This is a genomic window from Pseudomonas sp. RC2C2, assembly GCF_018390435.1.
In the GTDB taxonomy this organism is placed as follows: domain Bacteria; phylum Pseudomonadota; class Gammaproteobacteria; order Pseudomonadales; family Pseudomonadaceae; genus Aquipseudomonas; species Aquipseudomonas donghuensis.
The window spans coordinates 1,750,496-1,979,855 of the sequence record NZ_JAHBAX010000001.1 but is presented as its reverse complement, the minus strand read 5'-3'; the positions used below and the strand labels follow the sequence as shown (position 1 = coordinate 1,979,855).

Annotated in this window: 202 protein-coding genes, 3 tRNA genes and 2 pseudogenes (2 of these 207 cut by a window edge); 96 read left to right on the top strand and 111 right to left on the bottom strand. The window is 61.8% G+C overall.

Annotated elements, in window-relative coordinates; all coding sequences use genetic code 11:
- Both KHO53_RS09165 and KHO53_RS09160 read left to right on the top strand, forming a co-directional pair.
- Positions 1-944 carry the 3' portion of a phosphoenolpyruvate carboxykinase gene (locus KHO53_RS09165; protein ID WP_010221239.1) on the top strand. 598 nt of this gene lie to the left of the window's left edge, so 944 of the gene's 1,542 nt are visible here — the last part of the coding sequence; the start codon falls outside the window, past its left edge; it ends in the stop codon at positions 942-944.
- Between the two features lie 191 nt (positions 945-1,135).
- Entirely contained in the window at positions 1,136-1,564 is a 429-nt protein-coding gene (locus tag KHO53_RS09160) for an acyl-CoA thioesterase (protein ID WP_010221240.1), read from the top strand.
- Positions 1,565-1,570: 6 nt separating this feature from the next.
- Here the strand turns inward: KHO53_RS09160 and KHO53_RS09155 are convergent, their stop codons facing one another.
- From KHO53_RS09155 to KHO53_RS09130, 6 genes are all read right to left on the bottom strand, one after another.
- Positions 1,571-2,227 (bottom strand): response regulator, encoded by a 657-nt coding sequence (locus KHO53_RS09155; protein WP_026001197.1) that lies wholly within the window; start codon positions 2,225-2,227, stop codon positions 1,571-1,573.
- Positions 2,228-2,348: 121 nt separating this feature from the next.
- A complete protein-coding gene (locus KHO53_RS09150) occupies positions 2,349-3,161 on the bottom strand; it encodes a CheR family methyltransferase (protein ID WP_010221242.1) in 813 nt (270 codons plus the stop codon).
- A 287-nt stretch (positions 3,162-3,448) separates the two neighbouring features.
- Positions 3,449-3,928, bottom strand: coding sequence for a glycine zipper domain-containing protein (locus tag KHO53_RS09145; protein WP_026001198.1), 480 nt, complete (start codon positions 3,926-3,928; stop codon positions 3,449-3,451).
- A 210-nt stretch (positions 3,929-4,138) separates the two neighbouring features.
- Positions 4,139-6,475, bottom strand: a complete 2,337-nt coding sequence (locus KHO53_RS09140; protein ID WP_010221244.1) for an FdhF/YdeP family oxidoreductase — start codon at positions 6,473-6,475, stop codon at positions 4,139-4,141.
- Complete coding sequence (gene fdhD, locus KHO53_RS09135) at positions 6,472-7,311, bottom strand: formate dehydrogenase accessory sulfurtransferase FdhD (protein WP_010221245.1); 840 nt, start codon at positions 7,309-7,311, stop codon at positions 6,472-6,474. Before fdhD ends, KHO53_RS09140 begins: the two co-directional genes overlap by 4 nt.
- Before the next feature lie 95 nt (positions 7,312-7,406).
- Positions 7,407-8,294 (bottom strand): LysR family transcriptional regulator, encoded by an 888-nt coding sequence (locus KHO53_RS09130; RefSeq protein ID WP_010221246.1) that lies wholly within the window; start codon positions 8,292-8,294, stop codon positions 7,407-7,409.
- Between the two features lie 84 nt (positions 8,295-8,378).
- Here KHO53_RS09130 and lysM point away from each other — a divergent pair, with 84 nt between their 5' ends.
- Positions 8,379-8,819, top strand: a complete 441-nt coding sequence (gene lysM / locus KHO53_RS09125; RefSeq protein ID WP_036994937.1) for a peptidoglycan-binding protein LysM — start codon at positions 8,379-8,381, stop codon at positions 8,817-8,819.
- Here the strand turns inward: lysM and yrfG are convergent, their stop codons facing one another.
- Complete coding sequence (yrfG, locus tag KHO53_RS09120) at positions 8,820-9,482, bottom strand: GMP/IMP nucleotidase (RefSeq protein ID WP_010221248.1); 663 nt, start codon at positions 9,480-9,482, stop codon at positions 8,820-8,822. It lies immediately after the preceding gene.
- Positions 9,483-9,561: 79 nt separating this feature from the next.
- On the opposite strand from yrfG, the gene nudE reads away from it, so the two are divergent.
- Positions 9,562-10,128, top strand: a complete 567-nt coding sequence (gene nudE, locus KHO53_RS09115; protein ID WP_010221249.1) for an ADP compounds hydrolase NudE — start codon at positions 9,562-9,564, stop codon at positions 10,126-10,128.
- A complete protein-coding gene (cysQ, locus tag KHO53_RS09110) occupies positions 10,125-10,952 on the top strand; it encodes a 3'(2'),5'-bisphosphate nucleotidase CysQ (protein ID WP_010221250.1) in 828 nt (275 codons plus the stop codon). The genes nudE and cysQ overlap by 4 nt, the downstream gene beginning before the upstream one ends.
- Here cysQ and KHO53_RS09105 read toward each other — a convergent pair.
- From KHO53_RS09105 to rfbB, 7 genes are read right to left on the bottom strand one after another with little or no spacing between them, the layout of a single operon-like run.
- Positions 10,941-11,396, bottom strand: a complete 456-nt coding sequence (locus KHO53_RS09105) for a YiiD C-terminal domain-containing protein (protein WP_010221251.1) — start codon at positions 11,394-11,396, stop codon at positions 10,941-10,943. The genes cysQ and KHO53_RS09105 overlap by 12 nt on opposite strands.
- Positions 11,393-12,805: a sigma-54-dependent transcriptional regulator gene (locus KHO53_RS09100; protein ID WP_213570230.1), complete on the bottom strand. Its 1,413-nt coding sequence runs from the start codon at positions 12,803-12,805 to the stop codon at positions 11,393-11,395. The genes KHO53_RS09105 and KHO53_RS09100 overlap by 4 nt, the downstream gene beginning before the upstream one ends.
- Positions 12,802-14,616: a sensor histidine kinase gene (locus KHO53_RS09095; protein WP_010221253.1), complete on the bottom strand. Its 1,815-nt coding sequence runs from the start codon at positions 14,614-14,616 to the stop codon at positions 12,802-12,804. Before KHO53_RS09095 ends, KHO53_RS09100 begins: the two co-directional genes overlap by 4 nt.
- A gap of 35 nt (positions 14,617-14,651) precedes the next feature.
- Positions 14,652-15,524, bottom strand: a complete 873-nt coding sequence (gene rfbD / locus KHO53_RS09090) for a dTDP-4-dehydrorhamnose reductase (protein ID WP_213570229.1) — start codon at positions 15,522-15,524, stop codon at positions 14,652-14,654.
- Positions 15,524-16,069, bottom strand: coding sequence for a dTDP-4-dehydrorhamnose 3,5-epimerase (rfbC, locus tag KHO53_RS09085; protein WP_213570228.1), 546 nt, complete (start codon positions 16,067-16,069; stop codon positions 15,524-15,526). Before rfbC ends, rfbD begins: the two co-directional genes overlap by 1 nt.
- Positions 16,069-16,941: a glucose-1-phosphate thymidylyltransferase RfbA gene (gene rfbA, locus KHO53_RS09080; protein WP_213570227.1), complete on the bottom strand. Its 873-nt coding sequence runs from the start codon at positions 16,939-16,941 to the stop codon at positions 16,069-16,071. Before rfbA ends, rfbC begins: the two co-directional genes overlap by 1 nt.
- Positions 16,938-18,020 carry a dTDP-glucose 4,6-dehydratase gene (gene rfbB / locus KHO53_RS09075; protein WP_036994946.1) on the bottom strand — a complete coding sequence of 361 codons (1,083 nt, stop codon included), beginning with the start codon at positions 18,018-18,020 and terminating at the stop codon, positions 16,938-16,940. Before rfbB ends, rfbA begins: the two co-directional genes overlap by 4 nt.
- Positions 18,021-18,234: 214 nt before the next feature.
- Here rfbB and KHO53_RS09070 point away from each other — a divergent pair, with 214 nt between their 5' ends.
- The 4 genes from KHO53_RS09070 (at position 18,235) to KHO53_RS25595 (ending at position 23,707) form a co-directional block, all read left to right on the top strand.
- Positions 18,235-21,144, top strand: coding sequence for an aminotransferase (locus tag KHO53_RS09070; protein ID WP_213570226.1), 2,910 nt, complete (start codon positions 18,235-18,237; stop codon positions 21,142-21,144).
- Between the two features lie 170 nt (positions 21,145-21,314).
- The gene (aguB, locus tag KHO53_RS09065; protein WP_213570225.1) at positions 21,315-22,193 is read left to right on the top strand and encodes an N-carbamoylputrescine amidase; all 879 of its coding nucleotides are present in this window, start codon (positions 21,315-21,317) and stop codon (positions 22,191-22,193) included.
- 20 nt (positions 22,194-22,213) lie between these two features.
- Entirely contained in the window at positions 22,214-23,320 is a 1,107-nt protein-coding gene (gene aguA, locus KHO53_RS09060) for an agmatine deiminase (protein WP_010221259.1), read from the top strand.
- A 186-nt stretch (positions 23,321-23,506) separates the two neighbouring features.
- Positions 23,507-23,707 (top strand): hypothetical protein, encoded by a 201-nt coding sequence (locus KHO53_RS25595; RefSeq protein ID WP_036995321.1) that lies wholly within the window; start codon positions 23,507-23,509, stop codon positions 23,705-23,707.
- A 70-nt stretch (positions 23,708-23,777) separates the two neighbouring features.
- Here the strand turns inward: KHO53_RS25595 and KHO53_RS09055 are convergent, their stop codons facing one another.
- The gene (locus tag KHO53_RS09055; RefSeq protein WP_213570224.1) at positions 23,778-25,880 is read right to left on the bottom strand and encodes a TonB-dependent receptor; all 2,103 of its coding nucleotides are present in this window, start codon (positions 25,878-25,880) and stop codon (positions 23,778-23,780) included.
- Between the two features lie 244 nt (positions 25,881-26,124).
- Here KHO53_RS09055 and KHO53_RS09050 point away from each other — a divergent pair, with 244 nt between their 5' ends.
- A complete protein-coding gene (locus tag KHO53_RS09050; protein WP_213570223.1) occupies positions 26,125-26,814 on the top strand; it encodes a DsbA family protein in 690 nt (229 codons plus the stop codon).
- Between the two features lie 228 nt (positions 26,815-27,042).
- Positions 27,043-28,344, top strand: coding sequence for an OprD family porin (locus tag KHO53_RS09045; RefSeq protein ID WP_010221262.1), 1,302 nt, complete (start codon positions 27,043-27,045; stop codon positions 28,342-28,344).
- A 30-nt stretch (positions 28,345-28,374) separates the two neighbouring features.
- Here KHO53_RS09045 and KHO53_RS09040 read toward each other — a convergent pair whose 3' ends face one another.
- Both KHO53_RS09040 and KHO53_RS09035 read right to left on the bottom strand, forming a co-directional pair.
- On the bottom strand, positions 28,375-30,039 hold the full coding sequence (locus tag KHO53_RS09040) for an FMN-binding glutamate synthase family protein (RefSeq protein WP_213570222.1): 1,665 nt from the start codon (positions 30,037-30,039) through the stop codon (positions 28,375-28,377).
- Between the two features lie 114 nt (positions 30,040-30,153).
- Entirely contained in the window at positions 30,154-31,056 is a 903-nt protein-coding gene (locus KHO53_RS09035) for a LysR family transcriptional regulator (RefSeq protein ID WP_213570221.1), read from the bottom strand.
- Positions 31,057-31,153: 97 nt separating this feature from the next.
- On the opposite strand from KHO53_RS09035, the gene KHO53_RS09030 reads away from it, so the two are divergent.
- Complete coding sequence (locus tag KHO53_RS09030; protein WP_213570220.1) at positions 31,154-32,335, top strand: MFS transporter; 1,182 nt, start codon at positions 31,154-31,156, stop codon at positions 32,333-32,335.
- 5 nt (positions 32,336-32,340) lie between these two features.
- Here the strand turns inward: KHO53_RS09030 and KHO53_RS09025 are convergent, their stop codons facing one another.
- The 13 genes from KHO53_RS09025 to tssA form a co-directional block, all read right to left on the bottom strand.
- Entirely contained in the window at positions 32,341-33,495 is a 1,155-nt protein-coding gene (locus KHO53_RS09025; protein WP_213570219.1) for a lysozyme inhibitor LprI family protein, read from the bottom strand.
- Between the two features lie 81 nt (positions 33,496-33,576).
- The gene (locus tag KHO53_RS09020) at positions 33,577-34,008 is read right to left on the bottom strand and encodes an Imm30 family immunity protein (RefSeq protein WP_010221267.1); all 432 of its coding nucleotides are present in this window, start codon (positions 34,006-34,008) and stop codon (positions 33,577-33,579) included.
- Between the two features lies 1 nt (position 34,009).
- Positions 34,010-38,434, bottom strand: coding sequence for an RHS repeat-associated core domain-containing protein (locus KHO53_RS09015; protein WP_213570218.1), 4,425 nt, complete (start codon positions 38,432-38,434; stop codon positions 34,010-34,012).
- A gap of 12 nt (positions 38,435-38,446) precedes the next feature.
- The gene (locus tag KHO53_RS09010) at positions 38,447-38,881 is read right to left on the bottom strand and encodes a DcrB-related protein (RefSeq protein ID WP_010221269.1); all 435 of its coding nucleotides are present in this window, start codon (positions 38,879-38,881) and stop codon (positions 38,447-38,449) included.
- Positions 38,882-38,896: 15 nt separating this feature from the next.
- Positions 38,897-40,840, bottom strand: a complete 1,944-nt coding sequence (locus KHO53_RS09005) for a type VI secretion system Vgr family protein (protein ID WP_010221270.1) — start codon at positions 40,838-40,840, stop codon at positions 38,897-38,899.
- A 23-nt stretch (positions 40,841-40,863) separates the two neighbouring features.
- The gene (gene tssH / locus KHO53_RS09000) at positions 40,864-43,542 is read right to left on the bottom strand and encodes a type VI secretion system ATPase TssH (RefSeq protein WP_036994978.1); all 2,679 of its coding nucleotides are present in this window, start codon (positions 43,540-43,542) and stop codon (positions 40,864-40,866) included.
- A complete protein-coding gene (gene tssG / locus KHO53_RS08995; protein ID WP_213570217.1) occupies positions 43,535-44,587 on the bottom strand; it encodes a type VI secretion system baseplate subunit TssG in 1,053 nt (350 codons plus the stop codon). The genes tssH and tssG overlap by 8 nt, the downstream gene beginning before the upstream one ends.
- Positions 44,551-46,410, bottom strand: coding sequence for a type VI secretion system baseplate subunit TssF (tssF, locus tag KHO53_RS08990; protein WP_213570216.1), 1,860 nt, complete (start codon positions 46,408-46,410; stop codon positions 44,551-44,553). Before tssF ends, tssG begins: the two co-directional genes overlap by 37 nt.
- Positions 46,407-46,922, bottom strand: coding sequence for a type VI secretion system baseplate subunit TssE (gene tssE, locus KHO53_RS08985; protein WP_010221274.1), 516 nt, complete (start codon positions 46,920-46,922; stop codon positions 46,407-46,409). Before tssE ends, tssF begins: the two co-directional genes overlap by 4 nt.
- A 102-nt stretch (positions 46,923-47,024) precedes the next feature.
- Positions 47,025-47,513 carry an Hcp family type VI secretion system effector gene (locus tag KHO53_RS08980; RefSeq protein WP_010221275.1) on the bottom strand — a complete coding sequence of 163 codons (489 nt, stop codon included), beginning with the start codon at positions 47,511-47,513 and terminating at the stop codon, positions 47,025-47,027.
- Positions 47,514-47,593: 80 nt separating this feature from the next.
- Complete coding sequence (gene tssC, locus KHO53_RS08975) at positions 47,594-49,087, bottom strand: type VI secretion system contractile sheath large subunit (RefSeq protein ID WP_010221276.1); 1,494 nt, start codon at positions 49,085-49,087, stop codon at positions 47,594-47,596.
- Between the two features lie 15 nt (positions 49,088-49,102).
- Positions 49,103-49,618 carry a type VI secretion system contractile sheath small subunit gene (gene tssB / locus KHO53_RS08970; RefSeq protein ID WP_010221277.1) on the bottom strand — a complete coding sequence of 172 codons (516 nt, stop codon included), beginning with the start codon at positions 49,616-49,618 and terminating at the stop codon, positions 49,103-49,105.
- Positions 49,619-49,713: 95 nt separating this feature from the next.
- Positions 49,714-50,751 (bottom strand): type VI secretion system protein TssA, encoded by a 1,038-nt coding sequence (gene tssA / locus KHO53_RS08965; RefSeq protein ID WP_249684503.1) that lies wholly within the window; start codon positions 50,749-50,751, stop codon positions 49,714-49,716.
- Between the two features lie 389 nt (positions 50,752-51,140).
- On the opposite strand from tssA, the gene tagH reads away from it, so the two are divergent.
- The 15 genes from tagH to rfaD all read left to right on the top strand — a co-directional run bounded on the left by tagH (position 51,141) and on the right by rfaD (position 70,798).
- Positions 51,141-52,493, top strand: a complete 1,353-nt coding sequence (gene tagH / locus KHO53_RS08960) for a type VI secretion system-associated FHA domain protein TagH (RefSeq protein WP_213570214.1) — start codon at positions 51,141-51,143, stop codon at positions 52,491-52,493.
- A gap of 36 nt (positions 52,494-52,529) precedes the next feature.
- Positions 52,530-53,027: a type VI secretion system lipoprotein TssJ gene (tssJ, locus tag KHO53_RS08955; RefSeq protein WP_026001200.1), complete on the top strand. Its 498-nt coding sequence runs from the start codon at positions 52,530-52,532 to the stop codon at positions 53,025-53,027.
- 15 nt (positions 53,028-53,042) lie between these two features.
- Positions 53,043-54,377, top strand: coding sequence for a type VI secretion system baseplate subunit TssK (gene tssK, locus KHO53_RS08950; protein ID WP_213570213.1), 1,335 nt, complete (start codon positions 53,043-53,045; stop codon positions 54,375-54,377).
- A 6-nt stretch (positions 54,378-54,383) separates the two neighbouring features.
- A complete protein-coding gene (locus KHO53_RS08945) occupies positions 54,384-55,694 on the top strand; it encodes a DotU family type VI secretion system protein (protein WP_213570212.1) in 1,311 nt (436 codons plus the stop codon).
- Positions 55,691-59,194 carry a type VI secretion system membrane subunit TssM gene (tssM, locus tag KHO53_RS08940; protein WP_213570211.1) on the top strand — a complete coding sequence of 1,168 codons (3,504 nt, stop codon included), beginning with the start codon at positions 55,691-55,693 and terminating at the stop codon, positions 59,192-59,194. The genes KHO53_RS08945 and tssM overlap by 4 nt, the downstream gene beginning before the upstream one ends.
- Positions 59,194-59,844, top strand: a complete 651-nt coding sequence (gene tagF / locus KHO53_RS08935; protein ID WP_010221284.1) for a type VI secretion system-associated protein TagF — start codon at positions 59,194-59,196, stop codon at positions 59,842-59,844. The genes tssM and tagF overlap by 1 nt, the downstream gene beginning before the upstream one ends.
- Positions 59,845-60,564 (top strand): PP2C family protein-serine/threonine phosphatase, encoded by a 720-nt coding sequence (locus tag KHO53_RS08930; protein WP_010221285.1) that lies wholly within the window; start codon positions 59,845-59,847, stop codon positions 60,562-60,564.
- Between the two features lie 11 nt (positions 60,565-60,575).
- Positions 60,576-63,524, top strand: a complete 2,949-nt coding sequence (locus KHO53_RS08925) for a serine/threonine-protein kinase (RefSeq protein WP_010221286.1) — start codon at positions 60,576-60,578, stop codon at positions 63,522-63,524.
- Positions 63,524-64,240, top strand: a complete 717-nt coding sequence (locus KHO53_RS08920; protein ID WP_010221287.1) for an ABC transporter ATP-binding protein — start codon at positions 63,524-63,526, stop codon at positions 64,238-64,240. Before KHO53_RS08925 ends, KHO53_RS08920 begins: the two co-directional genes overlap by 1 nt.
- Positions 64,240-65,442 carry an FtsX-like permease family protein gene (locus KHO53_RS08915; RefSeq protein ID WP_010221288.1) on the top strand — a complete coding sequence of 401 codons (1,203 nt, stop codon included), beginning with the start codon at positions 64,240-64,242 and terminating at the stop codon, positions 65,440-65,442. The genes KHO53_RS08920 and KHO53_RS08915 overlap by 1 nt, the downstream gene beginning before the upstream one ends.
- Positions 65,435-67,180, top strand: a complete 1,746-nt coding sequence (locus tag KHO53_RS08910) for a formylglycine-generating enzyme family protein (RefSeq protein WP_213570210.1) — start codon at positions 65,435-65,437, stop codon at positions 67,178-67,180. The genes KHO53_RS08915 and KHO53_RS08910 overlap by 8 nt, the downstream gene beginning before the upstream one ends.
- Before the next feature lie 81 nt (positions 67,181-67,261).
- Complete coding sequence (gene tagQ, locus KHO53_RS08905; RefSeq protein ID WP_036994988.1) at positions 67,262-68,221, top strand: type VI secretion system-associated lipoprotein TagQ; 960 nt, start codon at positions 67,262-67,264, stop codon at positions 68,219-68,221.
- Positions 68,222-68,298: 77 nt separating this feature from the next.
- Entirely contained in the window at positions 68,299-69,204 is a 906-nt protein-coding gene (gene ssp4, locus KHO53_RS08900; protein WP_010221291.1) for an Ssp4 family T6SS effector, read from the top strand.
- Positions 69,201-69,647: a hypothetical protein gene (locus KHO53_RS08895; RefSeq protein ID WP_036994989.1), complete on the top strand. Its 447-nt coding sequence runs from the start codon at positions 69,201-69,203 to the stop codon at positions 69,645-69,647. Before ssp4 ends, KHO53_RS08895 begins: the two co-directional genes overlap by 4 nt.
- A 134-nt stretch (positions 69,648-69,781) precedes the next feature.
- Positions 69,782-70,798, top strand: a complete 1,017-nt coding sequence (gene rfaD / locus KHO53_RS08890; protein WP_213570209.1) for an ADP-glyceromanno-heptose 6-epimerase — start codon at positions 69,782-69,784, stop codon at positions 70,796-70,798.
- 77 nt (positions 70,799-70,875) lie between these two features.
- Here rfaD and KHO53_RS08885 read toward each other — a convergent pair whose 3' ends face one another.
- The 3 genes from KHO53_RS08885 to KHO53_RS08875 all read right to left on the bottom strand — a co-directional run bounded on the left by KHO53_RS08885 (position 70,876) and on the right by KHO53_RS08875 (position 73,910).
- Positions 70,876-71,238: a hypothetical protein gene (locus KHO53_RS08885; protein ID WP_249684285.1), complete on the bottom strand. Its 363-nt coding sequence runs from the start codon at positions 71,236-71,238 to the stop codon at positions 70,876-70,878.
- Between the two features lie 41 nt (positions 71,239-71,279).
- On the bottom strand, positions 71,280-72,530 hold the full coding sequence (locus KHO53_RS08880; protein WP_213570208.1) for a trans-sulfuration enzyme family protein: 1,251 nt from the start codon (positions 72,528-72,530) through the stop codon (positions 71,280-71,282).
- Between the two features lie 162 nt (positions 72,531-72,692).
- On the bottom strand, positions 72,693-73,910 hold the full coding sequence (locus KHO53_RS08875; protein WP_213570207.1) for a YcaO-like family protein: 1,218 nt from the start codon (positions 73,908-73,910) through the stop codon (positions 72,693-72,695).
- A gap of 931 nt (positions 73,911-74,841) precedes the next feature.
- Between KHO53_RS08875 and KHO53_RS08870 the strand changes: the two genes are divergently transcribed.
- Together KHO53_RS08870 and KHO53_RS08865 are read left to right on the top strand one after the other, a co-directional pair.
- Entirely contained in the window at positions 74,842-76,104 is a 1,263-nt protein-coding gene (locus tag KHO53_RS08870; protein ID WP_213570206.1) for an HAD hydrolase-like protein, read from the top strand.
- A gap of 5 nt (positions 76,105-76,109) precedes the next feature.
- The gene (locus KHO53_RS08865; RefSeq protein ID WP_213570205.1) at positions 76,110-77,060 is read left to right on the top strand and encodes a DNA-processing protein DprA; all 951 of its coding nucleotides are present in this window, start codon (positions 76,110-76,112) and stop codon (positions 77,058-77,060) included.
- A gap of 138 nt (positions 77,061-77,198) precedes the next feature.
- On the opposite strand, the gene KHO53_RS08860 is transcribed toward KHO53_RS08865, so the two are convergent.
- The 12 genes from KHO53_RS08860 to KHO53_RS08805 all read right to left on the bottom strand — a co-directional run bounded on the left by KHO53_RS08860 (position 77,199) and on the right by KHO53_RS08805 (position 86,506).
- Positions 77,199-79,253 carry a hypothetical protein gene (locus KHO53_RS08860; RefSeq protein WP_213570204.1) on the bottom strand — a complete coding sequence of 685 codons (2,055 nt, stop codon included), beginning with the start codon at positions 79,251-79,253 and terminating at the stop codon, positions 77,199-77,201.
- Positions 79,250-79,720, bottom strand: coding sequence for a hypothetical protein (locus tag KHO53_RS08855; protein ID WP_213570203.1), 471 nt, complete (start codon positions 79,718-79,720; stop codon positions 79,250-79,252). Before KHO53_RS08855 ends, KHO53_RS08860 begins: the two co-directional genes overlap by 4 nt.
- Positions 79,717-80,628 carry a hypothetical protein gene (locus tag KHO53_RS08850; protein WP_213570202.1) on the bottom strand — a complete coding sequence of 304 codons (912 nt, stop codon included), beginning with the start codon at positions 80,626-80,628 and terminating at the stop codon, positions 79,717-79,719. The genes KHO53_RS08855 and KHO53_RS08850 overlap by 4 nt, the downstream gene beginning before the upstream one ends.
- 341 nt (positions 80,629-80,969) lie before the next feature.
- Positions 80,970-81,245 carry a hypothetical protein gene (locus KHO53_RS08845; RefSeq protein ID WP_213570201.1) on the bottom strand — a complete coding sequence of 92 codons (276 nt, stop codon included), beginning with the start codon at positions 81,243-81,245 and terminating at the stop codon, positions 80,970-80,972.
- Positions 81,242-82,222, bottom strand: a complete 981-nt coding sequence (locus tag KHO53_RS08840; RefSeq protein WP_213570619.1) for an integrase domain-containing protein — start codon at positions 82,220-82,222, stop codon at positions 81,242-81,244. Before KHO53_RS08840 ends, KHO53_RS08845 begins: the two co-directional genes overlap by 4 nt.
- 902 nt (positions 82,223-83,124) lie before the next feature.
- Positions 83,125-84,453, bottom strand: a complete 1,329-nt coding sequence (locus KHO53_RS08835; protein ID WP_213570200.1) for a tyrosine-type recombinase/integrase — start codon at positions 84,451-84,453, stop codon at positions 83,125-83,127.
- 164 nt (positions 84,454-84,617) lie between these two features.
- A tRNA-Thr gene (locus tag KHO53_RS08830) sits at positions 84,618-84,693 on the bottom strand.
- A gap of 97 nt (positions 84,694-84,790) precedes the next feature.
- The gene (locus KHO53_RS08825; RefSeq protein WP_010221296.1) at positions 84,791-85,057 is read right to left on the bottom strand and encodes a hypothetical protein; all 267 of its coding nucleotides are present in this window, start codon (positions 85,055-85,057) and stop codon (positions 84,791-84,793) included.
- A gap of 24 nt (positions 85,058-85,081) precedes the next feature.
- Positions 85,082-85,288 (bottom strand): hypothetical protein, encoded by a 207-nt coding sequence (locus tag KHO53_RS08820; RefSeq protein ID WP_010221297.1) that lies wholly within the window; start codon positions 85,286-85,288, stop codon positions 85,082-85,084.
- Positions 85,289-85,312: 24 nt separating this feature from the next.
- Positions 85,313-85,693 (bottom strand): Aq_678 family protein, encoded by a 381-nt coding sequence (locus KHO53_RS08815; protein ID WP_010221298.1) that lies wholly within the window; start codon positions 85,691-85,693, stop codon positions 85,313-85,315.
- A gap of 18 nt (positions 85,694-85,711) precedes the next feature.
- Positions 85,712-85,918, bottom strand: a complete 207-nt coding sequence (locus KHO53_RS08810; protein WP_010221299.1) for a helix-turn-helix domain-containing protein — start codon at positions 85,916-85,918, stop codon at positions 85,712-85,714.
- Between the two features lie 9 nt (positions 85,919-85,927).
- The gene (locus tag KHO53_RS08805; protein ID WP_213570199.1) at positions 85,928-86,506 is read right to left on the bottom strand and encodes a hypothetical protein; all 579 of its coding nucleotides are present in this window, start codon (positions 86,504-86,506) and stop codon (positions 85,928-85,930) included.
- 541 nt (positions 86,507-87,047) lie between these two features.
- Here KHO53_RS08805 and KHO53_RS08800 point away from each other — a divergent pair.
- Together KHO53_RS08800 and mdtI are read left to right on the top strand one after the other, a co-directional pair.
- Positions 87,048-87,407: a multidrug/spermidine efflux SMR transporter subunit MdtJ gene (locus KHO53_RS08800; RefSeq protein WP_010221301.1), complete on the top strand. Its 360-nt coding sequence runs from the start codon at positions 87,048-87,050 to the stop codon at positions 87,405-87,407.
- On the top strand, positions 87,401-87,730 hold the full coding sequence (gene mdtI / locus KHO53_RS08795; protein WP_010221302.1) for a multidrug/spermidine efflux SMR transporter subunit MdtI: 330 nt from the start codon (positions 87,401-87,403) through the stop codon (positions 87,728-87,730). Before KHO53_RS08800 ends, mdtI begins: the two co-directional genes overlap by 7 nt.
- Positions 87,731-87,960: 230 nt before the next feature.
- Here mdtI and KHO53_RS08790 read toward each other — a convergent pair whose 3' ends face one another.
- From KHO53_RS08790 to KHO53_RS08770, 5 genes are read right to left on the bottom strand one after another with little or no spacing between them, the layout of a single operon-like run.
- The gene (locus KHO53_RS08790; protein ID WP_010221303.1) at positions 87,961-89,181 is read right to left on the bottom strand and encodes a methyltransferase; all 1,221 of its coding nucleotides are present in this window, start codon (positions 89,179-89,181) and stop codon (positions 87,961-87,963) included.
- Between the two features lie 45 nt (positions 89,182-89,226).
- Complete coding sequence (locus tag KHO53_RS08785) at positions 89,227-89,916, bottom strand: ABC transporter permease (RefSeq protein WP_010221304.1); 690 nt, start codon at positions 89,914-89,916, stop codon at positions 89,227-89,229.
- Positions 89,913-90,608 carry an ABC transporter permease gene (locus KHO53_RS08780; RefSeq protein WP_010221305.1) on the bottom strand — a complete coding sequence of 232 codons (696 nt, stop codon included), beginning with the start codon at positions 90,606-90,608 and terminating at the stop codon, positions 89,913-89,915. Before KHO53_RS08780 ends, KHO53_RS08785 begins: the two co-directional genes overlap by 4 nt.
- Positions 90,609-90,665: 57 nt before the next feature.
- Complete coding sequence (locus KHO53_RS08775) at positions 90,666-91,427, bottom strand: ABC transporter substrate-binding protein (RefSeq protein ID WP_010221306.1); 762 nt, start codon at positions 91,425-91,427, stop codon at positions 90,666-90,668.
- 13 nt (positions 91,428-91,440) lie between these two features.
- The gene (locus tag KHO53_RS08770; RefSeq protein WP_213570198.1) at positions 91,441-92,214 is read right to left on the bottom strand and encodes an ABC transporter ATP-binding protein; all 774 of its coding nucleotides are present in this window, start codon (positions 92,212-92,214) and stop codon (positions 91,441-91,443) included.
- A 608-nt stretch (positions 92,215-92,822) separates the two neighbouring features.
- Here KHO53_RS08770 and gabP point away from each other — a divergent pair.
- Positions 92,823-94,217: a GABA permease gene (gene gabP, locus KHO53_RS08765; protein ID WP_010221308.1), complete on the top strand. Its 1,395-nt coding sequence runs from the start codon at positions 92,823-92,825 to the stop codon at positions 94,215-94,217.
- A 176-nt stretch (positions 94,218-94,393) separates the two neighbouring features.
- Here the strand turns inward: gabP and KHO53_RS08760 are convergent, their stop codons facing one another.
- The 5 genes from KHO53_RS08760 to KHO53_RS08740 all read right to left on the bottom strand — a co-directional run bounded on the left by KHO53_RS08760 (position 94,394) and on the right by KHO53_RS08740 (position 97,222).
- On the bottom strand, positions 94,394-94,678 hold the full coding sequence (locus KHO53_RS08760) for a type II toxin-antitoxin system RelE/ParE family toxin (RefSeq protein WP_010221309.1): 285 nt from the start codon (positions 94,676-94,678) through the stop codon (positions 94,394-94,396).
- Positions 94,653-94,910 carry a CopG family ribbon-helix-helix protein gene (locus KHO53_RS08755; RefSeq protein WP_213570197.1) on the bottom strand — a complete coding sequence of 86 codons (258 nt, stop codon included), beginning with the start codon at positions 94,908-94,910 and terminating at the stop codon, positions 94,653-94,655. Before KHO53_RS08755 ends, KHO53_RS08760 begins: the two co-directional genes overlap by 26 nt.
- A 152-nt stretch (positions 94,911-95,062) precedes the next feature.
- On the bottom strand, positions 95,063-95,500 hold the full coding sequence (locus KHO53_RS08750) for a hypothetical protein (protein WP_010221311.1): 438 nt from the start codon (positions 95,498-95,500) through the stop codon (positions 95,063-95,065).
- 91 nt (positions 95,501-95,591) lie between these two features.
- Entirely contained in the window at positions 95,592-96,635 is a 1,044-nt protein-coding gene (gene ppk2, locus KHO53_RS08745) for a polyphosphate kinase 2 (protein ID WP_010221312.1), read from the bottom strand.
- Between the two features lie 98 nt (positions 96,636-96,733).
- Positions 96,734-97,222, bottom strand: coding sequence for an HPP family protein (locus tag KHO53_RS08740; RefSeq protein WP_249684283.1), 489 nt, complete (start codon positions 97,220-97,222; stop codon positions 96,734-96,736).
- A 108-nt stretch (positions 97,223-97,330) separates the two neighbouring features.
- On the opposite strand from KHO53_RS08740, the gene KHO53_RS08735 reads away from it, so the two are divergent.
- Positions 97,331-97,864, top strand: coding sequence for a TetR/AcrR family transcriptional regulator (locus KHO53_RS08735; RefSeq protein WP_213570195.1), 534 nt, complete (start codon positions 97,331-97,333; stop codon positions 97,862-97,864).
- On the opposite strand, the gene KHO53_RS08730 is transcribed toward KHO53_RS08735, so the two are convergent.
- From KHO53_RS08730 to KHO53_RS08710, 5 genes are all read right to left on the bottom strand, one after another.
- The gene (locus tag KHO53_RS08730) at positions 97,861-98,265 is read right to left on the bottom strand and encodes a hypothetical protein (RefSeq protein WP_213570194.1); all 405 of its coding nucleotides are present in this window, start codon (positions 98,263-98,265) and stop codon (positions 97,861-97,863) included. The two genes, KHO53_RS08735 and KHO53_RS08730, sit on opposite strands and share 4 nt — an antisense overlap.
- A 118-nt stretch (positions 98,266-98,383) precedes the next feature.
- A tRNA-Phe gene (locus KHO53_RS08725) sits at positions 98,384-98,459 on the bottom strand.
- A 91-nt stretch (positions 98,460-98,550) separates the two neighbouring features.
- Positions 98,551-98,823, bottom strand: coding sequence for an oxidative damage protection protein (locus tag KHO53_RS08720; protein ID WP_010221316.1), 273 nt, complete (start codon positions 98,821-98,823; stop codon positions 98,551-98,553).
- Positions 98,820-99,887, bottom strand: a complete 1,068-nt coding sequence (gene mutY / locus KHO53_RS08715; protein WP_010221317.1) for an A/G-specific adenine glycosylase — start codon at positions 99,885-99,887, stop codon at positions 98,820-98,822. Before mutY ends, KHO53_RS08720 begins: the two co-directional genes overlap by 4 nt.
- Positions 99,884-102,127, bottom strand: coding sequence for an AsmA family protein (locus KHO53_RS08710; protein ID WP_159389270.1), 2,244 nt, complete (start codon positions 102,125-102,127; stop codon positions 99,884-99,886). The genes mutY and KHO53_RS08710 overlap by 4 nt, the downstream gene beginning before the upstream one ends.
- Positions 102,128-102,466: 339 nt before the next feature.
- Between KHO53_RS08710 and KHO53_RS08705 the strand changes: the two genes are divergently transcribed.
- The 6 genes from KHO53_RS08705 to hisF all read left to right on the top strand — a co-directional run bounded on the left by KHO53_RS08705 (position 102,467) and on the right by hisF (position 107,508).
- On the top strand, positions 102,467-104,128 hold the full coding sequence (locus KHO53_RS08705) for an OFA family MFS transporter (RefSeq protein ID WP_100781796.1): 1,662 nt from the start codon (positions 102,467-102,469) through the stop codon (positions 104,126-104,128).
- Between the two features lie 196 nt (positions 104,129-104,324).
- Positions 104,325-104,918 carry an imidazoleglycerol-phosphate dehydratase HisB gene (gene hisB, locus KHO53_RS08700; protein ID WP_010221320.1) on the top strand — a complete coding sequence of 198 codons (594 nt, stop codon included), beginning with the start codon at positions 104,325-104,327 and terminating at the stop codon, positions 104,916-104,918.
- Positions 104,918-105,556 (top strand): imidazole glycerol phosphate synthase subunit HisH, encoded by a 639-nt coding sequence (hisH, locus tag KHO53_RS08695; RefSeq protein ID WP_010221321.1) that lies wholly within the window; start codon positions 104,918-104,920, stop codon positions 105,554-105,556. The genes hisB and hisH overlap by 1 nt, the downstream gene beginning before the upstream one ends.
- Entirely contained in the window at positions 105,556-105,819 is a 264-nt protein-coding gene (locus tag KHO53_RS08690) for a DUF2164 domain-containing protein (protein WP_036995008.1), read from the top strand. Before hisH ends, KHO53_RS08690 begins: the two co-directional genes overlap by 1 nt.
- 85 nt (positions 105,820-105,904) lie before the next feature.
- Positions 105,905-106,654 (top strand): 1-(5-phosphoribosyl)-5-[(5-phosphoribosylamino)methylideneamino]imidazole-4-carboxamide isomerase, encoded by a 750-nt coding sequence (hisA, locus tag KHO53_RS08685; protein ID WP_010221323.1) that lies wholly within the window; start codon positions 105,905-105,907, stop codon positions 106,652-106,654.
- Positions 106,655-106,737: 83 nt separating this feature from the next.
- Complete coding sequence (gene hisF / locus KHO53_RS08680) at positions 106,738-107,508, top strand: imidazole glycerol phosphate synthase subunit HisF (RefSeq protein ID WP_010221324.1); 771 nt, start codon at positions 106,738-106,740, stop codon at positions 107,506-107,508.
- 110 nt (positions 107,509-107,618) lie between these two features.
- On the opposite strand, the gene choV is transcribed toward hisF, so the two are convergent.
- The 3 genes from choV to KHO53_RS08665 all read right to left on the bottom strand — a co-directional run bounded on the left by choV (position 107,619) and on the right by KHO53_RS08665 (position 110,656).
- Positions 107,619-108,797 carry a choline ABC transporter ATP-binding protein gene (choV, locus tag KHO53_RS08675; RefSeq protein WP_213570193.1) on the bottom strand — a complete coding sequence of 393 codons (1,179 nt, stop codon included), beginning with the start codon at positions 108,795-108,797 and terminating at the stop codon, positions 107,619-107,621.
- The gene (gene choW / locus KHO53_RS08670; RefSeq protein WP_174242343.1) at positions 108,794-109,642 is read right to left on the bottom strand and encodes a choline ABC transporter permease subunit; all 849 of its coding nucleotides are present in this window, start codon (positions 109,640-109,642) and stop codon (positions 108,794-108,796) included. Before choW ends, choV begins: the two co-directional genes overlap by 4 nt.
- Positions 109,643-109,708: 66 nt before the next feature.
- Positions 109,709-110,656, bottom strand: coding sequence for a choline ABC transporter substrate-binding protein (locus KHO53_RS08665; RefSeq protein ID WP_010221327.1), 948 nt, complete (start codon positions 110,654-110,656; stop codon positions 109,709-109,711).
- Between the two features lie 448 nt (positions 110,657-111,104).
- On the opposite strand from KHO53_RS08665, the gene KHO53_RS08660 reads away from it, so the two are divergent.
- Both KHO53_RS08660 and gbdR read left to right on the top strand, forming a co-directional pair.
- Complete coding sequence (locus KHO53_RS08660) at positions 111,105-112,481, top strand: L-serine ammonia-lyase (protein ID WP_010221328.1); 1,377 nt, start codon at positions 111,105-111,107, stop codon at positions 112,479-112,481.
- Positions 112,482-112,889: 408 nt separating this feature from the next.
- Positions 112,890-113,993, top strand: a complete 1,104-nt coding sequence (gene gbdR, locus KHO53_RS08655; RefSeq protein WP_010221329.1) for a choline metabolism transcriptional regulator GbdR — start codon at positions 112,890-112,892, stop codon at positions 113,991-113,993.
- Between the two features lie 85 nt (positions 113,994-114,078).
- On the opposite strand, the gene KHO53_RS08650 is transcribed toward gbdR, so the two are convergent.
- From KHO53_RS08650 to choX, 5 genes are all read right to left on the bottom strand, one after another.
- The gene (locus KHO53_RS08650) at positions 114,079-114,333 is read right to left on the bottom strand and encodes a hypothetical protein (protein WP_026001204.1); all 255 of its coding nucleotides are present in this window, start codon (positions 114,331-114,333) and stop codon (positions 114,079-114,081) included.
- A 344-nt stretch (positions 114,334-114,677) separates the two neighbouring features.
- Entirely contained in the window at positions 114,678-115,148 is a 471-nt protein-coding gene (locus KHO53_RS08645; RefSeq protein WP_213570192.1) for a thioesterase family protein, read from the bottom strand.
- A 13-nt stretch (positions 115,149-115,161) separates the two neighbouring features.
- On the bottom strand, positions 115,162-116,127 hold the full coding sequence (locus KHO53_RS08640; protein WP_036995010.1) for an L-carnitine dehydrogenase: 966 nt from the start codon (positions 116,125-116,127) through the stop codon (positions 115,162-115,164).
- 15 nt (positions 116,128-116,142) lie between these two features.
- Entirely contained in the window at positions 116,143-117,027 is an 885-nt protein-coding gene (gene cdhC, locus KHO53_RS08635) for a 3-dehydrocarnitine:acetyl-CoA trimethylamine transferase CdhC (protein WP_010221332.1), read from the bottom strand.
- Between the two features lie 102 nt (positions 117,028-117,129).
- Positions 117,130-118,074: a choline ABC transporter substrate-binding protein gene (choX, locus tag KHO53_RS08630; RefSeq protein WP_213570191.1), complete on the bottom strand. Its 945-nt coding sequence runs from the start codon at positions 118,072-118,074 to the stop codon at positions 117,130-117,132.
- 169 nt (positions 118,075-118,243) lie between these two features.
- Here choX and KHO53_RS08625 point away from each other — a divergent pair, with 169 nt between their 5' ends.
- Positions 118,244-119,203, top strand: coding sequence for a GlxA family transcriptional regulator (locus tag KHO53_RS08625; RefSeq protein WP_010221334.1), 960 nt, complete (start codon positions 118,244-118,246; stop codon positions 119,201-119,203).
- Here the strand turns inward: KHO53_RS08625 and KHO53_RS08620 are convergent.
- Both KHO53_RS08620 and KHO53_RS08615 read right to left on the bottom strand, forming a co-directional pair.
- Positions 119,190-119,609, bottom strand: a complete 420-nt coding sequence (locus tag KHO53_RS08620; RefSeq protein WP_010221335.1) for a DUF3010 family protein — start codon at positions 119,607-119,609, stop codon at positions 119,190-119,192. The two genes, KHO53_RS08625 and KHO53_RS08620, sit on opposite strands and share 14 nt — an antisense overlap.
- 7 nt (positions 119,610-119,616) lie before the next feature.
- Positions 119,617-120,024 (bottom strand): lysozyme inhibitor LprI family protein, encoded by a 408-nt coding sequence (locus KHO53_RS08615; RefSeq protein WP_036995012.1) that lies wholly within the window; start codon positions 120,022-120,024, stop codon positions 119,617-119,619.
- 194 nt (positions 120,025-120,218) lie between these two features.
- Between KHO53_RS08615 and KHO53_RS08610 the strand changes: the two genes are divergently transcribed.
- Both KHO53_RS08610 and KHO53_RS08605 read left to right on the top strand, forming a co-directional pair.
- Positions 120,219-120,926, top strand: coding sequence for a winged helix-turn-helix domain-containing protein (locus tag KHO53_RS08610; protein ID WP_010221337.1), 708 nt, complete (start codon positions 120,219-120,221; stop codon positions 120,924-120,926).
- The gene (locus tag KHO53_RS08605) at positions 120,927-122,216 is read left to right on the top strand and encodes an ATP-binding protein (RefSeq protein ID WP_036995013.1); all 1,290 of its coding nucleotides are present in this window, start codon (positions 120,927-120,929) and stop codon (positions 122,214-122,216) included. It begins immediately after the preceding gene.
- Positions 122,217-122,219: 3 nt separating this feature from the next.
- On the opposite strand, the gene KHO53_RS08600 is transcribed toward KHO53_RS08605, so the two are convergent.
- Entirely contained in the window at positions 122,220-124,046 is a 1,827-nt protein-coding gene (locus tag KHO53_RS08600; protein WP_213570190.1) for a serine hydrolase domain-containing protein, read from the bottom strand.
- A gap of 250 nt (positions 124,047-124,296) precedes the next feature.
- Here KHO53_RS08600 and KHO53_RS08595 point away from each other — a divergent pair, with 250 nt between their 5' ends.
- The 6 genes from KHO53_RS08595 to etfB all read left to right on the top strand — a co-directional run bounded on the left by KHO53_RS08595 (position 124,297) and on the right by etfB (position 132,017).
- Entirely contained in the window at positions 124,297-125,274 is a 978-nt protein-coding gene (locus KHO53_RS08595; RefSeq protein WP_010221340.1) for a dipeptidase, read from the top strand.
- 75 nt (positions 125,275-125,349) lie between these two features.
- Positions 125,350-125,880: a 4-vinyl reductase gene (locus KHO53_RS08590; protein ID WP_010221341.1), complete on the top strand. Its 531-nt coding sequence runs from the start codon at positions 125,350-125,352 to the stop codon at positions 125,878-125,880.
- A gap of 15 nt (positions 125,881-125,895) precedes the next feature.
- Entirely contained in the window at positions 125,896-127,956 is a 2,061-nt protein-coding gene (dgcA, locus tag KHO53_RS08585) for a dimethylglycine demethylation protein DgcA (protein WP_010221342.1), read from the top strand.
- 102 nt (positions 127,957-128,058) lie between these two features.
- Positions 128,059-130,008: a dimethylglycine demethylation protein DgcB gene (dgcB, locus tag KHO53_RS08580; protein ID WP_100781787.1), complete on the top strand. Its 1,950-nt coding sequence runs from the start codon at positions 128,059-128,061 to the stop codon at positions 130,006-130,008.
- Positions 130,008-131,231, top strand: a complete 1,224-nt coding sequence (gene etfA / locus KHO53_RS08575) for an electron transfer flavoprotein subunit alpha (protein WP_036995016.1) — start codon at positions 130,008-130,010, stop codon at positions 131,229-131,231. The genes dgcB and etfA overlap by 1 nt, the downstream gene beginning before the upstream one ends.
- Before the next feature lie 15 nt (positions 131,232-131,246).
- Entirely contained in the window at positions 131,247-132,017 is a 771-nt protein-coding gene (gene etfB / locus KHO53_RS08570) for an electron transfer flavoprotein subunit beta (protein ID WP_010221345.1), read from the top strand.
- A 649-nt stretch (positions 132,018-132,666) separates the two neighbouring features.
- Here etfB and KHO53_RS08565 read toward each other — a convergent pair.
- Both KHO53_RS08565 and gbca read right to left on the bottom strand, forming a co-directional pair.
- Positions 132,667-133,595, bottom strand: a pseudogene (locus KHO53_RS08565) (IS110 family transposase).
- A 246-nt stretch (positions 133,596-133,841) separates the two neighbouring features.
- On the bottom strand, positions 133,842-135,134 hold the full coding sequence (gbca, locus tag KHO53_RS08560; protein ID WP_213570189.1) for a glycine betaine monooxygenase oxygenase subunit: 1,293 nt from the start codon (positions 135,132-135,134) through the stop codon (positions 133,842-133,844).
- A 286-nt stretch (positions 135,135-135,420) separates the two neighbouring features.
- Here gbca and gbcB point away from each other — a divergent pair, with 286 nt between their 5' ends.
- Positions 135,421-136,521, top strand: coding sequence for a glycine betaine monooxygenase reductase subunit (gbcB, locus tag KHO53_RS08555; protein ID WP_010221348.1), 1,101 nt, complete (start codon positions 135,421-135,423; stop codon positions 136,519-136,521).
- A gap of 29 nt (positions 136,522-136,550) precedes the next feature.
- Here gbcB and KHO53_RS08550 read toward each other — a convergent pair whose 3' ends face one another.
- The gene (locus KHO53_RS08550) at positions 136,551-138,176 is read right to left on the bottom strand and encodes a methyl-accepting chemotaxis protein (protein WP_010221349.1); all 1,626 of its coding nucleotides are present in this window, start codon (positions 138,174-138,176) and stop codon (positions 136,551-136,553) included.
- 275 nt (positions 138,177-138,451) lie between these two features.
- Between KHO53_RS08550 and KHO53_RS08545 the strand changes: the two genes are divergently transcribed.
- The 4 genes and pseudogenes from KHO53_RS08545 to KHO53_RS25940 all read left to right on the top strand — a co-directional run bounded on the left by KHO53_RS08545 (position 138,452) and on the right by KHO53_RS25940 (position 141,066).
- Positions 138,452-138,682 (top strand): hypothetical protein, encoded by a 231-nt coding sequence (locus KHO53_RS08545; RefSeq protein ID WP_010221350.1) that lies wholly within the window; start codon positions 138,452-138,454, stop codon positions 138,680-138,682.
- Entirely contained in the window at positions 138,679-138,981 is a 303-nt protein-coding gene (locus KHO53_RS08540) for a cell division protein ZapA (RefSeq protein ID WP_010221351.1), read from the top strand. Before KHO53_RS08545 ends, KHO53_RS08540 begins: the two co-directional genes overlap by 4 nt.
- 147 nt (positions 138,982-139,128) lie before the next feature.
- Positions 139,129-140,205 (top strand): annotated as a pseudogene (locus KHO53_RS25945) (cache domain-containing protein); the annotation flags it as partial.
- 123 nt (positions 140,206-140,328) lie between these two features.
- Positions 140,329-141,066, top strand: a complete 738-nt coding sequence (locus KHO53_RS25940; protein ID WP_374045288.1) for a methyl-accepting chemotaxis protein — start codon at positions 140,329-140,331, stop codon at positions 141,064-141,066.
- A 94-nt stretch (positions 141,067-141,160) separates the two neighbouring features.
- Here KHO53_RS25940 and KHO53_RS08530 read toward each other — a convergent pair whose 3' ends face one another.
- Together KHO53_RS08530 and KHO53_RS08525 are read right to left on the bottom strand one after the other, a co-directional pair.
- Positions 141,161-141,430, bottom strand: coding sequence for a hypothetical protein (locus KHO53_RS08530; protein ID WP_100781784.1), 270 nt, complete (start codon positions 141,428-141,430; stop codon positions 141,161-141,163).
- A gap of 148 nt (positions 141,431-141,578) precedes the next feature.
- The gene (locus KHO53_RS08525; RefSeq protein ID WP_100781783.1) at positions 141,579-142,619 is read right to left on the bottom strand and encodes a threonine aldolase family protein; all 1,041 of its coding nucleotides are present in this window, start codon (positions 142,617-142,619) and stop codon (positions 141,579-141,581) included.
- A gap of 254 nt (positions 142,620-142,873) precedes the next feature.
- Between KHO53_RS08525 and glyA the strand changes: the two genes are divergently transcribed.
- The 7 genes from glyA (at position 142,874) to fdhA (ending at position 151,772) form a co-directional block, all read left to right on the top strand.
- Entirely contained in the window at positions 142,874-144,127 is a 1,254-nt protein-coding gene (glyA, locus tag KHO53_RS08520; RefSeq protein ID WP_010221354.1) for a serine hydroxymethyltransferase, read from the top strand.
- A gap of 20 nt (positions 144,128-144,147) precedes the next feature.
- Complete coding sequence (locus tag KHO53_RS08515) at positions 144,148-145,398, top strand: sarcosine oxidase subunit beta family protein (RefSeq protein ID WP_010221355.1); 1,251 nt, start codon at positions 144,148-144,150, stop codon at positions 145,396-145,398.
- Positions 145,399-145,412: 14 nt separating this feature from the next.
- Entirely contained in the window at positions 145,413-145,742 is a 330-nt protein-coding gene (locus KHO53_RS08510; protein ID WP_010221356.1) for a sarcosine oxidase subunit delta, read from the top strand.
- Entirely contained in the window at positions 145,739-148,756 is a 3,018-nt protein-coding gene (locus KHO53_RS08505) for a sarcosine oxidase subunit alpha (RefSeq protein WP_159389261.1), read from the top strand. The genes KHO53_RS08510 and KHO53_RS08505 overlap by 4 nt, the downstream gene beginning before the upstream one ends.
- Positions 148,757-148,893: 137 nt before the next feature.
- Positions 148,894-149,526, top strand: coding sequence for a sarcosine oxidase subunit gamma (locus KHO53_RS08500; RefSeq protein WP_036995019.1), 633 nt, complete (start codon positions 148,894-148,896; stop codon positions 149,524-149,526).
- 11 nt (positions 149,527-149,537) lie between these two features.
- On the top strand, positions 149,538-150,395 hold the full coding sequence (purU, locus tag KHO53_RS08495; protein WP_010221360.1) for a formyltetrahydrofolate deformylase: 858 nt from the start codon (positions 149,538-149,540) through the stop codon (positions 150,393-150,395).
- A gap of 177 nt (positions 150,396-150,572) precedes the next feature.
- Positions 150,573-151,772, top strand: coding sequence for a formaldehyde dehydrogenase, glutathione-independent (fdhA, locus tag KHO53_RS08490; protein ID WP_010221361.1), 1,200 nt, complete (start codon positions 150,573-150,575; stop codon positions 151,770-151,772).
- A gap of 65 nt (positions 151,773-151,837) precedes the next feature.
- On the opposite strand, the gene KHO53_RS08485 is transcribed toward fdhA, so the two are convergent.
- On the bottom strand, positions 151,838-152,293 hold the full coding sequence (locus tag KHO53_RS08485) for an REP-associated tyrosine transposase (RefSeq protein ID WP_010221362.1): 456 nt from the start codon (positions 152,291-152,293) through the stop codon (positions 151,838-151,840).
- Between the two features lie 478 nt (positions 152,294-152,771).
- Here KHO53_RS08485 and KHO53_RS08480 point away from each other — a divergent pair, with 478 nt between their 5' ends.
- From KHO53_RS08480 to KHO53_RS08460, 5 genes are all read left to right on the top strand, one after another.
- The gene (locus KHO53_RS08480; RefSeq protein ID WP_010221363.1) at positions 152,772-153,077 is read left to right on the top strand and encodes a DUF3077 domain-containing protein; all 306 of its coding nucleotides are present in this window, start codon (positions 152,772-152,774) and stop codon (positions 153,075-153,077) included.
- A 173-nt stretch (positions 153,078-153,250) separates the two neighbouring features.
- The gene (locus KHO53_RS08475; protein WP_010221364.1) at positions 153,251-153,817 is read left to right on the top strand and encodes a DUF2780 domain-containing protein; all 567 of its coding nucleotides are present in this window, start codon (positions 153,251-153,253) and stop codon (positions 153,815-153,817) included.
- Positions 153,818-153,888: 71 nt separating this feature from the next.
- Positions 153,889-154,317, top strand: a complete 429-nt coding sequence (locus KHO53_RS08470; RefSeq protein WP_010221365.1) for a DUF350 domain-containing protein — start codon at positions 153,889-153,891, stop codon at positions 154,315-154,317.
- A gap of 16 nt (positions 154,318-154,333) precedes the next feature.
- Complete coding sequence (locus tag KHO53_RS08465; protein ID WP_159389259.1) at positions 154,334-155,104, top strand: DUF1190 domain-containing protein; 771 nt, start codon at positions 154,334-154,336, stop codon at positions 155,102-155,104.
- Positions 155,105-155,113: 9 nt separating this feature from the next.
- A complete protein-coding gene (locus KHO53_RS08460) occupies positions 155,114-156,271 on the top strand; it encodes a glutathionylspermidine synthase family protein (protein WP_100783481.1) in 1,158 nt (385 codons plus the stop codon).
- Here the strand turns inward: KHO53_RS08460 and yihG are convergent, their stop codons facing one another.
- Positions 156,272-157,159, bottom strand: coding sequence for a 1-acylglycerol-3-phosphate O-acyltransferase, YihG family (gene yihG / locus KHO53_RS08455; protein WP_010221368.1), 888 nt, complete (start codon positions 157,157-157,159; stop codon positions 156,272-156,274). It lies immediately after the preceding gene.
- A gap of 180 nt (positions 157,160-157,339) precedes the next feature.
- Here yihG and rloA2 point away from each other — a divergent pair, with 180 nt between their 5' ends.
- The 5 genes from rloA2 to KHO53_RS08430 all read left to right on the top strand — a co-directional run bounded on the left by rloA2 (position 157,340) and on the right by KHO53_RS08430 (position 161,734).
- On the top strand, positions 157,340-157,843 hold the full coding sequence (rloA2, locus tag KHO53_RS08450; protein WP_010221369.1) for a retropepsin-like aspartic peptidase RloA2: 504 nt from the start codon (positions 157,340-157,342) through the stop codon (positions 157,841-157,843).
- A 111-nt stretch (positions 157,844-157,954) separates the two neighbouring features.
- Positions 157,955-158,638, top strand: a complete 684-nt coding sequence (gene creB, locus KHO53_RS08445; protein WP_010221370.1) for a two-component system response regulator CreB — start codon at positions 157,955-157,957, stop codon at positions 158,636-158,638.
- The gene (gene creC, locus KHO53_RS08440) at positions 158,638-160,071 is read left to right on the top strand and encodes a two-component system sensor histidine kinase CreC (protein WP_036995024.1); all 1,434 of its coding nucleotides are present in this window, start codon (positions 158,638-158,640) and stop codon (positions 160,069-160,071) included. Before creB ends, creC begins: the two co-directional genes overlap by 1 nt.
- A 95-nt stretch (positions 160,072-160,166) precedes the next feature.
- On the top strand, positions 160,167-161,501 hold the full coding sequence (creD, locus tag KHO53_RS08435) for a cell envelope integrity protein CreD (RefSeq protein WP_010221372.1): 1,335 nt from the start codon (positions 160,167-160,169) through the stop codon (positions 161,499-161,501).
- Positions 161,498-161,734, top strand: coding sequence for a hypothetical protein (locus tag KHO53_RS08430; protein ID WP_148276784.1), 237 nt, complete (start codon positions 161,498-161,500; stop codon positions 161,732-161,734). The genes creD and KHO53_RS08430 overlap by 4 nt, the downstream gene beginning before the upstream one ends.
- On the opposite strand, the gene KHO53_RS08425 is transcribed toward KHO53_RS08430, so the two are convergent.
- The 5 genes from KHO53_RS08425 to aceE form a co-directional block, all read right to left on the bottom strand.
- Positions 161,727-162,359 (bottom strand): glutathione S-transferase, encoded by a 633-nt coding sequence (locus KHO53_RS08425; protein WP_159389257.1) that lies wholly within the window; start codon positions 162,357-162,359, stop codon positions 161,727-161,729. The two genes, KHO53_RS08430 and KHO53_RS08425, sit on opposite strands and share 8 nt — an antisense overlap.
- Positions 162,360-162,368: 9 nt before the next feature.
- Positions 162,369-163,034, bottom strand: a complete 666-nt coding sequence (gene msrA, locus KHO53_RS08420) for a peptide-methionine (S)-S-oxide reductase MsrA (RefSeq protein WP_010221375.1) — start codon at positions 163,032-163,034, stop codon at positions 162,369-162,371.
- A 140-nt stretch (positions 163,035-163,174) separates the two neighbouring features.
- Positions 163,175-165,868, bottom strand: coding sequence for a putative bifunctional diguanylate cyclase/phosphodiesterase (locus KHO53_RS08415; RefSeq protein ID WP_010221376.1), 2,694 nt, complete (start codon positions 165,866-165,868; stop codon positions 163,175-163,177).
- Between the two features lie 303 nt (positions 165,869-166,171).
- Positions 166,172-167,803 (bottom strand): dihydrolipoyllysine-residue acetyltransferase, encoded by a 1,632-nt coding sequence (gene aceF / locus KHO53_RS08410; RefSeq protein ID WP_010221377.1) that lies wholly within the window; start codon positions 167,801-167,803, stop codon positions 166,172-166,174.
- Positions 167,804-167,816: 13 nt separating this feature from the next.
- The gene (aceE, locus tag KHO53_RS08405; RefSeq protein ID WP_010221378.1) at positions 167,817-170,462 is read right to left on the bottom strand and encodes a pyruvate dehydrogenase (acetyl-transferring), homodimeric type; all 2,646 of its coding nucleotides are present in this window, start codon (positions 170,460-170,462) and stop codon (positions 167,817-167,819) included.
- A gap of 383 nt (positions 170,463-170,845) precedes the next feature.
- Between aceE and glnE the strand changes: the two genes are divergently transcribed.
- The 8 genes from glnE to KHO53_RS08365 all read left to right on the top strand — a co-directional run bounded on the left by glnE (position 170,846) and on the right by KHO53_RS08365 (position 180,899).
- Complete coding sequence (glnE, locus tag KHO53_RS08400; protein WP_010221379.1) at positions 170,846-173,782, top strand: bifunctional [glutamate--ammonia ligase]-adenylyl-L-tyrosine phosphorylase/[glutamate--ammonia-ligase] adenylyltransferase; 2,937 nt, start codon at positions 170,846-170,848, stop codon at positions 173,780-173,782.
- Positions 173,783-173,938: 156 nt separating this feature from the next.
- Entirely contained in the window at positions 173,939-174,988 is a 1,050-nt protein-coding gene (waaF, locus tag KHO53_RS08395) for a lipopolysaccharide heptosyltransferase II (RefSeq protein WP_036995029.1), read from the top strand.
- Positions 174,989-176,047 carry a lipopolysaccharide heptosyltransferase I gene (waaC, locus tag KHO53_RS08390; RefSeq protein ID WP_010221382.1) on the top strand — a complete coding sequence of 353 codons (1,059 nt, stop codon included), beginning with the start codon at positions 174,989-174,991 and terminating at the stop codon, positions 176,045-176,047. It begins immediately after the preceding gene.
- On the top strand, positions 176,047-177,171 hold the full coding sequence (locus KHO53_RS08385; RefSeq protein ID WP_010221383.1) for a glycosyltransferase family 4 protein: 1,125 nt from the start codon (positions 176,047-176,049) through the stop codon (positions 177,169-177,171). The genes waaC and KHO53_RS08385 overlap by 1 nt, the downstream gene beginning before the upstream one ends.
- Positions 177,168-177,974 (top strand): lipopolysaccharide core heptose(I) kinase RfaP, encoded by an 807-nt coding sequence (rfaP, locus tag KHO53_RS08380; RefSeq protein WP_036995030.1) that lies wholly within the window; start codon positions 177,168-177,170, stop codon positions 177,972-177,974. The genes KHO53_RS08385 and rfaP overlap by 4 nt, the downstream gene beginning before the upstream one ends.
- Complete coding sequence (locus KHO53_RS08375) at positions 177,974-178,708, top strand: lipopolysaccharide kinase InaA family protein (RefSeq protein WP_159389254.1); 735 nt, start codon at positions 177,974-177,976, stop codon at positions 178,706-178,708. The genes rfaP and KHO53_RS08375 overlap by 1 nt, the downstream gene beginning before the upstream one ends.
- Positions 178,705-179,457 carry a lipopolysaccharide kinase InaA family protein gene (locus KHO53_RS08370; RefSeq protein WP_010221387.1) on the top strand — a complete coding sequence of 251 codons (753 nt, stop codon included), beginning with the start codon at positions 178,705-178,707 and terminating at the stop codon, positions 179,455-179,457. The genes KHO53_RS08375 and KHO53_RS08370 overlap by 4 nt, the downstream gene beginning before the upstream one ends.
- The gene (locus KHO53_RS08365; protein ID WP_010221388.1) at positions 179,457-180,899 is read left to right on the top strand and encodes a lipopolysaccharide kinase InaA family protein; all 1,443 of its coding nucleotides are present in this window, start codon (positions 179,457-179,459) and stop codon (positions 180,897-180,899) included. The genes KHO53_RS08370 and KHO53_RS08365 overlap by 1 nt, the downstream gene beginning before the upstream one ends.
- A gap of 33 nt (positions 180,900-180,932) precedes the next feature.
- Here KHO53_RS08365 and KHO53_RS08360 read toward each other — a convergent pair whose 3' ends face one another.
- From KHO53_RS08360 to KHO53_RS08330, 7 genes are all read right to left on the bottom strand, one after another.
- On the bottom strand, positions 180,933-181,106 hold the full coding sequence (locus KHO53_RS08360) for a hypothetical protein (protein ID WP_010221389.1): 174 nt from the start codon (positions 181,104-181,106) through the stop codon (positions 180,933-180,935).
- A complete protein-coding gene (locus KHO53_RS08355) occupies positions 181,103-182,236 on the bottom strand; it encodes a PepSY-associated TM helix domain-containing protein (RefSeq protein WP_010221390.1) in 1,134 nt (377 codons plus the stop codon). Before KHO53_RS08355 ends, KHO53_RS08360 begins: the two co-directional genes overlap by 4 nt.
- Positions 182,237-182,244: 8 nt before the next feature.
- Complete coding sequence (locus tag KHO53_RS08350) at positions 182,245-184,671, bottom strand: TonB-dependent siderophore receptor (protein ID WP_213570187.1); 2,427 nt, start codon at positions 184,669-184,671, stop codon at positions 182,245-182,247.
- 157 nt (positions 184,672-184,828) lie between these two features.
- The gene (locus tag KHO53_RS08345) at positions 184,829-185,794 is read right to left on the bottom strand and encodes a FecR domain-containing protein (RefSeq protein WP_213570186.1); all 966 of its coding nucleotides are present in this window, start codon (positions 185,792-185,794) and stop codon (positions 184,829-184,831) included.
- The gene (locus KHO53_RS08340; protein ID WP_010221393.1) at positions 185,791-186,309 is read right to left on the bottom strand and encodes an RNA polymerase sigma factor; all 519 of its coding nucleotides are present in this window, start codon (positions 186,307-186,309) and stop codon (positions 185,791-185,793) included. The genes KHO53_RS08345 and KHO53_RS08340 overlap by 4 nt, the downstream gene beginning before the upstream one ends.
- Positions 186,310-186,404: 95 nt before the next feature.
- Positions 186,405-187,115, bottom strand: coding sequence for a 3'-5' exonuclease (locus tag KHO53_RS08335; RefSeq protein ID WP_213570185.1), 711 nt, complete (start codon positions 187,113-187,115; stop codon positions 186,405-186,407).
- A complete protein-coding gene (locus tag KHO53_RS08330; RefSeq protein WP_213570618.1) occupies positions 187,112-189,049 on the bottom strand; it encodes a DUF294 nucleotidyltransferase-like domain-containing protein in 1,938 nt (645 codons plus the stop codon). The genes KHO53_RS08335 and KHO53_RS08330 overlap by 4 nt, the downstream gene beginning before the upstream one ends.
- A gap of 235 nt (positions 189,050-189,284) precedes the next feature.
- Here KHO53_RS08330 and KHO53_RS08325 point away from each other — a divergent pair, with 235 nt between their 5' ends.
- Positions 189,285-189,725: a response regulator gene (locus KHO53_RS08325; protein ID WP_010221396.1), complete on the top strand. Its 441-nt coding sequence runs from the start codon at positions 189,285-189,287 to the stop codon at positions 189,723-189,725.
- A gap of 108 nt (positions 189,726-189,833) precedes the next feature.
- Here the strand turns inward: KHO53_RS08325 and KHO53_RS08320 are convergent, their stop codons facing one another.
- Positions 189,834-192,011 carry a malate synthase G gene (locus tag KHO53_RS08320; RefSeq protein ID WP_036995036.1) on the bottom strand — a complete coding sequence of 726 codons (2,178 nt, stop codon included), beginning with the start codon at positions 192,009-192,011 and terminating at the stop codon, positions 189,834-189,836.
- A gap of 435 nt (positions 192,012-192,446) precedes the next feature.
- Here KHO53_RS08320 and KHO53_RS08315 point away from each other — a divergent pair, with 435 nt between their 5' ends.
- On the top strand, positions 192,447-192,965 hold the full coding sequence (locus KHO53_RS08315; protein WP_010221398.1) for a glycine cleavage system transcriptional repressor: 519 nt from the start codon (positions 192,447-192,449) through the stop codon (positions 192,963-192,965).
- A gap of 98 nt (positions 192,966-193,063) precedes the next feature.
- Here the strand turns inward: KHO53_RS08315 and rarD are convergent, their stop codons facing one another.
- From rarD to KHO53_RS08290, 5 genes are all read right to left on the bottom strand, one after another.
- Positions 193,064-193,951, bottom strand: a complete 888-nt coding sequence (gene rarD / locus KHO53_RS08310; protein WP_010221399.1) for an EamA family transporter RarD — start codon at positions 193,949-193,951, stop codon at positions 193,064-193,066.
- 65 nt (positions 193,952-194,016) lie between these two features.
- Positions 194,017-194,991: a serine/threonine protein kinase gene (locus KHO53_RS08305; protein WP_010221400.1), complete on the bottom strand. Its 975-nt coding sequence runs from the start codon at positions 194,989-194,991 to the stop codon at positions 194,017-194,019.
- A gap of 130 nt (positions 194,992-195,121) precedes the next feature.
- A complete protein-coding gene (locus KHO53_RS08300; protein WP_213570184.1) occupies positions 195,122-197,023 on the bottom strand; it encodes a PhoX family protein in 1,902 nt (633 codons plus the stop codon).
- Between the two features lie 63 nt (positions 197,024-197,086).
- On the bottom strand, positions 197,087-197,851 hold the full coding sequence (locus KHO53_RS08295) for a TOBE domain-containing protein (protein ID WP_010221402.1): 765 nt from the start codon (positions 197,849-197,851) through the stop codon (positions 197,087-197,089).
- Positions 197,852-197,910: 59 nt separating this feature from the next.
- A complete protein-coding gene (locus tag KHO53_RS08290) occupies positions 197,911-198,621 on the bottom strand; it encodes a ComFC family protein (RefSeq protein ID WP_249684494.1) in 711 nt (236 codons plus the stop codon).
- Between the two features lie 117 nt (positions 198,622-198,738).
- Here KHO53_RS08290 and bioB point away from each other — a divergent pair, with 117 nt between their 5' ends.
- The 9 genes from bioB (at position 198,739) to KHO53_RS08245 (ending at position 209,027) form a co-directional block, all read left to right on the top strand.
- Positions 198,739-199,797: a biotin synthase BioB gene (gene bioB, locus KHO53_RS08285; protein WP_010221404.1), complete on the top strand. Its 1,059-nt coding sequence runs from the start codon at positions 198,739-198,741 to the stop codon at positions 199,795-199,797.
- A 7-nt stretch (positions 199,798-199,804) separates the two neighbouring features.
- Positions 199,805-200,977, top strand: a complete 1,173-nt coding sequence (bioF, locus tag KHO53_RS08280; protein ID WP_010221405.1) for an 8-amino-7-oxononanoate synthase — start codon at positions 199,805-199,807, stop codon at positions 200,975-200,977.
- Positions 200,970-201,701: an alpha/beta fold hydrolase gene (locus KHO53_RS08275; RefSeq protein WP_036995039.1), complete on the top strand. Its 732-nt coding sequence runs from the start codon at positions 200,970-200,972 to the stop codon at positions 201,699-201,701. Before bioF ends, KHO53_RS08275 begins: the two co-directional genes overlap by 8 nt.
- Positions 201,694-202,518, top strand: a complete 825-nt coding sequence (gene bioC / locus KHO53_RS08270) for a malonyl-ACP O-methyltransferase BioC (RefSeq protein WP_213570183.1) — start codon at positions 201,694-201,696, stop codon at positions 202,516-202,518. The genes KHO53_RS08275 and bioC overlap by 8 nt, the downstream gene beginning before the upstream one ends.
- 1 nt (position 202,519) lies before the next feature.
- Positions 202,520-203,200, top strand: coding sequence for a dethiobiotin synthase (gene bioD / locus KHO53_RS08265; RefSeq protein ID WP_010221409.1), 681 nt, complete (start codon positions 202,520-202,522; stop codon positions 203,198-203,200).
- Between the two features lie 107 nt (positions 203,201-203,307).
- The gene (locus tag KHO53_RS08260; protein WP_010221410.1) at positions 203,308-203,604 is read left to right on the top strand and encodes a hypothetical protein; all 297 of its coding nucleotides are present in this window, start codon (positions 203,308-203,310) and stop codon (positions 203,602-203,604) included.
- Between the two features lie 269 nt (positions 203,605-203,873).
- A complete protein-coding gene (locus KHO53_RS08255; RefSeq protein WP_010221411.1) occupies positions 203,874-205,679 on the top strand; it encodes a phenylacyl-CoA dehydrogenase in 1,806 nt (601 codons plus the stop codon).
- A gap of 163 nt (positions 205,680-205,842) precedes the next feature.
- A complete protein-coding gene (locus KHO53_RS08250) occupies positions 205,843-207,126 on the top strand; it encodes a GGDEF domain-containing protein (RefSeq protein WP_026001207.1) in 1,284 nt (427 codons plus the stop codon).
- Positions 207,127-207,248: 122 nt separating this feature from the next.
- On the top strand, positions 207,249-209,027 hold the full coding sequence (locus tag KHO53_RS08245; protein ID WP_213570182.1) for an acyl-CoA dehydrogenase C-terminal domain-containing protein: 1,779 nt from the start codon (positions 207,249-207,251) through the stop codon (positions 209,025-209,027).
- A gap of 229 nt (positions 209,028-209,256) precedes the next feature.
- Here the strand turns inward: KHO53_RS08245 and KHO53_RS08240 are convergent, their stop codons facing one another.
- Positions 209,257-210,180: a LysR family transcriptional regulator gene (locus KHO53_RS08240; RefSeq protein WP_010221414.1), complete on the bottom strand. Its 924-nt coding sequence runs from the start codon at positions 210,178-210,180 to the stop codon at positions 209,257-209,259.
- A gap of 102 nt (positions 210,181-210,282) precedes the next feature.
- Between KHO53_RS08240 and KHO53_RS08235 the strand changes: the two genes are divergently transcribed.
- A complete protein-coding gene (locus KHO53_RS08235) occupies positions 210,283-210,981 on the top strand; it encodes an MOSC domain-containing protein (RefSeq protein ID WP_026001208.1) in 699 nt (232 codons plus the stop codon).
- Complete coding sequence (locus KHO53_RS08230) at positions 210,978-212,258, top strand: aspartate aminotransferase family protein (protein ID WP_010221416.1); 1,281 nt, start codon at positions 210,978-210,980, stop codon at positions 212,256-212,258. The genes KHO53_RS08235 and KHO53_RS08230 overlap by 4 nt, the downstream gene beginning before the upstream one ends.
- Before the next feature lie 140 nt (positions 212,259-212,398).
- Here KHO53_RS08230 and KHO53_RS08225 read toward each other — a convergent pair whose 3' ends face one another.
- The 12 genes from KHO53_RS08225 to panB all read right to left on the bottom strand — a co-directional run bounded on the left by KHO53_RS08225 (position 212,399) and on the right by panB (position 224,624).
- Positions 212,399-214,237: a S9 family peptidase gene (locus tag KHO53_RS08225; protein WP_213570181.1), complete on the bottom strand. Its 1,839-nt coding sequence runs from the start codon at positions 214,235-214,237 to the stop codon at positions 212,399-212,401.
- Positions 214,203-215,363 (bottom strand): pyrroloquinoline quinone biosynthesis protein PqqE, encoded by a 1,161-nt coding sequence (gene pqqE / locus KHO53_RS08220; protein WP_213570180.1) that lies wholly within the window; start codon positions 215,361-215,363, stop codon positions 214,203-214,205. The genes KHO53_RS08225 and pqqE overlap by 35 nt, the downstream gene beginning before the upstream one ends.
- The gene (gene pqqD / locus KHO53_RS08215) at positions 215,335-215,610 is read right to left on the bottom strand and encodes a pyrroloquinoline quinone biosynthesis peptide chaperone PqqD (RefSeq protein ID WP_036995043.1); all 276 of its coding nucleotides are present in this window, start codon (positions 215,608-215,610) and stop codon (positions 215,335-215,337) included. Before pqqD ends, pqqE begins: the two co-directional genes overlap by 29 nt.
- Positions 215,607-216,362, bottom strand: a complete 756-nt coding sequence (pqqC, locus tag KHO53_RS08210; RefSeq protein WP_010221421.1) for a pyrroloquinoline-quinone synthase PqqC — start codon at positions 216,360-216,362, stop codon at positions 215,607-215,609. The genes pqqD and pqqC overlap by 4 nt, the downstream gene beginning before the upstream one ends.
- Positions 216,363-216,370: 8 nt before the next feature.
- Entirely contained in the window at positions 216,371-217,282 is a 912-nt protein-coding gene (gene pqqB / locus KHO53_RS08205) for a pyrroloquinoline quinone biosynthesis protein PqqB (protein ID WP_036995044.1), read from the bottom strand.
- A gap of 67 nt (positions 217,283-217,349) precedes the next feature.
- A complete protein-coding gene (gene pqqA / locus KHO53_RS08200; RefSeq protein WP_008365141.1) occupies positions 217,350-217,421 on the bottom strand; it encodes a pyrroloquinoline quinone precursor peptide PqqA in 72 nt (23 codons plus the stop codon).
- A gap of 168 nt (positions 217,422-217,589) precedes the next feature.
- A complete protein-coding gene (gene pqqF / locus KHO53_RS08195) occupies positions 217,590-219,929 on the bottom strand; it encodes a pyrroloquinoline quinone biosynthesis protein PqqF (RefSeq protein ID WP_213570179.1) in 2,340 nt (779 codons plus the stop codon).
- A 38-nt stretch (positions 219,930-219,967) separates the two neighbouring features.
- The gene (locus tag KHO53_RS08190) at positions 219,968-220,765 is read right to left on the bottom strand and encodes a carbon-nitrogen hydrolase family protein (RefSeq protein WP_213570178.1); all 798 of its coding nucleotides are present in this window, start codon (positions 220,763-220,765) and stop codon (positions 219,968-219,970) included.
- A gap of 13 nt (positions 220,766-220,778) precedes the next feature.
- Positions 220,779-222,461 (bottom strand): flavin monoamine oxidase family protein, encoded by a 1,683-nt coding sequence (locus KHO53_RS08185; protein ID WP_213570177.1) that lies wholly within the window; start codon positions 222,459-222,461, stop codon positions 220,779-220,781.
- Between the two features lie 159 nt (positions 222,462-222,620).
- Complete coding sequence (locus KHO53_RS08180) at positions 222,621-222,935, bottom strand: helix-turn-helix domain-containing protein (protein WP_010221427.1); 315 nt, start codon at positions 222,933-222,935, stop codon at positions 222,621-222,623.
- A 316-nt stretch (positions 222,936-223,251) separates the two neighbouring features.
- Complete coding sequence (locus KHO53_RS08170) at positions 223,252-223,713, bottom strand: Lrp/AsnC family transcriptional regulator (protein WP_213570176.1); 462 nt, start codon at positions 223,711-223,713, stop codon at positions 223,252-223,254.
- A gap of 92 nt (positions 223,714-223,805) precedes the next feature.
- Positions 223,806-224,624, bottom strand: coding sequence for a 3-methyl-2-oxobutanoate hydroxymethyltransferase (gene panB / locus KHO53_RS08165; RefSeq protein ID WP_010221429.1), 819 nt, complete (start codon positions 224,622-224,624; stop codon positions 223,806-223,808).
- 93 nt (positions 224,625-224,717) lie between these two features.
- Here panB and KHO53_RS08160 point away from each other — a divergent pair, with 93 nt between their 5' ends.
- The 3 genes from KHO53_RS08160 (at position 224,718) to KHO53_RS08150 (ending at position 226,471) form a co-directional block, all read left to right on the top strand.
- Positions 224,718-225,500 (top strand): AraC family transcriptional regulator, encoded by a 783-nt coding sequence (locus KHO53_RS08160; RefSeq protein WP_502937691.1) that lies wholly within the window; start codon positions 224,718-224,720, stop codon positions 225,498-225,500.
- 93 nt (positions 225,501-225,593) lie between these two features.
- The gene (locus tag KHO53_RS08155; RefSeq protein ID WP_036995047.1) at positions 225,594-226,247 is read left to right on the top strand and encodes a glycosyltransferase family protein; all 654 of its coding nucleotides are present in this window, start codon (positions 225,594-225,596) and stop codon (positions 226,245-226,247) included.
- Between the two features lie 71 nt (positions 226,248-226,318).
- A complete protein-coding gene (locus KHO53_RS08150; protein WP_158491188.1) occupies positions 226,319-226,471 on the top strand; it encodes a hypothetical protein in 153 nt (50 codons plus the stop codon).
- A gap of 53 nt (positions 226,472-226,524) precedes the next feature.
- Here KHO53_RS08150 and KHO53_RS08145 read toward each other — a convergent pair.
- Both KHO53_RS08145 and KHO53_RS08140 read right to left on the bottom strand, forming a co-directional pair.
- Positions 226,525-226,601, bottom strand: a tRNA-Ile gene (locus KHO53_RS08145).
- Positions 226,602-226,614: 13 nt separating this feature from the next.
- A protein-coding gene (locus tag KHO53_RS08140; RefSeq protein WP_213570174.1) for an EAL domain-containing protein crosses the window boundary here: on the bottom strand, positions 226,615-229,360 show its 3' portion. The gene runs 998 nt beyond the window's last position; 2,746 of the gene's 3,744 nt are visible here — the last part of the coding sequence; its start codon lies beyond the right edge, outside the window — the gene reads right to left on this strand; its stop codon occupies positions 226,615-226,617.

Genomic DNA, 229,360 nt, shown 5'->3' with positions numbered 1-229,360 from the left:
TGCTGCCAATGCACTGCGCCGCCAACATCGGCGAAGCAGGCGACGTGACCCTGTTCTTCGGCCTGTCGGGCACCGGCAAGACCACCCTGTCGGCTGACGAAAGCCGCTACCTGATCGGCGACGACGAGCACGGTTGGGGCGAAGGCGTGGTCTTCAACATCGAAGGCGGCTGCTACGCCAAGTGCATCGACTTGTCCGAGAAGAACGAGCCGGTCATCTGGAAAGCCATCAAGCACGGCGCAGTACTGGAAAACGTCGTCATCGACGATGCCAAGCACGCCGACTACACCGATGTCAGCCTGACCCAGAACAGCCGCGCCGCCTACCCGCTGGAGCACGTTGCCAAGCGTTCGGAAAAGAACCTCGGCGGCGAGCCTAATGCGGTCATCTTCCTGACCTGCGACCTGACCGGCGTGCTGCCGCCAGTGTCGATCCTCAACGAAGAACAAGCGGCCTACCACTTCCTGTCCGGCTACACCGCACTGGTGGGTTCGACCGAAATGGGTTCGGGCAGCGGCATCAAGTCGACCTTCTCCACCTGCTTCGGCGCGCCGTTCTTCCCGCGTCCGGCTGGCGAGTACGCAGAACTGCTGATCAAGCGCATCCGCGGCTTCGGCTCCAAGGTCTACCTGGTCAACACCGGCTGGACCGGCGGTGGCTACGGCGTTGGCAAGCGCTTCAACATTCCGACCACCCGCGCGGTGATCGCAGCGATCCAGAGCGGCGCCCTGGTCGGCACCGCAACCGAACACCTGGACATCATCAACCTCGACGTGCCACTGGCCGTACCGGGCGTTGAAACCAACCTGCTCAACCCACGCAACACCTGGGCTGACAAGGCTGCTTACGATGAAGCTGCAAAAGCGTTGGCTGGCCTGTTCATCGAAAACTTCAAGAAGTTCGAAGTTTCCGACGCCATCAAGGCCGCTGGCCCACAGCTGTAAGCTGAAGCCTGCGTAAACAAAAAGCCGCCCTCAGGGGCGGTTTTTTGTTTTCCGGCCTAACGAAACCCTTGTGGGAGCGGGCTTGCCCTGCGATAGGCCGCGTTGTCTTACCCGAACGACGATCAATTGGTGCTTGATCGCGGGGCAAGCCCGCTCCTACAGTTACGGGCCATCCAATACTCAGGTCCACCATGTCCGAGCTCCCTCAACGCCACGCCTACCCCCACCTGCACCCGATCCTCAGCCGCTGGCAAGACAGCGACCTTAACGGCCATATAGCCGGTGCCACGGTTTACGCCTACTTCGACACAGCGATCCAGGCGTACCTGCTGCAACAGGCCGGGCTGGACCTGCAGGACGGCGAGGTCGCCGGTTTCGTGGTCAGTTCGGCGGCGGACTTCTTTGCCTTGCCGGCCTTTCCCGACACCCTTGAGGTCGGCTTGCGTGTGGCGCGTCTGGCGGGCAGTTCAGTGGAGTATCAGTTGGCACTGTTTCGGGTCGAGGACGGGCAGCCCTGCGCGGTCGGCAAGGTGGTGCAGGTGTTCGTCGAGCGCAGCTCGGGCCGGCCGGCACAGTTGCCGGCCACGCTGCAGGCCGCGCTGGAGCGTTTGCAAGGCTGAGGCCGCTCAGTCATTGAGGCGGATAATTCCTTCGCGCACGGCGAACAGCACCAGACCCGGCACGTCGTGAATCTGCAGGCGGTGCATGATCTGCGAGCGATGCGCCTCGATGGTCTTCACGCTCAGGCCCAGGCCGTCGGCGATCGAGCGGGTCGATTCACCGCGGGCAATCAGCCGCAGGATCTCCAGCTGGCGTGCGGTGAGCTGCATCGTGGTGCTGCCGCTGGGGCGCTTGCGGCTGTGTTTCACCGCCTGGCCAATGACCATCGGCAACACTGCTGATGACAGGTACTGGCCACCATTTTTCAGCGCCTGCAGGGCCTGCTCCAGCTCCAGCACCGTGGCGCTCTTGAGCAGAAAGCCATGGGCACCCAATTGCAGGCAACGCATGACGAAGTCCAGCTCCGAGCGCGACGAGAGCATCAACACATGGCTGGAGGGCACGCGCAGGAACAGCTCGCGCAGAATCTGTTCGCTGTCCAGGGTATCGGCGGTCATGTCCAGCAGGATGATGTCGGGCTTGAGTTTCTCGGCCAGTGCGACAGCAGTCATGCCATCGCCTGCATCACCGACTACGGCGTATTGTTTTTTTTGTTCGAGCAGCGCTCGCAGGCCCGCTCGAAAGAGCGGCGAGTCATCGGCAAGTAGTATTCGGCAAAGCATGGGTTCGAGCCTGTTTCGCAAAAGAAGAGGGGCGGCAGGTTTGCTCGGTCCGGATGAGCGCTGCCGCGCTGTGGCGCGATCAGTGTCGGGGGCCTGCCGCAGGTCCCGGCAGCGCAGGCCATCATAGGCGTTCGAACACCGATGGCAGGATCGGCCGCAGTGGCAGGTCGAGGCCATGGATGTTCTCGCTATGTCCGATCAGCAGCAGGCCGCCCGGGCGCAGGCAAGCCAGCAAACGTTGAACCACGCGCTGTTTCTCATCCTGACTGAAATAGGTCAGCAGATTGCGCAGAAAAATCCCGTCGAACAGGCCCAGGTCAGCGGGCAGTGGCTGGATCAGGTTGATCTGGCGAAACGTCAACCGCTCCTGCAAGGTGGCCGCCATGCGCATGCGCCCGGCCATCTCGCCGACGCCACACAGGCAGTAACGTTGCAACCAGCCTTCAGGGAAGTAACGGGCCTGGGAGACGTCGTAGATGCCTTCGGCTGCCTGCTGTAGCAGATGGGGGCTGATGTCGCTGGCCAGTACGCTCCAGTCGTCGTTGACGGCGTGTTCGCTGGCAACCATGGCCAGGCTGTAGGCTTCTTCGCCCGAGGCGCAGGCAGCGCTCCAGAGCCTCAGCGGCCGTGGCATGTCGCGCAGCCATTGGGCAAGGCATTCGAAATGGCGGTGTTCGCGAAAGAAGTAGGTGTCCCGGGCAATCAGCAAGTCGAGTACCTGCTGCTGTTCCTGATGTTGATCGGGCTGCTCGATCAGTTGCAGATACTGTTCGAAGGAGGTCAGTTGCAAATGCCGCAGGCGCTTTCCCAGGCGGGCAGCCACAGCCGCACGGCGGTCGGCGGCGAGGAACACGCCAGAGCGCTGGCTGACCAGGGTGCGAAAGCGCAGGAACTGGGCTTCACTCAGCATCGGAGGGCGGCTGTCGGCTGGCATCTCACACCCCTCGTGCACTGGGCAATCGGGCCGTCTTTGCGTGATAGATGCGCATTCCCTGCGTCCATTGGCTGATTGGGAACGGCCGATGATAGCTACTGGCTATATCCGCCTGAATCGGGGTTGCCCCTAGGTCGCGGGAAGCTGACAAGGAGAAGGGGAAGCAGGGCCTGCCTGGACTGGCCGCAGGATCGGCCTGCAAGGCTTGATCGGTAACGTGCGGGGTGTTGCAGCGATCCCTGCCCGTGAGGGCAGGGACTAGGAGTTTGGCTTAAGCCCGAAATGGCTTAGTCGTGACGCCAGTGCCTTTTGTGCTTGCGGTGCCCGTAGTGATGGCCACGGTCGTAGTAACGACGGTCGTCGTAGCCGCGACGGTAGCGACGGTCATCGCGGTCGTCTTCATCGGCTCTGTTGCCCATGTAGTTACCCAGCGCGCCACCGGCACCACCGCCTGCGGCTGCGCCAATGTAGCTGCCCGTGGTGCCGCCCATGCTGCGGCCTACAACGTTACCGCCGGCTGCGCCCAGGGCACCGCCGATTGCGGCTTCACCACGCTGGCGCTTGTCGGCACCCACGGCACTGCCGGCTGCGCCGCCCAGGCCCGCGCCGATCGCCGAGCCGGTACTGCCGCCGATCGACTGACCGACCACCGAGCCCAGTACCCCACCCAATGCGCCGCCAATACCGGCTTCGGTGGTGCCACCTGCCGAGGCAACGCCGCTGAGCAGGCCAAGAGACAACAACAGAATCGAGGAGTACTTCATCAAGAGAGCCTCATAGGGATGACGCCGCGATCCTGAGGCCGCAGAGGGGGGCTGGCAAACGAAATCCGACGAGTAACACGAGTTGTACACAATTTTCTAAGTTACTGTTTTAACTGTGAAACTTTATTGATTTTCGCTTGTCTGAGCTTACTTGGAACGAGGCCCCGACAGTGATGTCAGGGCCTTTTTTGTGCCTGTTTGCCGCCGATTCTGTCAGAGGATCCGGGCGTTGTCGCTGGCAGGTTGCAGCTTTATCGCAACGAACTTCGAGGTCGGCGTATGGCTGCCATCGCCAACGCTTTCCAGCGGCACCAGCGGGTTCACTTCCGGATAGTAGGCCGCCGCCTGACCGGCCGGGATATCAAAGGCCAGCAACGTGAAGCCCTTGACCCGACGCTCGCGGCCATCACTCCACAGCGAGACGATATCGGCCTTGTCGCCGGGGTGGAAGCCCAGGCGGATGATGTCGGCTTCGTTGACGAACAGTACGTTGCGTTGGCCCTTCACTCCACGGTAACGGTCATCCAGGCCATAGATAGTGGTGTTGTACTGATCGTGGGAACGCATCGACTGCATGATCAGGTCCGGTACCTGGCCGCTGGCGCGCACGCGCTCGTGCAGCAGGTCAGCGGGCAGGGCATTGGCCTTGAAGTTGGCCCGACCGCTGCTGGTCTTCCATTGCCGTTGGCCGGCGCTGTTGCCCAGGTAGAAACCGCCCGGATGCTCCAGGCGCTGGTTGAAGCTCTCAAAGCCTGGGATGGTCTGGTCGATCAGGTCGCGGATCCGTGCGTAATCGGCGATCAGCCAGTTCCAGTCCACCGGTCTGGCGCCGAGGGTGGCATTGGCAATCCCGGCAATCACTGCGGGCTCCGAGCGCATCTGCCGCGACAGCGGCTGCAACTGGCCGTTGGAGGCGTGGACCATGCTGAACGAGTCTTCCACGGTCACAGCCTGCGGGCCTTCGCCCTGCAGGTCGATATCGGTGCGCCCCAGGCACGGCAGAATCAGCGCCTGCTTGCCATGCAGCAGATGGCTACGGTTGAGCTTGGTGCTGATCTGCACGGTCAGCTCGCAGTTGCGCAGGGCCTGGGCGGTACGCTCGGTGTCCGGGGTGGCCTGGGCAAAGTTGCCGCCCAGAGCGATGAACACCTTGGCCTGGCCGTCGGCCATGGCGCGGATCGCTTCGACCGTGTTGTGGCCATTATGGCGCGGCACCTTGAAGCCGAAGCGGCGTTCCAGGGCATCGAGCAGGGCCACTGGTGGCCGCTCGTTGATGCCCATGGTGCGGTCGCCCTGCACGTTGCTATGGCCACGCACCGGGCACAGGCCGGCGCCGGGTACGCCGAGGTTGCCGCGCAGCAGCATGAGGTTGGCGATTTCCTGGATGGTCGCCACCGAATGGCGATGCTGGGTGATGCCCATGGCCCAGCACATGATGACTTTTTTGGCCTTGCAGTACATGCGCGCGGCGTACTCGATCTCGGCCAGGGTCAGGCCTGATTGTGCGCTGATCTGCTCCCAGGAGGTGGCGTCGACCGCTGCCAGGTAAGCCAGGACGTCCTGGGTGTGCTGGTTGAGAAAATCGTGGTCGAAAATCGCCGGGGCATTGCTGGCCTGGGCTTCGCGCTCCCACTGCAAGAGGAACTTGGCCATGCCGCGCAGTACCGCCATGTCGCCGCCCAGGGCCGGGCGCAAGTAGGCAGTGTTGGTCGGGCGGTCGCCGTTGGTGAGCATCTCCAGCGGGTGCTGCGGGTGCTGGAAGCGCTCCAGGCCGCGTTCCTTGAGCGGGTTGATGCACACCACCTGGGCACCGCGCTTGACCGCTTCACGCAGCGGTTCGAGCATGCGCGGGTGGTTGGTGCCGGGGTTCTGGCCCCAGACGAAGATCGCATCGGCATGCTCGAAATCGTCGAACGTCACCGTGCCCTTGCCAACCCCGACACTCTGCCCCAGGGCCACGCCACTGGCTTCGTGGCACATGTTCGAGCAGTCCGGGAAGTTGTTGGTGCCATAGGCACGGACGAACAGCTGATACAGGTAGGCCGCTTCGTTGCTGGCCCGGCCAGAGGTATAGAACTCAGCCTGGTCGGGGCTTTCAAGCTGTTGCAGGTGCTTGGCGATCAGGGCAAAGGCACTGTCCCAGTCGATGGGTGTGTAGCGGTCGGTACTGGCGTCGTAGACCATCGGTTCGGTCAGCCGGCCCTGGTATTCGAGCCAGTAGTCGCTCTGGGCCAGTAACGAGGTGACGCTGTGGCGGGCGAAGAATGGCGCATCGACCCGGCGTTTGGTCGCTTCCCAGTTCACTGCTTTGGCGCCGTTCTCGCAGAACTTGACCATGCCGCTTTCCGGCGAGTCGCCCCAGGCGCAGCCGGGACAGTCGAAACCGCCGTTCTGGTTGGTCTTGAGCAGCGCGCGAATGTTCTTCAGGGCGTTGTCGCTGCCGATCCAGGCCTGGGCCACGCTGCGCAGTGCGCCCCAGCCGCCAGCAGCACCGTTGTAGGGTTTATAGCGAGGGACAGGCTTCTGATCGGCTTGGTGATGCAGGCTCACGTTCTGTTCTCCCGCACGGGGCTGAACACCCGTGGCGCGCTGTGTTTGGGCAGGTGAATAAGGTTGAGGTTGTGCCGCCGCGCCCACTGCAGGGCGAGGCCGGTGGGCGAGGACAGGCTGACCAGGGTCTGGATGCCGGCGCGCAGTACTTTCTGGATCAGCTCCAGGCTGCAGCGGCTGGTAACGATTGCCAGGCCGCCGTCGAGGCTCAGGTGCTGGCGGACCAAGGCGCCGATCAGCTTGTCGAGGGCGTTGTGCCGGCCGATGTCTTCGCGACCCAGGAGGATTTCCCCCTGATTGTTCATGAACAATGCCGCATGTACCGCACCGCAGTGCTGGCCCAGGGGCTGGAAGGCATCCATGCGCTGGCGCAGGCCCGCGAGCCATTGCGCAGGTGGCAGCGGCGCGCCCGGCAACACGGCAAGGTCGGGCAGGGCCTGCTCCACCGCTTCCACGCCGCACAGGCCGCAGCCGCTGGTGCCGGCCAGTTGCCGGCGCTGGGTCTTGAGGTTCCAGAAGGCGCGGTTGGCGATCTCGACGTCGGCGTGTATGGCCGAACCAGTGCTGGTGAACTTGACGTCGTAGATCTCATTGGCCGAAGCAATGATGCCGCTGCCGATGCTGAAACCGACGATAAAGTCTTCGAGGTCGGTGGGGCTGACCAGCATCACTGCCTGGCTGATACCGTTGTAGGCAATCGCCAGGGCGACTTCTTCGGCCAGTGCAGTGTGCGCCTGGCTGTCGTCGGTAAGGTGGCAGTAGTCGTAGGTATTGCTGGCCGCGGGCGCAGTCACAAGCGGGGTGGACGCCGCACAGGCCGGGGGTTTTGTGCTCATCAGCAGAGGTACCGGCGGCTGTTCAGCTTTAAGCCTAGGCTTGCGCTCGGGTATCGTCTAATCGCTAATGCTGATGCCTTGATAGACGGCGTCGATCAACCCTCGCCTTGCAGCGCTTGATATTGTGCCAGGCACACCTCGGCCAGGGCCGAGCGTGGCGCCGTGCGGCGCATGATCAGGCCCAGTGGCGCCAGGGTGCAGGCCTGTTCGATCGGTTGCAGGCGCAGCCGTTCGGTGAGCACTTCCAGGCCGGCCGCCAACGGCATGATGGCACAACACAGGCCTCCGCTGACGGCCTGGGCCAACTGATGGACGGCATCGGTCTGCAGCAACAGCTGCGGTGTCAGGCCACGGCTGTGGAAGTTGTGGTCGATCGACTGGCGAAAATGCATGCCGGCGGTAAGCAACCCCAGCGGCAGTTCGGTCAGCTGTTGCCAGCTTAGGGGGTGGTCGTCGAAGCAGAAATGATCTGGATCATATAAAAGCCCCATGCGCGTCTCGCCCAGCGGCAGCGACTGGAAGCGTTCATGATCGAGGCGATCCAGGTACGACACGCCCAGGTCCAGCTGGTTGCTGGTCAGCTGTTCGAGGATCTGCTCGGAGCTCAGGGCGCTGAGTTCAAAGCGCAGTTCCGGATGCTGCTGGTGCATGCGCCGCAGCAGCGGCAGGGGATCGAAGCTCGACAGCGGTACCACGCCCAGGCGCAAGGTGCCGACCAAGTGGCCGCGACAAGCGGCAGCTTCGGCATTCAGGCCGTCGTAGGCGGCGATTACCGAGCGGGCCCAGGCCAGTACCCGTTCGCCCTGGGCGGTAAAGCCCTCGAAGCGCTGGCCGCGATTGACCAGGGCGAGGTCCAGTTCCTGTTCGAGATTGCGCAGGCGCATCGACAGGGTTGGCTGGGTCACGTGGCAGCGCGCGGCGGCTTGGCCGAAGTGGCGGGTTTCATCCAGGGCGATGAGGAATTTGAGTTGTTTGATGTCCATCGTCGCTCCACGGCGCAAAGCAGGCGAAGCATTCTAACCTGTCCTAGACTCCAGGCTCCGAGATTCATCACCAAGGAGAGCGGCATGAGCATTTTCAGTTTCGTCAAAGAAGCAGGCGAGAAACTCATCGACCTGTTGACCCCGGGTAATGCCAATGCCAGCGAGCAGTTGAAGGCGCATGTGGCGAAGGTCGGGCTGGGTAACCCGAACGTTCAGGCCACCGTCGACGGTGACAAGGTTACCCTGACTGGCGAAGTCAGCAGCCAGGAAGAGAAAGAGAAGATCCTGCTGGCGGTGGGCAACATTGCCGGTGTGGCTTCGGTGGATGATCAGATCACCGTCACCGGCCCGGTTGTGGCTGCAGCCCGTTTTGTCGTGGTGAAGAAAGGCGACACCCTCAGTGCCATCTCGTTGGCGGTGTACGGCAATGCCAACCTGTACAACAAGATTTTCGAAGCCAACAAGCCGCTGCTCAGTCACCCGGACAAAATCTACCCGGGCCAGACCCTGCGCATTCCCGAGTAATCACAACCCTTCGAGCAACGCCCGGTAGTCTTCCACCGCAGCGAACTCTTCGGTATCCCGAGGCCCTTTGCGGCTGTCCGGCTGGCGCACCGCAAGCAGGTGCGCCACGCCGAAGTCGCGGGCACTGCGCAGGATCGACAAGGTGTCGTCGATAAACAGGCTGCGTTGCGGGCTGAAGCCGATATCGGCCTCAAGGGCGCTCCAGAACTGTGGGTTCTCCTTGGGGTAGCCGTAGTCATGGGAGCTGATCAGGCGCTCGAAGTAGGGTGCCAGCTCCACCCGTTCCAGTTTCAACGACAGCGAGTCGCGATGGGCGTTGGTGATCAGGATTACCCGCTTGCCGGCCTGCTTGATCGCCTGCAGGAACGTATCGGCATCTGGACGCAAGGCGATCAGGTGGGCGGTCTCAAGCTTGAGCTCGCGCACCGAGAAGTTCAGCTCGCGGCTCCAGAAGTCCAGGCAGTACCAGTTCAGCGAGCCGGCGTGTTGCTCGAACAATGGCTGCAATTCAAGCTCGGCCATGGCCCGGCTGATGCCGTGCAGCTCGGCGTAGCGCTGCGGCAGTTGCTCGAGCCAGAAGTGGTTGTCGAAGTGCAGGTCGAGCAGGGTGCCGTCCATGTCCAGCAGGACGGTATCGATGGTGGACCAGGCTAAAACGGGCATATGAAATTCTCGAACAGTCAGGAGGCAGCGGCCGGGCAAGCCACGGTATAGTAACCCGTTCACGCCAAGGAGCCGCCCCATGCGCCAGAAACCCACCGTCCTCTCTCGCGAGATCGTCGCCAGCAGCCGCCTGTTCCGCGTCGAAGCCGTGCAGCTGCGCTTCGCCAACGGTGCTGAGCGCACTTACGAACGCCTGGTCGGGCGCGGTAACGGTTATGGCGCGGTGATGGTCGTGGCGATGCTCGATGCCGAGCATGCGCTGCTGGTGGAAGAGTACTGCGGCGGTACTGACGAGTATGAACTGTCATTGCCCAAGGGCTTGATCGAGCCGGGTGAAGACGTGCTGGCGGCGGCTGACCGGGAGCTCAAGGAAGAAGCCGGGTATGGCGCCCGTCAGCTTGAGCACCTGACCGAGCTGTCGCTTTCGCCTGGCTACATGAGCCAGAAGATTCAGGTAGTGCTGGCCACCGACCTCTACGAGGAGCGCCTGGAAGGCGACGAGCCGGAGCCGATGCGCGTCGACAAGATCAACCTGCGCGAGCTGTCGGCCCTGGCCCAGCATCCGCAGTTTTCCGAAGGCCGGGCCTTGGCGGCGCTGTACCTGGTGCGTGATTTGCTGAGCCAGCGTGGGGTATTCCCGGTATGAGCGACATTGCCCTGATGCAGCAGGTGGTGGAACTGGCCCGCCAGGCGGGCAAGGCGATCCTGCCGTACTGGCGCGCCGACGTGGCGGTGACGGCCAAGGCCGATGAGTCGCCGGTCACTGCAGCCGACCTGGCGGCCCATGAGGTCATTGCCCAAGGCCTGCGCGTGCTGGCCCCGGAAATCCCGGTGCTGTCTGAAGAAGACTGCAACATCCCCCTGAGTGAACGGCAAGGCTGGCAGCGCTGGTGGCTGGTCGATCCGCTGGATGGCACCAAGGAATTCATCGCCGGCACTGAAGAGTTCACTGTCAACATCGCCCTGATCGAGCAGGGGCGGGTGGTGTTTGGCGTAGTGGCAATTCCCACCAATGGCCGCTGTTATTACGGTGGCAAAGGCCTTGGCGCCTGGCTCGAAGCAGCCGCCGGTGTACCTGAAGTCATCAACGTGCGCACGGCACCGCCTGCGGGTGAGCGCTTTACCGTGGTCGCCAGCCGGCGTCATTCGAGCCCGCAACAGGAAGCCTTGCTGGCGGGCTTGAGTCTGGCCGTGGGGGAGCTGGAGCTGGCCAATATCGGCAGCTCGCTGAAATTCTGCCTGTTGGCCGAAGGTGCGGCCGATTGCTACCCACGTCTGGCCCCCACTTCGCAGTGGGATACCGCTGCGGCGCAAGGGGTGTTGGAAGGCGCCGGCGGTGAAGTGCTCGGCCTCGATGGCCAGGCCTTCGTCTACCCGCCGCGCGATTCCTTGCTTAACCCGTTCTTCCTGGCCTTGCCAGCTGCCGCGCCGTGGCGCGACAAGCTGTTGCAGCAAGCCCTAGCGGTGTAGCACGTACTGACCGCTGAACTGCACGGCAGCCTCGCTGCTGCCGGCATTGCTGACCTGGGTGTGCAGGTTCAGGCGCGCCCGGCCACGGCGCTGATAGGTGGCGATGAAGCGCGCCCAGACTTTCTCGTCCGGCGCTGCGCAGGTGGCGATGGCCGCGCCAGTGACCGGCAGCGGATAGCTGATCTGGCCTTCGTGGATGACGATATGGCCGTCATCGATCCCCGCTTCACGCAACCTCAGGTGCAACCAGCCCCAGCCGACCAGCACCGCGGCGCAGTACAGGCTGCCGCCGAACATGGTGCTCTTGTGATTGACGTTGGCCTCCAGCGGCAGCTGCAGGCGCAGGCAATGCTGCTGCCAGTCGAGGACCTGCAGGCCCATCTGGCGGGTCAGCGGGATGTCACTGTGCAGCACTGATTCAAGGTAATGGCTGTCCGCGCTCATGAACGGTTGTCCTCCAGGTCATCGCTGTTTTGGTGACTGTCGGCGAAGCTCAGGCCGTGTTTGCGCAGCTTGTCGTGCAGCGTCTTGCGCGGGATACCGAGGGCTTCGGCCAGGCTGCGCAGGGAGCTGTGCGAGCGTGCCAGTTCGGCGGCGATCAGCGAGCGTTCGAACTGCTCGACTTGTTCGCTGAGGTTAGCGCTGCCAGTGCTTGGCGCGGGATCGTCGGCGGCTGGCGGCACGTCACCGTCCAGCGCCAGTTCAAGGCCCAGGGCGAAGCGCTCGGCGGCGTTTTGCAGCTCGCGCACGTTACCCGGCCATTCATGGCGCAGCAGCAGCGCCCGGTGCGTCGGTTGCAGCGGGGGCACCGGCAGGCCATGGCGCTCGCCGGCGGCTTCGGCAAAGTGCTGGAACAGCACCAGAATGTCTTCGCCACGCTCGCGCAGTGGCGGAATGCGCAGCGGTGCAACGTTCAGGCGGTAGTACAGGTCGGCACGAAAGCGCCCCTGGTCGGCGGCCTGGCGCAGGTCTTCCTTGGTCGCAGCGATGATGCGGATATCCAGCGGGATCAGCTGGTTGCCGCCCAGGCGTTCGACGACCCGCTCCTGCAACAGGCGCAGCAGTTTGACCTGTACATCCAGGCTCATGCTTTCGATTTCATCGAGGAACAGCGTACCGCCATTGGCGAATTCGAACTTGCCGATACGGCGCTTCTGCGCTCCGGTGAACGCCCCCGGCTCGTGGCCGAACAGCTCGCTTTCGACTACCGATTCGGCCAGGGCGCCGGCATTGATTGCCACGAACGGGCCATCACGTCGGCTCGACAAATCGTGCAGGGCGCGAGCGACAACTTCTTTGCCGGCGCCCGTCTCGCCAAGGATCAGTACGTCGGCGCGGGTGCCGGCCAAGGCACCGATCTGCTCGCGCAGGCGCAGCATCGGTGCCGAGTGGCCGACCAGGCGCGTGCTCAGCTCCTGGCGATCGCTCAGGGCCAGGCGCAGGCTGCGGTTGTCCAACACCAGGCGGCGCAGGGCCAGGGCACGACGCACACTGTCGAGCAGCGCATCGCTGGCGAAGGGCTTTTCCAGAAAATCATAGGCCCCGGCGCGCATGGCCTGCACGGCCAGCGGCACGTCGCCATGGCCGGTGATCAGCAGCACCGGCAGTTCCGGGTCCTGGGTGTGAAGCTGCTGCAGCAGCTCCAGGCCGTCGATACCGGGCATGCGGATATCGCTGACCACCACGCCCGGCCAGTCGCGCTCGATTCGCCCGGCCAGGCCCTGGGCGTCGGTCAGCGGCAGGATCTTCAGCCCGGCAAGGTCGAGGGTCTGGCTCAGGGCCTGGCGCAGGTGCGGGTCGTCGTCGACCAGAATCACCTGCGTGCGGCTGTCGATGAGCGGCTCGGTCGTCATGCCGATGGGTCCTCCGAAGTGGGTAGTGTAGCGCCGGGCTTGGCGATGCGTAGCTGCAGGGTGAGCAGGGCACCGCCTTCAGGGTGGTTGCCCAGCAGCAGCTCGCCGCCCAGTGCACGCATCAAGGTATCGCAGATCGCCAGGCCAAGGCCAAGGCCCTGGGTGCGCGTCTTGGTGGTGAAAAACGGCTCGCGGGCGCGGGCCAGGGCCTGGCTGGTAAAGCCCGGCCCATTGTCGCGAATGTACAGGTAGACGTTGCCATCGCGCTGTTCGGCACTGAGCCACAGCTTGCGCGGGTTGGCCTTTTCGGTCAGGGCGTCGAGGGCATTGGCCAGCAGGTTGCCGAGCACCTGGCGCAGGCGGGTTTCGCCGGCCTGCACCCACAGGGTGGCCTCGGGCAGGTCGCGCACCAGCTCCACGGCCATGGCTCGGCGGCGCTTGGCCAGCAGCGCCAGGGCATCGTCCAAGGCAGGCTGCAGGGCTACGCTCTCTGGGGCATGGCGGTCGCGGCGGGCGAAGGCGCGCAGGTGGGCGATGATCGAGGCCATACGCCCGGTCAGCTCGCTGATTAGCTTGAGGTTGCTGCGGGCATCGTCGGTGCGCTGGTGGTCGAGCAGGATCTCGGCGTTTTCGGCATAGCTGCGGATCGCCGCCAGCGGCTGGTTGAGTTCGTGGCTGATGCTCGCCGACATGGTGCCCAGCACCGATAGCTTGCCGGCCTGCACCAGTTCGTCCTGAGCGCGTACCAGCTCCTGCTGGGCCTGTTCGCGTTCCAGTACTTCCTCCTTCAGGCGGCTGTTGAGGCCTTCGAGGTCGGCGGTACGTTCGATCACCCGTTTTTCCAGTTCCTGACGGCCATGGGCCTCGAAGTCGATGCGGTCCATGTAATGCCGGCGGCGCTGCATGATCAGCCCTAGCAGCAGCATCAGCACCAGCAAGGTGGCACCACCAATGGCAACCACGGTGCGTACCGAGCGGTCGATCAGGGTGCGCGGAGCGAGGATGCTGACCTGCCAGCCGGTTTCCTCGATGGCCTGGGTCTGGGTCAGCCAGGCCTTGGGGTCGAGGGTCAGCGGCTTGGGCGACTGGGTCGGGTAGGGCTGGATGGCGACAATGGCTGCGCGTTCGGCATCGGTCAGGGGCCGGGTGGCGCGGAAACGCCAGTCGGGACGCGACGTGAGGATCACCACGCCGTTGTGGTCGGTCAGCAGCAGCTGTTCCGGGGTCTTGCCCCAGAGGGTTTCGGTATGGTCAAGGTCAACCTTGACCACCAGTGCGCCGATCACCCGGTCGCGGTCGCGCACGGCGGCGGCGAAAAAGTAGCCGCGCTTGGCCGAGGTGGTGCCCTGGCCGAAGAAGCGTCCCAGACGCCCGGCGATGGCTTCACTGAAATATGGGCGAAAGGCGAAATTGCGACCGACGAAACTGTCGTGTTTGTCCCAGTTGGAGGCGGCCAGGGTATTGCCGTTGGCGTCCATCAGGTACATGACTTCGGCGCCGGTCTGGGTGGCGATGTCCTTGAGCAGACGGTTGGCGTTGGTCAGGGTTTCCAGGCGCAGCGGGTCGGCCAGCACTGCGCGCAATGCCGGCAGGTCACCGAGGATCTGCGGCAGGGTCTCGTAGCGGTGCAGGGTACCGAGCAGGTTGGCCACGTAGAGATCGAGGGTCTGGCGGTTCTGCCCGGCCAGTTCGTCTTGGTAATAGCGCTCGGCAAGATGCTGCAACGGCCATAGCAATGGGGCCAGGCACACTGCGAGTATGGCCAGGCTGCGCCAGCGAGGGCGGCGGGGAACGGGTGGGGTCATGGTCATCGCAACTGCGCCAGAATGATCTGGCGCATTATGCGCTACTTCAGGCAGTCGATCAGTGCCTGCTGCCAGTGCGGTTGGCTGACCTGCCACTCGCGTTGCAGGCGACTGCAATCGAGGCGCGAGTTCAGCGGGCGGCGAGCCGGGGTCGGGTAATCGCTGGAAGGAATCGGTAGCAGCGCGGCACAAGGCAGGCCCTGGGCCTTGAGTTGCTCGCCGATGGCCTGGGCGAAACCGAACCAGGATGTCTCGCCTTGGGCGGTCAGGTGATAGGTGCCCCAGGCACCGGCCTGGCCAGCCTGCCAGCGCTCGATCAGGGCACGGGTGCTGATGGCGATGGTGCCGGCCCAGGTCGGCGCGCCGATCTGGTCGGCGACGATGCGCAACTCTGGCTTTTCCTGCAGCAGGCGCTGCATGGTCAGCAGAAAGTTGCTCCCGTGCCGTGAATACACCCAGCTGGTGCGCAGGATCAGGTGCTGGCCGCCGACTGCGGCAATCGCCTGCTCGCCGGCGAGTTTGCTGCGCCCGTAGACGCCGAGCGGGTTGGGCTCGTCATCTTCGGTGTAGGGGCTGTCCTTGCTACCATCGAACACATAGTCGGTGGAGTAGTGGATCAGCGGGATACCGAGCTTCGCGGCTTCTTCGGCAAAGATACCCGGTGCCCGGGCATTGATTGCGAAGGCCAGTTCCGGTTCGCTCTCGGCCTTGTCGACTGCGGTATGGGCCGCGGCGTTGATGATCAGGTCGGGTTTGAGCGTCTGTACGCGTTCACGAATGCCTTCGGGGTTGGCCAGGTCGAGCTGGTCACGACCCAGCACATGCAACTGCGCCAGGTCGCCCAGGCGCTGTTGCAGTTCCCGGGATACCTGGCCGTGTTGGCCGCTGATGAGGATGCGGGGGCAGCTCTGCATCACGGGAACAGGTCTGCCTCACGCAGGAACTTGCCAATCTGGTCCTTGGCAGAAAGCATGGGGGCGCTTTCGAGCTGCCAGTCGATCGCCAGGTCCGGGTCGTTCCAGCGGATGCAGCGCTCGGCAGACGGCACGTAGTAATCGGTGGTCTTATAGAGAAACTCGGCAAAGTCGCTCAATACCACAAACCCATGGGCAAAGCCCTTGGGGATCCACAGTTGGCGATTGTTCTGAGCCGAAAGCCTGATACTGACCCAACGACCGAAAGTCGGTGAGTGGCGGCGGATGTCGACCACAACATCCAGCACTTCGCCGGCGGTTACCCGCACAAGCTTGTCTTGGGTGTGTTCAATCTGGTAATGCAAACCGCGCAGTACACCTTTCTGCGAGCCGGAATGATTGTCCTGAACGAAATGGGCATCGATGCCCGTTGCTTCCTGGAACGAACGCTCGTTGAAACTCTCGAAGAAAAAACCTCGTTCGTCACCGAACACTTTCGGTTCGATAACAAGAACATCAGGCAGTGCGCTGGCGGTTACTTTCATTAACGTTTTCCCACAAGACCAAACAGGTACTGACCGTAACCTGTCTTGCCGAACATCTCCCCTCGCTTAAGCAGGTGTGCTTGATCAATCCAGCCCTGCTGGTACGCGATCTCTTCAAGGCAAGCGACTTTCAGGCCCTGACGGTGCTCGATGGTCTGCACGTACTGAGATGCCTCCAGGAGGCTGTCGTGGGTGCCGGTGTCGAGCCAGGCGAAACCACGTCCGAGCAGTTGAACATTGAGACTGCCGCGGTTGAGGTAGGCGTTGTTGATATCGGTGATTTCCAGCTCACCGCGTGGCGACGGCTTGACTGCCTTGGCGATCTTGATCACATCATTATCGTAGAAATACAGGCCTGTCACGGCGTAACTGGATTTGGGTTGCGTCGGCTTTTCCTCGATGGATAGGGCGTGGCCCTTGTCGTCGAATTCGACGACGCCGAAGCGCTCGGGATCCTTGACCCAGTAACCGAAGACAGTTGCACCCTTACCCTGCTGCGCGGCCTTACGCAACTGGGGAGTGAAACCCTGGCCATGGAAAATATTGTCGCCAAGGATCAGGCAGACCGAATCGTCGCCGATGAACTCTTCGCCAATCAGGAACGCCTGGGCCAGGCCGTCCGGAGAAGGCTGCTCGGCATAGCTGAGCTCGATACCGAACTGGCTGCCGTCACCCAGCAGCTGCTTGTACTGCGGCAGGTCCTGCGGGGTGGAGATCAGCAGGATTTCGCGTATACCGGCAAGCATCAATACCGAGATCGGGTAATAGATCATCGGTTTGTCGTAGATCGGCAATAGCTGTTTGGAAACACCCAGGGTAATAGGATGCAGACGGGTGCCGGAGCCGCCCGCCAGGACAATACCTTTGGTCATGCAATCAGATCCTTGAATTCGCTGGCGCCCAGGCGCTGGCCTTGATAACTGCCGTCCTGGACCCGCTGGCACCACTCCAGGTTGTCCAGGTACCACTGTACGGTCTTGCGCAGGCCGGTCTCGAAGGTCTCTTCAGGGACCCAGCCCAGTTCACGTTCGATTTTGCTGGCGTCGATTGCATAACGCTGATCATGGCCAGGGCGATCCTGAACGTAGGTGATCAGGTCGGCATAGTTGGCAATGCCCGCCGGACGTTGCGGTGCCAGCTCTTCGAGCAGTGCGCAAATGCCGCGGACCACGTCGATGTTCTTCTGTTCGTTATGCCCGCCAATGTTGTAGGTCTCGCCCACCTTGCCTTCGGTCACTACCTTGAGCAGGGCGCGGGCGTGGTCCTCGACGAACAGCCAGTCACGCACCTGCAGACCGTTGCCATACACAGGCAGCGGTTTGCCAGCCAGAGCATTGAGAATCACCAGCGGAATGAGTTTTTCCGGGAAGTGGAACGGCCCGTAGTTGTTCGAGCAGTTGGTCACCAGTACCGGCAGACCGTAGGTGCGTTGCCAGGCCCGGACCAGATGATCGGACGCGGCCTTGCTTGCCGAGTACGGCGAACTTGGCGCGTAAGGCGTGGTTTCGGTGAACAGGTCATCGACGCCATGCAGGTCGCCATACACTTCGTCGGTGGAAATGTGATGGAAGCGGAATGCCGCGCGCTCATCGCTCGGCAGGGTCAGCCAGTAGGCGCGGGTGGCCTCCAGCAGGCTGTAGGTGCCGACGATATTGGTGTGGATAAAGTCCGAAGGACCGTCGATCGAACGATCTACATGCGACTCTGCGGCCAGGTGCATGATCGCGTGGGGTTTGAAGCGTTCAAGCACGCCACTGACGGTTGCCTGATCTGCAATATCGGCCTGGACGAATTCGTAGCGGGTATCGGTCGCGATGCTGGTCAGCGATTCCAGGTTACCGGCATAGGTCAGCTTGTCCAGGTTGAGTACTTCGTGCTCGGTATTGTTGATCAGGTGACGCACCAGCGCCGAACCGATGAAGCCGGCCCCGCCGGTGATGAGAATTCGCATGTCGGACTGCCTTTCTTCCGTAACTGACATTGAAAATTAAAGGACATAGCTTGTGGCCAGGGGGAGACAGGCGCAAGCAAAAAGCGCCGAGCTGTGCCTTTCCCTTGAGATGCTCGAGGCAGCAGAGCAATTCTGCTGCGATTTTAGCCGTTATTCTTGCCAACTGGCACAAGCAGTGGCGATATAGGCAACAAAAAAATGAGGTCCCCAGCCCATGTCGCTCAGTACCCTGATCCATCGCTCCAGTCAGCCATGCCCTGAAGTCAGTGAACAGCAGGCCGCTTGCCTGTTGCAGGAGCATTTCGGCCTCAGCGGCGCATTACAAGCGCTGGGCAGTCAGCAGGACCTGAATTTTCGCCTGGACGCCCCCCAGGGGCGCTATGTGCTGAAAATCTGCCATGGTGATTACGCCATGGCCGAACTGCAGGCCCAGCACAGCGCCCTGGGTTACCTGCGCGATCAAGGGCTACCGGTGCCCGCCGTGCTGGCATCGCGAACGGGCGAGCAACTGCTGGCAGTAGAGGTGGGTGGTCAAGCTTTGCGCGTGCGCGTGCTCGACTATATAGACGGTAATTCGCTGACCCGAATCAAGCACATGGAGCCACGCCTGGTGGCGGAGCTTGGCCGTCTTTGCGCGCGAGTCGACCGAGCCCTGGCCGATTTCACCCACCCAGGGCTCGAACGTACCCTGCAATGGGACCCACGCCACGCCCAGGCATTGATCGAGCATCTGTTGCCGGTGCTGGCTGAAAGCCCGTATCAAGCGCGGATAAGCGCTGCCGCACAGCAGGCCAGGGTGCGTCTGCAACCGTTGGTCGACCAATTGCCGCTGCAGGCGGTGCACCTGGACATTACCGATGACAACGCCGTCTGGGCGCGGGATGAGCAGCGGCAGTGGCAGCTGCAAGGGGTGATTGATTTTGGCGACCTGATGCACACCTGGCGCATCGCTGATCTCTCGGTGACTTGCGCGGCATTGCTGCACCATGCCGAGGGTGACCCCTTGCGGATACTGCCGGCGATCGAGGCCTACCATGCGCTCAACCCGCTGACCACAGCCGAACTCCAGGCCTTGTGGCCGCTAGTGGTAGCCCGGGCCGCGGTGTTGGTGCTGAGCGGTGAACAACAGCTGAGTGTCGACCCTGGTAACAGTTACAGCCGCGACAACCTGGCCCATGAGTGGGAAATCTTCGATGTCGCCACCAGCGTGCCCTTCGAGCTGATGGAGGCGGCGATCCTGCAAGTGACCGGGCATGAATTGCCCGCGCGGGTGCTGGAAGATTTCACGCCGCTGTTGCCACCCTCGGTCGCAGCACAGGTGGTAGGGGTGGATCTTGGCGTGCTCAGCGAGCATTACCAGGCAGGGAACTGGGAGCAGCCGGGCATCGATCAGCGCTTGTTGGCCCAGCAGGCTGGCGATTCAGGCGCGGCCTGCACCTTGTACGGGCAGTACCGGTTGTCGCAGACCCACATCGATAACCCCGCGGAGCCGGCAACCTTCGCCCTGAATGTCGAGGTGCACCTGCCTGTAGCCACGGCGCTCAAGGCGCCCTGGGCCGGTACCTGGCACCAGTACGGCGAAGACAGCGGTTGCCTTGCGGGCAATGAATGCAACTTGTGGCTGCATGGGCTGAGCCAGGCGCCAGCCGCGGGGCAGGTGATAGCCCAGGGGCAGTCACTGGGCGCCAGTGCCGCACTGTTGAAGGTTCAGCTGTGCCGGGTTGCCGGGCTGTACCCGCCGGCCTTTGTCGTGCCTTCGCGGGCTCGGGCCTGGCAAGCAGTGTGCCCCTCGCCACAGGCCATCCTCGGTGTTGCCTGCAACGCCGAACCGCTGGTCGATGCCCAGGCTTTGCTGGCCCGGCGCGATGCCAGTTTCGCCCGCTCGCAGAAGCACTACTACCAGCAGCCGCCGCATATCGAGCGCGGCTGGCGCAACTACCTGTTCGACATGCAGGGGCGGGCTTACCTGGACATGCTCAACAACGTTGCAGTTCTTGGTCACGGGCATCCGGGCATGGTTGCCGAGTCGGCGCGGCAATGGTCGCTGCTCAATACCAACTCGCGCTTTCACTATGCGGCCATCGCCGAATTTTCCGAACGCTTGCTGGCCCTGGCGCCGAGCGGCATGGACCGGGTGTTTCTGGTCAACAGCGGTACCGAGGCCAACGACCTGGCGATTCGCCTGGCCTGGGCCTACAGCGGTGGGCGCGACTTGTTGAGTGTGCTTGAGGCCTATCACGGCTGGTCGGTGGCTACCGATGCGATTTCCACTTCCATCGCTGACAATCCCCAGGCCTTGAGCACCCGGCCGGAATGGGTTCATCCGGTGATTGCCCCCAACACCTATCGCGGTGCCTTCCGTGGCGCCGCAAGCACCGCCGATTATTTGCATGATGTCGATGCCAAGCTCGACGCACTGGCTGCCGAGCAACGGCAGCTGGCCGGCTTCATCTGTGAGCCGGTGTACGGCAATGCCGGCGGCATCTCGCTGCCGCCGGGTTACCTGCAACAAGTCTATGCCAAGGTACGGGCAGCGGGCGGCGTGTGCATTGCCGATGAAGTGCAGGTCGGCTATGGCCGGCTGGGTACCTGGTTCTGGGGTTTCGAAGAACAGGGGGTTGTGCCGGACATCATCACCATGGCCAAGGGCATGGGTAACGGTCAGCCATTGGGTGCGGTGATCACCCGCCGGGAGATTGCCGAAGCGCTGGAGGCCGAAGGCTATTTCTTCTCCTCCGCCGGTGGCAGCCCGGTCAGTTGCCGCATTGGCATGGCCGTGCTCGATGTCATGGAAGAAGAGGGGTTGTGGGACAACGCCCGGGAAGTCGGCGGCTACTTCAAGTCACGGCTGCAGCAGTTAGTCGATAAACATCCGCTGGCGGGTGCCGTGCACGGTTCCGGCTTTTACCTGGGGCTGGAGCTGGTGCGTGATCGCCAGACCCTGGAGCCTGCCAGTGCCGAGACCACCCTCCTGTGCAACCGCCTGCGCGACCTGGGCATCTTCATGCAGCCCACAGGCGATTACCTGAACATCCTCAAGATCAAGCCGCCGATGTGCACCACCCGGGCAAGCGTGGACTACTTCGTCGACAGCATCGACCGGGTGTTGTCAGAAGACCTGTAACGCCTAAGCTAAAGCCGGTTAGTTCGATTGTTATCGGATTAACCGGCTTTTTATTGGCTTCGTTTTTTAAGATGTCTCTTTTAAAGTCGATATTTATCGGATATAAAAGCCTCCATCATCACCGTGATGGCCTGGCCTAGTCGGTCCAGCCACCTGTCGAGGAGGAGTAAATGAGCCGCACCGTCACTGTTGCCGCCACCCAGATGGCCTGCTCCTGGGACCGCCAGGGCAACCTGGAAAGCGCCGAGCGGCTGGTCCGTGAAGCGGCCGCCAAGGGCGCGCAGATCATCCTGATCCAGGAGCTGTTCGAAACCCCGTACTTTTGCCAGAAGCCCAACCCGGACTATCTGCAGTTGGCCACGCCGGTTGAGGCCAATGCCGCCATCGGCCATTTCCAGAAGCTCGCCAAAGAGCTGCAGGTGGTGCTGCCGATCAGCTTCTACGAGCTGGCCGGGCGTGCGCGATTCAACAGCATCGCGATCATCGATGCCGATGGCAGCAACCTGGGCGTGTACCGTAAAGCCCACATCCCGGACGGCCCCGGCTACCACGAAAAGTACTACTTCAACCCGGGCGACACCGGCTTCAAGGTCTGGCAGACCCGTTACGCGAAAATCGGCGTAGGCATCTGCTGGGACCAGTGGTTCCCCGAGTGCGCACGCAGCATGGCCCTGCTCGGTGCCGAGCTGCTGTTCTACCCGACGGCTATCGGTAGCGAACCGCACGACAACACCATCTCCTCGCGCGACCACTGGCAGCGTGTACAGCAAGGTCATGCCGGCGCCAACCTGATGCCGCTGATCGCCAGCAACCGCATCGGCCGCGAAGAGCAGGACGGCTACGACATCACCTTCTACGGCTCCTCTTTCATTGCCGACCAGTTCGGCGAGAAGGTCCAGGCGCTGAACGAGACCGAGGAGGGTGTGCTGGTGCATACTTTCGACCTCGACAAACTTGAGCACACCCGCAGTGCCTGGGGCACTTTCCGAGACCGTCGTCCGACGCTGTACGGCCCGGTGAAGACCCTCGACGGCGCGCTGCAATCCTGATAGTTCAGCAAGGATCATCTATGAAAACTCTCACCAGTACCCCGCGCGCCGACGGCTTCCACATGCCCGCCGAGTGGGCGCCACAAACCCAGGTCTGGATGGTCTGGCCCGAGCGCCCGGACAACTGGCGCCTGGGCGGCAAGCCGGTGCAGGCTGCCCATGTGACGCTGGCCAAGGCCATCGCCCGTTTCGAGCCGGTGACCGTCGCCGTCTCCGCCGCCCAGTACGACAACGCTCGCGCCCGGCTCGACCTGCCGAACATCCGCGTGGTGGAAATCAGCAACGACGATGCCTGGGTGCGTGATACCGGGCCGACTTTCGTCATCAATGACAGCGGCGAAGTGCGTGGCGTCGACTGGGGCTTCAATGCCTGGGGCGGCTTCGAGGGCGGCCTGTACTCGCCATGGAATCGTGACGAGCAACTGGCCAGCAAGGTGCTGGAGATGGAGCGCTGCCAGCGCTACCACACCGAAGGTTTCGTACTCGAAGGTGGCTCGATTCACGTTGACGGTGAAGGCACGCTGATCACCACCGAGGAATGCCTGCTCAACCACAACCGTAACCCGCACCTGAACCGCGAGCAGATCGAAGCGATCCTGCGTGATCACCTGGCAGTGGACACCATCATCTGGCTGCCCGATGGCTTGTACAACGACGAGACCGACGGCCACGTCGACAACTTCTGTTGTTACGTTCGCCCAGGTGAAGTGTTACTGGCCTGGACCGATGATCCGCAAGACCCCAACTACGCACGCTGCCATGGTGCACTCGAGGTGTTGGAGAACAGCCGTGACGCCAAAGGTCGCGCCTTTACCGTGCACAAGATGCCGATTCCGGGGCCGCTGTTCGCCAGCGAAGAAGAGTGCGCCGGGGTCGATCCGGTGGCCGGCAGCCAGGAGCGCAACCCGTCGGTACGCCTGGCCGGCTCGTACGTCAACTTCCTGATCGTCAACGGTGGCATCATCGCCCCAAGCTTCGACGACCCGGCAGATGCTGAGGCTAGAGCGATTCTGGCGCGGGTGTTCCCCGATCACGAAGTGGTCATGATCCCTGGACGCGAGATGCTTCTGGGGGGCGGCAACATTCATTGCCTGACCCAGCAGCAACCGGCTCCCGCCAAAGGCTGAAGTGCAGCAAGCAAAGAGCCCGTCGATTGACGGGCTTTTTTTTATCCGCGGACGACGATCGGCATAGCTTTTTGGCACACCTCTTGTATTTGTTTTGCATTGTATTTCAAACAGATAGGGCTCCTCAGTTCTGTCACAAAGTTTGAGTAGGTTAGCCGCTCACGGCCCCAGGGAGTACGTGTCGAAATGAATGCAGCAAGTGAGCCGGCTTCGCCCCCATCAGCGGTGAATCACGAGTCCCTCCAGCGCGTGGCGCAGTGGTTGAAACACAATGGAGCAAACCGGGTCAGGAAGGCCGATCAGCGTCGCTCGTTGCTGGCGCGTTATCCGGCAGGCCTGCTTACTGAAGCAGAGCTGGAAGCGCTGCTGGGTGATGGCAGCCGCTAGGTGGTTCGGCAGCAGCAATGAAAAGGGCGGCATTGTCTGAACAATGCCGCCCTTTTTTGTTGCTGTGCTGTTAGAAACTATAGGTACCGGTAACGATCAGGCTGCGCGGGTCACCAAACTGGATCTGCGCGGCGCTGGTGGCCGAGCTGTAATAGGTCTTGTCGGTAATGTTGTTGAGCGCCGCACGCAGGTCCCAGTCCTTGGTACGCACACCCACCAGGGCATCCCAGCGGCCATAGCCCGGTAGCACGGCGGTGTTCTGGTTGTCGGCATAACGCTCGCCGACCAGGGTCAGGCCGGTCTCGCCGTACCAGCCCATCTCCGGCTTCCAGGTCACGAACAGGCTGCCATTGCGCCTGGCGACGTTGCTCACGCGGTTGCCTTCCTGGCCGTTGTTGTCCTTGACGATGGTTGCATCCTGAATACCGATACCGCCGCGCACGTACCAGTTGCCAACGATGTTACCGGTGGCGGTCAGCTCGACGCCGCGGGAACGCTGCAGGCCCGAGAGCAGGGTGATGCCAGGGTTGTTCGGGTCGCTGGTACGGCGGTTGTAGAGTTCAAGCTCATAGACCGCCAGGGTGGTGCTCAGGCGCTCGTCGAGCCAGTCGCTCTTGACCCCGATTTCCTTCTGCCGGGTTTGTTCCGGGCTGGTTTCGTTGGTGTTGCCGGCCGCGCCCGGGGTGATCCCGATCAGGCCTCCACCCACTGGCGAGAAGGTCTTGCTCCAGGAGGCATAGAAGGAATGTTCCTGCCATGGCGAATAGACCACGCCCAGGCGCGGGCTGGTGCTGTTGCTGTCCTGCTTCTCGGAGATGCCGCGGACCTTGTTGGTGGTTTCCACCTCGAACTGGTCGAAACGTACCCCCGCCAGCACTTGCCATTGATCGTTCAGGCGCAGTTGGTCCTGGAGGTACAAACCGCGGCTGTCGACTACGGTGTGGTTGTTGCTGGAGACCACCATGCGACCGTTGTGTTGCAGGTCACGGTTGGGGTTGTTCAGGTCCAGGCCCGGAACCGGGCGAAAGCCCGCGCCCGAGGTCGCTGCGGTGTAGAGGATCGGGTCGCGACGCTGGTTACCGAACTCAAGGCCGGTGAGCAGGGTGTGCTGCAGGCCGAAGGTGTCGAAGTTGCCTTCAAGTTCAAGGTTGTTGAACAGGTTGCGGGTGTTCAGGTCCTGCTGCCAGCGCTGGCGGGTGACCTGGTTGGTGGCGGCGTTGTAGCCGGTCAGGTAGGTGTTGTCGAAATCGCTGTTGAGCTTGAACAGGCCCAGGGTGTGGCGCACCTGCCAGTTGTCGCTGAGCTGGTAGTTCAGGCGCGAGCGCAGGGACTGGGCCTTGTCGTCGATGAAGTCACGCTGGGTATCGCCGTAGGTGGTGTCGCGGCCGACGTCGGCCGGGCGGCCGTTGACGCTGGGGATGCCGCGATCCGGGGTGCGGTTGTAGCGGCTGTACTCATATTGCACCAGCCAGTTCAGCTCCGGGGTCAGCTGCCAGCTCATCGATGGCGCGAACAGCTGACGGCTGCCATCGATGCCGTCGCGGAAACTGTTGTTGTCCTGGTTGCCCATGTTCAGGCGCAGGCTGATGTTATCGGTCGGATCGGCGCTGAGGTCGGCATACAGGCTGCGCAGGTCTTCGCTACCGCCCTGGGCCTCGATGCTGGAACGCCGTCCGGCTTCCGGCATCTTGCTCACGCGATTGACGATCCCGCCCTGGCTGCCGCGGCCATAGAGTACGGCGGCCGGGCCCTTGAGCACTTCAATCCGCTCGATGTTGTGCAGGTCGCGCACGTACTGGCTGTCGTCGCGGATCCCGTCGAGGTAAAAGTCGTTGCTGGCGTCGAAGCCGCGGATGCGCACGCTGTCAAAGCGGGTATCGGCGCCGCTGCTGACGTTGGGGATGCCACTGAGTGCCTTGCCCAGGTCATTGTTGCCGTAGTCCAGCACGTTGCTGGTCTTCACCGCGTCGATGGCCTGAGGCACATAGCGGGCAGGCGTCGAGGTTCGGGTGGCAGTGCTGACTTCGCGTACCCGCGGGTCATCGCGCTCGCGGTCGGACTCGGCGGTGACCGAGACCTCGGGCAGCGTGGTGGTGGCAGCGGCGACCAGGCCTGAGCTGAAAAACAGCGATAGGCCCAGGGTCAGGGGAGAAAGACGGCAGGGGGCAAACATGGCGGACATCCGGGCATTTACGAGAAATGAAAAATCGCACGAATGATAATGCTTGCCATTTACTAACGTTAACTGTTTCTAAACATGCTGGCGAGGTGTTTGTTTCAAAATGTTTCTATTGATTGGCCTTGGGTCTGGCCAGCTATTTGTGCTGTTTCTCGCAACAAATCTGTAACCAGTGCAGCGTTTTTCGCAACCTCCATCCGGCCTAACCTGACGGCATCACTTTTTCTCGGAGGCGCTCATGCCCGTGCAAACCACCCTTCACTATGTTTTCGATCCGTTGTGTGGCTGGTGCTATGGTGCCGAACCGCTGATCAATGCTGCCAGTGGCCTGATGCCGGTCGTGCTGCATGGCGGCGGGATGATGGCCGGTGCCAATCGGCAAAAGGTTTCGGCGCAGTTGCGCGCCTTCGTCATGCCCCATGACCGGCGCATCGCCGAGTACACCGGGCAGCCTTTTGGCCGGGATTACTTCGAAGGACTGCTGCGCGACAACGACGCCGTATTCGATTCGCAGCCGCCAATTGCCGCCATCCTTGCCGCGGAGCAATTGGCGGGCCGTGGCCTTGAACTGCTGGCGCGGTTGCAGCGTGCGCACTACATAGAAGGCCGACGGATTGCCGATGATGCGGTGCTCAAGGCCATCGCCGCCGAGATGGGGCTGCCTGCACACGCCTTTGCCAGCGCTTTGCTGGAAGTGGATTCAGAAAGCCACATGGGTACCAGCTGCGCGTTCATGGCCAGCGTCGGCGGGCAGGGTTTTCCAACCCTGGTGCTGGAACGGGAAGGGCGGCTGCAGGTGATCGATATCGGTCCCTTCCTCGGCAAGCCCGATGCCTTCGTGCAATGGCTGGACCGGGAGTTCTACCTGAGCGCGGACGCAAATGCCTCTAACCCAGCGTTTTGCGCTCCGAATGGCTGCGACTTGTAAGCAGAAACACTTACTTTTCACGAAATTTTGACACGCCGATCCGCACACGGATAGGATTCGGTCAACGCCTGTAGGCCCATCGGCCAAGAGTCCAGAATAAAAGGCCCGCTGCGATCACTCGCAGGCGGGCTTTTCATTTTTAGACCCGTGAGCGTCAACCCACGCAGGGGGCGTGGTTTTTGGCGTTTGGTCGCAGAGCGTCTTTGACTAAGTAATAAGGAAAATAAAATGTTGAAAACCAGGATCAGTCTGATCGCGCTGGGGCTTATGGCAGCGACTCAGGCTATGGCCAATGACCAGGCCGAAGCCAAGGGCTTCGTAGAAGACAGCAAAGCCAGCGTTCTGCTGCGCAACGCCTTCATCAACCGTGACAAGAAGCACCATACCAAAGACCAAAGCGAGTGGGGCCAGGCCTTCATCGGCAAGTTCTCCTCCGGCTACACCCAGGGCACCGTTGGTGTCGGTGTCGACGCTTTCGGTCTGTACGCTGTGCGTCTGGACGGTGGTAAAGGCCGCAACGGCGGTGGCGGTATCGACTTCTTCAAGCCGGCGGACGGCGACTCGCCAACCAACCAGCAGAACTCCCCGCACAATCTGGCCCGTGGTGGCGCAGCAGTTAAATTCCGCATCTCCAACACTGTACTGAAGTACGGTGACCAGATGCCGGAACTGCCAGTGCTGCAGTACGACGACGGTCGCCTGCTGCCAGAAAGCTACACCGGTACCCTGATCACCTCCAAGGAGATCAAGGGCCTGGAACTGAACGCCGGTCGTTTCACCCAGGAAGCTCGCAAGAGTGCTGAAGGCCGTGACAGCGGTGGCCTGAAGTCGATCAACGTATTCGGCGGCAGCTACAAGTTCACCGAAAACCTGTCGGCTTCCCTGTACACCTCCGATGTTGAAGATGTACTGAAGAAGCACTACCTGGGCGTGAACTACGTTCACCCTATCGCCGACGACCAGTCGCTGACCCTGGACTTCAACGGCTACAAGTCGGACATCGACAAGAAGTACGTCGCTGCCGCCGACCTGACCGGTGACTCCAACACCATCTGGAGCCTGGCGGCCACCTACGCCTTCGGCCCGCACTCGATCACCATTGCGCACCAGCGCAGCACTGGCGACACCGGTTATCAGTACGGCTTCTACCAGAACGCCGGTGGCGTGGGTGACGGTGGTTCGACCATCTACCTGGCCAACTCCTACTGGTCCGACTTCAACGCTGAAGACGAGCGTTCCTGGCAGCTGGGCTACGGCCTGGACTTCGGCGCCTTCGGCGTACCGGGCCTGACCTACAAAGTGGCCTACGTGCGTGGTGACAACATCAACACCCACGGCTTCGGCGAAGGTAAAGAGCGCGAAATCTTCAACCAGTTCAAGTACGTGGTTCAGGAAGGCCCTGCCAAGGACCTGTCCGTCAAACTGCGTAGCTCGTTCCTGCGTACTTCTGACAGCGTTCGTCAGAACGGCTACAACGACGACGGTAACGAAGTCCGCGTATTCGTCGAGTACCCGATCAGCATTCTCTGATTGCTGTCTGGTGTCTCCAGCAACCCCGGCCTAGGCCGGGGTTGTTTGTTTTCGGCGCGGGGTGGGCTTGATCGTCACTGGCTCGCCGCTCTCTGGCTCGAAGCTGTCGCTGCGGGCCATCCGCCACATCCGTGCATAGAACTCGCTGTCGATCGCGCCGCTGAGCAATTCGCCAGGCTTGAGGAACACGTGCAACTGGGAAAACAGACGGATCTCGCTGGCGCTGATGCGCCGCACCAGGTGCTTGGGCTTGAGTTCGGCCGGGTGCTCCAGGCCCGCAGCGGCGAGCATTTCGCCCAGGGCATGCAGGGTGTTGCGGTGAAAGCTGTAAACCCTGTCGGCTTTTTCCGGTACTACCAGAGCACGCTGGCGTAACGGATCCTGGGTGGCCACGCCGGTCGGGCATTTGTTGGTGTGGCAGCTTTGCGACTGGATGCAGCCGATGGCGAACATGAAGCCACGGGCCGAGTTGACCCAGTCGGCACCAATGGCCAGCACGCTGGCAATGTCGAAAGCGCTGATAATCTTGCCGCCAGCGCCGATGCGAATCTTGTCGCGCAGGTTCAGGCCCACCAGGGTGTTGTGCACGAACATCAGGCCTTCGCGCATCGGCACACCGATGTTGTCGCTGAACTCCCGCGGCGCGGCGCCGGTACCGCCTTCCTTGCCATCGACGACGATGAAATCCGGAACGATGCCGGTGACCAGCATGGCCTTGGCGATGCCCATGAACTCCCATGGGTGGCCCAGGCAGAACTTGAAACCCACCGGCTTGCCGCCGGACAGTTGGCGCAGTTGCGCCATGAACTCCAGCAACTGTACCGGGCTGCGAAAGGCGCTGTGCGCCGCAGGCGAAATACAGTCTTCCCCCATCAGTACGCCACGGGTGGCGGCGATTTCGGCACTGACCTTGTGCCCGGGCAGTATCCCGCCGTGCCCGGGCTTGGCGCCCTGGCTGAGCTTGACCTCGATCATCTTCACCTGCGGGTCGCGGGCCTGTTCGGCGAAGCGCTGAGGATCAAAACGACCTTCTGCTGTGCGGCAGCCAAAATAACCGCTGCCGATTTCCCAGATCAGGTCGCCACCATGCTCGCGATGGTAGGGGCTGATGCTGCCCTCACCGGTGTCATGGGCAAAGCGGCCGAGCTTGGCCCCCTTGTTCAGAGCGCCAATAGCGTTGGCGCTGAGTGCCCCGAAGCTCATCGCCGAGATGTTGAAGATCGACGCCGAGTAGGGCTGGCGGCACTGCGGGCCGCCGATGCTGATGCGAAACGAGGCGGGGTCGGGCGTTTCGACCGGCAACATGGAATGGCTGATGAACTCGAAGCCCGGCCGGTAGACATCGTTGAGGGTACCGAAGGCTTTCTCAGCGCTTTCGTTCTTGGCCCGCGCGTACACCAGCGAGCGCTGGGCCCGGGAGAACGGCAGCTTGTCATCGTCGCCTTCGAGCAGGTACTGGCGAATCTCCGGGCGGATGGTTTCGATCAGGTAGCGGATGTTACCCAGGATCGGATAGTTGCGTCGCACGGCGTGCTGGCTCTGGCGCAGGTCATTGAGACCGACCAGGCTGAGCAGTGCGCTGATCAGGGTGAACGGCCAGAGCCAGGAATGGGCAGCGAGAAAGGGCAGGCTGGCAAAGGTAAAAACCAGGCAGCCGATCAGGCAGGCGTAGCGGCTGGGAAGCGAAGCTTTCATGGATCTTCCGCTGATATGAGAAATCCTTCCTAGGATAGGCAAAGCATTGGCTTAGAAAACCAGTGGTTTCGGTAAAACACTTTTATCCCCGCCGTGCTTGTCAGGCGGCCGCGCTCATGCGCCGGGTTCAGGTGCCCGGGCAAGTATTTGCAGAAAAGCGTCGGCGGCCCGTGAGCGTCGATGGCGATGGCTGACGGCGAGTAAACCGATGGTGGCCGCAGCTTCCTTCAGGGGCCGGTAGCACACGCCGCGCTGGTTCAAGGCGCGGGCGCAGGCGGGAACCAACGCAATGCCTTGGCCGGCGGCCACCAAGGCAATGATCGACGTGATCTGGCGTCCCCTCGGCCCGCGCAGCAAGGGCAGCTCGCAATGCTGGAACAAGCGCTCGATGGCATCGTTGAGGCCGGTGCCCTGTTCGTCGCTGTACAGCACCACAGGATGGGCTTGCAGCTCAACGAGGCTGATGGTTTCCAGGGCTGCCAGCGGATCGTCCTCAGCCAGCGCCACCAGCAGTGGCTCCTGATCCAGCGGCTGGACCTGCAGTTCGTTGAGCTGCGGCGGTGGTAACAGACGGCTCAGACCAATCTCCAGGGAGCCTTCGACGATGTGTTGCCATTGCGCCGTAGAGGCTTCCTCGACAAGCGTCAGGCGGACTTCGGGGTAAGCGCGGGAAAACTGCTGAATGGCCTGGGTGAAACGATCGCTCAAGGCCACCGAACTGGCGTAGCCCAGGCTCAGTTGCCCGGCAGTGCCGGCGGCCAGCTTGGCGGCAAAACGCTCGCTGCGTGTCAGTTGCTCCAGTACGCCGCGGGCATAAGGTACGAATTGCTGACCCTCGACGGTCAAACTGACGGCGCGGCTGCTGCGTTCGAACAAGCGAAACCCCAGCTGGCTTTCCAGCGCCGAGATCTGTCGGGTCAGTGCTGGCTGGGCCAGGTGCAGGCGCTGCGCGGCGCGGCCGAAATGCAGGTCGTCGGCGACGGCAATGAAATAGCGCAGTTTTCGCACATCGAGCATGTTGCACCTTGAGGTATCAATCGGTCCGAATTCGGTATTGGTCACGGCCAATGACCGCACCTTATAAACATTGCTCGTCACTGTAACGAGTTTTCCCATGCCATCGCGCCTGTCCGCCACCCGCTTCGCCATGTTCCTCTGCGGATGCGCCGCGTTTCTGCCGCTCTACGCCACCCAGGGCATTCTCGCCGAACTGGCGCAGAGCTTCGCCGTGGATGCCCGGCACGTCAGCTGGAGCATCACCGCCACCACCCTGGCCGTGGCCTTGGTCGCGCCCTTTGTCGGCGTGCTGACCCGGCGCTGGCGTCAGAAGACGGTACTGGTTGTGGCGGCGCTGCTGCTCAGCCTGCCGGGTGTCATGCTGGCTTGCGCCAACGACCTCGAGAGCCTGCTGCTCTGGCGTTTCGTTCAAGGCATGCTGATCCCGGTGATCTTCGCCACCAGCGTGGCCTACATCGGCGAGCGCTGGCAGGGCGCGATGGTTACTGAAGTCACCAGCCTGTATGTCGCCGGGACCATCCTTGGCGGTTTTGCCGGGCGCTTCCTCACGGGGCTGGTGACCGAATACCTGGGTTGGCGCGAAGCCTTCGTGTTACTGGCAATGCTGACCTTGCTGATTGGCTTGAGTATCCACTGGCTGCTGCCCGGTGGCGGGCGCCTGATCGAAAGCAACCTCACCCACAACCGTATCAGCATGCTGCGCAACAGGCCGTTGCTGGCGGCCTACCTGGTTGGCTTTTGCGTGCTGTTTTCGCAGATCGCCACCTTCACCTATGTCGGCCTCCATCTGCTGGCCGCGCCCTTCAATCTCGGCGTCGCGGCGCTAGGTTCGGTCTATGCGGTATTTCTTCTGGCCCTGGTGGTCACGCCGATTGCCGGCAAGCTGGCCGGTGCCAGGCCGCCTGCGCATCTGGTGCTGGCAGCCGGCATGCTGGGCCTGCTTGGGTCGCTGCTGACACTGCTCGGCAGCCTGTGGTGGATCGTGTTGGGCCTGGCGTTGAGTTCCACCGGGGTGTTCCTGGCCCAGGCGGCTGCCAATGTCTTTGTCACCAGCACCGCCAAGCACAACAAGGCCGGCGCCGTGGGTTGCTACCTGACCTTCTACTACCTGGGCGGCAGCGCCGGCGCGCTGTTGCCGGCGCTGTTCTGGGAACGCTGGGGCTGGCCAGGCTGTGTGCCGCTGATCATGAGCGCGCAACTGCTGGTGATGCTGATTGCCTGGTTCGGCTGGCAGCGCAGCGATGCCGATCATCGTGCACACCGCTGGTGCCGAGAGTAGAACCTTTACTGATCCGGGGCGATGGCAAACATCAGCTGGTCGGCTTCCAGGTAGACGATCGCCTCGCGGCCAATGACGTCCACCGGGCGGGCAGCAACCGCTTCATGCTCGGGGACGATCTTCTCCAGGCGCTTGGTTACCAGGTCGACCCGCCAGATACAGGCGAACCCACCGTTGTTGTCGAAGTACAGCACTGGCCGGGTCGGGCTCCAGGTCGGGTTGACCAGGCTCCAGCCGCCGGCATCCTTGTCCATCACCCGGTCGTAGGGGTTGTCATTGCCGTTAAGGTGCGGGTAATAGAGCAGCAGGCCAGAGTTGTCCTGGTTCAGGTCGCCGCTGATCTGCGCCTTGGCGAAACGCTTGCTGTTGGACTCGGCCGCGTACAGTTGCGTCGAGGGTTGCGGCGCGGCCTGGGAGCCCAGTTTGTAGGCCATGCTCTGCTGGGCTTCGCCCGTCATCTTCTGCCGGTAATAGAACACCCCGTCGATGATCCCGGCATAGCGCTGGCCCTGGTCGTTGGAGGTGATTCTGCTCCAGCCGTCAAAGCGTACATTGCGCGCGAACGGGTGCAGCCCAGGGCGAGCATCGGAGTATTCGTAGAGCGTACCGATCGGGCGGCTGTCATAAATGTTGCCAGGGTTGCTGCCTTGCTCATCCTGCTTTTCGGCGACAAACAACACCACGTTCAGCACGCCATCCAGGGTGGCGACGTCGACCAGGTAGACAAAACTGTCTTCGCTCATGTCGGCGACGGTGGCCAGGGGAAAGCGCTGCCACGGCTCATCCTCGACCTGGGTGTAACGCTGATCTCGGGGCAGGGGCTGCAGGCTCTTGGGATCAACCTGGGAAAGTGCCGGCACCGGGGTCAGCAGCTTGATCTGCTGGTCGTAGGCGACTTCCAGACAGGCGGCGGTCTCGCAGCGATTGCGCACTTCGCGCAGCCAGAAGTTCTCCAGCTCACGGAAGATCTTGCGGTCCTTGAGCGGTTTGTAGCGCTCGTTGAGCTGGTCGTCCTTGGCCGACAGCGACGGCGTGGTGCAGATGGCGGTTTCCAGCAGGGTACTGGCCTTGCTGCAGTCAAAGCCCGCGGCAACGGTTGCAGGGCTGTGCAGGCAGGCAGCGAAAAGGGCAGCAAGGAGCAGGCGCGCGGGGGCTTTCATCGGACGTCCATGTGAATACAAGCGGGGCGCGGATGATACGTCAGCGGCGGCCATAGCGGAATTGGCCGCCGCAGCTTTCATTCATCCTGCCAGAACCGAATCCACCTCGGACTGCTTCTCCGGGTTGTTGGCCAGAAAGTCCTGGAGGTAGCTTTTGATCGCTGCCTTGTTGGCACTTTGCGCCAGGGCGGCGCGGTAGAGTTTGGTGTATTCGGGGGAATTGAAAATCCGATAGTGGATGCTTTCCAGCCAGTCACTGGCCTTTTCTTTAAGGGAGTCGGTGACTTCAATCACTGCTTCGACATAGTTGGCGGGGTCGAAGGATTCAGCCATACCGATTATTTCCTTCATGACGTCGCCATATTCGCAGTCATCGTCCAGGTGCGACAGCATGACCGGAAGGTATTGCGTGTCGCGGGTCTGCGCCATGTCGCGCAGTATTTTGGAAAAACGCGCCACCTCAGCGTCGCTGTTGAAGGTTGCACAGTCGTTGAGGGCTTCTGTCAGGCTCATCCTATTTTCCTCCGCATTTCGATGGTTTCTTGAATATATTCGGAAAGGTACTTTTGTTCTGCCGTATCGTTTCCCGTAGACCCGCCTGGATTTCCTTGGTGTAAAGCCCCTGCTGCTTGTAGATCTTGCGGGCGTCCCAGATATCTCGAGCGAGCGCATCCCTGGGTTTCTCATTGAGGAAAGGTCGCCTTGAATAGGAGCGGGTCATCGGGTGACGGCCTTTGTTCTCAGGATAAATATGCTCCATCTGCATGGCGATGGATTTGTTGCGGCTGATACCGAATTTTTGCTTCATGTATTCGGCTGACGGCATGTGGTGACCGGTCAGGTTATCCCCTGGCGTGCCGGGCAGCTTGCCATAGGCGCCGACACCGCCCTCACCGGGCAGCAATGCGTTGAGCCCGAGCGGGTCGATCCAGCCCACAGGGTTAGCGGCATATTGGTACAGGTTCAAGCCGCCGGCCAGGCCGATCGGATCCGGCTGGGTAAAGCGTCCGACATCCGGGTCATAGAAGCGGAACAGGTTGTAGTGCAACCCGGTCTCGCGATCCAGGTACTGACCCTGGAACCTGAGGTTCTGCTCCTCGATGAAATGCGCCTCGCGCACTTCCTGCAGGGTATTGCCCCAGACCTGATACCGCGCCTGCCACAAGGCTTCGCCAGTGTCTTCGGTCAGTTGCTCGGGTAGGCCATTGAGGTCGTTGTGGTAATAGCGTACCTGTTGCTGCGGGCCAGTGCCGTCGACCCTGGCCAGCGGTTCATAGCTGTTCTGCACGTACAGATAGAGGCTGGTCTGGCTGTGCCGGTGTTCCTGCAGCAGGCGCAGGCCGTCCCAGGTAAACCTGGTCTGATCAAGCAAGTTGCCGTGCTCGTCATACTCGCTTTTTTCAGTGCGCCGACCCAACGGGTCGTAGCGCATGTTCAGCACCCGCTCGCGACCGCCGTGCTGACTGCGCACCTGCACCAGGCGGTGCTCGGCGTCATAGCTGAAGTGCTGGATGCCGCGCCGGCTGCTGCGTTTTTCAATCAGGCGGCCGAAGGCATCGTAGCGGTAACGTTTGTCCTGATAGGTCAGCAGCCGGTTGTGGCGTACCAGCCCCACGCCGGCCTGTGGCCCATCGAGCAGGTTGGCGGCGGCGTCGTAGGTAAAGGCTTCGCTCTGGCCCTGGCCGGCGTCCTGGCTGGCCATGATCCGCCCGCTGGCGTCGTAGTGCAGCAGTTGCTGGTGCTGGCTGCCGGGTTGCTGGTTGAAGCGGCTGGTCAGGTTGTCTGCCGGGTCGAAATCGAAGCGTTGCTGCACCGCAGCCGGCAGTTGCGGCGGCTGATGGCTGGGGCGGCGCAGGCGCGAGCGCAAGCGACCACTGCGGTCGTACTCGCTGCGGGTACTGACACGGCCCTGGGTGCGCAGCACTTCACGGTGCAAACGGTCGCGCTCGAAGTCGCTGATTACCTTGCCATCGAGGTTGAGCTGATGCAGGTGACCGCTGCCGTAGTACAGGCGGTTGAGCCAGCGGCCATCGGGCAGTTGGCTCTGGACCAGGTTGCCGAGCTCATCATAGTGATGCTGCAGCGCACCATTGGCACTGTGTTCTTGTACGAGCTGGCCGGCAGCATCGTAAGCAAAGGCTAGCTGCTCGGTGTTGCCGTCATTGTCGGTGAAGCAGACCGTGGTCAGTTGGTCCAGCGGGTCATAGCTGAAGTCGGTGCGGCCATCGTCGGTCTGTTTGGCAAGCAACCGGCCGGCAGCATCGCGGGTGTATTGGTGAACGATCGACTTCGGCGTTGTGTCCGGCACCAGGGCCAGACCGCTGCCGTATGGCGCAGGGACAAACTCCAGGCGGCTGACATTATCCAGCGGTCCATACTCATAGCGTCTGGCGCTGCCGTCGAGGTCTTGTTGCCGGGTCAGGCGGTCTACCAGGTCCCAGCTAAAGCGATAGCTCTCACCGTTCTCGTTGGTCAGGGCCAGCAGACGGCCGTAGTTGTCGTAGCTGTACTGCACCTGACGTCCGTGCGGGTCTATGCGTTGCAGGAGCTGGCCACGGCGGTTGTAGCGAAACTGCAGGACATGCCCGGCCGGATCGATGTAGCGGCTGAGCTGGCCGCTGCTGTTCAGTTCATAACGCTCGCTACGGCCATCCGGCAACTGCGTGGCAACGACTCGCCCCTGGGCGTCATTCTGGTATTCGGTGCGCTCGCCGAGGGCATCGATGACTGCTTGCAAATAGCCGCGCCGGTCATAGCTGAAGCGGGTCGGATACCCTGAACAATCGACCTGCTCAATCAGCAGGCCCAGATCGTTCCAGTGCAACTGCTTGTGCTTGCCCGCCGCATCGATGATCTCCACCACCTGGCCACGATCGTCGTAGCGGTAGCGGGTGGTGCGGCCCAGTGGATCGGTTTCGCTGCTGCAGTTGCCGCGTTGATCGTAACGGTAGCTCCAGCGCTTGCCGGCCTTGTCGGTCTGTACCCGGGGCAGCGACCAGTGTTCCAGCCACAGGGTCGACTCGCTGCGGCCCAGTGGGTCGATGCTTTCGCAGAGGTTGCCGGACTCGTCGTACAGATACTGCCATTGTCCGCCTTGCGGGTCGGTGGCGCCCAGCAGCTGGCGCTCGTCGTTCCACTCGAAGCGCCAGGTCAGACCCACGGCGTCGGTGTATTCGGTGATCTGGTACTGCGGGTTCCAATAGCGTGTGCTGACCCGCTGCAAACCATCGGTGATGCGGGTGATGCCCGCCTCGATGTCGTAGTCGAAACGGTACTCGTCGCCGTCGTCGGTCCAGTGTCGGGCCACGCGCCAGTCGTCTGCAGCACGAGTCCATTCGTAGAAGCAGCGCAGGCCGCTGGGCAACTGGTGCTCGACCATGCGCCGGCCCTGGTCGTAGGCGAAGCGTCGTTGCAACTGGCCAGCGGCATCGCGGACTTCGGCCAGGTCGCCGTTGCTGTCGTAGGCATAGCTGACCAGCAGCTCGCTTGAATCATCGCTGTACAGGCGCTCGATATGGCTGACCCGTGCCGGCCATTGCGCGCTGTAAACCAACTGCACCTGAACCACGTCGAAAGTGTCGCGCAGCCTGAGCAAGCGGCCACTGGCGTCATAGTCGAGGTAAAGGCGGTTGTCGTTGCGGTCGCCCAGTTGCGCCAGGCGCAGGTGCTGCGGGTTGCCCGGGGTCGGCTGAAACAAACGATAGAGTCCGCTGCTGCTTTCAATCAGCAACTCGTCGTCAAGCGCGCGACGCACGCTCAGGCCTTCGCCAGCGCTGAACACCGCATCACCCCGGGGAATGTTGCCCATGTCGACGACCCGCGCCTGCTCGTCGGTGAACAGCAGGCGCTCGCTGCCTTCAGGATGCGTTTCAATGGCGACGAAGACTTCGTAATCGACGCTCCAGCCAGCACCGAACAGGCCGTCGCGGCGTTCATCCCGGCTGTTGTAATAGCGCTGCCAGTCCAGTGGGATCAGCGCCGGCAGGCTGAAGTCAAGCTCCTCTTCGCCACTGAGGATTTTTGCGCCGGTCGGTGCATGTACCGGATTGAGCGAGCCGGCAATAGCATTGGTGATCGCCCCGCTCACCTGGCTGGTGACCGCGCTGGCAATGCCACCGATCACCATGCAGCCGAACTTGCTGTAGAACTTGCCGCCGCGCCCGCGCAGCAGCATCAACGCGGTAATCGCCAGGCCGATGCCCGGGGTCTTGCCGCTGCGAATCTCGCGGACCACGATCGAGCCGCCGCCGATGCGCACGTTGTCGGAGATCAGACCGGCGTCGACGATCACCGCCTCGCAGGTGCTGCGATCGCCGCTGCGGCAGGCCGGATGGCCGTTGATGGTGACCTTGCTCGAACCTTCGGCCAGGTACTGCGGCGGCATCGGCGGGTGCTTGCTGCAGAGGATCTTGTCGTCGTCGGCAGGCTCGGTGTTCGGCGCCGGGCTGGCGACGGTGGGCCGCCACATCTGCGAGAAAAAGCCCTTGGCCATGTCGAGGAAGCTTTCTTCCTCCTCCTCGGCCGGCGGCTGAGCGGCATCACTGCCGGCGGGCGCCGCGGCGGCAACGATGACACCGGCGGCGCGGGCGGCCGGCTTGCCATTGGTGTGGGTGTTCTTCGAGCCGGTGAGGATGTTGGCCTGCACCGAGGGCGGGAACAAAAAGTTGCCGATGCCCTCGCATAAACTGCTCAAGCCTTTGTCGGCGCCGGTCTTGCTCATGGCCACGCCGACCACGATGCCCACCACCGCGCCGAGCACGAAGCAACCCAAGCCACCGGTGGCCACGGTCAGGCCCAGTGCCGCGGTCACCGCTGCGGTGGCCAGGACGCCGATGGCGACGTTGGCGGCCATCTCCAGCACGCCGCTGACGATGTCGGCCATCATCGAGGTGTGCATCAGGGCGTCGCCCTGGCGGGCGGCCCACAAGGCGTCAGACATGCGGGGTGCTCATCAGCTCAGGGCGTCGAAGTTCAGTGATTGCTTGATCGCCGTCCAGTGCGATGCCTCGGCATCACCCAGCGGCTGGGCCTTGACGTAGCTCAGGGCGAACATCTTGCGGGTGCCCGGCAACACCAGGGCCAGTTGGTACTGGAACACCTTCTCGCTGCCCTTGCTGAACTGGCTGCGCAGTTCGATGCCGTCCACCGATTGGTCGGCGCCCAGGCGTACAGCCTGGCCCGGTTGGAAACGTAGATCCTTGACCTGCTGCTGCAGGCGTTCGAGCTGGCCGTCGAAGTTGCTTTGCAGGGTTTCACCGTCGGCCAACAGGCTGCGGCTGACAATCAGCGAGGTCCCCAGGTTGGCAAAGCGCAGGATGTTGATGCTGGTGTCCTGCACCTCTTCATCGGGCAGGGCGAACTGGAATTCATTCAGGCGATAGGTCATGACGCGCAAATCTCGTTATTGGCTGGCTTTGGGCTTGGGGAAGATCGCTTCCACGGCGCCATCGATGGTGCCTTTTACACCTTGCCCATCCGGGGTGGCGCCGGGGCCGCCGCCGATGTTCAGGTCCAGGGTGCCGCCAGTGTTGAACTGGGCATTACCTTCGGCATTGAAGTTGAACTGCACGCCGGTGAGGTTGATCTGGCCGCTGGCATTGAGCTCGAGGATGCTCTTGCCGCACACCAGGCGCAGGTTCTCGCCGACCTCGATCAGGTAGCTGCGGCTGATGCTGTCGGTCTTGGTCGAGCCCACCAGCAGGATGTCGTCGCGCTTGACCGCGCGAATTCGGTCTTCGCCGATGGTCGCCACTTCACTGAAGTCCACTACCTTGTTGCGGTTGTGGCCCACCCAGTGGCTCTCATCGTTCTCGACTTCGATGTCCTGGTTGCGCTCGGCATGGATGTACAGCTGCTCGGCGCCCTTCTTGTCCTCCATGCGGATTTCGTTGAAGTTGGCTGGCGTGCCGCCTTTGCTCGAACGGCTTTTCATCCCGCTCTGGGTAGCGTTGGCCGGCAGGTCGTAGGGCACGGTCTGCTCGGCGTTGTACACCCGGCCGGTGATGATCGGCCGGTCCGGATCACCTTCAAGAAAGCTGACGATCACTTCCTGGCCGATCCGCGGGATCTGCATCGAGCCCCAGTTCTTGCCGGCCCAGGCCTGGGATACGCGGATCCAGCACGAACTGTTTTCGTTGGACTGGTCATGGCGATCCCAGTAGAAATGCACCTTGACCCGGCCATACTGGTCGGTCCAGATCTCTTCACCGGCCGGGCCGACCACGATGGCGGTCTGCGGGCCCCTGACCTGCGGGCGCAGGGTGCTGGCCAGGGGGCGGAAGCTCTGCTGCGCATCAATGCAACTGAGGTTGCTTTCGAACTGCGCGTTGCCACCACCGCCACCGGTTTCCAGGCGTTCCTGGACGACGTAGTAGCGGGCACCGACGATCAGGTACTCGCGGTTCTGGTCCTGACGGCTGAAGCCGCTCATGCTGAACAGGTTGCCCGCTGCCAGGCCCCGGGCGTTGCCACGCAGCTCGATGCGTTCATGCAGGCTTTGCAGCGCCTCGATACGGGTGCGGGCGTAATGCTCGCCGTCTTCGCTCTGTACATAGGTGCCGGGGTAGTCGTATAGCGGGTAATCGCCAGCGGTGTGCGGGCGCGGCATCTCCGAGCGCACGTCGATGCGCGCACTGGGGCGCTGGAAGTCGTAGTCGTTGAGCTCCAGCGAGCCAGACTGCACCTCCTGGGCCAGGTGCCAGTCATTGAGGTGGTCGCGCTCGCGATGCTGGCCATCGGGCGGAAAATACGGCACCGACTCGTAGCCCGGTACCACCTGATGGGCGCCATAGGCATCGGCCAGGACCAGCACGTGACGGTCTTTCTCGTGGCGGAAGTAGTAGTAGATGCCTTCCTGCTCCATCAGGCGGCTGACGAAGTCGAAGCTGGTCTCGCGGTACTGCACGCAGTATTCCCACTCGCGATAGGGCCGGCTGAGGCTGTCTTCGAAATCGGAAAAACCCAGGTCGCGAAACACCTGCTTGATAATCTGCGGGATGCTCTGGTTCTGGAAGATGCGGCAATCGGAGGTCTTGCTCAACAACCACAGCCACGGCCGCAGGGTCACCCGGTAACTGGCGAATTGGCCGCGGTCGATGCTCTGGCTGCAGCGCGCGACGATGCCGTGAAAATACCGCGAGCGGCCCAGCTCCAGCTGCAGGCTCAAGCTCATCGGCTTGCCCAGCAGTTGGTTGAGGTCGATGGCCGAATTGTCCGAGGTCAGCTGCAACTCGTAGTCGAACAGCCGCCCCAGCTCTTCGCCGCCGCCCATTTCCGCCAGGATCAGCGCATCAGGGCCCAGGGGGCTGTTGATTTGCGCCAGTCGGGTGAATTGCTTGAATAGCATCGTTTATCTCGTGAAACGCGCCATCACGGCGCGTCGCTGAAGTGGTAGTGCAGGTCGTTGTCGCGGCGGCTGATGCTCACCCCGGCCAGGGCCTTGCCTTCGAGCATGCGGGTGAGGAACTCGCGGCTCATGTCCGGCAACAGGCTGTTGGTCAGGATCGCGTCGATCATCCGTCCGCCGCTTTCGGTCTCGCTGCAGCGCGAGACGATCAGCTCGACCACCTCGTCGTCGTAGTCGAAGGCGACCTTGTGGGTGCCTTGCACACGCTTGCGGATGCGTTCGAGCTGCAGGCGGGTGATGGCCTTGAGCATCTCGTCGCTGAGCGGGTAGTAGGGGATGGTCACCAGGCGTCCGAGCAACGCTGGCGGGAAGATCTCCAGCAGCGGTTGGCGCAGGGCAGTCGCGATGGCGTCGGGTTCCGGGATGTTTTGCGGGTCCTTGCACACCTGGGAAATCAGCTCGGTCCCGGCGTTGGTGGTGAGCAGGATCAGGGTGTTCTTGAAGTCGATCAGCCGGCCTTCGCCATCCTCCATCACGCCCTTGTCGAAGACCTGGAAGAAGATCTCGTGCACATCCGGGTGGGCTTTTTCCACCTCGTCCAGCAGCACCACGCTGTAGGGCTTGCGCCGGACCGCCTCGGTCAGCACGCCGCCTTCGCCATAGCCGACATAGCCAGGCGGGGCGCCCTTGAGGGTCGAGACGGTATGGGCTTCCTGGAACTCGCTCATGTTGATGGTGATGACGTTCTGCTCGCCGCCGTACATGGCTTCGGCCAGGGCCAGGGCGGTTTCGGTCTTGCCCACCCCGGAAGTGCCGGCGAGCATGAACACGCCGATCGGCTTGTTGGGGTTGTCGAGGCCGGCGCGCGAGGTCTGGATGCGTTTGGCGATCATCTGCAGGGCATGGTCCTGGCCGATGATGCGCTTGGCCAGGTGCTGGTCGAGCTTGAGCACGGTTTCCAGCTCGTTGCGTGCCATGCGCCCGACCGGGATGCCGGTCCAGTCGGCAACCACCGAGGCCACCGCCTGGTAGTCGACGGTCGGCAGGATCAGCGGGGTTTCACCTTGCAGGTCGCTCAGGCGCTGTTGCAGGTCGATGAGCTTCTCGCGCAGCTCATGGCTCTGTTCGCTGCCCGTGTCGCGGTCGACCACGCCGACGTTTTCGCGCAGTTGCGCACGGGTGGCCAGCAGTTCGTCGACCAGGGCTTTTTCTTCGGCCCAGCGGCTTTCCAGCTCGGCCAGGCGCTCGCGCTCGGCCGCCAGCAAGGTTTCAGACTGTTGCTGGCGGTTGCCGATGGCGATACCGATGGCCAGTTCGCGGGCGATGATCTGCAGCTCGGTTTCCAGCGCTTCGATGCGTCGGCGGCTGTCATCCACTTCGGCCGGCACAGCGTGCAGGCTGATGGCGACGCGGGCGCAGGCGGTGTCGAGCAGGCTGACGGATTTGTCCGGCAGCTGGCGCGCCGGGATGTAGCGGTGGGAGAGTTTGACCGAGGCTTCCAGGGCTTCATCGAGGATCTGCACCTGGTGGTGCTGCTCCATGGTTGAGGCCACGCCGCGCATCATCAGCAGCGCCTTGTCTTCGCTCGGCTCGGCGACCTGCACCACCTGGAATCGGCGGGTCAGGGCCGGGTCTTTCTCGATGTGCTTCTTGTATTCGGCCCAGGTGGTGGCGGCCACGGTACGCAGGCTGCCGCGGGCCAGGGCTGGCTTGAGCAGGTTGGCGGCATCGCCGGTGCCGGCAGCGCCACCGGCACCGACCAGGGTGTGGGCTTCGTCAATGAACAGAATGATCGGTTTCGGCGAGGCCTGAACGTCCTCGATGACCTGGCGCAGGCGCTGCTCGAACTCGCCTTTCATGCTCGCCCCGGCTTGCAACAGGCCGACATCCAGGCTGCGCAGTTCGACGTCCTTGAGCGATGGCGGGACATCGCCGGCGACGATACGCAGGGCAAAACCCTCGACCACTGCGGTTTTGCCCACACCGGCTTCACCGGTGAGGATCGGGTTGTTTTGCCGGCGACGCATGAGAATATCCACCAACTGGCGGATCTCTTCATCACGGCCGACGATCGGGTCGAGCTTGCCGCTGCGTGCCTGCTCGGTGAGGTCGACGGTAAAGCGCTTGAGCGCTTCCTGTTTGCCCAGGGCGCTGGGCGCCATGGCACCGCTGGCTTCGCCCGGCACGGCGCCGGCATTGAAACCGTCGCTGGCGCTCAGGGCGTTTTCCGGCGAATCGCCGACATACTCATCAAAGCGCTCGCTGAGGGCTTCGACCTTGATCTTGGCAAACTCCGACGACAGGCCGAGCAAGGCATTGCGCAGGCTCGGCGTCTTGAGGATGCCGAGCACCAGGTAGCCGGTGCGCACCTGGCTTTCGCCGAACATCAGGCTGCCATACACCCAGCCACGCTCGACGGCTTCTTCGACGTGGGACGACAGATCGGTGATCGAAGTCGAGCCGCGGGGCAGGCGGTCCAGGGCATCGGTCAGCTCGCGGGCCAGGCGCGCAGGCTCAAGGTTGAACTGGCGGATGATGCGGTGCAGGTCCGAGTCCTGCAGTTGCAGCAGTTGGTGAAACCAGTGGGCCAGTTCCACATAGGGATTGCCCCGCAACTTGCAGAACACCGTGGCGGCCTCGATGGCCTTGTAAGCGACGCTGTTGAGTTTGCCGAACAGCGCGGCGCGGCTGATTTCACCCATGTTCCGGACTCCTTGTGGATTGCGATGCGGTCGCCTGCTCGGCGTAGTACCGAGCCAGTGTCAGGTCGCTGGCATCGTGTTGCGGGCAGCCGAGCCAGGTATCGAAACCCAGGCGTCGGCCGGTGTTGAGTTGCAGGGCGGGTATCTCGTCCTGCTGCAGGATCAGCTTCAGGTCCCAGTCAAGCTCGTGTCCCTGGTGCTCGGCGACCCAGGCCACCAGTTCAGCAAAGGCACTGCCGTCGGGCAGCAGCGCCAGGTAGTGCTCGAGGCTCAGCGGCCCCAGGCAGATGCGAAATTTATGCTGGCGATCCCAGACATGACTGCCCAGGCATACATCCATGCCCAACTGGTTGGCGCTTGCGCCCAGGCGGCTACGCTCGGGCAGTTGCAGCCATTGGCCGACATACTCCTCGATGCTCACCGGCACGCCGAAATACGCCCCGAGAATGCCGCGCAAACCATCCGGATAGCGGGTCTGGGCGGCGAGGTGTCCGCTGTAATGCAGCTTGGCGGTGTCCGGCAACGGGCCCTGGTCGCGCAGTGCCGGGGTGCCGCGGCCGCTGAGGGCGGCCAGGCGCGCGGCCCAGTAGTCGTCAGCGGGGCGGTCATGGCTGACGGTTGGCCGTGCTTCGGCCCAGGCCCGGTAGAACAGGCTCAGCAGGCGGTGATGGAACACGTCGAGAAAACGCTTGCTGGTGCTGTCGGCGTTGTTGCGCTGACGTTCGCGCATGTATTCGGTCAGGTGCAGCGGCAGCGGTCCGTTAGGGCCGCCCAGACCAAAGAAGAACTGCTCCAGGCGCGCCGGGCCCTGTTCTGTGGCAGGGGTCAGCGATGCCAGGGTTGCCGGTGCGAAAGCGCAGTCGAGCTGTTGGCCGAGGCGAATCGGCTCATCGGCCAGACGCAGGGAATGGCCGAAGCGCGGCAATTGCGGCGACTCGCACTCCAGTCGGCGCAGGGCCTGGAAGAAATCGTAGTTCCAGGGTTCGGCCTGCATCTCGCTGAGGATGTTCACAGGGTCGGACGGCGTCCGGGCTTGGCTTTCCATCGCATGATCTCGCCGCGTTCGGTGGTACGAAGCACCGTCTCGGTAAAGCTGTTGATCGACACGTAACGTGCCAGGAAGCGCTCGAACACTGCACCGAGAAGGAACACTCCAGTGCCGCGGAAAGCGTTTTCATCGAATTCCAGGGTGATCTCCAGGCCACGGCCAAACACGATCGGCCCGGGCATCGGCAGCCGCCGCGTGCAGGCTTTGCTGCTGACTTCGCGCAGGCCGTCGATCTGCAATTGCAGGGCGGCGTCATGGCTGTCGCCGTAGAGGCGCAGCAGCTCGCGCAGGGCGGCGGCGCCCTGGCCCTGTTCGGTCAGCGACAGGTAGTTCAGCGACAGCTGGCTGATCAATCGCCAGGCCTTGTTGTCATGGGCGTGGCTGGCGCGTGGTCGGCTTGGCCCGGCCAGGCAGCGAATGGCGGCTACCGGGGCGCTGTCGGCCAGGGTGAAATCACTGCGGCCATCACCGACATTCATGAACAGCGGCAGATCGCGGTTGGTGCACAGGGCGCTGACGCCCAGTTGGCGCAGGTCGTCGCGGTAAGGCGCCTGCTGGCCATCGACCAGGCTGATGAAGGTTTCGCTGCCCATATAGGTCGAACGGGTGCCGTTGCGGCGCTGCTCGCTGGAGAGCATGCGCGGCTCGCGGCGCACGATGTAATACGCCTGGTCACGGCCATAGCGGGACGGGTCGCGCACGGCATAGAAGGGCAGGAAACCCTGGTCAGGGCCGGTGCCATGACCGGTCACGCTGCTCAGCGAATGGATCTCGAAATCCGTCGGCCGGGTGCGGTCGGCGATGACATGGTGTTCGTTGACCCGGTTGCTCAGGTGGATGCGGTCGACCCGGCGCGGGAACAGGTTGATCGCCGGGGTGCAGAAGGGCACGAACTGCTCGACGCCGACGCTGCCTTCCAGGGTCTGGTCGAAGCGCTCGAACAGCACGATCAGCTCCAGCTCCTGACCGTCGCAACGTTTGACAGCGCGCTCCAGTTCGGCGAATTCGACGAACAGGAAACGCTGCGGCAGGGCGAAGTATTCCTGTAGCAGGCGGTAACCCTGGAATGCCTGCGGGACCACGGGCAGGGCTGCTTCGCGGTCATCGAAGCCGCAAGGGCGCAGGGCCGAGGGCGCAATGCGCTCGACCCAGTCGCTGCCAGGCTGGCGCGCAAACACGGCACAGGCGTTGCCTAGCAGTTGCTCGTACAGGCGAAACGGCAGTTCATCGGCTCCGTTCAAGTACAGCGGCAGGCTGCTGAGATCGAGCGCGTTGAACGGCAGCTCGGCGCCGGTACGCAAGGTAATGCGCAACCCGGCGCGGGCTTTCGGTTCACTGGCGGCAAGGCGCCCGAGGCTGGCCGCCGGATTGCCGAAGTATTCGGCCTGGGCTACCTGCAGTGGCCACAGGGTGACCGGGTGGGCACTGCGAAATTCACACGGTGTCTGCGAATCGCGGCCAAGGGTGGCACGCAACACACTGCCACGGGGCAGGGTGAAGCCAGCACTGAGCGAGCCTTCGTCGGGATCGGCCTGCATCTGCACCACGGTCATCGACGGTGTCGGTGCCAGGTAGTGCGGGTAGGCAATCTCCAGCAGGTTGTGGGTGAAGGTCGGGTACTCGGCGTCGAGCTTGAGTTGCACCCGTGCGGTCAGGTAGGCAAAGCCTTCGAGCAGGCGTTCGACATAGGGGTCGGCGCAGTCGATACCGGACAGGGTCAGGCGCCCGGCGATTTTCGGGTATTCCCTGGCGAACTCGGCGGCGCTTTCGCGGATGTGTTGCAGCTCCTGGTTGTACAGCTCGAGCAGGCGCGGGTTCATGGACGTCTCCGGCGCTCGGCAGGGGCGACCCGGACATGCCCGGACTCCAGGTCCAGATCGGTGCGCAGCAGTAACGGCAGTGCCGCTGGCTGGGCCCACAGATCGCCTTCAATCTCGAAACTCAGGGCGTTGTGGTTCATTTCCCCTGGTGCGACCTGGGCGCGAACCCGCAGGCTGCTGCGCAGGATGCGCGGTTCGAAAGTGGCAATGGCCTGGTAAATGATACTCTCCAGTGCACTGATATCAATGTTCGAGGCGCTGTTACCGGCCAGTGCCGGCAGGCCATAGTTGACTACCGAGTTGCCGGCCTGGGTGTTGAGCGTGGCGGCAGCATCGAGCAGTGAGGTGGTATTGAGCAGCCAGGTGAGATCGCGCAGAACCGAGGCCTTGAGCTGGTTCAGCGACAGCACGCGTTTGTCGTTGGCTTCTTGCAGGTTGCCGGGCTCGTCGTCGGTCAGACGATCGAGCAGCGAAGGCTGCAGGCGGTCACGTGCAGCGATTTCGGCTACCAAGGGGCGGCTCCGGTGGTGGGATTCAAGATTGCGTTGGCCTTATCGCGGGGCAAGCCCGCCCCTACACGGTGGGTTTGTCCAGCGATAAGGGCGACGCGCATGTCAGATCTTGACGTTCTGGCGCACGTTCCAGCCGTACTTGACCGGGCCGCCGTCTTTGGTGCCGTCAGCTTTCTGCGGCTGGTAATCGACCGTGACCTTGGCGAAGTTCAGGGTGACGTTTTCGGTCAGGCGATCATCGCTGCCCGAACCACCGGTGCTCAGCGAGCTGATCAGCACCTCTTCGAGGTTGATGACCAGGTACTCGACCTGGCTTTCGCCACCGGCCTTGCGCACGGTCAGCTTGACCTTGTCGATGTGCTTGCCGCTGGAGCAATGCATCATCAGGTTGGGGCTGGATTTGTCGACGTACTTGGTCAGCGACAGGTCCTGGATGTTGACCTTGCCGGCGCCACCGCCACCGCCCATGTGCATGTTGCCGGACTGGGACATGCCCCAGTTCCAGTTCAGCACATCGATCTCGTCCTTGTGGGCCTTGTCCATGGACTCGCCCTTGATGTCGCCGATCTTGATGAAAATATCAACTGCCATGTTGTCTCCAGAGTGTGGCATCTACCACATTGTTTTTCAGTGCACGCCCCGCATTGCGGGGCGCTTCAGCGAGCCAGGGCTCAGGCGCCCTTGGCCGATGGCAACTTCGATACCAGGCGCAGCGACACGGTCAGCCCTTCAAGCTGGTAGTGCGGACGCAGGTAGAAACGCGAGTTGTAGTAGCCCGGGTTGCCTTCGACTTCTTCGACCACCACTTCAGCCGCTGCCAGCGGGTGCTGGGCCTTGGTGGTCTCGGTGGAGTGGGCCGGATCGCCATCGACGTAGTTGAGGATCCAGTCCTGCAACCAGCGCTGCATCTCGTCCTTCTCTTTGAACGAGCCGATCTTGTCGCGCACGATGCACTTCAGGTAATGGGCGAAGCGGCAGGTGGCGAACAGGTACGGCAGGCGCGCCGCCAGGTTGGCGTTGGCGGTGGCGTCCGGGTCGTCGTATTCGGCAGGCTTTTGCAGCGACTGGGCGCCAATGAACGCGGCGAAGTCGGTGTTCTTCTTGTGCAGCAGGGGCATGAAGCCGTTCTTCGCCAGTTCCGCTTCACGGCGATCGGAGATGGCGATTTCGGTCGGGCACTTCATGTCCACGCCACCGTCATCGGTGGGGAAGGTGTGCGCCGGCAGGTTCTGCACTTCGCCACCGGACTCGACGCCGCGAATCCGCGAGCACCAGCCGTAGTACTTGAACGAACGGTTGATGTTCACCGCCATGGCGTAGGCGGCGTTGGCCCAGGTGTACTTGGCGCTGTCGGCGCCGTCGGTGTCTTCTTCGAAGGCGAAGGCTTCCACCGGGTCGGTCTTGGCGCCATACGGCAGGCGGGCGAGGAAGCGCGGCATGGTCAGGCCGATGTAGCGTGAGTCTTCCGATTCACGCAGCGAGCGCCAGCCGGCGTACTCGGGGGTGGTGAAGATCTTGGTCAGGTCGCGCGGGTTCGACAGTTCCTGCCACGAGCCCATGCCCATCACGGTCGGCGAGGCCGCAGCGATGAATGGCGAGTGCATGGCGGCACACACTTTGGACAGCTCGCCGAGCAGCTCGACGTCCGGTGGCGACTGGTCGAAGTAGTAATCGCCGACCAGGCAGCCGTAAGGTTCGCCGCCGAACTGGCCGTATTCCTCTTCGTACATCTTCTTGAACAGCGGGCTCTGGTCCCAGGCCGTGCCCTTGAATTTCTTCAGGGTCTTGTGCAGATCGGGCTTGGAGATGTTGAGCACGCGGATTTTCAGCTGCTCGTCGCTCTCGGTGTTGTTGACCAGGTAGTGCAGGCCACGCCAGGCGCTTTCCAGCTTCTGGAACTCGGGGTGGTGGATGACCTGGTTGACCTGGGCGGTGAGCTTGGCGTCGATGGCGGCAATGATCGATTCGATCGACTTGATCGCATCATTGGACACCAGGTCGGTTTGCGCCAGGGCCTGTTCGGCCAGGGTGCGCACCGCAGTTTCGACCGCTTCGCGGGCGCGCTCGGTCTTGGGTTTGAATTCTTGCAGCAACAGCGAGGCGAACTCGCTGGCTTGCTCGGTGGCCGCTGGCTGGGCCTGGGTATCACGCATCGGATCGGTCATGAGGCTTTGTCCTGATTAAGCGTTCGGCTCGGCATCCTGGGGCTTTGGCGCACTGGCCAAGGCCTGGAGCAGGGCCGGATCCTTGATGGCTTTCATGATGATTTCTTCGGCGCCGGTCTTGCCGTCCATGTAGGTCAGCAGGTTGGCCAGTTGGGTCCGCGCTTCGAGCAACTGGTTCAGCGAGTCGACCTTGCGCGCTACGGCGGCAGGGCTGAAGTCGTCCATGCTCTCGAAGGTGATGTCCAGGCTCAGGTTGCCTTCCCCGGTGAGTTCGTTGGGGACGTGGAAGGCTACCCGTGGCTGCATGGCCTTGAGGCGCGAGTCGAAGTTGTCGACGTCGATTTCCAGGAACTTGCGTTCGGCCACCGGCGCCAGCGGCTCGGCGGGCTTACCTGCGAGGTCAGCCATGACGCCCATGACGAAAGGCAGCTGGACCTTCTTTTCGGCGCCGTAGAGCTCGACGTCATACTCGATCTGCACCCGCGGCGCGCGATTGCGCGCAATGAATTTCTGAGAACTGGGGTTCGCCACGTTGTTCCTCCTGGTCGCAGGTGCGACGGTATTGGCGTCATCGATCGTTGCCGGTAACGGTGTTGCGTAATTGCGTTGGGCCTGGCCCGCAGGCCTCAGTCGGTCTCCGGCCCGCGCAGGGTTTCGAACTGCGACAGGCCATCGGGGATCAGGTCGCGGACGATCGCGGCGAAATCGGCATTCACCAGATTTTTCGCGCGATTCAACAGCACCGGCAACGGGCTCGAGGGCTCGTGACGGGCGTAATACTTGAGAATTCGGTCAAGGCTGCGCAGCACCTCGTCGCGGCTGGCGATATCCGCTGAGGCACGGGCAACCGGGGCTGCGGGAGCGGCGCTGTCGAGAGGCGGCGGATTGTCGGCAACCGTGCTGATTTCGGCTGCGGTGTCGTTGGCGGCTTGCTCGCCTGCCGGCGCCTGTTCGGCGAGGATCTGTGCAGCCTGGCGCAACGGTTGCTTGAGGGCGCCGAGATCAATACCGCTGGCCGAGCCGACCTGCTCGTTGACGTACTGCTCGATTGCCTCGGCGGCTTCGCGGGCTTGCTGCAGGGCCTCGCGGGTGACCTGCAGTTGGTCGGCATCGCTGTCGCGCAGGGCGCCGCCGAGCTCGTCGGCGTTGAGCGTCTCGCTGGCAAAGTGCTGCAGGCCACTGGCGTGCAGGGCCGCGCGCAGGCTGACCGGGCCGAATGCACGGGAGCGGGTCAGCAGGCTTTCACGCAGCAGGGCGATGTTGGTCTCGCAGACCAGACCTGCGAGGGCGTTGATGCGTACCGTCGGGTCGTTGTCGTCATCGGCGTCGAGTTGCGGGTGCACCTGTGGCCAGTACTGGCGCAGCAGCGCGTTGATCAGTTGCAGGGTGCTGGCCAGGCCGGCAATACCGTGCAGGGCCAGGGCACTCTGCAAGAGGAAATGCGTGACCCGAAGGTCCTTGCTGCGTTGCAGCAGGGCCGTGCAGGACTGTTCGATCTGCCGCCACTGGGGAGGCTCGGCAGGCTGGATGGCATCACCCATGACACGCTCGGGCTTGCCTTGGGCATCACGCTCCAATTGCAGGAAGTCCGGGTCGTATTCAAGGTCGTCGCCGCAGGGGAAGTTCTCCGAAACGGCAGCGAGCAAATGCGCTGAGTTCACCAGATATCGATCTCCGTATCGTCCCGTGGTGGGGGTAGCTAATGTGCGCAAGTTAATTTTGTGACAGAGCGCACATATTTTGCTGAGTTATCCTTAGTTGATATCAAAGTGATATCACACTCGTTCAGCAAGTTGCGCATTTTTGGTTTATTTCCAATTGGCTGTCAAGGTAAGCTATCGGCCCACCGTGACCTGAGTGCTGGGCCAAACAGGGTTTTTGACTTGTTGGTCAGGGCGGCGGTGGATGGCATTTGAAACTGACATGGTTCGGCTAGAAACTGCCGAAAATCGGATATTCAGTAGAGTTTTTCAGGGATTGGAAGCGAATCGCTTTTCTGTGTCAGGCCTGCAGCGGGCCAGCAGACGGTTCGGGATGTGGCTAAGGAGGCGTGATGTCGCTGAGTCTGACTATTACCAGTTATCACAAGATTACCCCTGGCCAATGTCCTGAAAAGTTCATCGAATCAGGCGCCATCAGCATCGGACGTGGCTCTGATAATGATTGGGTATTGCCCGATCCGGAGCGTCTGGTCTCTTCGCAACATTGTGTCATTCAATATAAAGATGGCCGCTACTACCTGACTGATAACAGCACAAATGGTGTCGAGTTAATTCACGCCGGTATTCGCTTGCGCCGCGGTAATAGCGAGCCCTTGATGGATGGCGAAATCATCCGTATTGGCGAGTACGAGATCCAGGCGCGGATTGATTCGAGCTTCAAGGTAGGGGATGGCAATCCGATCGGCGGCGATGCCAGCAATAGTTTCGAAGCGTTGATGGCTAACCAGGCCAGCCCTGCGCCTGTCCTTTCTCACGCAGGCACACCGGCGCTCGTGCACGGTGCGTCAAGCAGCGACACCCTGCCGGACCTGTTTGATTTTCTCGCGCCGGCAAGCATTGCGCCGGTAACCCAGCCTGACCATGTACCTGCCCAGCAGCATGACTTTCGTCCGCCCGCGCCGATCGTCCCTGTGGCGGTGCCGGCCCCGGCGAGCCCTGGGGTGATTCCCGCAGATTGGGACCTGTTTGCCGAGCCTTCAGCACCTGCACCTGCTCCCGCTCCCGCTCCCGCTCCCGCTCCCGCACCGACGCCTGTCGCGACCGCAGCGCCTGCGCCGGTGGCCGACGTCGAGGCCCCGGCCCAGCCTGCCGAATCAGCAGCGCTGGTCCAGGCTTTCCTGCGCGGGGCAGGCCTTGAGCAACTGCGTATCGACAGCGCGCAGGTCGAGGCGCAGATGGAGGCCCTTGGCCGCAGTTACCGCTTGATGGTCGAGGGCTTGATCGACGTATTGCGTGCGCGCAGCAGCCTCAAGGGCGAATTCCGCATGCAGCAGACCATGATCCGCCCGGCGGAGAACAACCCGCTCAAGTTTGCTCCGAATGCCGATGAAGCGTTGCTGTTACTGCTGCGTCACGGCAATCACGCCTTCATGGCGCCGGACCAGGCAGTACGTGACAGCTTCGATGACCTGCGTGCTCACCAGTTGGCAGTGATGGCGGGTGTCGAGGCCGCCATCAAGCACCTGCTCGCGCGTTTCGAACCGGCCCAGCTGGAGTCGCGGTTAGGTGAGCCAGCCGGCTTGTCGAAGCTGTTCGCAGGCTCCCGCCAGGCCCAGTACTGGCAGCAGTTCACCGAGCTGTACAGCAAGATTTCCCGGGAAGCCGAAGACGACTTCCAGGACCTGTTCGGGCGCGAATTCAGCCGCGCCTATGAGGAGCACAGCGCGCGTCTGCAGCGCTCCTGAAACAAACGGAAAGTGCCACGTCATTGAGGACGCAGGATGATTCGAACAATGCTGATGGCAGCGGTAACCGCACTGCTGCTCAGTGGTTGTAGCAAGGATGAAGTTGCAGTACCGGCCCAGCCCGAGGTGGCAGGACCGACCAGCGTCACCTTGTACTTCAGTGCCGCCGCCGGGCTCAACCCGGGCGCCAACGGCCAGGCCGCGCCCGTGCGCGTGCGTATCTACGAGCTGAAGAACAGCGCCAACTTCAATCGCGCCGATTACTTCGCGCTGGCCGATCGGGCACCCGCGACCCTGGGCGCCGACCTGGTCGATCAGGATGAAGTACTGGTGCAGCCCGGTGAGCAGTTGCGCATCGAGCGTCCACTGAGCCCGACGACCCGCCAGATTGGCCTGGTGGTCGGCTACCGCGAAGTTGACCAGGCGCAGTGGCGCAGCCTGCTACCGGTGCCGCCGCTGGATTACCAGGTCAGCCTCGATGTTCGTGCTGTACGCAGCGCTGCTCACTCCTCCCCAACCAGTACCGCCCAATAGGCGATCGGAGAAGCCATGTCCTGGAACAATCGTGTGGTCTGGTCGGAAGGCATGTTCCTCGGAACCCAGCATTTTCAACAGCATGACCGCTATCTCGAAAACCTGATCGATGCCCGCAGCCGGCCGCTGTCGGCAGGCGCCTGGGGCTTCTCCGAGCTGCTGATCGACCAGGGCCTGCTGGCTCAGGGCAAGCTGGCCATCATCTCGGCCCGCGGCCTGCTCCCGGACGGTACGCCGTTCAATATCCCCCAGGACGACCTGGCGCCAAGCCCGCTGAACATCGACGACAACCTGCGCGATGGCCTGGTGTACCTGGCATTGCCGCTCAAGCGCGCTGGCGCCCGCGACACGGTCGACGAAGGTGAGGCCCCGGGCGGTGCGCGTTATGTCAGCCGGGTGGCGGAGGTGCGCGATGACAACGCACCGTTCGAGAACCGCGCGCCGGTGGCCCTCGGTTCCCGGGCCTTGCGCCTGATCACCGCCGAAGAAGGCCTGAGCGACTATGCCGCGCTGGGCCTGGTGCGCATCAAGGAAAAACGCGCCGACCGTGCTTTGGTCCTGGATGACAGCTACATCGCGCCGGTGCTGGATGTGTCGGCGAGCAAGAGCCTGTCGGCGTTTCGCAGCGAACTGCTGGGCCTGCTGCACCAACGTGGCGAGGCCCTGGCCGGGCGGGTGGTGGCCTCGGGCGCGGGTGGTGCTTCGGAGATCGCGGATTTCTTGCTTCTGCAACTGGTCAACCGCGCCCAACCGCTGGTTGAGCACCTCAGCCAGTTGAGCCCGCTGCACCCGGAGCGCCTGTACAGTGAGCTGGTCAGCCTGGCCGGTGAGTTCGCCACGTTTTGTGCAAGCAACCGCCGCCCGGGTGAGTTCCCGGTGTATCAGCATGATGACCTGGCAGCGAGTTTCGCCCCGGTCATGCAGGCGCTGCGCGAAGCCCTGTCGATGCTGATCGACAGCAAGGCCACGCCAATCCCGATCGTCGAGAAGGCCTACGGTATCCACGTGGCCATGCTTGCCGACCGCAGCCTGCTCGACAACGCCAGCTTCATCCTCGTGGTGCGTGCCGATGTGCCGAGCGAAACCCTGCGCGGGCGTTTCGCCCAGCAGAGCAAGATCGGTGCGGTCGAACATATCCGCGACCTGGTCAACCTGCAGCTCCCGGGCATCGGCCTGCTGCCGTTGCCGGTGGCGCCACGACAGATCCCGTTCCATGCCGGTTCCACCTACTACGAACTCGATCGCGGTAGCGAGCATTGGCAGCAACTGCAGAACGCCGGCGGCTTTGCCTTCTATGTTGCTGGCGAGTTCCCGGGCTTGAACCTGGCTTTCTGGGCCATCCGAGGATAAGCCGCGATGCAGCCTAAAGACCCATCGGCACCACCGGCCAACGACCGCACCCAGTTCATGCCGCGCCCCGGTGGCCGTGGCCCGCAAGCCGGTACGCCGGAGCCGGCCGTGCCGCCGTCGATGCCGGCGCAGCCGTTGCCCGGTGGCCAGGCGCTTGGCCTGAACCCGCTGGAAAGCGCCGCCGGGCCATTGCTGGCGTTGCTGACCCGCTTGCGCAGCACCATTGCCCATCCGGCCCCGGCCAGCCTGCGTGCGCAGTTGCTGGCCTACCTGCGCCAGTTCGAAGAGCGCGCCGAAGCCGCCGGTGTGGCGCGTAACGAAGTGCTGCTGGCCCGTTACGCCCTGTGTACCGCCCTCGATGAAGCCGTACTGAGCACGCCCTGGGGCAGTGGCAGTGACTGGGGCAAGCAGAGTTTGCTGATCACTGTGCACAACGAAGCCTGGGGCGGCGAGAAGGTTTTCCAGTTGCTTGAGCACTGCCTGCAGAGCCCGCGCGAACGCCTGTATCTGCTGGAGTTGCTGTACCTGTGCATGTGCCTGGGCTTCGAAGGCCGCTATCGGGTCATGAACGGCGGTCGTGCCCAGCTTGACGCCTTGCGTGAGCGTACTGCGGCCGCCATTCGCAGCGCCCGTGGCGAGTTCGAGCGCGAGCTGTCGCCGCACTGGCGCGGGGTCAGCGTCACGCGTGATCGACTGTCGCAGTTCATGCCGCCCTGGGTTGGCCTGGCCATTGCCCTGGCGTTGTTGCTGGCGCTGCTGTTCGCCCTGCGCTTCATGCTCGCGGCCGACGCCGAACCGGTGTTCAAGAACATTCATGCCCTGGGCGAGATCCCGGTGCAGGCCATCGACCGCCCGGTGACCCAGCCCAAGCCAGTGGAACGCCCGCGCCTGGCGGGTTTCCTGGCCAGCGATATCAAGGCCGGGCGGGTCAGTGTCGAAGACGCCGTCGACCGCTCGGTGGTGACCATCCGCGGCGACGAGTTGTTCGCTTCGGCCAGTACCAGTATCAACGACAGCTTGCAGCCACTGATGCTGCGCATCGCCGACGCCATTGGCCAGGTCAAGGGCCAGGTGCGGATCACCGGCCACAGTGACAACCGGCCAATTGCAACCTTGCGCTTCCCGTCCAACTGGGCGCTGTCCCAGGCCCGTGCCGAGCAGGTTCAGCAGATTCTGGCAGCCAAGACCGGCCAGCCCGCACGCTTTAGCGCGCAGGGCCTGAGCGACACTGAACCACTAGCACCGAACAGCACGGCCGAAGGCCGGGCAAAGAACCGCCGGGTTGAAATCACTGTATTGGCGGAGGGGGTCGAGTGAAGGCGTTTTTCGGTTTTGTCGTTCGCTGGGTGATCCCGCTGCTGGGCTTGATCGCCCTGAGCCTGATCATCTGGTTCATCGGCCCGCTGTGGGACGTGCTGGTCCCGGCGGGGCGCCGCTGGGCCCTGATCGCGCTGCTGTTTGCGGCGTGGATCGGTTATCGCCTGTGGCGCTTCATCCAGGCCCGCCGCCAGGCGGCAGAAGTCATGCGCAGCCTGGCCGCAGAAACCGCCCCGGACCCTGCCAGCGTTGCCACCGCTGAAGAACTGGCCACCCTGCGCCAGCGCATGGACGAGGCCCTGGCACTGCTGAAAAAGGCCCGTCTTGGCGGTGATGAGCGGCGCAATCTGTATGAGCTGCCGTGGTACGTGATCATCGGCCCGCCGGGCTCGGGCAAGACCACCGCACTGGTCAACTCCGGCCTGCATTTTCCGCTCGCGGCGCAGCTTGGCGCCGGGGCGATTCGCGGCGTTGGCGGCACCCGCAACTGCGATTGGTGGTTTACCGACCAGGCTGTGCTGCTGGATACCGCTGGGCGCTACACCACCCAGGACAGTCATGCCCAGGTCGACAAGGCGGCCTGGCTGGGTTTCCTTGACCTGCTGAAGAAGCAGCGCGCGCGCCGGCCGATCGACGGCGCCTTCATCGCCATCAGTCTGTCCGACCTGCTGCTGGGCAGCGACGCGGAACGTGCCGCCCATGCGGCGGCCATTCGCTCGCGTATCCAGGAGCTGTACAGCCAGCTGGGCGTGCGCTTTCCGATCTACCTGATGCTGACCAAGCTCGACCTGGTGCCGGGCTTCATGGAGTTCTTCGACACGCTGAGCAAGGAAGAGCGCGCCCAAGTGTGGGGCATGACCTTTGCCCTGGACGACGACCAGTCGGCCGAAGGGCCGCTGGCGCAGTTCCAGAGCGAGTTTGCCGGCCTTGAGCAGCGCCTCAACGCACGCTTGGTCGAACGCCTGCAGCAGGAGCGGGATCCGGCGCGGCGCGATCTGGTCTACGGCTTTGTCCAGCAGTTCGCCGCCTTGCGTTCGAATCTGCAGAGCTTCCTCGACGGCGTGTTCAAGCCCAATGCCTATGAAGAGCGCGCACTGTTGCGTGGCGTGTACTTCACCAGCGGCACCCAGGAAGGCAGCCCGATCGACCGCCTGATCGGCGCCATGGCCCAAAGCATGGGCCTGGACCGTCAGCACCTGGCGCGCCAGAGCGGCAGCGGGCGCAGCTATTTCATCGAAAAACTGTTCAACGCCGTGGCCTTTGCCGAGCGCGGGCTGGTCGGGGTCAACCCGAAGGTCGAGCGCCGGCGCAAATGGCTGGCCCGTGCTGCACTCGCGGCCAGCGTTGCCCTGGTAGTGCTGGTCGGCAGCGTGTGGGCGCTGAGCTATCGCGCCAACCAGGCTTACATCGCCCAGGTCGAACACAAGCTCGCGCCCCTGGGGCAAACCTTGCAAACCCTGAGCCCGGCCCAGCGTGATGTGTTGGCAGTGCTGCCGCTGCTCAATGCCGTGCGCCACCTGGCCGAAGATCCGCCCAGCTGGGCCGAGGGCCTGGGGCTGTACCAGGGCGACATGCTTGAGGCCGAATCGGCCAGCGTCTACCGCAAGTTGCTGATTGCCGTGTTCGCCCCGCGCCTGGTCACCCGCATCGAAGAGCAACTGCACAGTGGCGGCGGTTCGGACTTCCTCTACGAAGGCCTCAAGGCTTACCTGATGCTGGCCGATGGCGAGCATTACGACCCGGACTTCATCAAGGCCTGGGTCACCCTCGACTGGGAGCAAAGCCTGCCCCGTGACTTGGCCCCAGAGCAGCGTGCTGCGCTGGGTGAGCACCTGCAGGCGCTGTTTGCAAAACGGCCGCCGAATGCACGCCTGGATGCCAACCTGATCGAAGACTTGCGTCGCCAACTGCAGCAACTGCCGGTGGCCCAGCGCGTCTATGACCGGGTCAAGCGCCAGAAGCTGCCAGACGGCGTCAGCGATTTTCGCCTGAGCGAAGCCGCTGGCCGCGATGCTGCGCTGGTGTTCAGCCGCAAGAGCGGCAAGCCGTTGGGCGAGCCATTGAGCGGGCTGTTCACCGTCGAGGGGTATCGCAAGGCGTTCCTCGCTACCAGTCTGCAGCACAGCAACACCCTGGCCGAAGAGCGCTGGGTGCTGGGCCGCGAACAAGCCGATGAAGGCGATGTCAGCAGCCTGGCCGCCGACGTGCGCCGCCTGTACTTCGCCGACTACATCCGCCACTGGGACGCGCTGCTGGCCGATATCGACTTCGTGCCGATCACCAGCGTGGCCCAGGCTGCCGATGTATTGCGGGTGATTTCCGGGCCGACTTCGCCGCTGAAAAAACTGCTTGGCGCAGTCGCCAAGGAAACCAACCTGCAACAGCAGGACCCGCTTGCCGCCGCCCAGGCCAAGGCTGGCGAAGCCGGTGTCGATCAGCTCAAGCAACGCCTGGGCAACCTGCTGGGCCAGGATGCACCGGCAGATAGCCGCCAGGCGCAGCAAACTGAAGACCCGGTCACCGCGCACTTTGCCGAACTGGCCAGCCTGGTCAGCAAGGGCGAGGGCGAGCCGGCAGCCATCGACGGCCTGCTCACCGACATGAACGCCTTGTACGTGCAGGTCAGCGCCATGGTCGGTGCCAGCGGCGATGCCTTGCTCGGCGAAGCCAAGAACCAGGCCACTGCCGCCGCCAACCGCGTCAGCCTCACCGCCCAACGCCAGCCGCCGATGGTTCAGGGCCTGGTCAAATCGGTGGTGACTTCGACCACCAACACCATGATGGGCGGCGTGCGCAACCAACTCAACGCCGCTTGGGTCAGCGAGGTGGTCAACGTTTACCGCCAGTCCCTGAGCGGTCGTTACCCGTTGGCGCCGGGCAGCTCGAGGGACGCCACCCTGGATGACTTCGGCCAGTTTTTCGGCGTCGGCGGGGTGATGGACAGCTATTTCCGCAAATACCTGCAGCCGTACGTCGATACCTCGACCAACCCCTGGCGCTGGCAGCCGGGCGCGGCGCAGAAGCTTGGCATCGGCCCTGGCGTGCTGCACACCTTCCAGCGCTCGGCCGCGATTCGGGATGCGTTCTTCCGCTCTGGCGGCCTGCAGCCGACCGTGCGCTTCGAGCTCAAGCCGGTGGCCATGGACGCCTCGATCACCCAGTTCCTGCTTGATCTCGACGGCCAGCAGATCAGCTACGACCATGGCCCAAGCCGCCCGGTAGCGATGCAGTGGCCGAACCCCAACAGCATCGGCGTGGTGCGCCTGTCGATCATGCCGCCGTCTGCTACGGGCCGTTCAGGGTTGACCCTGGAAGGGCCGTGGGCCTGGTTCCGCCTGCTCGACCAGTCGGACCTGGTGGCTGGCAACGGCCCGGATCGTTTCAGCCTGCGCCTGCGCGTCGATGGTGCCAGCGTGTCTTACGAGTTGCGTGCCAATAGCGCCTTCAACCCGTTCAAGAGCCGCGTGCTCAGCGGCTTCAGCCTGCCGGAGCGGCTGTGATGGATGGCGTTGGTTTCTACGGCAAGCTGGCCAGCCGCGGCGACTTTGTCAGCCGTGGCTTGCCGCACAGCTTTATCCAGCCCTGGGACCAGTGGCTGGCGGCGGGGCTGATGGCCAGCCAGCAGCAATTGGCCGAGCACTGGTTGCCGGCCTACCTGGTCAGCCCGCTGTGGCGCTTTGCCCTGGCGCCGGGGGTGTGCGGGCCGCAGGCTGTAGTGGGCGTGCTGATGCCCAGCATCGACCGGGTAGGGCGCTATTTCCCGCTTACCCTGGCCCAGGTTCTGCTGTCGGATGAGTCGCTGGCGGCCGTGGTCAGTGGCCCGGATGACTGGTTCGAGCGTTGCGAGGCGCAGCTGTTGGCAACCCTGGAGCCGCAAGCCACTTTCGAGGCGTTCGATGCGGCGGTGCAGGGCTGTGCCGTACCTCGCCTCAGTGTGGTTTCGAGCCCTGCGGTTGCTGGTTTACAGCGCTTTGGCGCAGTGACCCCCGAGGCCCGCCAGGCAGCGTTGGCCGAAAGTGCCTGTGCCGGCATGAGCCTGTGGTGGGGGCGGGGATCGGAGCGTATCGAGGCGGGATTGTTACGCTGTGCCGGCTTGCCGCGCAGCGAGGATTTCGCCAGTTTTCTTTTGGGCAATGAGGCGGCGCGCTAGATGACGGCATTGCATTACACCGCAGCCAGCTACAGCCATGTCGGCATGGTGCGCAGCATCAACGAAGACGCCTGCCTGGACCTTGGCAGTGAAGGCCTGTGGGCGGTTGCCGATGGCATGGGCGGGCATGCAGCGGGCGATTACGTCAGTTGCCTGATCGTCGATACCTTGCGCCGGTTACCGTCCACGCCGTCCCTGGACGATTACGCGCAGGTGCTGCGCGGGAGGCTGTCGGCGGTCAATGCGGCGGTGCGCGAAGAAAGTGTCCGGCGTGGTGTGGCGATGATGGGCAGCACCCTGGTATTGCTGGCGGTGCGTGGTGATCAGGGCGTCTGCCTGTGGGCCGGCGACAGCCGCCTGTACCGCCTGCGCGATGGGCGCCTGGAAGGTATCTCCCGCGACCACAGTTATGTACAGGAACTGCAGGACAGCGGCCTGCTCAGCGAGGCTGAAGCACGGGTGCATCCGCGGGCCAATATCGTGACCCGGGCAATCGGCGTCGAGCCTGAGCTGGAGCTCGAAAGCGTGCCCCTGCACATCCTCCCCGGCGATACCTACCTGCTGTGCAGCGACGGCGTCAACAAGACCGTCGAAGACCATGAAATTCGCGAAGTGCTGGGCCACAGCGACCCCTATCAGGTGGTGCGCAGCCTGGTGCACCTGGGCCTGACCCGGGGCGCCCCCGACAACATTACCGCCGTCGTCATCAAGGCCGGTTGAAGACCAAGCACATGGACAAAGTGATCCCCGGATACGACATCGACGGCGAGATTGGCGAAGGCGCCATGGCCACCGTCTACCTGGCCACCCAGCGCTCGCTGGAGCGCAAGGTGGCATTGAAGGTCATGGCCGCGGCACTGGCCGCCGACCCGACCTTCTGCGAGCGCTTCCTGCGTGAAGGCCGAACCCTGGCGCGGTTGTCGCACCCGCACACGGTGACCATCCACGACATCGGCAATGTCGGCGAGCTGTACTACATGGCCATGGAGTACCTGCCCAACGGAACCCTCAAGGAACGCATTGCCGCCGGGGTAACGCCGGAGCAGGGCCTGTCGTACATCCGCCAGATCGCCTCGGCACTGGGTTACGCCCACGCCCAGGGCCTGGTGCACCGTGACGTCAAACCGGCCAACATTCTGTTTCGCGCCGATGGCACCGCAGTGCTGTCGGACTTCGGCATCGCCAAGTCGCTGGATGACCGGACCCAGTTCACCCAGGCCGGTTTTGCCGTCGGCACCCCGAGCTACATGAGCCCGGAGCAGGCGCGCGGCCAGGAAATCGACGGCCGTGCCGACCTCTACGCCCTGGGCGTGGTGTTCTACGAGATGCTGGTTGGCAAGCTGCCGTACAGCGGCAACGATGCGCTGTCGACGGCGCTGGCGCATTTGACCGAACCGTTGCCGGAGCTGCCGATCGAGCACGGCCGGTATCAGGAGATCCTCCGTGGCTTGCTGGCCAAGGACCCGGCCGAGCGCTACGCCGATGCCGAGACGCTGCTGGCGGCGCTCGATCGCCTGCCAGCGCAAGAAGCTGACAGCACCTTGATCCAGCCGCTGCCAATTACCAGCCCGGTGACGCCTGTAGCGGTGCAGACTCCACAGCTGCCTCCCGCGCCAACACCGGAACCGATCGCCAAGGCATCGCCACCGCCGGCACCGCGCAAGCGTCCGGCGTTGGCCCTGCTCGCCATAGCCGTCGCGGCCGCCCTGGGCCTGGGCGGGGTGGGCTATTGGAGCATGAGTGGCGATGAACAGGTCGTTGAGGCGCCGTCGGTGCAACCCCCCGCGCCGGCGCCGCAGACGCCCGTAGCCGCTAGCAACGACGGTGATCGGCCGCTGCTGATGGCCGGCAAGAAAACCCTGTTCCAGCGTGTGCTGAGCAAGCCTGGCGCCCAGGTCGTCAGCCAGCCGGGCGCCACGCCCAGCGATACCCTGCCGGCCTTTACCGTGCTCTATGTCTACCAGCGCCAGGACGTCAACGGCAGCCCCTGGCTGCAGGTCGGCACCGCCAGTGATGGCCGCCGCGACGGCTGGTTGCCAGCCTCCCAGGTCAGCGACTGGAAGCAGAGCCTGGTACTCAAGTTCACTGAACGCTCGGGGCGCGCGCCAGTGATGTTCCTGCGCCAGGCCGAGGAGCTTGAGCGCTTGCTCGGCGATACCTCGGCCGCTCGCAGCGAGCTGCTCAAGGCGCAGAACAACCCGGACGAAGTACCGCAGGTGATGGCCCTGGAACCCAGCGCCAGCGCCGTGCCTCAAGACCAGTTCTACCTGATGCCGATCTTCGAGGCGCGTGAGAGCTTTGACGAAAACGGCCAGCCGCTGCAACTGCTCAATGTCGCCTCCATCGACCCAGGCAGCAGCGCGCGCAGCAGTGAACCCAAGGCCGCCGGCATGGCCACCTCCAGCGATGCCTTCCGTACCGCCGTGGTGCTGGTGGTGGATACGTCGGTGTCGATGCAGCCCTATATCGATCAGGTGCGCCAGGTGGTGCACGAGCTGCATGGACAGATCTCGCGCCGTGGCGAGCTGGATAACGTCAGCTTCGGCCTGGTCGGCTTTCGCAACAGCACCACGCGCACACCGGCCCTGGAATATCTGACCAAGACCCTGGTGACCCTGGACCAGGGCCGCGACCCCGAGCGTTTTCTGAAGCTGGCCGAACAGGTCAAGGCCACCAACGTCTCCAGCCACTCGTTCAACGAAGACGCCTTTGCCGGGATCATGCAGGCGGTCGACGGCATGGACTGGTCCGGCTATGGCGGTCGCCTGATCCTGCTGGTCAGCGATGCCGGCTCCTTGCGCAAGAACGACCGCTACAGCAGCACCCAGATGAACGAAGCGGAAGTGCGCCAGGCGGCCCTGAGCAAGCAGATCAAAATCTACGCCTTGCACCTGCGCACCGACGCCGGCAAGAAGAACCACGCCTACGCCGAGCAGCAGTACCGGGTGTTGACTGCCGATGCCAACCCGCAGATCGGCGATCTGTATGTGTCGGTGCCCGGTGGTGATGTGAACAAGTTCGGCGAGCGGGTGCGCGAGATCGGCTCGAGCTTCGCCGACCTGGTTCATCAGGTGCGCAGCAACCAGGCGCAGCCGGTGCCGCTGTTGGCCGCCTCGCCGAGCGTTGCAGATAAATCAGCCGCCATCGGCTATGCCATGCATATGGATTTTCTCGGCCGCAAGAGCGCCAGCCAGGCCCCGCAACTGGTCAGCGCCTGGACCTCGGACCGCGACCTGACCAACCCGGCGCTGCCAACCCTGCAGGTTTGCGTGATGCTTACCAAGCTGCAACTCAACGACCTGCAACAGTCGCTGAAACTGATCGTTGATGCCGCGCGCAAGACCCGCACTTCGCCCAAGGATTTCTTCCAGGAAATCGCCAGCGCCAGTGCTTACATGAGTCGCGACCCGGCCGCCCTGCGCAAGGGCGCCAACCTTGCCGAAGGCGGGGTGCTGGGCGAATACCTGGAGGGCCTGCCATACCGCAGCAAATCCCTGAGCATGACCCAGGACCTGTGGTTGTCGCTCAGCGTTGCCGAACAGGAGGATTTCATCGACGAGCTGGATTCGAAGATCCGCCTGTACGAAACCTTCCACAACGACATGGCCAACTGGGTGCGCTTCGGCAATGCCGAGCCCGGTGATGCCTTGTACCGTGTTCCGTTGTCGACGCTGCCGTGATGATCAAGCTGCACGCGCTGCGCAAAACCCGCGGCCTCGGCAGCCAGCGCTACAGCCTGGAGATCGAGCGTCTGGAGCTGCGTGCCGGTCAGCAGCTGGCGCTGGTCGGCCCCAGCGGTTGCGGCAAGAGCACCTTGCTCGACCTGCTGGCGTTGGTGCTGCAGCCGGATCAGGCCGAGCGCTTCGTGTTCAGCACCGACTCGCACACCTACGATGTCCAGCAGCTGTGGCGTGAACAGCGTCAGGACCGGCTGGCGCACCTGCGCCGCCGGCACCTGGGTTATGTGTTGCAAGCGGGCGGCCTGCTGGGCTTTCTCGACGTGCGCAGCAACATCGCTCTGCCTCGTCAGGTACTTGGCCTGGGCGATGACGGCAGCGTGCAGCGCCTGGCCGAGCAACTGGAGATTGACGACCAGCTCGACAAGAAGCCGACAGCCTTATCGGTCGGCCAACGCCAGCGGGTCAGCTGCGCCCGTGCCTTGGCGCACAACCCCGACCTGCTGCTGGCCGATGAGCCGACGGCGGCCCTTGATCCAATCAATGCCGAACGGGTGATGCAGCTGTTGCTGCGTCAGGCGCAAGCGCGGCAGGTGGCCTGCCTGATCGCCACCCATGATGAGGCGCTGGCCCGCGATGCCGGCTTGCAGGTGTTGCGCATGAGCTGCCGCCGCGATGCCGACGGTGGTGTGACCGCCACGCTGGAGGGCCAGTCGTAATGCGCCCGATGCTGATCGCCGCCCTGGCTTGGCGGGACTACCGCAACGACGCGCGGCTGTCTGCCTGTAGCGTGTTGGCGCTGGTGGCGGTGATTGCGCCGTTGCTGGTGCTGTTCGGCCTGAAGTTCGGCCTGGTCAGCAGCCTGACCGAGCGTCTGCAGCGCGACCCGGCGGTGCGGGAAATCATCCCGTTGGGCGGTGGCCGTTTCAGCGCGGGTTTCGTTGCCGAGTTGGCCGAGCGTCCGGATGTGGCCTTTGCCTTGCCGCGTACCCGGCAAATTGCCGCGACTGCTGATCTGGTGCTGTCTGCCCGCAAGGTGGTGGTGAACGTCGAGATGATCCCGACGGCGCTCCGCGACCCGCTTCTGCAGGGGCTGCAAATCCCCCACGGCATCGACCAGATCGTCCTCAGCCGCACGGCGGCGGAGAAGCTTGGCGCTCAGGCAGGCGACTCGCTTGAGGCGTCGTTCAGCCGCCAGCTGGCCGGGCAGATTCAGGCTCAACGCACTACCTTGAAGGTCTTGGCCGTATTGCCGGTGGAAGCCTTCGAGCGTGACGCCTTGTTCGCCCCGCTGGCGCTGCTGGAAGCTGCCGAAGACTACCGCGATGGCCGTGCCGTACCCGCCTTTGCCTGGGAAGGGGAGACCAAGGCCGGCGAGGCGCAACGGGTCTACCCGGCCTTTCGCCTGTATGCGCGCAACCTCACCGATGTCGAGCCGTTGCGCCGCTTCTTTGCCGACCGACAATTGCTGGTTTCAACCCAGGCCCCGGCCATTGCCCAGGTGCAGTCGTTGAGCCGCAACCTGACCCTGGTGTTCTGGATCATTGCCGCGCTGGCAGTGGCTGGCGCGTTCGCGGCTATCTGCGCCGGCGCCCTGGCGGCGGTCGAGCGCAAGCGCCGCGAGCTGTCGGTGTTGCGCCTGCTCGGTTTCAGTACTTGCGCCTTGCTGGCCTTCGTCGTGCTGCAGGCGCTGTACAGCGGTGTGCTTGCCGCCGTCATTGGCGCTGCGCTGTACGCCTTGGCCGAGAGCGGCCTCAACCAGTTGTTCATGCAGATGCCCGGTGAGTACGCCAGCCATCTGCTCCCGTCGCATTACCTCGTTGCCTTGCTCGCTGTGCTGTTAGCCAGTGCGGCCGCTGCCGCCCTGGGGGGCTGGCGCGTGGCACGAATAGACGCTTGTGAAGGAATTCGAGATGTTTGACCGCCGCTTACCCGCCCTGGCGCTGATCGTCGCCGCCCTGAGCCTGGTGTCCTGTGCCCAGGCCGAGGACGAGCCCAAGCCCAAGCCTGCCAGCAACAAGCTGGACAACCCCAAGCCGCTGGCTGACGACATCAGCCTGCCGTTGCCGTGCGACGGCGAGATGGTCTTCCGTCATGTCTATGTGCTGGCCCAGGGCAGCCTCGATGACCGGGAAGTGAACCTCGGCTACCCCTTCAGCGAAGGCGAGGCGGGCTACAAACAGTCGTTCATTTCCGGTTATCGCCGCGACTTCATCAACGGTCAGTTCAGCCTGCAGGACCTCTCCGCCGACTGGAAAAAACGCATCGGCCCGAGCTTGCCGAAAACCGACGCCGGCAGCCCGCTGAAACCGATGATGTACTTCATCGGCAAGTACGAAGTCACCGCCCGCCAGTACGCGCAGGTGATGGCCCAGGCCCAGTCGCTGGCCAGCGGCGAGCCGGCGCCGGCCTGTGAGGCGCCGACCGGCATGGCTGCGCGGTTGCCCAAGGTCAAGCTGTCGCGTTTTGAAGCCGAGCGTTTTGCCGCGGTCTACAGCGCCTGGTTGATGAAAAACCACCGCGACCTGCTGCCGGTCAGCGGCCGTGGCAAGAAGGCTGAAGATGGCGGTATCGGCTTTGTGCGCCTGCCGACCGAAGTGGAATGGGAGTTCGCTGCCCGTGGTGGCTCTGCCGTCAGTCGCCAGGAGCTGGAAGGCCGGCTGTTCCCGCGACGCCTTGAAGGCAGCGAAAGCGATGGCCCATTGGCCGACTGGGCGGTGTTCAACCAGGTGGCTGGCGGCACCGGCCAGGCTGCGCGCCTGACCCCGATCGGCACCAAGTTGCCCAACCCGTTGGGGCTGTTCGACGTTGTCGGCAACGCCGCGGAAATGGTCCAGGAGTCGTTCCAGCTGGTGCATGCCGGGCGCCGCCAGGGTGCTTATGGCGGCTTCGTGGTCAAGGGCGGCAACTACTTGGAAGGCGAGGGCACGCTGTTCACCGGCATGCGCCGCGAGTACCCGCTGTTCGGCGCCGATGGCACTGAGCAAAGCAATGAAACTACAGGTTTCCGTGTCGCCATCGGCGCCCTGTCGGCCCCGCGTTCGCGTTATGAGGAACTGTTCGAACAGTGGCAGAAAGAGGGCCGCCTGGCCTCGCTGACCGATGCCATCGACGACGCCCAGGACCCGACCAAGCGTCTGGACAGCATCATCGCCGCCAGCGCCGACCCGCGCCTGCAAGCGGAGCTTGGCCTGGTCAACGAAGAGCTCAAGCGCAACGTCTCGCTGATCGCCCAGCAGCGCGAAGAAGCCGCCGGCAACCTGATCCAGTCGGCGGCCCTGGTGGCCGAAACCATCAACAACTACAACATCCGCCTGACCAACCTGCAAAAGACCCAGCAGCAGGCCAAGGCTTCCGGTGACGACACCAGCGCCAAGCTGTTCGCCGCCGCGATCAACAACGGCCGCAGCGCCCTCGACGGCGCCGTGGCGATCTACATCGACAACCTTGCCACTGGCACGCGCTACACCGATGCGGTGATTCAGGCGCAGTTCCAGCGGGTCAAGGAAGAGCTCAATCGCAAGCCGGTACTGGGCAAGAGCCTGCTCAGCCGCGCGACCCTGTTCGTCCGCCATGTCGGCGACTACCGCCAGCAACGGCGTGCTGACCCGGCGACGATTTTGAAAGAACTGCTCGCATCAGCCGCTCCGCAACCTTGAGCGGCTGTCGGGCGAGCATCGTAGTGACCGGGGCGACATGAGGTTGTTCCGGGCGTGTCTAAACAGAGAGAGAACCTGACCATGCTTTCAACTCGCAAGCCCTTCTTCACTGCTTCCAACGGCCGGGCCGCGCTGCTGCTGGCGGCCGGTTTCAGCACCGTCCTGCTGACTGGCTGCGCCAGCTCGCCGGCGTCCAAGGTCGGTGCGACGACCAAGGTCGAGTACTACCCGAGCTGCTACGAGCCGGTCCAGCACCTGCGCGCCACCGATTCGGACATGACCAAGTCGGTCGCCACCGGTGCCCTGATCGGTGCCGTCGGCGGCGCCCTGACCGGCGCCCTGACCGGCAACTCCGACACCCGTGGCCGTAATGCCGCCATCGGTGCTGCCGGTGGTGCCCTGGTCGGCGGCGCCGCCGGTTACTACACCGAGCGCCAGAAGCAGATCAGCGATGACAACCAGCGCATCGGCTCCTACGCCACCGACATCAACAAGAGCGCGGCCGACATGGACCGCAGCACCGCTTACGCCAAAGCCTCCCAGGCTTGCTACCAGCGTGAGTTCAGCAACCTGATGGACGGCCGCAAAGCCAACAAGATCAGCGACAGCGAAGGCCGCAAGCGCCTGGCGGAAATCATCGCCGGCCTGCAGGAGTCGAACAACCTGATCACCGCGGTCAACGGCCGTCTGGGTGAGAACCTCAACAACTACACCCAGGCCTACGAGCAAGACCTCAAGCAGGTCGGCGTACAGCGTAACGACGTCGTGGTGGTTGCCGAAGCCGAAGCGCCAGTGCTGGCCACCGGCAACGCCAAGAAAACCACCACCGCCAAAACCAAGACCAAAGCCCCGGCCCAGGCGAAGAAAAAGCTGCCAGAGGTGCCGAAGGAAGCCGTTGCCACCGAAAAGACCCTGCAGGACGCCAACGCCAAGAAGGCTGAAAGCCAGAAGGTTGCCAGCGCCGGCCAGAGCCAGGTCAACAGCATGTGCAAAAACCCTGACATGGGTGACTGGGCGCCAGTGCCTTGCCCTAACGTGTAAGGCCTGAGCAGCAGCGTCGCCCGGCCCGGCAGTAACAGGCCGGGCGGCCTGCTGTGCCGTTTCAAGGAAGACCGTAGATGAGTGAGTTGCTCAGCCGACTGGATAGCAATCCGTCGCAGTTTTTCGCCAGGCAGCGCATCGAAAGCCGCATCAACCTGCCGAAACTCTTCGCTGCCATTGATGCCGACCCGGGCATCGTCGGTGCGGGGGTGGTGTATATCGATGCGGATTACAACGTGGTTACCCTGCGTGAGTTTCAGCCGATTTGCAGTGTGTTGCCCAAGCGGGTGATTTTGCGTGAGGCCCCGAAGTACCAGGCTCCTGCGCAATTCATGCACCAGTTGCAGAACAATCCACGTGAGTCACGGGTGGTCAAGGAGGCGGTCAACACCACCTTGTCTTGTACCGGAGCGGTTCTTGGCTGGATTGTTTTGTTCAGTGGTTCGATAGCCGTGCCGTTTACCGGCGGCACGAGTCTGGCATTGAGTTACGTGGGCGGTGCGGCGGCACTCGCCAGCTCCGGTCAATGCATTGTTGGGATCGCCAGAACCTATAACGAGATCAACAACCCATCCGACAACGACGAAATGGACCAGAACGTCTGGTTTCAAGCAGTCATGCCGGTTCTGGATGCTGTCTCATTGCTTGGCGTAGGTGCTTCCGGTCTGAACACGGTGAAGTACCTGCAAGTGCGCAAGGCCGCCACTGGCAGCAGTTGGTATGAGCTGACCAAGACCTTGAGTCGGCAACAACGCAAGTCACTGACCAAAGAATTGTTGTTGATCAAACACCCGTCACTCACGGCCAAACAGTTGAAACTCAAACAAAGCGCGGGCGAGCTGGTCAAGCGCTACACCCCTACCGAGTTCAAGCACGCGACACAGACCCTGATCAAGGATTCGCTCGGTGCCGCCACGGGCCTTGCGGGTAGCAATACCGTGCAGACAATCGCGGTGGGCTTGTATGAGGAGCTGGCGGAATGAATCAAAATTCCAAACTGAAAGATTTTCTAGCCCGCTTTTTCCCGACGTTCCTTTGCACTTACTTCCTCTCCTGTCTTGCCGTAGGGTGCACGCTTTCGCTGGTCTGGAGCACTTATCTGCTTAGCGCTGATATTCGCTCATTTCTGATTACTACAGCGATTGTCACTGTCATCGTTACTGGCGGGCACATCGCCGTTGTCAGAGGGCGTCCCTGGGGTTTGTGGGTGGTGGTTGGCGTATTTCTGGCTTGCCTGTTCATCGTCTTGCCCACGTATGGCTACCGGCCTCATCCGTTCTCCTACACGACGGGTATTTTGTTCCCGCTGCTTGGACTCCTTGTTCTCAATAGCAAGCGCTACCGCGAAATGCGTATCTGCCTGTTCGAGATCCGCGAAGAGCGCACCCGGGATCGTAAAGCACGTGCGGCCAAAGCCCGCCGTTGAGCGCGCGGCCAAACAACGTCAACGAGCAAAGGCTTGAGCCTCCCGCAACCGACAAAACCATTGACCCTGGTTAATATTTGCTCAATTGCCACCCCCTAGACTGAGGCCTCTGTGCCCTCAAAGGGGGAAATCGCATGACCATTATCGTCACCGGCGCCGCCGGTTTTATCGGTAGCAACCTGGTCCAGGCCCTCAATCAGCGCGGCGAAACCGACATCATCGCGGTCGATGACTTGAGCGATGGCGACAAGTTTCGCAACCTGGCTGACTGCGAAATCGCCGACTACCTGGACAAGGACGATTTTCTTCAGCGTTTCGGTCGTGGCCAGTTCGGCAAGGTACGCGCCGTGCTGCACCAGGGTGCTTGCTCCAGCACCGTCGAAGGCGACGGGCGCTTCATGATGGACAACAACTACCGCTACAGCCGCGACCTGCTCGACGCCGCCCAGGCCCTGCAGGTGCCGTTGCTGTATGCCTCGTCGGCAGCGGTGTATGGCGCCGGGCGCGACTTTCGCGAGCAGCGTGAATGCGAACGGCCCTTGAACGTTTACGGCTACTCGAAGTTCCTCTTCGACCAGCGCGTGCGTCGGCAACTGGCCCAAGCACGCAGCCAGATCGTCGGCCTGCGTTACTTCAACGTCTACGGCCCCCACGAACAGCACAAAGGCGCCATGGTCTCGGTAGCCTTGCACTGTTTCAACCAGTATCAGGCCGATGGCAAGGTCAGCCTGTTCGGCAGCTATGGCAACTACCCTAGCGGCGCCCACCTGCGCGATTTCGTGGCGGTCGAGGATGTGGTCCGGGTCAATCTGTTCTTCCTCGACCGGCCGCAGTTGAGTGGCCTGTTCAACGTCGGCAGCGGCCGCGCCCAGCCTTTCAACGATGTGGCACTGGCAGTGATCAACCACCTGCGCGAGCAGCAGGACCAGCCGCCGCTGTCGCTGGAGATGGCCCTGCTGGAAGGCATTCTTGAATACAGCGAATTCCCCGAGCATCTGCGCGGCAAATACCAGTGCTACACCTGCGCCGACCTTGAGCGCTTGCGCAGCGTTGGCTATCAGCAGCCGACGCTGACGGTGGCGCAGGGGGTGGCGGGTTATTGCGAGTGGTTGCAGCGCCCGGGTTTGGGCGCCCAACCTGCACTCGGCTGAAATGGCCAAGGGGTTGGCATAGTCGACGATACGGAGGGGCGCTTATGGGCTGCGCTGCCGTTCTTGTCGGTCGTTGATCATTCCTCTGGAAGATCCGGACCATGCTTGGCGCGAGATCTCAGATACCAAAGCAACGTCAGCACGCTCGGCCAGAACAAGGTGTTCAGCACATCGTGCAGGCTCGCCTGCCAGCGCCAGTAGCCAAGGCTCTGCACGTCATTCCGCCAGTCGACAATCTCGCCCAGGCAGGCCAGGGCCAGCACGCATGACCAGGCCAGATAGGGCCTTAGCTGCTTGCTGATAGCTGCAAGGACGACGAACACCGCCATGCCGAAGTAGATATGCAGCGCGTCCTTCGAAAGCCCGGTGGCGGAGACGACAGCCAGCTTGATGGCTTGAGCGGTGGAGGTTTCCATGCCGGTGATCGCTCTGTCGGTCATTGCCGACTGCTGGGCAACGTGTTCGGAGCTTCCCTAGGGGATCACTTCATCTGTTGCAGAGGTTTGATGAGTAGTGCAAGGCGCAGTGCACGTCTGATGTCTGCATTAATATCGTCAATATCTTCCAGGCCAACAGAGATTCGAACCAAGCCGTACGGTACCCCTATTTTTTCCAGATCGGTACTGCCTTCTCTGGTAAAACTGCCGTAGTGATAGCATAAGGACTCAATATTGCCAAAGGTTGTACCTGTTCGTATCAGTTGCAGATGACGAACAAAGGTTGTACCCGCTTCTCGCGAAGGAAAAACAATGGCGATAAGACCTGTATGCAATGACGAAAATATACCGTTGGCCTGCGCACTTTTAGTCGACCATGCTGAGCGCCATTCTAATTGTGGGAACTCTTCGCGTATCATTGCAATGACAGCATGTGCATTATCGGTATGTTTTTTTAATCTCAGTGGGAGCGTTCTCAGCCCACGTATAGTGAGCCATGCCGAAAACGGATCTAATATGGTGCCTGTGCTTTCTCTATGGTATTTCAATACCTTGAATAGGTCCGGGGCATTGGTGCTGATCATTCCGCCCATCACATCGCCGTGACCATTGATGTGCTTGGTGATGGAATATAAAGTGATTGCAGCCCCCAGGGACAGCGGTTTTTGGCAGGCAGGCGTAAGAAAAGTATTGTCGACAACAAGAAGGATATTATTTTTTACGCAAAGCTGTACCAGGTCAGGAATATTGATGTCTAAAAAGGCCGGATTGGTGGGTGCTTCGATAAAGATCATTTTCGTGTTTGGCTGGATGGCCGCCTCAAATGCCACTGCTCCGTATTCGTCGATAACCGACATTTCTATACCACGATTGTTCGCCTCGTAATCAAGCTGCTCAATGACCTCATAAAATATACTGTGGGGTACGATGATATGATCGCCTGCGTTCAGTAGCGCCCGAAAGACAAGCAGGCAGGCTGTCATTCCGCTATTGACCGCCAAACTGTATGTGCAGTGTTCAATGGCACGAAATTTCGCTTCTAGTATTGAAACGGTAGGGTTTGCATAGCGTTGGTATGCAAAGTTTTCCATCTCTGCATTGCCTAGCATTTCTCTACCTTCTTCAATTGAATTCAGTAGTGTTGCAGAGTTGCAAACGAGTGCTGGAACTGGAAACTGATCCAGCCCAGTCTCATGTTGCCCTAAATGAATGGCCTTGGTGGCGGCGCCTAAAGGAGAGGAAAGAAGATAATCGCGGCATTGTAATTCACGTCGGCTTTTTTTTGTTGGACTCATGAAAGGCCTGATTCCGAATTAATTAGAGGCAAGTAAGTTGCGTGCTGTTGTGTCGTGGCATGTTGCACTACTGCCTCAGTCAGCTACCATTTAAACTTTACGGGGCTGCGTGGCGAACTTTAGTGCCCTTTGCCAATGGCCATGGTCATGATGGTTTTTTATTTACTCGTATTTGTAGCAAGGGACGACTTTCCCACCGAGCGAAACGATAGAGAACCTTTCCATTTTTGGCATGACGGCACAGGCCAGGCTAACCTGGTTGGCGCTGGAATGTAGTTCTTTAATCCAAATGGGATGGTTCGCTTTAAAGCACTCGCTTTGTAAATGGGACAAGTGTTGGTTCAGTGGCATTTTTTTCGGGTCGTGAGGCATGGGGCAAGGGACTATTTTGGCGCACTGGAGGGCATTAAACGCCATGCGCAAACAACGTAGTAGCCTTGGATGTTGTGCTAAATTGCTTTTTGCATTTGCCCACTCTTGGCTGACGTGTTCGACTCCTTCGGCGACTTTATATTGCTGCACTAATTCCTTGATGGCGCGTGCTGCGGCATGACTTGGATACAGTGAACAGCCGCCGCCAACGACATGGATATCAACGATTGTCTTGTCCGGGCAGTAGGCAATGAAAACGGGATAGGGTATTTGGCTAGTGGCATCAAATACCTCAATAGAAGCACCAATGGCAATTTCTGCGTCACGCACGGTTTGTAATAGTTGCTCTGGCATTGAGGCGTGAGTAATTTTTCTTATAGGTTCTTTTGAATCATAAAAGAAATGCTGTGCGATAAAGCGCCCAATGCCGTGGCGCTCTATCACCTCACTCGCAGCATGTATCGCCGCTTCCGTAAAGCCAACGCCCGCTGCCACACCCGTACCACAGGAATATCGGCGTGCCGAGCCATAGTCGGTATCATCGCCAGGAATAGATTCATTTGCATATTGATGGTTGATCAGAAATGACGGATAGAGTAATTCCATGCCACCGGATGCTTCATGCGCCTCAAAAGTAAGTACAGCTATCTGTGATGCGCCGGAGTGGCGAAGCATTTGTATCGGAAGTATGTTCTGTAAGGCCGGTTGAGAAATAACCGAACCAAAACAGTGCAGTGCGCTATGTTTCCGTAGCCGAAGCGGCCCCATATAGTGTTCATAGGCCTCATATTTCGCGCCGACACGCGCCTCTGCTTCATACCCTTTGCCGCAACCAACACATTCTATGCCGCTACTGTCATGTGGGAGGTGAAGCGTGGCGACAGTGCTGGACAACGGGCTACCGTAACGACGTAGGGTTAAATCTATTCCTTCGCTCGAAAAATACTGGTCGATTGCGCTTTCTGCATCTTGCAATGACAACGTACGCTCTGGGGCAATTATTTTCATAGGCAAGAAGTTCCCATGTAAACCAAAAAATGAGGCGAAATATTCGCCTCATTTTATTTGCTTCACTCAGCCAGTACGGCAGATTCTTCTGGTGTGAAGTCTTCTTCTAAGTTGGCGATTTCACTTTCGTCGTCAGTGGGTTGGTCAGCTTTAAACTCGTTAATATACATGCAGCACCACATGCCCATAAAAATACCCTTTTCACATTGAATTTAAGTGTGCACTTATTTAGCAGGTGCAATGAGAGATTAGTTCTTGTGGCTTTGGCTGCACATAGGAAAAATCCTGATTCTACGAGTGATTCTATCTATTTGGGGGGTGCTACTTTATTTCAGGGATGCTCAGAAAATAGCCACCGGCTTTGGACAGCGGGGTCGACGCCGTATATGGCTTGGTTCATCGCTTGGTGGGCACGGCGGCGAATGCGGCGGACGTGACCCAGGTCGAACAGCTGCGCCACCGATAGAGCGCGCAGCGGTCGTAATTCAGGTGCCGCCTGATGGGCTGATTTCAATGGCCTCATCGCGAGGCAAGCCCGCTCCTACCAGGGTGGCGGAGACTGCGCAAAACAAAAAAGGCCCACCTTGCGGTGAGCCTCTTTTTTACTGCGTATGGTGCGGCACCAGACGAACGGTAGCGGTCAGCGGGGCTAGGTTTTCTGCGGGTCTGGAGTTCGGTGGAAAATTTGGCGTACCCCAACTAGTAACTATAAATAAATCAGCTGGTTATGGCTTTTGGTGGAATCGAATCAGGATTTTTTTAGCTTTCTTCACGACGTGACATTCTTAGCAAGCGCTACACCATCCAGCTTAACAAGTTATCCATAGTGAGGCTTGAGCGGTTAGGTACGTGAAATAAGACTAGTGTCATATTGACATTAATGGCGTTTGCCCATCAATCTTGCCCTTTGACTCGACAAAGGGATTTTGAGATGTTTGAGTTGGTTATATTTGATCTGGACAACACGTTGGCACTGACTGACGACTTGGAGGGTTTTCGCGGTGCCTCCAATTTGGGAAATAAAGATCAGGAGTATAAGTCTCGCTTAATCGCTGAGATTAACAAGAAAAACAGGCGGCTACTATCTTCAGATTTTTTTGAAGAACTTAAAGAAGCTATTCCAAATTTGAAATTGGCGGTTTTCACCAAGTCGCCTCGATGCTACGCCTGTACAGTATTGAGTGAGGTATATTCGGATGTTGACTGGGAATCAATCGTTGCATTCGAGGATGTTCAGAATACCAAGCCAGCCCCTGACGGTATCATTTTGGCAGCGAAAGCTTGCGATGTAACGAATCGCGAAGCGATTGTTATAGTGGGCGATGACCTCGGAGACGTGGAGGCAGCTTACCACGCAGGAGTCCGGGTAGTGTTAGCAGAGCTCCATGGTGCTTCTCCGCATTATGAGGCGAGAAAGCGAATCCCTGATGCGTCGGTTGTCAAACAGAAGACTCTGGTTGAAGCGATTTTGGATATAGGTCAAAAGTTACCTATTCTGGAGCGCTTGGTCGAAGGAGTTCAAGCGCATAACGGGTTCTTTGGAAGAGTTTGCCGAGCGGGTCACTTTCCTCCACGTGCTGTGGAAGAAACAAAGCGGCCACTTCAAGTTATCTCGTTGGGTCGACTTTTTACAGAGCATAGGTCTATAAAGCCTCGGCGGGAGTGGCATGAGCTGACCAATGAGATTGTAAAATTTAAGAATACTGATAATTTTCCCATTGAGTGGGCTAAATGTGTTCGTGATACGGTCAATGAGCAAATAAGAATTCATAGGGAGAAGGGAGGCATAAAGAGCCTGTTTAAAAAATATAAAGTAGTAATCACCACGGCACCCTCTAAGAAAAATCGGCCTCCGCGGATGGAGAACTTTTTAGAGCAAATAGAATCCATACTTGAGGAGTCTCCGCTGTCGAACAGTACGGTGGAGGTAATTGATGATATGTTTGAATTTTCTCCTGAGGCAAAGTCGCATCATGGAGAGCATTTGACCATGGTTCAAAGATATGAAAATGTACGTGATTGCCTGTCGATTACTGGCGATGCAGAGATTGAAAATAAATTGGTTTTTCTGATTGATGATGTGGTAACAACTGGCGCCACTCTCTACTATATGGACAAATACAGCAGGGCGAACGGCGCTGAAGAGGTCTTTTGCATCAGCTTGGCACACACAATTTCAGGGGCCAGGGACTGAAAATGATGAGCGATGACGCTTACAATGCTTTGATCTTGAGTGGATTGAAAGGTGTTGGCCCAAGCACTATTGAAAAGGTGCTGGCGCTTTCATCGTACCCATTGAAGACGCTCGTTGAGCTTTGTGAGTATGCCTCTGATCTGCGTAAAAAATCGTTGACCAGCGAGCAGTTTGATGAGGCTCGTAGATATGCAGACTTTCAAATAGATATGGCCTCCAAGAATGATACTAAAATAATTAGCCTATTGGATTCTGAATTTCCTAGAGCGCTAGCGATTTCTGGTGTTCGTGTTGCGGTTTTATATGTCAAGGGGAACGTAGAGCTTTTAAACAGTCCTTCGGTCGCTGTAATAGGTACAAGGCAGCCTACGCTTCATGGGGAGGAGATAACAAAGCGCATGACTCACTGGATGGTTCAGCAAGGCTGGGCGATTGTCAGTGGGCTGGCGTTAGGTTGCGATAGTATTGCTCATAAGCAGGCGATAAAATCATTTGGAAAAACAGTCGCTGTAATGGCCCATGGATTGCACACAGTTTCACCGTCGCAAAATAAAGATTTAGCGTCGTCGATTCTATCCAGTGGTGGGGCGTTAGTGTCAGAGTTCGCGTTTGATGTTAAACCAATACCTACGAATTTTGTGATACGGGATAAAACTCAGTCCGCACTCTCCCAAGGCGTAATGATGATCCAGTCAGACCTAGTTGGCGGAAGCCTGCATGCATCCCGAGCAGCAATCAAGGATCGACGGCCACTTATAGTGCCTTATCCTACGGATCAAGACATCAGAAACTCGGAAAGCAAAATTTCCGCAAACCTCTTGCTGGCTTCAGACGATGTAATAGGTAAGTGCAATCTACTAAAGTGCGACCCAGCCGCGTTAGAAAAACTCCATATCGTTAGACGGAGGGAAGATTACGATATGATGTTGGAGGTGCTGTCACGTAGTCTTCGCTAGTAACGGGAAGCAGCGGCTGATGTCCCAAGTCAGTATTGCCGAATTGGAAGTAAACCCCGCCGCATTGTCTGAGGAGGGGTAGCACCATGCTTGTGCATCACAAGCATGATGTCTGTTTTTTACAGGTGCCTGTCATAATTACAAACCAATTCGAGATATTACTGGGCTTTCAAAGCGAACAACATTAACTTCTAAGCCATCAATCATCTTTAGCAGGTCATCATACTTTTCACTCGTCGCAATGATAACCTGCTTATCCAACTCAAATGTTCGAGCCGCCTTTTCAATGAAAGTCTTAAAATTAACTTCTTTAGTCTCTTGCTGGCGTGGTTCGTCGAGCATCAAGAGCCCAAGGTGATTTGTTGATAACCCATTCAAACGAGAGTCCAGAACTAACAAAGTATACATATACGCCCATATAACTCGAATATTATCGCTTGCGGACGCCTCAGAACCTAAATCCACCTCATCGATAGCAGGTTTGTACGTACGCTTAGATATTTCAAAATCTTCAATAGGTGTACTTTTGTAATCAAAATCTTTAAGATTTTCTTTGAAAAAATTAAGAAGCTCATTGAGCTTTATATTGTCATTTCGACTAAACCCATCCCAAGGTAGCTTTTTCAATGCTCCCGTGATTGTCGACCAATCCAACATTACAGAAACTAGTTTCTGCTTGATCTCGGTTTCCAAGGCTGCCGCCTTTTCTACACTAGAAATTCTTTCCTCTAGCAAAATCTCTTTTCTAAGCTGAACACGAGAAGGCGCCCCCTTGACATCCGTCAAACTTTCTTTAACAGATCTTATCTCCGCACGAGTTGCATTGATTTTATGCTGGGCCTGAGAAATTAGTGACTTTTTTGTTAGCAGCTTTTTAGACTCACCTTCTTTCATCGAGTCAAAAACAATTTTTTGCTTTTCCAGGTACTTTATATTGTCATCTACCCCGAGTGCAGATTGGTTATGCATATGGGGTAGCAAAGAGTCTTCAACCGGCTGATTGCATGTTGGGCAAATACCCTCTAAAAAATTAAACTTCTCTTCTGAGCCATAATCTTGAAGTTTTTTAACATCGTTATATTTACGCAAACTCTCTCTAACAGAGGCAGTTCTTTTATCAATAGATTTTATGTACTCATCGCTGACATCCAGATCTGAGATAAGAATAGAAAACGCAGCCTCCTCCGCAGTAAGCTTTTCTGTCAGCAACGTTAGCTCAAGCTCAAGTCCAGGAATTTTTTGACTATCAATTTCAATAGCTTTTGACTCAGACCTGATTTTTTCTAAATCCGTTTTCAGATTTTCAACATATTGACCGAGGCTAACCTCTTTGGAATCGGTGTCAAGAAAATAAATATCAGACACGCTGTTTATTGCCGCCTGCTTACTTATATCATCCGAAATATTACCTGATACAAACGCTTGAACTTGCTTCGCCAACGAAACGAGCCTTTCAACATTAACAGTCCAAACAGACTCTAAATCGGACTGCCTGACCAAAAGCTGTTGCCGTTTCTTGCTATTCTCTTGAATATCAAGATCTAAGTTGTACTCAATGATTTTGCTGGAAAGTTCTTTAATCTGCAAATAAGTCGGGAGCACATTCAAAATTCCGCCCCACCCGCGCGTTTGCTCTACATAGTTTACGGCGAAAATTGATTCAAGGTATAAGTTTGAAAAAGAACCGTCATACTTAATTACCTGCGGTTCGTCTACCCCTAAGAATTTCTCTAGAAACTGATGAAATCCTCTGTCTCTCACAGCCGCCCCAGGATCTCGTACAAAATAATCTGTCAAAGCGCTACTAGGAAGGTTCTCAACATCGCCGGGCGCACCTTGATAAACAGAAATTAACCTGTTTTTACTTTCTATGCTACTTCTAACTAATGTAACCACAGCGCCAGACGAGTTTTCAATTTCGAGGAAAATCTTTGTTTCCGAAATTAAAGCATAGCTACCATCTGCCTTTTTCAATCTGGTCGTTAAAGCAGACTTTAACGGAGTCTTTCTAGAAGGCCCTAGAGTCCCCTCCAGCCCCAAAGCATAAATAATACTTTGTATACACGTTGACTTGCCGAAAGTATTTTCAGCCTGAATAATATTCAGCCCTTTAAAGAATGGTATGTCTACACCGTATCGGCCTTCGTTCGTTTGCGAAACTATCCTTAGTCTTCTCAGCTTCAACTTGCTCACAAACGCACCCCCGCGATAAGGCGATCAATAACTTCATCTGTAAAAAAAGACTTTTTGAACTTCAGAATAAATCCTTTCTCGTTAATAAAAACTTCTTTATCGAATTCAATCTTTTTTGCAAAATCCAACCCTTTCTTGGTGAGTTTAATGCTTTTAGACGAGTCCAGTTCGAAAACTTTTTCCCCTATCCCTAGGTCGATAGCTCTATCCACCAGCGGGTCGAATCTCACATTAAAGTTATCAAGTAAATCTTTAGTGGGCGAAAAATATTGTTGCCTTTTGTCTGAGGAGGAAATCAAGGAGCATAAGACTTGGATCTTTTTGGCATTGGCTTTGTTCCCAGAACTAAGCAATGACAAAATTAACGCAATCAAAGATATTCGCCAAACAGGCCGTAGCTCTGGCTCTACAGGGGTTCCTGTTTGGCGAAAGACCGCTTTCTTAGGTACAATATCTAATATGTTCATTGTTCGAAGTCCAAATTGCATCGCATTATCCAATCCGCGACCGTACCAGCTGCAATACATTCCAAATTATCTTCATGCAGTTTGCTCTTTTTCTCGAGGTTCCCTTTCAAAACCTCGACTTGCTGCGCTGGACTTTTTTGTACGGATTCGAAATACTCAATATACAACTGTTCTTCTCGAGCAATTACTCCTCCCATAATTTGAGAGTGATATTCAGGGTAGTCCTGCTTCAAGTCTGTCAGCATATTCTGAGAGTGAATTGCTTGTTTTAGCATGATTTCTCTAGTTTTTTCAATATGAGCCTGTGGAGCTTTTTTTAGCTTTAGAAGCTTGGTATCGATATTCCTTACAAACTCTGACTTGTCTGTTTGGAATTCAGACATATCAATGTCCGTGATGGCTTTTCTTTCTAGCCTCAAAACCCGCACGCCCTGCTCTAAAAGTTCGGATTCTTCGAGTTTAAAAGTTCCTCTGTCCCATACTAGAATTCGAAAGTCAGAATTATCAACATAAGGTAGCTTTGCTTCTACAACCTCTACAGTTTTCACGGCTGCATGCGCCACCAAATACTTAGAGTTAAGGTTGGGAACTACAAGAATCCACCTCCTTATTAGTGTAGAACTAAAGAATTTTGCGAGATTGCCGTCTTTATTTTCGATGAACTTATTAATATCAGTCGTCATCTTGTCGCGTTGCTTCTCATACAGCTCTGCAGTACTACATAGCTCCTCAGGGCAAAAGGATTGGTAGGCATTTCCACAGAACGAATACCCTTCAATACCTGCGTCACCGTTATGCCTGTCAGGAATTGGGACGTAATTTTCTTGTCCATGCTTGATCCGCAGAAGGTCGTTAACATGGCCCTCCCACTCCTTGCGTTCCCAAACCTTATTAGGACTTAGTTCCATAGCCAATCCATGTTTTGAAATTAATAAAACTTCGGCATCATTCTAGACTGCAATGCTTTCCGGGCAGCACTTTTGCTTTTTCTAGATTCGAAGACAGAGGGGCGCGATAGCTACGATCGGCTTTACAACATGAGTTAGGCAAAATTCCCTTTGTCGTCATACACCTATATCCTTAAGGCGACTGCGATTTGCTGGCCATGAGCCATGCTACTCTGAATTACCACTGATTTCCTAGGCGCGTCTACGGTCTGGCTTATGCCAATTTCAGTGCTGAATGACGGAGACAGGTTAAAAGTCCCCTGGACCGACCGGCGGAGCTTGGCCGTTTTTCCCCCCCCCACTTAACGGTTGAACACCCATGATTTTTCTAATCGATGAGTGAGCAGTTGCACCGTCAGCAAGTAGTAATAGCGTGTCGACTCACTACGCAGGTTCAGGTGGTGATTGAGAAACCAATCAAGGTGTTTTCTCTGCCAAGCCCAAGGGTTGTCCCGTCGCCAGCGCCCCGCAATTGCGGATTGGATCGCCTTCGCCTGACGCAGATGGCGTTGGCGCGTGGTATATGACCCTTTCAAAACACCAGCCAGGAACAACTCCATATCGAATGGCTTGCTCATGGTCGTCCCCCGATGTACGCCGCGACCACGTCGATACGGCCGTGCCCCAGCTCGTAGCTAACTTGCCTTCGGGCTTCTTGATCGAGCCGTCGGTCTATCCGGTTGCACCTGCCGCCGTTGATCGGCGCAGGATGATGGGTAATCTGCTGATAGCGTTCGCACGCATAGGCTGCCCGCAATTCATGGAAGCCTTTTAGTCGGTGTGTATGGAGGATGTCCCGTGCGGGACGGACGACTCCCTCCAAGAAGTCGAGGTAGCTTTCGTTTGGTGCAAGCAGGTTGCGGCTGCCGGTTGGCGAGAACTGTTCGGCAAACCTAAGAGCGTCACGAATACGATCATCCATGGTAATCCAGCGAGGTGCCGAGGCACCTGAGCGGCCGCCTTTGGTGCCGTCCTGGATGTTGATCTTCCCGTATTCTTTGCCCTCGCGGTTAAGGCGCGGTAGGTCGGCCAAGATGGCCTCGCGCAAGCGCATGCCAGTGACGCGCGCCAACTGGACGATGGCAGCGCTGCGTTGCTGCTTGTGTACGCAAAGTACGTCAACGATCCGCTTAATCTGTTCACGGTCTTGGCCTTGCGGAACCGAGCAACGAACACTGGTGCGCTGCATTCCCAACGCTTTGCTTGGGCTCGGCACTTTCACAGACTGATCACCGCGAAGCGCGGCCATGGTTCGGTTCACGCTGGACAATCGGTTTTGCGCAGTGGCGATGCCGATAGCGCCTTGTTCGACTTGCTGCCGCAGATGCCCGGCATAGCCCAGCAAGGTCTGCCGGTCAATTTTTCGCGCATCGTTAAGCCCGGGCCCATCCTCCGAGCGACACCAGTGCACAAACGCCTGCCAGCGATCACTGTGCGCCTTGACGGTGCCGTAATGCCCACCGCCAAACAGATCTTTCAATGCCTGTGGTCCTGCGTAGCTCAGTTGCCGGCCATAGCCAAAATTGCGCCCATCTCGTCTACCTACCAACATGATCAAACTCCTCTCGAAGCCAAACCGTTGAAGCCTTTCCCCACGTCATCCCGCCAAGAATGCTGAGTGTTATCAGGGATCAAGGCCCCTGCGACCGGTGAGGGTTGTCCACTAACGTGGGACTGACGGCTCTTTATGACCGAGAGCGTGGGCATCTCATGATCTGGCCTCCTGAACACTTCCAAAGAAGTGGGCGGGTGGAGGCTGCACTGGCTGACGAAACCAACGCTGCGAGATCCTGAGTTGGGTGAAGGCAGTGATGCGGTGACCGGGGCGTGCCTGACTGTCAGTCAGGAGCAGTCCATTCCCTGGGCTGCGGCACCATCATCTGCATCGCTGTTGCTGGTGACTTCGGTGTTTGTCACGCCGATTGTCACAAGGAGGAATGCCGCAAAGCCTTGTACGAGATGGGCTGCAGCAGCGGTAGGAGCGCCCGTCTCTTTCCGGGAGAAAGAGACGGGCGCAGGTTGGCGCAGTGAAATGGCCAAGCGGAAAGGTTGCTGCAGGGCAGCTGGGTAGGGGGATGTATTTGCCGCAATGGCAACGATCTGAAGTAGGCATCCATCACTCGGTGAGTGACCGTGCGAGCCGCCGGACGCTAATCGCACTTTGGGAGAACCACCACGGTGTGGCGTAGCCTTAAAGGTTCTGGCTACCTGGGTTGCTGTCAAAGACAGCGCTTTGCCCGATCTTTTCTACGCCTGTGGATAATTTGGGTCAAGGCTCGAACTTTCGGGAATTCTGCGGCTGTGGATGAAATTATCCGCCGGTGGAAATCTATGGTTTTCCACAGACAGTTGCGTGGGCTTTAGATTTTTTAAATGAGGTCCATCCAAGCAGGGCGGCTTTGCAGCCCCGCTTGGATGGACCCGCGTGGAAGGGCGGACAACGATGATCTCACAGGCTTACCCACGTTTGGATGCGCCACGGCTATTTTGTAGGGCTGTGATGTTGTCGCCGACTGGGTGAGCGAATTCGTGTGGTGTCACATGCCCATGGCGGTTGGCGTCGATGTAGTTGCTCCACCACGCCATGATCAGCCTGCGCTGTTCGAGGAATTCGGCCTTGTGGATATACGCGGCACGCACACGGTTGCGTTCCTTGTGGCTCATTTGTCTTTCGATGGCTGCGTCGGTCCATAACCCGGACTCCAGCAGAGCGCTACAGGCCATGGTCCTGAAGCCGTGGCCGCACACGTCCTTGCTGGTGTCATAGCCGACGTTGCGGAGCATGGTGTTCACCGTGTTCTCGGACATGGGCTTCCAGTACTTGTGGTCGCCCGGTAGTACCAACTCTGAAAAGCGACTGAGGCTGCGCAGGCGCTCCAGTATTTCGATGACCTGCGGCGATAGCGGAACCATTTGAATGTCGCCGTTCATCTTGGTCCCGCGCGTGGAGTTGCGTACCCCTTCAATCGGTGCGCGTGTATCGGGGATTTCCCACATGGCGCGTTGGAGGTCGAACTCACTCCATCGCGCGAAGCGCAGTTCGCTGGAGCGGACGAATACATGCAGCGTGAGTAGGACGGCAAGGCGTGTCAGCTCGCGGCCGTTGTAGTTGTCGATACGGTGTAGCAGTTCGGTTAGGCGGTTGAGGGATAGGGCCGGGCGATGGACTGTGCGCGGCGCGTGAATCGAGCCTGCCAGATCCAGTGCAGGATTCATGGTGATTTGCCGAGCCCTTTTGGCCCCGCGCATGATGGTGGATAAGTAGTTCTGTACCCTTAACGCCACATCCATGGTGCCGCGTTCCTTGATGCGCTGGGTGATCTCTAGCAGGTCATGGGTATCGAGTTCAGCGATGGGGCGTTGGCCGATCAGCGGGAAGACGTGGGTACGCAGCCGGCTCATCACGGTTTTTGCGTGGCCTTCGGTCCAGCGGCGGGACATGTCTGCGTGCCATTCCAGAGCAACGGTTTCGAAAAGCAGTGCCGCCCGCTGGGCTACGATCTTGGCCTTCTTCTTTTCTTCCATTGGATCGAGGTTGTCGAGCAGCAATGCCTTGGCTTCGTCTCGCTTACGCCGTGCGACTGAAAGGGTAACGATGGGGTAATTGCCGATGATGAGCGTACCTTCCTTGCCGTTGGGCTTGGTGTACTTCAAGCGCCAGGTCTTCACGCCATTGGGTTTGACGAAAAGGTACATGCCGCCGCCGTCGAACAGTTTGTAGGCGCGTTCGCGGGTTTTGGCCGTGCGGCATTGCAGGTCGCTGAGGGGGATCGCTAGACGTGGCATAGGGGTACGCGCTCCTGACCGGGAAATCGCAATACCCCTAACATACCCTCGGGGAAGGGGGATTTTGTTGGATCCCGACAGAGGGTCCTGGAACGAAAAAACCCGCCAAAGGGCGGGTTTTCGGGGCTTCCAGAGCATTCGGTGGAATGCAATGGAGCCTAATGTGGTGCCGGCACCAGGAATCGAACCCGGGACCTACTGATTACAAGTCAGTTGCTCTACCATCTGAGCTATACCGGCACAGGGGCGTCATTATAGCGATCAGTTTGCGTCTGTAAACCACTTCTGCAACATTCCTCGCGATGCCCGGTTTCAGCGGCTATCGCGAGGTGTTTTGTTACCAGCCGCGGTGCATTGTCGTGGCGCTAGGTTCGGCTTTGGTGGGGTCGAATATCAGCGGTTTGTAGCGGCAATCGTGCTTTTTACAGTGCTCTCGGCAGCCGTGCTTTTTCTTGCAGGTGTAGGCCGGGCCCGAGTAGCCCTTGTCGCCATAGATCTGCATCTGCGGGATTTCCCAGCCAGACATCGGGGTGTAGTCGCCGGTCGTGCAGCCGCTCAAGTAAAACGCGAAGGCAAGCAGGAGGAAGGATCTGATAATAGCCACAGGCAATTCCGTTTGGTCGAAGTGTCAGTGTTTGTGTGTGTGGAGGTAGCGCTGGATGGCGTGGTGGTCGCGGCTGAAGTCCGGCCCGGGGAAGCTCTGGTTGCCGTACATCTGCATGGGCGGCACTTGCCAGCCGGACTCGGGTGGCGGGATTTGCCAGTCGGACATGAAGGTGCAGCCGCTCAGGTAAAACGCGGACGCAAGCAGGGCGATGGATCTGATGATATCCACAGTCAATTCCGTTTAGTCGAGGCGTCAGTCTTTGTTGAGGATGCGCTGGATGGTGCCGCCGCAGGCCTGGTAGCAGCTGTCGTAATCGTTACCGCACGAGTAGCTCGAACCGCTGTTGAACGGGTAGCTGGGGTAGTAGCAGCTTTTGCGCGCTTCCTTTTTGCTCTTGCCGACCTGGCAATGCTGGTAGCTTCTGAGGTTGGCCTGGTACAGGGCCTGGTCGCTGTTTTCCTGCAGGCGCGCCATCTGTTTGCAGTGGTTGCGTTCCATCGAGCAGGAGTTGATGCAGTTCATGCCCGCCATGCTTGGCGGTGGGGAGTATCTATAGGTGTAGCTGGGGCCGCAGCCGCCGAGCAGGCCGACGGCCAGTAGCAGCGCGGCGCGCCACTTGAGTGAATTGCTCACGAGTTGCCAGTTCCTTGTTCATTCCTCGCTGAACTCCAGCAGGTCACCTGGCTGGCAGTTCAACGCGCGACAGAGCTTCTCGAGGGTTTCCATCTTGAAACCCTTGATCTTGCCGTTTTTCAGCAACGACAGGTTCGCCTCCGTAATACCGATAATCTCGGCCAGATCCTTGGAGCGGATCTTGTTCTTGGCCATGACTACATCGAGTCGAATAATTATCGGCATAGGGGCAAGCTAGACATAACAGTTGTGTTCATCGCTGATGGTTTTGGCGTCACGCATGAGGAGTGAGAAGGCGCACAGGAAGATGCCTTTCATGATCTCGTAAACCGCCTGGGATGATACACCGATCGATACACTGAAGCTTCTTTCGCCTTTGGGCAGGTCGATGGAGAACGCCAGGCCCTGCAAGGTGCCGATCATCGGCCAGACCATCGGCAAGCCGATGCACAGCAAGCCCACCCACCAGAGCATCTTGATGTTCTGCGTCGTCCAGGTTTCGCCCCGGGACAAACGCAGGAAGAACAAGCCGGTCAGGTACAAGGCAAAAGCCGAGAGGCTGGCGGGGATCAGTTCCAGGCCGATCACCAGGCCCAGGGCCAGGTGCGAAGGCTGGTAGTCCGGGGCCAGCAGCAGCGGCATGTTTTCACCGAAGCTTTGCAGGTAGGCGCCTTGCACTTGGGTTTTTTCGAACACCCACAATAGTACGTTGCCGCCGAACTCGACGATCCCTGTACCCCAGGCGAGCACCGCGGCGAATGCACCGATCACTCGCAGACGCGATCTCGCGTAAGCCACTGTCTTACTGTTCATGGTTTCCCTCCGTGCTAGTTGAGCGGGGTACATTATTTGTGAAAAATTATCGTATTACAATAATTAATTGTGATTTTGGTAGGGGTGCGGCGTTTTGACACGAGGGCGGGAGAGGGGTGTCAGAGGCTGCGCGGTGGCTGCATCGCTGGCAAGGCCAGCTCCCACATGGGCCAATGTGCCACTACTGTGGGAGCCGGCCTTGCCGGCGATGGGGTGCGCAGCAGCCCCAGAATGGCCGGGTAATATAATTTACGAACCTTTCTGCAACCTTTAAGGGTTTTCACCTTAATACGGACTGAAAGTCGCGAAAATTAATTAGCCATTTTCTATCGATTTGACTTTAACGATGCCTTGAGCTAATTTGTTGTTCATTATGTTGAACACTAAAGCGTTTCCGCTCTTCACCTCCCGCCTGGTTTCCCGTGAACGTCACTGGACCGGCGACCTCTAGCGCCTCCCCCGACAAACAGCCTCGTTTCTCTTTTTGTCTGCAGCCGTCAGCGCGATTTCGCTCGGCTTGTGTCGCCCGTGGGAGGGCATCATGCGTTCCTGGATCTATCTGTTTATCGCCATCACCGCTGAGGTGATCGGCACCGCGTCGATGAAGTTCGCCGCCAGTCATTTCCCCATTCTTGGCCACGGGTTGATGTACCTGATGATCGGCCTGTCGTACTTCTTCCTGGCGCTGGCGGTTAAGCGCGTGCCAGTGGGCGTGGCCTACGCCCTGTGGGAAGGCATCGGCATCGTGCTGATTACCCTGATCAGCGTCACTTGGCTGGGCGAGAGCCTGGGCCTGCTCAAGGCCGCCGGCCTGGGTGTGATGATCGCCGGTATCCTGCTGATCAAGTCGGGTACCCGCGCCGCACCAGCCCCGCGCCACATGGAGGCGCTGCCATGCTGAGCATGAACTGGATTCCCTTCGCTTGGCTGGGCCTGGCGATCGTGCTGGAAGTGATCGCCAACCTGCTGCTCAAGTATTCCGACGGCTTTAAAAAGCGCGGCCTGGGCATCGCCTCGATTCTCTGCGTGCTGGCCGCCTTTACCGCGCTGGCGCAAGCTGTGCGAGATATCGAACTGTCGCTGGCCTATGCCATCTGGGGTGGCTTCGGCATCCTTGCCACTGTGGCCATGGGCTGGGCGTTGTTTGGTCAACGCCTGATGGGGCGTGGTTGGCTGGGGCTGGCGCTGTTGCTGGTGGGCATGAGCCTATTGAAACTGGCTTGATTCAACGTGTTTAGCGCTATTCGCGCAAAGGCTTATGCACAAGGCGCATGCCAAGTCGATGGTCGTTGCATCGGAGCAATGCTCGCCGTTGGTCTTTGCGCAAATGGCTGTTTTTGCTGGCGATTAATCAGTGAGCAAAAAATGACCAGGCTGTAAAAACGCTTGGATCCATGAATTTGCAGGGGTCCTACGCAAAGTTGCGCACAGAGTTATCCACAGGCTGCGCGCCTTTATCGGCGTTCGGCCAACAGCAGCAGATTGCGCGGGGTGAGAGGTTGTTCACAAAACACCCCGAGCTGTACCTCGTAGGACTGTTCCTGCAGGAACAGTGCGCGATCGAGCACCAGCCAAAGTTCCAGCGGGCGGCGGAACACATTGCGTAGTAACTCCAGGTTGCGCACCTGGGCCAGGCGCTGCCAGCCCGCAGCTTCCAGCGCGAGCCAATCGGGCTCGGCCTCTACCGGCAAGCTCTTGAGTGCTGCCAGGTCGAGGCAGTAGTCGGCATACGGCTTGTGCAGCCAGCTGACCGCCAGCGAAGGCGTCGGCAGGTACTCATCCACCCCACGCAGCTGACGTTGCCACAGATCGAAACCCAGGCGCCTGGCCATGGATTGATCGCGCTGGCGGCGAACGCGCGTTCCCGCAGTAACCGTTTCACTGAGCGGCAGGCCGAGGTCATCGATCGACAACTGCAAGCCAGATGCCTTGGCGGCGGTGGATAACGGTTGGTAGTGCGGCGCCTGGATGCGGTTGTAGCAGCAGGGCGCGATGGCCAGCTGGCGGCAGCCCCGAAGGCTGGCCAGCTGCATCAGGCGTACATGCAAATCACCGCAGGCATGCAGGGCCACTGCGGTGTGCTCGGCATTCAACTGCAATGGCGCATCATCGGCCAGTACATCCTGCAGGCGGTGCTCGGCGGGCAAGTGGTGATGCTGGCTGAGAGCGATTCCGGCGTCGACCAGCGCCGGGTCGTATTCCAGGCAGGTCAGTTGCTGGCTGTGCGGCTGCAGCAAGCGCCGGCCCAGATGGCCTTTGCCGGCGCACCAGTCCAGCCAGTGGCGTGGGCTGTGGATAAAGCCCAGGTGGCTGGCGAAAGCTTCGATCTGCTGCCATTTGCGCCCCGGTACATCGACGTTCAGGCGCTGGCTCGCCGAGGGCAGGGCCACGGTGGATAACTCGCCGATGGCAGACAGCTGTGCCGCCATACGCGCCAGTTGTGGCAAGGGCGCCGGTGCGTCCAGTTGCTCGGGATGATTGTGCGCCGCCTCCGCTTCGCTTAACGAGCGCTGGCGCAACCAGCCGGCAAGGGCTGGATACGAGGTTTCCCAAGGCAGCTCAAGCTGGGTGAAAGGCCGTGGCCGCCACAGTGCCTGGTGCTCGCGCAGAAAGCTGTCCAGCGCCTGGAAGCGGCTGAGCAGTTGGTCGCCGGAAAGAGGAAGGGCAGTGGTCATGAGCAGATACGAAAACGGGGCTGTGATCAGCCCCGTTATACAGGTTTATCGACCCTGGCAGGCGTCGACGCGCAGCCAGCGTTCCAGCTGTTTGAAGGCTTGAACCAGCAGGAAGGAAATCAGCAGGTAGAACAGGCCCGCAGCGAAAAAGATCTCCACTGGCAGGTAGGTCCGGGCGATGATGGTCCGCGCCATGCCGGTCAGCTCCAGCAGGGTGACGGTGCTCGCCAGGGCGCTGGCCTTGAGCATCAGGATCACTTCGTTGCTGTAGGCCGGCAGGCCGATGCGCGCTGCGCGTGGCAGCATGATGTAGATCATCGCCTTGGCCCGGGACATGCCCAGGGCCCGCGCCGCTTCAATCTCGCCGCGAGGGATGGCCTGCAACGCGCCACGCAGGATTTCTGCGATGTAAGCGGCAGTATGCAGGGTCATGGTCAGCACCGTGCACCAGAACGGGTCCCGCAGGTAGGGCCACAAGGCACTGTTTCGCACGGCATCGAACTGGGCAAGCCCGTAGTACACCAGGAACAACTGAACCAGCAGCGGTGTGCCACGGAAAAAGAAAATGTAACCGTACGGCAGGGCGCGCACGTACCAGTGTCGCGAGGAGCGGGCGATACCCAGTGGAATGGCGATGATCAGCCCGGCAATGACCGCGATGCTCACCAGTTCCAGGGTCAGCGTGGCGCCTTGGGCCAGGCGTGGCAGCCACTTGATGATGACTTCCCAGTTCATTGATTGGCCCTCGCGAAGCCGCGACCGGCGCGTTTTTCCATGAAGTGCATGCCGGTCATGGCCAGGACCGTCAGGCCCAGGTAGATGATGGCGGCGACCATGTAGAAGGTGAACGGCTGCTTGCTCACGGTCACGGCGATTTGCGAGTGACGCATGATTTCTTCCAGGCCGATCACCGAGACCAGTGCGGTGTCTTTCATCAGGATCATGAACAGGTTGCCCAGGCCGGGCAGCGCGATCCGCCACATTTGCGGCAAGATCAGTTTGGAGAAGATTCGCCCTTTGGACAGGCCGAGCGCCAGGCCAGCTTCACGGTGACCCTTGGGAATGGCCAGGATTGCACCACGGAACACCTCCGTGGCATAGGCGCCGAAGCACAGGCCCAGGGCAATCACGCCTGCGGCAAAAGCATTGAGCTCCAGGCCGGGAATATTCAGGAGTTCGCCAAGCCGGTTCATCAGGCTGACGGTACCAAAGTAAATCAACAACACCCAGAGCAGTTCGGGCACGCCGCGAACTATCGTTGAGTAGAAGCCACCCAGCCATTGCAGGGGTTTGTACGGCGAGGTCTTGGCCAGGGCGCCAAGCAGCCCCAGGACCAGCCCCAGGCATAGGGCCGACAACGCGAGTTTGACGGTCATCAGCGTCCCGACAAACAGGGCCGGACCGAATCCGTAGAGATCAATATTCATGGGCAGGTTTGTTCAAGGGACCGGCATCGCCTCCAGGGCAATGCCGGTCGGGGCGAATCAATAGATGCTGAACGGGAAGTATTTGTTGTTGATCTTCTCGTAGGTGCCGTCGGCAACGATTTCTTTCAGTGCAGCGTTCAGCTTGTTGCGCAGTTCATTGTCACCTTTGCGCACAGCGATGCCGACCTTGTCGCTTTCGTTCACCGGCTCGCCTTTGAACTCGTAGTTTTGACCCGCTGCGGACTTGAGCCAGTCGTAGTTGGCGTACTTGTCGGCGAGGATGGCATCGACGCGGCCTGAAGTCAGGTCCAGGTAGGCGTTTTCCTGACCATCATAGAGGTTGACCTTGAACTCGCCGTCCATGCCGCCGTTGTCGTCCAGCCAGGTTGCGGCCTGGGTAGCACGCTGGGTGCCAATGGTCTTGCCTTTGAGTGAGGCGCGGTCGGTCTTGAAGTCGACGTTTTTCGGGGCGATGAACTGCTGCTTGTTCGAGTAGTACGGGTCGGTGAAGTCTACGGCCTGCTTGCGCTCGTCGGTGATCGACAGCGACGAGACGATGAAGTCGGACTTCTTCGCGTTCAGGGCGGGAATGATGCCGTCCCAGTCGGAGACCACGACTTCACACTCGACCTTCATCTTGGCGCACAGGGCGTCGCCGATGTCTTTGTCGAAGCCGACCACCTGGCCGCTGGCATCCTTGTTGTTGAACGGCGGGTAGGCCGCCTCAATGCCCATCTTCAGTTTCTCGGCAGCCATGGCATTGGCCGAGAACACCAGCGTGGCGGCAGCGGCCAGGAGGAATTTCTTATAGGTCTGCATGCGTGTTGCTCCGTTAGCGGTTGCTGGACATGAATTGTTTACAACGCGCCGAGGTCGGGTTTTCGAAAACCTGCTGCGGCGTTCCTTGCTCTTCGACCAGCCCCTGGTGCAGGAAGACGACTTCGCTGGACACCTGGCGGGCAAAGCCCATTTCGTGGGTAACCAGTAGCATGGTACGGCCTTCTTCGGCGAGGGCACGGATAACGTTGAGCACTTCCTGAACCATTTCCGGGTCCAGGGCCGAGGTCGGCTCATCGAACAGGATGACCTTGGGCTTCATTGCCAGGGTGCGGGCGATGGCCGCACGCTGTTGCTGACCTCCGGACAGTTCGGCCGGGTAGCTGTGACGCTTGTTGTGGATGCCGACCTTGTCCAGCAGCGCTTCGGCATGCTCGATGGCCTCGGCCTTGCTTTGGCCCAGCACCCGGCGCGGCGCCTCGATGATGTTGTCGAGGATGCTCATGTGCGGCCACAGGTTGAAGTTCTGGAAGACGAAGCCGATCTCGCTGCGCAGGCGATTGATCTGCTTGTTGTCGGCGGCCACCAGTTCGCCGTTTTTTGCCGCCTTGAGCTTGAGCTCTTCACCGGCCATCAGGATCTGGCCCTGGTGCGGGTTTTCCAGCAGGTTGATGCAGCGCAGCAGAGTGGACTTGCCGGAGCCGGAGGATCCCAGGATCGAGATCACATCGCCATCACGTGCGGTCAGCGAAATTCCCTTGAGGATTTCCTGGTCGCCGTAGCGTTTGTGCAGGTTGCGGATTTCCAGCGCGGGCGTGGCCTCAGCCATGTGCGGTCCTCATGTGTTCTGGTGCGCTCCTGCTGTTAGCGGCCTTCCTGGCGAGGCGCCAAGCTAGCATAGCGGTCCGAAGACAGCCAATAACGTCGGGAGAGGCAATCGGTTGCTGGGAGGGCGGGTGTCGCATCGCTGCAGTGGACTGTCGCGCAGATGTCCGCCTACCCTCGTTTCCAGGGCCGGAGCCTTGATGAAAAAAGGCGCGATGGTGCCAGTTTTGGCCGTTTCTGGGAAGTCGTTTCTGACCTTGTGCACAGGTTCGGGCCTTTATCTACGGTTCTGGTTGTACCTGAGGGTTGCGCCTTTTTGCTCGTAGGAAGTGCATGAGGTGTTACCGGTGACGGTTTGTGGTGCACCTGGGGCATTTGTAAGTGGGTATTTCAGTAATTGGCCCATTCCGTCGATTTATCAGGGGCTTTCGGTCAAGTCTTGGCCGAAAGGCCTGTAAGCCTTGTTAAACGGGGCTGTGAGAATTTTCGAACGAACGGTCATCGGAATGGCGCGGTTATTGCCTTATCGATCGGCAACAGGAAGTAGCACTCTTTTTGAAGGGCGCGACTCGGTAGCAGGATCAAAACGCCATTTCTTGCAAAGGTAGTTTTATGAGCGGTACGCACAATTCCAACGACCTCGCTCAGGGGCTCAAACAACGGCATGTGACCATGCTGTCGATTGCCGGTGTCATCGGTGCCGGCCTGTTCGTTGGCTCCGGCCACGCCATCGCCGAGGCCGGCCCTGCGGTTTTGCTCGCCTATGCCGCCGCCGGGACCCTGGTGGTGCTGGTCATGCGCATGCTGGCGGAAATGGCCGTCGCCTCGCCAGACACCGGTTCGTTTTCGACTTACGCCGACAAGGCCATCGGCCACTGGGCCGGCTTTACCATCGGCTGGCTGTACTGGTGGTTCTGGGTGCTGGTGATCCCGCTGGAGGCCAACGCCGCCGCGACCATCCTGCATGCCTGGTTCCCCGATATCGGCATCTGGGTGTTTACCCTGGTCATCACCTTGCTGCTGACCGCGACCAACCTGTTCAGTGTGAAGAACTACGGTGAATTCGAGTTCTGGTTCGCCCTGCTCAAGGTGGTGGCGATCATCGGTTTCATCATCCTCGGCGTGGCCGCGATCTTCGGTCTGCTGCCCAACAGCCAGGTCAGCGGCGTCAGCCATCTGTTCGACACCCAGGGCTTCATGCCCAACGGCATGGGCGCGGTGCTGGCTGCGATGCTGACTACCATGTTCTCGTTCATGGGTACCGAGATCGTCACCATCGCCGCCGCCGAGTCGAAAGACCCGGGCAAGCAGATCACCAAGGCCACCAACTCGGTGATCTGGCGGATCTTCCTGTTCTACCTCGTGTCGATCTTCGTGGTCGTGGCCTTGGTGCCGTGGACCAATAGCGAACTGGCCGAAGTCGGTTCGTACCAGACCGTGCTCAACCTGATGGGCATCCCCAATGCCAAGCTGATCGTCGACATCGTCGTGTTGATCGCGGTGACCAGCTGCCTGAACTCGGCGCTGTATACCTCCTCGCGCATGCTCTTCTCCCTGAGCAAGCGTGGTGATGCCCCGGCCATGGCCCAGCGCACCACCTCCAGCGGTACCCCGTATGTGGCGGTGGTGCTGTCGACTGCGGCGGCGTTCCTCACGGTGATCGCCAACTACCTGGCGCCTGCCCAGGTGTTCGAGTTCCTGCTGGCAAGCTCCGGCGCCATTGCCTTGCTGGTGTACCTGGTGATTGCCGTGTCGCAACTGCGCATGCGCCGTCAGCGTATGCAGCGCGGTGAGAAGATTGCCTTCAAAATGTGGCTGTTCCCGGGGCTGACCTGGGCGACCATCGCCTTTATCGTCGGCATTCTGACCGTGATGCTGATCCGTCCGGATCATCGCATTGAAATCGTTGCCACCGGTTTGCTGTCCATCGCCGTGGTAGCCGCAGGGCTGCTGGTGGCGCGCAAGCGCAAGGCCGAGGCGGCCGGGCGGGCGGTGCTGAACAACTGATGTGCTGCGGGTGAAATGACAAAGGCCGCGATCTGTGAGGATTGCGGCCTTTTTGTTTCAGCAGGAAGTGGTGCGGTGTCCATGCTGGCCTCATCGCTGGCAAGCCAGCTCCCACAGGGACTGTGGTGGGAGCCGGTCTTGCCGGCGATGGGCTGCAGCGCAGCCCCAACCGAACATCACCATTGCTCGGGCCGCTCACTGCTCTGATGAAGCAACCGCAGCACCTGAACCCGGCCCTCGATCAAGCGGTATGGGGCAATAAAGGGGATATGGGCGAGCACCAACTCACGCACATCAGGCACCGGCGAAGGCCGGCCGGCACCAGGAAAACGCTCAAGAATTTCCAGGCTGTTGAGAATGCCCTGAACCATCGCAAAGGCCGTTTTGCTGCCCGCTTTGAGTTGATAGTGCTCGAAAATCGAATCCAGGTCGCTTTCAGCCTTCGCCGTCAGTGCAATCATCGTCGCGTTTCACCCACTTTGCCTTGACCCGGGAAAGGTCGGTCAGGTTGCCGGTGTCGGCATCACTGATGCCTTCGGCAATCGCCTGTACGTGCCAGGCCTCGGCTTCGACATAGCGCAGCAAGGCGCGCTTGAGGTGATATTGGCGATCTCGATCGGTGGCGGCTGCCAGTTGATCGAGCTTTTCGGCGAGGGAGGCTTCGACGCGAAAGGACAGAACCGGGGAAGTCATGTCTACGCTCCTGACTTTGTATACGTTGTAAACGTTCAACAAAGGTTAGGTGGCGACGAGGCGATGGTCAATCGGCTGGGGACCTGTGGTCAATGTAGGAATTTTCTTGAAAGGTTCTGGCTCCCGAGGCATATCGGGAGCCAGGCATGGCTTCAGCCAAACTTCTTCTGCTGCTTGGACACTGCTTCGGAAGCTGCAATGTAGGCGTCCTGGAACTCATCGCTCTCGAGCCAGGCCATGGTCGTGGCTTCGTCGGCGCCGTCCAGCCATTTGCGGTAGGCGCTGAAGACCATGACGATGTAGTCGGTGGCGTGTTCTTCCTTGTGACCCTTGAGCACCAGGGCCAGCAGCGGGTCGACCAGGAATACCGAGATCAGCGCAACCAGGCCGTTGTCCTGGGCTTGCTTCATCTTGTCGAACAGGGCGCTGTAGCTGCCCGATTCCATGGCCTTGTTGAACACCTGCTCGACGCTGGCGCTGGAGCTTTCGCCCGAGCTCTTGACCGCCTGGCCGCTACGCACCATGCGGTTCTCGCGGGCCTTGTTGGCGGCGCGTTTGGCGCGTTTCTGTTGTTTGCTGCTGGAGGCCATCGGTGAACCCTTGTGCTGAACCGGAAAAATTCTGCGTATTGAATCGCAGTTGGCCGGGAAACCCAAGTACAGCCGACGGCCTGGGCCGAGATCAGGCCGGCTGGGCCAGCTCGCCGCGGTCTTCCTCTTCCAGCACGCGCGCGGCGCGGTCTACCAGCAGTGGGTCAGGCTGGTGGGCGACGCTCAGGTCCTTGCCGGGGTAATCCAGCGAGTGCAGGAAGTGGCGGATACAGTTGATCCGCGCGCGCTTCTTGTCGTCGGACTTGATCACCGTCCACGGTGCGTCGGCGGTGTCGGTGTGGAAGAACATCGCTTCCTTGGCGGCGGTGTATTCGTCCCACTTGTCCAGCGACTTGATGTCGATCGGTGACAGCTTCCAGTGCTTGAGCGGGTCGTCACGGCGCGAGATGAAGCGGCGCAGCTGCTCTTCGCGGTTCACCGAGAACCAGTACTTGAACAGCAGGATGCCGCTGTTGCACAGCATGCGTTCGAGCTCCGGCGCCTGGCGCATGAACTCCAGGTATTGCAGCGGCGAGCAGAAGTCCATGACCCGCTCGACCCCGGCACGGTTGTACCAGGAGCGGTCGAAGAAGACCATTTCACCCGCCGTGGGCAGGTGCTGGACGTAGCGCTGGAAGTACCACTGGCCTTTCTCCTGCTCGGAAGGCTTCTCCAGGGCGACGATTCGCGCGCCACGCGGGTTCAGGTGCTCCATGAAGCGCTTGATAGTGCCGCCCTTGCCGGCAGCGTCACGGCCTTCGAACAGCACGACGATGCGCTGGCCGGTTTCCTTGACCCAGCTTTGCACCTTGAGCAGCTCGATCTGCAGCTCATGCTTGGCCTTTTCGTACTCGGCGCGGCGCATGCGGTTGCGGTATGGGTAGCTGGCCGGCAATTTGGCCAAGGCGCTGTCTTCGTTGGAGCCGCGCGGTGCCGAGGCAACCTTCAGGGCTGCCGGTTGCTGGCTGATGGCGCTGATCTGCGCTTCGCCAGCGGCGCTTGCGGCAGGCTTGCGCGGGGTACGCGGACGGCGTGGACGAGTGCTGGCAGCTTTGTGCGCCGGGCTTGGGCTGGTGCCCGCAAGTGTTTCGGCGGCGGGCGAGGGCAGGGGCAGGGCAGTGGATTCTTCGCTCATGGGGAGGCCTGTTGGTTCCTTCTAATATCCTCAGAGCATTTTATCGGGGCAGGCCAGGGGCATATTGACGGTGGTCAACAGCCCTTGGCATAGCGCCATCAGTACCAGTATTTCGGGTAGCTGTTGGCCTGGCGCGCATTGTTCAGGCACCAGGCCACGGCGACGATCACCAGCGAGCCAGCGAGCACCGGGGTCACCACGAAGCTCAGCGGTGCATGGCTGGCGATCACCACCAGCGGGTTGGCCCCAGCAGGTGCATGCAGGGTGCGGGTCTGCTGCATGGCGGCCAGCGCCAGGCCGACGGCCAGGGCTGCGCTCCACCAGCTGTCACCCAGGGTATGCAGTACTGCCAGGCCCACCAGGGTGGCAATCACATGCCCGCCGATGATGTTGCGCGGCTGTGCCAGCGGCGAGTCGGGCATGCCGAAGGCCAGCACGCAGCTGGCGCCAAACGGCGCCATCAACCACAAGGCGCCGGACACCTGGCTGAGCCAGCCGGTGGCGCCGATCGCCAGGGCCGCGCCAATCAGTGACAACAGGCTGAAGTGCAGGGAAGGGGCGGCGGGCGCCTTGGATTTGAGCGACATGGGCACAGTCTCCGGGTGGGCAATTTGCGCCGAGGATACCGATCGGTTTACCTGCAAGTCAACCGATCGGTATACACTGTTGGCAACTGTCCAGATTGAAGGTGTGGCATGAGTACGTCCGAGAAAATCGCCGAGTCGGCCCTGCAGTTGTTCTACCGTCAGGGTTACCACGGCACCGGGGTTGAGCAACTGAGCCAGGAAGCCGGGGTGACCAAGAAAACCCTGTACCGGCATTTCCCCAGCAAGGAACTGTTGATCGAAGCGGCGCTGCAGCGGCGTGACCAGGATTTCATGGCGCGCCTGGAAAGCGCTCTGGCGGCCGTAGAGGCAAAAGCGCGGCCGCTGGCCTATATCGACTTCATTGAAGCCTGGGCGCGCTCTGAAGGCTTCCACGGCTGTGCCTTCATTAATGCCTCGGCCGAGTATGCCGAGCCGGGCGAGCCGCCCCATGAGCTGGCCAGACTGCACAAGCACAAGGTCATGGCGGCGCTGGAGCGGGCCTGTCAGCAGGCGGGGTGCCAACAGGGAGCTGCGCAGCAGCTGTTTGTGCTGGGCGAGGGGTTGATTGTTGCGTCCCAGGTCAGCGGACCGCAGGCGTCATTGTTCGAGGCGGCGCGAGGGGTGGTAGCTGCGCTGGCCTAGCGCAGTATCCCGCAGATGGCGTTGCCTTCGTAGTAATGCAACACGTTGCCCATGAACATGAACGGGCCGCAGGCGTACATAGGCGAGCTGATGTTCTGTACGGTGCGCTGCAAGAGCACTTGCTGGCCATTCACATCTGCGCCATAGCCCTCCTCGCTGTAGACATCGCACGCGGGCAGTTGCAGAGGGATCGGCAGAATCACGGCCCAGAGGGTGACGCCGCACCACTGGTGAGGCTCAGTGCTCTTTTGCGTTGTGCTGATTACCGGGGTGATGTTCTTCAGGCGCAGGATGCGATGGGCCGCGGTGGGGTAGGTGTCTTTGTGCGGCAGCACCACGGTGGCGCCGACACAGCCGGTCAGGCTCAGCAGCATGGCGACGATAACGGCGATCGATTTCATCCCTGGCTCCGATGACCTCGCGGCATGTCCGTGCGCGAGAAGGCCTGCGTCGGTCGAGAAATCGCAGGCATGAAAAAAGCCCCAAGGAATCACTTCGCTTGGGGCTTTTCGGTATTAGTGGTGCCCAGAGACGGAATCGAACCGCCGACACGGGGATTTTCAATCCCCTGCTCTACCGACTGAGCTATCTGGGCAACGGGGCGCATTAAAAGGGTTTTTCGGATTTACGTCAACGACTTTTTGAAAATTTTTTAAATTAATTCCGTCGCTTACGATTTTCCGGGGTTATTCGCTAGGTGGAACGTAGCCTTCGGCCTTCTCGTAATCCTGGCCGGAGAAGAACTTGTCCATCTCGCCCTGGAGGAATTTGCGGTCCTCGGCGTTCATCATGTTCAGGCGCTTCTCGTTGATCAGCATGGTCTGCTCTTTTTGCCAGTCGGCCCAGGCCTTCTGCGAAATGTGATCAAAGATGTCCTGGCCCTTGGCGCCCGGGTAGGGTGGACGCTCAAGGCCTGGCAGTTCTTCGTTGTACTTGCGGCACATTACGGTGCGGGTCATCGCGACTCTCCTGTAAGCAATACGTCGGCCGCGCGTTTAAGCAGTTTTTTCACCGGGGCGGCAAGGCCCAGGCGCGGCGGGGTGGCGAGGTTATACCAGAGCCAGTCGGCCTCGGCCACGTGGTCGGTGGCGGCGTCGACGCGCACCAGCCAGGGCTCGATGGCCAGCTGGAAATGGCTGAAGGTGTGGGTCAGGCCGTCCAGCGCCTGGCTGCCGGCCAGGCTCAGGCCGTGCTGGTCGGCCAGATCTTCGATTTGTTCAATGTTGTCCAGCTCCGGCAGGCTCCACAGCCCGCCCCAGAGGCCGCTGGACGGGCGCCGGTAAAGCAGGATGGCGCCTTCGTGGTTGGCCAGCAGCGGCATCAGCGTGCGCTTTTGCGGCAGCTCCTTGCGCGGCTTGGGCACGGGGTAGCGGATTTCCTGGCCGAGCATGTGCGCCTCGCAGCCAACCTTGAGCGGGCAGAGCAAGCAACTGGGCTTGCTGCGGGTGCACAGGGTGGCGCCGAGGTCCATCATCGCCTGGGTGTAGTGATTTACCCGGCTGTGCGGGGTATAGCGCTCGGCGTTGGCCCACAATGCCTTGGCCACCTTCGGCTCGCCCGGGTAACCCTCTTGCGCGGTGTAACGGGCCAGCACGCGCTTGACGTTGCCGTCGAGGATCGGCGCACGCAGGCCCATGCTGATGCTGGCAATGGCGCCGGCCGTGGACAGGCCAATGCCCGGCAGGTCGGTGAGCTTCTCGACATCGCGGGGAAATTCGCCGCCGTACTGCTCGACGACGATTTTTGCGGTTTTTTGCAGGTTGCGCGCCCGGGTGTAGTAGCCCAGGCCGGTCCACAGGTGCAGCACTTCGTCCTCGGGTGCCTCGGCCAGGGCCTGGACCGTGGGCAGGGCCTCCATGAAGCGGCCGAAGTAGTTGAGCACGGTGCTCACCTGGGTCTGCTGCAACATGATTTCCGAGACCCATACCCGATACGGGGTGATGCCCTGTTGCCAGGGCAGGTCGTGGCGGCCGTTACGGTCGTACCAATCCAGCACGGCGCTGGAAAACTGCTCTGGGCTCATCGCTTGAACAACCCCTTGAGCGCGTCTTTGAGCTCCGGGCTGACCTTGTCACCGAGCTTCTCGTCGATCTTCTCGCTGAGCTTTTCGCTGACTTTGTCGCCGGCAAGCTTGGCCGCGACTTTGCCCAGGCCGTCTTTATCCAGGCGGCAGGCCTTGGCGCCCAGTTCCAGTGGGCCACGGCAGCGCAGCGGCAGTTCCAGGCCGACATAGCGCTCGCCGACCTGGCAGGCCGGGTCGGGCATGTCGCGCTTGTCGCCTTCGACAATCACGCCAATGCGGTAGTCCATGCCCAGCACGCGCAGGTCGAGGTCGCCCTGGCCGTTGACGGTCAGGCCGGGAATCCGTGCCTTGAGGTCAGGGTTGCTGGCTACGCCGTTACGCATTACCAGGCTGCCCTTGAGCTCCTGGAACGGGGTGTCCTTGCCGCGTGGTTCGCCGCTCAAGGTCTTGCGGTTGAGGGTGGCAATGGCCTGGCACAGCTGCTGCTCGAGGTTGGCGTTGACCAGGACGCCGTCGTTGATGACGAAGCTGGCATTGCCGTTGAGGGTGTCGACCAGGGCTTTCTGGCTGTTGCCAGTGGCGGTCAGGTCGCTGTTCAGGGTCAGCAGGCCCTTGACCGGTGGGGTGGCGGTTTCGCTCTTGATGAAGTGCTCGACCGGGACCCGGTTGATGCGGGTGTTGAGGCCGATCTGCGGCACTGCCGGGCGCACGTCGAGGGTGCCTTTGCTTTCGAAGTCGCCGTTGTACAGGCCGCCACGCAGGGTTTCCAGCGTGATCAGGCCACCCTGGCCCTGGGCCTTGAGGTTGGCGTTTTCGATCGGCAGTTTGTCCAGGGTCAGTTGGCCGAAGGTCAGCTCGGCTTGCAGGTCGAGCTGGCGCAGGCGATCGACCGGCAGCAGCTTGTCGTTGCTCCAGGCCACCTGGGTGGGCGCATCTGGCAGCGGCGTGGTGCCGGCACCGGCCAGGGCGCTGGCTTCTTTGCTCTGCACTTCAGCCTGGCGCGCGGCCTTGGCGCCTTTGGCCGCATCGCTCTTGGCCAGCAGGTAACGGTCGGCGTCGAACTTGTCGACCTTGAGCTGCACGCGCAGGGCCTGCTTGGCGACGTCCTCGACGGCCAGGCGGCCGGTAAAGGTGCTGTCGTCGAGCTTGATTGCCAGGTCTTCCAGGGCCAGGCTGTTCGGCGTGCCTTGCAAGCGGGTGACCAGCTCGACCTTGCCCAGGGTGCTGGCGTCGGCCGAAGCCGGCAGCGGGTGGCCGATGCTGTCGAGGAAGTTGCGCAGGTCGAACTGGGCAATCGACAGGCCGCCGCTCAGTTGCGGGGTTTTATCGAGGTCGCGCAGGTTCAGTTCGCCAAGGGCACGCAACTGGTTGGCCGAGAGCTTGAGGCCGTTCCATTCGGCGACGTTGGCCGCCAGATCAACCAGCAACTGGCCTTGGGCGGCGAAGGTCATGGTTTTGCCTTGCAGCGGCTCGCCCGAGGCTTCGCCGCTGAGCTTCATGTCTTCGAACTGGTAGCGCTTGAGCCGGCGGTCGAAGCGCAGCTCGCCGTTCAGCTCGGTGCGCGCCTTGACGACTGGCTGGCCGGCGCTGAGGAACGCGGTCATCTTCAGCGGGATGTTCACCCCTTCATGCACGGCGCCAGTGCTCAGCTGGATGCTTTCGGCAGCGAAACTCTGGCCGCTGCGGGCGTCGTTGTACTGCACGCGGGCGTTGTTGACGGTCAGGCTGTCGATATCGAGCTTGACCAGGCGCTCGCTGGCGCTGTCGGTGCTGGCTTGCGCGGATGCCTCGGCAGGGGCGCTGCTGCCATCGGCCGGTGCCGGGGTAGCGGCGGGCAATGGCTTGCCGATGTCTTCCCAGTTGCCGTGGCCGTGTTCATCGCGGCTGAGCGTCAGGTTCAGGCCTTCGACGCGCACGTCGCTCATCTGCACTTCACGACGCAGCAAGGGCAGCACGCGTACCGACAGACCGAGCATCTGCAGGTCGGCAAACGGCACTTTCGGGTTGTTCAGGGTGGCGATGCTGGCCTCATGCAGCTCCAGCCCCAGCCAGGGGAACAGGCTCCAGCCGATATCGCCATTGAGCGTCAGCTCGACGTGGGCCTTGTCGCGTGCCAGCTGGCGAATCTCGTCTTTGTAGTCGTTGGGATCGAAGAGGTGGGTCAGGGCGAAGCCCAGAGCCACAATGATCAGCAACAACCCGAGAAGCACCAGCCCCAGGATTTTGCCGAACGCTTTCATGGGCGAGTCCTTGTAGTCCGATTTCTAAATTCAGCCGCAGAGTATAGCGCTGCGGTTATCACCACTGGGTGATATGGGGCGAAGGTTTAGTCCTGCAAAGGTGTCGGATTCGACAACACGGGGTAGGACAGTTCCTTGCCGGGGGGATCAGTTGTTGAACTCACGACAGTATCAGTTTGCGCTCAGCGCCCAGCGCAAATGCTACTCTCTCGCCGCTCTTGGGCCCTGCTGCGGCTTTTTGTCGCGTAAAAGGGCCGTTCGCCAACAAAAAACGACCAGTTGCCTCAGGGCCAAGGTCGAGGGCCGTGAGCGCTTCATACCTACGAGGGGAGTACAACAATGAGCAGCAGCATCACGGCCGGAGCCATCGCCAGCGCGCCCGGTTTCCTGTCCAAGGAGCGGATCATTGCCCGCCCGGGTTTCAACCGCTGGCTGGTCCCGCCAGCGGCGCTGGCCATTCATCTGTGCATTGGCATGGCCTACGGGTTTTCGGTGTTCTGGTTGCCGCTGTCGCAGGCCATCGGTATCAATGCGCCGGTCGTGTGCTCGGAGCAGACCCACTTTCTACTGCGTATGTTCACCACCGAGTGTGACTGGCCGATCTCGATGCTCAGCTGGATCTACACGCTGTTCTTTGTCTTCCTCGGCTGTTCGGCGGCCATCTGGGGTGGCTGGCTGGAGCACGCCGGGCCGCGCAAGGCCGGCGTTGTATCGACCCTGTGCTGGTGCGGCGGCCTGCTGATTTCTGCCTTCGGCGTCTATACCCACCAACTGTGGCTGATGTGGCTGGGCTCCGGGGTGATCGGCGGTATTGGCCTGGGGCTTGGCTACATTTCGCCGGTCTCGACCCTGATCAAGTGGTTCCCGGACAAACGCGGCATGGCCACCGGCATGGCGATCATGGGCTTTGGCGGTGGTGCCATGGTCGGTGCGCCGCTGGCGGCAGCGCTGATGAATCACTTCGCCACCCCTGAAGACGTCGGCGTCTGGCAGAGCTTCGTGGTGATGGCGGGGATCTACTTCGTGTTCATGCTCGGCGGCGCCCTGGCCTATCGCGTGCCGCCCACCGGCTGGAAGCCTGAAGGCTGGAGCGCTCCGCTGAAAAAGGCCAACAACGCGATGATCACCCATCGCCATGTACATGTCAGCGTGGCGTGGAAAACCCCGCAGTTTGTGCTGATCTGGCTGGTTTTGTGCCTGAACGTGTCGGCGGGTATCGGTATTCTCGGCATGGCCTCGCCGCTGTTGCAGGAAGTCTTTGCCGGCAAGCTGCTTGGCAGTGACCTCAGCTTCAGCCAGCTCACCGCCGCGCAACTGGGCCAGATCGCCGCGATTGCCGCCGGCTTTACCGGCTTGCTCAGCCTGTTCAACATCGGCGGGCGCTTCTTCTGGGCGTCGTTCTCCGACTACATCGGGCGCAAGAACACCTATTTCGCCTTCTTCGCCCTGGGCGTGGCGTTGTATGCGCTGGTGCCGAACATGGGCCACCTGGGCAACATCGCCCTGTTCGTGGCGGCGTTCTGCATCATCTTGTCGATGTATGGCGGTGGCTTTGCCACGGTGCCGGCGTACCTGGCCGACCTGTTCGGCACGCAGATGGTCGGCGCCATTCACGGCCGCCTGCTGACCGCCTGGGCCGCAGCCGGGGTGCTGGGCCCGGTGCTGATCACCTACCTGCGCGAATATCAGCTGGAGCTGGGCGTGCCGCGGGCGGCGGCCTATGACATTACCCTGTACATCCTTGCCGGGTTGCTGGTGCTGGGCTTTATCTGCAATGGGCTGGTACGGCCGGTGGCCGACAAGTACTTCATGACCGATACCGAGCTCGCCGCCGAACGGGCCTTGAGCCATGACCAGGGCAGCGTCAGCGAGCGCGTGCTGGAGTGGCAGGCGGATCCGGCCAGCAAGCCGCTGGTGCTGGCGGCCTGGTTGGTGGTCGGGGTGCCGCTGGCCTGGGGGATCTGGGTGACGCTGCAGAAGACGGCGGTGTTGTTCAACTAGGTCTGCTGCGCAGACCATCGCCGGCAAGACCGGCTCCCACAGGGTTCACCGATCATTGTGGGAGCTGGCTTTGCCAGCGATGGGCCGCACAGCGGCCCGACTAAATTCCCTGCCGCGCGTCATCTGCGTTTCAAGCCGGGCGCTTCTGGGCCTATAATGATCACCTTTTTCGCCCAATGATTTTGCGGAGCTGGTGATGGTCGAACGTAAGGCTTCCGTCGAGCGCAATACTCTGGAGACCCAGATCAAGGCCTCGATCAACCTGGATGGCAGCGGCAAGGCCCGATTCGATATCGGTGTGCCTTTCCTTGAACATATGCTCGACCAGATCGCCCGGCATGGGCTGATCGACCTCGATATCGAATGCAAGGGCGACCTGCATATCGACGATCACCATACCGTCGAAGACGTCGGTATCACCCTGGGCCAGGCTTTCAGCCAGGCCATCGGCGACAAGAAGGGCATCCGCCGCTACGGCCATGCCTACGTGCCGCTGGACGAAGCGCTGTCGCGGGTGGTCATCGACTTTTCCGGGCGCCCGGGCCTGCAGATGCACGTACCGTATACCCGCGCGTCGGTCGGTGGCTTCGATGTCGACCTGTTCCAGGAGTTCTTCCAGGGCTTCGTCAACCACGCCAACGTCACCCTGCACATCGACAATCTGCGTGGGCACAACACCCACCACCAGATCGAGACCGTGTTCAAGGCCTTCGGCCGCGCGCTGCGCATGGCCATCGAGCTGGATGAGCGCATGGCCGGGCAGATGCCATCGACCAAGGGTTGCCTGTAATGCAGACGGTTGCCGTTATCGACTATGGCATGGGTAACCTGCACTCGGTGGCCAAGGCCCTGGAGCACGTGGGGGCCGGCAAGGTCCTGATCACCAGCGACGCCGACGTGATTCGCGAAGCCGACCGCGTGGTGTTCCCGGGTGTTGGCGCGATCCGCGACTGCATGGCTGAAATCCGCCGTCTGGGCTTCGACAGCCTGGTGCGTGAAGTCAGCCAGGACCGTCCGTTTCTTGGCATCTGCGTTGGCATGCAAGCCTTGCTCGATCACAGCGAAGAGAACGACGGCGTCGACTGCATCGGCCTGTTCCCGGGCAATGTGCGCTTCTTCGGCAAAGACCTGCACGAAGACGGCGAGCACCTGAAGGTGCCACACATGGGCTGGAACGAAGTCGTCCAGAGCATCGACCACCCGCTGTGGCACAACATCCCCGACCGTGCGCGCTTCTACTTCGTGCACAGCTACTACATCACCGCCGGCAAGCCGGGCCAGGTGGTTGGTAGCGGTCACTACGGCGTCGACTTTGCCGCAGCGCTGGCCGAAGGCTCGCGCTTTGCCGTGCAGTTCCACCCGGAGAAGAGCCATACCCATGGCTTGCAGCTGCTGCAGAACTTCGCTGCCTGGGACGGGCGCTGGTAATGGGCAAGTCCAGGGCCAAGCCGCCGATCCTCACGCTGGCACCGGAACAGGAACGCGAAGCGCTCGATACCCTCAAGCGCTTTCTCGAAGACCGTTTCGAGCTGCAGCTGGGGTCGTTCGAGGTGGCCGAGGTCCTGGAGCTGTTCACCAAAGAGATTGCCCCGCACTACTACAACAGGGCGATTTTCGATGTGCAGAACCACCTCAAGGAACGGTTCGAGAGTATCGAGAGCGACCTCTGGTCGCTAGAGAAAGGCAGCTGAAAGCGACAAGCTGCAAGAGAACAGACGCGCATGCTTGCAGCTTGTAGCTAGCAGCTTGCAGCTCTTTTTTACGAAGGAAAAAAGCATGCTGATTATCCCCGCTATCGATCTCAAGGACGGTGCTTGCGTACGCCTGCGCCAGGGCCGCATGGAAGACTCCACGGTATTCTCCGACGACCCGGTGAGCATGGCCGCCAAATGGGTTGAAGGGGGCTGCCGCCGCCTGCATCTGGTTGACCTCAATGGCGCCTTCGAAGGCCAGCCGGTCAACGGCGAAGTAGTTACCGCGATTGCCAAGCGCTACCCGACCCTGCCGATCCAGATCGGTGGCGGCATCCGTTCGCTGGAAACCATCGAGCACTACGTCAAGGCCGGCGTCAGCTACGTGATCATCGGTACCAAGGCGGTCAAGGAGCCAGAGTTCGTTGCCGAAGCCTGCCGCGCCTTCCCGGGCAAAGTGATCGTGGGCCTGGATGCCAAAGACGGCTTCGTCGCCACCGACGGCTGGGCTGAAGTCAGCTCGGTGCAGGTCATTGACCTGGCCAAGCGTTTCGAAGCCGACGGCGTCTCGGCCATCGTCTACACCGACATCGCCAAAGACGGCATGATGCAGGGCTGCAACGTGCCGTTCACCGCAGCCCTGGCCGCGGCCACCAAGATCCCGGTAATCGCCTCCGGCGGTATCCACAACCTCGGTGACATCAAGGCCCTGCTTGACGCCAAGGCGCCGGGCATCATCGGTGCGATCACCGGCCGCGCCATTTACGAAGGCACCCTGGATGTCGCCGAGGCACAAGCCTTCTGTGACGCCTATTCGGCTAGCTCCAAGTCGTAAGCTGCAAGCTGCAAGTTAAAAGCGCGACCGAGTCGCTCTTTCTTGCAGCTTGAAGCTTGAAGCTTGCAACTCGAGGACTACCTATGGCTTTAGCCAAACGCATAATTCCCTGCCTCGACGTCGACAACGGCCGGGTGGTCAAGGGCGTCAAGTTCGAGAACATCCGCGATGCCGGTGATCCGGTGGAAATCGCCCGGCGTTACGATGAACAGGGCGCTGACGAGATTACCTTTCTCGACATCACCGCCAGCGTCGATGGCCGCGACACTACCCTGCATACCGTCGAGCGCATGGCCAGCCAGGTGTTCATCCCGCTGACCGTGGGCGGTGGCGTGCGCACCGTGCAGGACATCCGCAACCTGCTCAACGCCGGTGCCGACAAGGTCTCGATCAACACCGCCGCGGTGTTCAACCCGGAGTTCGTTGGCGAAGCCGCCGCGCACTTCGGTTCGCAGTGCATCGTGGTCGCCATCGACGCCAAGAAAGTCTCCGGCCCGGGCGAAACCCCGCGCTGGGAAATCTTCACCCATGGCGGACGCAAGCCGACCGGCCTGGACGCGGTGGAGTGGGCGAAGAAGATGGAAGGCCTGGGTGCCGGCGAAATCCTCCTGACCAGCATGGACCAGGACGGCATGAAGAACGGCTTCGACCTGGGGGTAACCCGGGCGATCAGCGATGCCCTGGGTATTCCGGTGATTGCGTCCGGTGGTGTGGGCAACCTGCAGCACCTGGCCGACGGGATTATCGAGGGGCATGCCAGCGCGGTGCTGGCGGCGAGCATCTTCCACTTCGGTGAGTACACGGTGCCAGAGGCCAAGGCGTTCATGGCCAAGCAGGGGATCGTCGTTCGCTGAGGCTTTGTGGGAGCCGGCGTTGCCGGCGATGCTTTCAGCGCGGTCTCCTCTGCACCGCGTCGTCTGCATCGCTGGCAACGCCAGCTCCCATAAGTGCCCCGCGATAGCTTTCAGCCCAGGTTCTTGCCCAGCAGCGCGTGGTACAGCTCGCTGTCGCCAAGAATACCCACCACTTTGTTCCCGTCCTGCAGCACCAGCTTGTTGCCGGTCTGGTAACGGATCTGCAGGGCTTCGCGCATGCCGATGCTGGCGCTGACCAGGGTCGGCTTGCGGCCAAGGCCCTCGACTGCTTCACCCGGTGCCCAGTTCTGCAGGTCCATGCCGTTGCCCCCCTGGCGCGCACCCTTGATGGTGTTGCCTTCGGCCAGGTCCAGCCAGGAGTCGCCACCCGGGTCCAGGCATACCGAGCCATTGATGCGCTTGCACTTGTCCAGGGTGCGCATCAGGCTGCGGCCGCACAGCACGTTGAGCGGGTTGGTGTGGGCGACGAAGGTGCGCACATAGTCGTCGGCCGGGTTGAGGACGATTTCCTCCGGCTTGCTGTACTGGATGATCTTGCCGTCTTTCATGATCGCAATGCGGCTGCCGAGCTTGAGCGCCTCGTCCAGATCGTGGCTGACGAAGACGATGGTCTTGTTCAGCTTGCGCTGCAATTCCAGCAACTCGTCCTGCAGGCCCTGACGGATCAGAGGGTCAAGGGCCGAGAAGGGTTCGTCCATCAGCAGGATGTCGGCATCCATGGCCAGCGCCCGGGCCAGGCCGACCCGCTGCTGCATGCCACCGGAGAGCTCATCGGGCTTCTTGTTGCGCCATTGGGTCAGGCCCACCAGCTCGAGTTTTTCGTCGACCAGCTTGCGCCGTTCCTTCTCCGGGCGGCCCTGCATTTCCAGGCCGAAGCTGATGTTCTCGCGCACCGTCAGCCAGGGCATCAGGGCGAACTTCTGGAACACCATGGCGATGCGCTTGGTGCGCATCATCTTCAGTTCCGCCGGGGTGCAGTGGGCAATGTCGATATGCGAGCCTTCGTGCTCGACGAACAGCTTGCCGCGGCTGACGGTATTGAGGCCGTTAATGCAGCGCAGCAGGCTCGACTTGCCCGAACCGGACAGGCCCATCAATACGCAGATCTCGCCCTTGTTGATGTCCAGGTTGGCTTTCTCGACCCCGACCACCAGGCCGGTCTGCTTCAGGATCTGTTCGCGCGAAAGGCCCTGGTCGAGCAGGCTCAGGGCCTCGCGCGGTCGGCTGGAGAAGATAACGTCTACGTCTTCGAAGCGAATAATGCTCATGCTTCACTCCTTACCGGTACGTCGGGTTGTTTGCAGATACGGTCGAGCATGATCGCCAGCAACACGATCGCCAGACCCGCTTCGAAGCCCAGAGCGATATCGGCAGTGTTCAATGCGTTGACCACAGGTTTGCCCAGGCCATCGGCACCCACCAGCGCGGCAATCACCACCATCGACAACGACAGCATGATGCATTGGGTGACGCCGGCGGCAATGCTCGGCATGGCGTGAGGCAGTTCGATGCGCGACAGCAGCTGGCGGCGCGAGCAGCCAAAGGCCTTGCCGGCATCGAGCAGTTCCTGGGGCACGTCACAGATACCCAGGTAGGTCAGGCGGATCGGTGCGGCGATGGCGAACACCACCGTCGAGATCAGCCCGGGGACCACGCCAAGCCCGAACAGGGTCAGGGTCGGGATCAGGTAAACGAAGGTAGGTACCGTCTGCATCAGGTCGAGGACCGGGCGCATGGCGGTGTAGAACATCGGCTTGTGTGCGGCGAGGATACCCAGTGGCACGCCGATGGCCACGCAGACCAGGGTGGCGAACAGCACCTGGGCCAGGGTCTCCATGGTTTCCTGCCAGTAACCAAGGTTGAGGATCAGCAGGAATGACAGTACGCAGAATGCGGTCAGCGCCCATTTGCGCTGGATCAAGTGCGCGATCACTGCAATCAGGCCGATCAGGACGAAGGGATTGAACCAGGTCAGCGCCCCGGTCACACCATGAATCATGTATTCCAGTGCTGCCGCGAAGGCATCGAAGTAGTTGGCGCCGTGTTGCGTCAACCATTCAACGAAGCCTGCGATGTACTGGCCCAGAGGGAGTTTTTCATCGATCAGCATGATAGCGAGCGTCCACCTGCAAAAGTTTGAAGACAGCCTGCGGCGGGGCCAGCCCGCCGCAGGCAGTGCTTACTGCGTGAGTTTGGCTTTGGCTGCCTCCAGGCCAGGCTTGCCGTCAACAGTGGTAACCCCGGCCAGCCAGGTGTCGAGCACCTGCGGGTTCTTCTTCAGCCAGGCCTTGGCTGCAGCGTCGGGTTTCATCTTGTCGTCCAGGACGTTGCCCATCAGGGTGCTTTCCATGTCGAGGGTAAAGGACAGGTTCTTCAGCAACTGGCCGACGTTGCTGCATTCCTGCACATAGCCCTTGCGGGTGTTGGTGAGGACGGTGGCCTTGCCGTATTCGGGGCCGAAGAAGTCATCGCCGCCGTCCAGGTACTTCATCTTGAAGCGGGTGTTCATCGGGTGCGGTTCCCAGCCCAGGAACACCACGGCGGTGTCGCGGCGCTGGGCACGCTCCACTTGTGAGAGCATGCCGGCCTCGCTGGACTCGACCACCTTGAAGCCGGCGTCCTTGAGGCCGAAGGCGTTCTTGTCGATCATGCTCTGGATGGTGCGGTTGCCGTCGTTGCCCGGCTCGATGCCGTAGATCTTGCCGTCCAGCTCCTTCTTGAACTTGGCAATGTCGGCGAAGCTTTTCAGGCCCTTGTCATACAGCGCCTGGGGCACGGCGAGGGTGTACTTGGCGTTCTCAAGGTTGGCCCGTACGGTTTCCACGGTGCCGGCATCGCGGTACTGCTTGATGTCGTTTTCCATGGTCGGCATCCAGTTGCCGAGGAACACGTCCATGTTCTTGCCATCGGCCAGCGACTTGTAGGTCACCGGTACCGAAATCATCGTGGTCTTGGTCTTGTAGCCCAGCGACTGGAGCACGACGCTGGTGACCGCGGTGGTCACAGTGATGTCGGTCCAGCCGACATCGGAGAAGTTGACGGTGTGACACTGCTCGGGCTCGGCGGCCTGGGCCAGCACCGGCAGACTCAGCACTGCGGCCAGCAATAGCGAGGGTGAACCTTTCATTCGATGGACTCCTGGGTTTTTTTTCGGATGTCCCACGGGACCGCCGTGCTTTATGGTTTGCATTCGGTCGGGCCTGACTATCGGGCGATAGCGGGACGGCTGCCGTGCAATCGAGTCGATACCGATCATCTAACAGCCAAAATCAAACGCCTACAGGGTGCGTCGTATCCAGTACAGACAGGGTCGCATCCAGTGCCGATGAGGTCGTTTACAGATTTATCTCGCCCTGTAAACGCAGTTTCGCTACCTCTGCACCGCAAAAAAACGGCGCACAAGCGCGGCTGACAGCTGGCGGCGTTGCTGGGCAAGAGCGCGTCGGTTGCAGACGTCAGAGGTCCTGGCAAAAGCCTGATGATGCGCGGAATCGGCGGATTGCCGCCTATTTAGCGTAGCAGTTGCGGCGCCCTTGGCTTGGGCTGTGGGGCTGCACATTCAGGAGGTAGGTGGCATGGCCATCAGTGTGTTCGACCTGTTCAAGATCGGCGTTGGCCCATCCAGTTCCCATACCGTCGGGCCCATGCGCGCCGCGGCGTTGTTCGTCCAGGGCCTAAGCCTGCGTGGCGAGTTGGAGCAGGTGCGGCGCATCGAAGTGCGCCTCTACGGTTCGCTGTCGGCCACCGGTATCGGCCATGGCAGCGACAACGCGGTGATCATGGGCCTGATGGGCGAATGGCCAGACGCCATTGACCCAGCGCAGATCGCCCCGCGCATCGCCGCACTGCGCGAAACAGACACCTTGCTGCTCGACGGCCGGCTCGAAGTCGGTTTCGTCTGGGCCCGCGACATGCGGCTGCTCGACGAGAACCTGCCGTACCATCCCAACGCCATGACCCTGATCGCCGAAGGTGCTGCGGGCGAGCTGCACCGTGATACCTATTACTCGGTGGGGGGCGGCTTCGTGGTCGATGCAGCCCAGGCTGCAAGCGGCGTCCTTGACGCTGACAATACCGTATTGCCGTACGATTTCGACAGCGCTGTGGAGCTGCTTGAACTGTGCAAGAAAAACGACCTGCGCGTGTCGCAATTGATGATGGAAAACGAGAAGGTATGGCGCAGCGAAGCTGAGATTCGCGCCGGGCTTTTGAAGCTGTGGCACGCCATGCAGGACTGCGTCGAAAACGGTCTCAAGTACGAAGGTATCCTGCCCGGCGGGCTGAATGTGAAGCGTCGGGCCGCCAAGCTGCACCGCAGCCTGCAGGAGCTGAACAAGCCCAACGTGATCGGCTCGACCCTGAGCGCCATGGAGTGGGTCAACCTGTATGCCCTGGCGGTCAACGAAGAGAACGCTGCGGGCGGGCGCATGGTGACGGCGCCGACCAATGGCGCGGCAGGGATCATTCCGGCAGTGCTGCACTACTACATGCGCTTCAGCGACGAAGTCAGTGAAGCCAATGTCGTCGACTTCTTCCTCGGTGCAGCAGCAGTGGGCATCCTGTGCAAGAAGAACGCTTCGATCTCCGGTGCCGAAGTCGGTTGCCAGGGTGAAGTCGGTTCGGCCTGCGCCATGGCCGCTGCCGGCCTTGCGGAAGTGCTTGGCGCCACCCCGGCGCAACTGGAAAACGCTGCCGAGATTGGCCTGGAGCATAACCTGGGGCTGACCTGCGACCCGGTTGGCGGGCTGGTGCAGGTGCCGTGCATCGAGCGCAATGCAATTGCTGCGGTCAAGGCGATCAATGCGGCGCAGATGGCGTTGCGCGGCGACGGCGAGCACTTTATCTCCCTGGACCGGGTGATCCGCACCATGCGCGATACCGGCGCCGACATGCACGACAAGTACAAGGAAACCTCGCGCGGCGGCCTGGCGGTCAGCGCTATCGAATGTTGAAGCATTGCCGCCGCCTGCGCCGTTTTCGTTCACGTTTGGCCTGCGCGCTGCCTTTTGGCGCGCTGGCGATCCCTTCCCGGGTCATCAGCTGTTACCCCAGCGCCTGGCGCCTTGGGTGACAGTTGCCCATGTCGTTTCTGGGCATCCTTCACACAAGTGCTACCGAATTGCTCACGCGTCCTACAGACCAGCACTAGGACGCTCGTTTGCGTTTATTACCACGCCCGGGAACAAGGGCTGAATAGACGCTGCGCGACGTCGTTTTTGGGTTTTATTGAATGGCCATTCAATTTCAGGCATGGCATTTGCGTTGTGATTGGCAAAGCCCCTGCATCCGAATTGGGGCCGTGACAAAAAAAGCCCGTGCCTGCCTGAGGCGCAACCTGCATTGTGTGAGGAGATACCGCGATGACGTCGTACAACTCCGGGACCCCAACCCAGAACCGCACACCTCAATCCATCGGCTTTTTGCTGTTGGACAATTTCACGCTGATTTCCCTGGCTTCCGCTGTTGAGCCACTGCGTATGGCCAACCAGCTGTCCGGCCGCGAGCTGTACCGCTGGAGCACCCTGAGCGTGGATGGCGGTCAGGTCTGGGCCAGCGACGGCTTGCAGATCACCCCCGATGCAGCCATGCACCAGGCACCGGCCATGGACACCGTGATTGTCTGCGGCGGCATTGGCATCCAGCGCACCGTGACCCGTGAGCACGTCACCTGGCTGCAGAGCCAGGCGCGTCAGTCCCGCCGCCTTGGTGCGGTGTGCACCGGCAGCTGGGCGCTGGCCTGTGCCGGCCTGCTCGATGGCTTCGATTGCAGCGTGCACTGGGAATGCCTGGCGGCGATGCAGGAGGCCTTTCCGCGGGTGAGTATGAGCACTCGCCTGTTTACCCTCGACCGTAACCGTTTCACTAGCTCTGGCGGCACCGCGCCGCTGGACATGATGCTGCACCTGATCAGCCGTGACCATGGTCGCGAGCTGTCGGCGGCGATCTCCGAGATGTTCGTCTACGAGCGCATCCGCAACGAGCAGGATCACCAGCGCGTGCCGCTCAAGCACATGCTCGGCACCAACCAGCCGAAGCTGCAGGAAATCGTCGCGCTGATGGAAGCCAACCTGGAAGAGCCGATCGACCTGGATGAACTGGCCGTTTATGTGTCGGTGTCACGTCGCCAGCTTGAGCGCCTGTTCCAGAAGTACCTGCACTGCTCGCCGTCGCGCTACTACCTGAAACTGCGCCTGATCCGCGCCCGGCAATTGCTCAAGCAAACGCCGATGTCGATCATCGAAGTGGCGTCGGTGTGCGGCTTTGTCTCGACGCCGCATTTCTCCAAGTGCTACCGCGAGTACTTCGGCATTCCGCCGCGTGACGAGCGCGTGGGCTCCAACACCGCCCAGCAGGTGGCGATGATGCCGATCCCGCAGGCGCTGGTGCTGTCGCCACTGGCCGGGCCGATGTCGGCGTTGAGCCAGGCGCGCAATGAGTCGACGTTTGCCAGTGTGAGGCTCTGATTCCGAGGTGAATCAATCGCGGGTCAAGCCCGCTCCCACAGGAGTTAGGTGATCTCTGTGGGAGCGGGCTTGACCCGCGATGCTGTTAACGATTCTGAAATTCGGCCAATGCCGGCAACAACTGCTTTTCGATCGCCTGGCGCACGGCCGGCAGAATGGTCGCATTGCCGGTGTACATCTGCTCGACCATACCCTTCAAGGCTTTGGCCCGCGGCTCACTCAAACCGCGCACCGCATACTCGCAGGCCTGTTCGGCGCTGGCCCCGCTCGGCATCTCGAAACCCAGGGCGCGCAGTTGGCCCAGCAGGTCGTCTTGATCAATCAAATCCGCATGCATCATGGTTGTTGTCCTTGTTTGCAGGTGTGATCGTCAGTCGATTCTGTGGGCAGCACCGCAGGGCGGCAAGGACAGAATGCCGCAATGGCCGCTTTACCTAAGCCCAGGTCGTTTTCGGGCAAATCGACGGGGAAGGGAGGCTGCACACTGAGGTCATGCACAGCAAAGGAAGGTTTGGTCACCCTCCGCTTGAAGCATGTTCATGCTCGCTCTTGGCCCCGGTTGCTTCACGGCTTGCCGGGGTTATTTTTTGCCTTTGGATCGGTGCTGGATTCATCGCTGGCAAGCCAGCTCCCACAGGGATCACCGCCGCTTCTGTGGGCGCTGGCTTGCCAGCGATAGGGCGGTTACTTTGGCAACCCGATCACCCGGCCAACAAACTCGGCCGCCGGCAGGTCCGCCTGCTCATTCACGATCCCTTGCAAGCGCTCCACCACCCCGGGCGCGAATGGCGCCGACCTTGGCCCTGCCAGGTCCACATGCAGGAGCATCAGTTCGCTGGCCGCCAACGCCTGGTCAAACCCTTCGCGATGCAGGCTGTGATACAGCTGCAGGCGCTTGCGGTCAAAACCGATGACCTGGGTTTGTACCCACACCTGGGTGCCGAGCTTCACCTCGTGCAGGTAGTTCAGGTGGCACTCCAGGGTGAACAGCGAATTGCCGCTGGCGCTGCGGTTGTCGCTGTCAAGGCCGATGCAGTCCATGAAGGCATCGGTGGCATAGCTGAAGATCAGCAGGTAGAAGGCATCGCGCAGGTGCCCGTTGTAGTCGACCCAGTCCGCCAGGACCGGGGTTTGGTAGGTGATCAATGCGGGCATCGCTGCACTCCGGTCAGTCGCTGAAGGCCATGCCGTGCTTGGCCTTGGTGGTTTTTACCGCATCCAGCACAGCCAGCAGGCAATCATCACGATAGCGCTCCAGCGAGCTGATGCTGCGTTCGCCCAGTTGTTCGCCGGTGCCCTCGACTACGGCGTCGATCAAGCCGTCGGTCAGCTCCGGGGCTGGCAGGTAGGTCCAGGGCAGTTGCAGCGCCGGGCCGAACTGGGCCATGAAGTGGCGCATGCCAGCATCGCCACCGGCCAGGGTATAGGTGAGGAAGGTGCCCATGAACGACCAGCGCAAACCCGCACCGAAACGAATGGCATCGTCGATTTCACCGGTGGTTGCCACGCCGTCGTTGACCAGGTGCAGCGCCTCGCGCCAGAGCGCTTCGAGCAGGCGGTCGGCGATAAAACCGGGTACTTCCTTGCGCACATGCAGCGGGCGCATGCCCAGCTGGGTGTAGACGATTTTTGCCGCTTCGATGGCTTCGGGCGCGGTCTTGTTGCTGCCGACGATCTCCACCAGCGGCAGCAGGTATACCGGGTTGAACGGGTGGCCGACCACGCAGCGCTCGGGGTGGGTCGAGGACTCGTAGAACTCGCTGGGCAACAGCCCCGACGTGCTGGAGCCGATCAATGCATCGGGCTTGGCCGCGGCGCTGATTCTGCGGTGCAGATCAAGCTTGAGGTCCAAGCGCTCGGGGGCGCTTTCCTGGATGAAATCGGCATTGCGCACGCATTCCTCGATGGTCGCCACAACGCGCAGACGGTCCGGTGATGCGCCGGGCGCCAGGCCTTGTTTTTCCAGGGCGGGCCAGGCATTGGCGATGCGCTTGCGCAAGGCTGCTTCGGCGCCAGGTGCCGGGTCCCAGGCCACTACGTCAAGGCCGTGGGCCAGGGCGCGGGCTACCCAGCCGCTGCCGATCACGCCGCTGCCCAAAGCTGCAAAGGTTTTGATTTCGGTGATAAAGCTCATCGGTTTCTCCAGCAATCAGCGACGGGTCAGGTTCATTTTGGCGCGGCCTTCGGCAGGGGTGAGCACCCGTGCGCCCAGGCGGCTGAGAATCTCGCTGGCGCGTTCTACCAGTTGGCCGTTGCTGGCCAGCACGCCCTTGTCCAGGTACAGGTTGTCCTCCAGGCCGACCCGTACATTGCCGCCGAGCAGCACCGCTTGCGCGGCCATCGGCATCTGCATGCGGCCGATGCCGAAGCCGGCCCAGGTCACGCCGGCTGGCAGGTTGTCGACCATGGCTTTCATGGTCGTGGTATCGGCCGGAGCGCCCCAGGGAATGCCCAGGCACAGCTGGAACAAGGGGTCGTCGAGCAAGCCTTCCTTGATCATCTGCTTGGCAAACCACAGGTGGCCGGTGTCGAAGATTTCCAGTTCGGCTTTGACCCCAAGTTCAGTAATGCGTCGGGCGCCAGCGCGCAATTGCGCCGGGGTCGAGACATAGATGCTGTTGCCGTCGCCAAAATTGAGGGTGCCGCAGTCCAGGGTGCAGATTTCCGGTAGCAACGCCTCGACATGGGCCAGGCGCTCCAGTGGGCCGATCAGGTCGGTGCCGGCGCCGAATTCCAGCGGGGTTTCGCCCGGGCCGATCTCCAGGTCGCCACCCATGCCGGCGGTAAGGTTGACGATGATGTCGACGTCCGACTCGCGAATGCGCTCCATGACTTCGCGGTACAGCGCGACATCACGGCTGAAGCGACCGGTTTGTGGATCCCGGACGTGACAGTGGACGACTGTTGCACCGGCTTTGGCGGCCTCTACCGCGGCTTCGGCGATCTGCTTGGGGGTCACCGGGACCAGGTGGCTCTTGCTGGCGGTGTCGCCGGCGCCGGTCAGGGCACAGGTGATGATGACGTCGTGGTTCATGAGCGGTTTCCTTCGGGCGAGTTGGGGCCGTCGCGGGGCAAGCCCGCTCCCACAGATGACCATTTCCTCTGTGGGAGCGGGCTTGACCCGCGATTGGGTCTGTCAGTTAGCGGTCAGTTGCAGGTTTTCGGTGGCCGGCCTGCCGTCGAACGTGGTCACCCCTTCAAGCCAGCGCTTCTGGTCCTGGGGATGGTCCTTGAGCCACTGGCGGGCGGATTCCAGCGCGTCTTTGTGGTCAAGCAGCGGTTGCATCATGCGGCTCTCGTCCTCGGCGCTGAAGGTCAGGTTGGTCAGCAGCTGGTTGACGTTCGGGCAACGCTGGGCATAGTCCGGCGCGGTGACGGTCCACACCGTGGCCCGGCCTTCGTCCGGGCCCAGGGCGCCTTCGCTGCCGCTGAGGTAGGCCATGTCGATGTTGATGTTCATCGGGTGCGGCGCCCAGCCAAAGAACACCACCGCCTCCTTGCGTCGCACGGCGCGATCGACGGCGGCGAGCATGCCGGCTTCGCTGGACTCGACCAGCTGGAACTTGCCCAGGCCGAACTGGTTCTTGCTGATCATCGCCTTGATCTGGGTGTTGGCGCCCGAGCCCGGCTCGATGCCGTAGATCTTGCCGCCCAGCTCCTTTTCGAACCTGGCGATATCGGCAAAGGTTTTCAGGCCCTTGTCGGCCAGGTACTTGGGCACGGCAAGGGTCGCGCGGGCATCGTCGAGGCTGGGCTGGTCGAGGACCTTGACCTGCTTGGCGTCGATGAACGGGGTGATGGTCTGGGTCATGATCGGGTTCCAGTAGCCGAGGAACATGTCCAGGCGCTGGTCGCGGATACCGGCGAAAATGATCTGTTGCGAGGCGCTGGTCTGCTTGGTCTTGTAGCCCAGGCCATCAAGCAGGACCTGGGTCATGGCGCTGGTGGCCATCACATCGGTCCAGTTGACCACGCCAAGGCGCACGATCTTGCAGGCGGCCGGCTCTGCGGCCATCACGTTGGTGCTGAGGATTGCGGTACCGACGAGCATCAGCAGGCTACGGCTGATCATTCTGTTCATGGTGGCTCCTCCAACGGCAGTTCTAATTGTTATAGGGGGCGGCCTCTGCGTGCCGTGTGATCAAACTACGCGGGTGCTGTGGGTAAAAATCGCACTCTGGCGACCGGCACTTGCACAGTGGCGACCAGCGCGCTATTAACCCAGCATCCGTGGCCGTCGAGTTGTCGCTATGCCCCAGGATTTCCATTTCTTGCTGTTGCCCGGCTTCTCCGCCATCGGCTTTATTTCCGCGATAGAGCCGCTGCGGGTGGCCAACCGCTTTCGCGGCGAGCTATATCGCTGGCAGGTGCTGAGTATGGATGGCGGCGCGGTGCAGGCCAGCAACGGCATGTCGGTGAATGCCGACGCCGCCCTGGAGCCGCTGGGCAAGGGTGCGACGTTGTTGCTGGTAGCGGGTTTCGAGCCGTTGCGCAGCTACGGCCCGGCCCTGCAACACTGGTTGCGCAAGCTTGATCACGAGGGCGTGGTATTGGGCGGTATCGACACCGGCACCGTGGTGCTGGCCGAGGCCGGGCTGCTCGACGGTCACCGGGTGACCCTGCACTGGGAAGCGCTGGAGGCCTTCAAGGAACGTTACCCGCAGTTGCAGGCAACCCAGGAACTGTTCGAAGTAGATCGCCGCCGTATCACCTCGGCAGGTGGCACCGCGTCGATCGACCTGATGCTCGACCTGATTGCCCAGGCCCACGGCCCGGAGCTGGCGATCCAGGTGTCGGAGCAGTTCGTGCTTGGCCGTATCCGCCCGCGCCAGGATCACCAGCGCATGCAGATCGCCTCACGTTATGGCATCAGCAACAAGAAACTGGTGCAGGTGATCGGCGAGATGGAGCGCAACACCGAACAACCGCTCAACACCCTGGTGTTGGCCGAATCGGTGCAGGTCACCCGGCGCCAGCTGGAGCGCCTGTTTCGCCTGTACCTGCACGACACGCCCAGCGGTTTTTACTTGCGCCTGCGCCTGGACAAGGCCCGGCAACTGCTGCGCCAGACCGATCTGAGCGTACTGGAGGTGAGCATCGCTTGCGGGTTCGAATCAGCGTCGTATTTCACCCGCTGCTACCGGGGGCGATTCGCGCGTTGCCCGCGGGAAGACCGCAAGGCCGGGGCCGTCAGCCTCAGCGGCGCTTGAGCAACAGCGCGCAGGCGCTCTTGTAGGCTTCGTGCTGGTACTTGTTCAACGAAGCAGGCAGTTCGATGTTGTGTTTCTTGGCCTGAGCGCTGACGGTCTGCGGTGAAACCAGTTCCACCTCGCAATTGTCCAGCAACTGCAATATGCCTTCGATCTTGAAGGTGGTCGGGCCACCCGCGAAGTCGCCTTTCTTGCTGCGTTTCTTGATCGCCAGGTGGCTGATGCCATGTTCAGCGATAAATTGCCGGGCCTGCTGGGCAAAGACTTTGACGTTGTCCGCCAGTTCGTCATCTTCCAGGCCGATTTTTTTCGTGGCCAGGGCAAGATGCACAGGGCTGGTACCGTCCAGCGTGGCAACGGCGAGCAGCGCTTCGCTGCCTTTGATTTCAATTCCGCAGATTTTCATGCTGTTCTCAATCGGAGTTTTGCAGCCCCAGGGACTGCAAGTATTCGGAGCGATCATCGCTACGTTGGGCAAGGCAGGTGTTCAATGCCGCGTCGAAGTCCTTGCCGGGTTTTTGCTCAAAGGTCTCGACCTTGCAGTCGGCGTCGCGCAGCTGCTTCCACAGCGCTTGGGCGTCGTTCAGGCGTTTGCTCACGTCGCTGATCTTCGCGCTTTGACCGGCGTATTGTTCCTTGATTCGATCCAGCAGGTCAGTAAACGCGGCATCGAGTTCGCGTTCGGCGGTGGTGCGGCTGTATTGAGCGCATTCATAGCTTTGCTGGTCGGTTTCGACGTTGTCGCACGGGGTACTTTCGTCGTCCTCGGCATGGGCGCCGAATGCCAGCAATACCAGGGCCAGCCCTACCATCGTTCTCATCTGCGACATCCTCCGAAAGCTTGCGCGAACATGGGCGCCGATTCTCGCTCAGCGCCGCAGCAAAGAACAGGGTAGCCGTTGCACCTGTGAAAAAGCGTGCAGGTTGCGTGAACACTTATTCACAGACGTTTCATAAAGGTGCACATAAACTTGGCGTTTAGCCACTATCCTCACTCTTACCCTGTGGAAACGCCATGGAATGCTCCGGACTGATCAAGGTACTGCTGGTCGAGGATGACTTGAAGCTGGCCAGCCTGGTTGCGCATTTTTTAGCCGAGCACGGCTTCGAGGTGCACTGTGTGCACCGGGGTGACGAGGCACTGGAGGCCTTTTTGGGCTTCAAACCGGCGCTGGTGGTACTCGATCTGATGCTGCCCGGCCTGAGCGGCCTGCAAGTATGCCGGGCAATTCGCAGCCAGGCGGCCACGCCGATCGTGATCCTCACTGCTCGCGAGGATGATCTGGACCATATTCTCGGCCTTGAGTCCGGTGCCGACGACTACGTGATCAAACCGATCAAGCCGCCGGTGTTGCTGGCCCGGCTGCGGGCCTTGCAGCGGCGTAAGGGCAGTGACCCGAGCGAGCGCGACAGCCTCGAGTTCGGGCGCCTGAGTATTGACCGGGCCAGCCGCGAAGCACGCTTGGGCCAGCAGGTCATCGAACTGAGCACCATGGAGTTCGAGCTGTTGTGGTTGCTGGCCAGTTCCGCCGGGCAAATCCTTTCCCGCGACGATATCCTCAGCCATATCCGTGGCATCGCCTTCGACGGCCTCAACCGCAGTGTCGATGTCTACGTCAGCAAGCTGCGCAACAAGCTGCACGACAACCCGCGTGAACCGCTGTGCATCAAGACAGTGTGGGGCAAGGGGTATCTGTTCAACCCCTTTGCCTGGGAGCTGTAGATGCTGCGCCTGTTTCTTGGCCTGTTCATCACCCTGGTACTGGGCTTTGCCCTGGCGATCACCGCGGTCGACCATGTGTTCACCTGGCTGCTCAACGCCCCCACCGAGGTCTACCACCGCGAAGCGGTACGTGGGCCAGCGTACAGCCTGGTGGAGCAACTGCGCCCGCTTACCGCTGAGCAGCGCCAGCGGCGTCTGGACGAATTGCAGCCCAATTACGGCCTGGGCCTGAAACTGGTCGACGCCGGGCAGTTGCAGCTGGATGAGCGCGAGCGTCAGTTGCTGGCAAACCGGCAACTGGTGGTTCGCAAGGAGTTCACCCAGTTCATCAGCCCCATCGACGGTAGCAGCCAATTGCTGAGCATCGACTTGCCGCCTGAGCCCGAGCTGACCCGTACCTATACCGTCGGCGCCTACGCGATGCTCGGCGGCTTGATCGGTATTGCCCTGTTTCTCTGGGTATGGCCGCACTGGCGTGACCTTGAGCGCTTGCGCCTGGCGGCCCAGCGTTTTGGTGACAACGACCTGAGTTCACGTATCTACTTGTCGCGGCGCTCGAACATTCGGGAGCTGGCCGAGCACTTCAACCAGATGGCCGGGCGCATCGAAGGCCTGATCGCCAACCAGCGTGAGCTGACCAACGCAGTTTCCCATGAGCTGCGCACTCCCATTGCACGCCTGACCTTCGAACTCGAACAACTGCGCCGGCTGGCCCGCCAGGAAGGCTGCGGTGCGTTGATCGACGAAATGCACGCCGACCTGGGCGACCTGGAGGAGATGGTCTCGGAGTTGTTGACCTATGCCAGCCTTGAGCGTGGCGCCACCGAGATCAAGCGCGAAACCATCCAGGCCAACCATTGGATCGACAGTGTCCTGGGCAGTGTCGCTCTGGAGGCCGAGGCGGCCGGTGTGCAGCTGTCGCTTGAGGCGTGTACGGTACAGAGCATTCGTATCGAGCCGCGGTTCATGGCGCGGGCAGTGATCAATCTGTTGCGCAATGCCATTCGCTATGCCGCCGGTGAAGTCCGGGTCAGCCTGCAGCGAGAAGGTGAGCTGTATCGCCTCGTGGTAGAGGACGACGGCCCAGGCGTACCGCTTGCCGCCCGAGAGAAGATCTTCGAGCCGTTCTCGCGCCTGGACGCCAGCCGTGACCGACGCACCGGTGGCTTTGGCCTTGGCCTGGCGCTGGTGCGTCGGGTCTCGCAATGGCACGGCGGCTATGCCCAGGTGGGCGATAGCCGCGAAGGTGGCGCCTGCTTCGTGTTGAGCTGGCCGCACGTCGATGGCTGAAACCTAGAGCTGCAGGCCGGCGTCCTGGTCTGGGCTGCGCACAAAGCGATAGCCGAGCACCCGCAAGCCGTCGCTATGCCGAGTCAGGGTGTTGCCCGCGCCCAATGCGCTGCCGGCCAGCAGGGCATGGGCGTCATCCAGTGGCTGGACCACGAATTCACCCAGGGTTTCGCCTTTGCGCCGGCCCTGGGCCAGCAGCAGGCCTTGATCGATGTGCAAGGTCAGGCCGTCGAGCAACGGTTCGCGCTCGTTGGGGCTGATCAGGCGATAGCGTCCGACACTGGCTTGCCAGTCGGCGGGTATCGGTCCGGGGTCAATGCGCTCGCCCAGTGGCAGGGTCTGGCCGTGGCGCCTGACTGCCAGCACTTCTTTGCCCGCGACGCTGATCACATCCAGCTGAAGTTGTTCGAGCAGGCCCAGATCCAGCGACCACAAGCCCAACAGTTTTTTCTGTGCCCGCAGCCAGCCTTGACTGTCGCGCAGCAGTTCGACGCGCTTGCCGCCCAGTTCGGCAAACAGTTGATGGCGCTGGTCCTTGAGGCGAATCACGCCCAACGGGCTGGCGTACAACCCGGCCAGGCGCTGGCGGTCGTGAGGGCTGGGCGCCGCGGCAGCGGCCAGCGGCGGCAGGCTCGGCGCACAGTCGCGCGGGCAGACGAGCTGGTTGCCTTGGGCCTGGAGCATCAGGCGCAGGGCCTGAGTGGCCACTTCGCTGACCAGTGCTTCGGCGGTGTCGGCATTGGCCATCACCACCACCGCCAGCTGTGGCTCGGGTAGCACGCTCAGTTGCGCGGCAAAATCGCCAGTCGAGCCACTGTGTTGCCATTGTTGCAGCTGCGGCCCGATGCGCGGGTCGCCGCAAGGGCCCAGGTACCAGGCAAGGCCTATAGGGCAGTCGAAGTCCAGGGCATTGGCACGGTTCTGTTGGCGGAACATCTCGGCAACCGACTGCTGGCTCAGCAGCTGCCTGCCATCGAAACGTCCCTGGGCGAACAGCATTTGCACGAACTGGCCAACATCCCGTGGCGTGGTCCACAAGCCGCCGGCGGGCAGGTCGCGGATCTCCTCGTCGCTGCTGGGCTGACCTTGCAGGTAGCCTCGGGCGCGATAGGGTTGCAGCTCGCTATTGCCGACGAAACTCGAATGTTCCATGGCCAACGGTTGCAACAGGTGCTGCTGCAGGCGGGTTTCGAATGGTTGCCCGCTGCTGCGCTCGATGGCTGCACCGAGCAGGGCAAAACCCAGGTTGGAATAGGCCATCTGCGTGCCCGGCGGATTGTTCAGCCACAACCCCGAGGCCTTCTGCGGCAGGTACTTCAATGGATCATCAGTGCGCAGGCGAGGCAGGAATTCGCTCGGCAGGCCGGCCTGGTGGCTGAGCAGGCGGCGCAAGGTGATGGCGTCGTTGGCGCTGCGGGCATCGGCGTGAAAGCGCGAGCGCACGCGAAACTCCGGCAGGGTGCGTGACAACGGTGCGTCCAGGCTCAGGCGCTGCTGCTCGACCAGTTGCAGGGTGGCGCTGGCAGTGAACAGCTTGGACAGAGAACCGGCGCGAAACGCCGTGGTTGGTGTTACACGCATGTGTAGCGCCTCGTCAGCCAGACCGAAACCTTCGGCCCAGACCAGCTCCTGGCCGTCGATCAGCGCCAGCGACAGGCCGGGCACGTGGTTCTTGCGCATCTGCTCGGGGATGCTCTGGCGCAAGTGTTCGATGACCGCCCGATAGTCGCCCTTGCCGATCGGCGGCAGGCTCGTCGGCGCCCGTTCGCCGCAACCGGTATTGACGAGCAGCAGGCCGAACAATGAAGCAAGGCGAAGCGAGCGAAGCATGAGGCACCTGGGCGGGAATGGCGGTCAGTGCATGCTAGGGCAGGGGCCTGCGGCAATCTTTGAGCGGATTGTCGGGAAACTGTTAAAGACTGTGCCACGGCGACCTGCAACGCCCCTTTGTCGCTCTTTGACGCTTTCGGCAATTCCCCTGTCGTTTTTGCATCTGGGCGACATTGCCCCTAGGCATATGCTGGCCCCAAAGCGCCGGCAGACGATTCGGCGCAGGTTTACCAATAAAGGGGACAGCCTGATGAGCCCAGCCGAATTACACGCAGACAGCATCGTTATCGACGGGCTGATCATTGCCAAATGGAACCGCGAGCTGTTCGAGGACATGCGCAAGGGTGGCTTGACTGCGGCCAACTGCACGGTGTCGGTCTGGGAAGGCTTCCAGGCCACGGTCAACAACATCGCCGCCAGCCAGAAGCTGATCCGCGAGAACAGCGACCTGGTGATGCCGGTGCGTACCACCGCCGACATCCGCAAGGCCAAGGAAGTGGGCAAGACCGGCATCCTCTTCGGCTTCCAGAACGCCCATGCTTTCGAAGACCAGATCGGCTATGTCGAGGTGTTCAAGCAGCTGGGCGTAGGCATCGTGCAGATGTGCTACAACACCCAGAACCTGGTCGGCACCGGCTGCTACGAGCGTGATGGCGGGTTGTCGGGCTTTGGCCGCGAGATCGTCGCCGAGATGAACCGCGTCGGGGTCATGTGCGACCTGTCCCATGTCGGTTCCAAAACGTCCGAAGAAGTCATCCTCGAATCGAAAAAACCGGTGTGCTACTCCCACTGCCTGCCTTCCGGGCTCAAGGAGCACCCGCGCAACAAGTCCGATGAAGAGCTCAAGTTCATTGCCGACCACGGCGGTTTCGTCGGCGTGACCATGTTCGCGCCGTTCCTGGCCAAGGGCATCGATTCGACCATCGACGACTATGCCGAAGCTATCGAATACACCATGAACATCGTCGGTGAAGACTCCATCGGTATCGGTACCGACTTCACCCAGGGCCACGGCCAGGACTTCTTCGAGTACCTGACCCACGACAAGGGCTACGCCCGGCGCCTGACCAACTTCGGCAAGATCATCAACCCGCTGGGCATCCGCACCGTGGGCGAGTTCCCCAACCTTACCGAGACCCTGCTCAATCGCGGCCATTCCGAGCGCGTGGTGCGCAAGATCATGGGCGAGAACTGGGTCAACGTGCTCAAGGATGTCTGGGGCGAATAAGCCGCCAGTAACCGTCTTCCGCCCCCTGCCACAGGCGCAGGGGCAGCCAACCAAAATTTCTGGAGTTCAGTTTCCATGGCCAAGATCGCCCCGCAATTGCCTATCGAAGTCGACAGCGAGACCGGTGTCTGGACCAGCGATGCCCTGCCGATGCTGTACGTGCCGCGGCATTTCTTCGTCAACAACCACATGGGTATCGAGGAAGTGCTGGGCGCCGACGCCTATGCCGAGATCCTCTACAAGGCCGGTTACAAGTCCGCCTGGCACTGGTGCGAGAAAGAGGCTGAATGCCACGGCCTCGAAGGCGTAGCGGTGTTCGAACACTACATGAAGCGCCTGTCCCAGCGCGGCTGGGGCCTGTTCAAGATCCAGGACATTGACCTGGACAAGGGCACTGCCAGCGTCAAGCTCGAGCACTCAGCGTTCGTCTATGTCTACGGCAAGGTCGGGCGCAAGGTCGATTACATGTTCACCGGTTGGTTCGCCGGGGCCATGGACCAGATCCTGGCGGCCCGCGGCAGCAACATTCGTACGGTCGCCGAGCAGGTCTACGGCGGTTCGGAAGAAGGCCACGACGATGGCCTGTTCATCGTCAAGCCATTGTAAGTCGAGGATCCCGCCATGGCTTTCGAAGCAATGTTCCAGCCGATCCAGATCGGCAAACTGACCATCCGCAACCGGGTACTGAGCACCGCGCACGCCGAGGTCTACGCCACCGACGGCGGCATGACCACCGAGCGCTACGTGAAGTACTACGAAGAGAAAGCCAAGGGCGGCATCGGCCTGGCCATTTGCGGTGGCTCCTCGGTGGTGGCGATCGACAGCCCGCAGGAATGGTGGGCCTCGGTGAACCTCTCGACCGACCGCATCATCCCGCACTTTCAGAACCTGGCTGATGCCATGCACAAGCATGGCGCCAAGATCATGATCCAGATTACCCACATGGGCCGCCGCTCGCGCTGGGATGGTTTCAACTGGCCAACCCTGATGTCGCCATCGGGGGTGCGCGAGCCGGTGCACCGTGCCACCTGCAAGACCATCGAGCCGGAAGAGATCTGGCGGGTGATCGGCAACTACGCGCAAGCCGCGCGCCGGGCCAAAGAAGGCGGCCTGGATGGCGTCGAGCTGTCGGCGGTGCACCAGCACATGATCGACCAGTTCTGGAGCCCGCGGGTCAACAAGCGTACCGACGAATGGGGCGGCACGTTTGAAGGCCGGATGAAATTCGGCCTGGAAGTGCTCAAGGCCGTGCGTGCTGAAGTCGGCCCGGATTTTTGCGTGGGCATGCGCATCTGCGGTGACGAATTCCATCCCGATGGCCTTAGCCACGAGGACATGAAGGAAATCGCCAAGTACTACGATGCCACCGGCATGCTGGATTTCTTCGGCGTGATCGGTTCGGGGTGCGACACCCACAACACCCTGGCCAACGTTATCCCCAACATGAGCTTCCCGCCCGAGCCGTTCCTGCACCTGGCGGCCGGCATCAAGGAAGTGGTCAAGGTACCGGTGCTGCACGCGCAGAACATCAAGGACCCCAATCAGGCCACGCGCATCCTCGAAGGCGGCTATGTCGACATGGTCGGCATGACCCGCGCGCACATCGCCGACCCGCACCTGATCGCCAAGATCAAGATGGGCCAGATCGACCAGATCAAGCAGTGCGTCGGTGCCAACTACTGCATCGACCGCCAGTACCAGGGCCTGGATGTGCTGTGCATCCAGAACGCGGCAACCTCCCGTGAATACATGGGCGTGCCGCACATCATCGAGAAAAGCACCGGGCCCAAGCGCAAGGTGGTGGTGGTTGGCGCCGGGCCTGCGGGGATGGAAGCCGCTCGTGTGGCGGCCGAACGCGGCCATGACGTCACCCTGTTCGAGAAGAAAGACGCCATCGGCGGGCAGATCAGCATCGCTGCCAAGGCGCCGCAACGCGACCAGATCGCCGGTATCACCCGTTGGTATCAACTGGAGCTGGCGCGCCTGAAGGTCGACCTGCGCCTGGGCACTGCGGCCGATATCGACACCATCCAGGACTTGCGTGCGGACATTATCGTGCTGGCGGTGGGCGGCCATCCGTTCATCGAGCAGAACGAACACTGGGGCGCCGCCGAAGGGCTGGTGGTCAGCAGTTGGGACGTGCTCGACGGCAAGGTGGCGCCGGGCAAGAACGTGCTGGTGTACGACACCATCTGCGAATTCACCGGCATGTCGGTAGCCGACTACATCGCCGACAAAGGCAGCCAGGTGGAGATCGTCACCGACGACATCAAGCCGGGCGTGGCCATTGGTGGCACGTCGTTCCCGACCTACTACCGCAGCATGTACCCCAAGGAAGTGATCATGACCGGCGACCTGATGCTGGAAAAGGTCTACCGCGAGGGCGACAAGCTGGTGGCGGTGCTGGAGAACGAATACACCGGTGCCAAAGAGGAGCGGGTGGTCGACCAGGTGGTGATCGAGAACGGCGTGCGCCCGGACGAGGCGCTGTACTACGGGCTCAAGGAAGGTTCGCGGAACAAGGGTCAGATCGATATCGAAGCCCTGTTCGCGATCAAGCCGCAGCCGATCCTCAGCCAACCGGGCGAAGGCTACCTGCTGTACCGCATCGGTGACTGCGTGGCGCAGCGCAATACACACGCGGCCATTTACGACGCACTTCGGCTTTGTAAGGATTTCTAAGGCAGCTGCAAGCGGCAAGCTTCAAGCGGTAAGCAAGAGCAACGCGGTGTTGCCCTTGCTTGCGGCTTGAGGCTTGAGGCTTGCACCTGAAAGGTGCCTCTGATGTTGAACACCCTTATCCCCATCCTCCTGTTCGCCGCCCTGGGCCTTGCCGTCCTCGGCGCGCTGCGGCGCGTGCGGATGTGGCGCCAGGGTCGGCCGTCGAAGGTCGATCTGCTGGGCGGCCTGCTGGCCATGCCACGGCGCTATATGGTCGACCTGCACCACGTGGTCGCCCGCGACAAGTACATGGCCAACACTCACGTGGCCACGGCTGGCGGCTTCGTCCTGGCAGCGGTGCTGGCGATCCTGGTGCATGGCTTTGGCCTGCATAACAAGATCCTTGGGTTTGCCTTGCTGTTCGCCACCGTGCTGATGTTCGGCGGTGCGCTGTTCGTCTACAAACGCCGCCTCAACCCGCCAGCACGGTTGTCGAAAGGCCCGTGGATGCGCCTGCCGAAAAGCCTGCTGGTGTTTGCCGCGAGCTTCTTCATCGCCACCTTGCCGGTGGCCGGGATTCTCCCGCAGGGCTTCGGCGGCTGGCTGTTGGTGGCGTTGCTGGGGATTGGCGTGCTGTGGGGCGTGTCCGAGCTGTTCTTCGGCATGACCTGGGGCGGGCCGATGAAGCACGCCTTCGCCGGTGCCCTGCACCTGGCCTGGCACCGGCGCGCCGAGCGCTTTGGCGGTGGCCGTTCGACCGGGCTCAAACCCATCGACCTTGAGGACCCGCAGGCGTTGCTGGGGGTAGAAAAGCCCAAGGATTTCACCTGGAACCAACTGCTCGGCTTTGACGCCTGCGTACAGTGCGGCAAGTGCGAGGCCGTGTGCCCGGCGTTTGCCGCAGGCCAGCCGCTGAACCCGAAAAAACTCATCCAGGACATGGTCGTTGGCCTGGCCGGCGGCACCGATGCCAAGTTTGCCGGCAGCCCGTACCCTGGCAAGCCGATCGGCGAGCATGGCGGCAACCCGCATCAGCCGATCGTCAACGGCCTGGTCGATGCCGAGACCCTGTGGTCGTGCACCACCTGCCGCGCCTGCGTCGAGGAATGCCCGATGATGATCGAGCACGTCGATGCCATCGTCGACATGCGTCGCCACCTGACCCTGGAAAAAGGCGCGACGCCGAACAAGGGCGCCGAGGTGCTGGACAACCTGATCGCCACCGACAACCCTGGCGGCTTCGCCCCGGGTGGGCGGATGAACTGGGCGGCGGACCTCAACCTCAACCTGCTCGGTGACATCAAGACCGCCGAAGTACTGTTCTGGGTCGGCGATGGTGCCTTTGACATGCGTAACCAGCGCACCCTGCGGGCTTTTGTCAAAGTGCTGAAAGCTGCGCAAGTAGACTTTGCCGTGCTCGGCCTGGAAGAGCGCGACAGCGGTGACGTGGCCCGGCGCCTGGGCGACGAAGCGACCTTCCAGCAACTGGCCAAGCGCAATATCCAGACCATGGCCAAGTACAGCTTCAAGCGCATCGTCACCTGCGACCCGCACAGCTTCCATGTGCTCAAGAACGAGTACGGTGCCTTCGGCGGCAACTACCTGGTGCAGCACCACAGCACCTATATCGCCGAACTGATTGCCGCTGGCGCGCTCAACCTCGGCCAGCACAAGGGCGGCAGCGTGACCTATCACGACCCGTGCTACCTGGGCCGCTACAACGGCGAGTACCAAGCGCCGCGCGAAGTGCTGCGCGCCCTCGGCATCGAGGTCAAGGAGATGCAGCGTTCGGGCTTCCGCTCACGCTGCTGCGGCGGTGGCGGCGGTGCGCCGATTACCGATATTCCTGGCAAACAGCGTATCCCCGACATGCGCATGGACGACATCCGCGAGACCGCCGCCGAATTGGTTGCCGTGGGTTGTCCACAGTGCACGGCGATGCTCGAAGGCGTGGTCGAACCGCGTCCGTTGATCAAGGACCTGGCCGAACTGGTCGCCGACGCCATCCTCGAAGAACCGGCCTCGGCGAGCAAACCCGCCCCGGCAAAGCGTGAACCTGCGGAGGTGCACTGATGAGCGACATTATTCGCCGTGATCCGCGCGCCGAGTGGATCGCCCGTAACCGCCTGCACCCGCTGCACGCAGCCATGCAGCAGGGCCAACAGCACAGCTGGATGGGGCCCAACGGCATCATCCGCAAGAACCCCCATGGGATCGGCTTCATCGGCCCCAACGGTATCAAGCGCATCGACCGCAGCGGCGCCCAGCAGGGCGGCAGCAGCAAGCGCACGGCAGCAGTGGCGGTGCAATTGCCGCTGCACCAGGTGGCGCAGCCGGCGTTCTACATTGCCGTGGTCCCGGACATGGTCGGCGGGCGCCTGGGCAGCCACGACCGCGACCTGTTGGGCCTGGCCCACAGCCTGGCCGGCAGCGACGGCGCAGTGCTGGCGGTGGTGTTTGGCGAACACAAGGAAAGCAACTTTTCCACAGCCGGCGTTGATCGCCTGCTGGTGATCGAAGGCGAGGCGTTCGCAGGTTACGTACCGGAGCAACTGGTGCAGGGTCTGCGTGCTGTGGATAACCAGTACAGCCCGCGCCATTGGCTGCTGCCAGACAGCCGCACCGGTGGCGGCGAGCTGGGCCGGCGCCTTGCCGCGGCCATTGGCGAACGTCCGGCGACAAGAGTCTGGCAAGTCAAAGATGGGCAATGCAGCGGCCGTGCCGGCGCTGGCCAGCAGGACCTGATCCGCGGCCTGCCACGGTTGATCCTGGCGGCTGCCGAATGCGCGGAACCGGTCAGTGAAACTCGCCACGAAGCCTTGCCCGTGCAGTTATCCACAAGCGCGGCGCGCAGCTTGTCGCGTATCGAAGACCTCGGCCCGGTGGCCGTCGACCCGGCTGCCATTGCCATGGCCGAGGCCGAGTTCATTGTCTCTGGCGGCAATGGTGTCAAGGACTGGGAGCTGTTCCACCGCGCCACCGTTGCCCTCGGCGCTACCGAAGGCGCCTCGCGGGTAGCGGTGGACGACGGCTTCATGCCGCGCAATCGCCAGGTCGGTGCTACCGGTACCTGGGTGACCGCGCGGGTTTATGTGGCTGTGGGTATCTCCGGGGCGATCCAGCACCTGCAGGGCATCGGTGCCTGCGACAAGGTGGTGGCGATCAACATGGACCCGGGTTGCGACATGATCAAGCGTGCCGACCTGTCGGTGATTGGCGACAGCGCGGCGATTCTGCAAGCGCTGATCGAGGCTGTGGAAAACTACCGCAACGACGCCAAGCGCGATGCGGCCTAAGGGCAGGGGACAACTATGCACACCAAGGTCATCAGTCTGGTTTCAATCGGTGCCCACCCAAGCTCCGGCCGCAGCCGCCGCGCCGAGCAGGATGCCCGGGCAGTGGAACTGGGCCTGCAGCTGGCTGGGGATAACTTGCAGGTGCTGCATGCCGGCGACCCGCAGGAGCCGGCTTTGCGCGCCTACCTGGGCATGGGCCTGGAACACATCGACGTGCTCGAACAGCCGCAAGGCGCCGATGCCCTGGGCGTACTCGGTGACTACCTGCGCGACGCCGGTGCCCAGCTGGTGCTGACCGGCAGCCAGGCGGAAACCGGCGAAGGTTCGGGGATGCTGCCGTTCCTGCTGGCCGAGCGCCTGGGCTGGCCGTTGGTGGTGGGCCTTGCCGAAGTGGAGTCTATCCACAACGGCGTGGCCCAGGTCCTGCAGGCCCTGCCACGGGGCCAGCGGCGCCGCTTGAAGGTGCGCCTGCCGTTGCTCGCCACTGTGGATAACGCCGCGCCCAAGCCGCGCCAGAGCGCGTTTGGCCCCGCCCGGCGTGGTGTATTGGCGGCGCGCCAAGTAGCGATTGTCGCAGACGAGTTATTCACAAGTGCCGAACTGCAACCGGCCAAGCCGCGGCCTAAACGCCTCAAGGTGATCAAGGCCAAGAGCGGCGCCGACCGTATGAAAGCCGCCACCGCCAAGGCCAGCGGCGGCGGTGGGCAAGTGCTCAAGGACGTCAGCCCTCAGGACGGCGCGCAAGCCATCCTCAAGCTGCTGGTGGAAGAGGGCGTGTTGCGCTGACAGTTGCTCACAAAGTCTGTTGGCCGATCTGTGGATAAAGTGTTTGTGTATGGCTGGAGGGCACGCATTGCGTGCCCTTCGGCGTTATGGTCAAAAAATGATCAGGCTAAGTTGTGGATTTTTCGAGGTTTTCTTCCCAGGGCGGCAATGAGTTTGCCCACAATCGCTGTTGGCGGGTCTGTGGATAATATGTTCGCCCATGGCTGAGAGGCCCGTGGCGCAAGGGCTGCGTAGGGTTGATCAGAAACTAGCCAATTGTCTTGTTTATGCCTGCTCAGGCCCGGTATTTCGGTCGCTCAAGGCGTTATCCACAACGGTTTTTTAGCGCTTCGACTTTTGCACACAAAGTCTGTTGGCGTCTCTGTGGATAAGGTGTTCGCCTTCCGCTGTGAGCCTTGTATTTAAAGGCGTGTAGAGATTTGATCAAATTTTGATCAATAAAATTTCGCGGGAAAAACAACGACTTGCCCACATTAGCTGTGGGCTGTCCTGTGGATAAAGTGTTTGCTGTGTTGACGGGCCCAGCGGGGCCGGGGGATTGCGGTAGGTGGTCAAAATTTGTACAGGCTGGTACGGCCCCATCGCTGGCAAGGCCAGCTCCCACAGGGTTTGCAGGTATACACACCACCTGTGGGAGCAACTGTCTTGATCAGGCTGTTTGCACTCGCCAAGGGGTATTGTCCCGCAGCATTGCATTCAGCCTGACGATCAGCACCCGCATGCAGGCTACGAGGGCCACTTTGGCGCACTTGCCACGCTCCCGAAGTGCTTCGTAGCGTGCTTTAAATTCCGTGTTGTGGCGGATGATGATCCAGCTCGACATGTACAGAACTCGCCTTACATGCGCCCGCCCCCCCATATCTGGCGGTGCCCTCGATGGCTACCGCTATCGTTGTTGTAAGGCGCTACGCCCACCAGCGCGGCGATTTGACGGCGGTCCAACTGCCCCAGTTCAGGCAGTGAGGCGAGCAGATTTGCGGCGGTTACTCGACCGATTCCGCTCACCGCCAACAACTGACGCGCCCTGGTATCGTCAAGTTGCACCATCGCCTGGTCAATTTCTTCGTCGAGGCGTTTGATCAGCACTTTCAGCTGTTCTATGTGCTCATCAAAGTGGGCCATCACCATTGCCGAGCGGCATTGCAGGCGACGCCGCTTGTAGTCATCACGGCTCTGCACAAATTGGGCGCGCTGCTTCACCAGCTCTCGCAGCTCTTCGCGTTCAGGGCTGACCGGTTGGCCTTGAGGGGCGCTGAGGTGTGCAGTGAAGTCCGCAAGGACTTCGGCGTCGATCTTGTCGGTTTTGGCTTTTTTACCCATGGCATCGGCGAATTTTCGGGCACGGGCTGGGTTGATGCAGATGGTTTCGAAACCCGCTGAGCGCAATGCAATCAGCACCTCTTTCTCGTAGCCGCCGGTCGCTTCAATCAACACTCTGCTGATCTTGAAGTCCTTCAGTCGCCCGATCAGCACATCAAAGCCTGGGCGTTCATTGACTACTTCGAAGCGGATTTTCTGAGGTTTGATGCAGATTTCCAAAGTGGCTTTGGCAGTGTCGATTCCAACAGAAGACAACATGGCTGAACCCTCTTACACTCAGTTGTGAGAGCGCTCTGGCTTGGCCCACGCTTGTGATTCGAGAGGCGCTCAATCAACTGTTCGGGCTCGGGCCAGGGTGGAGAGGTGAATGGCAGCTTTGCTCCCACACGTGCTTTAAGCACTACCGGCGTACAGCTTGCCATTCACCGCTCTCACTTCTGATTCTATTCCTACCTAAAGACACAAGCCGGCTTTGCCGGCGATAGGCCGCAAAGCGGCCCCGCTTTACTGCGCAGCCACACCCTTCAGATAAGGCGCCGGCGCCGCCCCCAGGTTGCTCAGCATCCGCTCGCTGTACCAATCGACAAAGTTCACCACACCAAACTCGTAGGTCTTCGAATAAGGCCCCGGCTGGTACGCCGTCGAGTTGATCCCGCGCTGGTTCTCTTCCGCCAGGCGCCGGTCCTGGTCGTTGGTGGCATCCCACACCTGACGCATGCGCGCCGGGTCGTAATCCACACCTTCAACCGCATCCTTGTGCACCAGCCACTTGGTCGTGACCATGGTCTCCTGGGCGCTGATCGGCCACACGGTGAAGACGATCATGTGATCGCCCATGCAGTGGTTCCAGGAGTGCGGCAGGTGCAGGATGCGCATCGAGCCCAGGTCCGGGTTCTGGATCCGGCCCATGAGCTTCTGGCAGCCCTGCTTGCCGTCCAGGGTCATCGATACCGTGCCCTTGAGCAGTGGCATGCGCACGATGCGGTTGCGCAGGCCAAAGCTGGCGTGGGCGTAGGGGATCTTCTCGGCGTCCCAGGCGGCGGCGGAGGCCGCGACGTGGTCCTTGAACGCCTGGTCTGCGCGCGGGTCGGTGACGTCGTCCCATTCCAGCAGGGTTTTCAGCAGTTCAGGGTGCGAGCCGCTGCAGTGGTAGCACTCGCGGTTGTTTTCCAGCACCAGCTTCCAGTTGGCCTTTTCCATCAAGGTGGTTTGCACCGCCACCTTGGTGTTCTCCATGTCGTAGGGTTCCATGTAGTGGGTCAGGGTGGCGAGGAAGTCATCGATCGCTGGCGGGTTTTCAGCCAGGCTGATGAAGATGTAGCCACCGGCGGTCTTGACGTTCACAGGCTTGAGCCCGTACTGCTTCATATCGAAGTCGGCGCCCATCTCGGTGCCGGCGAACAGCAGGCGGCCGTCCAGCTCGTAGGTCCACTGGTGGTAGTGGCAGACCAGCTTGGCGACCTTGCCCTTGTCGCTGGTGCACAGGCGCGAACCGCGATGGCGGCAGACGTTGTGGAAGGCATGCACCTGGCCTTCGGCGCCGCGCACCACCAGGATCGGGTTCTTGCCGATCTGCAGGGTGATGAAGTTGCCCTTGGTCGGGATTTCGCAAGTCATCCCGGCGATCAGCCATTCCTTCTGGAAGATCTCTTCCATGTCGATCTGGAACAGGCGCTCGTCGCAGTAGAACGGCTGTGGCAGCGAGAAGGTCCGCTCGCGGCTCTGCAGCATCTCGGCGGTGGCCTTGCGTGCAGGTTCCAGTGGATCGCCCAGACTCAAAGTTGCGGTGACGTCCATCGTGTAGGTCCTCATGGCCAGTGCTTGTGGCCGGTGAAAGTGGCTAATCGTTGTTATGGCGACGCAAGGCTCAAATACAGCAGGATCATTTGCGATGGAGTGTGCGTTCGAAGTGCGCATGAACCATATCCATGGGCGACATGATCAGATCCGTTTCCGACGCGCCAGCCCCTGTAGCCGGGGGCTGGTCGCGATAAGCACGCCAATGTCGCGGATAGGTAAGTGTCGCCTGCGCGGCTTGCGCAGAATCGCAGCCATCAGGCCGCAGTCGGCCGTGGAGACGAGCATGTCCAACAGCTTCCTCAATCCGGTCAGCACCCAGACCTGGGCCAACGGCCGCCATATCGTGCGTTGCGTCAAGGTGATCCAGGAAACCTGGGATGTGCGCACCTTCTGTTTCATGGCCGACCAGCCGATCATGTTCTTCTTCAAGCCCGGGCAGTTCGTTACCCTGGAGCTGGAGATCGACGGCGAGCCGATCATGCGTTCCTACACCATCTCCAGTTCACCGTCGGTGCCTTACAGCTTCTCGGTGACCATCAAGCGTGTACCCGGTGGCAAGGTTTCCAACTGGTTGCACGACACCCTGCACGAAGGCCAGGAGCTGGCGGTGCACGGACCGGTGGGGCTGTTCAACGCCATCGACTTCCCCAGCCCCAAGGTGCTGTACCTGAGCGGCGGCGTCGGCATCACCCCGGTGATGTCCATGGCCCGCTGGTTCTACGACACCAACGGCAATGTCGACATGGTTTTCGTCCACAGCGCGCGTTCGCCGAAAGACATCATCTATCACCGCGAGCTGGAGCACATGGCCTCGCGGATCGACAACTTCAGCCTGCACATCATTTGCGAGAAGCACGGCCTGGGCGAGCCCTGGGCGGGCTACCGCGGCTACCTGAACCAGAAACTCATGGAGTTGATCGCCCCGGACTATATGGAACGGGAGATCTTCTGCTGTGGCCCGACGCCGTACATGAACGCGGTCAAGCGCTTGCTGGAAGGCAGCGGCTACGACATGAGCCGCTACCATGAGGAGTCGTTCGGCGCGACCCCGGCCGAGGTCAAGGCCGATGCCGTCGAGCACGCCGAACAGGCCGCTGAAGCCGCCGAGCTGGACGCCGGCGACCTGCACCAGGTGGAGTTCACCGCCACCGGCAAGAGCATCCGCGTGGCCCCGGGCGAGACCGTGCACGCGGCGGCGGCCAAGCTCGGCCTGATGATCCCCAAGGCCTGCGGCATGGGCATCTGCGGCACCTGCAAGGTGCTCAAGCTGGGCGGGGAAGTGGAGATGGAGCACAACGGCGGCATCACCGATGAAGACGTCGCCGAAGGCTATATCCTTTCGTGCTGCAGCGTACCGAAAGGGGATGTGCGGATCGAGTACTGAGTAGCGACTTGACCCGCGATGCGTTTGCGTTACACGCTGAAACGTGCCACCAGCCCGCTCAGGTCCACCGCCAGGCGCGACAGTTCGGCGCTCGCTGCGCTGGTCTGGTGGGCGCCGGTGGCCGACTGCACCGACAGGTCGTTGATGTTGACCAGGTTGCGGTCCACTTCGCGGGCGACCTGGGCCTGCTCTTCGGCCGCGCTGGCGATCACCAGGTTGCGCTCGTTGATCTCGGCCACCGCACCGGTGATGGTTTCCAGCGCCAGGCCGGCGCCGCGGGCGATGTTCAGGGTCGACTCGGCACGCTCGGTGCTGTTGCGCATGGAGTTGACCGCTTGCTCGGTGCCGCCCTGGATGCTGCCGATCATCCGTTCGATTTCGCTGGTCGACTGCTGGGTGCGGTGAGCCAGGGCGCGTACTTCATCAGCGACCACGGCAAAGCCGCGACCGGCCTCACCGGCACGGGCCGCTTCGATGGCGGCGTTCAGGGCCAGCAGGTTGGTCTGGTCGGCCAGGCCGCGAATCACGTCGAGCACTTTGCCGATATCGCGCGATTCTTCCGCCAGGTTGCCGATCAGTTCGGCAGTGCCTTGCACGTCGGTGCTCATGCGCTCGATGGCGCTGACGGTTTCCATCACCAGGTCACGGCCGTCGCCGGCCGAGCGGGTGGCTTCCTTGGAGGCTTCCGAGGTGCTCACGGCATTGCGTGCCACTTCTTCCACGGCGCTGGTCATCTCGGTGACGGCGGTGGCGGCCTGTTCGATTTCGTTGTTCTGCTGCTGCAGGCCACGGGCGCTTTCGTCGGTGACGCTATTCAGCTCTTCAGCCGCCGACGCCAGTTGGGTCGCGGAGCCGGAGATCTGCTGCAGGGTATCGCGCAGCTTGTTCTGCATCTTGGCCATGGCTTTGAGCAGGCGCGCCGCTTCGTCCTGGCCTTCGGCCTGGATGCTGCGGGTCAGGTCGCCTTCGGCGATACGCTCGGCAGCCTGCAGGGCCTCGTCGATCGGCTTGACGATACTGCGGGTCAGCAGCAGCGCGCAGACCAGGGTCAAGGCGGTGGCGGCCAGCAGCAGCCCGATCACCAGAGCGACCGCACTGGAATACTGGTCGGCAGCGGTGCGGTTGATCTCGCGGGTCTGCTCGGTATTGATGCTGATCAGTTGATCCATGACGCTGTTGATCTGCTCGGAGCTGTCGAGCATGTCGCGGTTGATCAGATTGCGCAGGCTGTCCAGGTCATTGTTCTGCGATGCCAGGCGCATGCGGTTTTCCAGTTGGCGGTACTGGCTCAGCAACTGCACGTACTGGTTGTAGGCGGCGCGTTCCTGGCTGCCGGAGATCAGCGGCTCGTACACCCGGCGCGCGTCATCGATCTGCTGGTTGCGCTGGTCGACCAGCTTGAGGGTGGCCTGCAGGGTGTCGGCTTCGCGGTTGAGCAGCAGGCGGTACGACAGGGTGCGCAGGCGCAGGGTCAGCTGGGTCAACTGGTCGAGGTTGGTGATGCTCGGCACCGTCGAGTTCTCGATGGTTTCGCCGGCCTGGCGAATCTTGCTCATCTGGTTCAGGGCGAACAGACCCAGGGCCAGCATCAGTGCACCGATCAGAGCAAAGCCCAGAAGCGCGCGCGGGGCGATATTCATATTGCGTAGGGACATGGTGGTATCCAGGAAGGGAAAAGGGCACGCGAACCGTGCGCCAGAATCAGGACTGCCATGCCTATCGGTCGGCCGGGTAAAGACTTGAGCCGACGACGACAAAATTGTGAGCCAGCTATCTTTTTTCCTGACCGGTGGTAGGCAAAACGGGGAACCTGACCGACATCGGTGGGTCAATCTGCACCAGGCCGACGCGTCTAAACCCGATATCCCTGGCGAGCACGCGGACTTTTCTTTATCGTGTGCGCCCCCTGAAACACCCCGAGAAGGCAATCATGTTGGAAACTTCCCTTAGTCAACTGGAGCAACTGGTCAGCGACCTGGTGCAGAAGAATCAGGAACTGACCGAGCGCAACGCGCAGATCAGCGCCGAACTGGCCCAGGCCAAAGACGAAAACGACAGCCTGCAACTGAGCCTGCTGGAGCAGGAAGAAAAGCAGGGCGCTACTGCCGCACGCATCCAGGCCCTGGTTGAGCGTGCCAGCGTTGGTACCGTGAACGCATGAGAACCTCAGCGCAGCCGATCAATGTCGTGTCGATCCTCGGCAGCGATTATTCGATCAAGGCCCCCGAAGGCCAGGAGCAGGCGCTGGCGCAAGCAGTGCAAATGCTCAATGCTTCATTGGCCGATACCAAGCGTAAATACCCGACCCTGATCGGTGACAAGCTGCTGGTACTGGCAGCCCTCAACCTGTGCTCGCAGCAGATCGAACTGCAACAGCAGCACCAGCAGGCCCTCGACCGTTACCAAGAGCAAGTCAACGCCACGGTCGATGTGATTGCCCGGACCATCAGCAACAGCTGATCGCGTCAAACCCCTCGCTAGACCTTTTTGCCAGCTCACCACCTTCGGGAGGGTGGGCCGGCATTGCTGTGGATTGGATTGTATTTTCTGTTGTATACAATTGGCCTGTCTCTTGCACTACAGGGCTTATTTACCCAGGGGAAATACATGCAGTTCTGGCGGCGCAGTATCCAGTGGCAATTGATCGCAAGCATGGGCGCAGCGCTGTTGCTGAGCATTCTGATCGTGGTCGGCATCTACAGCGTGGCGGTCAATCGGCTGACCGAGCGTTACCTGGTCGACACCGCCTTGCCGGCGAGCATTGAGGCGATTCGTAACGACATCGAACGCATGCTTGGCCGACCGTTGACGGCGGCGGCCGACATTGCCAGCAACACGTTGCTGCGCGATTGGCTGGCGGCGGGGGAAGACAGCGCCCAGGCGCCGCAATTTATCGAGTACCTCGAAGCCCTGCGCAAACAGAACCATGCCTTTACCGCGTTGTTTGCCGCTACAGCGAGCAACCACTATTACAACGAGAAAGGCCTGGACCGCACCCTCAGCCGCAGCAACCCGGCGGATAAGTGGTTTTTCGGCTTTATCGACAGTGGCAACCCGCGCCTGCTGAACATCGACACCGACGGCAGCACCGGCGAACTGGCGCTGTTCATCGACTATCGGGTGGAGAAAGCCGGCCAACTGGTGGGTATCGCCGGGCTTGGCCTGCGTATGACCGAACTGTCCGAATTGATCCACAACTTCAGCTTCGGCGAACGTGGGCGGGTGATGCTGGTGCGCGGCGACGGTTTGATCCAGGTGCATCCGCAGCAGGAATTCAGTGGCAAGCGGCAGTTGGCCGAGCAGATTGGTGGCGAAGCTGCCAAGGCCGTTCTGAGCCGTGAGCAGGGCCTGCACAGTAGCCGCTTCGAGCGCGATGGCGAGGGCTATCTGGCCCTCAGCCTACCGCTGCGTGACCTCAACTGGACCCTGGTCGCCGAGGTGCCAGAAGCACAGATCTATGCCCAGGTGCGTGAGACCGTCTGGCTGACTAGCCTGATTGGTGCAGCGGTCGCGCTGGTATCGCTGTTGCTGGTGGTGCTGCTGGCACGCGGCATCGTCCGTCCCATCCGCCGCGTGACCGGCGCCTTGATGGCCATCGGCAATGGCGGCGGCGACCTGACCCAGCGCCTGGACGAAAACCGCGCTGACGAGCTGGGCGACCTGGCCCGTGGTTTCAACCGTTTTCTCGACAGCCAGCGTGACCTGATCGGCGAAGTGTTGAACACCAGCGAACGCTTGCGCGCGTCGGTGGCGCAAGTGACGCAAGTGGTGGACAACACCGCCGAACGCTCCGGCCGCCAGCAGGAAATGACCGAAATGGTCGCCACTGCCGTGCATGAGATGGGCCTGACCGTTCAAGACATAGCGCAGAATGCCGGCAACGCCGCCGTGGCGTCTGAAACCGCGCGCAGCGAAGCGCTGCAGGCCCGCGAAGTGGTGCGCCGCTCAATTGCCCATATCGAGGGCATGTCCGACGAGATTGGCCAGGCGGCCAGTGCGGTGAGTGAACTGGCGACGGAAGTCGCCTCGATTGACGAAGTCTTGGCGGTGATCCGCAGCATCTCCGAACAGACCAACCTGCTGGCGCTCAACGCGGCCATCGAGGCGGCGCGGGCGGGCGAGATGGGCCGCGGCTTTGCCGTGGTCGCTGACGAAGTACGGACCCTGGCGCGGCGTACTCAGGTGTCCACCGATCAAGTGCAGCAGATGATCCTGCGCCTCAAGCACGGCGCGGGCAGTGCGGTCGCGTCGATGCAGGCCGGCCAGGCAGCGACCGGAACGGGGGTGGAGTCGAGCCAGCAGACCGGCGCTTCGCTGGGCACCATCACCGATCAGGTCGAGCACATCAGTGACATGAACCATCAGGTGGCGACGGCGACCGAAGAGCAGTCGGCGGTCACCGAGGAGATCAACCGCACCGTGCAGGGGATATCCGACCTGGCGCGGGAGACGGCGGTGGATGTGCAGGGCTGTCGGCAGGAGTGTCAGGCACTACGCGGCTTGGCCGATGATCTGGCGCGGCAGATGGGGGGATTCAGGCTTTAGACCGGGCGAACTCATCGCCGGCAAGTCGCAGCGCGCGATCTGCGAGCGCTGGCTTGTCGGTGATGAAACACTTCAGTTGGACGCGACGCCACTGTTACTTTTTGAGCAGCTCTGCGAGCTTGCTATCAACGGCAGTAACTTCACTGGCGACAAAGATGATGGACCAATGGGATCCAGTGTCGGTAAATGGACTAAAAATCTTATAATCCACGGAAACTTGCTTAAAATTTCTGCCGCCCAAATGAAGCACGGTTTCGTCTCCCTTATTTAAATAGGCATATCCGTCCAGATGACTCATGCCTATTTCATAGATTTCGCCGTCGACAATAAAGTGCACGGCGTGAATCAGTTTAATCTCTGACATGTGAGTATCTCCATAAGTATTGACCAAAACCCAGTGGTTAGTTAACCGGGTAAACCAACTATATGTACTGGCCTGAAGATACTCACCTGACAAAAATACTAGTTCTGATGGACGGTAAACTGGGTGCTTGTACACCAAGGCCGAGAAATCAAGCCTTCATTGCTGCCCTGATATCCGCCGCCAGCTCACGTACCCGCGCTTCTTCGGTGTCCCACGAGCACATGAACCGCGCGCCACCGCTACCGATAAAGGTGTAGAAACGCCAGCCCTTGTTGCGCAAGGCTTCCAGCGCCGGTTCCGACATCTGCAGGAACACGCCGTTGGCCTCCACCGGGAACATCAGCTCAACCCCTGGCACATCGCGCACCAGCTCGCAGAGCAATTGCGCGCAGCGGTTGGCATGCACGCCATGGCGCAGCCAGGCGCCGTCTTCCAGCAGGCCGACCCAGGGCGCCGAGAGGAAGCGCATCTTCGATGCCAGTTGCCCAGCCTGCTTGCAGCGGTAGTCGAAGTCTTCGGCCAGCTGGCGGTTGAAGAACAGGATCGCCTCGCCCACCGCCATGCCGTTCTTGGTGCCGCCAAAGCACAGCACATCGACCCCGGATTTCCAGGTCAGCTCAGCCGGCGTGCAGCCAAGGAATGCGCAGGCGTTGCTGAAGCGCGCGCCGTCCATGTGCAGGTTCAGGCCCAGTTCCTTGCAGGTGGCGCTGATCGCCTTGAGTTCGTGCGGGCGATAGACGCTACCGACCTCGGTGGCCTGGGTGATGGTCACCACGCGCGGTTTGGGGTAGTGGATGTCCTGGCGCTTGAGCGCCACTTCGCGGATCGAGTCGGGGGTCAGCTTGCCGGCTTCGCTGCGTGCGGTAAGCAGCTTGGAGCCGTTGGAGAAGAACTCCGGCGCACCGCATTCGTCGGTCTCGACGTGGGCGGTCTCCGAGCAGATCACGCTGTGATAGCTCTGGCACAGCGACGACAGCGCCAGCGAGTTGGCCGCGGTGCCGTTGAAGGCGAAGAACACTTCGCAGTCGGTTTCGAACAGTTTGCGGAAATACTCCGAGGCGCGTGCCGTCCATTGGTCGTCGCCGTAGGCGCGCTCATGGCCCTGGTTGGCTTTTTCCATGGCGGCCCAGGCTTCCGGGCAGATACCTGAGTAGTTGTCGCTGGCGAATTGCTGGCTTTGATCTGTCATGACACTTTCCTGTGAACGACGCAGGTGAGCACTCTAAACCAAGTTCCGGGTGGCCGCCTATCGCTGGCAAGCCAGCTCCCACAGTGACCGTGTGGGAGCTGGCTTGCCAGCGATGCAGGCGACATCGGCCCCCATGTCGTAAACGCACCTTTGCGTGGCGTCCGTAGGCATCTGGGCTGTCTGCGTCGGTCATACCATCGCTGAAAAGGGCAATTGCCCGACAAGAACCGATGCCGCTGCCGGGAGAAACTGCGATGTTCAGCAAGCAAGACCAGATCCAGGGTTACGACGATGCACTGCTGGCGGCGATCAATGCCGAAGAGCAACGCCAGGAAGATCACATCGAGTTGATCGCCTCGGAAAACTACACCAGCAAGCGTGTCATGCAGGCCCAGGGCAGCGGCCTGACCAATAAATACGCCGAAGGCTACCCGGGCAAGCGCTATTACGGCGGTTGCGAGCATGTGGATAAAGTCGAGCAACTGGCCATCGACCGCGCCAAGCAGTTGTTCGGCGCCGATTACGCCAACGTCCAGCCGCATTCCGGCTCCTCGGCCAACAGCGCCGTGTACCTGGCCCTGCTGCAGGCTGGCGACACCATTCTGGGCATGAGCCTGGCCCACGGCGGCCATCTGACCCACGGTGCCAAGGTGTCGTCCTCGGGCAAGCTGTACAACGCCGTGCAGTACGGCATCGACACCAGCACCGGGCTGATCGACTACGACGAAGTCGAGCGCCTGGCGGTGGAGCACAAGCCGAAGATGATCGTCGCCGGGTTCTCGGCCTACTCGAAAACCCTCGATTTCCCACGCTTTCGTCAGATTGCCGACAAAGTCGGTGCCTACCTGTTCGTCGACATGGCTCACGTTGCCGGTCTGGTGGCCGCTGGCCTGTACCCCAACCCGCTGCCGTACGCTGACGTGGTCACCACCACCACCCACAAGACCCTGCGCGGCCCGCGCGGCGGCCTGATCCTGGCGCGCAGCAACGAAGAGATCGAGAAAAAACTCAACGCCGCTGTATTCCCCGGCGCCCAGGGCGGCCCGCTGATGCACGTGATCGCTGCCAAGGCGGTGTGCTTCAAGGAAGCGCTGGAGCCTGGCTTCAAGACCTATCAGCAGCAAGTGATCGACAACGCCCAGGCCATGGCCGAGGTGTTCGTCAAGCGTGGCTATGACGTGGTCTCCGGCGGTACCGACAACCACCTGTTCCTGGTCAGCCTGATTCGCCAGGGCCTGACCGGTAAAGATGCCGACGCCGCCCTGGGCCGCGCCCACATCACCGTCAACAAGAACGCCGTGCCCAACGACCCACAGTCGCCGTTCGTCACCTCCGGCCTGCGGATCGGCACCCCGGCGGTCACCAGCCGCGGCTTCAAGGTCAGCCAGTGCGTGGAACTGGCCGGTTGGATCTGCGACATCCTCGATAACCTCGGTGATGCCGATGTCGAGGCCGATGTTGCGAAGAACGTGTCGGCACTCTGTGCAGATTTTCCGGTTTACCGCTGAGTGGTCCAGGAGTAAAGACTATGCAACGTTACTCAGGCTTCGGCCTCTTCAAGCACTCGCTCAGCCACCATGAAAACTGGCAGCGCATGTGGCGCACGCCCACCCCGAAAAAAGTCTACGACGTGGTCATCGTCGGTGGTGGCGGGCACGGCCTGGCCACCGCCTACTACCTGGCCAAGGAACATGGCATCACCAACGTGGCAGTGGTCGAGAAGGGCTGGCTGGGTGGCGGCAACACCGCGCGCAACACCACCATCGTCCGCTCCAACTACCTGTGGGACGAGTCGGCGCACCTGTATGAGCATGCGATGAAGCTCTGGGAAGGGCTGTCGCAGGACATCAACTACAACGTGATGTTCTCCCAGCGCGGTGTCTACAACCTGTGCCACACCTTGCAAGACATGCGTGATTCCGAGCGGCGGGTCAGTGCCAACCGTCTCAACGGTGTCGATGGCGAGCTGCTCAACGCCCGGCAGGTGGCCGAAGAGATCCCTTACCTGGACTGCTCGAAGAACACCCGCTACCCGATCATCGGTGCCACCGTGCAACGGCGTGGCGGCGTTGCCCGTCACGACGCCGTGGCCTGGGGCTTTGCCCGCGCCGCCGACGCCCTGGGCGTGGACCTGATCCAGCAAACCGAAGTGATCGGCTTTCGCAAGGAAAACGGCGTGGTCATCGGGGTCGAGACCAACAAGGGCTTTATCGGCGCCAAGCGTGTTGGCGTGGTCACGGCCGGTAACTCCGGACACATGGCCAAGCTCGCCGGCTTCCGCTTGCCGATCGAGTCGCATCCGCTGCAGGCACTGGTGTCCGAGCCGCTCAAGCCAATCATCGACAGCGTGATCATGTCCAACGCCGTGCATGGTTACATCAGCCAGTCGGACAAGGGCGACCTGGTCATCGGCGCCGGTATCGACGGCTGGGTCGGCTATGGCCAGCGCGGTTCGTACCCGGTGATCGAGCACACCCTGCAAGCCATCGTCGAAATGTTCCCGATCCTCTCGCGGGTACGCATGAACCGCCAGTGGGGCGGCATCGTCGACACCACGCCGGACGCCTGCCCGATCATCTCCAAGACCCCGGTGAAGAACATGTTCTTCAACTGCGGCTGGGGCACCGGCGGCTTCAAGGCCACCCCGGGCTCGGGCAACGTGTTTGCCGCAAGCCTGGCCAAGGGCGAAATGCACCCGCTGGCCAAACCCTTTTCCATTGACCGTTTCCACAACGGTGCACTGATCGACGAACACGGCGCCGCCGCTGTCGCCCACTAACAGGAGAAATCCCCATGTTGCATATCTTCTGTCCCCACTGCGGCGAGCTGCGCTCCGAAGAGGAGTTCCATGCCGCAGGCCAGGCGCACATTCCCCGGCCGCTGGACCCCAACGCCTGCTCCGACGAGGAGTGGGGCGACTACATGTTCTTCCGCGACAACCCCCGCGGCCTGCACCACGAGCTGTGGATTCACGCCGCCGGTTGCCGCCAGTACTTCAATGCCACGCGTGACACGCTGACCTACGAAATTCTGGAAACCTATCCGATCGGCGCCACGCCGCAGGTCACCGGCAAAAGCACCAGCCCGCAGTTGGCAGTCAGTGGTCAGGGAGAAAAGGTATGAGCCAGGTCTATCGCCTGTCCAATGGTGGTCGCATCGACCGCAGCAAGGTTTTGAACTTCACCTTCAACGGCCAGACCTACCAGGGTTTTGCCGGTGACACCCTGGCCGCGGCACTGCTGGCCAACGGCGTCGACATCGTCGGGCGCAGCTTCAAGTACTCGCGCCCCCGCGGGATCATCGCCGCAGGCTCCGAAGAGCCCAACGCCATCCTGCAGATCGGCGCCACCGAAGCCACCCAGGTGCCCAACGTGCGCGCCACCCAGCAGGCGCTGTACGCCGGCCTGGTCGCCACCAGCACCAACGGCTGGCCGAATGTGAACAACGACGTCATGGGCATTCTCGGCAAGGTCGGCGGCAAGCTGATGCCGCCGGGCTTCTACTACAAGACGTTCATGTACCCGCAGTCGTTCTGGATGACCTACGAGAAGTACATCCGCAAAGCCGCAGGCCTTGGCCGGGCGCCGCTGGAAAACGACCCGGACAGCTACGACTACATGAACCACCACTGCGACGTACTGGTGGTGGGCGCAGGCCCTGCCGGCCTGGCCGCAGCATTGGCCGCTGGCCGCAGCGGCGCGCGGGTGATCCTCGCCGATGAACAGGAAGAGTTCGGCGGCAGCCTGCTCGACAGCCGTGAAACCCTCGATGGCAAACCGGCCACCGACTGGGTCGCGGCAGTCGTGGCCGAGCTCAAGGAATTGCCGGAAGTCACCCTGTTGCCACGGGCGACGGTCAACGGCTACCACGACCACAACTTCCTCACCATTCACGAGCGTCTGACTGACCACCTCGGTGATCACGCGCCGATCGGCCAGGTGCGTCAGCGCATGCACCGGGTACGCGCCAAGCGTGTGGTGCTGGCGACCGGCGCCCATGAGCGGCCGCTGGTGTATGGCAACAACGATGTGCCGGGCAACATGCTTGCCGGTGCGGTATCGACCTACGTGCGCCGTTACGGCGTGGCGCCGGGGCGCAAGCTGGTGCTGTCGACCAACAACGACCATGCCTATCGCGTGGCCCTGGACTGGCACGACGCCGGCCTGAAAGTGGTCGCCGTCGCCGATGCCCGCCACAACCCACGTGGTTCACTGGTAGAGGAGGCGCGGGCCAAAGGCATCCGCATCCTGACCTCCAGCGCGGTGATCGAGTCCCGTGGCAGCAAGCACGTCACCGCTGCCCGTGTGGCCGCCATCGACGTCAAAACCCATAAAGTCACCAGCCCCGGCGAGTGGCTGGACTGCGACCTGGTGGCGACCTCCGGCGGCTACAGCCCGGTGGTGCACCTGGCTTCGCACCTGGGCGGCAAGCCGATCTGGCGTGAAGACATCCTCGGTTTCGTGCCGGGTGAAGCGCCGCAGAAACGTGTGTGCGTGGGCGGCATCAACGGTGTGTTCGCCCTCGCCGACACCCTCGCCGATGGTTTTGAAGGCGGCGTGCGCGCCGCCACCGAAGCCGGCTTCAAGGCCGCGCTGGGGGTGATCCCGAAAGTCCTGGCGCGTCAGGAAGAGCCCACGGTGGCGCTGTTCCAAGTGCCCCACGACAAGAACACCGCACGGGCGCCGAAGCAGTTCGTCGACCAGCAGAACGACGTCACCGCCGCGGCCATCGAACTGGCCACCCGCGAAGGCTTCGAGTCGGTCGAGCACGTCAAGCGCTACACCGCCCTGGGCTTTGGTACCGACCAGGGCAAGCTCGGCAACATCAACGGCCTGGCGATTGCCGCCCGCTCCATGGGCATCACCATCCCGGAAATGGGCACCACCATGTTCCGCCCCAACTACACGCCGATCACCTTCGGTGCGGTGGCGGGCCGGCACTGTGGCCACCTGTTCGAGCCCGTGCGCTTTACCGCCCTGCATGCCTGGCATGTGAAGAACGGCGCCGAGTTCGAAGACGTTGGCCAGTGGAAGCGCCCGTGGTACTTCCCGCGCAACGGCGAAGACATTCATGCCGCCGTGGCCCGTGAATGCAAGGCGGTGCGTGACAGCGTCGGCCTCCTCGATGCCTCGACCCTGGGCAAGATCGACATCCAGGGTCCGGACGCGCGTGAATTCCTCAACCGCATCTACACCAACGCCTGGACCAAGCTCGACGTCGGCAAGGCCCGCTACGGCCTGATGTGCAAGGAAGACGGCATGGTCTTTGACGACGGCGTCACCGCCTGCGTCGGCGATAACCACTTCATCATGACCACTACCACCGGTGGCGCGGCGCGGGTGTTGCAGTGGCTGGAGATCTACCAGCAGACCGAATGGCCAGACTTGAAGGTGTACTTCACCTCGGTCACCGACCACTGGGCGACCCTGACCCTGTCGGGCCCCAACAGCCGCAAGCTGCTCAGCGAAGTGACCGATATCGACCTGGACAAGGACGCCTTCCCGTTCATGACCTGGAAGGAAGGCCTGGTCGGCGGTGTGCCGGCGCGGGTGTTCCGCATTTCGTTCACTGGCGAGCTGTCGTACGAAGTCAACGTCCAGGCCAACTACGCCATGGGCGTGCTGGAGAAGATCGTCGCTGCCGGCAAGCAATACAACTTGACTCCGTACGGCACCGAAACCATGCACGTACTGCGGGCCGAGAAGGGCTTCATCATCGTCGGCCAGGACACTGACGGCTCGATGACCCCGGACGACCTCAACATGGGCTGGTGTGTCGGCCGTACCAAACCGTTCTCGTGGATCGGCTGGCGCGGGATGAACCGCGAAGATTGCGTGCGCGAGAACCGCAAGCAACTGGTCGGGCTCAAGCCGGTCGACCCGAACACATGGCTGCCCGAAGGCGCGCAACTGGTGTTTGACCCGAAACAACCGATCCCGATGGACATGGTCGGTCACGTTACTTCCAGCTACGCCAGCAACTCCCTGGGGTATTCGTTCGCCATGGGCGTGGTCAAGGGCGGGCTCAAGCGCATCGGCGAGCGGGTCTACTCGCCCCAGGCCGATGGCAGCGTGATCGAGGCGGAGATCTGTTCTTCGGTGTTCTTCGATCCGAAGGGCGAGCGGCAGAACATCTAACGCAAGGTTGATGCAGTACCTGTGGGAGCGGGCTTGCCCGCGATACAAGGCGAAGCCTTGCGGGGCTCCCATCGCTGGCAAGCCAGCTCCCACAGGGATCGCGTTACCAGGTCCACAGAATTCAAGGCAGGTGTGTAATGAGCACGATCAACGTCTACCAGCAACGCCCCGGCAACGACGCCAAGGCTGAAACACCACTGCACCATGCCGACCTGCCCAGCCTGGTCGGCAAGGGCCGCAAGAACGCCGGGGTGACCCTGCGCGAGAAAAAACTCCTCGGCCACCTGACCATTCGTGGCGATGGCAAGGATCCGGCCTTCGCCGGCGGCGTGTTCAAGGCCCTGGGCCTGGAGCTGCCGGTGGCCCTGACCGTGGTCGCCAACGGCGAGACATCGCTGCAATGGCTGGGCCCGGATGAGTGGCTGCTGATCGTTCCCGGCGGCGAGGAATTTGCCGTCGAGCAAAAACTGCGCGATGCCCTCGATGGCCTGCACATTCAAATCGTCAACGTCAGCGGCGGGCAAACCCTGCTGGAACTGAGCGGCCCCAACGTGCGCGACGTGCTGATGAAATCCACCAGCTATGATGTCCATCCAAATAACTTCCCGGTGGGCAAGGCAGTCGGCACGGTGTTCGCCAAGTCGCAACTGGTGATCCGCCGTACCGGTGAAGAAACCTGGGAGCTGCTGATCCGCCGCAGTTTCTCCGATTACTGGTGGCTGTGGCTGCAGGACGCCTCTGCCGAGTATGGCCTGAGCATTCAGGCCTAAGGAGCAATGCCATGAGTCGTGCACCGGACACCTGGATTCTCACCGCCGACTGCCCGAGCTTGCTCGGAACGGTGGACGTGGTGACGCGCTACCTGTACGAGCAGCACTGCTACGTCACCGAGCATCATTCGTTCGATGACCGACTGTCCGGGCGCTTCTTCATTCGCGTGGAGTTCCGCCAGCCGGATGACTTCGACGAGGCCAGCTTTCGCGCAGGGCTTGCCGAGCGGGGCGATGCGTTCGGCATGCTGTTCGAGCTGACCGCACCCAAGCACCGGCCGAAAGTGGTGATCATGGTGTCCAAGGCCGATCACTGCCTCAACGACCTGCTCTATCGCCAGCGTATCGGCCAGTTGAGCATGGACGTGGTGGCGGTGATTTCCAACCACCCGGACCTCGAGCCCCTGGCCCACTGGCACCGTATTCCCTATTACCACTTTGCCCTCGAGCCTCATGACAAACCGGCGCAGGAGCGCAAGGTGCTGCAGGTGATCGAGGCGTCCGGCGCGGAGCTGGTGATCCTTGCCCGCTACATGCAGGTGCTGTCGCCAGAGCTGTGCCGCAAGCTCGACGGCTGGGCGATCAACATCCATCACTCGCTGCTGCCCGGCTTCAAGGGCGCCAAGCCGTATCACCAGGCCTACAACAAGGGCGTGAAACTGGTGGGCGCCACCGCGCACTACATCAACAACGACCTCGACGAAGGCCCGATCATCGCCCAGGGCGTCGAGGCGGTGGATCACAGCCATTATCCCGAAGACCTGATTGCCAAGGGCCGCGATATCGAGTGCCTGACCTTGGCGCGGGCGGTGGGGTATCACATTGAGCGGCGGGTTTTCCTCAACGCCAACAGAACGGTAGTGCTCTGACGGCCGCCATCGCTGGCAAGCCAGCTCCCACAGGTACTGCATACACCGGACCTGTGGGAGCTGGCTTGCCAGCGATGAGGCCCTCGAGTCGGAACAAAGATTCCAGTAACACAGCGCCGCCCCCGGGCAGCGCACTTTGCACCGCTACATAACAACAAACTTTAGCGAGGTAAAAGCATGTCTGGTAATCGTGGTGTGGTGTATCTCGGCGCTGGCAAGGTCGAGGTGCAGAAGATTGACTACCCGAAAATGCAGGACCCGCGCGGTCGCAAGATCGAGCACGGGGTGATTCTGCGGGTGGTCTCCACCAACATCTGTGGCTCCGACCAGCACATGGTCCGTGGCCGTACCACCGCCCAGGTCGGTCTGGTCCTGGGCCATGAAATTACCGGCGAGGTGATCGAGAAGGGCAGGGACGTCGAGCACCTGCAAATCGGTGACCTGGTGTCGGTGCCCTTCAACGTTGCCTGCGGCCGCTGCCGCTCGTGCAAAGAGCAACACACCGGCGTCTGCCTCACCGTCAACCCGGCCCGCGCCGGTGGCGCCTACGGCTATGTCGACATGGGTGACTGGACCGGTGGCCAGGCCGAGTACGTGCTGGTGCCGTACGCCGACTTCAACCTGCTGAAACTGCCGAACCGCGACAAGGCCATGGAGAAAATCCGCGATCTGACCTGCCTGTCGGACATCCTCCCCACCGGCTACCACGGTGCGGTGACTGCCGGCGTTGGCCCGGGCAGCTCGGTGTACATTGCCGGTGCCGGCCCGGTGGGCCTGGCTGCCGCTGCTTCGGCGCGCCTGTTGGGCGCTGCGGTGGTGATCGTCGGTGACGTCAATCCGGTACGCCTGGCGCATGCCAAGGCCCAGGGTTTCGAAATTGCCGACCTGTCCCAGGACACCCCGCTGCACGAGCAGATCGCCAACCTGCTGGGCGAGCCGGAAGTCGACTGCGCAGTCGATGCCGTGGGCTTCGAAGCCCGTGGTCACGGCCATGCCGGTGCCAAGCACGAAGCCCCGGCCACCGTGCTCAACTCGCTGATGGGCGTGGTGCGGGTGGCGGGCAAGATCGGTATTCCTGGCCTGTACGTCACCGAAGACCCGGGCGCGGTGGATGCCGCGGCGAAGATCGGTAGCCTGAGCATCCGCTTTGGTCTCGGCTGGGCCAAGTCGCACAGCTTCCACACCGGTCAAACGCCGGTGATGAAGTACAACCGCCAACTGATGCAGGCGATCATGTGGGACCGCATCAACATTGCCGAAGTGGTCGGTGTGCAGGTGATCAGCCTCGATCAGGCGCCTGAAGGCTATGGCGAGTTCGATGCCGGCGTGCCGAAGAAATTCGTCATCGATCCGCACAAGCTGTTCAGCGCCGCCTAAAAACATCGCGGGGCAAGCCCGCTCCCACTGTGCCTGTGGGAGCGGGCTTGCCCCGCGATAGGGTTTCACAGCCAAACCGCATCCCAATGCGGATAATCTCCCAGCCTCTTCACCAGCCCGGCCCGCAGCGGGTTGGCCACCACATAGCGCGCCACCGCGCATACATTCTCTTCCCGACGTAACCCATGATCATGGTACCCAGGCTGCCACAGCCTGCCTTGCAGTGTGCCGAGCTTGTACAGCGCACAGCGGCTGCGTGACTTGAAGCGGCGCATCAGGCAGGCCAAGGAGCCCTGCTGCAGTTCGATCAGCCAGTGCACGTGATCGGGCATCACCACCCAGGCCAAGGTGCGAGCGGCGCCTTCGAGTTGTGCCAGGTGAAACTGCCTGGGAATGCAGCGGGCGGCGTGGAAGTTGTCGAATATTAGCACTCGGTCGCGAGTGATGCTGGTCAGCAGGTACATACGGCCGGGTTCGGAGAAACGACCGCGGCGCAGGCGATGGGAAGCGGGACTGTCCATGTCTTGGCTCCTTGGTTGGTGAATATTCAAGGTAGATGCCGGACGGTGGCGACAGTGGACCCGATTGAATCCTGATGTTGCCAGGACCTTTGTGGGAGCGGGCTTGCCCCGCGATAGAGGTCTGTCAGTCACATCGCATCGCGGGGCAAGCCCGCTCCCACAAAGGTGGGTGGCGGTGTTACTTCTGGATGTTTCCAGGCTGGTTAATTTTGGTCCTAGGAAATAACCTACGCAGTCTGTCGATGCCGTTCTGATTGCCCTTGGAAACTCGGCCTTCTAGGCTCTCCCGATCGCTGTAGGTTCAGCGATCGGGTGTGGAAACCTGAACGGTATTGGTTGCAGTCGTTATGGCGGCTGTGCGCGGGAGACCTTCGGGTCTGCCGGGTTTTCCAATGCCTCGGTTTTCCACCCCGCGTACAGCTGCCACCTTTCGTGTGGAAACGAACGGTGCCAGCCTGACTCGCATTGGATACCGATCATGAAAAAACTTGTCCCAGATCCCCCAGCCTCTCTCTGCTCAACCCTCGAAAAACCTTTCGGCGACTGTGCCGCCGGTCACCCCCAACTCTTTTCTGTAAACGCCGGTATTGCCCCGCATGACGCGCTGGTACATATCGCGTTGTACCTGCGCTGCGCCTATGACACGGGGTACAAGGCTTTTGAAGGGGTTGATGAGTCAGCCAAGGGCTTTCTCTGGTCCACCTTGCACTCGGTGGAGATGGCCAAGGGCTTGGTAGAAGCCTTGCTGGATGCCCTGGAGAACCGGGAGCTGAACCAAATGTAGAACCACGGTGTGGGAGCGGCCGTGCGGCGACCCGACTTGCCCCGCGATAGAGGTCTGTCAGTCACATCGCATCGCGGGGCCAGCCCGCTGCCACCTGGTACAACGGAACAATCCCCCGCCCACAAGGTCCAATCTCTCGTTTTCCCTGCCTTAACGGCTGACGAGGTATTTCGATGAAACGTTTCGCACTGGTCACCCTGATGGCCCTGGCTGCCACTCCGGTTTTCGCAGGCTTCAGCCTCAATGACGCGGCCAACGTCTACAACGCCGCCACGGGCAACAAGGGCGACGCCGCCGTGCAGGCACCCGTCGCGTCGGCGAACCTGCTCAATACCCTCGGCAGCGAACTCAAAATCACCCCCGAACAAGCCATCGGCGGCACCGGCGCCCTGTTGGGCCTGGCCAGGAATCAGCTCAGCAGCGGCGATTACGAGCAGTTGAGCAAAGCCGTACCCGGCCTCGACCTGCTCTCCGGCGAGAAGGCCCTGGGCGGCCTGACTGGCTTGGGCGCGCTGCTGGGCAACAGCGACAAGTCCTCGGCCCTGAGCAATGCGCTGGGCAATGTCAAAGACACCAATGACCTGAACAACGCCTTCAGCGCACTGGGCATGGACACCGGCATGATCGGCCAGTTTGCCCCGCTGATCCTGCAGTACCTCGGCCAGCAAGGCGTCGGCGGCTCGCTGCTGCAGAGCCTGGGCAGCCTGTGGGGCAACGGTGCGAGCGTACCTTCCGTTTAAGGCAGGTATTTGCGCGGGCGGGGCGGTGTGCTATATGTCCCGCCCCGTTTTACAAGGAAGTGTGATTCGCAATGTTCATGGACGCCCTGAAGATGTCGTTGCCTGCCGACGCCGTGCTCGGTTTTGTGGTCTACATGCTCGGCGCCGCCGTGCTGTTCGCCCTCTACGCAATCATCTACACCCGCCTGACTCCCTACAATGAATTGCGCCTGATCCGCGAAGGCAACAATGCCGCGGCTATCGCCCTGGCCGGTGCCCTGATCGGCTTTGCGATTCCGGTGGCCAGCGCCATTTCCCATTCGATTTCCCTGCTCGACTTCCTGCTCTGGGCACTGATCGCCGCGGTGGTGCAGTTGCTGGCGTTCGTGGTGGTCAACCGCTGCGTCAAAGGCATGGCTGAACGGGTTGCCCGCCAGGAGACAGCCTCGGCCATTCTCCTGGCTGCGGTGTCGATCGGCATTGGCTTGCTCAACGCCGCCTGCATGACCCCCGCCGCCTGATCAGGGACGATCGACAATGAAACGCAGCAAAACCATTCGTCTGGTCGCCTTGGGCAGTCTGCCCCTGGTGCTGTCCGCCTGTGGCGACCGGCCAACCAGAATCATCAGCGAAACCAAGCGCTACCAGGACGTCGACTATTGCGTCATGGATGGCGTGCCGCGCCAGGTGTGCCAGCAAGCCTGGGTCGCCGCGCAGAACCACCATGCCGCCAACGTGCCGCGCTTTGTCACGGCCGAGGGCTGTGAAGCGGCCTATTTCAAGTGCGACTACCGGCGCTACGCCAACAACTACATCCCGCCGATGGAAGGCTTTGCCCTGACCACCGAACGCCAGGTGTATGCCGATGATGAGGATGAAGGCAGTAGTAGTTCATCGACCAACAGCTCCTCCTCGAGCGGTGGCTCTGGCGGCGGGCGTCGCTACTACGAGTACACCGATACCGACCCGCGTTACTCGTCCGAAGCGATCTATCACGAGCGGGACGGGCGCAACGCGTTCAAGGTCAGCACCCTGACCGAGCAGGTGGCCCGGCATAACTACTACACCGGCCTGGACACTTCGCACCCGGCCTCACAGCCGTTCAGCGAAGCCGCGCAGCATGCAGCATTGAGTGGCGGCGGGGGCACAGGGGCCAGCAGCGATCCGGCGCACGTGAGCGGCGCCCATCCAACGGTTATCCCCATGGCCCAGCCGAACAGGCTGATCGGCTCGGCGCGGCCGTTCGCGGTTGGCAGCCACAACGGCTTTGTCTCGCGCGCTTCGGGGCGTGGCGGCTTTGCGTCCTGAGGCCTGCCGATGAAGCGAGTATCCATCGCCCCGCGCCCGGACTGGCGTGCCACCGCCGAACACTTCGGCTTCAACTTCCACACCTTTGGCGACGAACCCTACTGGGACGAATCGGCTTATTACCAGTTCAGCCTGCGGCAGATCGAAGAGCACCTTGAGGAACCGACCCATGCGCTGCACGAGCTGTGCATGGCGCTGGTGGCCGAGGTGGTCGACAGTGAAGCGCTGCTCGAACGCCTGGCGATCCCCGCGCAGTATTTCGACCTGATCCGCCGCTCGTGGCGCGACGGCCATCCGCATTTCTATGGGCGCATGGACCTGTGCTACGACGGCAAGGGCCCGGCCAAGCTGCTGGAGGCCAACTACGACACGCCGACGTCACTGTACGAGGCCAGCTTCTTCCAGTACCTGTGGCTGGAGCAGCAGATGCAACGCGGCGCGCTGCCGGTCGATGCCGACCAGTTCAACAGCCTGGAAGAAAAACTCACCCAGGTGATGAGCGCCAATAGCTTTGCCACACCGTTTTACTTTGCCTCGGTAAAAGATTCGATCGAAGACCGCGGCACCGTCGAGTACCTGCGCGATATCGCCTTGGGCGCCGGGCTGGATGCGCGTCTGGTGGACATGGAAGACATCGGCCTGAGCCGTGGCGGGCGCTTTGTCGATGACGTTGGCGCGCCGATCCCCAGCCTGTTCAAGCTCTACCCCTGGGAAGATATCTTCCACGACCCGTACGGCCCGGCGATTGCCAACAGCGGCACCTTGTTCGTCGAGCCGCCGTGGAAGGCGATCCTCTCCAACAAGGGCATGCTGGCGCTGCTCTGGGAACGCCACCAGGGCCACCCGAACCTGCTGCCGGCGTTCATTGAGCAAACACCGGGCGCCGGTCTGGGCAAGGGCTGGGTGCGCAAACCCTTCTTCTCGCGCGAAGGCGCCAATATCCAGATCCACACCGGCAGTGGCCAGCATGTGATCGAGGACGGCCCGTATGGCGGCGGCCCGAGCATCCTCCAGCAGTTCCAGGCGCTGCCGCGCTTTGGCGACAGCTACACGGTGATCGGCAGCTGGGTGGTCGGCGATCTGCCGGCGGGCATTGGCATTCGCGAAGACAATTCGCTGATTACCAAGGACAGCAGCCGCTTTCTGCCCCACGCGATCATCGACTGATCAACCCAGCTCGGCGCGCAGGGCCTCGATGCGGGCGTCCTTGGCGTGCCAGAGCTGGTTGACCCAGTCCTGCACGGCCTGGCGCAAGGCCGGGTCGTTCTCGTAATCGCCGCTCCATAGTGCAGGGTCCAGCTCATGCACCTGGATGTCGATGATCACTTTCGCCAGGTTGCCACTGAGCAGGTCCCAGAACCCCGGAGCCTTGTCGCCGGGGTAGACGATGGTGACGTCGAGCAGGGCGTCGAGCTGTTCGCCCAGCGCCGCCAGCACGAAGGCCACGCCGCCGGCCTTGGGCTTGAGCAGATGCTTGAACGGTGAGTGCTGGGCGGCGCGCTTGGCTTCGCTGAAGCGTGTGCCTTCCAGGTAGTTGACCACGGTCACCGGTTGGCGCTTGAACAGCTCGCAGGCAGCCTTGGTGATCTCCAGGTCCTGGCCCTTGAGCTCGGGGTGTTGGTCGAGGAAGGCCTTGCTGTAGCGCTTCATGAACGGGTAGTCCAGCGCCCACCAGGCCAGGCCTAGCAGGGGGACCCAGATCAGCTCCTTTTTCAGGAAGAACTTGAAGAACGGAATGCGCCGGTTGAGCACCTGGATCAGCGCTGGGATATCCACCCAGCTCTGGTGGTTGCTGACTGCCAGGTAGGAGGTGTCGAGGCGTAGCTCGGCAGCGCCGCGCACGTCCCAGACCGTCGGGATGCACAGGCGGAAGATCAGTTTGTCGATCTCAGCCCAGGTTTCGGCGATCCACATCACCGCCCATGAGGCATAGTCGCGGTAGCGGCCGGGCAGGACCAGTTTGAGCAGGGCGAAGACCATCAGCGGGCCGATCAGGACCAGGGTGTTGAGCAGCAACAGCAAGGTCACAAGAATGCCCGTCAGCAAGCGGCGCATAAGAAAACTCTTATATTCAAGTAAGCGGTCGGCAATGATAAGCACCCCGTCGGCGTACGCCAAATGCTCTGGTCTGCTCCTGTCGGACAAATGTTTCACATTGTGTTGAATAAGCTATTGGCGCGAACCTATCCTGCCTTCGCAGTCTAAACACTGTCTTGTCTCAAGGAAGCGGATCCTGTGAAATCGGTACTTGCATTGCTGTCCCTGTTGGCTCTGCCGGTCATGGCCGCCGAGCCGACCCTGTACGGCCGCTACGAATACATCAAACTGCCGGAAGTCGGTGGCCAGACCTTCAAGGCCAAGATGGACACCGGCGCGCTGACGGCCTCGCTGTCGGCCAAGGACATCGAAACCTTCACCCGTGATGGTGAAGATTGGGTGCGCTTTCGTGTCGCAACCAAGGATGCCGACGGCAAGGTCTATGAACACAAGCTGGCGCGTATCAGCAAGATCAAGAATCGCGCCGATGAAGAGGAAGACGGCGAGGGCGCTGAAATCAGCAAGCGGCCGGTGGTTGACCTGGAGCTGTGCCTGGGGGACGTCAAGCGTACCGTCGAGGTCAACCTGACCGACCGCAGCAGCTTCAACTATCCGTTGCTGATCGGCGCCAAGGCGTTGCGCGAGTTCAAGGCGGCGGTGAACCCGGCGCGACGGTTTACGGCTGACAAACCGGACTGCTAAGCAACTCCAGCTGCAAGCTTTAAGCTACAAGCTGCAAGAAAAAGCGGTTCAGTGTAACTTCACGCGATCCGCTTCTTCTTGAAGCTTGTAGCTTGAGGCTTGCAGCTCCAGATGCCCCACATATTGATTGTCGAAGACGAAGCGGCCATCGCCGATACGCTGGTTTTTGCCCTGCAAGGCGACGGCCACAGCACCGAGTGGGTGACCCTCGGCAGTGCCGCGCTGGAGCAGCAACGCCAGCGCCCGGCCGATCTGATCATCCTCGACATCGGCCTGCCGGATATCAGCGGCTTCGAAACCTGCCGGCAACTGCGGCGCTTCAGCGAGGTGCCGGTGATGTTCCTCAGCGCCCGCGACGGCGAGATCGATCGGGTGGTAGGCCTGGAAATCGGTGCCGATGATTATGTGGTCAAGCCCTTCAGCCCTCGTGAAGTGGCGGCCCGGGTGCGGGCGATCCTCAAACGCATGGCGCCACGCGCCGAGCCGCCTGTCAGTGCCCCGGAGCTGTTCCAGGTCGATACCCTGCGCATGCAGATCCACTACCGCGGCCAAGCCCTGAGCCTGACCCGCCACGAATTTCGCCTGCTGCAAAGCCTGCTCGAACAACCTGAACGCGTTTTCAGCCGCGAGCAACTGCTTGATGCCGTCGGCGTTGCTGCCGATGCCGGCTATGAGCGCAGCATTGACAGCCATATCAAGAGCCTGCGCGCCAAGCTGCGCGGCGTGGCTGCCGACGCCGAGCCGATCCAGACTCACCGTGGCCTCGGCTACAGCTACAGCCCGAGTCACAGCTGATGCGCCTGGGGATCCGGATTTTTCTGGTGTATTTCCTGTTCGTCGGGCTGACCGGCTATTTCATTCTCAGCACCGTGCGCGAGCAGATTCGCCCCGGTGTGCGCCAGTCCACCGAAGAAACCCTGGTCGACACCGCCAACCTGCTGGCGGAAATCCTCCACGACGATGTCAAGGCTGGCACCCTCGGCCAGAGCCGCTTGCCGGTGCTGCTGCGCGCCTACGGCCAGCGTCAGCCCAAGGCTGATATCTGGGGCTTGTCGAAGAACCAGGTCAACCACCGCATTTACGTCACCGATGCCCAGGGCAAGGTGCTGCTCGACTCCGCCGGCGTGGCGGTGGGCGAGGATTATTCGCGCTGGAACGACGTCTACCTGACCTTGCGCGGCCAGTACGGCGCACGCTCGACCCGCAGCAACCCGGACGACCCGGAGTCGTCGGTGATGCACGTGGCGGCGCCGATCCTTGATGAAGGCAAGATCATTGGCGTGGTCACCGTGGCCAAGCCGAACAAGTCGCTGCAACCCTATATCGATCGCTCCGAACGGCGCCTGCTGTACCTCGGCCTGGGCCTGATCGGCCTTGGCCTGCTGGTGGGCGCGGCGCTGTCGTGGTGGTTGGCGCGCTCGTTGCGCCGGCTGACCCGTTACGCTCAGGCGGTGAGCGAAGGAGAGCGCACGGCGTTGCCCCATTACCGGGGCGGTGAGCTGTGGCAACTGGCGGCAGCGGTGGAGCGCATGCGCACCCAGCTTGAAGGCAAGGACTACGTCGAACGTTATGTGCACACCCTGACTCACGAGCTGAAAAGCCCGCTGGCGGCGATCCGCGGCGCTTCCGAGCTGCTTCAGGGGCCCATGAGCGATGAGCAGCGTCAGCGCTTTGCCGGCAATATCGAGAGCGAAAGTGCGCGCATGCAGCAGTTGATCGAGCGATTGCTCAACCTGGCCCAGGTCGAGCAGATGCGGGAGCTGGAAGAACAGCAGCAGGTGCCGCTGGCGGCGCTGGTCGACGAGCTGCTGCTGGCCCAGGGCGCGCGGATCGAAAGCGGCGAACTGCAGGTGCGTCAGCGTGTACCCGTCGCCGTGCGGTTGTTATGTGATCCCTTCCTGATGCGCCAGGCCATCGCCAACCTGCTGGACAACGCCCTGGATTTCACCCCGCCGGGCGGTTTGCTGGTGTTCGAGCTGGAGCATGCCGAGGGGCGCGTGGCCTTGAGCCTGTTCAACCAGGGCGAGGCGATTCCTGACTATGCCCTGGGCCGGCTAAGCGAGCGTTTCTACTCGCTGCCGCGACCGTTCAGCGGGCGCAAGAGCACCGGGCTGGGGCTTAACTTCGTCGAAGAGGTGATGCAACTGCATGGCGGCACGCTGGAAGTCGCCAACGTCGAGGAGGGTGTACGCGTGCGTTTGTGGCTGCCGGCCAGGCGCCTGGGCTGAAAACTTCACACAGTCTGCACACAGGCTCCATATAAGTCCGCAAGGGCTCCATTTCGTTTGCGCAGACTCTGCCCATCGAAACCGGAGTCCCGTTCATGAACCGCAAACTGAGTTACAAACTAGCCGTGATCGGCTTTCTGATCGTCCTGCTGCTGATCCCGTTGTTCATGATCGGCGGCCTGATCCAGGACCGTCAGTACCAGCGCGATCGCGTGGTCCGCGACATTGCCCAAAGCTCCAGCTTTGCCCAGCAGATCACCGGGCCGATGCTGGTGGTGCCGTACCGCAAGATCGAACGGCGCTGGAAGACCGAAGACGGCAAGAGCTTCCAGGAAATCAGCCAGGTCAACGGTCACTTGTATTTCCTGCCGGAAACCTTCGACCTCAACGCCAGCATCGACACCGAGTTGCGTTCGCGCGGTATCTACGAGGCGCGTCTGTTTCACGCCAACAGTCACATCAACGGCCATTTCGAGATCCCGGCCAACTGGGGCATTACCGAGGATTTTGATGATTACCGCTTCGAACCCGCGTTCCTGGTCGTCGGTATCAGCGACATCCGCGGCATCGAAAAAGGCCTGCAGCTGCAGCTCAACGATCAGCGCCTGGACTTTGCCGCCGGAACCAAGCTGGGCTGGATGAGCGGTGGCGTGCACGCCCTGTTGCCAGGTGTCGATGGCAAGGTCGCGAGCGTGCTCAACTACGCCTTCGACCTCAGCCTGCAAGGCACCGAACAGCTGCAGGTGTTGCCGGTGGGGCGTACGACCAGCGTGGCCATGGCCGCCAACTGGCCGCATCCGAGCTTTGACGGCAACTACCTGCCCGTCAGCCGCAAGATCGATGCCGGTGGTTTCTCGGCGCGCTGGCAGACCTCGTTCTTCTCCACCAACCTCGAAGACGCCCTGACCCAGTGCGTGGTCAACGAAAAGTGCGGTGCTTTCAACGAGCGTGCCTTCGGTGTCAGCTTCATCGACCCGGTGGACCAGTACCTCAAGAGCGAACGGGCAATCAAATATGCATTGCTGTTCATCGCCCTGACCTTTGCCGGCTTCTTCCTCTTCGAAGTGCTCAAGGGCCTGAGTGTGCACCCGATCCAGTACGGCCTGGTGGGCGTGGCCCTGGCGTTCTTCTACCTGCTGTTGCTGTCGTTGTCCGAGCACCTGGGCTTTGCCATGGCCTATGCCTTGTCGGCGGGCGGCTGTGTGTTGCTGATCGGCTTCTACCTGTGCCACGTGCTGCACAGCGTGTTGCGCGGCATGGGCTTTGCCCTGGGCCTGGCCATGCTCTACGGCATGCTCTACGGCCTGCTGACGGCCGAGGATTACGCCTTGCTGATGGGCTCGCTGCTGCTGTTCGCGCTGTTGGGGGTGTTCATGGTCCTGACCCGTCGCCTGGACTGGTATGGGGTTGGCCAGGTGAAGCTGTCGTGAGTGGCTTGCGCGAGGAGAGGGTATTGGGTGCAGTGCTGGCGACCCACATCGCCGGCCTGTGGACAGCAGAAGTGATTGTCGGCGCCGGCCTTGCCGGGGATGAGATTGCTGTGGTGTCTGGTAATGCGCGGCGCCTGCATCGCTGGCAAAGCCAGCTCCCACACAGTCAGCGGTACACCGATGCACTGTGGGAGCCGGCCTTGCCGGCGATGGCCCCTGGCAATGTCAGGTAGCCGAAGGATCGGTTGCCTGCATCGACTCACGCTGACTGACCTGCGCATACCACGCCGCCAGCTTGGGCTGTTGCTCACGCCAGCCGAAGTCCGGGAAGCGCAGGTCGAGGTAACCCAGGGCGCAGGCCACGCCGATGGCGGCGATGTCGAACACCGAGGCCAGTTCGGCGAAGTGTTCCTGCTCAAGGTTGCTCAGGCCACGACGGATCTTGTCCTGTTGCGCTTCGATCCAGGCGTCCCATTGTTTGTCCTTGGGCCGCAGGAAGGTCTCGTAGCGGGTCAGCACCGCGGCATCCATGATCGCATCGGCCAGCGATGCCAGGGTCAGGCGATGCCAACGCGGCCAGCCTTCACGGGGGATCAGCGGGTTGCCCACATGCTGCAGGTCGAGGTACTCGCAGATCACCCGGCTGTCGTGCAGCACGCTGCCGTCGGCCAGGCGCAGGGCCGGAATCTTGCCCGCCGGGTTGCCCTGGTTGAGTTCGGCCACCAGGTTGACCGGGGTGAGGTTGACAGTCTGCAGCGCCACCCGGTTGGTTTGCCCGGTTTCGTGCAGTACCACCATGACCTTGCGCACGAACGGCGAGGCCGGCGAATGGAACAGCGTCATGCTCGGTGCGGACATGTCGATCCCTCAGTTGCCTTGCAGGCTCGGTGGCAGGCAGACACCGGTACCACCGATGCCGCAGTAGCCTTCTGGGTTCTTGGCCAGGTACTGCTGGTGGTAGGCTTCGGCGAAGTACACGGTCGGCGCCTGGTCGATCTCGGTGGTGATTTCGCCGAAGCCGGCCTTGCTCAGTTCGGCCTGGTAGGCCTGCTTGCTGGCCAGTGCCTCGTCCAGTTGCTGGGGACTGGTGCAGTAGATCACCGAGCGGTACTGGGTGCCGACGTCGTTGCCCTGGCGCATGCCCTGGGTCGGGTTGTGCAGTTCCCAGAACATCGCCAGCAGCTCTTTGTAGCTGACCTTGTCCTTGTCGAACACCACCAGCACCACTTCGGTGTGGCCGGTCAGGCCCGAGCAGACTTCTTCGTAGGTCGGGTTGGGGGTGAAGCCGCCGGCATAGCCGACCACGGTGCTGACCACGCCTTCGCGCTGCCAGAAGCGCCGCTCGGCACCCCAGAAGCAACCCAGGCCAAAGATCGCGAAGTCGACGTTCTCGAAGAACGGGCCCAGCAACGGGGTGTCTTTGAAGACAAAGTGCTTTTCGGGCAGGACCATCGGCGTTTCACGGCCAGGCAGTGCCTGTTCGGCAGTGGGTAGGACGTTTTTATTCACCAGAATCTCCGAGCGCAGGACCATGATCGTTCCTCTGCTGATTGGGGGGGGGGCCCCCCCCCCCCCCCCCCCCGCCCCCCCCCCCCCCCGCCCCGGGGGGGGGGGGGGCCCCCCCCCGCGATGGGACCCGAATGAACCTATATTGCCCGAGAGAAACGCCGCTGTCAGGCGATAGGGCCACGCGGATAGCGTTTGAGCTTGGCGATCAGCTCGCTGCCCGGGATCGGCCGGTCGAACAGGTAGCCCTGGCCGACATCGCAGCGGTGACGGCGCAGGAACGCCAGTTGCTCGGCGGTCTCGATGCCTTCGGCAACCACTTTGAGCTTGAGGTTGTGGGCCATGGCCACCACCGCCGAGGTGATCTCCATGTCGTCCTGGTTGTCAGGGATTTCATGAATGAAGCTGCGATCGATCTTGATGATGTCGATCGGGAATTTCTTCAGGTAGCTCAGCGACGAATAACCGGTGCCGAAGTCGTCCATGGCCAGGGTCAGGCCCAGTTGTTTGAGCTGGTCGAGCTGGCGGTGGGTGTCTTCGGTGGCTTCCAGCAGCAGGCCTTCGGTCAGCTCCAGCTCCAGCAGGTGCGGGGGCAGGGCTTCTTCCTGGAGGATGTTGGCGATCGAGGCGACCAGGTCGGGGTCGGAAAACTGCTTGGGCGAGAGGTTGATCGCCACTTGCAGGTTGCCCAATCCTTCTGTGCGCAGCTTCTGGCTCATGCGGCAGGCCTGGCGGGCGATCCACTTGCCGATGGGGATGATCAGCCCGGTTTCTTCGGCGACGCTGATGAACTGGTCGGGGCGGATCATGCCCTTTTCCGGGTGGTTCCAGCGCAGCAGCGCTTCCAGGCCCAGCAGGCGGCCGCTGCGCAGGCACAGCTTGGGCTGGTAGAACACGTCCAGTTCGTTCTGGGTCAGGGCGCGGCGCAGGTTGTTCTCGACGAACAGCTTGTAGCTGGCCTCGGCGTTGAGCGCTTCGGTAAACACCTGGACCTGGTGCTTGCCGTTGGCCTTGGCCTTGTGCAGGGCAAGCCCTGCGTTTTTCATCAGGGTCTGCGGGTCGCGGCCATGCAGCGGCGCGCAGGCCAGGCCCACGGAGCCGGTGACGTTGATCAGCTGGTTGTCGACGAACATCGGCTTGTCGAGGGTGCGCAGCAGTTGCTGGGCAACCTGCTGGCCGCCTTCCAGGTCGGTGTCTTCGAGCAGTACGGCAAATTCGTTGCTGGCAAAGCGCGCCAGGCTGCCGCCGGGGCTCAGGCTGTTGCGCAGGCGTCGGGCCAGGCTGATCAGCAGCTTGTCGCCGGTCTGGTGGCCGAGGCTGTCGTTGATCCGCTTGAAGTTGTCGATGTCCACCAGCAGCAGGCTGATCGGGCTGTCGCTGTCGCGGGCGAAGCGCTCGTCGAGGTTGCGGATGAACGCCGGGCGATTGCCCAGGCTGGTCAGGTTGTCGGTATAGGCCAGGCGCTCGATGCGCTGCTGGGCCAGCTTGCTCTGGGTGATGTCTTCGTAGATGCCGATGTAATGGGTCAGTTCGCGGTTGTCGCCGAACACCTTGGAAATCGATAGCTGGCCCCAGTAGGGTTCGAGATTCTTGCGTCGGCTCTTGAACTCGCCCTGCCAGCTATTGCCCATGGCCAGGCTGGACGGCGCGTCGAACAGCAGCTCGCTCAGGTTTTCCAGCGCCGGCAGTTCCGACAGGCGATGGCCGTGGACTTCATCGGTGCTGTACTGGGTGATGGCGGTAAAGCTCGGGTTGACGTACTCGACCACGCCGTCGCGGTTGACCAGCAAGAAGGCGTTGGCGCTTTGCTCGACGGCACGTTGGAACAGGTGCAGGGCGTTGGTTGCGGTGCGTCGGTTGTGGTTGTTGATGACCTGGGCGAACTGATCGGCCAGCTCGCCGGCAAAGGCGATTTCATCGGTTTGCCAGGCACGCGCCGAGCCGGTCTGTTCCAGGCACAACACCCCGACCACCTGGCCATCAATACGGATACTGGCATCGAGCATGGCATTGATGTCGCATGGGCGCAGGCTCTCGGCCATGTCCCGGGTGCGCGGGTCGTGGGTGGCGTTGTGGGCGTCGATGGCGCGGCTGGTGTGCAGGGCTTCGAGGTAGTCGGGAAAACGGCTGGCGTCGATCGGCTCGGGCAGGCGGTATTCCTGAGCGTCGCGGTAGAACGCCGAAATCGGCTGCAGTTGCTGGTCTTCCAGGTACCAGATGCTCGCGCAGTCGATCTTGTAGATCTCGCAGGCGCTGCGGGTGATCAGCTCGGCGGCTTCGAGCAGCGAGTTGCTGGCGCTATAGCGGTGGCGGGCCAAATGCAGGATCAGGTCCTGCTGGGCGCGCACCCGCTCCAGGTGCTCGAGCTGTTCCTGCTGGGCCCGCTGGTTAAGCTGCAGGGCGATTTGCAGGCGGCTGTTGCGGGTCTCGAGATCGACGGCCGACAGGTCGGGAGCGTCGCCAGGCTGGCTGTCGAGGACCATCAGGTAGCCGCGCAGCAACTGCCGGTTGTGCTGCTTGTAGGCTTCGCCCAACTCCAGCAACTGCAGCGGGCCCTGGGCGGTGTGCAGGGTATAGCGCACCAGGTAATGCGGGCGCTGAGCCAGTTGCAACTGGATGGCGTCGTGCAGTTTGTAGCGGGCTTCGGGCTCCATCAGGCTGGCGTAGGGCGAGCCGACCAGTGCGCAGAGTTCCACTGCAGCAAGGCCAAACTGCCGTTCACAACCAGGATCAAGGTAAAGCAGCGCCCAGCTGGCCTCGTTCAGCCGCTCGAAACGCAGCATCCCGAGCCGCGAGGGCACGGGCAACTGCGTCACGACCTCGGCCACCATACGGCTGGCGGCATCAGGTTGGCTTTTCATCGAGAGCTCGCTTCAAGAAGGCTGTTCGCGCAAACGGAGCAATCTGCTACTACGCGTGTCGGCAAGGTTGCATCATGCGCTTGAGGCTGACAAGCGATACAGAGACCTCCGTGCTAACTGTGTCGGCATGGATGTAGGAATCTTAAGTATCGCGGGACAAGTCGGACCGCCGCATCGCCGCTCCCACAGGGGGACCATTCCAGCAGATAAAAAAAGCCCCGCCAAAATGACGGGGTTGAGGTACGAGCGTGGCAGCTCGAAAAGGGAGCCTGTCTCCCCGGCAGGGGAGACAGGAAACAGCAATTACAACAGCATGGTGCGGATGTCGGTCAGCAGGTCGCCCAGGCGCTTGGTGAAGCGCGCAGCAGCGGCGCCGTTGATCACGCGGTGATCGTAGGACAGCGACAGCGGCAGCATCAGCTTCGGCTGGAAGGCTTTACCGTCCCAGACAGGCTGGATAGTGGCCTTGGAAACACCCAGGATCGCCACTTCCGGCGCGTTGACGATCGGCGTGAAGCCGGTGCCGCCAATGTGGCCGAGGCTGGAGATGGTGAAGCAGGCACCTTGCATGTCGTCAGCCGACAGCTTCTTGGTCCGGGCTTTTTCAGCCAGGGCCGCCGCTTCGCCAGCCAGTTGCAGCAAGCTCTTCTGGTCGACGTTCTTGATTACCGGTACCAGCAGACCATCCGGAGTGTCGACGGCAAAACCGACGTTGACGTACTTCTTGCGGATGATCGCTTTGCCGCTAGGCGCCAGCGAGCTGTTGAAGTCCGGCAGTTCCTTGAGCAGGTGAGCACAGGCCTTAAGCAGCAGCGGCAGTACGGTCAGCTTGACGCCGGCCTTTTCTGCAACGGCTTTCTGCGCAACGCGGAAGGCTTCCAGCTCAGTGATGTCGGCGCTGTCGAACTGGGTAACGTGAGGAACGTTCAGCCAGCTGCGATGCAGGTTGGTAGCACCCATCTGCATCAGGCGGGTCATCGGCACTTCTTCGATTTCGCCGAAGCGGCTGAAATCGACTTCCGGGATCGGCGGGATGCCAGCACCACCGGTGGCACCGGCGGCTGGAGCTTCCTTGGCCTTCTGCATCATGGCCTTGACGTAAACCTGCACGTCTTCTTTGAGCACACGACCGTGCGGGCCGCTGGCGGCAACTGCGCTCAGCTCGACGCCGAACTCACGGGCCAACTGACGCACGGCAGGGCCGGCGTGAACCTTGGCACCGCTTGGTGCAGGGGCAGCGGCAGGCGCGGGTGCGGCCTCGGCTTTGGCAGCCGGAGCAGGTGCAGCAGCAGGGGCGGCTTCAGCCTTGGCAGCCGGAGCAGCAGCGGCAGGCGCTGGTGCTGGCGCGGCGGCGCCCTGGACTTTGAGCTTGAGGATGAAGTCGCCAGTGCCGACTTCGTCTTCGAGCTTGACGCCGATGCTTTCCACCACGCCGGCAGCCGGCGACGGGATTTCCATCGAGGCTTTGTCCGATTCCAGGGTGATCAGCGACTGGTCGGCTTCGACCGTATCGCCAACCTTGACCAGCAGCTCGATGATCTTGGCCTTGCCCGAGGAGCCGATGTCCGGAACATGAATGTCCTGAACGGTGGCCGCCGCCGGTGCAGCGGCCGGGGCCGCAGGGGCCTCGGCAACAGCAGGTTGTTGCGCAGCAGCAGGCGCTGCGGCAGGGGCGGCAGCCGCTGGGGCCGCAGCAGCGGCGCCCTCGACTTCCAGTTCCAGCAGTTCGTCGCCTTCTTTCAGGCGGTCGCCCAGCTTGACCTTCAGGCTCTTGACCACACCGGCCTTGGGAGCAGGGATTTCCATGCTCGCCTTGTCCGATTCCAGGGTCAGGATGCTCTGGTCGGCTTCGATACGGTCGCCAACTTTGACGAACAGCTCGATGACTTCACCTTCACCGCTGCCGATGTCAGGTACGCGAATGAGTTCGCTCACTTAAAAATACTCCTCAGCAGTCCAGTGGGTTGCGTTTGTCCGGGTCGATGCCGAACTTGGTGATGGCTTCAGCCACGACCTTAGGTTCGATATCGCCACGGTCAGCCAAGGCTTCCAGGGCAGCCAGCACCACGAAGTGACGGTCGACTTCGAAGAAGTGACGCAGCTTCTTGCGGCTGTCGCTGCGACCGAAGCCATCGGTACCCAGGACTTTGAACTCTTTGCTCGGTACCCACTGGCGAATCTGTTCGGCGAACAGCTTCATGTAGTCGGTGGAGGCGATGACCGGGCCCTTGCGGCCAGCCAGGCACTCTTCGACGTAGGTAACCTGAGGTTTCTGACCAGGCTTGAGGCGGTTGCTGCGCTCTACGGCCAGGCCGTCGCGACGCAGTTCGTTGAAGCTGGTAACGCTCCAGACGTCGGCGCCAACGTTGAACTCTTCACGCAGGATCTTCGCCGCTTCGCGCACTTCACGCAGGATGGTGCCGGAGCCCAGCAACTGAACGTGGTGCGCAGCTTCGCGGGTGTCTTCCTCGAGCAGGTACATACCCTTGATGATGCCTTCCTCGACACCGGCCGGGATGGCTGGCTGCTGGTAGGACTCGTTCATCACGGTGATGTAGTAGAAGACGTCCTGTTGCTCTTCGGTCATCTTCTTCATGCCGTCCTGGATGATCACCGCCAGCTCGTAGCCGTAGGTCGGATCATAGGTGCGGCAGTTCGGGATGGTCGCGGCCAGCATGTGGCTGTGACCGTCTTCGTGCTGCAGGCCTTCACCGTTGAGGGTGGTACGGCCGGCGGTACCGCCGATCAGGAAGCCACGGGTGCGGCTGTCGCCAGCGGCCCAGGCCAGGTCGCCGATCCGCTGGAAGCCGAACATCGAGTAGAAGATGTAGAACGGCAGCATCGGCTGGTTGTGGTTCGAGTACGAAGTACCGGCAGCGATGAAGGAGGACATGGCGCCCGCTTCGTTGATGCCTTCTTCGAGGATCTGGCCCTTCTTGTCTTCGCGGTAGAACATCACCTGGTCTTTATCGACTGGCTCGTAGAGCTGGCCGACGGACGAGTAGATGCCCAACTGGCGGAACATGCCTTCCATACCGAAGGTACGGGCTTCGTCCGGGATGATCGGGACGATGCGCTGGCCGATTTCCTTGTCCTTGACAAGTTGCGCGAGGATCCGCACGAAGGCCATAGTGGTGGAGATTTCACGGTCGCCCGAGCCGTCGAGGATCGCCTTCAGGGTTTCCAGTGGTGGCGTCGGGATGCTGAAGCTCTTCGCGCGGCGCTGTGGCACGAAGCCACCCAGGGCGCTGCGGCGTTCGGCCAGGTAACGGGCCTCGGCGCTGCCTTCTTCAGGCTTGAAGAAAGGCAGGTTTTCCAGCTCTTCGTCCTTGACCGGGATGTCGAAGCGGTCGCGGAAGTGACGCAGGCTGTCGACGTCGACCTTCTTGGTATTGTGCGCGGTGTTCTTGGCTTCGCCAGCACCGGTGCCATAACCCTTAATGGTCTTGGCCAGGATGACGGTCGGCTGGTCTTTGTGGTTGACCGCCTGGTGGTAGGCCGCGTAGACCTTGTACGGGTCGTGACCGCCACGGTTGAGCTTCCAGATCTCGTCGTCGGACAGGTCTTCGACCATGGCCTTGAGCTCTGGAGTGTTGAAGAAGTGCTCACGGACGAATGCACCGTCCTTGGCCTTGTAGTTCTGGTACTCGCCGTCGATGACTTCGTCCATGCGGCGTTGCAGGATGCCGTCGACGTCCTTGGCCAGCAATGGGTCCCAGAAACGGCCCCAGACCACTTTGTTGACGTTCCAGCCACCGCCACGGAATACGCCTTCAAGTTCCTGGATGATCTTGCCGTTGCCGCGAACCGGGCCGTCGAGGCGCTGCAGGTTGCAGTTGATGACGAAGATCAGGTTGTCCAGCTTCTCGCGGCCAGCCAGGGAGATCGCGCCCAGGGATTCCGGCTCGTCGCACTCGCCGTCGCCCATGAAGCACCAGATCTTCTGCTTGCCGGCAGGAATGTAGCCACGGCTTTCCATGTACTTCATGAAACGCGCCTGGTAGATCGCCTGGATCGGGCCCAGACCCATGGAAACGGTCGGGAACTGCCAGAAGTCAGGCATCAGCCATGGGTGTGGGTAGGACGACAGGCCCTTGCCATCGACTTCCTGACGGAAGTTGTTCATTTGGTCTTCGCTGATCCGGCCTTCCATGAACGCACGGGCGTAGACGCCAGGCGAGGCGTGGCCCTGGAAGTAGATCAGGTCGCCGCCGTGCTCGTCGGTCGGAGCCTGGAAGAAGTAGTTGAAGCCGATGTCGTACAGGGTGGCACTGGAGGCGAAGCTCGAAATGTGGCCGCCCAGGTCCGAGTCTTTCAGGTTGGTGCGCATTACCATGGCCAGCGCGTTCCAACGCACCAACGAGCGAATGCGGCGTTCCATGAACAGGTCGCCAGGCATGCGTGCTTCGTGGGTGACGGGAATGGTGTTGCGGTATGGCGTGGTGATGGCATATGGCAGCTGAGAGCCACTACGGGTGGCCAGCTCGCCCATACGGGTCATCAGGTAGTGAGCGCGGTCTTCGCCTTCTTTGTCGAGAACCGACTCCAGGGCGTCCAGCCATTCCTGGGTTTCGACGGGATCGAGGTCTTGCATGGCTTGCTCCAGGGCGGAAAGGCTTCCAGAATCGGTTGCCTGAGTTTGCGACTGGCCTTTTGGGCAGACGACATAAAATTCTTGGATTACCGGAGAGTGTACCGGCGTTGTGTAGTTTTACTACAAATGAATCACCATTTCATGCTTTTGAGGTGATCGGGCAGTAGTAAAACTACAGAAAAATGGCTCGTGGCCGCTGTTCGGGTTGTGGGAAAAATCGATACCGGTGGTTAAAAACAAGTTAAGAAAAGGTTTGCTGCGATGGTTTCTGCCATAAAATCAGTTTTTTCAGCTATTTCTAACTTTTGTACGACAGTCCAACCGTGGTCAGGGTTCCCCAGTCCGCTCGCTGCCAATCCAATCTCGCCGATCAAGGATAGACCATGAGCCTGCCTTTGCTGGCCGAACTGCCGGCCACTTTCACCGCGTTGGTCAGCCGCAACGCGCAATCGTTTCGTGCGGCTGTTGCCCTGCAACCTGAACTGACTGTCGAAGACTGGAGCGCCGACCGCTGGGCGCAGTTCGCCCGGGTAGCCGCGGCCAGTGATTTCGTCCTTGAACAGGTAGTGCGCGACCCGGCGATGCTGGCTGATCTGGCCGCCAGTGGCGAACTCGACCGGGCCTTTGCCCCGGGCGAGCTGTGCACCCAGATCGCTGCTGCTGCCCAGGCTGCCGAGAGCGAAGACGAACTGGCGCGCAACCTGCGCCGCCAGCGCAGCCGCCAGCAGGTGCGGATCATCTGGCGTGACCTGACCCGCCAGGCTGACCTGGTGCAGACCTGCCGCGATCTGTCCGATCTTGCCGACGCTTCTATCGATCAGGCCTACAACTGGTTGTACCCGCGCCACTGCCAGCAGTTCGGCACGCCGATCGGTCATCGCAGCGGCCAGCCGCAGCACATGGTGGTGCTGGGCATGGGCAAGCTCGGCGCGGTGGAGCTGAACCTGTCGTCGGACATCGATCTGATCTTCGCCTTCCCTGAAGGCGGTGAAACGGAAGGGGTCAAGCGCTCGCTGGACAACCAGGAGTTTTTCACCCGCCTGGGCCAGCGCCTGATCAAGGCCCTGGACCCGATCACCGTCGACGGCTTCGTGTTCCGTGTCGATATGCGCCTGCGCCCTTACGGCTCGGCCGGCGCCCTGGTGCTCAGCTTCAATGCCCTGGAGCAGTATTACCAGGACCAGGGCCGCGACTGGGAACGCTACGCAATGATCAAGGCGCGGGTAGTTGCCGGTGACCAGGTCGCCGGCGCGCAGTTGCTGGATCTGCTGCGGCCCTTCGTTTACCGGCGTTACCTGGACTTCTCGGCGATCGAAGCGCTGCGCACCATGAAGCAGCTGATCCAACAGGAAGTGCGGCGCAAGGGCATGGCCGAGAACATCAAGCTGGGTGCCGGCGGCATCCGCGAAGTCGAGTTTATTGCCCAGGCCTTCCAGTTGATCCACGGCGGGCGCGACCTGAGCTTGCAGCAGCGGCCATTGCTCAAGGTGCTGTCGACCCTCGAAGGCCAGGGCTACCTGCCGCCGGCGGTGATTGCCGAGCTGCGTGAAGGCTATGAGTTTTTGCGTTACACCGAGCACGCGATCCAGGCCATTGCCGACCGCCAGACCCAGATGCTCCCGGACGATGAACTGGACCGTGCGCGCATCGCCTTCATGCTCGGCTTTGCCGACTGGCCGAGCTTCCATGCCCAACTGATGCACTGGCGTGGGCGTATCGACTGGCACTTCCGCCAGGTGATTGCCGACCCGGACGAAGACGAGAATGAAGAAGGCGAAGTGATCGTCGGCGGCGAGTGGCTGCCGCTGTGGGAAGAAGCCCAGAATGAAGAGGCCGCCTGCCGTCAGTTGCAGGACGCCGGTTTCGCCGACCCGCAAAAGGCCCTCAAGCAGCTGGCCGGCCTGCGTGTCAGCCCGCAGTTGCGGGCCATGCAGCGCCTGGGTCGTGAGCGTCTGGATGCCTTTATTCCACGTTTGCTGGCCCAGGCGGTGGAGCACGCCGACCCAGACCTGGTGCTGGAACGGGTGTTGCCGCTGGTCGAAGCCGTAGCCCGACGTTCGGCCTACCTGGTGCTGCTCACCGAAAACCCCGGGGCGTTGCGCCGTCTATTGACCCTGTGCGCCGCCAGCCCGTGGATCGCCGAACAGATCACCCGTTTCCCGCTGCTGCTCGACGAGCTGCTCAACGAAGGGCGTCTGTTCAGCCCGCCGCAGGCCCCGGAACTGGCCGCCGAGTTGCGCGAGCGGCTGACGCGCATCCCCGAAGACGACCTTGAACAGCAAATGGAAGCCCTGCGCCACTTCAAGCTGGCCCACAGCCTGCGCGTGGCCGCTTCGGAAATCGCCGGCAACCTGCCGTTGATGAAAGTCAGCGACTACCTGACCTGGCTGGCCGAAGCCATCCTCAACCAGGTGCTGGCCCTGGCCTGGCGCCAGACCGTGAGCCGTCACGGCCAGCCCAAGCGCAGCGACGGCAGCCTGTGCGACCCGGGCTTCATTATTGTCGGCTATGGCAAGGTTGGCGGCATCGAGCTGGGCCACGGCTCGGACCTGGACCTGGTGTTCATCCACGACGGTGACCCGCAGGCTGATACCGACGGTGCCAAGCCGATCGACTGCGCGCAGTTCTTCACCCGCCTGGGCCAGCGCATCATTCACCTGCTGACCACCCAGACCAACTCCGGCCAGCTCTACGACGTGGATATGCGCCTGCGCCCCTCGGGCGCCTCAGGTTTGCTGGTCAGCTCGCTGGGCGCCTTTGAGCGCTACCAGCAGAACGAAGCCTGGACCTGGGAGCATCAGGCCCTGGTTCGCGCCCGGGTGCTGGTCGGTTGCCCGCAGGTGGGCGCGGCGTTCGAGGCCGTGCGTGCACGCATTCTCGGCCAGGCCCGCGACCTGCCCAAGCTGCAGGCCGAAGTCAGCGAGATGCGCTCCAAGATGCGCGACAACCTCGGCACCAAGCTCAGCGCCGCCGGGACGGCGGCCAATGCCTTCGATGCCGGTGTGCCCTTCGATATCAAGCAGGATGCCGGTGGTATCGTCGATATCGAATTTATGGTGCAATACGCCGCTTTGGCATGGTCTCACGACCATCCGGCACTGCTGCGCTGGACCGACAATATCCGCATCCTCGAAGAGCTTGAGCAGGCCGGGCTGATGCCCGCCAGCGATGCCGTGCTGCTGCGCGAGGTGTACAAGGCGTTCCGTTCCGCCGCGCACCGCCAGGCCCTGCAGAAGCAGGCCGGGGTGATCGACGCCGAACAGTTCGTTCAGGAGCGCCAGGAGGTGCGGCGGATCTGGTCGCAGCTAGGCTTGAGTTGATATATCGGCCAGGCGGTTCAGGCACCAGGACGCCTGCCACGACCACAGTACAGCCCGAGTGGCGTACACTGGTCGACATATAGCCTGAATATAAAGAGGGGAGGCCAGGCTGTTCGCGAACAGTTTGCAGCCTCCCTGATCGTTTCTGGATAAAGCATGAGAATTTTGATCATTGGCCCCAGCTGGGTGGGCGACATGGTAATGGCGCAGACGTTGTTCCAGTGCCTGAAGCAGCGTCACCCGGAATGTGTGATCGATGTGCTGGCCCCCGAGTGGAGCCGGCCGATCCTTGAGCGCATGCCCGAAGTCCGCCAGGCCTTGAGCTTCCCGCTCGGCCACGGCGCGCTCGAGCTGGCTACGCGCCGGCGTATCGGCAAGTCCCTGGCCGGCCAGTACGACCAGGCGATCCTGTTGCCCAACTCGCTGAAGTCGGCGTTGGTGCCGTTCTTTGCCGGCATCCCCAAGCGTACCGGCTGGCGCGGCGAGTTGCGTTTCGGCCTGCTCAACGACGTGCGCAAGCTCGACAAGGCCAAGTACCCGCTGATGATCGAGCGCTTCATGGCCCTGGCCTATCCGGCCGGCGCCGAACTGCCGCAGCCGTACCCGCGCCCGCGCCTGCAGATCCAGGCACAGAGCCGCGACGCGGCCCTGGCCAAGTTCGGCCTGAGCCTGGACCGCCCGGTTCTGGCGTTGTGCCCTGGCGCCGAATTCGGTGAAGCCAAGCGCTGGCCGTCGGAGCATTACGCCAAGGTTGCGGAGAGCAAGATCCGCCAAGGCTGGCAAGTCTGGCTGTTTGGTTCGAAGAACGACCACGCGGTCGGCGAAGCCATTCGTGGGCGCTTGATCCCGGGCCTGCGCGAAGAGGCGAGCAACCTCAGCGGCGAGACCTCGCTGGCCGAGGCCATCGACCTGTTGTCGTGCAGCGATGCGGTGGTGTCCAACGATTCCGGGCTGATGCACGTGGCTGCGGCGCTGAACCGTCCGCTGGTGGCCGTTTATGGCTCGACCTCGCCAGGCTTCACCCCGCCTCTGGCTGATCAAGTCGAGGTGGTGCGCCTGGGTCTGGACTGCAGCCCCTGCTTCGACCGTACCTGCCGGTTCGGCCATTACAACTGCTTGCGTCAGCTGGAGCCGGAAGCCGTGGAAGCTGCGCTGCAGCGCCTGAACGGTCCGAACCTGATCGACGTCATGGCCGAGGTCGAGTAAGTGCGGGTACTGCTGATCAAGACTTCGTCCCTGGGCGATGTGATCCATGCGCTGCCGGCGCTGACCGACGCTGCCCGGGCAATCCCTGGCATCCGCTTCGACTGGGTGGTCGAAGAAGGCTTTGCCGAGATCCCCAGCTGGCACCCGGCGGTAGACAAGATCATCCCGGTGGCCATCCGCCGCTGGCGCAAGAACCTCTGGCAAACCTTTAAGAGCGGCGAGTGGCGCCAGTTCAAGCAGCGTCTGCGCGAGAGCAAGTACGACCTGGTGATCGACGCCCAGGGCCTGGTCAAATCGGCCTGGCTGACCCGTTACGTCAAGGCGCCGGTGGCCGGCATGGACCGCTATTCGGCCCGTGAAGGGCTGTCGAGCCGTTTCTACGACCGGCGTTTGTCGGTGGAGCGCGGCCAGCATGCGGTGGAGCGGGTGCGCCAGCTTTTCGCCCTGGCGCTGGGCTACAACCTGCCGGCCGGGCTCGGTGATTACGGTCTGGACCTCAATCGCCTGCAGCTGCCGCCAGCGGCGCCGTTCGTGGTGTTCCTGCACGGTACCACCTGGGCGACCAAGCATTGGCCGGAAGCCTACTGGCGCCAGTTGGCCGAACGCCTCGGCCAGCAAGGCCTGCAGGTACGCCTGCCGTGGGGCAACGCGGCCGAGCAGGCGCGGGCCGAGCGCATCGCCAAGGGCCTGAGCAACTGCCAGGTGCTGCCCAAGCTGAACCTGGTCGGAGTCGCCCGCGTACTGGCCGCAGCCAAGGCCTGCATTGCCGTGGATACCGGCCTCGGCCACCTGGCGGCGGCACTGGATGTGCCGACCCTGTCGCTGTTCGGCCCGACCAACCCGGGGCTCACTGGTGCCTATGGCAAATCCCAGGTGCATATCGCCAGCGATTTTGCCTGCGCGCCGTGCCTGCAGAAGAAATGTACCTACAAACCGAGCGCTGATGACCAGCGCCGGTTCGATCTCAAACGCGAGTGGCCGCTGTGCTTCACTCGCCTGAATCCCGAGCGTGTGGCGAGCCAATTGCGCGCGTTGCTGCTGGCTGAGGATGTTCGTTGATGCAACTGGCTTTTGTTCTATACAAGTATTTCCCCTTCGGCGGCCTGCAGCGCGACTTCATGCGCATTGCCCTGGAGTGCCAGCGTCGCGGTCACCAGATCCGCGTCTACACGCTGATCTGGGAAGGCGATGTGCCGGAGGGCTTCGAAGTGCTGGTGGCGCCGGTCAAGGCGCTGTTCAACCATCGGCGCAACGAGAAGCTCAGCGCCTGGATGGGCGCGGACCTGGCCAAGCGCCCGGTCGATCGCCTGATCGGCTTCAACAAGATGCCCGGGCTGGACGTGTACTATGCCGCCGACGGCTGCTTTGAAGACAAGGCGCAGAACCTGCGCAACTCGCTGTACCGGCGCTGGGGCCGCTACCGGCACTTTGCCGAGTACGAGCGGGCAGTGTTCGCCAAGGAGGCCAGGACCGAGATCCTGATGATCTCCGAGGTTCAGCAACCGCTGTTCATCAAGCATTACGACACCCCGATCGAGCGCTTCCACCTGCTGCCACCGGGTATCAGCCAGGATCGCCGGGCACCGGCCAATGCCGCCCAGATCCGTGCCGAGTTCCGCCGCGAGTTCGAGCTGAAAGACGATCAACTGCTGATGGTGCAGATCGGCTCGGGCTTCAAGACCAAGGGCGTCGACCGCAGCCTCAAGGCCCTGGCGGCCTTGCCACCGGCCTTGCGCAAGCGCACGCGGCTGATGGTCATCGGCCAGGACGACCCCAAGGTGTTCCAGCTGCAAAGCGCGACCCTCGGCCTGACCGAGCAGGTGCAGTTCCTCAAGGGCCGCAGCGATATTCCGCGCTTTCTGCTCGGCGCCGACCTGCTGATCCACCCGGCCTACAACGAAAACACCGGCACCGTGCTGCTCGAAGCGCTGGTCGCCGGGCTGCCGGTACTGGTCTCGGCCGTGTGCGGCTATGCCCATTACATTGCCGAAGCCGACAGCGGCCTGGTGCTCGATGAGCCGTTCGAGCAGGAGCAGCTCAACCGCTACCTGCAGCGCATGCTCGAAGACGGCCAGGCACGCGCCGCATGGGCGCGCAATGGCCTGGCGTTTGCCGACACGGCCGACCTCTACAGCATGCCCGAGCATGCCGCCGACGTGATCCTGGCGCAGGAGCGCGCATGAAACTGATACTGGCTGAGCCGTTCAAGCGCCTGTGGGCCGGGCGCGATGCCTTCGAGGCCGTCGAGGCCTTGCAAGGCGAGGTGTACCGCGAGCTGGAAGGCCGCCGTACCCTGCGCACCGAAGTCGAAGGCCGCGGCTATTTCGTCAAGATCCACCGCGGCATCGGCTGGGGCGAGATCTTCAAGAACCTGTTCACCGCCAAGCTGCCGGTGCTCGGCGCCGGCCAGGAGTGGCAGGCAATCCAGCGCCTGCATGAAGTGGGCGTGCCGACCATGACCGCAGTGGCCTATGGTGAGCGTGGTGATAACCCGGCTGCCCAGCATTCGTTTATCGTCACCGAAGAACTGGCGCCGACCGTCAGCCTCGAAGACTTCAGCATCGACTGGGTCAAGCAGCCGCCCGCGCCGCGTCTCAAGCGTGCGCTGATCGCCGAAGTGGCACGCATGACCGGCATGATGCACCGCGCCGGGGTCAACCACCGCGACTGCTACATCTGCCATTTCTTGCTGCACACCGACCGGCCGGTGACGGCCGATGATTTCAAGTTGTCGGTTATCGACCTGCACCGCGCCCAGACCCGGGCGAAAATCTCCCACCGCTGGCGTGACAAGGACCTGGCCGCGCTGTACTTCTCGGCGCTGGACATCGGCCTGACCCGGCGCGACAAGTTGCGCTTCTTGCGTGGTTACTTTCAGCAGCCGCTACGGCAGATCCTCGCCGAGGAAGCCGGGCTGCTGGCCTGGCTGGAAGGCAAGGCGCAGAAGCTCTACGAGCGTAAACAACGGTACGGAGACGCGCTCTGATGGCGGGTTGGAAACTGGAGCCTGCCTACCAGGCCCTGGCGACGGATTTTGGCAGTATCGAAGCGGTGTTCGCCCTCAAGGGCGAGCGCCTGACCCACGACCCGCTGAGCGAAGTGATCCGTGTCGAGCGCGAGGGGGTCAACTATTACGTCAAGCGCTATACCGGCGCTGGCAAAGGCCTGCGCCGCTACCTCGGGCGCCCGCGAATCAAGGCTGAATGGCAGAACCTCAAGCAGTTCGCCAAGTGGGACATTCCCACCGCTGAAGTGGTCGCCTTCGGCCTTGAGCGTAATGGCCTGGCTTTTGGCCGCGGGGCGATGATCACCCGCGAGCTGCCGCGCACCGAAGACCTCTCGGCGCTGGCCGAGCGCAACGATGCACGCCTGGCCGATCGCGGCTGGGTCGACCACATCAGCCGTCAGCTGGCGCGACACACGCGGATCATGCATGACCACCACTTCACCCATAACGACCTGAAGTGGCGCAACCTGCTGGTGGATGACCAGGCCACGCTATTCTTCATCGACTGCCCGACCGGCGATTTCTGGTGGGGCTTCATGCTGCGTTACCGCATCACCAAAGACCTGGCGTGCCTGGACAAAGTGGCCAAATATCACTTGTCGAACACCCAGCGACTGCGCTTTTACCTGCAGTACCGCGGGCGCGAGCGTCTGAATGAATCGGACAAACGCCGCATTCGCCATGTGGTGACGTTTTTCGAGGGACGCGAATGACTGATTTTCTCTCCAGTGCCGATGTGGCGCTGCTTGAGCGCCATGGCCTCAACGGTTTCGATCAGCTGTGGGCGCTGCAGCTCGATGCGGTGGACGAGCCCAACACCGGCCGTGGCGGCTGGAGCAGCGTCTATCGCCTGGAGCTTGAAGGCAAGGGCTATTACCTCAAGCGCCAGAGCGACTACCTGACCCGCACCTTGCACCGACCGTTCGGCGAGCCAACCTTCGCCCGCGAGTTTCGCAATATCAGCCGCTACCAGAAGCTCGGTATCCCTGCCTTGCAAGCGGTGTACTACGGCGAGCGCAAGGTCGAAGGCGAGCGTCGGGCGATCCTCATGACCCGTGCCCTGGATGACTGGAGCGATCTGGACAGCCTGCTGGGGCAGTGGCCACAACTGGACATCGGCCAGCGCCAGGGCATCCTGCGTGCCTGCGGGCAACTGGCGCGTACCCTGCACACCGCCAACCAGGTGCATGGCTGCTTCTACCCCAAGCACATCTTCCTGCGCAGCCGCAGCGACAGCTGGCAGGCGCAACTGATCGACCTGGAGAAGACCCGGCCATTGTTGCTGGGCATGCGCGACCGGCTCAAGGATCTTGAGCCGCTGTTGCGCCGGGCACCGATCTGGAGCGAAGCTGAAGTGCGGGTGATGCTCTCGTCCTACCTGGACCAGCCCACCGATAGCCCGCTGGTTGATACCTGGCTGCAGCGCCTGACGCGCCGCCGCCGTGAGAAAGAGGCTCGCTGATGCGATTGTCCGAACTCAAGGATGCCGGGCGCAGCCCGGACCTGCCCCTGAACATCAGCCTGGCCGACGCCGCTGGCAGCGCCGAGCTGCAGTTGCTCAGCCTGCTGCGGGTGCTGCCGGGCCAGCGCTATGTTGGCGCCGGGATCTGGCGTGGCAAGCCGGTGTTGGCCAAGTTGCTGGTCGGCAGCAGCGCCGCCCGGCATTTTCAGCGTGAACTGGAAGGTGCGCGGCTGCTGGCGGCCCAGGGCCTGACCACGCCGCTGCTGCTGGCCGATGGTTTGCGCGAAGGCGAGGGCGGTTGGCTGCTGTTCGAGTTTCTCGAAAACGCCGTGAGCCTGGCCGATGCCTGGGCTGAAGTCGAAGCCCTGCCGCCGCTGGCCGATGAACAGCACCTGGTGCTCGGCGAAGCCCTGACGGCGGTGGCGCAGATGCACGCCAAGGGCCTGTGGCAGGACGACTTGCACCTGGACAACCTGCTGCGCCATAACGGCCAGCTGTATTTGATCGATGGCGCCGGGATCAAGGCCGAAACCCTTGGCCAGCCGCTGTCGCGCCAACAGGTGTTGCAGAACCTCGGGGTATTGTTCGCCCAGTTGCCCAAGCGTCTGGAGCCCTTTATCGAAGAGCTGCTGGTGCATTACCTGCTGGCCAACGCCGAGCACGCGCTGCCGCTGGAAGCCCTGCAGAAGCAGATCGACAAGGTGCGCAGCTGGCGTCTGAAGGACTACCTCGACAAGGCCGGGCGCGAGTGCACGCTGTTCAGCGTCGAGCGCGGCGCGTCGGGCCTGCGTTCAATTCGTCGCAACGAAGTGGTCGCCATGCTGCCGGTGCTGGAGCAGGCCGATACCCTGATCGACCAGGGCCACCTGTACAAGACCGGCGGCGCCGCCAGCGTGGCCAAGGTTGAGGTCAATGGCCGGCCACTGGTGCTCAAACGCTATAACATCAAGAACACTGCCCATTGGTTCAAGCGCTTCTGGCGCCCGAGCCGGGCCTGGCATTCGTGGATCGAAGGGCATCGCCTGGAGTTTCTCGGCATTGCCACGCCCAAGCCGCTGGCGGTGCAGGAGCTGCGCTTCATGGGCTTGCGCAGCCGCGCCTATCTGGTCACCGAGTACGCTGATGGCCCGGATCTGTTGGCCTGTTTCGCGCCGTATGTCGAATCCGGCGAGGTGCCCGAGGAGCAACTGCAGGCCTTGCAGCACCTGCTCGCTCAGTTGATCCACGAGCGCATCAGCCACGGCGACATGAAGGGCCACAACCTGTTCTGGCAGGACGGCCAATGGTCGCTGATCGATCTGGATGCCATGTGTCATCACGCTACCCAGATGAGCTTTGCCCAGGCTTTTGCCCGTGATCGGGCGCGGTTGTTGCGCAACTGGCCCGCTGGCAGTGCGCTGTACAAGCGCCTGGATGAGTGCCTGCCGAAGCTGGCGGACTGATAAAACCGCATCGCGGGGCTTGCCCCGCGATTGCTATCGAGCCAAGCCGCGCAAGCTGTACAGCGCTGGCAAGCCCAACCCCGCCCAGGCCAGGGCATCCCACCAACCATCGCCAAGCAAGGCGGCAAACAGCCCCAGCGCGCCCACCAGGGCTATCGCCACTGGCATGCCGAACACGCTCCAGAAGCTTGACGACTTGCGCTTCATTGCACCGTCTCCGCTTGTGCCACAGCAACCGGCTTGCTGGCCCGTCGGCGCACTACCCACAGGTACACCCCGCTACCCAGCACGATGATGGTCAGCACATCCAGCACTGCCCAGAGAACTTGCATCGGCCGGCCGCCGTAGTCACCGAAATGCAGTGGCTGCGACAGGCCCATGGCGTCCATGTACCAGGGCCGGTCGCCGATGGCGGTGACTTCAAGGTTACTGGCGTCGATCAGCACCGGGGTCAGCAGGTGTGCGGTCAGGTGGGTGCTGCCCTTCATGAACACCGCATAGTGATGCTCGCTGGAGAAACGCGTGCCGGGGAAGGCGATGAAATCCGGTTGCATGCCTGGCGCGGCTTGCGCAGCGATATCCAGAACCCGACTGACCGGCGCCAGCTCCGTTAGCGGCGGTGCATCGCGGTAAGGCGCGACCATCGCCGTCAGGCTTTCGTTGCGCCACGCCGCGATGACCAGATCCGACAGGGCGCTGATGACCCCGGTAACCCCAACCACCAGCGCCCAGGTCAGGGTGACGATGCCGATCAGGTTGTGCAGGTCGAGCCAGCGCAGGCGCGTGGACTTGTCGTTGCGCACGGTAGCGAACTTCAGCCGGCGCATGAATGGCGCATAGAGCACCACGCCGGAGACGATCGCCACTACGAACAACAGGCCCATGAACGCCAGCAGCAGCTTGCCGGGCAGCCCGGCGAACATGTCCACATGCAGGCGCAGCATGGTCATCATGAAGCCGCCGTTGGCCGAAGGCATTTCCACCGCTTCGCCGCTGCGTGCATCGAGCATGAACGTGTGCGACGAATTCGGTTCGGTGCCTGCGGTGGCGGCCATGATTGCGATCACGCCGTTGCTGTCGTCCTCATCCCAGCCGAAGTACTGCATCACCTCGCCAGGGCGATGGGCCTGGGCCTTGAGCACCAGTTCCTGCAAATCGAGCTTGGGTGTGTCGGCCGGCATCTGCTTGAGCTCGGGGGCATCGCCCAGCAAGTGGTCGATCTCGTGATGGAAGATCAACGGTAAGCCGGTGACTGCCAGCATCAGCAGGAACAGGGTGCAGATCAGGCTGGTCCAGGTGTGGACGAAGGACCAGCGACGGATGGTTCGGCTGTTCATCCGCAGCCTTAGAATTTGTAGTTGACGCTGGCAACGACGTTGCGCTCGTCACCGTAGTAGCACCAGTAGCCGTCGCAGTTGGCCAGGTAGTCCTTGTTGAACAGGTTCTTGGCTTCGACGGCGACGGTCATGCCTTTGAGCGTGCTGACCTTGCGGCCCAGGTCGTAGTGCACCGACGCATCGTAGACGGTGTAGGAGCCGACATAACCGAGATCGGTGTTGGTGGTGTTGCCGTAGTTGTCACCGACATAACGCACGCCACCGCCGACGCCAAAGCCGTCGAGCAGGCCGTTGTGCCAGGTGTAGTCCGCCCACAGGGTCGCCTGGTTGCGCGGGATCAGCGCCATGCGGTTGCCTTGCTCGTTGGCCGCACCCTTGAGGATCTCGGTGTCGGTGTAGCTGTAGGAGCCGATCAGCTTGAGGTTTTCGGTCACCTGTGTGGTGGCCTCCAGTTCAAGGCCGCGGACCTGCAACTGGCCAACCTGCTGGGTAATGTTGCCTTCGGTGACTTTCACGTTGTCCTGGCGCAGGTCATACACGGCAGCGGTGTAGAGGTTCTGGCTGCCAACCGGCTGGTACTTGATGCCGACTTCGTATTGGCGGCCTTCGGTCGGTTTGAACGAATCCGTGGAGGCGACGGCGGCGCCGGTAGTCGGCTGGAACGACTCGGTGTAGGAGATGTACGGGGTCACGCCGTTGTCGAACACGTAGCTCAGGCCGATGTTGCCGGTAAAGGCCTTGTCGCGTTCGGTGCTGGTCGCATCGTTCTGATTGTGGAAGGTGGTGCCGGTGTGTACCCAGTCTTCACGCCCGCCCAGGGTCAGGCGCCAGTTGTCGAGGGCGATCTGGTCTTGCACGTAGAAGCCGGTCTGGCGGGTTTTCTGGCCGTAGTCGTACATGGTGAAGTAATCCACCTTGGAAAAGTCCTGGCCGTACGGCGGGTTGATCACATTGCCTGGCGGTACGCTGTAGCTCAGGCCGTAGTCCCAGCGGTAGTTGGTGTTCGAGCGCTGGTGGTCGAGGCCGATCAGCAGGGTATGGCTCAGGGCGCCGGTCTGGAAGTCGGCCTGGAAGTTGTTGTCGACGGCGAACTGGCTGATGTCTTCGTTGACGATGCCGGTCTCGCGAGGAACGGTGCCGTCAGGCTGGATCGTGTCGTTGTTCATGGTCGCGACGTTGATGCCCTGGAACGACAGGTCGCTCTTGGTGTAGCGCAGGTTCTGACGGAACTGCCAGACATCGTTCAGACGGTGCTCGAAGGCATAGCCCAGGGCGTAGTAGGTGCGATCGTAGAATTCCCAGTCCGGGTCGCCGAGGTTCTTGTGATGGGAGATGTCGCCGGCCGGCGAGCCCAGCTTGGTGCCCTGCAGCGGCAGGAACTGGCCACTGATACCGGTATCGTCACGGGTGAACTGGGTGATGAAGGTCAGGCTGGTGTCTTCATCCATGTTCCAGGTCAGGCTTGGCGCAAGGTTATAGCGCTTGTCCGGGACATGGTCGGTTGGCGAGTCACTGTCGCGGACGACGCCGCTGACGCGGTAAAGGAACTGGCCGTCGTCATCGATTTTGCCGGTGCTGTCGAAGTTGATCTGGCGATGGTTGTTGCTGCCAACCTGCGCTTCGATCTGGTGGGCGCTTTGCGCCTGGGGGCGGCGGCTGACCATGTCGAGCATGCCGCCGGGTGGGGTCTGGCCGTAAACCGACGATGCCGGGCCGCGCAGCACGGCGATGCGCTCCAGGTTCCATGGCTCGACTTTCGGGTTGGCGAACGAGCCTTTGGGCAACGGCAGGCCGTCGAGGAACTGGGTCGGGTCGAAACCGCGTACCCGCAGCCAGTCGGCGCGGGGGTCGGAGGCGTAGCCGCTGCTCTGTACGCCGGCGGTATAGCGCAAGGCGTCGTTGAGGTTGAGGATCTGGCGGTCGTCCAGTTGCTCGCGGGTGATCACGCTCATCGAGCGCGGCACTTCAACGACCGGTGTATCGGTTTTGGTACCGGCTGCGGTGCGGGTGGCGGTGAAGCCGGTGGCCGGGCCCCAGGCGCTTTCGTAGTCGCTGCGGGCGTTGACGCTGGTTTCCGGCAGGGCCAGGGTGCCTTCGGGGGCGGCGATCAGGCTGTAGGTGCCGGCGCTGCTCTGCTGCAGTTGCAGGCCGGTGCCGCGCAAGGCCGCTTGCAGGGCGCCGACGCCGTCGTACTGGCCGCTGACCGGCGCCGAGGTGCGGCCGCTGGCCAGGCTCGGGTCCAGGGCCAGGGCGATGCCGGCCTGGCTGGCGATCTGGTTGAGCGTGGTCGACAGCGGGGCGGCGGGCAGGTTGTAGCTGCGCAGGCTGGCCGATTGTTCGGCGGCAATCAGCGGGCTGCTCGCCAGAGGTGCTGCCAGGGCAATGGCCACGGCCAGCAGGCCGGGACGCAGAACGTTCTCAAAAGCGCGGGACATACAGCGGCTCCTCGACGGAAGTAAGTGCTAACTAGCTTCCTTGCCGAGTGAGTTGGGAAAAGTGTCAGGGGGTAGTGGAAATAATTTCGATTTTTATTTCAGGCTGCTTTCGGGGCAAGCCAGCTCCTGTAGGAGCGGGCTTGCCCCGCGATAGGGCTCAGTGCGTATCGCGTTTAGCCACCACCGTCACCCACCACGGTGTACGTTGCTCGATCTGCACCGGTAAGGTCGGCAGCAACGAGGTCAGTGCCAGGTCGGTATTGTTGAGCGGGAAGCTGCCGGTGATGCGCAGGTCGGCTACATCCGCAGCAACCCCCAGATGCCCGCTGCGATAGCGCCCCAGTTCGTCAATCAGATCGGCCAGGCGTACGTTGTCGACCACCAGCATGCCGCGGGTCCAGGCATCGGCACCGGCGGCCAGGCTATCGATGCGGCCCAGGCGGTCGTGACTCATCAGCACTTGTTGGCCTTCCTTGAGGATCTGCTCGTCGCCACTGTCCTGTGGCCGGGCAGCCACCGCCGACTGCAGCACGCTCAGGCGCGTGCCCTGGCCTTCGAGCTTGACCAGAAAGCGCGTACCCAGCGCCCGCATGCGGCCGTCTTCAGTGCTGACCACGAACGGCCGATCATCCTTGTGGCCGGTCTTGATGGAGATTTCGCCTTCGTGCAACACGATCAGGCGTTGTTTCTCGTCGAAGCGGATGTCCACTGCCGAATGGGTGTTGAGGCTGATCAGGGTGCCGTCGGTCAGGCGCAGGGTGCGCTGCTCGCCAGTGCCGGTGCGCTGGTCGGCCAGCCAGTAGCCTAGCGACTGATGGGCATTGACCCAGCTCAGCAGGCCAACCACCAGCATCAGGCTGGCCAGGCCACCGCCTAGCTTGCGCACCCGCTGGCGCAGACCGGCGCGGGACTGCAACAGGGCCTGGCGCGCAGGGCCGGCTGCGGCACTGAAACGCTGGTCGAGCATGCCCAGTTGCATCCAGGCGCGGGCGTGCTCTTCGTTGGCGGCATGCCAGCGGGCGAACTCGGCGCGCTCATCGGCGTTACCAGTGCCCGAGTCCAGGCACAGCTGCCAAGCGATCGCGGCATCCAGCACGCGCGCCGAAACCGGCTTGTTGTTCATGTCGGCTCACCATACAGCGCCACATAACACTGGCGCAGGCCCTGGGCCAGGTACTGGCGTACCCGTGAGACGGACACACCCAGGCGCTCGGCAATCTCGGCATGGCCCAGGCCGTCCAGGCGGTTGTACAGGAAGGCCGCCCGTGCCTTGCTCGACAGCTTGCCGAGCAGGCGGTCGATGGCCTTGAGGTCTTCGAGGATCAGTTGCTGTTGTTCAGGGGAGGGATGCTCGGCCTCGGGCATCAGCATCAACTCGGCCAGATACGCCTGCTCCAGTGCTGCACGGCGAAAGTGGTCGAACAGCAGGCCTTTGGCGATGGCCAGGAGGAACGCCCGGGGTTCGCGCGGCGCAGGTAATTGCGCGCGCCCGAGCAGGCGCACGAAAGTGTCCTGGCTCAGGTCTTCGGCGCGCTCGGCGCAGGCGATGTTGCGCCGCAGCCAGGCGAGCAGCCAACTGCGATGGTCACGGTACAGCGCACCGACCAGCTCAGTGTGTGGGCTTTGCACAGACGACAAGGCGTTCCCCGAAAAGATGCGTTAACTAACGAGAATTATTCGCGATTGTCGCAGAAGCTCCCCATCAGACGCAATTCACACTCATCGGATGATGCTTAAAAGCCATGACTTTGTTGCCGACGCCTGCGCAGCCGCTGCAGTTGCTGGTCAAGCAGCGCCGGGCTGTCCAGTTGCTGGCGCCGGGCCTGGCTGAACAGGATCAGCGCCAGCTCGGCAGTCACCATGGCATCGGCACTGGCGTTATGGCGCTCGGCGGCTTGCAGGCCGAAGTAGGCGGTCCAGTCGTCCAGCCCGGCTTCGCGCAGGGTGACCTGCGGGTTGAGCAGGGGGGCCAGCTCGGCGACATCCAGGAACGGATGCTGCAGGCGATAGCCCAGGTGGTCTTTCAGGGCGCGGCCGAGCATGCGCTGGTCGAAGGGGGCATGAAAGGCCAGCAGCGGGCTGTCGCCGATAAAGTCCATCAGCGCGAGCAGGGCTTCGGCCGGCTCGCAACCTGCAGCGATGGCACTGGGGCCCAGGCCGTGGATCAGCACGCTGGAGGTGAGCTTGTGATCGCGCTGGTTCAGCGTGCGCTCGAACTGCTGACTGAAGTCGATGGCGCCGTCTTCGATCACCACCGCGCCGATCGACAGCACCTGGTCACGGTAGAGATTCAGGCCGCTGGTTTCCAGGTCGAGCACTACCCAGCGCTGCTGGCGCAGGCTGTGTTCGGCCAGTGGTGCCGGGGCCGTCAGTTGTTCCACGCGCTGGCGCAGGTGTTCGTCGAGCCGCGGTTGGCTGGGGCGTAGCCAGGCAAACAGGCTCATAGCTGGTACCGCAGGGCCAGGCTGCTTTGCAGGCGCTGGGCCTGGCGCAGGGACTCGCGCAGGATGCGCCGGTCCAGGTGGTTGAGGCTGTCGGGGTCGACCCGGTTGGAGTACGGCAGGTTTTGCCGGCTCTGCAGTTGATGTTGCTGCATGCGGGTTTGCTGGATGAAGTGGTAGGCCTCCTCATAAGCGGCGCCGTCGAGCGGGTCGATCACTTCCTTGGCCACCAACTGGCGCAGGCGCTCCAGCGTGTTGTTGGCAACGATGCCATTGGCCAGGGCCAGCAGGCGTGCGCCATCGACAAACGGCGTCAGGCCCTGGACCTTGAGGTCGAGGGTGGCGGCTTTGTCATTGCCCTGGCGGGTCAGCACGAACTCACGAAAGCGCCCCACCGGCGGCCGCTGACGCCGGGCATTCTCGGCCATCATGCGCTGGAACAGACGGTTGTCGGCCACTTGCTCGAGGATGCTCTGGCGCAGTTGTTCACAGGCCTGTTCATCGCCCCAGACCACTCGCAGGTCAAAGTAGATGCTTGAAGCCAGCAGGTTTTCCGGCGTGGCTTCGCGAATGAAAGCGGCAAAGCGCCGTGCCCACTCAGCGCGGGACAGGCACAGCTCGGGGTTGCCGGCCATGATGTTGCCCTTGCACAGGCTGAAGCCGCACTGCGCCAGGCCCTGGTTGATGTGTTGGGCCAGCGGCAGCAGGCGGCCACGAATCTCGGCGGCATGGGCAGCATCGCGTGCTTCGAAAATAATGCCGTTGTCCTGGTCGGTGTGCAGGGTCTGTTCGCGGCGCCCTTCACTGCCAAAGCAAAGCCAGCTGAACGGCACGCCCGGGTCGCCCTTGTCTTCGATCGCCAGCTCGATGACCCGGCATACGGTATGGTCGTTGAGCAGGGTGATGATTTGGGTGATCTGCGTAGACGAAGCACCGTGGGCCAGCATGCGCTCGACCAGCTGGCTGATCTCGCCGCGCAGCGACACCAGGTTTTCGACTCGGCTGGCATGGCGGATGGTGCGTGCCAGATGGACCAGGTCGACCCGTTGCAGGGAGAACAGGTCACGCTCGGACACCACGCCGCACAAGCGCCGCTCTCCGACCAGGCAGACGTGGGCAATATGCCGCTCGGTCATGGCGATGGCAGCATCGAAGGCGCTGGCCTGCGGGCTCAGGTAGAAAGGCGAGGCGGTCATGTGCCGGCTGATCGGCTGGGTGAAGTCGGCGCTGGCATCGGCCACCACCTGGCGCAGGTCGCGCAGGGTGAAGATACCGATCGGGAAGCGTTGCTCATCGACAATGGCAATGCTGCCGACCTGCTGCTCGTGCATCAGGCGTACGGCCTCACGCAGCGGCGTGGCCGGATCGCAGACCACCGGATGACGCATGGCCAGTTCGCCCAGGCGGGTGTTCAGTGAATACTGGTTGCCGAGGGTTTCCACCGCGCGGCGCTGGACCTGCTGGTTGACCTGATCGAGCAGGCTGCTGACCCCGCGCAGGGCAAAGTCGCGAAACGCTTCGGACAGGGTGAACAGGCGGATGAACGCGGCCTTGTTCAATTGCAGGCAGAAGGTGTCTTCGCCGGCCAGGTGTTCGGTGCGGGTAGCCCGTTCGCCGAGCAGGGCGGCCAGGGGGAAGCACTCGCCGCTGGTGATCTCGAACGTGGTTTCGGTGCCGGGGCGGGTGACGTGCTGGCGCTCGCCGACCACCCGGCCTTGCTTGACGATGTAGAAGTGCTCGACCGGACCGTCGCTGGGCTTGATGATGCTGTCATTGGCCGCATAGAAGCGCAGTTGGCACTGTTCGACGAGAAACGCCAGGTGGGCGTTCTCCATCTGATTGAACGGTGGAAAGCGTTGCAGAAACTGCATGGTCCCCTGGATGTTCTGCATCACTGCAGTCTTTCCTGCCTGGGCGAAGGCGTCCATTTTGCTCATGAGCATTACCGCGTCTTTGTGTCGAGCTGTGACCATCGACCTTGTTGTTTTCGTTGTTCATGGTCGGTCGCGGGCTGCTCAGTGCCCATTGGACGTAAGTCTATAAACTGCGTCAGGGAGTTGAAGTGCTGCGTCATGTGTCAATTACCCGACGAAAGGCAGTTTGCAACTAATCTCAATGCAGTCTGAACTTGATTCAAAGGACATTTAGCAGGTCATTGATGATGAGACAGCCATGTCCGACCACGAAAACATTCTGAGCGAGGCCGAGCGTGAGGCGCTGGCCTCGGTAACGGCGCGGTCGGCGGCGCCGAAGGTATTGATCGTTGATGACAACCGGGTGGCCCGCGAAGCGTTGGCCAGGTACCTGAGTTCCAAGCGGTTCAAATGCCTGACCGCCGACAGCGGCCAGCAGGCACTGGAGTGTCTGGACAAGGAGCGGGGTATTGGCCTGGTGATCACCGACCTGCGCATGGGCACGTTCGGTGGTCTGGAGCTGATTCGACACATACGCGACTCGGAGCGCGCGGCGATGCCGATCATCATTGTGTCAGGGGCTGCGGATGTGAAGGACGCCATCGAGGCGATGCACTTGAGCGTCGTCGACTTTCTGCTCAAGCCGATCGATCTGGACAAGCTGGTGAGGTTGGTGCGCAGGGAACTGGGGATTTCTTAGACAGGTCTGGCCTTATCGCTGGCAAGCCAGCTCCCACAGGGACTGCATTCACCGACCCTGTGGGAGCTGGCTTGCCAGGGATGGGGCTGCAAAGCAGCCCCGAGGATGTTACAGACCGTTCTTGGCCTTGAACTCACGACGACGACGATGCAGTACCGGCTCGGTATAACCGTTCGGTTGCTTGGTGCCTTCGACGACCAGTTCGACTGCCGCCTGGAAGGCGATGTTGTTGTCGAAGTCCGGTGCCAGCGGGCGGTACAGCGGGTCGTTGGCGTTCTGCTTGTCGACCACCGGCGCCATGCGCTTGAGGCTTTCAAGGATCTGCGCTTCAGTCACCACGCCATGACGCAGCCAGTTGGCCAGCAACTGCGCGGAAATCCGCAGGGTGGCGCGGTCTTCCATCAGGCCGACATCGTTGATGTCCGGCACTTTCGAGCAGCCCACACCCTGGTCGATCCAGCGCACCACATAGCCGAGGATGCCCTGGGCATTGTTGTCCAGCTCGTTGCGCTTTTCTTCGTCCGACCAGTTGGTGTCGGTCGCCAGCGGGATGGTCAGGATGTCATCGACCGAAGCCGGTGCACGCTTGGCCAGTTCCGCCTGGCGGGCGAATACGTCAACCTTGTGATAGTGCAGGGCGTGCAGGGCCGCGGCGGTCGGCGACGGCACCCAGGCGGTGTTGGCACCGGCCAGTGGGTGGGCGATCTTCTGCTCGAGCATGTCGGCCATCAGGTCCGGCATGGCCCACATGCCTTTACCGATCTGGGCGCGGCCTTGCAGGCCGGTGGCCAGGCCGATGTCGACGTTGGAGTTCTCGTAGGCGCCGATCCACTTCTGGGTCTTCATGGCGCCCTTGCGCACGACGGCGCCGGCTTCCATGGAGGTGTGGATCTCGTCACCGGTACGGTCGAGGAAGCCGGTGTTGATGAACACCACGCGCTCGCTGGCAGCTTTGATACAGGCCTTGAGGTTGACCGTGGTGCGGCGCTCCTCATCCATGATGCCGACCTTCAGGGTGTTGCGCTTGAGGCCCAGGGCATCTTCGATACGGCCGAACAGCTCGTTGGTGAACGCGGCTTCTTCCGGGCCATGCATCTTCGGTTTGACGATGTACATGGAGCCGGTGCGGCTGTTCTTGCGGCTGGTGTTGCCGTTGAGGTTGTGGATCGAGGCCAGGCTGGTGACCAGGCCATCGAGGATACCTTCCGGCACTTCGTTGCCGTCTTTGTCGAGAATGGCATCGATGGTCATCAGGTGACCGACGTTACGCACGAACAGCAGCGAACGGCCGTGCAGGCTGAGCGAACCACCGTTTGGCGCGGTGTATTCGCGGTCCGGGTTCATGGTCCGGGTGAAGGTCTGGCCCGCTTTGCTGACGCTTTCAGCCAGGTCACCTTTCATCAGGCCCAGCCAGTTGCGGTAGATCACCACTTTGTCGTCGGCGTCGACGGCGGCGACCGAGTCTTCGCAGTCCATGATGGTGGTCAGGGCGGCTTCCATCAGCACGTCCTTGACGCCGGCGGCGTCGGTCTGGCCGACCGGGGTGCTGGCGTCGATCTGGATCTCGAAGTGCAGGCCGTTGTGCTTGAGCAGGATCGCGGTCGGCGCCGAGGCGTCGCCCTGGTAACCGATCAACTGCGCATCATCGCGCAGGCCGCTGTTGCTGCCACCCTTGAGGGCGACAACCAACTTGGCGCCTTCAATGCGGTAAGCCGTGGAGTCGACATGGGAGCCGGCGGCCAATGGCGCCGATTCGTCGAGGAAGGCGCGGGCGAAGGCAATCACCTTATCGCCGCGAACCTTGTTGTAGCCTTTGCCTTTTTCCGCGCCGCCGGCTTCGCTGATGGCGTCAGTGCCATACAGCGCGTCGTACAGCGAACCCCAGCGGGCGTTGGAGGCGTTCAGGGCGAAGCGCGCATTCATCACCGGCACGACCAGCTGCGGGCCGGCCATGCGGGCGATTTCGTCATCGACGTTCTGGGTCGAGGCCTGGAAGTCTGCAGCTTCTGGCAGCAGGTAACCGATGTCCTGAAGGAAGGCCTTGTAAGCCACGGCATCGTGAGCCTGGCCTTTGCGCGCCTGATGCCAGGCGTCGATCTGCGCCTGCAATGCGTCACGTTTGGCCAGCAGTGCTTTGTTCTTTGGAGCGAGGTCGTTGATGATCTTTTCCGCACCCCCCCAGAATTGCTCGGCGCTGACGCCGGTTCCGGGAATGGCTTCGTTGTTCACGAAGTCGAACAGGACTTTGGCGACCTGAAGGCCACCGACTTGAACGTGTTCAGTCATTGCTTGCCTCACTCTGCTCAGCTATTCAGCTCTTCTATTTAAGCCTTGCGCGCTTCTCTAAACACGGCACCAGAACATGCCCTCGCGGGCGGCTGGGTGCGGCCTGCCAGACAGGCTGGCGGGCGTTGGCGTATTTTCACAGGCGCCTTGGCAGACATCGATCCAACGTTTTGTAGTCCGCGCTGCGGCATACTACATGATGCGCTGCGGTTGTGAAAATTAGACTAAATACGTCGTTCTGCGACCAATTGGTCGCATAGGGTCACGCTGGGAGTCGGTATGTTCTCAAAAAACCGGCAGATTGTTCCAGATAAATCTTGAAACAGTACACGATTAGTCATTCGAAGCTCCTGCGGCAGGTTGCCGCGCCTTGCCTATACTTTCTCCGCGCCCTTTGATTTCAGGGGCTGAACGTTAAATGCAGAGGGTTGCCGCGTGGATCATCTCGTATTGACAGTGATCGCCCCCGACAAGGCCGGGCAGGTCGAGCGTATCGCTGAATGCATTGCCGAGCATAACGGTAACTGGTTGGAGAGCCGCATGTCGCGGATGGCCGGGCAATTTGCCGGCATTCTCAAGGTCGCGGTACCGGCCGAGTCCTACGATGAACTGGTCGAGGCGCTACAGGCCTTGGGCAAGCACGATATTCGTGTCTTGATTGCCGAAAGCGGTATCGAGCCGTCCTGCACCTGGAAGCCGATCGCCATGGAGCTGGTGGGCAATGACCGCCCCGGTATTGTCCGCGACATCACCCGGCTGCTGGCCGATCAGGGCGTCAACGTCGAGCGCCTGACCACCGAGGTGCGCCCGGCGCCGATGAGCAGCGAGCCGCTGTTCCATGCCGATGCCTTGCTGGCGGTGCCACTGACGCTGTCGCTGGATGTCCTGCAGCACAAACTGGAAGCGCTGGCCGACGACCTGATGGTGGAATTGAACCTGCGCCCTGAGGATTAGTTATCCCGGTTTATCGGGGATGCGCCTGTGGATAACCTTGGGAGATGTCGCTACAGGCCACAAATTGCGTGGCCTGCAGCGCTTCGTACATTTTTTGATCAGCTGCGCCGGCGCAGGCTCAACCAGGCATCCACGCTATACAGCGCCAGGCCTGCCCAGATGAACATGAAGGCCACCAGGGTGCTGCTCGACAGGTGCTCGTCAAACAGCCACACCGCCTGCAGCAATACCAGGGTGGGGGCCAGGTACTGCAAGAAGCCCAGGGTGGTGTAGGGCAGGTGCCGCGCGGCGGCGTTGAAACACACCAGGGGTACCAGCGTGACTGGCCCTGCGGCTATCAGCCAGAGCGCTTCGCTGCTGGTATAGAAGCTTGCCTGGGCACTATGCGCCATGGGGTTGAGCAGCATCCAGCCGATGGCCAGCGGCACCAGCATCCAGGTCTCGACCACCAGCCCGGGCAGGGCGGCTACCGGCGCCTGCTTGCGGATCAGGCCGTAGAAGCCAAAGCTCAGTGCCAGCACCAACGACACCCAGGGTAGGCTGCCCACTTGCCAGACCTGCTGGGCCACCCCGAGTGCGGCCAGGCCCACGGCAATCCACTGCAGGCGGCGCAAGCGTTCCCCGAGCAGGAGCATGCCGAGCAGCACGTTGACCAGCGGGTTGATGTAGTAGCCCAGGCTGGCTTCGAGCATGCGCCCGTTGTTCACCGACCACACGTAGGTCAGCCAGTTGCCGGCGATCAGCGAGCCGCTCAAGGCCAGGATCGCCAGGCGTTTGGGGTTTTCGCGCAGTTCGCGCAGCCAGCCCGGATGCTTCCAGACCAGCAGCAGCAACGAGCCGAACAACGCCGACCAGAGCACCCGGTGGACGATGATTTCCACTGCGGGGACGCTTTGCAGCGCTTTGAAGTAGAGCGGGAACAAGCCCCAGATGATGTAGGCGCTCAGGCCCAGGATGTACCCGCGGCGCGGGTTGGCGGCGTGCATGCAGATTCCTTGCTTAGGCAGCTATCTAAAAGCAGGGGGCTATTGTAGACAGACTCACGCGCGCTTCAGAACAATTTCAGCGGTTCTTCATCCAGCGCGGCGATCTGCTCGCGCAGGGCGAGGATCTGGTCGCCCCAGTAACGCTCCTGGCCGAACCAGGGGAAGCTGCGCGGGAACGCCGGATCGTCCCAGCGCCGGGCCAGCCAGGCGCTGTAGTGCAACAGGCGCAGGGCACGCAAAGGTTCGATCAGGGCCAGTTCGCGCGGGTCGAAATCGTGGAACTCGTTGTAGCCATCCATCAGCTCGGCCAACTGGCCCAGGCGTTCGTGGCGCTCGCCGGCGAGCATCATCCACAGATCCTGTACCGCCGGGCCCATGCGGCAGTCATCGAGGTCGACGATGTGAAACACCTCGTCGCGACACATCATGTTCCCCGGGTGGCAGTCGCCGTGCAGGCGAATGACCTGGTGCGGGGTACTGGCGTAAATCGCCTCGACCCGCTTGAGCAGGTCGCGGGCCACCGACTCGAAGGCCGGCAGCAGGCTTTTGGGGATGAAGTTGCCTTCGAGCAGGGTATTGAGCGAGGCGTGGCCGAAGTTATCCACGGCCAGTGCTTCGCGATGCTCGAACGGGCGGGTGGCGCCGACCCCATGCAGACGACCGAGCAGTTGCCCGAGGCGATACAGCTGATCGAGGTTGCCCGGCTCCGGCGCCCGGCCGCCACGGCGCGGGAACAGGGTGAAGCGAAAGCCGCTGTGTTCGAACAGGGTCTTGCCGTTGTGGATAAGTGGCGCCACCACCGGCACTTCGCACTCGGCCAGTTCAGCGGTAAAGCTGTGTTCTTCGAGGATCGCCGCGTCGCTCCAGCGGTCCGGGCGGTAGAACTTGGCGATCAGTGGTTCAGCCCCTTCGATGCCCACCTGGTAGACCCGGTTCTCGTAGCTGTTGAGTGCCAGTACCCGGGCGTCGCTGAGAAAACCGATGCTTTCCACGGCGTCCAGGACCAGATCGGGGGTGAGTGTTTCAAAGGGGTGGGACATGCTCGCTCCTGCTGTGCGGCAGGTCGCCGCAAGGTACCTGCATGGTATCGCACATCGGCTTCCACGGCGGATCTGTGTTGTGGGAGCTGGCCTTGCCAGCGATGGGCTGCACAGCAGCCCCGCGCCAGACTCATGCGCCAACGATCCCGCCATCCTCCCTGCTGATCGCCATCACTGACGACCGTGGCTTGCCATTGGGCAGGTGCTCGGGAAAGGTCGAACCACCGGTTTCCCCCGGGTGCTGGATACCCACGAACAAGGTGCGCTGATCCGGGGCAAAAGCGATACCCGTCACCTCGCACGCCACCGGGCCGACCATGAAGCGGCGGATTTCCCCAGTGACCGGGTCGGCGCAAAGCATCTGGTTGTTGCCCATGCCGGCAAAATCGCCGCTGTTGCTGTAGTCGCCGTCAGTCAGGATCCACAAGCGGCCCTCAGCATCGAAACCCAGGCCATCCGGGCTATTGAACATGTTCTGCGGGGTGATGTTGGCAGAACCTGCCTTGGCCTCACCGGCATGCACCGATGGATTACCGGCCACCACAAACAGGTCCCAGTCGAAGTTCATCGCACCATGGTCATCGGCGTTTTCACGCCAGCGCAGAATCTGCCCATAGAGATTTTTTTCGCGCGGGTTGGGGCCGCCGACCGGCTGGCCTTCTTCTCCGCGTTTGACGTTGTTGGTCAGGGTGCAATACACCTGGCCGTCCTTGGGGCTGACCACGATCCATTCCGGGCGGTCCATACGCGTGGCCTTGAGATGGCTGGCGGCCAGGCGCGCATGAATCAGTACCTGGGCCTGGCTGGCAAAACCGTTGGCGGCGTTGAGGCCGTTCTTGCCATGGGTCAGCTCCAGCCACTGGCCCTTGCCGCGCGGATGATTAAGGTTATGGTCGCCATCGTCGAAGCGCGCCACGTACAAGGTGCCGTGGTCCAGCAGGTTACGGTTGGCGTTGGCATTCTTGTGGTCGATGCGGTCGCGGCTGATGAACTTGTAAATGAACTCGCCACGTTCGTCGTCGCCCATGTACACCACGGCGCGGCCATCGCGGGTTTCGGCCAGGGCGGCATTCTCGTGCTTGAAACGGCCCAGGGCGGTGCGCTTGACCGGAGTCGACTGCGGGTCGAACGGATCGATTTCCACCACCCAGCCATGACGGTTCAGTTCGTTGGGGTTCTTCGCCAGGTCGAAACGTGGGTCGTGCTGATGCCAGTCGACCTCCTTGCCTGTGACCGAGGCACCGTAGCGCTTTTGGGCGGCATCGAAGGCCTGGGCCGGATCACTGCTGCCGAAGCAGTCGGTGAAGTTCTCTTCGCAGGTCAGGTAAGTGCCCCACGGCGTTTTGCCATTGGCGCAGTTCTGGAAGGTGCCCAGTGCCTTGCGCCCGCTGTTGTCGGTCGCGGTTCTAAGCAGGGCATCGCCGGCGGCCGGGCCGCTGATGCTGATTGGCGTGTTGCCATGGATGCGCCGGTTGTAGGGCGAATCCTGGACGAATTGCCACTGGCCATCGCGGCGCTGCACTTCGATCACCGACACCCCTTCGGCGGCCTGGGCCTTGTGCACTTCTGCAGCAGAGGCCGGTTTGCCGCCGTGGCTGAACAGGTATCGGTAGTTGGTGTATTCGTTGTTGATCGCCATCAGCGCGCGTTTGGCGTCGCCGGGGAAGGGGAACAGGCTCATGCCGTCATTGTGGTCGCCGAACTGCAGTTCCTGGGCCTGGGCGCTGCCGTTGCCGGAAGGATCGAAGGTCGGGGCGCCGGCATGCAGTGGCTGGCCCCAGCTGATCAATACCGAGGCTTTGTAACCAGGCGGCAAGCTGATGCTGTCGGCGGTGGCGGCGGGGATGCTGGCAAAGCCCAGCAGGCTGCTGTTGCCAGCGCTGACGCTGGCTGCCAGTACGCTGCGGCTGAGCAAATTGCCGCCGAGAAACAGCGCTGCGCCGCACAGCGCGCCGGCGCCGATGAAGCGGCGGCGGCTGAGGCTGGTCAGCTGTTCGAGGTCGGTTGGCTGATGTTCTTCTAGTAGGTGCATGACAGGCTTCCTGCGGGTTTGGCAGTCACCTTAGTCAGGGTCCATGACATTTTTGTGGCAGTTTTACAGCGGCGTTCCAAGAAGCACGTAAGAAGGCTGAAATTGCACCTGCAGGTCACTGCCGACAATGACCTGATGGTCTTGTAGCCAGTGTGCGTCGGCGAAAGCACACAGGGTTTGCCCGCTGGCCAGGAGCAGGCGCACTTCGGTCGGACCCTCGGTGTCTGCAAGCAACGCATCGACCTTGACCGGCAAGCAGTTGTAGCCCTCGGCTGGCTGTTGATCGAGGCCCAGCAGTTCGAGCCAGCCCGCCTTGATCAGCGCCACTACTGCGGTACCCGGGCTCAGTTCAAGGCGTCCGGTACTGTCGTGGGTGATCTGGGCATCGATGCGCAGCTCGCCCGCCAGGGTCAGGCTGATGCGGTCATAGCGGCCCTGGGCCTCGATCGAGCTGATACGCCCGTGCAGCTGGTTGCGCGCGCTGGTGCGCAGCATCAGGCGGCCGAGCAGGTCGAGATCGCTGGCGTCTTCGGCCGCTTCAAGGATCTGCGCCTGCAGGGCCTGCAAGCGCTGGTACAGGCGCAGCACCCGCTGGCCCTCGGCAGACAGTTTCGCCCCACCGCCGCCGCGCCCACCAACACTGCGTTCCACCAGTGGGCTGGCGGCCAGGTTGTTGAGTTCGTCGATGGCATCCCAGGCCGCCTTGTAACTCATGCCGGCGCTTTTCGCCGCACGGGTGATCGAGCCTTGTTCGGCAATGTGTTGCAGCAAGGCAATACGCTGCGGGCGGCGGACGATGTGCTGGGTGAGCAGGGCAGGCAGGGACATAAGCGGTAACGGGCACCAGTGGGGAATCAGCCCGAAAGTGCCCGCACCCCGCGCTCAAGTCAAGCGCTGCCGGGCTTGGCGGTGCGCGCCAGGCAGTAGACATCGACCCGTCGGGCGCCGGCCTTGAGCAACAGGCTGGCCAACGCCTGGGCGGTGGCACCAGTGGTCAGTACATCATCCACCAGCGCGACATGACGCCCGGCAATCATCGGGCGGTGGTGCACGGCAAAGGCCTGGCGCAGGTTGCGTTTGCGTGCCTGGGCCTTGAGACCTTGCTGGGCTGGGGTATCGAGGGTGCGGGTGAGCACCTGTTCGCTACAGCGAATGCCCAGTTGTTGTGCCAACCAGTTAGCCAGCATCCCCGCCTGATTGTAGCCGCGCTGACGCAATCGCCGCCTTGACAGCGGTACCGGCAGCAACACAGCCGGGCGCGGTAGCCCTTCGTCAAAGCGGTGGCTCAACCAGCGCCCGAGCAGTTGCGCGAGCAAGCGGCCCAGCGGCCACTGGCTATTGTGCTTGAAGCGGGTAACCAGCGCATCGACCGGGAAGCCGTAGTACCAGGGCGCCTCGACCCGATAGAAGGCCGGCGGGCGCCGGCTGCACTGGCCGCAGACCAGGCCGTGCATGGGCAGCGGCAGGGCACAGACCTGGCAATGCTCGCCCAGCCAGGGCAGTTCGCTCTCGCAGGCGATGCACAGTGGGTAGGGCTGCTCGGCCGCTTCATTGCAAAGCAAGCAGATCTGGTTATTAAGTAGACAGTTGTAAACCAGTGTTTTGACTTATGGTTGACAGTGCATCAGCCTTCCTTAACTATGCGAGCTATCCGTGATGCGCTGGCGGGGTTTTTCTGTGCCGGCGCCTGTACAAGCCTAAACAAGGAATCGCCGATGAGCGCCAGCACAACTGCAACAACACGTCACGACTGGTCCCTGGCCGAGGTCAAAGCCCTGTTCCAGCAACCGTTCAATGACTTGCTGTTCCAGGCGCAAACCGTGCACCGCGCGCATTTCGACGCCAACCGCGTACAGGTCTCGACGCTGCTGTCGATCAAGACCGGCGCCTGCCCGGAAGATTGCAAATATTGTCCGCAGTCCGGCCACTACAACACCGGGCTGGAAAAACAGAAGCTGATGGAAGTGCAGAAGGTCCTCGAAGAGGCAGCCCGGGCCAAAGCCATCGGCTCGACGCGCTTTTGCATGGGCGCCGCCTGGAAGCATCCGTCGGCCAAGGACATGCCTTACGTGTTGCAGATGGTCAAAGGGGTCAAGGCCATGGGCCTGGAAACCTGCATGACCCTCGGCAAGCTCGACCTGGAGCAAACCCAGGCGCTGGCCGAGGCCGGGCTTGACTACTACAACCACAACCTCGACACCTCGCCGGAGTTCTACGGCAGTATCATCACCACCCGCACCTACAGCGATCGCCTGCAGACCCTGGCTTACGTGCGCGATGCCGGGATGAAGATCTGCTCGGGCGGCATCCTCGGCATGGGCGAGTCGCTGGACGACCGCGCAGGCTTGCTGATCCAGCTCGCCAACCTGCCGGAACACCCGGAGTCGGTGCCGATCAACATGCTGGTGAAGGTCGCCGGCACGCCGCTGGAGAACGCCGAAGAAGTTGACCCGTTCGACTTCATCCGCATGCTCGCCGTGGCCCGGATTCTTATGCCCAAGTCCCACGTGCGGTTGTCCGCTGGCCGTGAAGCGATGAATGAACAGATGCAGGCCCTGGCCTTCTTCGCCGGCGCCAACTCGATCTTCTACGGCGAGAAACTGCTGACCACCGCCAACCCGCAAGCCGACAAGGACATGCAGCTGTTCGCACGCCTGGGCATCCAGCCGGAAGCCCGTGAAGAACACGCCGACGAAGTCCATCAGGCGGCCATCGAGCAGGCGCTGGTGGAGCAGAAGAGCAGCGAGCTGTTCTACAACGCCGCCTCGGCCTGAGGCAGCCATGGCTTTTGATCTTCGCGCGCGGCTGGAGCAACGCCGCGCCGCTGACCTGTACCGTCGGCGCCCGCTGCTGGAAAGCCCGCAGGGCCCGGAAGTGGTGGTCGATGGCCAGCCGTTGTTGGCGTTTTGCAGCAACGACTACCTGGGCCTGGCCAATCATCCGCAAGTGATCGCAGCCTGGCGCGCCGGTGCCGAGCGCTGGGGTGTCGGCGGCGGTGCTTCGCACCTGGTGATCGGCCACAGCAGCCCCCATCACGCGGTGGAAGAGGCCTTGGCCGAATTGACCGGGCGGCCGCGGGCGCTGCTGTTTTCCACCGGCTACATGGCCAACCTGGGTGCATTGACGGCGCTGGTCGGGCAGGGCGACACGGTGCTGCAGGACCGTCTCAACCATGCCTCGCTGCTCGATGCCGGCCTGCTCAGCGGTGCGCGTTTCAATCGCTACCTGCACAACGATGCCGAAAGCCTCGCCAACCGCCTGGACAAGGCCGTCGGCAACACCCTGGTGGTGACCGACGGGGTGTTCAGCATGGACGGTGATCTGGCCGATTTGCCTGCCCTGGCTGCGGTGGCCAATGCCCGCGACGCCTGGCTGATGGTCGACGATGCCCATGGCCTGGGCACCCTGGGGCGCAATGGCGGCGGTATCGTCGAGCATTTCGGCCTGAGCCTTGAGCAGGTGCCGGTGCTGATTGGCACCTTGGGCAAAGCCTGCGGCACCGCGGGTGCATTTGTCGCCGGCAGCGATGAGCTGATCGAGTGCCTGATCCAGTTCGCCCGGCCCTACATCTATACCACCAGCCAGCCTCCGGCCCTGGCGTGCGCCACCCTGCGCAGCCTGGAACTGCTGCGCGGCGAGCATTGGCGTCGCGAGCACCTGGCGGCGTTGATTCAGCAGTTTCGTAGCGGCGCTGAGCAGATCGGCCTGCAACTGATGGACAGCTTCACGCCGATCCAGCCGATCCTGATCGGCGACAGCACGCGGGCCTTGCGCCTGTCGCAGATGCTTCGCGAGCGTGGCTTGCTGGTCACCGCGATCCGCCCGCCGACCGTGCCTGCCGGCAGCGCCCGCTTGCGTGTGACCTTGAGCGCGGCACACAGCCCGGCGCAGGTGCAGCTATTGTTGAATGCATTGGCTGACTGTTATCCGCTGCTGGAGCCTGCTGATGCGTAACCATCTGATCCTGTTGCCGGGCTGGGGCCTGGGCAGTTCTGCCTTGCAGCCCTTGGTGGCGACCTTGAGGGCCATCGACCCTGGCTTGCGGGTCGAAATCCAGGCCTTGCCCAGCCTGGTGTCCAGCAACCCCGAGGACTGGCTCGACAAACTCGATCGGCAGTTGCCGCGCAATGCCTGGCTGGGCGGCTGGTCGCTGGGTGGCATGCTCGCCGCCGAACTGGCCGCACGGCGCGGCGATGACTGCCATGGGTTGATCACCCTGGGCAGCAACCTCAGTTTTGTCAGCCGCCCGGACTGGCCGCATGGCATGGCGGTGGATACCTTCCAGACCTTCCTCGAAGGTTGCCGCTATCACACCCAGGTCACCCTCAAACGCTTCGTTTCATTGTGCAGCCAGGGCGCCGAAGACCCGCGCAGCCTGGCCCGCCTGCTCAGCGCGGGGATGCCAGCTCCGGCTCCGGAAGTGTTGGTGGCGGGGCTCGAAGTCCTTGGCCAGCTCGATACCCGCGCCGCGCTGCAGCGCTATGGCGGTCCGCAATTGCACCTGTTTGCCGGGCGTGACGGGCTGGTGCCGGCGGAGGTCGCCGGCGAACTGCTGGAGATACTGCCCGACGTGGAAGTCGGGCTGCTGGAAGACAGTGCTCATGGTTTTGTGATGGAAACACCTCATGAGTTGGCGGCAGCAATCAAGGCCTTTGTACATGAGAGTGGCGATGACTGATCTTTCCCAGCCGGGCCTGCCCGGCGGCTTGCCCGATAAACGTCAGGTCGCAGCGTCGTTCTCCCGCGCTGCCGCCAGCTACGACAGCGTTGCCGAACTGCAGCGGGCGGTGGGCGCGGCGCTGCTTGAACAGTTGCCCGCTGCTTTCGAGCCGCAACGCTGGCTGGACCTGGGCAGCGGTACCGGCTACTTCAGCCGCGCCCTGAACAGCCGTTTTCCCCGGGCCGCCGGTGTGGCTGTGGATATTGCCGAAGGCATGCTCCAGCACGCGCGGGAGCAGGGCGGGGCGCACCACCATGTGGCTGGCGATGCCGAGCGCTTGCCACTGCGAGATGCCAGCGTCGAGCTGATCTTCAGCAGCCTGGCGGTGCAATGGTGTGGCGATTTCCGCGCCGTGCTCAGTGAGGCCCGGCGTGTCCTGCAACCAGGTGGTGTATTGGCTTTTGCCAGCCTTTGCGTCGGCACCCTGCATGAGCTGCGCGAAAGCTGGCAGGCGGTCGATGGCCTGGTGCACGTCAATCGTTTTCGGCGCCTTGAGGACTATCAACGCCTGTGTGGCGAAAGCGAACTGCAGGTGCTGAGCCTGGCGGCTCGGCCCCATGTGTTGCACTACCCGGATGTGCGCAGCCTGACCCACGAGCTCAAGGCCCTCGGTGCTCACAACCTCAACCCGGGGCGCCCGGCCGGGCTGACCGGGCGGGCACGGATGCAGGGCCTGCTGCAGGCGTATGAGGGCTTCCGTCAGCCCCAGGGACTACCGGCGACCTATCAGGTGGTTTACGGTGTACTGCAAAAGCCGTCGGTAGAAGGGGAGTGAGATGAACCCGGCCTATTTCATCGCGGGGACCGACACCGACGTTGGCAAGACCACCATCGCCGCCGGCCTGCTGCATGCTGCACGCCTGGCCGGGTTGAGCACCCTGGGCGCCAAACCTGTGGCGTCTGGTTGCGAGCTCAGCAGCAAAGGCTTGCGTAATGCCGACGCCATGGCGCTGATTGCCGAAAGCTCGCTCAAGTTGCCCTACGAACAGGTCAATCCGTTCGCTTTCGAACCGGCCATTGCCCCGCACCTGGCGGCACGGGAAGCCGGCGTCGCCTTGAGCGTGCAGGCCTTGCTGACACCGATGCGCGAGGTGTTGGCCAACGGTGCCGATTTCACCCTGATCGAAGGTGCTGGTGGCTGGCGCGTGCCGCTGTCCGGCCAGGCCAATTTGTCGGACCTGGCCGTTGCCCTGAAGCTGCCGGTGATTCTGGTGGTCGGTGTGCGCCTGGGCTGCATCAACCATGCCTTGCTCACGGCCGAAGCCATTGCCCGCGATGGCCTGCAACTGGCTGGCTGGGTCGCCAACATTGTCGAGCCGCGCACCTCGCGGCTGGAAGAAAACCTCGCCAGCCTCGCCGAGCGTTTACCGGCGCCGTGCCTGGGGCGGGTGCCCAAGCTCAAGCAAGTCAGCGCGCAAGCGGTAGCGGCGTACCTGCAACTGGACCTGCTGGACTGACGCGTGTCTATCATGTAGCACTTTGCTATTAGTGTTTTCAACGGGCCTTTTGCCGGCAAGTCTGCTTCAATAGAGGCTGTTCGCTTTCAGCGTCATGGAGTTTCGACATGGAAATCTCGGGCAACTCAGCATTCTACGCAGGGCTTGGCGCCATCCAGGCCGGGCAGAGTCGCGTCGATCAGGCTGCCAGCCAGATCGCCAACACCACCGTCGAGCGTGCCGCCACCAGCCAGTCCAGCGACTATCAGGCCGAGCGCCTGCGGGCGGTCGATCGCAGCCAGCAAATGGACCTGGCCACCAGCAGCGTCGAAATGGCGCTGGGCAAGCATCAGGTCGAATTGGGTGTCAAAGTGGCCAAAGCATCGGACGAAATGCTTGGTACCCTGATCGATACCTACGCCTGACCCCCTTCGGCTCGCCCTCTGTGAGCCTTCAACTAGTCTTTATGTATCAGCGCTTTGCCCTTGCTGGCGGGCGCTCGGCTGCGCGTTTGCGGGGTGTTTTGCCAGGGCAATCGCGCAGTCTGGCATGGCCGAACTGCCCTCTGCTTGATGCTTGACAAGTTTTCGGCGTAAACGTATGTTTCAAACAACTGTTTGACCGAAAGCCGCCTAGAGCTGGTCGGTATATCGCGGTCTCCCTATCCAGGATTCATCAGCAGAGGTTCATCGCTATGCCTGATTACAAAGCCCCCTTGCGTGATATTCGCTTCGTTCGTGACGAGCTGCTCGGCTACGAAGCGCATTATCAGAGCCTGCCGGCTTGCCAGGACGCCACCCCGGACATGGTTGACGCCATCCTCGAGGAAGGCGCCAAGTTTTGTGAACAGGTACTGGCCCCGCTGAACCGTGTCGGCGACCTCGAAGGCTGCACCTGGAGCGAGTCGGGGGTCAAAACCCCGAGCGGCTTCAAGGAAGCCTACAAGCAGTTCGTCGAAGGCGGCTGGCCAAGCCTGGCCCATGACGTCGAGCACGGCGGCCAGGGCCTGCCTGAGTCGCTGGGCCTGGCGGTCAGCGAAATGGTCGGTGAGTCGAACTGGTCCTGGGGTATGTACCCTGGCCTGTCTCATGGCGCGATGAACACCATCTCCGAGCACGGCACCGCCGAGCAACAGGAGACCTACCTGACCAAGCTGGTATCCGGCGAATGGACCGGCACCATGTGCCTGACCGAGCCACACTGCGGTACCGACCTGGGCATGCTGCGCACCAAGGCCGAACCTCAGGCCGACGGCTCCTACAAAGTCACCGGCACCAAGATCTTCATCTCGGCCGGTGAGCACGACATGGCCGACAACATCGTCCACATCGTCCTGGCCCGCCTGCCCGATGCGCCGGCTGGCACCAAAGGCATTTCGCTGTTCATCGTGCCGAAGTTCCTGCCGACCGCCGAAGGCACCGTCGGTGAGCGCAACGCCGTGTCCTGTGGTTCCATCGAACACAAGATGGGCATCCACGGCAACGCCACCTGCGTGATGAACTTCGACGCGGCTACCGGCTACCTGATCGGCCCGGCCAACAAAGGCCTGAACTGCATGTTCACCTTCATGAACACCGCTCGCCTGGGTACCGCGCTGCAAGGCCTGGCCCACGCTGAAGTGGCGTTCCAGGGCGGCCTGAAATACGCTCGCGACCGTCTGCAAATGCGCTCGCTGACGGGCCCGAAAGCGCCGGACAAAGCCGCTGACCCGATCATCGTTCACCCGGACGTACGGCGCATGCTGCTGACCATGAAGGCGTTCGCCGAAGGCAACCGCGCCATGGTCTACTTCACCGCCAAGCAGGTGGACATCGTCAAGTACAGCCAGGACGAAGAAGAGAAGAAGAAAGCCGACGCACTGCTGGCCTTCATGACGCCGATCGCCAAGGCGTTCATGACCGAAGTCGGCTTCGAAGCGGCCAACCACGGTGTGCAGATCTATGGCGGCCACGGCTTCATCGCCGAGTGGGGCATGGAGCAGAACGTTCGCGACAGCCGTATCTCGATGCTGTACGAAGGCACCACCGGCATCCAGGCGCTGGACCTGCTCGGCCGTAAAGTGCTGATGACCCAGGGCGAAGCGCTCAAGGGCTTCACCAAGATCGTGCACAAGTTCTGCCAGGGCAACGAAGGCAACGAAGCGATCAGCGAGTTCGTAGCACCGCTGGCCCAACTGAACAAAGAGTGGGGCGAGCTGACCATGAAGGTCGGTATGGCTGCGATGAAAGACCGCGAAGAAGTCGGTGCCGCTTCGGTGGACTACCTGATGTACTCCGGTTACGCCTGCCTGGCTTACTTCTGGGCCGACATGGCGCGCCTGGCTGCCGAGAAACTGGCTGCCGGCACCACTGAGGAAGCCTTCTACACCGCCAAGCTGCAGACCGCGCGCTTCTACTTCCAGCGCATCCTGCCGCGTACCCGTACCCACGTGGCAACCATGCTGTCGGGCGCCAACAACCTGATGGACATGAACGAAGAGCACTTCGGTCTCTCGTACTGATTCAACGGCTGTAACAAAAAACGCCTGCCCTTATCGGCAGGCGTTTTTTTTTGCATTTGCTCCCACCCCACCGTTCCGACCAAGTGAATTCATCTATTCATGTGTGCGGCCGATACATTAAAGGCACAATGCCATTATTGATCTGCCGGGTCGGAGATTACCCTTGTTTCGTTTATCCGCTGTACGCCTGAGCCACTTCCTGCCTTCAGCCTGTCTGCTGGTGTCAGGGCTCGCGGCCGCTTACGTGAGAGACCTCAATGTGTTCTTCACGTCGCTGTTCAATGTCCTGCCCACTCTGGTCCTGTTGCTGGGCGGCGCCTACTGCGCCGTGTACCGCCGCCAGCGTGAACTGTTTCTGATGATCACGGTGTATATCGCCTACTTCCTGCTCGATACCCAGACTGATTTCTACCGTGACAATGGCCGGGTCCGAGAAGATGCGGCAGTGGTGTTCCACCTGGTCTGCCTGCTGTTGCCGCTGATGTTTGCCCTGTATGGCGCGTGGCAGGAGCGTACGCACCTGTTCCAGGACATGGTCGCGCGCTTTGCCGTGCTGCTGGCGGTCGGCAGCGTCGCCCTGGGCCTGGAGCAGAGCTTCCCCCAGGCCCTGCTCGGTTGGCTGGCAGAGATTCGCTGGCCGTCATTGCACGGCCAATGGATGAGCTTGATCCAGCTGGCCTACCCGGTGTTCTTCTGCGCGTTCATCCTGCTGGTGGTGCAGTACCTGCGCCAGCCAAGGCCCTTGCATGCGGCGCAGGTGATTGGCCTGATCGGTATCTTCTGGATGCTGCCCAAGACCTTCATCCTGCCCTTTACCCTGAACATCATGTGCAGCCAGGTGATGCTGATGATTGCCGCGGCGGTGTCCCATGAGGCTTATCAAATGGCCTTTCGCGATGAGCTGACCGGTTTGCCCGGCCGTCGCGCGCTCAACGAACGCATGCAGCGCCTGGGGCGCAATTATGTGTTGGCGATGACCGACGTCGATCACTTCAAGAAATTCAACGACACCCATGGTCACGACGTTGGCGACCAGGTGCTGCGTCTGGTGGCCAGCAAGCTTTCCAAGGTCACAGGCGGCGGCCGGGCCTATCGTTATGGTGGTGAGGAGTTTGCCGTGGTGTTCGCCGGCAAAAGCATTGAAGAGTGCATGCCGCATCTTGAGGCCGTGCGTGAGGTGATCGCCAACTACAACATCCAGTTGCGCAACCAGGACAGCCGTCCCCATGACGACCAGCAAGGGCGCCAGCGCCGTGGCGCGTCGGCGGCTTCCAGTGTGTCGGTGACTATCAGTATCGGCGTCAGTGAGCGCCTGGCCGATCATCGCTCACCCGACGAAGTGCTCAAGTCTGCCGACCAGGCTCTGTACAGCGCCAAGGGCGCCGGCCGTAACTGCGTCATGGCTTACGGCGTTCAGGCCAGGCGTGGTGCGGTACGCATGGCGTGACCGAAATAGACTATTCAGTCGCCAGATGACCCTATGTCTCGCAAAAGTTGTTCGGGTACACTGGCTGCATAACAGTGACGCGGCCCTGCAGGCCGTCCCCGACTCTAATATGAGAGGTTGCCATGGCTGACTATAAAGCGCCGCTGCGCGATATGCGCTTCGTCCTCAATGAAGTCTTCGAAGTCTCCAAGCTCTGGGCGCAGTTGCCCGGTATTGCCGAAGCGGTGGACGAAGACACCGCCCTGGCGGTGCTGGAAGAAGCCGGCAAGGTCACCAGCAAGAGCATCGCGCCGCTGAGCCGCAGTGGTGACGAAGAAGGTTGCCACTGGGATAACGGCGCGGTGAGTACCCCGGCCGGTTTCATCGAGGCTTACAAAACCTACGCCGAAGGCGGCTGGGTTGGCGTCGGTGGCGACCCTGCCTATGGCGGCATGGGCATGCCTAAAGTGATCTCGGCCCAGGTCGAGGAAATGGTCAACTCGTCCAGCCTGGCCTTTGGCCTGTACCCGATGCTGACGGCTGGTGCCTGCCTGTCGATCAATGCCCACGCCAGCGAAGCGCTGAAGGAAAAGTACCTGCCGAACATGTACGCCGGCGTCTGGGCCGGTTCCATGTGCCTGACCGAGCCTCACGCCGGCACCGACCTGGGCATCATCCGCACCAAGGCCGAGCCGCAGGCGGATGGCAGCTACAAGGTCAGCGGCACGAAGATTTTCATCACCGGTGGCGAACACGATCTCACCGAGAACATCATTCACCTGGTGCTGGCCAAGCTGCCGGACGCGCCCGCCGGGCCGAAGGGCATTTCCCTGTTCCTGGTGCCGAAGTTCCTGGTCAACGCCGATGGTAGCCTGGGTGCGCGCAACCCGGCCAACTGCGGCTCGATCGAGCACAAGATGGGCATCCAGGCGTCGGCCACCTGCGTGATGAACTTCGACGATGCGGTCGGTTACCTGGTCGGCGAGCCGAACAAGGGCCTGGCGGCGATGTTCACCATGATGAACTACGAGCGCCTGGGCGTAGGTATCCAGGGCCTGGCCTCGGCCGAGCGCTCTTACCAGAACGCCATCGAGTATGCGCGCGACCGCTTGCAGAGCCGTGCGCCGATCGGCCCGCAAGCCAAGGACAAGGTCGCTGACCCGATCATCGTCCACCCGGATGTACGGCGCATGCTGTTGACCATGAAAGCTCTCAATGAAGGCGGGCGAGCGTTCTCCACGTATGTCGCGATGCAACTGGATACCGCCAAGTTCAGCGAAGACGCCGACACGCGCAAACGCGCCGAAGAGCTGGTGGCGCTGCTGACCCCGGTAGCCAAGGCATTCCTCACCGACCTGGGCCTGGAGTCGGCGGTACATGGCCAGCAAGTGTTCGGCGGCCATGGTTACATCCGTGAGTGGGGCCAGGAGCAACTGGTACGTGATGTGCGCATCACCCAGATCTACGAAGGCACCAACGGTATCCAGGCCCTCGACCTGATGGGGCGCAAGGTGGTCGGTAGCGGCGGCGCGCTGTACAAGCTGTTTGCCGACGAAATCCGTCACTTCACCGCCAGCGCCGGCAGCGACCTGGGTGAATTCGTCAAACCGCTCAATGCAGCCCTGGACAACCTCGACGACCTGACCGCCTGGGTGCTGGATCGGGCCAAAAACAACCCGAATGAAATCGGCGCGGCATCGGTGGAATACCTGCAGGCATTCGGCTATACCGCTTATGCCTACATGTGGGCGCTGATGGCCCGTACGGCCTTGGCCAAGCAAGGCGAAGACGACTTCTATGCCAGCAAGCTGGGCACCGCACGCTTCTATTTCGCCCGTTTGCTGCCGCGTATCCACTCGCTCAGCGCTTCGGTTAAAGCCGGTAGCGAGTCGCTGTACTTGCTGGATGCCGCGCAGTTTTGAGCGTGATAGTAGTTTGTAAGCATTCTCTTACATTACGTGGTGACTTTTCGCCTCTATCGAAAGATTGGATCCACAGTTAATCTTCTTACATGGACGTAGCGCAGGAAGCGCAAAGTACAGAACACGGACACGAAGGATTCCTGCCAGGATGGTGGGGCGAAAAGGATGTCAGGGAAACAGTCTGCAAAGCCCCGCTTCGGCGGGGTTTTCTTTTGCCTGCGATTTGACCTCAGCCCAGCACATCCAGCGGCGACCCCCCGATCTGCCGCGGGTCGGCTTCTTCTTCCAGCAGATTGCGCAGCAGCTCCACCGACGCCTGCTGGCGCTGCGCATCGCGAAACACCAGGCCGATCTTCAGCGGCACTCGCGGCTCGCTCAGCGGCTTCCACAGCAGTTCCTGGTCATCTTCGACCACTTCCTTGGCGCGCCCCGGCAACACGGTTGCCAGTGAGGTATGCGCCAGGCTGTCGAGAATCCCGCCCATGTTGTTCATCTCGGCCTGCACCTGCGGCCGCCGGCCCAGGTTGGCCAGTTGCGACTGCCAGATCTGCCGCACCTGGAATTCTTCGCCGAGCAAGAGCATCGGCAGCTCGGCAGCCTGCTTCATCGAGACCTTCTTGAATTCACGTAGGGGATGGGTATTGGGGATGACCAATTGCAGTTCGTCTTCGTACAACAACAGCCCATGCAGGCCTGGCTGGCGCGGTGGCAGGTAGCTGATGCCGATGTCCAGGCTGCCATTGAGCAGGCGCCGTTCGATTTCCAGGCCCGACAGTTCGTAGATCTGTACCACCAGATGCGGCTGCGCCTTGCGCACCCGGTCGAGCAGCTGCGGTACCAGGCTTGGGCGCACGGTTTGCAGGACGCCAATGGCCAGGGTACGCAACGCCTGGCCCTTGAAGTTGCGCAGTGCCTCGCGAGCGCGCTGCAGGCCGTCGAGCAAGGGCAGGGCGTGGTTGTACAGGGTGTGCGCGGCCAGGGTCGGCAACAGGCGCTTGTTGCCGCGCTCGAACAGGCTCACATCGAGGTTTTGCTCAAGTTGGCGGATCTGCTGCGAAAGCGCCGGTTGCGACAGTGACAGGCGCTCGGCGGCCCGGCCAACGTGGCCTTCTTCATACACCGCGACGAAATAACGCAGTTGGCGAAAATCCATAAGAGTTACTTATCAAAAATGCTCGAAAAACCAAATGGCCGTTAGCCTGCAAGAAGCCTAGTCTATCCCGTATTCACAAGGTTTACAGGGCCAGAAGGCGCGATGAATACCGTGTATGTGGATGGCGTTTACATAGGCAAGGCAAAAAACCTTGGGCATGGCTTGTTGACTGATATCGATAAGCAGGAGGTTGCAAGACGGTTGTGGTTATGGCCACAGGGGCTGGGGAGCGACGAACACGGCGACCCACGCTTTCACACCGGCCCTGAACGGGCTTTGCACCATTACCCGGCCGAGCACTACGCCTGGTGGCGGCAACGTTATCCACAGATCGATTGGCGCGCCCCGGGTTTCGGCGAAAACCTCTCGACCCGCGGCCTGGATGAACACCAGGTGTGCCTGGGCGATTTGTTCCGCTGGGGCGGGGCGCTGTTGCAGGTCAGTCAGCCGCGCTCGCCGTGCTATCGCCTGAGCCATCGCTGGGGCTTGCCGAACCTGCCGCAACAGGCGCAGGACAGTGGCCGTTGTGGTTGGTTCTACCGGGTGCTCAAGCCTGGTTTCGTCAGCGCCGATGAGCCCTTTGAACTGATTCAACGTAGTTATCCGGGCTTGACCGTGGCCTGGGCACTGCGCACTTTTTACCGTGAGCCTTTGGAGCATGCAGGTTTGAAAAAGCTGGTGGATTGTCCGGCACTCTCGTCACGCTGGCGCGATATCGCGATCAAGCGTCTGCGTACCGGTCAGGTCGAAGACTGGACCGCGCGTCTGCTTGGCCTGCCGCTCGAGGGGCTGCGCGCATGAACCTGTTCAACCTGCGCCGCCCGGCTGCGGCCGTGGCCGAGCGCAAGGTCGCAGCCGTTGTGGCGCAACCTGCACAAGCCGTGTCGCGCGAATACCTGATGCCCGCCGTCGAGCGCGCGCCACAGGTGTTCGTCCGTGGCCAGGGTTCATGGCTGTGGGACAGCGAAGGCCACGCGTATCTGGATTTTACCCAGGGCTGCGCGGTCAACAGCCTCGGTCACAGCCCCAGTGTGCTGGTCAAAGCCCTGGGCAGCCAGGCGCAGGCGCTGATCAATCCGGGCGCGGGTTTTCATAACCGCGGCCTGTTGAACCTGGTCAGTCGCCTGTGCGAAAGCACCGGCAGTGATCAGGCCTACCTGCTCAACAGCGGCGCCGAAGCCTGCGAAGGAGCGATCAAGCTGGCGCGCAAATGGGGCCAACTGCACCGCAACGGCGCCTATCACATCATCACTGCCAGCCAGAGCTGTCATGGCCGCAGCCTGGGCGCGCTGTCGGCTTCCGACCCCTCGCCGTGCAACCGCTGCGAGCCGGGGTTGCCGGGCTTCAGCAAGGTGCCGTTCAACGACCTTGAGGCGCTGCATGCGGCGGTCGATTCGCGCACCGTGGCAATCATGCTCGAACCGATCCAGGGCGAAGCAGGCGTGATTCCAGCGACCCAGGCGTATCTCCAGGGTGTCGAGCGGCTGTGCCGCGAACTGGGCATCCTGCTGATTCTCGATGAAGTGCAGACCGGCGTCGGCCGCTGCGGGGCGATGCTCGCTGAACAGCTGTATGGCGTGCGCGCCGACATCCTCACTCTCGGCAAGGGCTTGGGCGGTGGTGTTCCGTTGGCGGCCCTGCTGGCTCGTGGCAGCGCCTGCTGCGCCGAGGCCGGCGAGCTGGAAGGCAGCCACCATGGCAATGCATTGATGAGTGCGGCGGGCCTGGCGGTGCTGGAGACCGTGCTGGAGCCGGGCTTCTTCGAGCATGTGCAGGATTCCGGGCGCCACCTGCGCGACGGCCTGAGCCGTCTGGCCGGTCGCTATGGCCAGGTCGAGGTGCGCGGCCAGGGGCTGCTCTGGGCTTTGCAACTGAGCGAAGACAATGCCGCCGAGCTGGTCCAGGCCGCCTTGCAGGAAGGCTTGCTACTGAATGCCCCGCAAGCCGACGTGCTGCGTTTCTCCCCGGCGCTGACAGTGAGCAAGGGCAACATCGACGAGATGCTCCTGCGCCTGGCCCGAGCCTTCGCCCGTGTCCATGCGGCGCAGCAAAACCAGCGGCGCGAGGCCACGGCCTGATCAATACACCGCGCTAACGAATTTTCCGAACCGTCTCGCGTTCCTGCGCATCGCCCCGGGCCTGTTGTTTTTGGCTTGGGGCGTTTTTTTGTCTGCCGCCTACAGGTTCTGTGGGCGCGGGCTTGACCCGCGATAGCGATCTAACTGCCTTCCAGCACCCGCCGATAAAACTTCCACTCCTCCTCCAGCGCATGCGCCAGGTTGCTCGCCGTGCGAAAACCGTGGCGCTCCGACGGGTAGAAATGCCCTTCGGCGTGAATGCCGTTGGCTTGCAGGGCGTCCAGCATCGAGCGGGTCTGCTCCGGCACCACGACAACGTCCAGTTCGCCCTGGAAGAAGATCACCGGCACCTTGATGTTCGAGGCGTGCAGCAACGGCGTGCGTCGCTGATAGCGTTCTGCATCCGCCACGGGATCACCGATCAGCCAGTCCAGGTAATCACCTTCGAACTTGTGCGTGGCCCGGGCCAGGGCCTGCGGGTCACTGACGCCATACAGACTGGCACCGGCACGGAACACATTGTGGAACGCCAGGGCGCAGAGCGTGGTGTAGCCACCAGCGCTGCCGCCGCGGATAAACGCTCGCTGCGGGTCGATCAGTTGGCGCTCGGCCAGGTGGCTGACCACCGCGCAGGCATCTTCGACATCGATCTCTCCCCAGCGCAGGTGCAGGGCCTGGCGATAGTCACGGCCGTAGCCGCTGCTGCCGCGGTAATTGAGATCGGCCACGGCAAAGCCGCGCTGGGTCCAGTACTGGATGCGCGGGTCGAGCACCGGGAAGCAGGCGGAGGTCGGGCCGCCATGGATGAACACCAGCAGCGGCGGCTGCGCGTCACCGTTCATGGCCGGGTAGAAAAAGCCATGGGCGATGCCATCACCGCTGGGATAGCGCAGCGCCTGCGGGCGGCTGATGCGTTCGGCGGGCAGTGGCAAGGCTCCGCCCGCCAGTACCTGGGCCTTATGGTTGTGGCGATTGATGGCGATGACGGCGGGTGGACTGATGGCCGACGCGGCAATGGCATAGAGGTGCTGCTCGTCCAGGTCGAGGCAGCGAAAGCGGCTGTAGTCTGTGCTGTAGTCCTCTACCGAACCATCGAGATGACAGACGCCCAAGCGGCTGAAGCCGTTATCGAACCAGCTTGCCAGGTAGCGCTGCTCGTCCAGCGGCAGCCAGGTGCTGGCGCCCAGTTGCCAGGGCGCTCCGGCATGGTCGGCAGCGGCGGCTGGCAATGGGCTCCAGCCTGTTGCCGTCTCACCCCAGGGTTGCCAATAGCCGTTGCGATCGGACAGGCAATACAAACGACCGGCTGCGTCAAAGCGGGGTTGTTGCAGGGATTGCTGCGGGCCCTCTTCACCGGCGATGCAGCACGGCGTGCCCCACTGGCCCTCTGCCTGGCGTTGGCAGCAAAGCAGCCGGGTTGCTGTCCAGGGTTGTTCGGGGCGGCTCCATTCAATCCAGGCCAGGCGCGAGCCATCGGCGCTCAGGGTTGGTGAGGCGTAAAAGTCGGCGCCCTCGGCCAGCACTTCACGGCTGCCCTTGGCGATGGCGACCAGGCGATGTGCGACTGCCCCGGGGCCATGGCTTTCTTCCACGGCCAGCACCTGCCCGTTGGCCCAGCGCAGATCACCGTAGCGCCGCACGCCCTCGGACAACGGCTGCGGCAACCCGCCATTGAGGTCCTGGGTATACAGCTGCTGGTCGGCCTCGTTGACGAACACCAGGCCATCGTCGCTCAGGCAAAAGCTGCCGCCACCGTACTCATAGACCCGGCTGCGTACGCTGAAGCCATTGGGCGTCAGGCAACGGGCCAGGCCATCGCGCCAGTGCCAGATCCGGCAGGCGCCATCGCTGGGGCGAAATTCGTTCCAGAACAATCCTTGGGCAGTCACCCGCAGCTCGGCAAAATCGGTACCGGCGGCGACCGCCTGGGCGGCGCTGAAACGCTCAGCCGCGGACAATGACACGGGAGTTTCGCTCATTACGGAAGGTCAGCTCATCGATGGTCTGGTGGGCATGCTCGGCGTCTTCACGAGCCTTGAGGATGATGCCGTGCTCGGCCGACTTGGCGCAAACCGGGTCGGCATTGCTGGCGTCGCCGGTGAGCATGAACGCCTGGCAGCGGCAGCCACCGAAGTCCTTCTCTTTCTCGTCACAGGAGCGGCATGGCTCGGGCATCCAGTCATAACCGCGAAAGCGGTTGAAGCCGAACGAGTCGTACCAGATGTGCTGCATGCTGTGCTCACGCACATTGGGAAACTGCACTGGCAACTGCCGGGCGCCGTGGCAGGGCAGGGCGGTGCCGTCCGGGGTGACGGTGAGGAACACGCTGCCCCAGCCGTTCATGCAGGCCTTGGGGCGCTCTTCGTAGTAGTCCGGGGTGACGAAGATCAGCTTGCAGGGGTTGCCGGCGGCCTGCAGTTTGGCCCGGTATTCGTTGGTGATGCGCTCGGCGCGTTCGAGCTGGGTACGGGTTGGCAGCAGACCGACGCGGTTGAGGTGCGCCCAGCCATAGAACTGACAGGTAGCCAGTTCGACGAAGTCGGCTTCCAGGGCCACGCACAGCTCGATGATGCGATCGATCTTGTCGATATTGTGCCGATGGGTGACGAAGTTCAGCACCATCGGGTAGCCATGGGCTTTTACTGCCCGGGCCATGTCCAGCTTCTGCGCGAAGGCCTTCTTCGAGCCGGCCAGCAGGTTGTTGACCTGTTCGTCGCTGGCCTGGAAGCTGATCTGGATATGATCCAGCCCGGCCTCCTTGAAGGCGGCGATCTTCTGTTCGGTCAGGCCGATGCCGGAGGTGATCAGGTTGGTGTAATAGCCCAGGCGCCGGCCTTCGCCGATCAGTTCGGCAAGGTCCTGGCGCACCAGCGGCTCACCACCGGAAAACCCCAATTGCGCCGCGCCCATCTCCCGCGCCTCGGCCATGACCCTGAACCACTGCTCGGTGCTCAGTTCCTGACCCTGGGCGGCGAAGTCCAGGGGGTTGGAGCAGTACGGGCACTGTAGCGGGCAACGGTAGGTCAGCTCGGCGAGCAGCCACAGCGGCAGGCCGACTTCGGGCGTTGCCGGCAGGTTATTTGAGCTCGATCCAGTGTTCGGCACGGGCCACCTCCATGAACTGCTCGATGTCGTCACCGAGCTCGGGTACACCGGGGAACTGCTTGTCCAGCTCGGCGATGATCGTGGCCACATCGCGCTGGCCGTCGATCAGCCCGCCGATCAGCGCGGCGCTCTCGTTGAGCTTGATCATCCCTTCCGGATACAGCAGCACATGAGCCTTTTGTGCCGGTTCGTACTGGAAGCGATAACCCGGGCGCCAGGCCGGGACGTGCGTGCGATCGAAACTCATAAGGCGATTCCTTTGTGCCAGACCCTTTCGCGGGTGACACTGTGGTACGGCGGGCGGTTCAGTTCGTAGGCCATGCTCATGGCATCGAGCATGCTCCAGAGAATGTCCAGTTTGAACTGCAGGATCTCCAGCATGCGCTGCTGACCCTCAACGGTAGTGTAGTGCTGCAGGGTGATCGCCAGCCCATGCTCGACGTCACGCCGGGCCTGGCCCAAGCGGGTGCGGAAGTACTCGTAGCCGGCCGGGTCGATCCACGGATAGTGTTGTGGCCAGCTGTCCAGGCGCGACTGGTGGATCTGTGGGGCGAACAGTTCGGTCAGCGAGCTGCTGGCCGCTTCCTGCCAGCTGGCGCGGCGGGCGAAGTTGACGTAGGCATCCACGGCGAAACGCACACCGGGCAGCACCAGTTCCTGGGAGCGCAGTTGCTCCGGGTCGAGGCCGACAGCCTGGCCCAGGCGTAGCCAGGCTTCGATGCCGCCGTCTTCACCGGGAGCGCCGTCATGGTCGAGCAGGCGCTGAATCCATTCGCGGCGAATTTCGCGGTCCGGGCAATTGGCCAGGATCGCGGCATCCTTCAGCGGAATATTGACCTGGTAGTAGAAGCGGTTGGCGACCCAGCCCTGGATCTGCTCGCGGCTCGCACGGCCTTCATACATCGCTACATGGTAGGGATGATGGATGTGGTAATAGGCGCCCTTGGCGCGCAGAGCCTGTTCGAATTCGGCGGGGGACAGCGGTTTGGCGTCACTCATGTCGGCTCCTAGAGGGTGATGCTCATGCCGTCGAAGGCCACTTCGACGCCGCGCCGGGCACATTCGGCGCGTTCGGCCGAGTCCTCGTCGAGAATCGGGTTGGTGTTGTTGATGTGGATAAGCACCTTGCGCTGGCGCGGGAAGCTTTCCAGTACCTCGAGCATACCGCCTGGGCCGTTCTGCGCCAGGTGGCCCATCTCGCGGCCAGTGCGGGTGCCGACACCGCGGCGCTGCATTTCATCATCCTCCCACAGGGTGCCGTCGACCAGCAGGCAGTCGGCCTCGCTCATCATCTGCAGCAGCTTGGCGTCGACCTGGCCCAGGCCCGGGGCGTAGAACAGCTTGCCGCCGCTGCGCAGGTCCTCGACCATCAGCCCGAGGTTGTCGCCCGGGTGTGGGTCGAAGCGGTGCGGCGAATAGGGCGGTGCGGCGCTGCGCAGCGGGAAGGGGGTGAAGCGCAGGTTCGGGCAGGCGTCGATGACGAAGCTGCCTTCAAGCTCGATGCGGTTCCATTGCAGGCCGCCGTTCCAGTGGCTGAGCATGGTGAACAGCGGGAAGCCGGTGCTCAGGTCCTGATGGACCATGTCGGTGCACCAGACCTGGTGCGGGCAACCTTCGCGCAGGCTGAGCAGACCGGTGGTGTGGTCGATCTGGCTGTCGAGCAGGACGATGGCGTTGATGCCGGTGTCACGCAGGGCGCGGGCCGGTTGCATGGGGGCAAAACTTTGCAGCTGCGCGCGAATATCCGGCGAGGCGTTGCACAGTACCCAGTGAACGCCATCGTCAGACAGGGCAATCGATGACTGGGTACGCGCCGTGGCGCGCAAGCTGCCGTCGCGAAAGCCTTTGCAGTTTGCGCAGTTGCAGTTCCACTGCGGAAACCCGCCACCGGCGGCGGAACCTAGAATCTGGATGTACATGGCCACTCCTGCCGCGTGCTGAAATAAAAACGCCCCGGCGGACCGAGGCGTTGTACCGCAAGCAGGCTCAGCGGCTTGCGAAATACATGGTCACTTCAAAGCCGATACGCAGGTCAGTGTAAGCAGGTTTGGTCCACATGGGATTACTCCTTCCGGATAGGTCTGGGGTTTGCCAGCTACTTATTTAGTCCACCCTCCAGATGAGGGGTTCCCATAGCCGAGATTGCGCTATCTTACTAAAAAAATACGAACTGAATGGTTAAATCTAAGATAAACGTCGTTACAGGGACGGTAAGAATCGCCAGCGTCAGTGCCAGTTTCCAGTGGGCGCCGGACCATTGGCCAGGCACAGCCAGCCTTGTTCGGCCTGGCTCGTCTGGCGGGCCAGGCGCTGCAGTTGCGGCATCTCGACTGCCAGGATCGCCGCTTGCAGATCGCTCAACAACGGCTGCTGCTGGCCTGCCAGATGTGCCTGCCAGGCCCATTCGGCAACGTCATTGTTGGCCATGGCCTGTTCGTCGAACTGCGCGGCCAGTGCCTGTTTATCCGCAGTGCTGCAGCTCAGCGTGGCAGGCAGGGCATCGAGCACTGCCTGGATATGCCCGATGATCTCGGCATGGCTGGCCGACGGCGACTGCACGCCGAGCAGCAGGCCATTGCAGCCTTCAATCTGACGGAAGGCGCTGAACACCGCGTAGCCCAAATTCAGCTCGACTCGCAGCCGTTGATAGAACGGCCCTTGCAACTGCTGGGCAAAGAGTCGGGCAGCGGCTTGGTGTTCGATCGGGACCGGGCAAAACAGCAAAAGCGCGTGTTCGCTGGCCGGCGGCGGCAGCGTTTGCCAGCGGCGTAAAGCCTCTATTCGGGGGGGAAGCTGCTTGCCTGCGCGCCCAGGCACCTTCCCCAGAGCCTGATTCAGTGCCTGTTGTTCGGTAAAGCCGAAACCGCTCGAGAGCCCCTGCCAGGTTGAATACTCCCACAGTGCATCAAGATTGCTCTGGCTGATGGTGCAGGCCGGTAACGGCTCGTCCACGCGGCCCAGCACGTGCTCCGGTAACTGCCTGAGCAGGGCCCGGATAGGCATCGAATCGGGTTGCTCGGCGGCGGCGGGTGTCCAGCTTTGGCTCGCTGGCAGCCGCAGGATTGCCAGCGCATGGTCGATAACCGTGGGCACCACGGCGCCGTTACCGGTGCAGCGCAACTGCCAGTAGGTGTCGCAGGCACTCCAGTGCAGGTGTACGCCAGCCTGGGCTGCCTGTTCGCGCAGTGGTTGCAGGGCCCGATCGAGCACCTGCCAGAGGCGCTCACGTAAGGCTGAGGTCAGTTGCCAGCGCAGGTAGACAACGCCGTGCTGGCGTATGGGTGGGAGCAGAGGAGACAGGGTCAGGCCGTCGGGCGCTGCGGTGGCAGGAACGCTTACAGGCGTTATCTTCAGCAGCGGATTGGCAGCGGGCAGTCGCCAGGGTTCTAGCGGTGTTTGCGCCTGGCCATCGAGCAGGGTGTCGAGCAACCGTTCGAGCGCTGCAAACCCTTGCTCATCCAGTGCCTTGAAGTGTTGCCCGGTGCTATCGCGGCGAGCCAGCTCCAAGGCGCTGGCGGTCTGTTCGCGACAGTGCTGCAATCGGCCGTATTCCTGGTTGATGTCGCTCAGGTCGGCGCTGCGCAAAAACGCCAGCCAGTCGCTCAGCAGGGCCAGGACCTGATCGACGCTGGCTGCATCGTTGAGCTTCAGGCCTGCATGCAGCAGGGCCTGGCCGGCAAAGCTGTAGAGCGATGAAAACTCGAAATGCTCCAGCCAACCCCGTTCATGCAACGTCGCCGATAACCCGCCAGGCCGGGTGTCGCTCAACCAGGTTGCGAGAAAGTCGATGGCCTGCTCAACGCCTGGGTGAAGGTTGTCGCACGGGTACAACACATCCAGTTGCCGCTTGTCACCCATCAGCAGCGGCGCCTGGCCGTTGAAGCTCGGTGGTAGCGCCTGTTGCACTGTCGTCCCGGCGCTGAACACATGCGCGAATCGACGCGCCAGCGCCTCCAGCTGTGCAAGGCTCTGCGGCCCGCTCAGGCTCAGGGTGAACTGCCCGGCCTGATAGAAGCGCTGATGAAAATCTCGCAGGGCCGCCTGGAACGCCGGGCTTTGGACCTGCAGGCTGTAACGATTGCCCGCCTGAAAAGCGCTCAAGGGATGTTCGCGGCCGGCCGCCTGAAGCAAGGCAAACTGCCGCTGCATTTGTGCGTTGCGCGACCAGGCAATGAACTCGGCATGGATCACTTCGCGTTCGCGCAGTTGCCGCTCAAGCCCGAACTGCGGGTGCGCGAGCATGTCGCAAAGGCGCTCCAGGCCACCGGCAAACGCGGCCTGAGGCACTTCAAAGAAGAACTCGGTAGTGCGCTCACGGGTGCTGGCATTGACCTGCCCGCCGTGGTGCTGCACGTAGCGCATCAGGCCGTCTTCCAGCGTGAAGCGTTGAGTGCCGAGAAAAAACAGATGCTCGAGAAAGTGCGCCAACCCCGGCCACGCTCGTGGCGCGTCATGGCTGCCGGCCTGGACCCGCACCGCCGCCGCACAACGCTTGAGCTGCGGGGCATGGCGCAGGCTGACCTGCAGGCCGTTGTCGAGGGTCAGTTGCTGAAGGGCGCAGGGCATGGCGGCTCCGGAGACAGGCGAACCGTCATGCTAGCGGATTATCGGCGCGGCGTGCTGTAGAGCTCGGGGCGCAGGTCATGCAGGTAAGGGGTGTTGGCCCGCCCCTGGTGTACCCGCTGCAGTTCCAGGTCGGCGCTCAGCAGCGCCGTGTCACGACCGGCCATGGCCAGGATGCTGCCATCCGGGCCGACGATACTGCTTTGCCCGCAGTAGTGGATCTCGTCTTCGCTGCCGCAGTAGTTGGCGTACACCAGGTAGCACTGGTTCTCGTAGGCACGGGCGCGCACGGTAACCTGGGCGATGAAGTCGAAGGGCACCATGTTCGCCGTCGGTATCAGGATCAGCTCGGCACCGGCCATGGCCAGGCGTCGGGCGGTTTCCGGGAACTCGATGTCATAGCAGATCAGAATCCCCAGACGCCAACCGTTGAGCTCGACCACCGGGAAGTGATCAGGGCCCGGGCTGAACATCGCCCGGTCGAGGCCGCCGAACAGGTGGGTCTTGCGGTAGTTGCACAGGCTGCTGCCGTGGGCGTCGATCAGTTGCACGCTATTGAAGACCTGACCGTCGTCCGCCAGCTCCGGGTAGCCATAGGCGATGGCGATGCGATTGCTCTGGGCGATCTCCACCACGGCCATGGCCGAGGGGCCGTCTTCGGCTTCGGCCAGGCGCGCCACGGCTTCGCTACCGATGTTGTAGCCCGTCAGGAACATCTCCGGGCACACCAACAGCTCGGCGCCGCGTGCAGCGGCCAGTTGCGCCTGCTGGTGCAGGCGCTCGAGGTTGCCGGGCAGGTCCAGCGGTTGCGGTTCGCCTTGGAACAGGGCGATGCGCATGGCGATTCTCCCGTCAGTCGGCCAGGGCGATAGGTCCGATCTCATTGAACACATCGCCCGGGCCTGGGTTGTCCGGGTGGGTATGCCCACCGAAGTGGGTCATGATACCCCAGACCGCATTGAGTGAAGTCTGCACCGCGCCTTCGACCCAGGCCGGGGTCCACGACACATCGTCACCGGCAATGAAGATGCCGCGCTGTTCGGCCGGCATGTCCTGCTGCATGAAGTGCGCGTACATACGCTGATTGTAGCGGTAGTGGCCGGGCAGGGCGCCCTTGAAGGCACCGAGGAAGTGCGGATCGGCCTCCCACGAGACGGTGATCGGGTCGCCGATGATATGCCCGGCGATATCGACTTTCGGGTAGATCTTCTTCAGCGCATCGAGGGCCAGCTTGACGCGTTTTTCCACCGGGTGCGGGAGCATCTTCAGTGCATCGCTCATCCACGAGTAGGACAGGCAGATCACCCCTGGCTTGTCGTCGCCGTTGTCGAACAGGTAGGTGCCGCGGGTCAGGCGGTCGGTCAGGGTCATGCTCATCAGGTCGCGACCGGTTTGCGGGTCCTTGTCCTTCCAGAATGGCCGGTCGACCATGACGAAGGTCTTCGACGACTGCATGTAACGGGTGCGGTCCAGGGCCATCCACATTTTCTGCGAGAACAGCGATTCTTCGCATTCGATCTGGGTGGTCAGCAGCCAGCTCTGGCAGGTGGTCAGCACGGCGGCGTAGTGGCGGGTGTCGCCCCAGTTATCGGTCACTGCCAGGCGCCCATCGCTGTCGCGGGCAATGCTTTTCACCCCGGGGCGTGGCGCGCCGCGATGCAGCGAGCTCAGGCTGGTGCCGGCCGGCCAGTGCGCGCAGCGCTCCGGCACATGGCGCCAGATGCCCAGCGGCACCTGTTCGACGCCGCCGACGACCAGATGCTGGTGATCGTCGCAGTTGGTCATCACCACACGGAAGATTTCCAGCATCGAGTTGGGGAAGTCCGAGTCCCAGCCGCCGGTGCCGAAACCGACCTGGCCGAATACTTCGCGGTGCAGGAAGCTGAGCTTGGCGAACGCCTTGGAGGTGGCGACGAAATCGTAGAAGGTGCGGTCGTCCCACAGCGGTACCAGGGTATTCCACAGTTCTTTCAGGCGTGGCACATCGCGATCGCGGATGGCCTGCTGGATATCGCCGAAGCGGGCGCCGTCTTCCAGGGCATCGGCCCAGGCGTCAGCCACTTCCTGAAACAGCTTGGGCAGGTCGGAGAGTTTTTCCGCGTAGTGGGTCTGGCCTTCCAGGTCGATTACCGTGCTGCCCGAAGCGGGGGTCAGCGGGTTGGGGAAGGGTTTGGTTTCAAGCCCCAACTTGTCGACGTAGTGATAGAACGCGGTGGACGACACCGGGAAACGCATGCCGCCGAGCTCGGCGATGATCCCGTCGGTGCCTTCGAAGGTTTGCGAACGCAGGCGCCCGCCCATTTTCGAGGCTTCGTACACCACCGGCTTGAGGCCCAGCTTCATCAGCTCGTAGGCTGCCACCAGGCCGGCAATACCGGCACCGACAATGGCCACTTCTTCGCCGTGGCGTTCAGCCGGAATGCTGCCCAGGCCGGCCGGGTGCTCGATCCAGTCGTCAAAGGCGAATGGGAAATCCGGGCCGAAAATAGTGATGGGTTTCTTGCCGTCGGCGGGGTGGCGATTGTTCTTGTTCATAAGTGACCTTGCCAGGCGCTGCGCGGGGTGCGGAGCTTGAGTATAGAAAAACACTGGTGGTCATTTTAGGGGGTGGGGGTTACGTTATTAAGATGCAGAGTGTCGTCGTTATGATTTAATTCAGGTCATTATGACGCTTATTTAAGGCAAATCGACGAGTCAGGCCAAAGCGGCCAGGTGCTCGACGGTTTCGGGGAATTTTTCTACCAGGCGGATCAGTGTCACAGCCTGGGCGTTGGGGCGCGCCCTGCCTTGCTCCCAGTTTTCCAGGGTACGGGCATTGGTGCGCAGATACATGGCGAATACCGCGCGAGACATGTTCAGGCGTTCACGAATAGCCACAAGCTCTTCGGCCGATACCGCCATCAGCTCGGCGAGTTGTACTTTGTGCGAGCGCAGGGTCAGCTTGCCCTGACGCGCCTGGGCAAGGGCATCGAAGCCTTCGCTCAGTTCGGAGAAAACATCGCGTTTCATTTTAAGTCCTCGCTTCGATTTCCAGATCGAGCATCTGTCTGAGCGACTGGCGTTGCGCAGGCCTCCTGTACCCTGGATGACTGAGCCAGCCTGGGGATTGAGCATCAGTACAAACTGCAAGGACCTGAAGGCCTCGTCATCCAGGTAGTCGTGGCGATAACGTGAAAAGGCCGGCAATTCGACGAAAAGTGCTTCCATGCTCTGTACGTTACCTGCGTATAGTTTTTGGTCGCTAGGCTTTACCGTCAAGCGGCAAGCCTGTAACCAGCCTATACGTGGGGCAACTGATCATCCGGGGGGATGATTGCCTGGTGTGTCAAACCGGCTGCCCGCGATCCACCTTGCTGCTGAGGATGATCGAGGTAGTGGTCTTTTCCACCCCATCAACGCTGCCGATCTGATCGAGCAACTGGTCGAGTTGCTCGGGCGAGTCGCTGCGCAGACAGGCGACGTAATCGAATTCGCCGCTGACCGCGCACAATTGCTGTACCTGGCCCATGGCGCTCAGGCGCCGCACCACGTCCTTGCCCGAGCGCGGTTGCACCTTGATGCCGACATAAGCCTGCAGGCCACCATCGATCAGGCGCTGGCCCAGGCGCACGCCATAGCCGCTGATGACCTTGGTCTTTTCCAGGCGGGCCAGGCGCGAGGTCACCGTGGTGCGCGCGATGCCCAGTTGCCGGGCGAGCGTGGCGACGCTTTCACGGGCGTTGATCTGCAGCAGCGAGATCAGCTGGCGATCGATTTCGTCGAGGGCGACGGGGCGGCTGTCGGACATGGGCACTCTCTGGCAAGAGCCGCATTTTGCGGCTCATGGAATAAGCGCGATAGCCTATCCATTGCCCTCACCCTTGGGCAAGGCGTCTGTGCTCAGCGCGCCTTGAAGCAGTGTTCGGCCTGGGGAAAGCTGCCGTCGCGCACTTCCCGGGCATAGGCGGCCAGGGCTTGGGCAATCTGTGGCTGCAGGTCGGCGAAACGCTTGACGAAGCGTGGCTGGTATTCACCGAACAGCCCCAGCAAATCCTCGGTGACCAGCACCTGACCATCGCAGGCTGGCGACGCGCCGATACCGATGGTGGGGATCGCCAACTCCTCGCTCAGACGCCGGGCCAGAGGTTCGGCGATGCCTTCCAGTACGACCGAGAAAGCGCCTGCGCCCTGCATGGCCAGGGCATCCTGACGCACCTTGGCGGCGCTCTGATCATCCCGGCCCTGGGCCTTGAAACCGCCGAGGCTGTTGACTTGTTGCGGCATCAGACCGACATGGGCCATTACCGGAATACCGCGGCGGGTGAGAAACGCTACGGTCTCGGCCAACTCTTCACCGCCTTCAAGCTTGACGCCCTGGGCGCCGGTTTCGCGCAGCAGTCGGGCGGCACTGAGGAACGCCTGTTCAGGCGAAGCCTGATAGCTGCCAAACGGCAGATCGATAACCACACAGGCGCGCTGGGCCCCACGCATCACCGCCTGGCCATGGGCAATCATCATCTCCAGGGTGACCCCCAGGGTGCTGGGCATGCCATACAGCACCATACCAAGCGAGTCGCCGACAATGATCACATCGGCTTCGGCATCCACCCAGCGTGCCATCGGCATGCTGTACGCCGTTAGCACCACCAGATTGCCAGCCCCCTTGCGCTGCTGAATGGCGGGCACGCTCAAACGGTTTTCACGTACATGGCTGCTCATCGGTCTCTCCTTGGGTTGTTCAACGAAGCCGGGCGCAGGCTAACATCGGTCCTTGTCGGCTCACTTGAGCAAAGGAGACAGACGATGCCGTCAATGAGACAAGCTAGCGAAGTGCCGCCGCTGCCGGACTTTCAGCAACTGCCGGGCCCGGTGTACCGGCGCATGTTTGCTATTCCGGCGGGCCATCGGGTGCAGATGCACAGTCATCCCTGGGTGCAGTTCACCTATGCCAGTGCCGGCATCATGCAGGTACTGACCGAACACCACAGTTACCTGTTGCCGCCGCAATGTGCGTTATGGATACCGGCTGGCGTCGAGCACACCGCCTATAGCGACCAGGCCATCGAGTTTCGCGGGCTGTACCTGGACGACTCGCTGCTCAATGGTTACCAGCGCCCCTGTGGCGTGCTGCAGGTCACGCCGCTGGTGCGCGAGCTGATCGCCAAGGCCAGCCGCTTTGCACCGGAATATCCCGCACGAGGGGCCCAGGCGCGGCTGCTGCAGGTGTTGGTCGATGAGTTGCGCGAGCTGCCCGAGGCGCCATTTGGCCTGCCACTGCCCAGCGACCCGCGCTTGCGGCGGATCACCGAAGCCTTGCAGGCCACCCCTGCGGATAACCGCAGCATTGAGGACTGGGCGCAGCAGGTAGGGGCTTCACGGCGTACCCTGGTGCGATTGTTCCAGGCGCAGACGCAGTTGTCGTTCAGGGAATGGCGACAGCGCCTGCGCCTGCTTGCGGCGTTGCCGCTGCTGGCCCAGGGCATGAGTGTCACGGCGCTGGCCAACGAGTTGGGCTACGACTCGGTGTCGGCGTTTATTGCCTTGTTTCAGCAGCACTATGGTGTGACGCCAGGACAAATGCGCCGGCGTCAGTAATGGCTTGGTAGTGGCAGTGGTTGCACAGTAAAATCGTGCGTTTTTACGGCTTGGTCGATATCCGGCGCTGGCTGATGCTGGAAGGGTTGCAAGATGAGCAAGATCCACTTCGACGTTGATGCTGTTTATTGCATTTCGATCAAAGAGCGAAACGACCGGCGCGAGTTGTTCAGGCAGACCGTTGGCAGCCTGATCCAGAATCAGGTGATCTTCCACGTTGTCGAGCGTAGCGATGATCCGGTCAGGGGCTGTTATGAGTCCCATCAGGCCTTGGCACGCCAGGCATTGGCTGAAGGTTTGCAGCGCGTGCTGATCTTCGAGGATGACGTCCAGGCCTATGCGTTAAAGGCGGCGCCTATCCGTTGGGTCAATCGCTTTATTCGCACGCGCAGTTTTGAAGTGCTGCACCTGGGGTACAGCATGGGCAGGACCTGGCTGACCTGGTTTCCCTACATCGCTCGCGGTCGCGTGGTGGCCCTGCATGCGTACATCCTGTCGCCTGCGGGCTGCCGGATCCTGGCTGAAACACCTTACGACGGTACGCCGGTGGATGTGCTGTTCAAGCAGCGCATCAAACAGCACTGCGTGTTCCCGATGTTGTTCCGTCAGCATGCGGCGTCAGCGACGGGCAGCGATATCGAAGCGCTGGTCAAGAACGAGGATGAGTTCTGGCAACGCAACTGGGACAAGCATCGCATTTCGCCGCTGAAGAACTTCTGGCGCACCCTGCTTCGGGTGCGTTTCTGAGAGAACCAACTAGAGTGGTGACAGTACCAGCGGCACGGATGCCGCTGCATGTTCATTGCTCAGGGTTCGAGATGATTCGTAATAAGACCTTTGGCGCGCTGCAGTTATTGAAGCGCGTTCTTTTCACTGTTTTGGCCTTGCTCAGCTTCTTTGTCATACCACTGGTGTGGGTGCCGTTGATCGTCGGTGACAAGTTGCTGGGGAAGTTCAGGCAGCGCAGGTGAAACCGGTTTCTATCGCAGGCACAAAAAAACCGCGCAATGCGCGGTTTTTTGTTTGGTGGGCCCAGCAGGACTCGAACCTGCGACCAAGGGATTATGAGTCCCCTGCTCTAACCAACTGAGCTATAGGCCCCAGTGGACGCGGATTATAACGAGGGTTTCCAGGCTGTGCTATCCGAAAGATCCGAAAGTGCTATGCAAAGGAATGTCGCGGCAAATTCCCCGGCTGGCAGCGGCAGGCTGACGATGTAGCCCTGGATCTGCTCGCACCCTTCGGCTGCCAGGAACTGCTGCTGGGCCTGGCTTTCCACCCCTTCGGCAATTATGGTCAGTTGCATACTGCGCCCCAGGGCAATGATCGCGCGGGCGATGGCGGCGTCGTGGGGATCGTCCGGCAGGCCGCGGATGAACGACTGGTCGATCTTGAGGATATCCAGCGGCAGGCGTTTGAGGTAGCTCAGTGACGAGTAGCCGGTGCCGAAGTCATCGATCGCCAGTTGCACGCCCAACTGCTTGAGCTGGTGGAGGATGGCCAGGGCTTCTTCGGCCTGGCTCATGATGAAGTTCTCGGTGATCTCCAGTTGCAGGTCGCCAGCCTTGAGCTGGTGGGTCTTGAGCAACTGTTCGATGCGCTTGACCAGGCTTGGCTGGCGCAGTTGGGCGCCGGCCAGGTTGACCGATAGCGGGCCGAACGCCAGGTAGTCGTGCTTCCATGCCTGCATTTGCTGGCAGGCCTGTTCCAGCACCCAGTCACCCAGTTGCAGGATCATGCCGTTTTCTTCGGCCAGTGGGATGAAATGTTCCGGTGGAACGTCGCCGAAGCTTGGATGGGTCCAGCGGATCAGTGCTTCGGCGCCTACCAGGCTCTGGGTTTTCAGGCTGAACTTGGGCTGGTAGCACAGGCTCAGCTCATTGCGCTCGATAGCCCGGCGCAGCTCGTGCTCCAGGGCGATGCGTTCGCTGGCCTGGGCGGTGAGGTCGCGGGTGTAGGACTCGACCCGGTTGCGGCCTTTGGCCTTGGAGCGGTACATGGCGGCGTCGGCGTTGCGGATCAGTGAGGCGACGTCGGTGCCGTCCTGTGGATACAGGCTGGTGCCGATGCTGGCGCTGGTGAAGAACTCGTGCTCGCCGGCCTGGAACGGCGCCCCGAAGCAGGCCAGCAGCTTGTGCGCGATGTGCCCGGCATCACTGGGCTGGTGCAGGCCGGGCAGGAGGATGATGAACTCGTCGCCACCCAGGCGCGCCACGGTGTCGATATCGCGCACCTGATCCTTGAGTCGCTGGGCGATGGCTTTGAGTAGCAGATCACCCACCGGATGGCCGAGGCTGTCATTGATGTGCTTGAAACGATCGAGGTCGAGAAACAGCACTGCGCCTTGGCGCTGCGAGGCTTGGGCGCAGTTGAGTGCAGCCTGCAGACGGCTTTCGAACAGAGTGCGGTTGGGCAAGCCGGTGAGCGGATCGTGATGGGCCTGGTAATCGAGCTTGGCTTGCGCGTGCTTGAGGCTGGAGATGTCGGCGAACACCGCGACAAAGTGGGTGATGCCGCGTTCGCTGCTGCGCACCGCGCTGATGGTCAGCCAGCTGGGGTAGACCTCGCCGTTCTTGCGCCGGTTATGGATTTCGCCTTGCCAATGGCCCTCGGCAGTCAACTGGTGCCACATGGCCACGTAGAAGGCACTGTCGTGCTGACCGGAGGCCAGCAGGCGCGGGGTCTGGCCCAGGGCTTCGAACTCGCTGTAGCCGGTGATTTCGCTGAAGGCGCGGTTGACGGCGCTGATGCGTTGGTCGGTATCGGTGATCAGTACCCCTTCGGCGGTGTTCTCGAACACCGTGGCGGCCAGTTGCAGTTTTTCCTGCATCAGGTGGCGCTCGGTGATGTCGCGGGCGATGGTCAGCATGCAGTCAACGCCGGCGATCGGTAATGGCCTGGCGGATAGCTCGCACAGGCGGATTTGACCGTCGCTGCGGCGGATATGACAGCTGAAATCACGTACGAAACCATCGCGCTGGAGCATGTCCAACAGGCGGCGGCGCTCGTTGAGGTCGACCCAGATACCCAGGTCCAGCGACGTGTGGTCCAGCGACATATGGGTGTCGTAGCCGGTCAGTCGGCAGAAGCCTTCGTTCACCTCGATCAGCAGGCCGTCGCTCTGGCGTGACAGCAGCAGGCCGTCAGGAGAGGCGTGGAAGGCTTTGGCGAACTTCTCTTCGGAGGTTTGCAGCTGTTCCTGGGTTTCCTTTAGCTGACTGATGTCCCTAACCGCCACGACCAGTGCCGGCGTGCTGTCGAGCTGGAAGGTTTCGGCGGAGGTCAAGCCGGTGAACACCTGGCCGTTGCTGCGCCGGAAGAGCATTTCCAGGTTGCGGATGCTGCCTGCCTGCAAGCGTTTGAGCAGGTCGGGGCCGATGCCGTCGATGCCCCAGATGTTCAGTTCGGTCGCGGTGCGGCCCAGCACCTGCGCCGGGCTCAGGCCAATCTGCTCTTCGAAGGCTTCGTTGACCTCCAGCAGGCAGCCGTCGCTCATGCGGGCGATAACCAGGATGTCCGGACATTGCTGGAACACCGAGGCGAACTTTTGTTCGGACAGGCGCAGGGCTTCTTCGGCGTTCTTGGTTTCGCTGATGTCGATCATCAACCCGCGCATCACCGGCTTGTGCCCGTGTTCGATCAGGCTGACGATATCGCGCACCCACAGGCTGCGGCCGTCGGCGCGGATCACCCGGTAGTCCAGGCTGTGATCGCGCCCGGCAGCGGTTTCGCTGTCGCAGAAGGCCTGGGCCCAAAGTGCGTCGTCAGGGTGAATGATGCTGCGCCAGAAGCCCGGACGCAGCCATTGGCTCAAGGGGTAGCCGAGCAGGCCTTCGGCATGGGGCGAAACGTAGCTGTAG

Bases quoted from the DNA above. Each gene is read 5' to 3' on its own strand.
- KHO53_RS09010 (WP_010221269.1), bottom strand. From the start codon at position 38,881: ATGACCTATCGCCTGAATGAATTCCAGTTCGCCCTGCCCGATGAAGAG.
- KHO53_RS08615 (WP_036995012.1), bottom strand. From the start codon at position 120,024: ATGAGAACGATGGTAGGGCTGGCCCTGGTATTGCTGGCATTCGGCGCC.
- KHO53_RS08510 (WP_010221356.1), top strand. From the start codon at position 145,413: ATGTTGCATATCTTCTGTCCCCACTGCGGCGAGCTGCGCTCCGAAGAG.
- KHO53_RS08780 (WP_010221305.1), bottom strand. From the start codon at position 90,608: ATGAATATTGATCTCTACGGATTCGGTCCGGCCCTGTTTGTCGGGACG.
- KHO53_RS08470 (WP_010221365.1), top strand. From the start codon at position 153,889: ATGTTCATGGACGCCCTGAAGATGTCGTTGCCTGCCGACGCCGTGCTC.
- KHO53_RS08945 (WP_213570212.1), top strand. From the start codon at position 54,384: ATGCAGCCTAAAGACCCATCGGCACCACCGGCCAACGACCGCACCCAG.
- KHO53_RS08895 (WP_036994989.1), top strand. From the start codon at position 69,201: ATGAATCAAAATTCCAAACTGAAAGATTTTCTAGCCCGCTTTTTCCCG.
- KHO53_RS08885 (WP_249684285.1), bottom strand. From the start codon at position 71,238: ATGACCGACAGAGCGATCACCGGCATGGAAACCTCCACCGCTCAAGCC.
- cysQ (WP_010221250.1), top strand. From the start codon at position 10,125: ATGAGCGACATTGCCCTGATGCAGCAGGTGGTGGAACTGGCCCGCCAG.
- bioD (WP_010221409.1), top strand. From the start codon at position 202,520: ATGAACCCGGCCTATTTCATCGCGGGGACCGACACCGACGTTGGCAAG.
- pqqF (WP_213570179.1), bottom strand. From the start codon at position 219,929: ATGCCCTGCGCCCTTCAGCAACTGACCCTCGACAACGGCCTGCAGGTC.
- KHO53_RS08800 (WP_010221301.1), top strand. From the start codon at position 87,048: ATGCGTTCCTGGATCTATCTGTTTATCGCCATCACCGCTGAGGTGATC.
- KHO53_RS08845 (WP_213570201.1), bottom strand. From the start codon at position 81,245: ATGAGCAAGCCATTCGATATGGAGTTGTTCCTGGCTGGTGTTTTGAAA.
- KHO53_RS08335 (WP_213570185.1), bottom strand. From the start codon at position 187,115: ATGAGCCTGTTTGCCTGGCTACGCCCCAGCCAACCGCGGCTCGACGAA.
- KHO53_RS08545 (WP_010221350.1), top strand. From the start codon at position 138,452: ATGTTGGAAACTTCCCTTAGTCAACTGGAGCAACTGGTCAGCGACCTG.
- gbcB (WP_010221348.1), top strand. From the start codon at position 135,421: ATGTCCAACAGCTTCCTCAATCCGGTCAGCACCCAGACCTGGGCCAAC.
- KHO53_RS08355 (WP_010221390.1), bottom strand. From the start codon at position 182,236: ATGAACAGCCGAACCATCCGTCGCTGGTCCTTCGTCCACACCTGGACC.
- KHO53_RS08855 (WP_213570203.1), bottom strand. From the start codon at position 79,720: ATGAACATATTAGATATTGTACCTAAGAAAGCGGTCTTTCGCCAAACA.
- hisB (WP_010221320.1), top strand. From the start codon at position 104,325: ATGGTCGAACGTAAGGCTTCCGTCGAGCGCAATACTCTGGAGACCCAG.
- msrA (WP_010221375.1), bottom strand. From the start codon at position 163,034: ATGGTCCTGCGCTCGGAGATTCTGGTGAATAAAAACGTCCTACCCACT.
- KHO53_RS08875 (WP_213570207.1), bottom strand. From the start codon at position 73,910: ATGAAAATAATTGCCCCAGAGCGTACGTTGTCATTGCAAGATGCAGAA.
- purU (WP_010221360.1), top strand. From the start codon at position 149,538: ATGAGTCGTGCACCGGACACCTGGATTCTCACCGCCGACTGCCCGAGC.
- KHO53_RS08480 (WP_010221363.1), top strand. From the start codon at position 152,772: ATGAAAAAACTTGTCCCAGATCCCCCAGCCTCTCTCTGCTCAACCCTC.
- KHO53_RS08325 (WP_010221396.1), top strand. From the start codon at position 189,285: ATGTCCGACCACGAAAACATTCTGAGCGAGGCCGAGCGTGAGGCGCTG.
- tssJ (WP_026001200.1), top strand. From the start codon at position 52,530: ATGATTCGAACAATGCTGATGGCAGCGGTAACCGCACTGCTGCTCAGT.
- tssF (WP_213570216.1), bottom strand. From the start codon at position 46,410: ATGAACCCGCGCCTGCTCGAGCTGTACAACCAGGAGCTGCAACACATC.
- KHO53_RS08345 (WP_213570186.1), bottom strand. From the start codon at position 185,794: ATGAACAACAAGCCGGTTTCGGCGCGCGTGCTGGATGCCGCGATCGCT.
- KHO53_RS08660 (WP_010221328.1), top strand. From the start codon at position 111,105: ATGGCCATCAGTGTGTTCGACCTGTTCAAGATCGGCGTTGGCCCATCC.
- KHO53_RS09155 (WP_026001197.1), bottom strand. From the start codon at position 2,227: ATGCTTTGCCGAATACTACTTGCCGATGACTCGCCGCTCTTTCGAGCG.
- KHO53_RS09035 (WP_213570221.1), bottom strand. From the start codon at position 31,056: ATGCTCGATGTGCGAAAACTGCGCTATTTCATTGCCGTCGCCGACGAC.
- KHO53_RS25940 (WP_374045288.1), top strand. From the start codon at position 140,329: ATGACCGAAATGGTCGCCACTGCCGTGCATGAGATGGGCCTGACCGTT.
- choX (WP_213570191.1), bottom strand. From the start codon at position 118,074: ATGAACAGAATGATCAGCCGTAGCCTGCTGATGCTCGTCGGTACCGCA.
- KHO53_RS08810 (WP_010221299.1), bottom strand. From the start codon at position 85,918: ATGCCGATAATTATTCGACTCGATGTAGTCATGGCCAAGAACAAGATC.
- KHO53_RS09045 (WP_010221262.1), top strand. From the start codon at position 27,043: ATGTTGAAAACCAGGATCAGTCTGATCGCGCTGGGGCTTATGGCAGCG.
- KHO53_RS08465 (WP_159389259.1), top strand. From the start codon at position 154,334: ATGAAACGCAGCAAAACCATTCGTCTGGTCGCCTTGGGCAGTCTGCCC.
- KHO53_RS08880 (WP_213570208.1), bottom strand. From the start codon at position 72,530: ATGAGTCCAACAAAAAAAAGCCGACGTGAATTACAATGCCGCGATTAT.
- KHO53_RS08850 (WP_213570202.1), bottom strand. From the start codon at position 80,628: ATGGAACTAAGTCCTAATAAGGTTTGGGAACGCAAGGAGTGGGAGGGC.
- tssC (WP_010221276.1), bottom strand. From the start codon at position 49,087: ATGACCGATCCGATGCGTGATACCCAGGCCCAGCCAGCGGCCACCGAG.
- choV (WP_213570193.1), bottom strand. From the start codon at position 108,797: ATGAGCATTATTCGCTTCGAAGACGTAGACGTTATCTTCTCCAGCCGA.
- KHO53_RS08295 (WP_010221402.1), bottom strand. From the start codon at position 197,851: ATGTCCCTGCCTGCCCTGCTCACCCAGCACATCGTCCGCCGCCCGCAG.
- gabP (WP_010221308.1), top strand. From the start codon at position 92,823: ATGAGCGGTACGCACAATTCCAACGACCTCGCTCAGGGGCTCAAACAA.
- KHO53_RS09070 (WP_213570226.1), top strand. From the start codon at position 18,235: ATGTCGCTCAGTACCCTGATCCATCGCTCCAGTCAGCCATGCCCTGAA.
- KHO53_RS08640 (WP_036995010.1), bottom strand. From the start codon at position 116,127: ATGAGCTTTATCACCGAAATCAAAACCTTTGCAGCTTTGGGCAGCGGC.
- gbdR (WP_010221329.1), top strand. From the start codon at position 112,890: ATGACGTCGTACAACTCCGGGACCCCAACCCAGAACCGCACACCTCAA.
- KHO53_RS08460 (WP_100783481.1), top strand. From the start codon at position 155,114: ATGAAGCGAGTATCCATCGCCCCGCGCCCGGACTGGCGTGCCACCGCC.
- glyA (WP_010221354.1), top strand. From the start codon at position 142,874: ATGTTCAGCAAGCAAGACCAGATCCAGGGTTACGACGATGCACTGCTG.
- KHO53_RS08525 (WP_100781783.1), bottom strand. From the start codon at position 142,619: ATGACAGATCAAAGCCAGCAATTCGCCAGCGACAACTACTCAGGTATC.
- KHO53_RS08590 (WP_010221341.1), top strand. From the start codon at position 125,350: ATGGCCAAGATCGCCCCGCAATTGCCTATCGAAGTCGACAGCGAGACC.
- lysM (WP_036994937.1), top strand. From the start codon at position 8,379: ATGAGCATTTTCAGTTTCGTCAAAGAAGCAGGCGAGAAACTCATCGAC.
- KHO53_RS08665 (WP_010221327.1), bottom strand. From the start codon at position 110,656: ATGAAAGGTTCACCCTCGCTATTGCTGGCCGCAGTGCTGAGTCTGCCG.
- KHO53_RS08235 (WP_026001208.1), top strand. From the start codon at position 210,283: ATGAATACCGTGTATGTGGATGGCGTTTACATAGGCAAGGCAAAAAAC.
- KHO53_RS09020 (WP_010221267.1), bottom strand. From the start codon at position 34,008: ATGAGCCTGACAGAAGCCCTCAACGACTGTGCAACCTTCAACAGCGAC.
- KHO53_RS08870 (WP_213570206.1), top strand. From the start codon at position 74,842: ATGTTTGAGTTGGTTATATTTGATCTGGACAACACGTTGGCACTGACT.
- KHO53_RS08320 (WP_036995036.1), bottom strand. From the start codon at position 192,011: ATGACTGAACACGTTCAAGTCGGTGGCCTTCAGGTCGCCAAAGTCCTG.
- KHO53_RS08385 (WP_010221383.1), top strand. From the start codon at position 176,047: ATGCAACTGGCTTTTGTTCTATACAAGTATTTCCCCTTCGGCGGCCTG.
- KHO53_RS08720 (WP_010221316.1), bottom strand. From the start codon at position 98,823: ATGACCCGCACCGTAATGTGCCGCAAGTACAACGAAGAACTGCCAGGC.
- pqqB (WP_036995044.1), bottom strand. From the start codon at position 217,282: ATGTACATCCAGATTCTAGGTTCCGCCGCCGGTGGCGGGTTTCCGCAG.
- KHO53_RS08805 (WP_213570199.1), bottom strand. From the start codon at position 86,506: ATGAACAGTAAGACAGTGGCTTACGCGAGATCGCGTCTGCGAGTGATC.
- nudE (WP_010221249.1), top strand. From the start codon at position 9,562: ATGCGCCAGAAACCCACCGTCCTCTCTCGCGAGATCGTCGCCAGCAGC.
- rfbA (WP_213570227.1), bottom strand. From the start codon at position 16,941: ATGACCAAAGGTATTGTCCTGGCGGGCGGCTCCGGCACCCGTCTGCAT.
- KHO53_RS08690 (WP_036995008.1), top strand. From the start codon at position 105,556: ATGGGCAAGTCCAGGGCCAAGCCGCCGATCCTCACGCTGGCACCGGAA.
- KHO53_RS08425 (WP_159389257.1), bottom strand. From the start codon at position 162,359: ATGTCCGCACCGAGCATGACGCTGTTCCATTCGCCGGCCTCGCCGTTC.
- KHO53_RS08150 (WP_158491188.1), top strand. From the start codon at position 226,319: ATGATTCGTAATAAGACCTTTGGCGCGCTGCAGTTATTGAAGCGCGTT.
- KHO53_RS09005 (WP_010221270.1), bottom strand. From the start codon at position 40,840: ATGCTATTCAAGCAATTCACCCGACTGGCGCAAATCAACAGCCCCCTG.
- pqqD (WP_036995043.1), bottom strand. From the start codon at position 215,610: ATGAGTTTCGATCGCACGCACGTCCCGGCCTGGCGCCCGGGTTATCGC.
- KHO53_RS08300 (WP_213570184.1), bottom strand. From the start codon at position 197,023: ATGCACCTACTAGAAGAACATCAGCCAACCGACCTCGAACAGCTGACC.
- rfbD (WP_213570229.1), bottom strand. From the start codon at position 15,524: ATGCAGAGCTGCCCCCGCATCCTCATCAGCGGCCAACACGGCCAGGTA.
- KHO53_RS08370 (WP_010221387.1), top strand. From the start codon at position 178,705: ATGACTGATTTTCTCTCCAGTGCCGATGTGGCGCTGCTTGAGCGCCAT.
- KHO53_RS09050 (WP_213570223.1), top strand. From the start codon at position 26,125: ATGCCCGTGCAAACCACCCTTCACTATGTTTTCGATCCGTTGTGTGGC.
- rfbB (WP_036994946.1), bottom strand. From the start codon at position 18,020: ATGCGAATTCTCATCACCGGCGGGGCCGGCTTCATCGGTTCGGCGCTG.
- KHO53_RS09030 (WP_213570220.1), top strand. From the start codon at position 31,154: ATGCCATCGCGCCTGTCCGCCACCCGCTTCGCCATGTTCCTCTGCGGA.
- KHO53_RS08865 (WP_213570205.1), top strand. From the start codon at position 76,110: ATGAGCGATGACGCTTACAATGCTTTGATCTTGAGTGGATTGAAAGGT.
- KHO53_RS08740 (WP_249684283.1), bottom strand. From the start codon at position 97,222: ATGTCGCTCAAATCCAAGGCGCCCGCCGCCCCTTCCCTGCACTTCAGC.
- KHO53_RS08415 (WP_010221376.1), bottom strand. From the start codon at position 165,868: ATGAAAAGCCAACCTGATGCCGCCAGCCGTATGGTGGCCGAGGTCGTG.
- KHO53_RS08610 (WP_010221337.1), top strand. From the start codon at position 120,219: ATGGAATGCTCCGGACTGATCAAGGTACTGCTGGTCGAGGATGACTTG.
- KHO53_RS08155 (WP_036995047.1), top strand. From the start codon at position 225,594: ATGAGCAAGATCCACTTCGACGTTGATGCTGTTTATTGCATTTCGATC.
- KHO53_RS08785 (WP_010221304.1), bottom strand. From the start codon at position 89,916: ATGAACTGGGAAGTCATCATCAAGTGGCTGCCACGCCTGGCCCAAGGC.
- KHO53_RS08735 (WP_213570195.1), top strand. From the start codon at position 97,331: ATGAGTACGTCCGAGAAAATCGCCGAGTCGGCCCTGCAGTTGTTCTAC.
- KHO53_RS09105 (WP_010221251.1), bottom strand. From the start codon at position 11,396: ATGAGCGCGGACAGCCATTACCTTGAATCAGTGCTGCACAGTGACATC.
- KHO53_RS08190 (WP_213570178.1), bottom strand. From the start codon at position 220,765: ATGCGCATCGCCCTGTTCCAAGGCGAACCGCAACCGCTGGACCTGCCC.
- KHO53_RS08910 (WP_213570210.1), top strand. From the start codon at position 65,435: ATGTTTGACCGCCGCTTACCCGCCCTGGCGCTGATCGTCGCCGCCCTG.
- KHO53_RS08185 (WP_213570177.1), bottom strand. From the start codon at position 222,461: ATGAACAAGAACAATCGCCACCCCGCCGACGGCAAGAAACCCATCACT.
- cdhC (WP_010221332.1), bottom strand. From the start codon at position 117,027: ATGAACCACGACGTCATCATCACCTGTGCCCTGACCGGCGCCGGCGAC.
- KHO53_RS25595 (WP_036995321.1), top strand. From the start codon at position 23,507: ATGAATGCAGCAAGTGAGCCGGCTTCGCCCCCATCAGCGGTGAATCAC.
- KHO53_RS09150 (WP_010221242.1), bottom strand. From the start codon at position 3,161: ATGCCAGCCGACAGCCGCCCTCCGATGCTGAGTGAAGCCCAGTTCCTG.
- KHO53_RS08225 (WP_213570181.1), bottom strand. From the start codon at position 214,237: ATGAGCGAAACTCCCGTGTCATTGTCCGCGGCTGAGCGTTTCAGCGCC.
- KHO53_RS08750 (WP_010221311.1), bottom strand. From the start codon at position 95,500: ATGGCCTCCAGCAGCAAACAACAGAAACGCGCCAAACGCGCCGCCAAC.
- KHO53_RS08160 (WP_502937691.1), top strand. From the start codon at position 224,718: ATGAGACAAGCTAGCGAAGTGCCGCCGCTGCCGGACTTTCAGCAACTG.
- KHO53_RS08170 (WP_213570176.1), bottom strand. From the start codon at position 223,713: ATGTCCGACAGCCGCCCCGTCGCCCTCGACGAAATCGATCGCCAGCTG.
- rfaP (WP_036995030.1), top strand. From the start codon at position 177,168: ATGAAACTGATACTGGCTGAGCCGTTCAAGCGCCTGTGGGCCGGGCGC.
- KHO53_RS08550 (WP_010221349.1), bottom strand. From the start codon at position 138,176: ATGTCCCTACGCAATATGAATATCGCCCCGCGCGCGCTTCTGGGCTTT.
- KHO53_RS09040 (WP_213570222.1), bottom strand. From the start codon at position 30,039: ATGAAAGCTTCGCTTCCCAGCCGCTACGCCTGCCTGATCGGCTGCCTG.
- panB (WP_010221429.1), bottom strand. From the start codon at position 224,624: ATGAGCAGCCATGTACGTGAAAACCGTTTGAGCGTGCCCGCCATTCAG.
- KHO53_RS08375 (WP_159389254.1), top strand. From the start codon at position 177,974: ATGGCGGGTTGGAAACTGGAGCCTGCCTACCAGGCCCTGGCGACGGAT.
- ssp4 (WP_010221291.1), top strand. From the start codon at position 68,299: ATGAGTGAGTTGCTCAGCCGACTGGATAGCAATCCGTCGCAGTTTTTC.
- KHO53_RS08605 (WP_036995013.1), top strand. From the start codon at position 120,927: ATGCTGCGCCTGTTTCTTGGCCTGTTCATCACCCTGGTACTGGGCTTT.
- KHO53_RS09095 (WP_010221253.1), bottom strand. From the start codon at position 14,616: ATGACCATGACCCCACCCGTTCCCCGCCGCCCTCGCTGGCGCAGCCTG.
- KHO53_RS08255 (WP_010221411.1), top strand. From the start codon at position 203,874: ATGCCTGATTACAAAGCCCCCTTGCGTGATATTCGCTTCGTTCGTGAC.
- aguA (WP_010221259.1), top strand. From the start codon at position 22,214: ATGAAAACTCTCACCAGTACCCCGCGCGCCGACGGCTTCCACATGCCC.
- KHO53_RS08730 (WP_213570194.1), bottom strand. From the start codon at position 98,265: ATGAAATCGATCGCCGTTATCGTCGCCATGCTGCTGAGCCTGACCGGC.
- tagH (WP_213570214.1), top strand. From the start codon at position 51,141: ATGTCGCTGAGTCTGACTATTACCAGTTATCACAAGATTACCCCTGGC.
- KHO53_RS08760 (WP_010221309.1), bottom strand. From the start codon at position 94,678: ATGATTGCACTGACGGCGAAGGCTGAAAGCGACCTGGATTCGATTTTC.
- pqqC (WP_010221421.1), bottom strand. From the start codon at position 216,362: ATGAGTGACGCCAAACCGCTGTCCCCCGCCGAATTCGAACAGGCTCTG.
- glnE (WP_010221379.1), top strand. From the start codon at position 170,846: ATGAGCCTGCCTTTGCTGGCCGAACTGCCGGCCACTTTCACCGCGTTG.
- KHO53_RS08500 (WP_036995019.1), top strand. From the start codon at position 148,894: ATGAGCACGATCAACGTCTACCAGCAACGCCCCGGCAACGACGCCAAG.
- rfbC (WP_213570228.1), bottom strand. From the start codon at position 16,069: ATGAAAGTAACCGCCAGCGCACTGCCTGATGTTCTTGTTATCGAACCG.
- KHO53_RS08485 (WP_010221362.1), bottom strand. From the start codon at position 152,293: ATGGACAGTCCCGCTTCCCATCGCCTGCGCCGCGGTCGTTTCTCCGAA.
- KHO53_RS09130 (WP_010221246.1), bottom strand. From the start codon at position 8,294: ATGGACATCAAACAACTCAAATTCCTCATCGCCCTGGATGAAACCCGC.
- dgcB (WP_100781787.1), top strand. From the start codon at position 128,059: ATGTTGAACACCCTTATCCCCATCCTCCTGTTCGCCGCCCTGGGCCTT.
- bioB (WP_010221404.1), top strand. From the start codon at position 198,739: ATGAGCGCCAGCACAACTGCAACAACACGTCACGACTGGTCCCTGGCC.
- KHO53_RS08645 (WP_213570192.1), bottom strand. From the start codon at position 115,148: ATGCCCGCATTGATCACCTACCAAACCCCGGTCCTGGCGGACTGGGTC.
- KHO53_RS08275 (WP_036995039.1), top strand. From the start codon at position 200,970: ATGCGTAACCATCTGATCCTGTTGCCGGGCTGGGGCCTGGGCAGTTCT.
- creD (WP_010221372.1), top strand. From the start codon at position 160,167: ATGAACCGCAAACTGAGTTACAAACTAGCCGTGATCGGCTTTCTGATC.
- fdhA (WP_010221361.1), top strand. From the start codon at position 150,573: ATGTCTGGTAATCGTGGTGTGGTGTATCTCGGCGCTGGCAAGGTCGAG.
- KHO53_RS08650 (WP_026001204.1), bottom strand. From the start codon at position 114,333: ATGATGCATGCGGATTTGATTGATCAAGACGACCTGCTGGGCCAACTG.
- KHO53_RS09015 (WP_213570218.1), bottom strand. From the start codon at position 38,434: ATGTCTGACGCCTTGTGGGCCGCCCGCCAGGGCGACGCCCTGATGCAC.
- rarD (WP_010221399.1), bottom strand. From the start codon at position 193,951: ATGCACGCCGCCAACCCGCGCCGCGGGTACATCCTGGGCCTGAGCGCC.
- KHO53_RS08475 (WP_010221364.1), top strand. From the start codon at position 153,251: ATGAAACGTTTCGCACTGGTCACCCTGATGGCCCTGGCTGCCACTCCG.
- KHO53_RS08365 (WP_010221388.1), top strand. From the start codon at position 179,457: ATGCGATTGTCCGAACTCAAGGATGCCGGGCGCAGCCCGGACCTGCCC.
- ppk2 (WP_010221312.1), bottom strand. From the start codon at position 96,635: ATGAGCGAAGAATCCACTGCCCTGCCCCTGCCCTCGCCCGCCGCCGAA.
- KHO53_RS08920 (WP_010221287.1), top strand. From the start codon at position 63,524: ATGATCAAGCTGCACGCGCTGCGCAAAACCCGCGGCCTCGGCAGCCAG.
- KHO53_RS08710 (WP_159389270.1), bottom strand. From the start codon at position 102,127: ATGAAAGCGTTCGGCAAAATCCTGGGGCTGGTGCTTCTCGGGTTGTTG.
- KHO53_RS08515 (WP_010221355.1), top strand. From the start codon at position 144,148: ATGCAACGTTACTCAGGCTTCGGCCTCTTCAAGCACTCGCTCAGCCAC.
- hisH (WP_010221321.1), top strand. From the start codon at position 104,918: ATGCAGACGGTTGCCGTTATCGACTATGGCATGGGTAACCTGCACTCG.
- KHO53_RS08705 (WP_100781796.1), top strand. From the start codon at position 102,467: ATGAGCAGCAGCATCACGGCCGGAGCCATCGCCAGCGCGCCCGGTTTC.
- KHO53_RS08240 (WP_010221414.1), bottom strand. From the start codon at position 210,180: ATGGATTTTCGCCAACTGCGTTATTTCGTCGCGGTGTATGAAGAAGGC.
- KHO53_RS08530 (WP_100781784.1), bottom strand. From the start codon at position 141,430: ATGTCAGAGATTAAACTGATTCACGCCGTGCACTTTATTGTCGACGGC.
- KHO53_RS08230 (WP_010221416.1), top strand. From the start codon at position 210,978: ATGAACCTGTTCAACCTGCGCCGCCCGGCTGCGGCCGTGGCCGAGCGC.
- tssK (WP_213570213.1), top strand. From the start codon at position 53,043: ATGTCCTGGAACAATCGTGTGGTCTGGTCGGAAGGCATGTTCCTCGGA.
- aceE (WP_010221378.1), bottom strand. From the start codon at position 170,462: ATGCAAGACCTCGATCCCGTCGAAACCCAGGAATGGCTGGACGCCCTG.
- tssG (WP_213570217.1), bottom strand. From the start codon at position 44,587: ATGGAAAGCCAAGCCCGGACGCCGTCCGACCCTGTGAACATCCTCAGC.
- fdhD (WP_010221245.1), bottom strand. From the start codon at position 7,311: ATGAGCACAAAACCCCCGGCCTGTGCGGCGTCCACCCCGCTTGTGACT.
- creB (WP_010221370.1), top strand. From the start codon at position 157,955: ATGCCCCACATATTGATTGTCGAAGACGAAGCGGCCATCGCCGATACG.
- hisA (WP_010221323.1), top strand. From the start codon at position 105,905: ATGCTGATTATCCCCGCTATCGATCTCAAGGACGGTGCTTGCGTACGC.
- KHO53_RS08180 (WP_010221427.1), bottom strand. From the start codon at position 222,935: ATGAAACGCGATGTTTTCTCCGAACTGAGCGAAGGCTTCGATGCCCTT.
- KHO53_RS08360 (WP_010221389.1), bottom strand. From the start codon at position 181,106: ATGAAGCGCAAGTCGTCAAGCTTCTGGAGCGTGTTCGGCATGCCAGTG.
- KHO53_RS08330 (WP_213570618.1), bottom strand. From the start codon at position 189,049: ATGAGCAAAATGGACGCCTTCGCCCAGGCAGGAAAGACTGCAGTGATG.
- tagQ (WP_036994988.1), top strand. From the start codon at position 67,262: ATGCTTTCAACTCGCAAGCCCTTCTTCACTGCTTCCAACGGCCGGGCC.
- KHO53_RS08775 (WP_010221306.1), bottom strand. From the start codon at position 91,427: ATGCAGACCTATAAGAAATTCCTCCTGGCCGCTGCCGCCACGCTGGTG.
- rfaD (WP_213570209.1), top strand. From the start codon at position 69,782: ATGACCATTATCGTCACCGGCGCCGCCGGTTTTATCGGTAGCAACCTG.
- KHO53_RS08600 (WP_213570190.1), bottom strand. From the start codon at position 124,046: ATGCTTCGCTCGCTTCGCCTTGCTTCATTGTTCGGCCTGCTGCTCGTC.
- bioF (WP_010221405.1), top strand. From the start codon at position 199,805: ATGGCTTTTGATCTTCGCGCGCGGCTGGAGCAACGCCGCGCCGCTGAC.
- yihG (WP_010221368.1), bottom strand. From the start codon at position 157,159: ATGCGCCGCTTGCTGACGGGCATTCTTGTGACCTTGCTGTTGCTGCTC.
- mutY (WP_010221317.1), bottom strand. From the start codon at position 99,887: ATGAGCCCAGAGCAGTTTTCCAGCGCCGTGCTGGATTGGTACGACCGT.
- KHO53_RS08595 (WP_010221340.1), top strand. From the start codon at position 124,297: ATGAGCCCAGCCGAATTACACGCAGACAGCATCGTTATCGACGGGCTG.
- KHO53_RS08925 (WP_010221286.1), top strand. From the start codon at position 60,576: ATGGACAAAGTGATCCCCGGATACGACATCGACGGCGAGATTGGCGAA.
- KHO53_RS08930 (WP_010221285.1), top strand. From the start codon at position 59,845: ATGACGGCATTGCATTACACCGCAGCCAGCTACAGCCATGTCGGCATG.
- hisF (WP_010221324.1), top strand. From the start codon at position 106,738: ATGGCTTTAGCCAAACGCATAATTCCCTGCCTCGACGTCGACAACGGC.
- KHO53_RS08790 (WP_010221303.1), bottom strand. From the start codon at position 89,181: ATGACCACTGCCCTTCCTCTTTCCGGCGACCAACTGCTCAGCCGCTTC.
- tssH (WP_036994978.1), bottom strand. From the start codon at position 43,542: ATGGGTGAAATCAGCCGCGCCGCGCTGTTCGGCAAACTCAACAGCGTC.
- KHO53_RS09100 (WP_213570230.1), bottom strand. From the start codon at position 12,805: ATGACGACCGAGCCGCTCATCGACAGCCGCACGCAGGTGATTCTGGTC.
- KHO53_RS08260 (WP_010221410.1), top strand. From the start codon at position 203,308: ATGGAAATCTCGGGCAACTCAGCATTCTACGCAGGGCTTGGCGCCATC.
- etfB (WP_010221345.1), top strand. From the start codon at position 131,247: ATGCACACCAAGGTCATCAGTCTGGTTTCAATCGGTGCCCACCCAAGC.
- KHO53_RS08305 (WP_010221400.1), bottom strand. From the start codon at position 194,991: ATGTCCCACCCCTTTGAAACACTCACCCCCGATCTGGTCCTGGACGCC.
- mdtI (WP_010221302.1), top strand. From the start codon at position 87,401: ATGCTGAGCATGAACTGGATTCCCTTCGCTTGGCTGGGCCTGGCGATC.
- creC (WP_036995024.1), top strand. From the start codon at position 158,638: ATGCGCCTGGGGATCCGGATTTTTCTGGTGTATTTCCTGTTCGTCGGG.
- etfA (WP_036995016.1), top strand. From the start codon at position 130,008: ATGAGCGACATTATTCGCCGTGATCCGCGCGCCGAGTGGATCGCCCGT.
- bioC (WP_213570183.1), top strand. From the start codon at position 201,694: ATGACTGATCTTTCCCAGCCGGGCCTGCCCGGCGGCTTGCCCGATAAA.
- dgcA (WP_010221342.1), top strand. From the start codon at position 125,896: ATGGCTTTCGAAGCAATGTTCCAGCCGATCCAGATCGGCAAACTGACC.
- KHO53_RS09055 (WP_213570224.1), bottom strand. From the start codon at position 25,880: ATGTTTGCCCCCTGCCGTCTTTCTCCCCTGACCCTGGGCCTATCGCTG.
- KHO53_RS08540 (WP_010221351.1), top strand. From the start codon at position 138,679: ATGAGAACCTCAGCGCAGCCGATCAATGTCGTGTCGATCCTCGGCAGC.
- KHO53_RS09160 (WP_010221240.1), top strand. From the start codon at position 1,136: ATGTCCGAGCTCCCTCAACGCCACGCCTACCCCCACCTGCACCCGATC.
- KHO53_RS08770 (WP_213570198.1), bottom strand. From the start codon at position 92,214: ATGGCTGAGGCCACGCCCGCGCTGGAAATCCGCAACCTGCACAAACGC.
- gbca (WP_213570189.1), bottom strand. From the start codon at position 135,134: ATGGACGTCACCGCAACTTTGAGTCTGGGCGATCCACTGGAACCTGCA.
- KHO53_RS08625 (WP_010221334.1), top strand. From the start codon at position 118,244: ATGCCCCAGGATTTCCATTTCTTGCTGTTGCCCGGCTTCTCCGCCATC.
- KHO53_RS08350 (WP_213570187.1), bottom strand. From the start codon at position 184,671: ATGTCCCGCGCTTTTGAGAACGTTCTGCGTCCCGGCCTGCTGGCCGTG.
- KHO53_RS08505 (WP_159389261.1), top strand. From the start codon at position 145,739: ATGAGCCAGGTCTATCGCCTGTCCAATGGTGGTCGCATCGACCGCAGC.
- KHO53_RS08980 (WP_010221275.1), bottom strand. From the start codon at position 47,513: ATGGCAGTTGATATTTTCATCAAGATCGGCGACATCAAGGGCGAGTCC.
- yrfG (WP_010221248.1), bottom strand. From the start codon at position 9,482: ATGCCCGTTTTAGCCTGGTCCACCATCGATACCGTCCTGCTGGACATG.
- tagF (WP_010221284.1), top strand. From the start codon at position 59,194: ATGGATGGCGTTGGTTTCTACGGCAAGCTGGCCAGCCGCGGCGACTTT.
- waaF (WP_036995029.1), top strand. From the start codon at position 173,939: ATGAGAATTTTGATCATTGGCCCCAGCTGGGTGGGCGACATGGTAATG.
- KHO53_RS08620 (WP_010221335.1), bottom strand. From the start codon at position 119,609: ATGAAAATCTGCGGAATTGAAATCAAAGGCAGCGAAGCGCTGCTCGCC.
- KHO53_RS09025 (WP_213570219.1), bottom strand. From the start codon at position 33,495: ATGAAAGCCCCCGCGCGCCTGCTCCTTGCTGCCCTTTTCGCTGCCTGC.
- KHO53_RS08915 (WP_010221288.1), top strand. From the start codon at position 64,240: ATGCGCCCGATGCTGATCGCCGCCCTGGCTTGGCGGGACTACCGCAAC.
- KHO53_RS08755 (WP_213570197.1), bottom strand. From the start codon at position 94,910: ATGACTTCCCCGGTTCTGTCCTTTCGCGTCGAAGCCTCCCTCGCCGAA.
- aguB (WP_213570225.1), top strand. From the start codon at position 21,315: ATGAGCCGCACCGTCACTGTTGCCGCCACCCAGATGGCCTGCTCCTGG.
- KHO53_RS08835 (WP_213570200.1), bottom strand. From the start codon at position 84,453: ATGCCACGTCTAGCGATCCCCCTCAGCGACCTGCAATGCCGCACGGCC.
- KHO53_RS08245 (WP_213570182.1), top strand. From the start codon at position 207,249: ATGGCTGACTATAAAGCGCCGCTGCGCGATATGCGCTTCGTCCTCAAT.